212 protein-coding genes and 2 pseudogenes (1 of these 214 cut by a window edge) are annotated in these 230,686 nt (G+C 59.0%); 104 read left to right on the top strand and 110 right to left on the bottom strand.

The window, feature by feature from the left end; all coding sequences use genetic code 11:
- From JFT58_RS07190 to JFT58_RS07095, 20 genes are all read right to left on the bottom strand, one after another.
- Nucleotides 1-60: the 5' portion of an HNH endonuclease signature motif containing protein gene (locus JFT58_RS07190; RefSeq protein ID WP_198834345.1), read on the bottom strand. It extends 315 nt beyond the left edge of the window; 60 of the gene's 375 nt are visible here — the first part of the coding sequence; its start codon is at nt 58-60; its stop codon lies beyond the left edge, outside the window.
- Nucleotides 51-296, bottom strand: coding sequence for a hypothetical protein (locus JFT58_RS07185; protein ID WP_233095386.1), 246 nt, complete (start codon nt 294-296; stop codon nt 51-53). Before JFT58_RS07185 ends, JFT58_RS07190 begins: the two co-directional genes overlap by 10 nt.
- Before the next feature lie 171 nt (nt 297-467).
- On the bottom strand, nt 468-659 hold the full coding sequence (locus JFT58_RS07180) for a hypothetical protein (protein ID WP_198798628.1): 192 nt from the start codon (nt 657-659) through the stop codon (nt 468-470).
- Between the two features lie 343 nt (nt 660-1,002).
- Nucleotides 1,003-1,149, bottom strand: a complete 147-nt coding sequence (locus JFT58_RS07175) for a hypothetical protein (protein WP_169900509.1) — start codon at nt 1,147-1,149, stop codon at nt 1,003-1,005.
- Nucleotide 1,150: 1 nt separating this feature from the next.
- Complete coding sequence (locus tag JFT58_RS07170; RefSeq protein WP_198834344.1) at nt 1,151-1,537, bottom strand: hypothetical protein; 387 nt, start codon at nt 1,535-1,537, stop codon at nt 1,151-1,153.
- Nucleotides 1,534-1,851 carry a phage holin, lambda family gene (locus tag JFT58_RS07165; protein ID WP_371264150.1) on the bottom strand — a complete coding sequence of 106 codons (318 nt, stop codon included), beginning with the start codon at nt 1,849-1,851 and terminating at the stop codon, nt 1,534-1,536. Before JFT58_RS07165 ends, JFT58_RS07170 begins: the two co-directional genes overlap by 4 nt.
- Nucleotides 1,852-1,902: 51 nt before the next feature.
- A complete protein-coding gene (locus JFT58_RS07160) occupies nt 1,903-2,859 on the bottom strand; it encodes a phage tail tip fiber protein (RefSeq protein ID WP_233095385.1) in 957 nt (318 codons plus the stop codon).
- 422 nt (nt 2,860-3,281) lie between these two features.
- The gene (locus JFT58_RS07155) at nt 3,282-3,827 is read right to left on the bottom strand and encodes a hypothetical protein (protein ID WP_198834343.1); all 546 of its coding nucleotides are present in this window, start codon (nt 3,825-3,827) and stop codon (nt 3,282-3,284) included.
- Nucleotides 3,827-4,126, bottom strand: a complete 300-nt coding sequence (locus tag JFT58_RS07150) for a hypothetical protein (protein ID WP_198834342.1) — start codon at nt 4,124-4,126, stop codon at nt 3,827-3,829. The genes JFT58_RS07155 and JFT58_RS07150 overlap by 1 nt, the downstream gene beginning before the upstream one ends.
- A gap of 158 nt (nt 4,127-4,284) precedes the next feature.
- Nucleotides 4,285-5,721, bottom strand: a complete 1,437-nt coding sequence (locus JFT58_RS07145) for a replicative DNA helicase (RefSeq protein WP_198834341.1) — start codon at nt 5,719-5,721, stop codon at nt 4,285-4,287.
- Nucleotides 5,718-6,539 carry an ATP-binding protein gene (locus tag JFT58_RS07140; protein ID WP_060772818.1) on the bottom strand — a complete coding sequence of 274 codons (822 nt, stop codon included), beginning with the start codon at nt 6,537-6,539 and terminating at the stop codon, nt 5,718-5,720. The genes JFT58_RS07145 and JFT58_RS07140 overlap by 4 nt, the downstream gene beginning before the upstream one ends.
- Entirely contained in the window at nt 6,526-7,317 is a 792-nt protein-coding gene (locus tag JFT58_RS07135) for a helix-turn-helix domain-containing protein (protein WP_060772817.1), read from the bottom strand. Before JFT58_RS07135 ends, JFT58_RS07140 begins: the two co-directional genes overlap by 14 nt.
- Complete coding sequence (locus JFT58_RS07130) at nt 7,314-7,550, bottom strand: hypothetical protein (RefSeq protein WP_060772816.1); 237 nt, start codon at nt 7,548-7,550, stop codon at nt 7,314-7,316. Before JFT58_RS07130 ends, JFT58_RS07135 begins: the two co-directional genes overlap by 4 nt.
- Nucleotides 7,547-8,134, bottom strand: a complete 588-nt coding sequence (locus JFT58_RS07125) for a hypothetical protein (RefSeq protein ID WP_060772815.1) — start codon at nt 8,132-8,134, stop codon at nt 7,547-7,549. The genes JFT58_RS07130 and JFT58_RS07125 overlap by 4 nt, the downstream gene beginning before the upstream one ends.
- Entirely contained in the window at nt 8,131-8,577 is a 447-nt protein-coding gene (locus JFT58_RS07120) for a hypothetical protein (RefSeq protein ID WP_060772814.1), read from the bottom strand. Before JFT58_RS07120 ends, JFT58_RS07125 begins: the two co-directional genes overlap by 4 nt.
- The gene (locus JFT58_RS07115) at nt 8,574-9,356 is read right to left on the bottom strand and encodes an ORF6N domain-containing protein (RefSeq protein WP_198834340.1); all 783 of its coding nucleotides are present in this window, start codon (nt 9,354-9,356) and stop codon (nt 8,574-8,576) included. The genes JFT58_RS07120 and JFT58_RS07115 overlap by 4 nt, the downstream gene beginning before the upstream one ends.
- The gene (locus JFT58_RS07110; protein ID WP_060772812.1) at nt 9,353-9,850 is read right to left on the bottom strand and encodes a helix-turn-helix domain-containing protein; all 498 of its coding nucleotides are present in this window, start codon (nt 9,848-9,850) and stop codon (nt 9,353-9,355) included. Before JFT58_RS07110 ends, JFT58_RS07115 begins: the two co-directional genes overlap by 4 nt.
- A complete protein-coding gene (locus tag JFT58_RS07105) occupies nt 9,847-10,185 on the bottom strand; it encodes a hypothetical protein (RefSeq protein WP_198834339.1) in 339 nt (112 codons plus the stop codon). Before JFT58_RS07105 ends, JFT58_RS07110 begins: the two co-directional genes overlap by 4 nt.
- Complete coding sequence (locus JFT58_RS07100; RefSeq protein WP_198834338.1) at nt 10,182-10,517, bottom strand: hypothetical protein; 336 nt, start codon at nt 10,515-10,517, stop codon at nt 10,182-10,184. The genes JFT58_RS07105 and JFT58_RS07100 overlap by 4 nt, the downstream gene beginning before the upstream one ends.
- A gap of 137 nt (nt 10,518-10,654) precedes the next feature.
- Complete coding sequence (locus JFT58_RS07095) at nt 10,655-10,936, bottom strand: transcriptional regulator (protein WP_232458743.1); 282 nt, start codon at nt 10,934-10,936, stop codon at nt 10,655-10,657.
- Between the two features lie 40 nt (nt 10,937-10,976).
- On the opposite strand from JFT58_RS07095, the gene JFT58_RS07090 reads away from it, so the two are divergent.
- The 11 genes from JFT58_RS07090 to JFT58_RS07040 all read left to right on the top strand — a co-directional run bounded on the left by JFT58_RS07090 (nt 10,977) and on the right by JFT58_RS07040 (nt 17,112).
- Entirely contained in the window at nt 10,977-11,831 is an 855-nt protein-coding gene (locus JFT58_RS07090; protein ID WP_420066361.1) for an XRE family transcriptional regulator, read from the top strand.
- A 113-nt stretch (nt 11,832-11,944) separates the two neighbouring features.
- On the top strand, nt 11,945-12,325 hold the full coding sequence (locus tag JFT58_RS07085) for a helix-turn-helix transcriptional regulator (RefSeq protein ID WP_005785308.1): 381 nt from the start codon (nt 11,945-11,947) through the stop codon (nt 12,323-12,325).
- A gap of 64 nt (nt 12,326-12,389) precedes the next feature.
- Nucleotides 12,390-12,605 (top strand): hypothetical protein, encoded by a 216-nt coding sequence (locus JFT58_RS07080; protein ID WP_005785306.1) that lies wholly within the window; start codon nt 12,390-12,392, stop codon nt 12,603-12,605.
- A gap of 2 nt (nt 12,606-12,607) precedes the next feature.
- Complete coding sequence (locus tag JFT58_RS07075) at nt 12,608-13,042, top strand: tellurite resistance TerB family protein (RefSeq protein WP_198834337.1); 435 nt, start codon at nt 12,608-12,610, stop codon at nt 13,040-13,042.
- A 222-nt stretch (nt 13,043-13,264) separates the two neighbouring features.
- Nucleotides 13,265-13,681, top strand: coding sequence for an Arc family DNA-binding protein (locus JFT58_RS30660; RefSeq protein WP_332875130.1), 417 nt, complete (start codon nt 13,265-13,267; stop codon nt 13,679-13,681).
- On the top strand, nt 13,678-14,418 hold the full coding sequence (locus tag JFT58_RS07065; protein WP_198834336.1) for a hypothetical protein: 741 nt from the start codon (nt 13,678-13,680) through the stop codon (nt 14,416-14,418). Before JFT58_RS30660 ends, JFT58_RS07065 begins: the two co-directional genes overlap by 4 nt.
- Nucleotides 14,415-15,149, top strand: coding sequence for a metallophosphoesterase (locus tag JFT58_RS07060; RefSeq protein WP_198834335.1), 735 nt, complete (start codon nt 14,415-14,417; stop codon nt 15,147-15,149). Before JFT58_RS07065 ends, JFT58_RS07060 begins: the two co-directional genes overlap by 4 nt.
- On the top strand, nt 15,146-15,313 hold the full coding sequence (locus tag JFT58_RS07055; protein WP_181127101.1) for a hypothetical protein: 168 nt from the start codon (nt 15,146-15,148) through the stop codon (nt 15,311-15,313). Before JFT58_RS07060 ends, JFT58_RS07055 begins: the two co-directional genes overlap by 4 nt.
- Nucleotides 15,306-15,905: a hypothetical protein gene (locus JFT58_RS07050; RefSeq protein ID WP_140915147.1), complete on the top strand. Its 600-nt coding sequence runs from the start codon at nt 15,306-15,308 to the stop codon at nt 15,903-15,905. The genes JFT58_RS07055 and JFT58_RS07050 overlap by 8 nt, the downstream gene beginning before the upstream one ends.
- Before the next feature lie 2 nt (nt 15,906-15,907).
- Nucleotides 15,908-16,102 (top strand): DUF4224 domain-containing protein, encoded by a 195-nt coding sequence (locus tag JFT58_RS07045; protein ID WP_010564156.1) that lies wholly within the window; start codon nt 15,908-15,910, stop codon nt 16,100-16,102.
- 11 nt (nt 16,103-16,113) lie between these two features.
- Nucleotides 16,114-17,112 carry a tyrosine-type recombinase/integrase gene (locus JFT58_RS07040; RefSeq protein WP_140915146.1) on the top strand — a complete coding sequence of 333 codons (999 nt, stop codon included), beginning with the start codon at nt 16,114-16,116 and terminating at the stop codon, nt 17,110-17,112.
- A 42-nt stretch (nt 17,113-17,154) separates the two neighbouring features.
- On the opposite strand, the gene JFT58_RS07035 is transcribed toward JFT58_RS07040, so the two are convergent.
- Both JFT58_RS07035 and JFT58_RS07030 read right to left on the bottom strand, forming a co-directional pair.
- Nucleotides 17,155-17,295 (bottom strand): hypothetical protein, encoded by a 141-nt coding sequence (locus tag JFT58_RS07035; protein ID WP_167348439.1) that lies wholly within the window; start codon nt 17,293-17,295, stop codon nt 17,155-17,157.
- Nucleotides 17,292-18,020 (bottom strand): zeta toxin family protein, encoded by a 729-nt coding sequence (locus tag JFT58_RS07030; RefSeq protein WP_057712003.1) that lies wholly within the window; start codon nt 18,018-18,020, stop codon nt 17,292-17,294. Before JFT58_RS07030 ends, JFT58_RS07035 begins: the two co-directional genes overlap by 4 nt.
- A 170-nt stretch (nt 18,021-18,190) precedes the next feature.
- Here JFT58_RS07030 and mutS point away from each other — a divergent pair, with 170 nt between their 5' ends.
- Together mutS and fdxA are read left to right on the top strand one after the other, a co-directional pair.
- Nucleotides 18,191-20,770 carry a DNA mismatch repair protein MutS gene (gene mutS / locus JFT58_RS07025; protein ID WP_181127102.1) on the top strand — a complete coding sequence of 860 codons (2,580 nt, stop codon included), beginning with the start codon at nt 18,191-18,193 and terminating at the stop codon, nt 20,768-20,770.
- 142 nt (nt 20,771-20,912) lie between these two features.
- Nucleotides 20,913-21,236, top strand: coding sequence for a ferredoxin FdxA (gene fdxA / locus JFT58_RS07020; protein WP_003172109.1), 324 nt, complete (start codon nt 20,913-20,915; stop codon nt 21,234-21,236).
- Between the two features lie 524 nt (nt 21,237-21,760).
- Here fdxA and apbC read toward each other — a convergent pair.
- Nucleotides 21,761-22,855 (bottom strand): iron-sulfur cluster carrier protein ApbC, encoded by a 1,095-nt coding sequence (gene apbC / locus JFT58_RS07015; protein WP_054898042.1) that lies wholly within the window; start codon nt 22,853-22,855, stop codon nt 21,761-21,763.
- A gap of 172 nt (nt 22,856-23,027) precedes the next feature.
- Between apbC and metG the strand changes: the two genes are divergently transcribed.
- The 4 genes from metG (at nt 23,028) to JFT58_RS06995 (ending at nt 27,125) form a co-directional block, all read left to right on the top strand.
- Nucleotides 23,028-25,079 carry a methionine--tRNA ligase gene (metG, locus tag JFT58_RS07010; RefSeq protein ID WP_034126469.1) on the top strand — a complete coding sequence of 684 codons (2,052 nt, stop codon included), beginning with the start codon at nt 23,028-23,030 and terminating at the stop codon, nt 25,077-25,079.
- 88 nt (nt 25,080-25,167) lie between these two features.
- Nucleotides 25,168-26,136, top strand: coding sequence for an electron transport complex subunit RsxB (gene rsxB, locus JFT58_RS07005; protein ID WP_054898041.1), 969 nt, complete (start codon nt 25,168-25,170; stop codon nt 26,134-26,136).
- A gap of 60 nt (nt 26,137-26,196) precedes the next feature.
- Complete coding sequence (gene nth, locus JFT58_RS07000) at nt 26,197-26,835, top strand: endonuclease III (RefSeq protein WP_003188989.1); 639 nt, start codon at nt 26,197-26,199, stop codon at nt 26,833-26,835.
- A gap of 107 nt (nt 26,836-26,942) precedes the next feature.
- Entirely contained in the window at nt 26,943-27,125 is a 183-nt protein-coding gene (locus JFT58_RS06995; RefSeq protein WP_014717144.1) for a PA3496 family putative envelope integrity protein, read from the top strand.
- Nucleotides 27,126-27,208: 83 nt separating this feature from the next.
- Here JFT58_RS06995 and JFT58_RS06990 read toward each other — a convergent pair whose 3' ends face one another.
- The 3 genes from JFT58_RS06990 to JFT58_RS06980 all read right to left on the bottom strand — a co-directional run bounded on the left by JFT58_RS06990 (nt 27,209) and on the right by JFT58_RS06980 (nt 30,710).
- Nucleotides 27,209-27,841, bottom strand: a complete 633-nt coding sequence (locus JFT58_RS06990) for a response regulator transcription factor (RefSeq protein WP_003188986.1) — start codon at nt 27,839-27,841, stop codon at nt 27,209-27,211.
- A gap of 613 nt (nt 27,842-28,454) precedes the next feature.
- A complete protein-coding gene (locus JFT58_RS06985) occupies nt 28,455-29,672 on the bottom strand; it encodes an argininosuccinate synthase (RefSeq protein WP_003188984.1) in 1,218 nt (405 codons plus the stop codon).
- A gap of 129 nt (nt 29,673-29,801) precedes the next feature.
- Nucleotides 29,802-30,710, bottom strand: coding sequence for a flagellar protein MotY (locus JFT58_RS06980; RefSeq protein ID WP_054898040.1), 909 nt, complete (start codon nt 30,708-30,710; stop codon nt 29,802-29,804).
- Nucleotides 30,711-30,866: 156 nt separating this feature from the next.
- Between JFT58_RS06980 and pyrC the strand changes: the two genes are divergently transcribed.
- Together pyrC and rnt are read left to right on the top strand one after the other, a co-directional pair.
- The gene (gene pyrC, locus JFT58_RS06975) at nt 30,867-31,913 is read left to right on the top strand and encodes a dihydroorotase (RefSeq protein ID WP_032893318.1); all 1,047 of its coding nucleotides are present in this window, start codon (nt 30,867-30,869) and stop codon (nt 31,911-31,913) included.
- Entirely contained in the window at nt 31,910-32,581 is a 672-nt protein-coding gene (gene rnt, locus JFT58_RS06970; RefSeq protein WP_003188980.1) for a ribonuclease T, read from the top strand. The genes pyrC and rnt overlap by 4 nt, the downstream gene beginning before the upstream one ends.
- A 65-nt stretch (nt 32,582-32,646) precedes the next feature.
- On the opposite strand, the gene JFT58_RS06965 is transcribed toward rnt, so the two are convergent.
- Nucleotides 32,647-33,249: a peroxiredoxin gene (locus tag JFT58_RS06965; protein ID WP_003172097.1), complete on the bottom strand. Its 603-nt coding sequence runs from the start codon at nt 33,247-33,249 to the stop codon at nt 32,647-32,649.
- A 243-nt stretch (nt 33,250-33,492) separates the two neighbouring features.
- Here JFT58_RS06965 and JFT58_RS06960 point away from each other — a divergent pair, with 243 nt between their 5' ends.
- Nucleotides 33,493-33,711 (top strand): bacterioferritin-associated ferredoxin, encoded by a 219-nt coding sequence (locus JFT58_RS06960; RefSeq protein ID WP_017526354.1) that lies wholly within the window; start codon nt 33,493-33,495, stop codon nt 33,709-33,711.
- Between the two features lie 200 nt (nt 33,712-33,911).
- Nucleotides 33,912-34,382: a bacterioferritin gene (gene bfr, locus JFT58_RS06955; RefSeq protein ID WP_054898039.1), complete on the top strand. Its 471-nt coding sequence runs from the start codon at nt 33,912-33,914 to the stop codon at nt 34,380-34,382.
- 68 nt (nt 34,383-34,450) lie between these two features.
- Here bfr and grxD read toward each other — a convergent pair whose 3' ends face one another.
- A complete protein-coding gene (gene grxD / locus JFT58_RS06950; RefSeq protein ID WP_054898038.1) occupies nt 34,451-34,789 on the bottom strand; it encodes a Grx4 family monothiol glutaredoxin in 339 nt (112 codons plus the stop codon).
- Nucleotides 34,790-34,866: 77 nt separating this feature from the next.
- Nucleotides 34,867-36,975 carry a molybdopterin oxidoreductase family protein gene (locus JFT58_RS06945; protein ID WP_054898037.1) on the bottom strand — a complete coding sequence of 703 codons (2,109 nt, stop codon included), beginning with the start codon at nt 36,973-36,975 and terminating at the stop codon, nt 34,867-34,869.
- Between the two features lie 433 nt (nt 36,976-37,408).
- Between JFT58_RS06945 and argF the strand changes: the two genes are divergently transcribed.
- Together argF and JFT58_RS06935 are read left to right on the top strand one after the other, a co-directional pair.
- Nucleotides 37,409-38,329 carry an ornithine carbamoyltransferase gene (argF, locus tag JFT58_RS06940; RefSeq protein WP_034126463.1) on the top strand — a complete coding sequence of 307 codons (921 nt, stop codon included), beginning with the start codon at nt 37,409-37,411 and terminating at the stop codon, nt 38,327-38,329.
- On the top strand, nt 38,326-39,435 hold the full coding sequence (locus JFT58_RS06935; RefSeq protein WP_034126462.1) for an ABC transporter ATP-binding protein: 1,110 nt from the start codon (nt 38,326-38,328) through the stop codon (nt 39,433-39,435). The genes argF and JFT58_RS06935 overlap by 4 nt, the downstream gene beginning before the upstream one ends.
- Before the next feature lie 134 nt (nt 39,436-39,569).
- On the opposite strand, the gene ybaK is transcribed toward JFT58_RS06935, so the two are convergent.
- Nucleotides 39,570-40,040 carry a Cys-tRNA(Pro) deacylase gene (gene ybaK, locus JFT58_RS06930; RefSeq protein WP_054897716.1) on the bottom strand — a complete coding sequence of 157 codons (471 nt, stop codon included), beginning with the start codon at nt 40,038-40,040 and terminating at the stop codon, nt 39,570-39,572.
- A 325-nt stretch (nt 40,041-40,365) separates the two neighbouring features.
- Between ybaK and JFT58_RS06925 the strand changes: the two genes are divergently transcribed.
- From JFT58_RS06925 to JFT58_RS06875, 11 genes are all read left to right on the top strand, one after another.
- Complete coding sequence (locus tag JFT58_RS06925) at nt 40,366-41,223, top strand: MIP/aquaporin family protein (RefSeq protein WP_014717136.1); 858 nt, start codon at nt 40,366-40,368, stop codon at nt 41,221-41,223.
- Nucleotides 41,224-41,299: 76 nt separating this feature from the next.
- On the top strand, nt 41,300-42,805 hold the full coding sequence (gene glpK, locus JFT58_RS06920) for a glycerol kinase GlpK (protein WP_198834334.1): 1,506 nt from the start codon (nt 41,300-41,302) through the stop codon (nt 42,803-42,805).
- A 93-nt stretch (nt 42,806-42,898) separates the two neighbouring features.
- Nucleotides 42,899-43,654 carry a DeoR/GlpR family transcriptional regulator gene (locus JFT58_RS06915; protein ID WP_003188962.1) on the top strand — a complete coding sequence of 252 codons (756 nt, stop codon included), beginning with the start codon at nt 42,899-42,901 and terminating at the stop codon, nt 43,652-43,654.
- 259 nt (nt 43,655-43,913) lie between these two features.
- Entirely contained in the window at nt 43,914-45,452 is a 1,539-nt protein-coding gene (gene glpD, locus JFT58_RS06910) for a glycerol-3-phosphate dehydrogenase (RefSeq protein ID WP_054897715.1), read from the top strand.
- 362 nt (nt 45,453-45,814) lie between these two features.
- Nucleotides 45,815-46,741 (top strand): glutamate/aspartate ABC transporter substrate-binding protein, encoded by a 927-nt coding sequence (locus tag JFT58_RS06905; RefSeq protein WP_054897714.1) that lies wholly within the window; start codon nt 45,815-45,817, stop codon nt 46,739-46,741.
- A 194-nt stretch (nt 46,742-46,935) separates the two neighbouring features.
- On the top strand, nt 46,936-47,682 hold the full coding sequence (locus JFT58_RS06900) for an amino acid ABC transporter permease (RefSeq protein WP_014717132.1): 747 nt from the start codon (nt 46,936-46,938) through the stop codon (nt 47,680-47,682).
- Nucleotides 47,682-48,353: an amino acid ABC transporter permease gene (locus tag JFT58_RS06895; protein WP_003188954.1), complete on the top strand. Its 672-nt coding sequence runs from the start codon at nt 47,682-47,684 to the stop codon at nt 48,351-48,353. Before JFT58_RS06900 ends, JFT58_RS06895 begins: the two co-directional genes overlap by 1 nt.
- Nucleotides 48,350-49,084: an amino acid ABC transporter ATP-binding protein gene (locus JFT58_RS06890; RefSeq protein ID WP_007916729.1), complete on the top strand. Its 735-nt coding sequence runs from the start codon at nt 48,350-48,352 to the stop codon at nt 49,082-49,084. The genes JFT58_RS06895 and JFT58_RS06890 overlap by 4 nt, the downstream gene beginning before the upstream one ends.
- Before the next feature lie 172 nt (nt 49,085-49,256).
- Complete coding sequence (locus JFT58_RS06885) at nt 49,257-51,158, top strand: sensor histidine kinase (RefSeq protein ID WP_054897713.1); 1,902 nt, start codon at nt 49,257-49,259, stop codon at nt 51,156-51,158.
- On the top strand, nt 51,155-52,492 hold the full coding sequence (locus JFT58_RS06880) for a sigma-54-dependent transcriptional regulator (protein ID WP_034126459.1): 1,338 nt from the start codon (nt 51,155-51,157) through the stop codon (nt 52,490-52,492). Before JFT58_RS06885 ends, JFT58_RS06880 begins: the two co-directional genes overlap by 4 nt.
- Nucleotides 52,492-52,830 (top strand): GlpM family protein, encoded by a 339-nt coding sequence (locus JFT58_RS06875; protein ID WP_014717129.1) that lies wholly within the window; start codon nt 52,492-52,494, stop codon nt 52,828-52,830. The genes JFT58_RS06880 and JFT58_RS06875 overlap by 1 nt, the downstream gene beginning before the upstream one ends.
- A 148-nt stretch (nt 52,831-52,978) precedes the next feature.
- On the opposite strand, the gene JFT58_RS06870 is transcribed toward JFT58_RS06875, so the two are convergent.
- The 6 genes from JFT58_RS06870 to JFT58_RS06845 all read right to left on the bottom strand — a co-directional run bounded on the left by JFT58_RS06870 (nt 52,979) and on the right by JFT58_RS06845 (nt 60,370).
- Nucleotides 52,979-54,376 carry a sigma-54-dependent transcriptional regulator gene (locus JFT58_RS06870; RefSeq protein WP_054897712.1) on the bottom strand — a complete coding sequence of 466 codons (1,398 nt, stop codon included), beginning with the start codon at nt 54,374-54,376 and terminating at the stop codon, nt 52,979-52,981.
- The gene (locus JFT58_RS06865; protein WP_054897711.1) at nt 54,366-56,144 is read right to left on the bottom strand and encodes a sensor histidine kinase; all 1,779 of its coding nucleotides are present in this window, start codon (nt 56,142-56,144) and stop codon (nt 54,366-54,368) included. The genes JFT58_RS06870 and JFT58_RS06865 overlap by 11 nt, the downstream gene beginning before the upstream one ends.
- Nucleotides 56,144-57,268: a GNAT family N-acetyltransferase gene (locus tag JFT58_RS06860; protein ID WP_054897710.1), complete on the bottom strand. Its 1,125-nt coding sequence runs from the start codon at nt 57,266-57,268 to the stop codon at nt 56,144-56,146. The genes JFT58_RS06865 and JFT58_RS06860 overlap by 1 nt, the downstream gene beginning before the upstream one ends.
- A gap of 165 nt (nt 57,269-57,433) precedes the next feature.
- Nucleotides 57,434-58,282, bottom strand: a complete 849-nt coding sequence (locus JFT58_RS06855; protein WP_054897709.1) for an alpha/beta hydrolase — start codon at nt 58,280-58,282, stop codon at nt 57,434-57,436.
- On the bottom strand, nt 58,279-59,673 hold the full coding sequence (locus tag JFT58_RS06850) for an aspartate aminotransferase family protein (protein ID WP_034126455.1): 1,395 nt from the start codon (nt 59,671-59,673) through the stop codon (nt 58,279-58,281). The genes JFT58_RS06855 and JFT58_RS06850 overlap by 4 nt, the downstream gene beginning before the upstream one ends.
- Nucleotides 59,666-60,370, bottom strand: coding sequence for an MtnX-like HAD-IB family phosphatase (locus tag JFT58_RS06845; protein WP_054897708.1), 705 nt, complete (start codon nt 60,368-60,370; stop codon nt 59,666-59,668). The genes JFT58_RS06850 and JFT58_RS06845 overlap by 8 nt, the downstream gene beginning before the upstream one ends.
- A 241-nt stretch (nt 60,371-60,611) precedes the next feature.
- On the opposite strand from JFT58_RS06845, the gene JFT58_RS06840 reads away from it, so the two are divergent.
- Entirely contained in the window at nt 60,612-61,382 is a 771-nt protein-coding gene (locus JFT58_RS06840) for a MipA/OmpV family protein (protein WP_054897707.1), read from the top strand.
- Between the two features lie 134 nt (nt 61,383-61,516).
- On the opposite strand, the gene JFT58_RS06835 is transcribed toward JFT58_RS06840, so the two are convergent.
- From JFT58_RS06835 to JFT58_RS06815, 5 genes are all read right to left on the bottom strand, one after another.
- A complete protein-coding gene (locus JFT58_RS06835) occupies nt 61,517-61,921 on the bottom strand; it encodes an EamA family transporter (protein ID WP_054897706.1) in 405 nt (134 codons plus the stop codon).
- Nucleotides 61,918-62,298 carry an EamA family transporter gene (locus JFT58_RS06830; RefSeq protein ID WP_003188930.1) on the bottom strand — a complete coding sequence of 127 codons (381 nt, stop codon included), beginning with the start codon at nt 62,296-62,298 and terminating at the stop codon, nt 61,918-61,920. Before JFT58_RS06830 ends, JFT58_RS06835 begins: the two co-directional genes overlap by 4 nt.
- Entirely contained in the window at nt 62,295-63,215 is a 921-nt protein-coding gene (locus JFT58_RS06825; protein WP_054897705.1) for a hypothetical protein, read from the bottom strand. The genes JFT58_RS06830 and JFT58_RS06825 overlap by 4 nt, the downstream gene beginning before the upstream one ends.
- A 796-nt stretch (nt 63,216-64,011) precedes the next feature.
- Nucleotides 64,012-64,665, bottom strand: coding sequence for a DsbA family oxidoreductase (locus JFT58_RS06820; protein WP_054897704.1), 654 nt, complete (start codon nt 64,663-64,665; stop codon nt 64,012-64,014).
- A gap of 58 nt (nt 64,666-64,723) precedes the next feature.
- The gene (locus JFT58_RS06815; protein WP_034126527.1) at nt 64,724-65,743 is read right to left on the bottom strand and encodes an alpha/beta fold hydrolase; all 1,020 of its coding nucleotides are present in this window, start codon (nt 65,741-65,743) and stop codon (nt 64,724-64,726) included.
- A 182-nt stretch (nt 65,744-65,925) separates the two neighbouring features.
- Here JFT58_RS06815 and metR point away from each other — a divergent pair, with 182 nt between their 5' ends.
- A complete protein-coding gene (gene metR / locus JFT58_RS06810) occupies nt 65,926-66,843 on the top strand; it encodes a transcriptional regulator MetR (protein ID WP_054897703.1) in 918 nt (305 codons plus the stop codon).
- Nucleotides 66,844-66,975: 132 nt separating this feature from the next.
- Here the strand turns inward: metR and JFT58_RS06805 are convergent, their stop codons facing one another.
- Together JFT58_RS06805 and JFT58_RS06800 are read right to left on the bottom strand one after the other, a co-directional pair.
- Nucleotides 66,976-67,476: a GNAT family N-acetyltransferase gene (locus tag JFT58_RS06805; RefSeq protein WP_054897702.1), complete on the bottom strand. Its 501-nt coding sequence runs from the start codon at nt 67,474-67,476 to the stop codon at nt 66,976-66,978.
- The gene (locus JFT58_RS06800) at nt 67,473-67,883 is read right to left on the bottom strand and encodes an NUDIX hydrolase (protein ID WP_054897701.1); all 411 of its coding nucleotides are present in this window, start codon (nt 67,881-67,883) and stop codon (nt 67,473-67,475) included. Before JFT58_RS06800 ends, JFT58_RS06805 begins: the two co-directional genes overlap by 4 nt.
- Nucleotides 67,884-68,080: 197 nt before the next feature.
- On the opposite strand from JFT58_RS06800, the gene JFT58_RS06795 reads away from it, so the two are divergent.
- Entirely contained in the window at nt 68,081-72,262 is a 4,182-nt protein-coding gene (locus tag JFT58_RS06795; RefSeq protein ID WP_054897700.1) for a hypothetical protein, read from the top strand.
- Here JFT58_RS06795 and JFT58_RS06790 read toward each other — a convergent pair whose 3' ends face one another.
- Nucleotides 72,263-73,576: an HD domain-containing phosphohydrolase gene (locus JFT58_RS06790; protein ID WP_054897699.1), complete on the bottom strand. Its 1,314-nt coding sequence runs from the start codon at nt 73,574-73,576 to the stop codon at nt 72,263-72,265. It lies immediately after the preceding gene.
- Nucleotides 73,577-73,775: 199 nt separating this feature from the next.
- Between JFT58_RS06790 and JFT58_RS06785 the strand changes: the two genes are divergently transcribed.
- The 4 genes from JFT58_RS06785 (at nt 73,776) to JFT58_RS06770 (ending at nt 79,840) form a co-directional block, all read left to right on the top strand.
- Nucleotides 73,776-75,650, top strand: coding sequence for a putative bifunctional diguanylate cyclase/phosphodiesterase (locus tag JFT58_RS06785; protein WP_054897698.1), 1,875 nt, complete (start codon nt 73,776-73,778; stop codon nt 75,648-75,650).
- Between the two features lie 67 nt (nt 75,651-75,717).
- The gene (locus JFT58_RS06780) at nt 75,718-76,650 is read left to right on the top strand and encodes a cytochrome-c peroxidase (RefSeq protein ID WP_371264145.1); all 933 of its coding nucleotides are present in this window, start codon (nt 75,718-75,720) and stop codon (nt 76,648-76,650) included.
- Nucleotides 76,647-78,464, top strand: a complete 1,818-nt coding sequence (locus JFT58_RS06775) for a DAHL domain-containing protein (protein ID WP_054897696.1) — start codon at nt 76,647-76,649, stop codon at nt 78,462-78,464. The genes JFT58_RS06780 and JFT58_RS06775 overlap by 4 nt, the downstream gene beginning before the upstream one ends.
- On the top strand, nt 78,461-79,840 hold the full coding sequence (locus JFT58_RS06770) for an ATP-binding protein (RefSeq protein WP_054897695.1): 1,380 nt from the start codon (nt 78,461-78,463) through the stop codon (nt 79,838-79,840). Before JFT58_RS06775 ends, JFT58_RS06770 begins: the two co-directional genes overlap by 4 nt.
- 19 nt (nt 79,841-79,859) lie before the next feature.
- On the opposite strand, the gene JFT58_RS06765 is transcribed toward JFT58_RS06770, so the two are convergent.
- Both JFT58_RS06765 and JFT58_RS06760 read right to left on the bottom strand, forming a co-directional pair.
- Nucleotides 79,860-80,132 carry a type B 50S ribosomal protein L31 gene (locus JFT58_RS06765; protein ID WP_034126440.1) on the bottom strand — a complete coding sequence of 91 codons (273 nt, stop codon included), beginning with the start codon at nt 80,130-80,132 and terminating at the stop codon, nt 79,860-79,862.
- A 161-nt stretch (nt 80,133-80,293) separates the two neighbouring features.
- Nucleotides 80,294-81,172, bottom strand: coding sequence for a hypothetical protein (locus JFT58_RS06760; protein WP_054897694.1), 879 nt, complete (start codon nt 81,170-81,172; stop codon nt 80,294-80,296).
- A 256-nt stretch (nt 81,173-81,428) separates the two neighbouring features.
- Between JFT58_RS06760 and JFT58_RS06755 the strand changes: the two genes are divergently transcribed.
- The 4 genes from JFT58_RS06755 to JFT58_RS06740 all read left to right on the top strand — a co-directional run bounded on the left by JFT58_RS06755 (nt 81,429) and on the right by JFT58_RS06740 (nt 84,959).
- Nucleotides 81,429-83,048, top strand: coding sequence for an FMN-binding glutamate synthase family protein (locus JFT58_RS06755; RefSeq protein ID WP_054897693.1), 1,620 nt, complete (start codon nt 81,429-81,431; stop codon nt 83,046-83,048).
- Between the two features lie 12 nt (nt 83,049-83,060).
- Nucleotides 83,061-83,345 carry a putative quinol monooxygenase gene (locus tag JFT58_RS06750; RefSeq protein WP_054897692.1) on the top strand — a complete coding sequence of 95 codons (285 nt, stop codon included), beginning with the start codon at nt 83,061-83,063 and terminating at the stop codon, nt 83,343-83,345.
- 61 nt (nt 83,346-83,406) lie between these two features.
- Complete coding sequence (locus JFT58_RS06745; RefSeq protein ID WP_054897691.1) at nt 83,407-83,703, top strand: cupin domain-containing protein; 297 nt, start codon at nt 83,407-83,409, stop codon at nt 83,701-83,703.
- A 125-nt stretch (nt 83,704-83,828) separates the two neighbouring features.
- Entirely contained in the window at nt 83,829-84,959 is a 1,131-nt protein-coding gene (locus JFT58_RS06740; protein WP_054897690.1) for an OpgC family protein, read from the top strand.
- 199 nt (nt 84,960-85,158) lie between these two features.
- On the opposite strand, the gene JFT58_RS06735 is transcribed toward JFT58_RS06740, so the two are convergent.
- A complete protein-coding gene (locus JFT58_RS06735) occupies nt 85,159-86,577 on the bottom strand; it encodes an amino acid permease (RefSeq protein ID WP_054897689.1) in 1,419 nt (472 codons plus the stop codon).
- A 376-nt stretch (nt 86,578-86,953) separates the two neighbouring features.
- Nucleotides 86,954-91,534, bottom strand: coding sequence for a hypothetical protein (locus JFT58_RS06730; protein ID WP_054897688.1), 4,581 nt, complete (start codon nt 91,532-91,534; stop codon nt 86,954-86,956).
- Between the two features lie 183 nt (nt 91,535-91,717).
- Between JFT58_RS06730 and JFT58_RS06725 the strand changes: the two genes are divergently transcribed.
- The gene (locus JFT58_RS06725; RefSeq protein WP_054897687.1) at nt 91,718-94,816 is read left to right on the top strand and encodes a transglycosylase domain-containing protein; all 3,099 of its coding nucleotides are present in this window, start codon (nt 91,718-91,720) and stop codon (nt 94,814-94,816) included.
- Nucleotides 94,817-95,598: 782 nt separating this feature from the next.
- Here the strand turns inward: JFT58_RS06725 and JFT58_RS06720 are convergent.
- From JFT58_RS06720 to JFT58_RS06700, 5 genes are all read right to left on the bottom strand, one after another.
- On the bottom strand, nt 95,599-96,081 hold the full coding sequence (locus JFT58_RS06720; protein ID WP_034127990.1) for a CS1 type fimbrial major subunit: 483 nt from the start codon (nt 96,079-96,081) through the stop codon (nt 95,599-95,601).
- A 5-nt stretch (nt 96,082-96,086) separates the two neighbouring features.
- Nucleotides 96,087-96,845, bottom strand: a complete 759-nt coding sequence (locus JFT58_RS06715) for a pilus assembly protein (RefSeq protein WP_103299321.1) — start codon at nt 96,843-96,845, stop codon at nt 96,087-96,089.
- A gap of 65 nt (nt 96,846-96,910) precedes the next feature.
- Complete coding sequence (locus JFT58_RS06710; RefSeq protein WP_054897685.1) at nt 96,911-98,158, bottom strand: hypothetical protein; 1,248 nt, start codon at nt 98,156-98,158, stop codon at nt 96,911-96,913.
- Nucleotides 98,159-98,179: 21 nt separating this feature from the next.
- Nucleotides 98,180-100,702 (bottom strand): CS1-pili formation C-terminal domain-containing protein, encoded by a 2,523-nt coding sequence (locus tag JFT58_RS06705; RefSeq protein WP_054897717.1) that lies wholly within the window; start codon nt 100,700-100,702, stop codon nt 98,180-98,182.
- Nucleotides 100,703-100,814: 112 nt separating this feature from the next.
- Nucleotides 100,815-101,315, bottom strand: a complete 501-nt coding sequence (locus JFT58_RS06700) for a CS1 type fimbrial major subunit (RefSeq protein WP_054897684.1) — start codon at nt 101,313-101,315, stop codon at nt 100,815-100,817.
- Nucleotides 101,316-101,777: 462 nt separating this feature from the next.
- On the opposite strand from JFT58_RS06700, the gene JFT58_RS06695 reads away from it, so the two are divergent.
- Both JFT58_RS06695 and JFT58_RS06690 read left to right on the top strand, forming a co-directional pair.
- Complete coding sequence (locus JFT58_RS06695; protein ID WP_034127994.1) at nt 101,778-102,287, top strand: PadR family transcriptional regulator; 510 nt, start codon at nt 101,778-101,780, stop codon at nt 102,285-102,287.
- Nucleotides 102,284-103,051: a siderophore-interacting protein gene (locus JFT58_RS06690; RefSeq protein ID WP_103299320.1), complete on the top strand. Its 768-nt coding sequence runs from the start codon at nt 102,284-102,286 to the stop codon at nt 103,049-103,051. The genes JFT58_RS06695 and JFT58_RS06690 overlap by 4 nt, the downstream gene beginning before the upstream one ends.
- A gap of 98 nt (nt 103,052-103,149) precedes the next feature.
- Here JFT58_RS06690 and JFT58_RS06685 read toward each other — a convergent pair whose 3' ends face one another.
- Both JFT58_RS06685 and JFT58_RS06680 read right to left on the bottom strand, forming a co-directional pair.
- Complete coding sequence (locus JFT58_RS06685; protein WP_054897682.1) at nt 103,150-103,776, bottom strand: Pr6Pr family membrane protein; 627 nt, start codon at nt 103,774-103,776, stop codon at nt 103,150-103,152.
- 4 nt (nt 103,777-103,780) lie between these two features.
- Complete coding sequence (locus JFT58_RS06680) at nt 103,781-104,014, bottom strand: VF530 family DNA-binding protein (protein ID WP_054897681.1); 234 nt, start codon at nt 104,012-104,014, stop codon at nt 103,781-103,783.
- 169 nt (nt 104,015-104,183) lie between these two features.
- Here JFT58_RS06680 and JFT58_RS06675 point away from each other — a divergent pair, with 169 nt between their 5' ends.
- From JFT58_RS06675 to JFT58_RS06660, 4 genes are all read left to right on the top strand, one after another.
- Entirely contained in the window at nt 104,184-106,202 is a 2,019-nt protein-coding gene (locus tag JFT58_RS06675) for a TonB-dependent receptor (RefSeq protein ID WP_054897680.1), read from the top strand.
- Nucleotides 106,203-106,683: 481 nt separating this feature from the next.
- Nucleotides 106,684-109,101 carry a glucose/quinate/shikimate family membrane-bound PQQ-dependent dehydrogenase gene (locus JFT58_RS06670; RefSeq protein WP_054897679.1) on the top strand — a complete coding sequence of 806 codons (2,418 nt, stop codon included), beginning with the start codon at nt 106,684-106,686 and terminating at the stop codon, nt 109,099-109,101.
- A gap of 166 nt (nt 109,102-109,267) precedes the next feature.
- Nucleotides 109,268-110,113 (top strand): 2OG-Fe(II) oxygenase, encoded by an 846-nt coding sequence (locus tag JFT58_RS06665; protein ID WP_103299318.1) that lies wholly within the window; start codon nt 109,268-109,270, stop codon nt 110,111-110,113.
- A gap of 34 nt (nt 110,114-110,147) precedes the next feature.
- Complete coding sequence (locus JFT58_RS06660; RefSeq protein ID WP_054897677.1) at nt 110,148-111,557, top strand: pyridoxal phosphate-dependent decarboxylase family protein; 1,410 nt, start codon at nt 110,148-110,150, stop codon at nt 111,555-111,557.
- 125 nt (nt 111,558-111,682) lie between these two features.
- Here JFT58_RS06660 and JFT58_RS06655 read toward each other — a convergent pair whose 3' ends face one another.
- The gene (locus JFT58_RS06655) at nt 111,683-114,019 is read right to left on the bottom strand and encodes a putative bifunctional diguanylate cyclase/phosphodiesterase (protein WP_054897756.1); all 2,337 of its coding nucleotides are present in this window, start codon (nt 114,017-114,019) and stop codon (nt 111,683-111,685) included.
- Between the two features lie 332 nt (nt 114,020-114,351).
- Between JFT58_RS06655 and lon the strand changes: the two genes are divergently transcribed.
- The 5 genes from lon (at nt 114,352) to cmoB (ending at nt 119,756) form a co-directional block, all read left to right on the top strand.
- Nucleotides 114,352-116,772, top strand: a complete 2,421-nt coding sequence (lon, locus tag JFT58_RS06650) for an endopeptidase La (protein ID WP_054897755.1) — start codon at nt 114,352-114,354, stop codon at nt 116,770-116,772.
- Between the two features lie 203 nt (nt 116,773-116,975).
- Complete coding sequence (locus JFT58_RS06645; RefSeq protein WP_054897754.1) at nt 116,976-117,365, top strand: protease inhibitor I42 family protein; 390 nt, start codon at nt 116,976-116,978, stop codon at nt 117,363-117,365.
- Between the two features lies 1 nt (nt 117,366).
- Nucleotides 117,367-118,023, top strand: coding sequence for a lysoplasmalogenase (locus JFT58_RS06640; RefSeq protein WP_054897753.1), 657 nt, complete (start codon nt 117,367-117,369; stop codon nt 118,021-118,023).
- A 36-nt stretch (nt 118,024-118,059) separates the two neighbouring features.
- Nucleotides 118,060-118,803 carry a carboxy-S-adenosyl-L-methionine synthase CmoA gene (gene cmoA / locus JFT58_RS06635; protein ID WP_047712669.1) on the top strand — a complete coding sequence of 248 codons (744 nt, stop codon included), beginning with the start codon at nt 118,060-118,062 and terminating at the stop codon, nt 118,801-118,803.
- Nucleotides 118,800-119,756: a tRNA 5-methoxyuridine(34)/uridine 5-oxyacetic acid(34) synthase CmoB gene (gene cmoB / locus JFT58_RS06630; RefSeq protein ID WP_054897752.1), complete on the top strand. Its 957-nt coding sequence runs from the start codon at nt 118,800-118,802 to the stop codon at nt 119,754-119,756. Before cmoA ends, cmoB begins: the two co-directional genes overlap by 4 nt.
- A 117-nt stretch (nt 119,757-119,873) precedes the next feature.
- Here the strand turns inward: cmoB and tadA are convergent, their stop codons facing one another.
- From tadA to lptF, 10 genes are all read right to left on the bottom strand, one after another.
- Complete coding sequence (tadA, locus tag JFT58_RS06625; protein WP_054897751.1) at nt 119,874-120,365, bottom strand: tRNA adenosine(34) deaminase TadA; 492 nt, start codon at nt 120,363-120,365, stop codon at nt 119,874-119,876.
- On the bottom strand, nt 120,365-121,747 hold the full coding sequence (locus JFT58_RS06620) for a multicopper oxidase family protein (RefSeq protein ID WP_054897758.1): 1,383 nt from the start codon (nt 121,745-121,747) through the stop codon (nt 120,365-120,367). The genes tadA and JFT58_RS06620 overlap by 1 nt, the downstream gene beginning before the upstream one ends.
- Before the next feature lie 225 nt (nt 121,748-121,972).
- Nucleotides 121,973-122,716: a pyridoxine 5'-phosphate synthase gene (gene pdxJ / locus JFT58_RS06615; RefSeq protein WP_003188860.1), complete on the bottom strand. Its 744-nt coding sequence runs from the start codon at nt 122,714-122,716 to the stop codon at nt 121,973-121,975.
- Nucleotides 122,717-122,767: 51 nt separating this feature from the next.
- On the bottom strand, nt 122,768-123,457 hold the full coding sequence (gene recO, locus JFT58_RS06610) for a DNA repair protein RecO (protein ID WP_034128656.1): 690 nt from the start codon (nt 123,455-123,457) through the stop codon (nt 122,768-122,770).
- Nucleotides 123,458-123,652: 195 nt separating this feature from the next.
- A complete protein-coding gene (gene era, locus JFT58_RS06605) occupies nt 123,653-124,555 on the bottom strand; it encodes a GTPase Era (protein WP_005785147.1) in 903 nt (300 codons plus the stop codon).
- Nucleotides 124,548-125,237: a ribonuclease III gene (rnc, locus tag JFT58_RS06600; RefSeq protein WP_003188856.1), complete on the bottom strand. Its 690-nt coding sequence runs from the start codon at nt 125,235-125,237 to the stop codon at nt 124,548-124,550. Before rnc ends, era begins: the two co-directional genes overlap by 8 nt.
- A 144-nt stretch (nt 125,238-125,381) precedes the next feature.
- Nucleotides 125,382-126,236 carry a signal peptidase I gene (gene lepB, locus JFT58_RS06595; protein WP_003188855.1) on the bottom strand — a complete coding sequence of 285 codons (855 nt, stop codon included), beginning with the start codon at nt 126,234-126,236 and terminating at the stop codon, nt 125,382-125,384.
- A 5-nt stretch (nt 126,237-126,241) separates the two neighbouring features.
- Nucleotides 126,242-128,041, bottom strand: coding sequence for a translation elongation factor 4 (gene lepA, locus JFT58_RS06590; protein ID WP_032877619.1), 1,800 nt, complete (start codon nt 128,039-128,041; stop codon nt 126,242-126,244).
- A 257-nt stretch (nt 128,042-128,298) separates the two neighbouring features.
- Nucleotides 128,299-129,378 (bottom strand): LPS export ABC transporter permease LptG, encoded by a 1,080-nt coding sequence (gene lptG, locus JFT58_RS06585; protein ID WP_003188851.1) that lies wholly within the window; start codon nt 129,376-129,378, stop codon nt 128,299-128,301.
- The gene (lptF, locus tag JFT58_RS06580; protein WP_034128657.1) at nt 129,371-130,489 is read right to left on the bottom strand and encodes an LPS export ABC transporter permease LptF; all 1,119 of its coding nucleotides are present in this window, start codon (nt 130,487-130,489) and stop codon (nt 129,371-129,373) included. The genes lptG and lptF overlap by 8 nt, the downstream gene beginning before the upstream one ends.
- Nucleotides 130,490-130,773: 284 nt before the next feature.
- On the opposite strand from lptF, the gene JFT58_RS06575 reads away from it, so the two are divergent.
- The 5 genes from JFT58_RS06575 to rlmF all read left to right on the top strand — a co-directional run bounded on the left by JFT58_RS06575 (nt 130,774) and on the right by rlmF (nt 137,568).
- On the top strand, nt 130,774-132,264 hold the full coding sequence (locus JFT58_RS06575; RefSeq protein ID WP_034128658.1) for a leucyl aminopeptidase: 1,491 nt from the start codon (nt 130,774-130,776) through the stop codon (nt 132,262-132,264).
- A gap of 178 nt (nt 132,265-132,442) precedes the next feature.
- Nucleotides 132,443-132,871 carry a DNA polymerase III subunit chi gene (locus JFT58_RS06570; RefSeq protein ID WP_034128659.1) on the top strand — a complete coding sequence of 143 codons (429 nt, stop codon included), beginning with the start codon at nt 132,443-132,445 and terminating at the stop codon, nt 132,869-132,871.
- A 7-nt stretch (nt 132,872-132,878) separates the two neighbouring features.
- Nucleotides 132,879-133,253 carry a hypothetical protein gene (locus JFT58_RS06565; protein ID WP_054897750.1) on the top strand — a complete coding sequence of 125 codons (375 nt, stop codon included), beginning with the start codon at nt 132,879-132,881 and terminating at the stop codon, nt 133,251-133,253.
- Between the two features lie 212 nt (nt 133,254-133,465).
- Entirely contained in the window at nt 133,466-136,312 is a 2,847-nt protein-coding gene (locus JFT58_RS06560; RefSeq protein WP_054897749.1) for a valine--tRNA ligase, read from the top strand.
- Nucleotides 136,313-136,551: 239 nt separating this feature from the next.
- Nucleotides 136,552-137,568 (top strand): 23S rRNA (adenine(1618)-N(6))-methyltransferase RlmF, encoded by a 1,017-nt coding sequence (gene rlmF / locus JFT58_RS06555; RefSeq protein ID WP_034128662.1) that lies wholly within the window; start codon nt 136,552-136,554, stop codon nt 137,566-137,568.
- Nucleotides 137,569-137,750: 182 nt separating this feature from the next.
- Here rlmF and JFT58_RS06550 read toward each other — a convergent pair whose 3' ends face one another.
- Nucleotides 137,751-138,032 carry an HU family DNA-binding protein gene (locus JFT58_RS06550; RefSeq protein WP_003188840.1) on the bottom strand — a complete coding sequence of 94 codons (282 nt, stop codon included), beginning with the start codon at nt 138,030-138,032 and terminating at the stop codon, nt 137,751-137,753.
- A gap of 396 nt (nt 138,033-138,428) precedes the next feature.
- Between JFT58_RS06550 and yejK the strand changes: the two genes are divergently transcribed.
- Nucleotides 138,429-139,433, top strand: a complete 1,005-nt coding sequence (yejK, locus tag JFT58_RS06545; RefSeq protein WP_003171997.1) for a nucleoid-associated protein YejK — start codon at nt 138,429-138,431, stop codon at nt 139,431-139,433.
- Nucleotides 139,433-139,783, top strand: a complete 351-nt coding sequence (locus JFT58_RS06540; protein WP_054897748.1) for a glutaredoxin family protein — start codon at nt 139,433-139,435, stop codon at nt 139,781-139,783. Before yejK ends, JFT58_RS06540 begins: the two co-directional genes overlap by 1 nt.
- A gap of 230 nt (nt 139,784-140,013) precedes the next feature.
- On the opposite strand, the gene JFT58_RS06535 is transcribed toward JFT58_RS06540, so the two are convergent.
- Genes JFT58_RS06535 through JFT58_RS06515 form a run of 5 tightly spaced genes read right to left on the bottom strand, consistent with a single transcriptional unit; the run spans nt 140,014 to nt 143,773 of the window.
- The gene (locus JFT58_RS06535; RefSeq protein ID WP_054897747.1) at nt 140,014-140,991 is read right to left on the bottom strand and encodes a FecR family protein; all 978 of its coding nucleotides are present in this window, start codon (nt 140,989-140,991) and stop codon (nt 140,014-140,016) included.
- Nucleotides 140,988-141,566, bottom strand: coding sequence for an RNA polymerase sigma factor (locus JFT58_RS06530; RefSeq protein ID WP_054897746.1), 579 nt, complete (start codon nt 141,564-141,566; stop codon nt 140,988-140,990). Before JFT58_RS06530 ends, JFT58_RS06535 begins: the two co-directional genes overlap by 4 nt.
- Before the next feature lie 7 nt (nt 141,567-141,573).
- Entirely contained in the window at nt 141,574-141,900 is a 327-nt protein-coding gene (locus tag JFT58_RS06525) for a DUF3325 domain-containing protein (RefSeq protein ID WP_034128665.1), read from the bottom strand.
- On the bottom strand, nt 141,900-143,474 hold the full coding sequence (locus JFT58_RS06520) for a PepSY-associated TM helix domain-containing protein (protein WP_054897745.1): 1,575 nt from the start codon (nt 143,472-143,474) through the stop codon (nt 141,900-141,902). Before JFT58_RS06520 ends, JFT58_RS06525 begins: the two co-directional genes overlap by 1 nt.
- Entirely contained in the window at nt 143,471-143,773 is a 303-nt protein-coding gene (locus JFT58_RS06515; RefSeq protein ID WP_014717062.1) for a DUF3649 domain-containing protein, read from the bottom strand. The genes JFT58_RS06520 and JFT58_RS06515 overlap by 4 nt, the downstream gene beginning before the upstream one ends.
- Nucleotides 143,774-143,944: 171 nt before the next feature.
- Here JFT58_RS06515 and JFT58_RS06510 point away from each other — a divergent pair, with 171 nt between their 5' ends.
- The 3 genes from JFT58_RS06510 (at nt 143,945) to fecA (ending at nt 147,929) form a co-directional block, all read left to right on the top strand.
- Nucleotides 143,945-144,433, top strand: coding sequence for a sigma-70 family RNA polymerase sigma factor (locus tag JFT58_RS06510; RefSeq protein ID WP_014717061.1), 489 nt, complete (start codon nt 143,945-143,947; stop codon nt 144,431-144,433).
- Nucleotides 144,430-145,371: a FecR domain-containing protein gene (locus JFT58_RS06505; RefSeq protein ID WP_054897744.1), complete on the top strand. Its 942-nt coding sequence runs from the start codon at nt 144,430-144,432 to the stop codon at nt 145,369-145,371. The genes JFT58_RS06510 and JFT58_RS06505 overlap by 4 nt, the downstream gene beginning before the upstream one ends.
- A 221-nt stretch (nt 145,372-145,592) precedes the next feature.
- Nucleotides 145,593-147,929, top strand: coding sequence for a TonB-dependent Fe(3+) dicitrate receptor FecA (fecA, locus tag JFT58_RS06500; RefSeq protein ID WP_054897743.1), 2,337 nt, complete (start codon nt 145,593-145,595; stop codon nt 147,927-147,929).
- Between the two features lie 132 nt (nt 147,930-148,061).
- Here the strand turns inward: fecA and JFT58_RS06495 are convergent, their stop codons facing one another.
- Nucleotides 148,062-148,934: a LysR family transcriptional regulator gene (locus tag JFT58_RS06495; RefSeq protein ID WP_054897742.1), complete on the bottom strand. Its 873-nt coding sequence runs from the start codon at nt 148,932-148,934 to the stop codon at nt 148,062-148,064.
- A 104-nt stretch (nt 148,935-149,038) separates the two neighbouring features.
- Here JFT58_RS06495 and JFT58_RS06490 point away from each other — a divergent pair, with 104 nt between their 5' ends.
- Nucleotides 149,039-150,550, top strand: a complete 1,512-nt coding sequence (locus tag JFT58_RS06490) for an MFS transporter (RefSeq protein ID WP_198834333.1) — start codon at nt 149,039-149,041, stop codon at nt 150,548-150,550.
- A gap of 54 nt (nt 150,551-150,604) precedes the next feature.
- On the opposite strand, the gene JFT58_RS06485 is transcribed toward JFT58_RS06490, so the two are convergent.
- Both JFT58_RS06485 and JFT58_RS06480 read right to left on the bottom strand, forming a co-directional pair.
- Nucleotides 150,605-151,015 carry an HPF/RaiA family ribosome-associated protein gene (locus JFT58_RS06485; RefSeq protein WP_003188815.1) on the bottom strand — a complete coding sequence of 137 codons (411 nt, stop codon included), beginning with the start codon at nt 151,013-151,015 and terminating at the stop codon, nt 150,605-150,607.
- 213 nt (nt 151,016-151,228) lie between these two features.
- The gene (locus tag JFT58_RS06480) at nt 151,229-152,176 is read right to left on the bottom strand and encodes a LysR substrate-binding domain-containing protein (protein WP_054897740.1); all 948 of its coding nucleotides are present in this window, start codon (nt 152,174-152,176) and stop codon (nt 151,229-151,231) included.
- Nucleotides 152,177-152,313: 137 nt separating this feature from the next.
- On the opposite strand from JFT58_RS06480, the gene JFT58_RS06475 reads away from it, so the two are divergent.
- From JFT58_RS06475 to JFT58_RS06465, 3 genes are all read left to right on the top strand, one after another.
- Complete coding sequence (locus JFT58_RS06475; RefSeq protein WP_054897739.1) at nt 152,314-153,690, top strand: L-serine ammonia-lyase; 1,377 nt, start codon at nt 152,314-152,316, stop codon at nt 153,688-153,690.
- Nucleotides 153,691-153,751: 61 nt separating this feature from the next.
- The gene (locus tag JFT58_RS06470) at nt 153,752-155,041 is read left to right on the top strand and encodes a serine/threonine transporter (RefSeq protein ID WP_047712654.1); all 1,290 of its coding nucleotides are present in this window, start codon (nt 153,752-153,754) and stop codon (nt 155,039-155,041) included.
- 277 nt (nt 155,042-155,318) lie between these two features.
- On the top strand, nt 155,319-155,636 hold the full coding sequence (locus JFT58_RS06465) for a DUF3509 domain-containing protein (RefSeq protein WP_034128674.1): 318 nt from the start codon (nt 155,319-155,321) through the stop codon (nt 155,634-155,636).
- Here the strand turns inward: JFT58_RS06465 and JFT58_RS06460 are convergent.
- Nucleotides 155,633-155,884 (bottom strand): annotated as a pseudogene (locus JFT58_RS06460) (phosphate-starvation-inducible PsiE family protein); the annotation flags it as partial. The gene JFT58_RS06465 and the pseudogene JFT58_RS06460 sit on opposite strands and share 4 nt — an antisense overlap.
- A gap of 63 nt (nt 155,885-155,947) precedes the next feature.
- On the opposite strand from JFT58_RS06460, the gene JFT58_RS06455 reads away from it, so the two are divergent.
- From JFT58_RS06455 to JFT58_RS06445, 3 genes are all read left to right on the top strand, one after another.
- On the top strand, nt 155,948-157,690 hold the full coding sequence (locus JFT58_RS06455; protein WP_198834332.1) for a recombinase family protein: 1,743 nt from the start codon (nt 155,948-155,950) through the stop codon (nt 157,688-157,690).
- 644 nt (nt 157,691-158,334) lie between these two features.
- Nucleotides 158,335-158,697 (top strand): plasmid mobilization relaxosome protein MobC, encoded by a 363-nt coding sequence (gene mobC, locus JFT58_RS06450; protein WP_198834331.1) that lies wholly within the window; start codon nt 158,335-158,337, stop codon nt 158,695-158,697.
- Nucleotides 158,694-160,244, top strand: coding sequence for a relaxase/mobilization nuclease domain-containing protein (locus JFT58_RS06445; RefSeq protein WP_198834330.1), 1,551 nt, complete (start codon nt 158,694-158,696; stop codon nt 160,242-160,244). Before mobC ends, JFT58_RS06445 begins: the two co-directional genes overlap by 4 nt.
- Before the next feature lie 26 nt (nt 160,245-160,270).
- On the opposite strand, the gene JFT58_RS06440 is transcribed toward JFT58_RS06445, so the two are convergent.
- The 5 genes from JFT58_RS06440 to JFT58_RS06420 all read right to left on the bottom strand — a co-directional run bounded on the left by JFT58_RS06440 (nt 160,271) and on the right by JFT58_RS06420 (nt 163,765).
- A complete protein-coding gene (locus JFT58_RS06440; RefSeq protein WP_198834329.1) occupies nt 160,271-160,807 on the bottom strand; it encodes a hypothetical protein in 537 nt (178 codons plus the stop codon).
- Between the two features lie 305 nt (nt 160,808-161,112).
- A complete protein-coding gene (locus tag JFT58_RS06435) occupies nt 161,113-161,754 on the bottom strand; it encodes a hypothetical protein (RefSeq protein WP_198834328.1) in 642 nt (213 codons plus the stop codon).
- 18 nt (nt 161,755-161,772) lie between these two features.
- Nucleotides 161,773-162,438 (bottom strand): hypothetical protein, encoded by a 666-nt coding sequence (locus JFT58_RS06430; RefSeq protein WP_198834327.1) that lies wholly within the window; start codon nt 162,436-162,438, stop codon nt 161,773-161,775.
- Nucleotides 162,439-162,455: 17 nt separating this feature from the next.
- Complete coding sequence (locus tag JFT58_RS06425; protein ID WP_198834326.1) at nt 162,456-162,824, bottom strand: hypothetical protein; 369 nt, start codon at nt 162,822-162,824, stop codon at nt 162,456-162,458.
- On the bottom strand, nt 162,815-163,765 hold the full coding sequence (locus JFT58_RS06420; protein WP_198834325.1) for a hypothetical protein: 951 nt from the start codon (nt 163,763-163,765) through the stop codon (nt 162,815-162,817). The genes JFT58_RS06425 and JFT58_RS06420 overlap by 10 nt, the downstream gene beginning before the upstream one ends.
- A gap of 469 nt (nt 163,766-164,234) precedes the next feature.
- Between JFT58_RS06420 and JFT58_RS06415 the strand changes: the two genes are divergently transcribed.
- On the top strand, nt 164,235-164,669 hold the full coding sequence (locus tag JFT58_RS06415; RefSeq protein ID WP_017848685.1) for a hypothetical protein: 435 nt from the start codon (nt 164,235-164,237) through the stop codon (nt 164,667-164,669).
- A gap of 342 nt (nt 164,670-165,011) precedes the next feature.
- Complete coding sequence (locus tag JFT58_RS06410) at nt 165,012-165,728, top strand: hypothetical protein (protein WP_198834324.1); 717 nt, start codon at nt 165,012-165,014, stop codon at nt 165,726-165,728.
- Here the strand turns inward: JFT58_RS06410 and JFT58_RS06405 are convergent.
- The 4 genes and pseudogenes from JFT58_RS06405 to JFT58_RS06390 form a co-directional block, all read right to left on the bottom strand.
- On the bottom strand, nt 165,705-166,052 hold the full coding sequence (locus JFT58_RS06405) for a hypothetical protein (RefSeq protein WP_198834323.1): 348 nt from the start codon (nt 166,050-166,052) through the stop codon (nt 165,705-165,707). The two genes, JFT58_RS06410 and JFT58_RS06405, sit on opposite strands and share 24 nt — an antisense overlap.
- Nucleotides 166,053-166,077: 25 nt before the next feature.
- Nucleotides 166,078-167,223: a hypothetical protein gene (locus tag JFT58_RS06400; protein WP_198834322.1), complete on the bottom strand. Its 1,146-nt coding sequence runs from the start codon at nt 167,221-167,223 to the stop codon at nt 166,078-166,080.
- 163 nt (nt 167,224-167,386) lie between these two features.
- Nucleotides 167,387-167,860 carry a phosphate-starvation-inducible protein PsiE gene (locus tag JFT58_RS06395; protein ID WP_017848681.1) on the bottom strand — a complete coding sequence of 158 codons (474 nt, stop codon included), beginning with the start codon at nt 167,858-167,860 and terminating at the stop codon, nt 167,387-167,389.
- 77 nt (nt 167,861-167,937) lie between these two features.
- Nucleotides 167,938-168,183, bottom strand: a pseudogene (locus JFT58_RS06390) (phosphate-starvation-inducible PsiE family protein); the annotation flags it as partial.
- Between the two features lie 409 nt (nt 168,184-168,592).
- Between JFT58_RS06390 and JFT58_RS06385 the strand changes: the two are divergent.
- Nucleotides 168,593-168,853, top strand: coding sequence for a YebG family protein (locus JFT58_RS06385; protein ID WP_003188807.1), 261 nt, complete (start codon nt 168,593-168,595; stop codon nt 168,851-168,853).
- A 55-nt stretch (nt 168,854-168,908) separates the two neighbouring features.
- Here the strand turns inward: JFT58_RS06385 and JFT58_RS06380 are convergent, their stop codons facing one another.
- A complete protein-coding gene (locus JFT58_RS06380) occupies nt 168,909-169,928 on the bottom strand; it encodes a Glu/Leu/Phe/Val dehydrogenase family protein (RefSeq protein WP_054897738.1) in 1,020 nt (339 codons plus the stop codon).
- A gap of 187 nt (nt 169,929-170,115) precedes the next feature.
- On the opposite strand from JFT58_RS06380, the gene JFT58_RS06375 reads away from it, so the two are divergent.
- Nucleotides 170,116-170,919: a SirB1 family protein gene (locus tag JFT58_RS06375; protein ID WP_054897737.1), complete on the top strand. Its 804-nt coding sequence runs from the start codon at nt 170,116-170,118 to the stop codon at nt 170,917-170,919.
- A gap of 114 nt (nt 170,920-171,033) precedes the next feature.
- On the opposite strand, the gene JFT58_RS06370 is transcribed toward JFT58_RS06375, so the two are convergent.
- The 4 genes from JFT58_RS06370 to hmgA all read right to left on the bottom strand — a co-directional run bounded on the left by JFT58_RS06370 (nt 171,034) and on the right by hmgA (nt 175,761).
- On the bottom strand, nt 171,034-172,392 hold the full coding sequence (locus JFT58_RS06370; protein ID WP_054897736.1) for an MFS transporter: 1,359 nt from the start codon (nt 172,390-172,392) through the stop codon (nt 171,034-171,036).
- Between the two features lie 147 nt (nt 172,393-172,539).
- On the bottom strand, nt 172,540-173,175 hold the full coding sequence (maiA, locus tag JFT58_RS06365; RefSeq protein ID WP_054897735.1) for a maleylacetoacetate isomerase: 636 nt from the start codon (nt 173,173-173,175) through the stop codon (nt 172,540-172,542).
- Nucleotides 173,176-173,187: 12 nt separating this feature from the next.
- Nucleotides 173,188-174,474, bottom strand: a complete 1,287-nt coding sequence (fahA, locus tag JFT58_RS06360) for a fumarylacetoacetase (RefSeq protein WP_034128679.1) — start codon at nt 174,472-174,474, stop codon at nt 173,188-173,190.
- A gap of 3 nt (nt 174,475-174,477) precedes the next feature.
- Nucleotides 174,478-175,761, bottom strand: a complete 1,284-nt coding sequence (hmgA, locus tag JFT58_RS06355) for a homogentisate 1,2-dioxygenase (RefSeq protein ID WP_054897734.1) — start codon at nt 175,759-175,761, stop codon at nt 174,478-174,480.
- Between the two features lie 120 nt (nt 175,762-175,881).
- On the opposite strand from hmgA, the gene JFT58_RS06350 reads away from it, so the two are divergent.
- A complete protein-coding gene (locus tag JFT58_RS06350) occupies nt 175,882-176,661 on the top strand; it encodes an IclR family transcriptional regulator (RefSeq protein ID WP_054897733.1) in 780 nt (259 codons plus the stop codon).
- 1 nt (nt 176,662) lies between these two features.
- On the opposite strand, the gene dacB is transcribed toward JFT58_RS06350, so the two are convergent.
- The 6 genes from dacB to JFT58_RS06320 form a co-directional block, all read right to left on the bottom strand.
- On the bottom strand, nt 176,663-178,120 hold the full coding sequence (gene dacB / locus JFT58_RS06345) for a D-alanyl-D-alanine carboxypeptidase/D-alanyl-D-alanine endopeptidase (protein ID WP_054897732.1): 1,458 nt from the start codon (nt 178,118-178,120) through the stop codon (nt 176,663-176,665).
- 169 nt (nt 178,121-178,289) lie between these two features.
- The gene (locus tag JFT58_RS06340) at nt 178,290-180,704 is read right to left on the bottom strand and encodes a TonB-dependent siderophore receptor (protein ID WP_054897731.1); all 2,415 of its coding nucleotides are present in this window, start codon (nt 180,702-180,704) and stop codon (nt 178,290-178,292) included.
- 83 nt (nt 180,705-180,787) lie between these two features.
- The gene (locus JFT58_RS06335; RefSeq protein ID WP_034128684.1) at nt 180,788-181,093 is read right to left on the bottom strand and encodes a GIY-YIG nuclease family protein; all 306 of its coding nucleotides are present in this window, start codon (nt 181,091-181,093) and stop codon (nt 180,788-180,790) included.
- A 37-nt stretch (nt 181,094-181,130) separates the two neighbouring features.
- Nucleotides 181,131-181,601 (bottom strand): nuclear transport factor 2 family protein, encoded by a 471-nt coding sequence (locus JFT58_RS06330; protein ID WP_054897730.1) that lies wholly within the window; start codon nt 181,599-181,601, stop codon nt 181,131-181,133.
- A 422-nt stretch (nt 181,602-182,023) separates the two neighbouring features.
- Nucleotides 182,024-182,659 carry a response regulator transcription factor gene (locus tag JFT58_RS06325; protein WP_054897729.1) on the bottom strand — a complete coding sequence of 212 codons (636 nt, stop codon included), beginning with the start codon at nt 182,657-182,659 and terminating at the stop codon, nt 182,024-182,026.
- A gap of 196 nt (nt 182,660-182,855) precedes the next feature.
- Entirely contained in the window at nt 182,856-183,674 is an 819-nt protein-coding gene (locus JFT58_RS06320) for a response regulator (protein WP_054897728.1), read from the bottom strand.
- A 270-nt stretch (nt 183,675-183,944) separates the two neighbouring features.
- On the opposite strand from JFT58_RS06320, the gene JFT58_RS06315 reads away from it, so the two are divergent.
- The 8 genes from JFT58_RS06315 to JFT58_RS06280 all read left to right on the top strand — a co-directional run bounded on the left by JFT58_RS06315 (nt 183,945) and on the right by JFT58_RS06280 (nt 191,791).
- Nucleotides 183,945-184,700 (top strand): DUF1120 domain-containing protein, encoded by a 756-nt coding sequence (locus JFT58_RS06315; RefSeq protein ID WP_306664677.1) that lies wholly within the window; start codon nt 183,945-183,947, stop codon nt 184,698-184,700.
- A gap of 34 nt (nt 184,701-184,734) precedes the next feature.
- Nucleotides 184,735-185,349: a DUF1120 domain-containing protein gene (locus JFT58_RS06310; RefSeq protein ID WP_054897726.1), complete on the top strand. Its 615-nt coding sequence runs from the start codon at nt 184,735-184,737 to the stop codon at nt 185,347-185,349.
- 12 nt (nt 185,350-185,361) lie between these two features.
- The gene (locus JFT58_RS06305; RefSeq protein ID WP_054897725.1) at nt 185,362-185,985 is read left to right on the top strand and encodes a DUF1120 domain-containing protein; all 624 of its coding nucleotides are present in this window, start codon (nt 185,362-185,364) and stop codon (nt 185,983-185,985) included.
- A gap of 80 nt (nt 185,986-186,065) precedes the next feature.
- Nucleotides 186,066-186,587, top strand: coding sequence for a DUF1120 domain-containing protein (locus JFT58_RS06300; RefSeq protein WP_332875129.1), 522 nt, complete (start codon nt 186,066-186,068; stop codon nt 186,585-186,587).
- Between the two features lie 139 nt (nt 186,588-186,726).
- Nucleotides 186,727-187,431, top strand: coding sequence for a fimbria/pilus chaperone family protein (locus tag JFT58_RS06295; RefSeq protein ID WP_034128691.1), 705 nt, complete (start codon nt 186,727-186,729; stop codon nt 187,429-187,431).
- Nucleotides 187,432-187,569: 138 nt separating this feature from the next.
- Nucleotides 187,570-189,984 carry a fimbria/pilus outer membrane usher protein gene (locus JFT58_RS06290; RefSeq protein ID WP_054897757.1) on the top strand — a complete coding sequence of 805 codons (2,415 nt, stop codon included), beginning with the start codon at nt 187,570-187,572 and terminating at the stop codon, nt 189,982-189,984.
- Nucleotides 189,985-189,995: 11 nt separating this feature from the next.
- A complete protein-coding gene (locus JFT58_RS06285; protein WP_054897723.1) occupies nt 189,996-191,135 on the top strand; it encodes a DUF1120 domain-containing protein in 1,140 nt (379 codons plus the stop codon).
- Between the two features lie 11 nt (nt 191,136-191,146).
- Entirely contained in the window at nt 191,147-191,791 is a 645-nt protein-coding gene (locus JFT58_RS06280; RefSeq protein ID WP_054897722.1) for a DUF1120 domain-containing protein, read from the top strand.
- Here JFT58_RS06280 and JFT58_RS06275 read toward each other — a convergent pair.
- Together JFT58_RS06275 and JFT58_RS06270 are read right to left on the bottom strand one after the other, a co-directional pair.
- Nucleotides 191,788-193,053 (bottom strand): CynX/NimT family MFS transporter, encoded by a 1,266-nt coding sequence (locus tag JFT58_RS06275; RefSeq protein ID WP_054897721.1) that lies wholly within the window; start codon nt 193,051-193,053, stop codon nt 191,788-191,790. The genes JFT58_RS06280 and JFT58_RS06275 overlap by 4 nt on opposite strands.
- A complete protein-coding gene (locus JFT58_RS06270; RefSeq protein WP_054897720.1) occupies nt 193,043-193,702 on the bottom strand; it encodes a FadR/GntR family transcriptional regulator in 660 nt (219 codons plus the stop codon). Before JFT58_RS06270 ends, JFT58_RS06275 begins: the two co-directional genes overlap by 11 nt.
- A 159-nt stretch (nt 193,703-193,861) precedes the next feature.
- Between JFT58_RS06270 and JFT58_RS06265 the strand changes: the two genes are divergently transcribed.
- Both JFT58_RS06265 and JFT58_RS06260 read left to right on the top strand, forming a co-directional pair.
- Nucleotides 193,862-194,173 carry a type II toxin-antitoxin system MqsR family toxin gene (locus JFT58_RS06265; RefSeq protein WP_054897719.1) on the top strand — a complete coding sequence of 104 codons (312 nt, stop codon included), beginning with the start codon at nt 193,862-193,864 and terminating at the stop codon, nt 194,171-194,173.
- Nucleotides 194,170-194,658, top strand: coding sequence for a type II toxin-antitoxin system MqsA family antitoxin (locus tag JFT58_RS06260; RefSeq protein WP_054897718.1), 489 nt, complete (start codon nt 194,170-194,172; stop codon nt 194,656-194,658). Before JFT58_RS06265 ends, JFT58_RS06260 begins: the two co-directional genes overlap by 4 nt.
- Before the next feature lie 236 nt (nt 194,659-194,894).
- On the opposite strand, the gene JFT58_RS06255 is transcribed toward JFT58_RS06260, so the two are convergent.
- From JFT58_RS06255 to JFT58_RS06240, 4 genes are all read right to left on the bottom strand, one after another.
- Nucleotides 194,895-195,659 (bottom strand): amino acid ABC transporter ATP-binding protein, encoded by a 765-nt coding sequence (locus JFT58_RS06255; RefSeq protein ID WP_010444394.1) that lies wholly within the window; start codon nt 195,657-195,659, stop codon nt 194,895-194,897.
- Between the two features lie 10 nt (nt 195,660-195,669).
- A complete protein-coding gene (locus JFT58_RS06250; protein ID WP_014717022.1) occupies nt 195,670-196,767 on the bottom strand; it encodes an amino acid ABC transporter permease in 1,098 nt (365 codons plus the stop codon).
- Nucleotides 196,768-196,777: 10 nt separating this feature from the next.
- Nucleotides 196,778-197,959 carry an amino acid ABC transporter permease gene (locus JFT58_RS06245; RefSeq protein WP_054898976.1) on the bottom strand — a complete coding sequence of 394 codons (1,182 nt, stop codon included), beginning with the start codon at nt 197,957-197,959 and terminating at the stop codon, nt 196,778-196,780.
- 72 nt (nt 197,960-198,031) lie between these two features.
- A complete protein-coding gene (locus JFT58_RS06240; protein ID WP_034128697.1) occupies nt 198,032-199,063 on the bottom strand; it encodes an amino acid ABC transporter substrate-binding protein in 1,032 nt (343 codons plus the stop codon).
- Nucleotides 199,064-199,409: 346 nt separating this feature from the next.
- Between JFT58_RS06240 and JFT58_RS06235 the strand changes: the two genes are divergently transcribed.
- Both JFT58_RS06235 and rhlB read left to right on the top strand, forming a co-directional pair.
- Nucleotides 199,410-200,066 carry an alpha/beta hydrolase gene (locus tag JFT58_RS06235; RefSeq protein WP_054898977.1) on the top strand — a complete coding sequence of 219 codons (657 nt, stop codon included), beginning with the start codon at nt 199,410-199,412 and terminating at the stop codon, nt 200,064-200,066.
- Between the two features lie 95 nt (nt 200,067-200,161).
- Complete coding sequence (rhlB, locus tag JFT58_RS06230) at nt 200,162-201,628, top strand: ATP-dependent RNA helicase RhlB (RefSeq protein ID WP_034128699.1); 1,467 nt, start codon at nt 200,162-200,164, stop codon at nt 201,626-201,628.
- Between the two features lie 143 nt (nt 201,629-201,771).
- On the opposite strand, the gene moaE is transcribed toward rhlB, so the two are convergent.
- From moaE to JFT58_RS06200, 6 genes are all read right to left on the bottom strand, one after another.
- Nucleotides 201,772-202,221, bottom strand: a complete 450-nt coding sequence (gene moaE, locus JFT58_RS06225) for a molybdopterin synthase catalytic subunit MoaE (RefSeq protein WP_054898978.1) — start codon at nt 202,219-202,221, stop codon at nt 201,772-201,774.
- 2 nt (nt 202,222-202,223) lie between these two features.
- A complete protein-coding gene (gene moaD, locus JFT58_RS06220; RefSeq protein WP_032903342.1) occupies nt 202,224-202,466 on the bottom strand; it encodes a molybdopterin converting factor subunit 1 in 243 nt (80 codons plus the stop codon).
- Nucleotides 202,463-202,936 (bottom strand): cyclic pyranopterin monophosphate synthase MoaC, encoded by a 474-nt coding sequence (moaC, locus tag JFT58_RS06215; protein WP_054898979.1) that lies wholly within the window; start codon nt 202,934-202,936, stop codon nt 202,463-202,465. Before moaC ends, moaD begins: the two co-directional genes overlap by 4 nt.
- Nucleotides 202,937-203,117: 181 nt before the next feature.
- Complete coding sequence (locus tag JFT58_RS06210) at nt 203,118-206,846, bottom strand: autotransporter domain-containing protein (RefSeq protein ID WP_054898980.1); 3,729 nt, start codon at nt 206,844-206,846, stop codon at nt 203,118-203,120.
- A gap of 294 nt (nt 206,847-207,140) precedes the next feature.
- Nucleotides 207,141-208,535, bottom strand: a complete 1,395-nt coding sequence (locus tag JFT58_RS06205) for a PhoH family protein (protein ID WP_005785025.1) — start codon at nt 208,533-208,535, stop codon at nt 207,141-207,143.
- 339 nt (nt 208,536-208,874) lie between these two features.
- Nucleotides 208,875-209,999, bottom strand: a complete 1,125-nt coding sequence (locus JFT58_RS06200; protein WP_054898981.1) for a polysaccharide deacetylase family protein — start codon at nt 209,997-209,999, stop codon at nt 208,875-208,877.
- A 241-nt stretch (nt 210,000-210,240) separates the two neighbouring features.
- On the opposite strand from JFT58_RS06200, the gene yaaA reads away from it, so the two are divergent.
- The 13 genes from yaaA to JFT58_RS06135 all read left to right on the top strand — a co-directional run bounded on the left by yaaA (nt 210,241) and on the right by JFT58_RS06135 (nt 228,384).
- Nucleotides 210,241-211,020 carry a peroxide stress protein YaaA gene (gene yaaA, locus JFT58_RS06195; RefSeq protein ID WP_034128704.1) on the top strand — a complete coding sequence of 260 codons (780 nt, stop codon included), beginning with the start codon at nt 210,241-210,243 and terminating at the stop codon, nt 211,018-211,020.
- 879 nt (nt 211,021-211,899) lie between these two features.
- Nucleotides 211,900-213,216 carry a nucleotide sugar dehydrogenase gene (locus JFT58_RS06190; protein WP_054898938.1) on the top strand — a complete coding sequence of 439 codons (1,317 nt, stop codon included), beginning with the start codon at nt 211,900-211,902 and terminating at the stop codon, nt 213,214-213,216.
- Between the two features lie 80 nt (nt 213,217-213,296).
- On the top strand, nt 213,297-214,778 hold the full coding sequence (gene alg8, locus JFT58_RS06185) for a mannuronan synthase (RefSeq protein WP_161794312.1): 1,482 nt from the start codon (nt 213,297-213,299) through the stop codon (nt 214,776-214,778).
- A gap of 37 nt (nt 214,779-214,815) precedes the next feature.
- A complete protein-coding gene (locus JFT58_RS06180; protein WP_034128707.1) occupies nt 214,816-215,982 on the top strand; it encodes an alginate biosynthesis protein Alg44 in 1,167 nt (388 codons plus the stop codon).
- A 170-nt stretch (nt 215,983-216,152) separates the two neighbouring features.
- Nucleotides 216,153-217,532, top strand: coding sequence for an alginate biosynthesis TPR repeat lipoprotein AlgK (gene algK, locus JFT58_RS06175; RefSeq protein ID WP_054898946.1), 1,380 nt, complete (start codon nt 216,153-216,155; stop codon nt 217,530-217,532).
- Nucleotides 217,529-219,019 (top strand): alginate export family protein, encoded by a 1,491-nt coding sequence (locus JFT58_RS06170; RefSeq protein WP_054898940.1) that lies wholly within the window; start codon nt 217,529-217,531, stop codon nt 219,017-219,019. Before algK ends, JFT58_RS06170 begins: the two co-directional genes overlap by 4 nt.
- Nucleotides 219,019-220,587 carry a mannuronan 5-epimerase AlgG gene (algG, locus tag JFT58_RS06165; protein WP_019817623.1) on the top strand — a complete coding sequence of 523 codons (1,569 nt, stop codon included), beginning with the start codon at nt 219,019-219,021 and terminating at the stop codon, nt 220,585-220,587. The genes JFT58_RS06170 and algG overlap by 1 nt, the downstream gene beginning before the upstream one ends.
- A gap of 11 nt (nt 220,588-220,598) precedes the next feature.
- Nucleotides 220,599-222,047, top strand: a complete 1,449-nt coding sequence (locus tag JFT58_RS06160; protein WP_054898947.1) for an alginate O-acetyltransferase — start codon at nt 220,599-220,601, stop codon at nt 222,045-222,047.
- Between the two features lie 8 nt (nt 222,048-222,055).
- Nucleotides 222,056-223,165, top strand: coding sequence for a mannuronate-specific alginate lyase (locus JFT58_RS06155; RefSeq protein WP_054898941.1), 1,110 nt, complete (start codon nt 222,056-222,058; stop codon nt 223,163-223,165).
- Between the two features lie 189 nt (nt 223,166-223,354).
- On the top strand, nt 223,355-224,887 hold the full coding sequence (locus tag JFT58_RS06150) for an MBOAT family O-acyltransferase (protein WP_003188730.1): 1,533 nt from the start codon (nt 223,355-223,357) through the stop codon (nt 224,885-224,887).
- Between the two features lie 11 nt (nt 224,888-224,898).
- Nucleotides 224,899-226,071, top strand: a complete 1,173-nt coding sequence (locus tag JFT58_RS06145) for an alginate O-acetyltransferase (RefSeq protein ID WP_054898942.1) — start codon at nt 224,899-224,901, stop codon at nt 226,069-226,071.
- Nucleotides 226,072-226,088: 17 nt separating this feature from the next.
- The gene (locus tag JFT58_RS06140) at nt 226,089-226,745 is read left to right on the top strand and encodes an alginate O-acetyltransferase AlgF (protein WP_032893493.1); all 657 of its coding nucleotides are present in this window, start codon (nt 226,089-226,091) and stop codon (nt 226,743-226,745) included.
- A 187-nt stretch (nt 226,746-226,932) separates the two neighbouring features.
- Nucleotides 226,933-228,384: a mannose-1-phosphate guanylyltransferase/mannose-6-phosphate isomerase gene (locus tag JFT58_RS06135; protein WP_054898943.1), complete on the top strand. Its 1,452-nt coding sequence runs from the start codon at nt 226,933-226,935 to the stop codon at nt 228,382-228,384.
- Nucleotides 228,385-228,512: 128 nt separating this feature from the next.
- On the opposite strand, the gene JFT58_RS06130 is transcribed toward JFT58_RS06135, so the two are convergent.
- Together JFT58_RS06130 and JFT58_RS06125 are read right to left on the bottom strand one after the other, a co-directional pair.
- Nucleotides 228,513-228,977: a hypothetical protein gene (locus JFT58_RS06130; RefSeq protein ID WP_054898944.1), complete on the bottom strand. Its 465-nt coding sequence runs from the start codon at nt 228,975-228,977 to the stop codon at nt 228,513-228,515.
- A 321-nt stretch (nt 228,978-229,298) separates the two neighbouring features.
- Nucleotides 229,299-230,686 (bottom strand): RHS repeat-associated core domain-containing protein (locus tag JFT58_RS06125; protein WP_198834321.1); only part of this gene is annotated, 1,388 nt, incomplete at its 5' end.

Genomic DNA, 230,686 nt, shown 5'->3' with positions numbered 1-230,686 from the left:
GTTACGGGTCAGCGTGTTGCAGCCCTGTGCATTGCAAGGCTTCTGCGGTCTCAGCGGCACGGGGTTCCATCCATGTAGGTGGAAGGCGGCGCGTCATGGTCTTCACCCTGATCCTCGGCCAGGGCCTGGATCAACAGGCCTTGCTGTCTCTCCATCCGCTCAAGGATCGCTGTCTGCTTCTTCTGCTCGCTCAGTAGCTCGCTGGCACTAGGCTGAAGCTGGGCAGTGAAGCCGCCATCGAGTACAAGCAACTGCACACCCAGGCGGTCAGCCAATGGGGCCAGGTTGTCCGCCATCTTCTGGCGTTGCTCCAAGGTCAGCCGAGACGGGGCCGTAACTATCAGAAGCTCGCCCGCGCTCGGATTCATCTTCTGGATTTGATCTGAATAATTTAACCGCTCGCTCATGTGCCAGCCTCGTCATCTTGTTGAACCATTCGCGCCTGGCGGCGCATCCACTGCAGGCCATCAGCTACACCACTTCCAGTACCGCAGCAGGTCGCCCAGCTGGAGTAGCTCGCTCATTGCCTTGACCCGCTCCGGGCAGGTTCGGCTTCTGCGCCTGGCGTGGTGGTAGTCAGCCTTGGCCATCGAAGCCTTGGCATACCCAACCAGCCACTCAGGGGCTCCGGCCTTGATGCTGGTATTCAAGTCAGCCACTGTCTTTCTCAACAGATCCCGGTATCGCATCACCAGCCGCCTGCCATCTTGGCGCCTATCGCTACACCAGCAACGAAGACCAGCACGACCAGCATCGGGCCAAGGCCAGGGGTGCGTGAGTGGTGTGGGGTACGCATGGGTGGTGGCGGCGGCAATCCGCGCTGTTCGGTTGTGGGCGGCGGCACCAATGCGCGGCGGCAGGCCTGACACATCAGGTTGGCGCTGTGGTTCGGCACAACCTCTGTCGTCGCACGTCCGCACTTCGGGCACTCGAAGGTGTGGCCCATGGTGACTCCTCATGATTGCGCGCCACGATTTGACGCATTCGAAAACGTGGCGCGGATTACTTGCTCTGGCTGCGGACGATCTGGGCATCCACTTGGTCAGCGCACGTATCCAGCAACTTGATGGCCTTGTCCTTCAGTTCCCACACATCGCCATTGAAGCGAAGGTCTGCTTCAGCCTGGTCGACCCGTTCGCACGGGATCAACTCAGGGGCTTCTATCCTTACGGCCTGGGTCTTTGTCACCACCGCCGGCTTTGCCGCGCAGGCCGTCAGGAAGAGGCTGAGCAGCCCAGTCACGAACAGGCTTGCTGTTGCGCTTGAGTTCTTCAAAGTCTTTCCTCGCCTTCTCGGCTTTCTTCTCGCTGGCCTTGATGCGCTTGGCCAGGTCCGCGGTGTATGCGGCGTTGCGCAACGCTTCGGCGCGCAGCGTGGTGATAGTGGCCTGACTCTCGTTGTTGGCCTTGACCGCCTCATCCTTGGCCTGGGATTCAATGCGCTTCTCTGCACGCAGATCCTCGACACGCATCTGCTGGATGCCAACGAGCAACAGGCCAACCAGGGCGACGATGATTGCCACTGCTATCGCCTTCATGCTGAGTCCGCCTTTCTGCCAAGGAACTTAATGACCATCTCCCTGAAGGCCGTCACACCAATGAAGCCGATGGCACCGCCGGCGCCGACCGAAAGACTGGACGGCCAGGCCATCCATTCAATGACGCTGCTTGCCGACAGGCTAAGTCCGCCACACATCAATGCTTCAAGCAGCACGCGCCATTTGTTGGCTTCTTTGCCCTCATACAGCACACGTAGCGCTGAAATGGTTCCGGCCATGATTGCCCCCTGCCAGATCGGCGTAGAGAGGATCAGCCAGACTTGCGCCCAGAAGTCGGGTGTTTTCTCTGGCATCGGGTTCATCTCGGTATCCTCCCAGTGAGGGAGTGAAGGAATGGATTTTATTTAACGGTGAAGCAGGCCGCCCGGTCGAAGCTCTGACCGAATCACTTCTTTGACTTTTTCATTGACCGTCTCATAGATCTTATCAATCCGATCTCTGAGCGCCTCACCGAGATTGTCCACCTCGATCTGACCTTTCAGAAGGTCGAGAATATTGCTGGCATCACCAGCTATGAATGCCCTTCCCAATTCGGGATGCTGGCTGGCAATTTCAAATCGCGAAGGGTCAATAATCGAACCAAGCCCTGTGCCGGCGTAAAGTTTGCCGCCCGGGACGATCTTGGCGTTGGTGATAGAGGCGTCGTGGAGGAAAGTTTCGTTGATGAAGACCTGATCACCATCAACCTTGAATGGCTGAGGTTTCACAGGCTCCGGCTGATTGATGTTACCAATCTTGAACCGCACTACGCCGTCTTGCGTGACAGTCATCTGGCCGTTCTTGATGCTGATGTGCGTACCGGCGACCTTCGCCTTCTCCAGGCGATCAGCCAGCTCTTCCTCGGTTTCGAGGCGGGAGTAGCTCAAGAACAGGCGACCATTGAACTGCTCATCGCCGTAGCTCGCGTCGAACTCTTCGAACTCGGCAGCGTGGCGATACTGCTCTGGCACCTTTTGCAGTTCGGCCTGCATGAACTGGAGCAGGTTGGCCGCATTCTTGGGCAAGTCGTACTTGCTCCAGCTCGCGACCTCTACCGATACCGTCTGGCGCTCAGGTGCTTGGGCGGCGCTACCGAGGGTGCAAGAGTTGATTTCGAACGTACCGTCCTTCTCCAGCTTCCAACCGGAAACGCCCGGCACGTAGTTTTCGCTCTGGATATCTCCGCCGCGCGCTGCTTCAATTGAGCCGATCCGCGCTGCCAATGCCGCGTCCGCCGCCACTCGCGCAACCGATTCGGTCTGGATCTGGACCCTGAGTGAAGACAACTGAGCGCCAACAGCTTGAAATTTAGGATCGGACATTTGCTGTGCTCCAGGAATAAAAAAGGCCCGCCGAAATGGCGAGCCTCCAAATAGGTGCAGGTGGCAGGAGCTGATCTCCTGCTTTCAGTCATGGCCAAAGGCTTGACTACAGCGCTTCATTCGCCGCGCATCCAATGCGCATTCATCTGCATAACGTGCGTGTCTTCCCACGCTGCCCGCTTGAGCCAGCACCAATAGCACACAGGTTTGGGCTGCTCATGCTGCCGGTGTTCGTTCGTAACGCGTGACTACCGGCTATACCGCGTCCAGGCCCTGCCCGAAGACCCACCCTGGCTATGGCTCACGCAACAAATTCTGGGCATAAAAAAACCCGACGCAATGGCCGGGTTTTCTTTGTCTGGCTGTCATCCTGTGATGCACCAAACCGCAGGTTCGAAATCTACGCGGTCACTCGGTCACTGTCAAGCCACCTCTCGGAACAACAAACCACGATCTTCGAGCAGAGCCTCAACCGCGAAGTGTGCGCCAGCAACCTGATCATCCAGCCAAGCCATCGTGGTGGCACGCCAGCGGCGCAAGGTTCGCTCAGGCGTGCCATCAGCATCCCAGCTATGCAGAACGTAGAATGACGATGGCAGCCCGTTGCGGCGCTCCGGGATCATCCAAGCCATGACGCACTTGGTCTTGAACAGTTGATGAGCAGGGCTGACAACCCGAGGCGTGAGGTATGCGGCGGCGACCCTCACCTCGTCCTGGTTGATCGAGTACTTACCCACCAGCGCCTGCCACTGGATTTCCGGCAGGGTGCGTTTGATTGTCGATCGGGTCATTGAGTCTTGAGTCAGCCGCTCCTCTGGTGAAAGATCATCGCTTATCCCACCTCCGAGCAGCTCATCGTCGAATGTCGCCTTGTACTTGCGCTGCCACGAAGCTTTTTTGGTGCCGTCGTGGATCTCGATAGACATCACCCGGCTGATGCAATGTGCCGCGTCTCGATACACGCTCATCAGGCAGCCCTCCGAATCCGGCGCGGCGGCGGGTTGTCATCCAGGCCGAGGATGTTGCGCAACAGCTTGTCCGCTGACTTGCTCTTGGCGTTTCCCTCGGCCACCCAGCGCTTGCAATAATCACCGAACTCGATGTTGACCCTGGTTGCGTGCCAGCTGGCGACCATATCCAGAAGGCAGGCCAATGCCGCAGCACCGCCTACCTTCTCCTGGGCAAGGCCTTCCCCGGCGATCTTCAAGAACTTGCGCTCATGATCCAGCAGACTTTTGCGCGGCAATGCCGCCGTTACGTTACTCATTTGCGGCACTCCCGAGGCTTTTCCAAACCTCCATAATCACAATTTGTAGATGCGGGGCGCGGGCCTCGCCAACCGTGGGCTGTAGCTGAATACGCGAAGATTGGAATCTAATGCCTGTCTGCTTGGCATCGGCGTTCAAGACGATTCGGTCTAACGGGTCAAAACTTCTCATCGCCCCTCCTCCCTTTGTACTTGCTGGCGAGAGGCCGGCCTATCTCGACCTCATCCTCCGATGGATACGGATTGCCGATAAGCTCGACAAACCGGTGGTATGCACCCTGGTGCTGAACACGGCAGGTACCGGTGGGGCCGTGGCGGTTCTTGTCGATGATCAACTCGGTTACGCCCGCTTTCCCGGCGTCGGATTCGCCGTCACGGTGCACCAGGATCACAACGTCGGCGTCGGCCTCAATCTGTCCGGAATCGCGGAGGTCGCTTTTGGTCGGGCGCTTATTGGTCCTGTTGCTCGGGCCGCGGTTGAGCTGAGCCAGCACCACGATGGGCACCGCAAGCTCCTTGGCCAAACGCTTCAGACCCTTGCTTATCTCGGTCACCACCTCGTACCGGCTCGCGGACTTGTTATCGCCATTGACCAGGCCGATGTAATCCAGCCCAACGAACGCGAGGCCGTGTTCCCGTTTCACCGTCCGGCAGATCTGGCGGATATCCCGCAGCGTGAGAGACGAGTCATCGCAAATGATCAGCGGTGAATCCATCAACTTGTTCACCGCCGAGGTCAGCCGAGGCCAGTCATCGTAGGCCATTGAGTGTCCTTCGCTGATGCGCTTCAACTGAACGCCGCCGACCGAGGAAAGCGAACGGTTCACCAGCTCCACGTCGGTCATCTCCAGGGAGAAAACCAGCGCTGGCTGGTTCTGCACTATGGCGACACGCTCAGCGATGCCCAGGCCCAGCGTCGTCTTGCCGCTACCAGGAGTGCCAGCCACGACAAGCACATGGCCAGGGCAAATGCCGGGGATGAATTCGTCCAAAGACGGCAAGCCCGTATCGAAACCGAGGCTTTCAGTCCGATTGAACCGCCGGTCAACGCCATCGATTGCCTCGGGCAAAATATCCTTGATGAACCGGTACCGGCGACGCGAATCAAGCCCTTCCGCCTCAAGAGATACCCAGGCCTGCTGGCCTTGGCTCAGCACATCGTCCAGCGGCTCGCCGTCAATCAAGCGCTGACTCATGATTCTCGCTGCAGCGATAACCCGGCGGGCAACCGATCGCTGCTTGACGATCCGGCCGTACTCATCAAAGTTGGCCGCGCTGGGCGTGTTCTGCACGAGAAGCCCAGCCACCGCCAGTGAGCTCTGCCTGTCAGCAAGGTACGGGCGCGCCTCGCAAATCGTCACAACGTCGACTGCGCGCCCTCTGGACCGAAGCGCCGAGATAACCTCGAACAACTCCGCGCAAGCAGGGTGGTGGAAATCCCCAACTGAAAGCTTTCCGCCAGCGTCGTCGATCAAATCGGGGTGCTGGATCATGCTGCCAATGAGCGCGTATTCCGCCTCATGGCTGTAGAGAGCCGAGTCGGGCACATCCTGATAGGACGACTGGGAATCGGTCATTTCCAAGTAATCCGTCATGCGGAGCCCTCCGAGCGTGCCGACTTCCAGGTGAACGGCGCCAGCAGGCCGCCGTTCTCACGAAGACGGTCAGCGGCGCGTGGTCCGATAAAGTTGTGCAGATCCTCGGGTTTCTGGTTGCTCACCAGGATCGTCGGCTTGATCAGCTGATACCGGCGATCGATCACCTCATGCAGCAGACTGGGCGTGAAATCCTTCCCGGGGCGTACGGAGTGCACGCCGACCTCATCAACGACCAATATGTCGACAGAGGCCAGTTCATTGATCAGGTCTGTTTTGGATGGCCCGGAGTTGCTGCGGAAGCTGTCGGTGACAGCCTGCGTGATCGACTCCGCAGTGACGATCAGCCCGGTATACCCCCCAGTGCGGACAACGTGCTGCAGGATCGCGGAGGACAAGTGCGTCTTGCCGGCGCCAATCTCGCCCATCAGCATCAGGGCGCGGCCGGCGGTCAAGTGATCCTCGAAGCCTTCGGCATACTTTCGGCAAATGCTTAACGCCCTCTGCTTGGCCTTGTCGTCGCCAGTGACGTAGTTATCCAGGCTGCACTTGCGAAAGCGCGGCGTGATGCCAGTGGCTATGAGATAGCTGTTGAGGCGCTCAGCTGCGACCTGAGTCACTGCCTGCAAATGCTCTTCGCTTTCCTTGGGCGTGTTGTACAGCGCTTGCCAGCGGCAGGCCGGGCAGGTGCTGAGCGTCCACGATCCGTCGAACTGCTCGACCAGCGACTGCTTGAACGCCAAGTGCCCAGGGATGCCGCACAGCTTTTCACGGGTTTCAGCCAGTTCCGGCGTCATGATGAATTTAGAAACGGTCACTTGGGTAGTCCTCCTGACGGTGGGTTGGCACGCTGAGGACGGCGCTTTGTTGATTGCCGGCTTTTGCGCCAGCCCCTGGCAGCACCGATTCTGGGTAGATGTCCGACCAGCTGCTGGTGGTGGACTTATCCAGCACCACGTCGGGCTCTGGATGGTTGGCCAGCTTCTTGGCGATCAACTCACAGGCTCGCAGGGTCAGGGGTGCGCGCTTGGCCTTCCGCATTTCACAGAAGTCAGCCCAGGCTTGTTCCGATGCGTTTGCCGGCTTGGCAGTCAACGGATCGAACTTGTCCGACTTCCCTCGTGGGCCAGCAGACTTGGCTGCGCCTTCTTTTGGTTTATTAACGGATAGATGACGGGTAGATGACGTATTGGGTGCAGCTGCTGCACCCCGTTCTGTCTTCATCTGCACCCCGTTCTGTTCTGAGCTGCACCCCGTAGCGTCTTCATTTGCACCCCGTTCGGAGCGGGGTGCATCTGGTGCACCCCGTTTTTCGATAAGGTCATACACCACCGGGCGACGATCGTGACGGTCGATGTAAGCGGCCGCGATCGACTGGTTACCGCGGCGAATCAGACCAGCAGCCTCAAGGGCGTCCAGCTTGTAACGCACCGTGCGCTCGGAAAGACCTGTGTCGACCGCCAGAGTCAATGCTGAAGGGAAAGCCCCGCGCCCATCGCTGCCTGCGTAGTTGGCCAGGCACAGCAAGACATGACGGCAGGTAGAATCTTTGATCTCTTGCTGTTCCAGCGCCCACACCATGGATTGAATGCTCATAGGTTCAACTCCCGCGTGATCCGGGCGATGAAGTCGCGATAAGCCTCAGCCATCACGACGCCGCGATCCTCCAGGGCGCCGCGTGATGCCTTCGCCATGGCGTAGATCTCCCAACGTTCGCGCTCAGGAAGATGGCGGCAGTTGGAATAGCAGGGCCAGGGGCCGGCGACCACCTCGGCGGTGCTGGCGGTAACTACCGGGATTCCGGTAGTTGATTCGATAGGACGGGTCATTGCAGCGTCTCCCCTGGCTTGCGGCCGATCTGGGCAGCCATTGCTTCAACCGATCCACCAGACAGGCGCAACACCAGCAGGCGCAGCGCGGTGGTGGAGTCAATGGAGAAGGTGCGAGCCTCGTCCAGCGCCAGGCCGGTAGGAGAATGCTCGTTGAGCAGTCGTCGAACGCGGTCGCTGTAGTTGAACGCCGCGCAAGCCAGCTGTTGATCAGTCAGGCCGTCGAACACTTCATCTGACAGGCACTCGGCCGGGTACACGACGACGGGAATCTTGTTTTCGGGGCGCGGCTCTCCCCCCAGCAGATGGCGACTCATTGCGTCAAAGTGGTCTTTGGCAACCTGGTCTGCGTCGTGACCAGTCCTGCGGCGGAACAATACCTTCAATGCATAGAACGCGCGGATCAGGTCGATGTGGGTGTCATCCTCTTTTTCGATGGTGTACTCAGGCTCGTTAATGATCTCCAGTGCATCCTTGACAACCTCGAAACACTTCAGCAGCAGCGCAGCGTCGTTGTTCTTTTCAAAGTTGGCCTCATCAATGACTTCCACGGGCATCTGCGGGAAATTCAATACGTTGTTCATGCCGTTGCCCCCTCTTCCACCATCCAGCGCTCGGCAATGATCTGGGCTTTGAAGCCAAGTTCATCCACCCATTTCTTGAGCCGATCTATCTCGGCCAGGCCAATCTCGGAATCGAGTAGCCCCCTTGCCGCCTCAATGCGGACGGCAGCGACACAGACTTGCCATGACGGATAGAAGCTCAGCCCGGTCAACGCCATGATTTGTCGGTAGATTGTCAGCGAGACGCGCTCCAAGTCGATCAATTGCCCTTGGTTCAACGGGTGACGCTTTGTGCGAGGCTTGTCTTCTGGGGCATCAATGAGGTTGTGGATATGCCAATAGGCTTGGACGAGCGATACCAGGTCGCCGCCCTTTGCTGTTGGTTCTGGCACGCTGAGGTGCTGTCGGATGATCGCGGCGATCTCCATGGTGAGACTGGCGACAACAGGACTGTTTTTGATCATTGGGAATCTCCGTCGGCGCCAAACAGGTCAGCCAGGTCAATTTGGTAAACGTCTGCCCAGGCAGCTGCGGGCCAGGAGCGAACCCATCCGTAACGCGGGTCGTGGACTTTCGGGGCTTGCACTCCTTTCTCAGCGCACCAGTTCTTCAGTGGGCGGAAACCCTGCTTGCCGAACTTGCGCTTGCAGACCTTCTCCACGGCGGCGACCGTGGCCTGCCGTAGGCCGCGCCCGAGCTCTTCCTTCAACTGGTTGGCCTGGCGAACAGCTGCTGACGCTGTGGCCATCGCCGTTGCCTCTCGGCGCGAACCGATCTCGGCCTTGGTTTCGATGGCCTTGTCGCGCTCATCGATCGCCAACCGCTCTGAGCGTTTCGATGCCAGCAGATGCTCCAGGGCGCTGATGTAGTCGCCGGGCAGTGCAGGTGCCAGTTTTGGCGCAGCACGGAAGTATCGATTTACCAACTGCCGCTGAACGTCCCAGGCCAGGTCATCAGTGAAGGGCTTCACAACCATGGAATAACCCGTCTCAGTCAGGAGCAGGATCTTCGCGGGCGTGCCACCTTGCGGGCGCGTAAAACCAAGCGTACGTATTACGTCCGGTTGGTCCAGCTCGATGTAATCTTCCCCGTCAATGAGCCGGTCCTTGTGCTCATTGAAGGTTCGGCGAGCAGTTCCTTCCGGACGTTCGTGCGCCTGATCGATCATGGCGAGCGTGACAACACGCTGGCCGCGGTACTCCACGATCGGTAGCTGGGTCTGGTGGATGGTGATCGTGCTCATTGGTCACCCTCCAATCCGAAGGCGAGCCAGTGAATATCCACGAGACAGGCGCGAGCTATTTCTGCGAGATAAGAGGTGCGTTTTGTTTTGCCACTTTCGATTTGGCTGATTGAGGTCTGGCGCGTGCCGACCAACTTCGCCAGATCGGCCTGACTGAGGCCGGCAGACTCCCGCGCCAGCAGGACGCGGTCGGCAAGTGAAGCCTCAAGCCCCACCGGGATCCGCGCCACGTTTTCGGGTTGCGTATTTTGTGGCGCGGATTCGCCGAGAACCCTGAACTGGTCGATAGCGCTATAAACCCCGCCGAATCCGGTGTCGTTGAAGTATTTCGCCACCTGGAACAAGTCACCAATCCCTTTTCCGCCGTCGTGCAGGTGATCCAGGTGCATGGCCTTGATCAGTGCGTGCTGCCACTCGAGCACATCCTTGGCCGCACAAAGCTGAAACTCCGCTTCTTGCGAAGCCTCTTGCATGGTTGGTAGTGGTCCGTTCATTTGGCGGCTCCCTGGTGAGGGATGTTCTGCAGCTTGTAAGCGGCGGCAGCGCCGGCCTCGGCCATGGACATGGACAGGAGCGCCAGCGAATTGATAAGCCAGCCAGCATTCATGGCGACTTCATCAGACAGTTCGCCTTGATTTGCTGCATGCGCGATGATCTCACCTATAGCGGCAACTCCGCTCAGTGTGCTGATCTGGAACTCGTCGTTGGCGTTCTCTACGCACTGGAGCTGTTCGACCTGGGCAGGCGTGAGCTTTGCCCCCTTCGCGAAGGTAGATGGGAACTCGCGTTCAACGTTGACCAGCAACTGGTTCCACATTGGAGGCTTCATTGGTCACCTCCTGAGCTTTCGATCTCGGAGGGAAGACCGCGCTGGACGGACCAGAGGAGCGCACTGACGCTATCGGCCACAAACTTCAAGGTGGCCATGCCATCGCAATAAGCCATCTCGCCGTAATTGAGGCTGTCATGCATGTGCTGGTAGATCTGACCGAGACCGGAAGCGAGCGTGCGTGCCTGCTGGATAGCGTCCCGTGCGCCAATGCCCGCAACTACCTGGAGCATGTACTCCCCTTTGTTGTCGATCGGCGTCTCGCAGAAACCTTGCTCAGTAGTAAGCGAGTCTTGCGCTGGGGGCTGATTGTTGCTATTTTTTGAGTGCATTAGTTCGTCTCCTACAGACGAAGAGGTACGAAGACCCCTGCGAAGGGTCTGGTTAAGAAGCCCGCCTGCGAAGCGGGCTTTTTGTTGCCCGGAGGAAAGCTAGCCGGACAGCAAAAACAGGAAGGTGTGGCGGGAATTCATGGTGAAGCCTGCGCAGTACTGGATGGATCAACAGATGAGTTGCCAGACTGATCGGCGGGTGAGATGTGAGGCATCATTTCCTTCAGGGTTGGCAATGCTTCTGGGTACAGATCCGGACGCAAACGATGCCTGGAAACCCCAGTCACCTCTTCTATCCTGAGGACGTGCTTGGCCGGAACGCTCCCTGTGGAGCACATCCACTGAACGTTCTGAGGCGTACATCCAAGTTTTTTCGCTAATGCGGTTTGGCTTCCTGCCGCCTTAGCCGCTGATGTCATTGCATCAATGCTCATTTGTTGTCCCTGCGGACTCGTGACGATGCAAACAGGCTACAGTCGCAAACTGCATTTTACAAACACTATTTGCAATGACGATTACAACGACGGACTGTATTCTGAAATCATGAAATCAATCTCCGAAATCATCATCGAGAGCCGTAAAAACGCGGGACTTAACCAGTCCGAGCTGGCGCGACGATTAAGCATCACACCCCAGTCAGTACAGGCTTGGGAATCCGGCCGAGCAACCCCGCGGGCCTCTATACTGAGCCCATTGGCGCATGTGCTCGGCATAGAGCCCGCCACGCTCATCGCCGCTATCCTTGATAACAGCGACGGTGACGAGAGGGAGGCTTCGTTGCGACTCATTCGCCAGGCTTATGACGACAGGAAGGCGGAATTAGAGGTGCCGCTACATAATGAGATTTCGGTGTGGGACGAAGAGACCCCGCTTAGCGACGACGAGGTCTACGTTCCATTTCTCAAGGAAGTCGAGCTGTCTGCTGGATCGGGAAGATTTGCCATCGAGGAAAATCACACCTCCAAGCTTAGATTTTTCAAAACAGACCTTCGACACAACGGTGTTCAGTTCGATAACGCCAGATGCGTATCAGTCACGGGAAACAGCATGTTCCCGGTGCTTCGCGATGGCGCGACCGTTGGCGTGAATATCGGGAAAACCTCCTTTAGCGATGTTATTGATGGTGAGATGTACGCCATCAACCACAGCGGGCAGCTGCGAATCAAACAGGTCTATCGACTCCCGAATGGAATCCGTCTGCGAAGCTTCAATCGCGATGATCATCCGGATGAGGACTACTCGTTCGAACGGATCAGAGAAGAGCAGATCAGCATCATTGGTCATGTTTTCTGGTGGGGAATGTTCTCGAAATAAACGATGGCTGCTTTAAGCGGCCTTCTTTTTAGCTTGAATTACAAATTCCATTTGCAATTGTAAAAAACAAACTGTAATTTTGCCCCATCGCATCTCAGCATGGAGCTTCAGACATGACCACCAACACCCTCACCGCCGGCAACTGGCAGGGCAATCTCAAGATGGGCCTGGCTCCTCGCGAGCTTGAAGCCACCCTGTGGGCTGCCTGCGATATGACGGTGAAGGAGGTGGCTCGCGCAATGGGTATCAGCCCAATCACTGCCGAGAAACGCCTCGATAGCGCCCGCTTCAAGTTGGGCGTCAAGACGATGCGCGGCCTGGTGCTGGAAGCTTTCAAGCGCCAGATCATCACGCCGCTGGTGATCATGTTGTGCATGATCCTGACAGCCCAACAAGCCAACACCGAACAGTTCAGCCGCATCCGCCGCACAGGTGAGCGCCGAATTGAAACCCGCGTGGCCGTCCGCCGCATCGAGGCCGCTCAAACCGCCTAACCCAACCTGATTTTTGCGAAAGCCAACAACGCGGCCGGGATTCGTTCGGCCAGGAGAAAGTGAAATGAAGCTGTTCAAGTACCTGCTGTCGTTCGTGCTCTACCTGTTCGCAACGCTGATTTGGTTCTCCGAGGCCGTGCCGGTGATTTTCGATAACCCCAGCGACTTCGAGCTGATCGGCGGCGTGTTCGGCATCTGCGTCTGGATGATCGTCACCGCCTCTCTCGTGATTTACGTAATTCAAACCCCGCGCAAAAGCGCACCCACTGAAAGGAAGTAATCATGCTCGGTAAAATGTTCGGCAAGAAATCTGGTCAGGCCCGCGCTGCGGTAGCGAAGCTGGCCAACCGTGACCTGATGGAGGCCGTGGTCTACGGCTCCATTTATGTCGCCGCGGCTGATGGCGAGCTGGAAGAAAGCGAGCTCTCCAAGATCGAGACCATCCTCAGCAACAACCCGGCGCTGCAAGGCTTCGGCGCGGAGCTCTCCAACACCATCGACCGCGCCAAGACCGACTTCAAGTCGGGCGCCCGTATCCTTCGCCAGAACGCGGAGAAAGAGCTGGGTGACCTTGCGCACTCGCCGGCCGAGGCGCTTACCGTTCTCAACGTGATGCTGACCGTGGCCGAGGCAGATGGGGAGATCGAACCCCAGGAAATGACAGCTCTGGAGCGTAGCGCCAAGTTGCTGGGCCTCAACCTGAAAGACCACCTGTAACCATGCTGGCCAGGTTCGGTACCAAGGCACGGTCACTGGCAGCCTACGGGCTAGCCGGTGGCGTTGTCTTCGTCGATTCGGCCAGTCGCATCCTCTCAATAGTGGGCGACCTGATCCTGGTTGTCCTGCTGTTGGTTGTGCTCATGACTGGCAAGTCAAAGCAGAGTTGATAAATCCACAGTGCCGATGGCGCAGATCTGCTCCATCGGCCGGGAGAACACCATGAATTCACCGAATTACGATTCCCGCACCGCTGACAAGTTTGTGGTGCGCCTGCCCGACGGCCTGCGCGCCGACATTGAGGCCGCTGCGAACGCCGATGATCGCAGCATGAACAGTGTTTTCGTCAAAGCGGTGCGCCAGTACCTAGATGGGCAGAACCGCCAGCAGATCCTGCTCGACGCGCTGGCCAACACCGTCACAACTCCCATCACTGCCGATTCGATACACATCGACGACCGCGTGCGAATGGCCGCGAACGCCAAGCGTTACGAGTGGCTGCGCGATCTCGGCCGGGTAGATGATGCAGAAGATACTGTGGTTGCCGGACGCGGTATTCATTGCTTCTACGGCGAAGACCTCGACCGGGAGATCGATGACGAAATGCGCCTGGCCCGCCTGCAGGAGCTGCACCCATGAAGCGTCGTCAGATCTCTCCCGCCGCCTTGCCCGCCATCGGCCAACCTTTCTTCGGCGGCTTCTACGCTGGCCGGATCTACTTCGACGGCGCCGAGTATGCGCTGATCGACGCTGGCCGCGACTTCGAAACATCCGCCCACTGGTGGGACCACGACGGCCCGCGCCCACGCATCCGTGAGGCAACCCACCGCTTTGACGGTATGGCCAACACCCTGGCCATGAGCGCAGAAGGCTGCACCATTGCCACCAAGGTGCTGGGGATGAACATCCGTGGCACCTGGGGCTGGCACATCCCAAGCATTGAGGAGTTGAACCTGATGCGCGGCAACCTGCTTCAGCTCGAGGGCTGGAACTACCGAAACCGTACAGGCAGCAACGCAGCGCCTCAGGCCTTCGTCGGCGCGGTGGACTACTGGTCAAGCACGCAAAAAGAGAATGCTGCTACGGCCTGGTGCCTGCACATGCTTCCTTGGTGCGTGCCCGATAGCAATTGGGTCAGCGCCTGCAAGGGCATCCGTCCGGTGAAGGTACTGCAGATCAAGGCTGATGCTTTCGTGCATGAGCCTGTCAGCGATTCGCCGGTTACTGCGCAGGTCGACCTGCAAGGCCTGACCGCCAGCCCGGCCGTGGCCGAGGTGCTGGGCCAGTTCATCAACGAGGACACCGGCCGCTTCTATGGCCGCACCGACGACCTTCTGGCCCAGCTGGCGATCATCGCCGGGGAGGCTCGCGCATGAACAAGTTTCAGCGATTCGAACTCAACACCGCCGGCCGAGACTTCGCCGTCGGGGATATTCACGGCTACTTCACCAAGCTGCAGGCCGCGCTGGATGCTATCGGGTTCAATCCTGCCGTGGATCGCCTGTTCAGCGTGGGCGATATGGTTGACCGCGGGCCCGAGTCTGCCGAGGTGGATACCTGGCTGGCCAAGCCGTGGTTCTTCTCCGTCCAGGGCAACCATGAGGCGATGGTAGTAGATGCCCATCACTTCGATCCGGACGGACGTGCAAGCGAAATGCACATCGCAAACGGTGGGGCCTGGATGCTCGGGCTGCCATCGGTGGAGCGTGATTGCTACGCCGCCCTGCTGGCTGACCTGCCGATAGCAATTGAAGTTGTCACGGCAGAGGGCATTGTGGGGATCGTGCACGCGGACTGCCCCTTCCCGGTCTGGGCGATACTCCGTGACGCGCTTACCGGCCTGATGCCCGGCCTGCTCAACGTCGACGCGGTTTGCCAATGGTCTCGCAGCCGTATCACCGACGAGAACCACGAAGGAGTCAGTGAAGTGCGGGCGGTCATCGTCGGGCACACCCCGGTGCGGCAGCCGGCTATCCTCGGCAACGTCTACCACATCGACACCGGCGCCTGGATGGGTGGCCACTTCACGCTGATCGACCTGCACACGCTTCAGTGCTATCCGCCGGTCAATCCGAAACTGCACTGGGACTGGGAGGACCGTCCATGAAGCGCTGCAATGGAAAAAAGGGCCAACGCCTGATCGAGCTGTTCAACGCCCTGCAGCGCCGGGAGACCACCTTCGGCCAGATCTATGCAATGTCGGCATCGTGCGGCATCGACGCTCGCCAGGTGCTGGCTGACCACTTTCAGCGAGGTGCGAATCATGGGTAAGAAGAATGCGGCACAGAAGCTCGCCATTGACCTAACCGCCCTGGCCAAGGCCGCAACCCCTGGGCCATGGATCACCGACGGCGATTACATCAACGAGCACAACAATGTGCTGTACAGCTACATCGCCAGCGGTCGCAAACGTGGCGGACGGATAGCCAACACCTTCGCCAACTGCCTGGTCAAGACTGACCAGCAGTGCCGGGCGAACGCTGCTTTCATTGCGGGAGCGAATCCAAAGGCAATACTGGTGCTCACCGCAGAGATCGACAGGCTTACCGCTGCCTGCGCGAAGGCCGAACAGATCATCAATACCGAAAGCAAGGCGGCAGCTTTTGCAACTGGCCGGGCGAACCTGCTGGAAACCGAGAACGAGCGAATGCGCAAAGGCCTGACAAATGTGTTCAGCCACGTCGAAGGCAACACCGAGTGCCTGGTTCGGGATCTGGTCAACTGGGGAACGCCCAGGATCAACCCGAACGACTTCTATACCGAGTGCGAGGCAATCAAGGCGATCGCCAGCGCCGCGCTTAACAAAGAGGTCGCGACACCATCCACGGATACCGAAAACGTGTCGCGACACGATAGGAGGTAGGTATGTTTTTGACAGCAGAGGAAGTAGCCGACCTGACCGGCTATAAGAAGCCAGGGGCGCAGATAAAGTGGCTGACCGCCGAACGCTACGGGTTCGCGGTAGGTGGTGATGGGCACCCGAAGGTGCTGCGCCAGGTTGTCATCGGGCGGCTGGGTGGTATTCAATCAAGGAAGGGGCCGGAGCTTCGGCTGGGTTGAGGTGAATGACGATGCGTCCGCGCAAGAAGGACCGGCACCTGCCGGCGTGCATGTACCAGAAGCATGGCGCTTATTACCTGGTCCGCAAGGGCAAGTGGAAGCGCCTGGGCACCGACTTTCAGGCGTCACTGGCGGAGTACGCCAAGCTGCTGGATAAGGGCAGCCAGGGCGGTATGCCAAAGCTGATCGACGATGCGCTCGAACAGATGCGCACCAGGACAAAGCCGCCCCTCAAGCCGAACACCCTGAAGCAGTACGAAGCAGCATGTGAGCGCCTCAAGGAAAACTTCGCCGACTTCGAGCCCCGCGAGGTGCTACAGCGGCACGTCGTCGCGCTCAAGCTTCACATGGCGGACACGCCGAATATGTCGAATCGGGTTATTTCAGTACTGCGCGCTGTCTTTGCCTATGCCCTGGAGCAGCAGATCGTCGACTCCAACCCCTGCATAGGCGTGAGACGCCATCTGGAACACAAACGCGACCGCTACATAACCCACGGCGAATTCCAGGCGATCTGCGCCAATTCAAGCGACAACATGCGCGTAATTTACGAGATGTGCTATCTAACCGGTCAGCGCATTGGCGACGTCCTGGCCATCCGCCTGGCGGATATCAGCGCCGAAGGCATCGCGTTCAAACAAGAGAAGACGAACGCCAGACTGTTGGTGCAGATGACGCCCGACCTGGAAGAGCTGATAGCGCGGGTCAAGGCCCTGCCCCGGAAGATCCGTGGGCTTACGCTTTTCTGCTCACCCCGCGGTGGAAAGCCGGTGCACTACAGTTCGGTCAAGGATGCCTTCGCAATCAGCTGCAGGAAGGCCGGCGTCGAGGATGCGAGCCTGCACGACCTGCGTGCCAAGTCGCTTTCCGACACGGACGACCAGGGCAACGACGCGCAAAAACTCGGCGGGCACACCGATGCCAAGATGACGCAGCGATATCTGCGCCTGCGTAAAATCAACGTGGGACTGCCACCCAGAATGCCGAAAAAATCTGATTTAAAAGCATAAAAAAAGCCGCATCTCTGCGGCTTTTTTGGGCTGAGCGAAAGCTTATCCAGCTTTCAACACATTCAGTTGACGCTCGGTAGCACGCTGCAGGACAACTGCATACACACGCTTCTTCTTGTCAGTCGATGCGCTGCGGAAAAACTCAGAAAACGGAGTCGAACGAGCGGCTTGTACTTTTTTCATAACATTGCCCCAGCCTTGAGGTGCTTTAGTAGGCCCTGACGGTCGTAACCGACGTGCAGGTCGCCATGGATTGAGTCTATGTCTTCCTCAGTGATCTGCAAGGAAGCATCAGTGTTTTTTATGAGCAGATTCACCTGCAAACGGTTGCGATATTTGACCTTTAAGGCGTTCACAACATCTTTTGCGGTAAAAAACTGCTCAACAAAAACTTCTGGAGGGACTCTACGCCCCTCCTTGCGCTCTCTAGCCTGTACAAACCTCCAGGCCAATTCAGGCTTTTGGTAGACAAACATGATGACGCATTTACGGTCTTTCTTAAGGGAGCGAGCTATGTTCAGATCAGCCTTATCGAAATTGCACAACGTGCTATCCAAAACGAAAGACTGACTCTGTTCTAACGCCATGTCATGAATCTTGTCAACAAGAATTGACGCAGCCCGCTGAAACATCCATGAATTCGTACCCACATAGCCTTCGAAATGATGACGTAGATCGTCTGGATCGATGCGCATGGTGCGGAATCCAGAGTTGTCATCGATTTCGCTGATCAGCTCACTGGCCGCTTCGGTTTTGCCGGCGCCTGCGCATCCTGACATAAAGACTGAAACGGGTGAACGATCAGGGAGATAGATAGCAGGGTTAGTAAACTCCCGGGCAATACGCTTCTTGTTTGCCTTAGCGAAAAGTAGCGCAGCTTCCATCTGCAAGTCTTCAAGATGACTCATATCCGTATGACGCTCACTTTTCGGGTGCAAGATTCTATACCCTGCAATCGTAAAATCATACGCCACATGTCGGATTTCACCCGCGGGGCGCCCCTGCGCATGGCGCTAAATCCCTGTAGTATTAGACAGATGTACTTTGTCAAATAGACAGGAAGAGCTGAACGCCCCGTATGACAGACCTTTCCAGCCACACCCCGATGATGCAGCAGTACTGGCGCCTGAAAAACCAGCACCCTGATCAGTTGATGTTCTATCGCATGGGCGACTTCTACGAGATCTTCTATGAAGACGCGAAGAAGGCCGCCAAGCTGCTGGACATCACCCTGACCGCGCGCGGGCAGTCGGCGGGGCAGTCGATTCCGATGTGTGGGATTCCTTACCACTCGTTGGAAGGCTACCTGGTCAAGCTGGTGAAGCTGGGTGAGTCGGTGGTGATCTGTGAGCAGATCGGCGACCCGGCCACCAGTAAAGGGCCGGTGGAGCGTCAGGTAGTACGCATTATTACGCCGGGCACGGTGAGTGATGAGGCGTTGCTGGATGAGCGTCGCGACAACCTGATTGCGGCGGTGTTGGGCGATGAGCGTTTGTTCGGCCTGTCGGTGCTGGATATCACCAGCGGCAACTTCAGCGTGCTGGAGATCAAGGGCTGGGAGAACCTGTTGGCGGAACTTGAGCGTATCAATCCGGTGGAGTTGTTGATTCCGGATGATTGGCCCAAGGACTTGCCGGCAGAGAAACGTCGTGGGACCAAGCGTCGTGCACCGTGGGATTTCGAGCGCGACTCTGCGCTGAAAAGTCTGTGCCAGCAGTTCTCGGTGCAGGACCTTAAAGGCTTCGGTTGCGAAACCCTGACCCTGGCCATCGGTGCCGCAGGCTGCTTGCTCAGCTACGCCAAGGAAACCCAGCGCACTGCTCTGCCTCACTTGCGCAGCCTGCGCCATGAGCGTCTCGACGATACCGTGGTGCTCGATGGCGCCAGCCGTCGCAACCTGGAACTGGACACCAACCTGGCCGGTGGGCGTGATAACACCCTGCAATCGGTGGTGGACCGTTGCCAGACCGCGATGGGCAGCCGTTTGCTGACCCGTTGGTTGAACCGTCCGCTGCGGGATTTGACGGTGCTGCAAGCGCGCCAGTCTTCCATTACCTGCCTGCTCGACGGCTATCGCTTTGAAAAACTGCAGCCGCAACTGAAAGAGATTGGCGATATCGAGCGCATCCTGGCGCGGATCGGCCTGCGCAATGCGCGGCCCCGCGACTTGGCGCGCCTGCGCGATGCCTTGAGCGCCCTGCCGCAGCTGCAAGTCGCGATGACCGAACTGGACATGCCGCACCTGCAACAGCTTGCCGTCACCGCTGGCACTTACCCGGACCTCGCGGCGCTGCTGGAAAAGGCCATTATCGACAACCCGCCGGCGATCATTCGTGACGGCGGCGTGTTGAAAACCGGCTACGACAGCGAGCTGGATGAGCTGCAATCCCTGAGCGAAAACGCCGGGCAGTTCCTGATCGACCTGGAAGCCCGCGAAAAAGCCCGTACGGGCCTGGCCAACCTGAAGGTCGGCTACAACCGCGTGCATGGTTACTTTATCGAGCTGCCGAGCAAGCAGGCCGAGTCGGCGCCTATCGACTATCAACGTCGCCAGACCCTCAAAGGCGCCGAGCGTTTTATCACCCCTGAGCTCAAAGAGTTCGAAGACAAGGCGCTGTCAGCCAAAAGCCGCGCCCTGGCGCGGGAAAAAATGCTCTACGAAGCCTTGCTCGAGGACTTGATCAGCCGCCTGGCGCCGTTGCAAGACACCGCCGCCGCCCTGGCGGAGCTGGATGTATTGAGCAACCTCGCCGAACGTGCGTTGAACCTGGACCTCAATTGCCCACGGTTTGTCAGCGAACCGTGCATGCGTATCGTGCAAGGTCGTCACCCGGTGGTAGAGCAGGTGCTGACCACGCCGTTCGTCGCCAATGACCTGTCGCTGGACGACGATACCCGCATGTTGGTGATCACCGGTCCGAACATGGGTGGTAAATCCACTTACATGCGCCAGACCGCGCTTATCGTGTTGTTGGCGCATATCGGCAGCTTCGTACCGGCAGCCAGTTGCGAATTGTCCCTGGTAGACCGCATTTTCACGCGGATCGGCTCCAGCGATGACCTGGCCGGCGGCCGTTCGACCTTTATGGTGGAAATGAGCGAAACCGCCAACATTCTGCACAACGCCACCGAACGCAGCCTGGTGCTGATGGACGAAGTGGGCCGCGGCACCAGCACCTTCGACGGCCTGTCCCTGGCCTGGGCCGCGGCCGAACGCTTGGCGCATCTGCGTGCGTACACGCTGTTCGCCACGCACTACTTCGAGCTGACGGTGTTGCCGGAAAGCGAGCCGCTGGTGGCCAACGTGCATCTCAATGCCACCGAGCACAACGAGCGCATCGTGTTCCTGCACCATGTGCTGCCAGGGCCGGCGAGCCAGAGTTATGGTCTGGCCGTGGCGCAGTTGGCCGGTGTGCCGAACGAGGTGATCACCCGTGCCCGCGAACACCTCAGCCGCCTGGAAACAACGGCGCTGCCCCATGAAACCGTGGTCGCCAGCCCTGCCAAGGCCAGCAAGAAACCTGCCGCGCCGCACCAGAGCGATATGTTCGCCAGTTTGCCCCATCCAGTGCTGGATGAGTTGGCAAAACTTGACCTGGATGACTTGACGCCGCGTAAAGCGCTCGAAATGTTATATGCACTGAAGACTCGGATATAACGCAGACGCTTGCAAGCTGATAGAATCTCGCGCGGTTTGGGATGCTGCGGGCTTTTAGCCTGGTCCGCAGACTATCGCTCTCAAACCTCGCGAACCCCACCACAAGGGGTTTCGCTGCCGCCGCCTGAGGAGAAAATTAGAAATGACCTTCGTCGTCACCGACAACTGCATCAAGTGCAAGTACACCGACTGCGTAGAAGTCTGTCCGGTGGACTGCTTCTACGAAGGCCCGAATTTCCTGGTTATCCACCCGGATGAGTGCATCGACTGCGCCCTGTGTGAACCAGAATGCCCGGCCGTCGCGATTTTCTCCGAGGACGAAGTGCCTGCGGGCATGGAGCAATTCATTCAATTGAACGTCGAGCTGGCCGAAGTGTGGCCAAACATCACCGAGCGCAAAGATCCGATGCCGGATGCCGCTGAATGGGATGGCAAGCCCAACAAAATTGAGCAACTAGAGCGCTAAAGCGCCGCTGCCCAACAAAAAAAGGCCCCTTGAGGGCCTTTTTTGCGTTCGGGTGCCTGCATTCACTTTTCTACAGGCAAAAAAAAGGGGCGGTATGACCCGCCCACATTTTTTCCCTAGTCCCTGTATTCCTTTTCATCATCCTGATGAATCGCATCCTGCGACGGTCCTTCAAACCATCGTTCCTTGATGGCTGTGCCAATCCGTGGACACAGGGCTGATGTTAGAGCGTTCCCAGAGAAGTTCAACGCGATCCCCACGGCGGGCTGACAAACTTTTCCGCTCGCCAGAATTAAAATAATCTTTATTTTTCAAAAGCTTAGATAATAGCTTCGTCGATTCAAGACGTACGTAACCGCTAAAAAAACCAAACACTTACGGAAAAGTAAGCGAATGCTTACACGCGCATTACGCAAAGTAGCAGCAAGCCCTATTGGCGCCCCACCTGTAGGAGCGAGCTCGCTCGCGAAAAACCTGAGAGCACCACGGATCGTCAGGCTTTTCGCGTAACCGTTAAAGCCTAATCAATCGTCGCTCACGGTAATGGTCGGCATCGCCGGCGTCGTCGCTTCCTGCAAAACAATCCGCGCACCGACGTGACGGGCCAATTCCTGATAGATCATCGCGATCTGCCCATCAGCCTCTGCCGCTACGGTAGGTTTGCCACCATCGGCCTGCTCGCGAATCTCCATCGCCAATGGCAACGATACCAACAGTTCAACGCCATACTGGGTAGCGAGCTTCTCGCCCCCACCTTCACCGAACAGATGCTCGGCATGCCCGCAGTTGGAACAGATGTGCACCGCCATGTTTTCCACAACACCCAGCACCGGGATGTTGACCTTGCGGAACATCTCCACACCTTTCCTGGCGTCGAGCAGCGCCAGGTCCTGAGGCGTGGTGACAATCACTGCACCGGCCACCGGAACTTTCTGCGCAAGGGTCAACTGAATGTCGCCGGTGCCTGGCGGCATGTCGATCACCAGGTAGTCGAGGTCGCCCCAAGCCGTTTGTGTGACCAGTTGCAGCAACGCACCGGAGACCATCGGCCCGCGCCAGACCATCGGCGTGTTGTCATCGGTGAGAAACGCCATGGACATCACTTCCACACCCAGCGACTCGATGGGCACAAACCATTTTTGATCCTTCACCTTCGGCCGCGTGCCTTCGGCGATGCCGAACATCACGCCCTGGCTCGGCCCGTAGATGTCGGCATCGAGAATGCCCACGCGCGCACCTTCCCGCGCCAGGGCCAGGGCCAGGTTGGCCGCCGTGGTGGATTTACCCACGCCGCCCTTGCCGGACGCCACCGCCACCACGTTCTTGACGTTGGCCAGGGCCGGGATCTGCGCCTGGGCCTTGTGCGGCGCGATCACACATTGGATATCGACCTTGGCCGAACCCACGCCGTGCAAGCCCTCGATGGCCATTTGCAACATCTGCGCCCAACCGCTTTTGAACAAACCCGCGGCATAACCCAGTTGCAACTGCACCGACACTTGGTCGCCCTGGACCTCGATGGCACGCACACAACCGGCACTGACCGGGTCCTGGTTCAAATAAGGGTCGGTGTACTGGCGAAGAACGGCTTCCACCGCTGCGCGATTGACGGCGCTCATGGGCTACTCCCGAAAAAAGACTGACTGAAACAGGCGGCTATCCTAACCGTTCCAGCCGCCGAGCGGCATGCTTTCGAAGGTGCGCAAGATACTGAAACAGCGTCACGGGGTGAAATAAATTTCCCGGCGCTTTATAGTGGCCGACCTCCGTTTCATCAAGTAGCCGAGCCCCATGTCCGAGCCACGCAAGATCCTCGTTACCAGCGCCCTGCCCTATGCCAATGGTTCGATCCATCTTGGCCATATGCTTGAGTACATCCAGACCGATATGTGGGTGCGCTTCCAGAAGCATCGCGGCAATCAATGCATTTATGTCTGCGCGGACGACGCCCACGGTTCGGCCATCATGTTGCGCGCCGAAAAGGAAGGCATCACCCCGGAACAACTGATCGCCAATGTGCAGGCTGAACACAGCGCCGACTTTGCCGAGTTTCTGGTGGACTTCGATAACTTCCATTCGACCCACTCGGACGAAAACCGCGAGCTGTCGAGCCAGATCTACCTGCGGCTGAAAGAAGCCGGGCACATCGACCAACGTTCGGTGACCCAGTATTTCGACCCGGAAAAGAAGATGTTCCTGGCCGACCGTTTCATCAAGGGCACCTGCCCGAAATGCGGCACCGAAGACCAGTACGGCGACAACTGCGAAAAATGCGGCGCGACCTACGCACCGACCGACTTGAAGGATCCCAAGTCAGCGATCTCCGGCGCCACTCCGGTGCTCAAGGACTCGCAGCACTTCTTCTTCAAGCTCCCGGATTTCCAGCAAATGCTGCAAACCTGGACGCGCAGCGGCACCTTGCAGGACGCCGTGGCCAACAAACTCTCCGAATGGCTCGACAGTGGCCTGCAGCAGTGGGACATCTCCCGCGACGCGCCGTACTTCGGCTTCGAGATTCCGGGCGAGCCGGGCAAGTATTTCTATGTTTGGCTGGACGCGCCGATCGGCTACATGGCCAGCTTCAAGAACCTGTGCGACCGCACCCCGGAGCTGGACTTCGACGCGTTCTGGGGCAAGGACTCCACCGCCGAGCTGTACCACTTCATCGGCAAGGACATCGTCAACTTCCACGCGCTGTTCTGGCCAGCGATGCTTGAAGGCTCGGGCTATCGCAAGCCGACCGGTATTGCCGTGCACGGCTACCTGACGGTCAACGGCCAGAAAATGTCCAAGTCCCGTGGCACCTTTATCAAGGCGCGCACCTACCTGGACCACCTGTCGCCAGAATACCTGCGCTATTACTACGCGTCCAAGCTGGGCCGTGGCGTCGACGACCTGGACCTGAACCTGGAAGACTTCGTACAGAAGGTCAACTCGGACCTGGTGGGTAAAGTCGTCAACATCGCCAGCCGTTGCGCCGGGTTTATCCACAAGGGCAACGCCGGTGTACTGGTAGCCGAGAACGCCGCACCGGAACTGACCGACGCCTTCCTGGCCGCCGCGCCGAGCATCGCCGACGCTTATGAAGCCCGCGACTTTGCCCGCGCCATGCGCGAGATCATGGGCCTGGCCGACCGCGCCAACGCCTGGATCGCCGACAAGGCGCCGTGGTCACTGAACAAGCAGGAAGGCAAGGAAGCTGAAGTCCAGGCGATCTGCGCCACCGGAGTCAACCTGTTCCGTCAGTTGGTGATCTTCCTCAAGCCGGTGCTGCCATTGCTGGCCGCCGATGCCGAGGCGTTCCTCAACGTACCGCCGTTGAGCTGGAACGATCACACCACCTTGCTCGGCAATCATCAGTTGAACGCGTTCAAGCCCTTGATGACCCGAATTGACCCGGTGAAAGTCCAGGCCATGACCGACGCTTCGAAAGAAGACCTGGTCGCCAGCCAGACTGATACCGGCCAATCCACGCCGGCGGGCAATGGCGAGCTGGCCAAGGACCCGATTTCCCCGGAAATCGATTTCGACGCCTTTGCCGCCGTAGACCTGCGTGTGGCGCTGATCATCAAGGCCGAAGCAGTGGAAGGTGCCGACAAGCTGCTGCGCCTGACGCTGGATATCGGTGACGAACAGCGCAACGTGTTCTCCGGCATCAAGAGCGCTTACCCGGACCCGTCCAAGCTCGATGGCCGCCTGACCATGATGATCGCCAACCTCAAGCCACGGAAAATGAAGTTCGGCATTTCCGAAGGCATGGTGATGGCTGCGGGCCCTGGCGGCGAAGAAATCTACCTGCTGAGCCCGGACAGCGGTGCCAAGCCGGGTCAACGCATCAAGTAACCTCTGCAAAATGCCCCGCTGTTGCTAACGGCGGGGCTTCTCAGCTTGCCCTCCTCCCTGGGCCGGGCGTCAACGCTATGATCACAGCATGAACCTCATTCAACGTATCGACGCGCTGCTGCCGCAGACTCAATGCGGCAAGTGCGGGCACCCGGGTTGCAAGCCTTACGCAGAAAGCATCGCTAAAGGCGAAGCCATCAACAAGTGCCCGCCCGGTGGGCAGGAAACCATTGAGGGGCTCGCGCAACTGCTGCGCCTGCCGGTACTGGAGCTGGACACCAGCCGTGGAGATGCGCCTGCGCAAGTCGCCTATATCCGCGAGGGCGAATGCATCGGCTGTACCAAATGCATCCAGGCCTGCCCGGTGGACGCCATTGTGGGTGCCGCCAAGTTGATGCACACCGTGATTGTCGACGAGTGCACAGGTTGCGACCTGTGTGTTGCGCCCTGCCCTGTCGACTGTATCGAGATGCGCCCGCTTGCTGACGTTGTGCCTATCGTCGGTGACTTGGCCAGCAACGATGATGAACGGCGTGCACGCGACCTCAAACGCAACCGGGCGCGGCGACGCTTCGAACAACGTAACGCCCGCCTGCAACGTGAAGAAGCCTGCAAGCTCGCCGAACGCCTGGCACGAGCCAAGCGCGCAGCGCCGATGGAGGTTGCACCGGTCGATAACACTCAGGCCGCTCAGGACGCTGCGATCAAGCAGGCCAAAAGCAGCGTCGCCATGAGTCGCGCTCAGTTGCACAAATCCTTGAAAGCGTTTGGGCATCCGCCGACCTTTGAGCAACAGTCGCAATTGATTATGCTGCAGCGACAGCTCGAGGCATCCGAGCAGGCGCTTGCCGCACTGGGGGCCAACACCTCACCGCAGCCACCGAAGACGGCCACAAAAAGCGCCGAGTTCAAGCGCGCAAAAATCCAGCTGGCCATGCGCCGTGCAGCGTTGAAAAAGGCTCAGGATCACCATGCTGACGAGCATCAATTGGCAACCTTGAAAGCTGCATTGAATGACGCCGAGCAAACGCTGCAAGATGCCGAGGCCAACGGCTGACCCACTGCGCTGTGTATTACTAACATCACGCCGACCGCCTGCAAGGAAACGTCTGTCCCTATGAATGCCGCAAAACGCCTGGAAATCTTCCGCAGGTTTCACGAAGACAATCCGGAACCGAAAACCGAACTGGCCTACTCCTCACCGTTCGAATTACTGATTGCGGTGATCCTTTCGGCTCAATCCACGGACGTTGGCGTTAACAAGGCCACGGCGAAGCTGTACCCCGTGGCCAATACACCCGCCGCGATTTACGCTCTGGGTGTGGAAGGCCTGTCCGAATACATCAAGACCATCGGCCTGTATAACAGCAAGGCCAAGAATGTGATCGAAACGTGCCGCCTGCTGTTGGAGCTGCATGGAGGCGAGGTACCACAAACCCGCGAAGCCCTCGAAGCCTTGCCTGGCGTGGGCCGCAAAACGGCAAACGTGGTGCTCAATACGGCGTTTCGGCAGTTGACCATGGCGGTGGACACGCACATTTTCCGCGTCAGCAACCGAACCGGCATTGCACGGGGCAAGAATGTGGTTGAGGTGGAAAAGCAATTGATGAAGTTCGTGCCCAAGCCCTATCTGCTCGACTCCCACCATTGGCTGATCCTGCACGGACGCTACGTTTGCCAGGCCCGCAAGCCGCGCTGCGGCAGCTGCCGTATCGAAGACTTGTGCGAATACAAGGACAAGACCTCCGACGATTGAGCGATCATTGGTTTTTGTGATCAGACGATTGAAAAAATCTTTTTTACCCGTTCGCGGATTATCGCTATAAGGAGCCCCAACGGCAGTCTTAGCCTGGAGTTGACCTTATGAGCGCTGGCAACGAACAACTGGAAGTGGAAGACGACCTCGTTGAGTCGGATGACGATGTGGTAGAGGCACCTGTGGCAGAGGTGGCCAAGACCAATTTAAGCAAACGCCGCACTATCGACAATCTTCTGGAAGAGCGACGCTTGCAAAAACAGCTGGCCGATTACGACTTCGATCTCTGATCGAGCCGTTGACGGCCGGAAGCCTCCCTGACGGAGGCTTTTTTCTGCCGGTTACACGGGTATTCAAGGGGGGCAATATCCTCCTAGACCAAGCCGTTGCGCTGGGCCAGTTCGATCAGGTCCACGAGGGACCTGGCATTGAGCTTGAGCAGCAAGCGCGTCTTGTAGGTACTGACGGTTTTGTTGCTGAGGAACATGCCATCGGCAATTTCCTTGTTGGTTTTGCCACGGGCCAGTTGCTGCAGCACCATCATCTCCCGTCCCGATAAGCGTTCGACCATGTCGGCTTCACTGGCATTGCCCATGGTTGACCGCACTGAGTTGAGCGCCTGGTTCGGGAAATAGCTATAGCCGGAAAGCACCGCCTTGATGGCACTGAGCAACTCTGTCAGATCCTGCTGCTTGCACACATAGCCGGCGGCACCCGCCTGCATGCAGCGCATGGAAAAATGGCCAGGCGCCTGGGACGTCAGCACCAGCACCTTGAACGAGACGGCTTGCTTGGTCGAAGCCAGCCGACAAATAACTTCCAGACCGTCGAGCTTGGGGATTCCGATATCCAGTATCACAATATCCGGCATATGTTCCCGTGCAAGTTGCAACGCATCGACACCGTTATCAGTCTCGGCAACGACCTCATAACCATGACGCTCCATTAGCATGCGCACAGCAAGACGAATGACGGGATGATCATCCACGATCAGCACTTTATTCATGAGAAAGTCCAATTTCGCTGTTCGAATTATTTAGAGCAAACACAATAGCCTAGTCGATTACTAGTTGGCATAGCATTCCCCCCCGAGCAAGAGCAGGCAGAGACCCAACCCACAAGAAGATAGGAATTAGCCTACAAAAATTCGCCAACTTAGATGCATAGAGCTTTATGGTTGCTTTCAGACCTTTCTCGACGCGTACATATTTTGAGTGAAAGATCATGACCATCAGCCCGTGAAAGTAAACGTGCCGCACAAGTCTTTCAGGAAATACCCCTTGTTTGTCGCAATGGCGCCAGCAAACCGCCCCGAAAAAACTATCCGCATTAGTTCCATTTAACATATTTCGACACTTCCATAATTCCTACAGAAAATTCAACAACTCACATATCCATTGCAGCTACATGAGTGAATTTTCTGTCAGACATAGTTCCTCCTCAGATGTAAAAAATCATTCAACCTTAAAAACATAAAGATAAACTGGATAATAATTGCGCAAGTTACGGAAAAATCCTTAAACACACGCTAAACGCTAATAAACAGCGCCGCATCTAAAATCCAGGCAAAAAAAATGACCCCTTGCAAAAGGGGCCATTTTTCACGACGGGCGCACGGTTCAGAACAACGAGCGGCCCTTGTTGGCAGCAATGCGCATGCGCAGTGCGTTCAACTTGATGAAGCCTGCCGCGTCCGCCTGATTGTAGGCGCCGCCGTCTTCTTCGAAGGTGGCGATGTTGGAGTCGAACAGCGACTCATCGGACTTGCGGCCGGTGACGATCACGTTGCCCTTGTACAGCTTCAGGCGCACGACACCGTTCACGTGGGCCTGGGAAGCGTCGATCATCTGTTGCAGCATCAGACGCTCAGGGCTCCACCAGTAACCGGTGTAGATCAGGCTGGCATACTTGGGCATCAGCTCGTCTTTAAGGTGGGCGACTTCACGGTCCAGGGTGATGGACTCGATGGCGCGGTGGGCACGCAGCATGATGGTGCCGCCCGGGGTTTCGTAGCAACCGCGAGACTTCATGCCCACATAACGGTTCTCGACGATGTCGAGACGGCCGATACCATGCTGACCGCCGATACGGTTCAGGGTCGCCAGTACGGTGGCCGGGGTCATTTCAACGCCGTCCAGCGCAACGATGTCGCCGTTGCGGTAAGTCAGTTCCAGGTACTGCGCCTTGTCTGGAGCGTTCTCCGGGGAGACCGTCCATTTCCACATATCTTCTTCGTGCTCGGTCCAGGTGTCTTCCAGCACGCCGCCTTCATAGGAAATGTGCAGCAGGTTGGCGTCCATTGAGTACGGCGACTTCTTCTTGCCATGGCGCTCGATCGGAATAGCGTGCTTTTCAGCGTAATCCATCAGCTTTTCACGGGACAGCAGGTCCCATTCACGCCACGGCGCAATGACTTTAACGCCTGGCTTGAGTGCGTAGGCACCCAGTTCGAAACGTACCTGGTCGTTGCCCTTGCCGGTGGCGCCGTGAGAAATGGCGTCGGCGCCCGTTTCGTTGGCGATCTCGATCAGGCGCTTGGCGATCAGCGGACGTGCGATGGAGGTACCCAGCAGGTACTCACCTTCGTAGACAGTGTTGGCGCGAAACATCGGGAAAACGAAATCGCGGACGAACTCTTCGCGCAGGTCGTCAATGTAGATCTCTTTCACGCCCATGGCTTGCGCCTTGGCACGTGCAGGTTCGACCTCTTCACCCTGACCCAGGTCAGCGGTGAAGGTCACCACTTCACAGTTATAAGTATCCTGCAGCCACTTGAGGATCACCGAAGTGTCCAGGCCGCCGGAATACGCGAGAACGACCTTGTTTACGTCGGCCATGCCATCACTCCACGGGGTTGTACGGAAAGGCGACGATTCTACCGATCAAAACCGTGAAATTACAGGGGCGCGACAGCAAATGAAGATAAAGCGACAGATTATGTCGAGTGGGCGACCGATGGTCGCCTCTTATGAGGTAGCCGCCGAGTTGCTCGGCGCAGTGGCCTGAGGCGCCGGTTTCTCTGGGGCAGCCACCCGCTCAAGCTGAATATTTACACGGCGGTTACGCGCACGGTTGGTGGCATTAGTGTTGGGCGCCAAGGGGTAGCTTTCGCCATGGAAGCGCATCGTGATTTGCGATTCCTGAATGCCGTTGGCCTTGAAGTAGTCCATCACCGCCAGGGCGCGGCGCCGTGAGACGTCACGGTTGGTCAGGCGATTGCCACTGTTATCGGAATGACCGTTCAACTCGACATGATTGACCGTGGGATCGGCTTTCATGAATACCAGGATCACCGACAACTTCTTCTTGGCCGCCGCGTCCAGCTCAATACCACCACCGGGGAAGCCCACTTCAGTCTGTTTGACCTGGTCGTAATTCATGGGCAGCAGCTTGGTGGTGCACACCTGATAATCGTTGTACGCCTTGTTGAACTTCACAGGCAGCAGGCGAATTTCCGAGTAGCCGCCTTGACGCCCGTAATGCCGCACGGTCGGGCTGCGCCCTTCAAGCAAACCCGTGAACAGGCGGCCGGCCTGGGCCTGGGAGCTATTGAACAGGACGTCGCCGCTGCCGACACGCACGGCCCCAAGGTTGATATCACCTCGGCCCGGCTGCCACGGCGCGGCCGCGGCCAATAAGGTTGCCGAGCCGGCGCCAAGAGTGCCGCCATAGGTTTTCAGACGAAACGTTGCCTGCTCACCGGCCCGGCGCACGAACTCACCGGAACCGAAATCGGTGATCGGCTGGGTCAGGCGGCACTCGAACTGATCGCCCTCTACCTTCCACTCAATATTCTCCAGACGTGTCTGGAACGTGAGGGCCGCCGCAGGCAGGCTGGCGAACACACTGAGCAGGGCTAGACAATACTGGCGCACGGGAGGCTCCACTGGTTTCTACAACACTTCAAAGCGTCATACATCGTTAAGGCATACCCGGAGATATCGGTAGCATCCGGCAAAACTTGATAGCGAGTGCCTGCAAGAGTCTTTTCCGGTAGCATTCCCACCAGATTGACCCGCCTGGAATCCCCAATGTCCGACCGCCTGACCCTGCTGCGTCCCGACGACTGGCATATTCATCTTCGCGATGGTGCTGCGTTACCCCAAACCGTGGCCGATGTGGCCCGCACGTTTGGCCGTGCCATCATCATGCCTAACCTGGTACCTCCGGTGCGCAATGCCGCAGAAGCCGACGCCTATCGCCAGCGCATCCTCGCTGCACGACCGGCCGGCAGCCGCTTCGAACCGTTGATGGTGCTCTACCTGACCGACCGCACCCAGCCTGAAGAAATTCGTGAAGCCAAGGCCAGCGGTTATGTGCACGCCGCCAAGCTGTACCCGGCAGGTGCGACCACCAACTCCGATTCCGGTGTAACCAGTATCGACAAGATCCTGCCGGCGATTGAAGCCATGGCGGAGGTCGGCATGCCATTGCTGATCCACGGGGAAGTCACTCGTGGCGACGTGGATGTGTTCGATCGCGAAAAAATCTTCATCGATGAACACATGCGTCGTGTGGTCGAGTTGTTCCCTACGCTCAAAGTGGTGTTTGAACACATCACCACCGCCGATGCGGTGCAGTTCGTCAGCGAAGCGTCGGCCAACGTTGGCGCGACCATCACCGCTCATCACCTGCTCTACAACCGCAACCACATGCTGGTGGGCGGGATTCGGCCGCATTTCTATTGCCTGCCTATTCTCAAGCGCAATACCCACCAGGTGGCGCTGCTGGATGCCGCCACCAGCGGCAGCCCGAAGTTCTTTCTCGGCACCGACTCTGCGCCACACGCCCAGCACGCCAAGGAAGCCGCATGCGGCTGCGCCGGCTGCTACACCGCGTTTGCCGCCATCGAGTTGTACGCCGAAGCGTTCGAACAGCGTAACGCGCTGGACAAACTCGAAGGTTTCGCCAGCCTCAACGGCCCGCGTTTCTACGGCCTGCCGGCGAATACCGACCGCATTACCCTGGTCCGTGAAGACTGGACCGCCCCTGCCAGCCTGCCGTTTGGCGAGCTGACCGTTATCCCGCTGCGCGCCGGTGAAACACTGCGCTGGCGCCTGCTGGAGGAAAGCAAGTGAGTGAAGACCATTACGACGACGAACAAGAGCACGGCGGTGGCGGCTCGCGCCATCCGATGGCCGAGCGTTTTCGCGGCTATCTGCCGGTCGTCATCGACGTAGAAACCGGTGGTTTCAACTGCGCCACCGATGCCTTGCTGGAAATTGCCGCAACCACCATCGGCATGGACGAACAGGGCTTTGTGTACCCGGAGCACACCCATTTCTTTCGCGTCGAGCCGTTTGAAGGCGCCAATATCGAAGCCGCTGCCCTGGAATTCACCGGGATCAAACTCGACCACCCACTGCGTATGGCGGTAAGTGAAGAAGCGGCGCTGACCGATATCTTCCGTGGCGTGCGCAAGGCGTTGAAGGCCAATGGCTGCAAACGTGCGATCCTGGTCGGCCACAACAGCAGTTTCGACCTGGGCTTCCTGAACGCCGCCGTGGCGCGGCTGGACATGAAGCGCAACCCGTTTCATCCGTTCTCCAGTTTCGACACCGCAACGCTTGCCGGCCTGGCCTACGGTCAGACCGTTCTGGCCAAAGCCTGCCAGGCGGCCGGTATCGACTTTGACGGGCGTGAAGCCCACTCGGCCCGCTACGACACCGAGAAGACCGCCGAGCTGTTCTGCGGCATCGTCAACCGCTGGAAACAGATGGGCGGCTGGGAAGACTTCAACGACTGAAGGCAAATCCCGCGCATAAAAAAACCGGCCTTTTCAGGCCGGTTTTTTTGTACCGTGACGTTGGCTTACAGCTTGCCAGCGTTCTCGGTCAGGTAAGCCGCAACGCCTTCTGGCGAAGCGTTCATGCCTTTGTCGCCTTTTTTCCAGTTGGCAGGGCAGACTTCGCCGTGCTCTTCGTGGAATTGCAGCGCGTCGACCAGGCGGATCAGCTCTTCCATGTTACGGCCCAGCGGCAGGTCGTTGATGATCTGCGAGCGCACAACGCCCTTGTCGTCGATCAGGAACGCGCCACGGAACGCCACGCCGCCTTCGGACTCAACGTCGTAGGCCTTGGCGATGTCGTGCTTCATGTCGGCAGCCATGGTGTATTTGACTTTGCCGATGCCGCCGTCGTTGATGGCGGTGTTGCGCCAGGCGTTGTGGGTGAAATGGGAGTCGATGGAAACCGCGACCACTTCAACATTGCGCGCTTTGAAATCGTCCATGCGGTGGTCCAGGGCGATCAGCTCTGAAGGGCAGACGAAGGTGAAGTCCAGCGGGTAGAAGAACACCAGGCCGTATTTGCCTTTGATGGCTTCAGACAGCTTGAAGCTGTCTACGATTTCGCCATTGCCGAGGACGGCTGGTACGTCGAAATCCGGGGCTTGTTTACCGACGAGTACGCTCATTGGATATCTCCTGATATAGGGGTGACGATTGAAGTAAAAGGACCGGTCGAGTCTGCCTGTGGAAACAGACAGAAATATGACGCAATCACGCTTCGTGAAGACCGACCATCATACACCGAAAAAACCGTTCGTCAGCGCACGGGCAATTCCCCCCGGATTGCTGCTGAAACTATTTTGACAATCATTCTCGTTAACATTAAGATCCATCGCACTTAAGCCATAAACCCGCGACGGTTCTCACTTATGTATGTCTGCCTCTGCACTGGCGTCACCGACGGACAAATCCGCGAAGCAATCTATGAAGGTTGCTGCAGCTACAAAGAAGTGCGTGAAACCACCGGCGTTGCCAGCCAGTGCGGCAAATGTGCTTGCCTGGCCAAGCAAGTGGTACGGGAAACCCTGACGCAGCTGCAAACAGCCCAGGCCGCACTCCCCTACTCGACAGAATTTACACACGCCTGATAGGCATGTTTTAAAGAGCCGGACCTTGTGTCCGGTTTTTTTATGCCTGTAATTCAATTAGTTAGCGCCAAGACGCGGAACACAAACATTCTTATTCCGATTAATTTTCATTTATTATTCAATAACTTAGGTTTGACACTAGGATTTTCACCGCTCAGACTCCGCCCTATACACAGCTATTACAGGGCAGGACCCCAGTCATGAAAGGCGACATCTCAGTCATCCAGCAACTCAACAAAATCCTTGCCAATGAACTGGTCGCGATCAATCAGTACTTCCTGCATGCGCGCATGTACGATGACTGGGGCCTGGAAAAGCTCGGCAAGCGTGAATACAAAGAATCGATCAAGGCCATGAAGGACGCCGACGCGCTGATCAAGCGCATCCTGTTCCTGGAAGGCCTGCCGAACGTGCAGGACCTGGGCAAGCTGAACATCGGCGAGCACACCCAGGAAATGATCAGCAGCGACCTGGGCTTTGAGCGCAAGAGCCACAGCGACCTGAAGGCTGGTATCGCTCACTGCGAAACCAAGGGCGATTTCGGCAGCCGTGAACTGTTGGAAGATATCCTGGAAGATCAGGAAGAGCATATCGACTGGCTTGAAACCCAGTTGGGCCTGATCGACAAGGTCAGCCTGGAGAATTACCTGCAATCGCAGATGGGTGAATAACCCGTAGCGTTCAGGCACAAAAAAGCCCCGCTCTCACCAGAGAAGCGGGGCTTTTTATTGCTCGCCAATTAGGCGTCAGTCTTGACTGCTGCTTTTTGCGCTGCGTCTTTGATCAGCGCTTGCAGCGAGCCATCAGCTGCCATTTCAGTGATGATGTCGCTACCGCCAACCAGCTCACCGGCTACCCACAACTGCGGGAAAGTCGGCCAGTTGGCGTACTTTGGCAGGTTGGCGCGGATTTCAGGGTTTTGCAGGATATCCACGTAAGCGAACTTCTCGCCACATGCCATCACAGCCTGGGACGCTTTTGCGGAGAAACCGCACTGAGGCGCGTTAGGTGCGCCCTTCATGTAAAGCAGAATGGTGTTGTTGGCAATCTGCTCTTTGATCGTTTCGATGATATCCATGGAACACCTCTGCAGGAACTTTGCGACTCACGGGTCGGCACGGTGGCGCATTGTAACGCAAAAATCCAGCAGGATGCTCAGGCCGCCGCCACCTTCACCGGTACGCCGTTGAGCGCCGCATTACCCGACAACTCGTCCAATTGCCGCTCGTCGGTCAAGTCATTGGCACTCGCCCCCGGCTGGCTGCTCGCGATGCTCATCTGCACGCCCGGACGACCGTGGCCCCAGCCGTGAGGCAGGCTGACCACACCCGGCATCATGTCCGTGCTGGCCGCTACTTCCACCTCGACCATACCGATACGCGAACTCACCCGCACCCGCTGACCATCGCTCAACTGACGGCTAGCCAGATCATCGGGGTGCATCAGCAGTTGATGGCGTGGCTTACCCTTCACCAGCCGGTGATAGTTATGCATCCAGGAATTATTGCTGCGCACATGCCGCCTGCCAATCAATAGCAGTTCGTCGGCCACCGGCACCGGCTGCGCGGCGAAACGCGCCAGGTCTGCCAGGATCACGGCCGGTGCCGCTTGCACCTTGCCATCCGCGGTTTTCAAACGTGCCACGAGGTTGGGCTTGAGCGGCCCCAGGTCGACGCCATGGGGATGATCCGCCAGCATGGCCACCGACAGTTTATGACTGGATGCGTCACCATAGGCACCCGCACGCAGGCCAAAGTCGATCATCTGTGCCGGTGGCAGGGTGGGCTTGAGCACCGCGCCAGTGTGCGCCGCGAACGCCTTGGCCAAGCCGACAAAGATCTCCCAGTCATGCAATGCACCCTCAGGCTTGGGCAGGATGGCGCGATTGAAGCGTGTGACATTGCGTACCGCGAACAAATTGAAGGTAGTGTCGTAGTGATCGTTTTCCAGCGCCGAGGTGGAGGGCAAGATCAGGTCGGCATAACGCGTGGTCTCGTTGATATACAGGTCGATGCTGACCATGAACTCCAACCCGTCCAGGGCTTGTTCCAATTGGCGGCCGTTAGGCGTGGACAGTACCGGGTTGCCGGCCACCGTCACCAGGGCGCGGATCTGCCCTTCACCCTCGGTCAGCATTTCTTCGGCCAGGGCTGACACCGGCAGTTCTCCGCCGTACTCCGGCCGCCCGGACACGCGGCTCTGCCAGCGGTTGAAATGGCCGCCGCTGGTGGAGGCCACCAGGTCCACCGCGGGGCTGGTGCAGAGCGCGCCGCCGACACGGTCCAGGTTGCCGGTCACCAGGTTGATCAGTTGCACCAGCCAATGGCACAGCGTGCCAAACGCCTGGGTCGAGACCCCCATGCGGCCATAACAGACGGCCTTGTCAGCGCCGGCGAAGTCCCTGGCCAACTGGCGAATCTGCTCGGCAGGCACCGCACACTGGCGGCTCATGGCCTCGGCATCGAAGCCGGCAATCGCCTTGCGTACATCATCCAGGCCTTGCGCCGGCAAATGGCTTTCGCGTGTCAGCGCTTCGGAGAACAAAGTGTTGAGCACCCCAAACAACAATGCCGCATCGCCGCCGGGGCGTACGAACACGTGCTGGTCCGCGATGGCTGCCGTCTCGCTGCGCCGAGGGTCGACCACCACCACTTTTCCGCCCCGCGCCTGGATGGCCTTGAGGCGTTTCTCCACATCGGGCACGGTCATGATGCTGCCATTGGAAGCCAGCGGGTTGCCGCCGAGAATCAACATGAAGTCGGTCTGGTCGATATCGGGTATGGGCAACAACAGGCCGTGGCCGTACATCAGGTGACTGGTGAGGTGATGAGGCAGTTGGTCTACCGAGGTCGCGGAAAAACGATTGCGCGTCTTCAACAGCCCTAGAAAGTAGTTGCTGTGGGTCATCAACCCATAGTTATGCACGCTTGGGTTGCCCTGATACACCGCCACCGCGTTCTGCCCATGCCGCGTCTGGATACCCGCAAGCCGCTCGGCCGCCAGGGCAAAGGCTTCATCCCAGCCAATCGGCTGCCATTCGCTTCCCACCCGCCGCATGGGTTGGTGCAGGCGGTCCGGGTCATTCTGGATGTCCTGCAGGGCCACCGCCTTGGGGCAGATGTGGCCGCGACTGAAACTGTCCAGAGGGTCGCCCTTGATCGAGGTGATCGCCAGGCTACCGTCTTCGGCTTGGGTGGTTTCCAGGGTGAGGCCGCAGATGGCTTCGCACAGGTGGCAGGCACGGTGGTGGAGAGTCTTGGTCATGGCCAGTCTCTTTTATAGGGGCTTTGACTCAACTATGGGCCGCGACCACTTGGCGCGCCAGCAACCTTCGCGTTGTGAATCAACGGGCATAGGCCTGGGCATGGCTAAGCATGAGCAAATGTTTCAGAAACCTTGTCAGCAGGCGCTGAAACCGACGCGAAGTGGCCCAAGCCCGCCCCCGCGCATTGCAAAAGGCCTGGACGCCAGTGTACAAATGGCTCGCTGCTGTCAGGAATTCGTCTTCAAACGCGCGCCGGCGCCCTGCTTGAACACCCCTAAAGCCGTAGCCCTATTGGTAAAACGCGACATTTAATGTCAATATCGCGTCTTCCCCTATTTCGTCGCCCCGTGCGGCTTTCGCCGCAGGTCTCGCCCGTTGTCGCAATAAACAAGGCTTTGAGTATCTGCGGTCTGTTGCAAAAGGTAGTTAATGATGAGCGCAAGGCACTTTCTCTCCCTGATGGATTGCACGCCCGAAGAGCTGGTCAGCGTGATCCGTCGAGGCATTGAGCTTAAAGACCTGCGTAACCGCGGTGTACTGTTTGAGCCGTTGAAAAACCGGGTACTCGGGATGATTTTCGAAAAGTCCTCGACCCGCACACGCCTGTCGTTCGAAGCCGGCATGATCCAGCTGGGTGGCCAGGCCATCTTCCTGTCACCGCGCGACACCCAATTGGGCCGTGGTGAGCCGATCAGCGATTGCGCCATCGTGATGTCGCGCATGCTCGATGCCGTGATGATCCGTACCTTCGCCCACAGCACCTTGACCGAATTTGCCGCCAACTCCCGTGTGCCCGTGATCAACGGCCTGTCCGATGACCTGCACCCCTGCCAGTTGCTGGCCGACATGCAAACCTTCCTCGAGCACCGTGGCTCGATCCAAGGCAAGACCGTGGCCTGGATCGGCGATGGCAACAACATGTGCAACAGCTATATAGAAGCGGCGATCCAGTTCGACTTCCACCTGCGCATCGCCTGCCCTGAAGGCTACGAGCCCAGCGCCGAGTTCATGGCCAAGGCCGATGGCCGTGTGCAACTGCTGCGCGATCCGAAAGACGCAGTGGTCGGCGCGCACCTGGTCAGCACCGACGTCTGGACCTCCATGGGCCAGGAAGACGAAACCGCCAAGCGCCTGGCCCAGTTCGCGCCGTTCCAGGTGACCCGTGCGTTGCTCGACCTGGCCGCGCCAGACGTGCTGTTCATGCACTGCCTGCCCGCCCACCGGGGCGAAGAAATCAGCCAGGACCTGCTCGACGATTCGCGCTCAGTCGCGTGGGATCAGGCCGAGAACCGCCTGCATGCGCAAAAAGCCTTGCTCGAATTCCTCGTACCACCGTCGTACCACCACGCATGAGCCAGTCATTACTGCTGAACCTGCGCAATCTGGCATGCGGCTATCAAGACCAGCGCGTCGTGCAGAACCTCAACCTGCACCTCAACGCCGGCGATATCGGTTGCCTGCTCGGCTCTTCAGGGTGTGGCAAGACCACTACCCTGCGCGCGATTGCTGGCTTTGAGCCGGTGCATGAAGGCGAAATCAGCCTGGCGGGCGAAGTCATCTCCCGTGCCGGTTTCACCCTCGCCCCGGAAAAACGTCGTATCGGCATGGTGTTCCAGGACTACGCGTTGTTCCCGCACCTGAGCGTGGCTGACAACATCGCCTTTGGCATTCGCAAGCACCCGCAAAAAGAGCGCGTAGTTGCCGAGTTGCTGGAACTGGTCAACTTGAAGAACCTGGGCAAGCGCTTCCCCCATGAGCTTTCCGGTGGTCAGCAACAACGCGTCGCTCTCGCCCGGGCCCTGGCGCCGGAGCCGCAACTGCTGTTGCTGGATGAACCCTTTTCCAACCTCGATGGCGAACTGCGCCGCAAGCTCAGCCATGAAGTACGCGACATCCTCAAGGCTCGCGGCACCAGCGCGATCCTGGTAACCCATGATCAGGAAGAGGCCTTCGCCGTCAGCGATCACGTCGGGGTCTTCAAGGAAGGCCGCCTTGAGCAGTGGGACACGCCCTACAACCTCTATCACGAACCGCAGACGCCTTACGTCGCCAGTTTCATCGGCCAAGGGTATTTCATCCGTGGTCGGCTGAACTCGCCCGAATCGGTCAGCACTGAACTGGGCGACCTGCGCGGCAACCGTGCCTACACCTTGCCGACCGGCGCTGCGGTGGACGTGCTGCTGCGCCCGGACGATATCGTGTATGCGCCGGACAGCGCGTTGAAAGCCCGGATCGTTGGCAAGACCTTCCTCGGCGCCTCAACGCTGTACCGGTTACAGCTGCCGACCGGCGCTCAGCTGGAGTCGATTTTCCCCAGCCATGCCGATCACCAAGTGGGCGCGGAGGTGGGGATTCGTGTGGCGGCTGAGCATTTGGTGGTGTTCCAGGCATCCGGCAGCACAGCGGCGCAAATTCCTGCTGTTGAGTCAGGCGTGCGCCGCCACAGCGTCGCTCACTGATAAAACCGGGTCCGGATGTAGGAGCTGGCTTGCCTGCGATGCAGACAACTCGGGTTATCTGTTACACCGCGTTGATGCTATCGCAGGCAAGCCAGCTCCCACATTTGATCCTCATAGACTTCAAAGAATGAATATCAGGCCCGCCCGATCGGTGCGAATTTGGCCTGGGTGTGTTCAGCCAACACCGCCGCTGGCAATTCAACTTCCAATCCTCTTCTGCCCGCGCTGACAAAAATCGTTGCAAAGGGTTGCGCCGTTTCATCGATAAACGTGCGCAGCCGCTTCTTCTGACCCAGCGGGCTGATGCCGCCCAACAGATAACCCGTGGAACGCTGCGCCGCTGCCGGGTCAGCCATTTCGACTTTCTTCACACCCGCAGCATGAGCCAGGGCTTTCAAGTCCAGACTTCCGACGACCGGCACAACCGCCACCAACAATTCACCCTTCTCACTGCTCGCCAGCAGCGTCTTGAACACCTGGGCCGGGTCCAGGCTCAATTTTTCCGCGGCCTCCAGCCCATACGAGGCTGCCTTGGGATCATGTTCATAACTATGCACATGATGTTCGGCGCGAACTTTTTTCAACAGGTCCAATGCAGGGGTCATAACGGCTCCGGGCGGGCAAACTGATGGCCAATTCTAGGCCAAGCCTACCTAAAACGCTCTAGCACAGACCTATCACCGCAAAAGCAACGCGCCTTGGCCATGATCATTCACCACACCAATAGTTCGGAAATGACCAATGGTTCACTTTCGACCTTTGACAGCGGTCATTCTTGTCTATATTTTTTCGTTTCCGAATACCGTAGGAATAATCCTCTGGTACTCCGCAGTAAGCCGCGATCCAGGATGGGGATCCTTCTCGTGGTGAATATCGCGCAACTGCCCGTTGAGGCCGTGCGCAAGACAAGAACAACAATTGAGGTTTTCCATGACAACTGCTCTTCAACAGCCTTCACTTTCGAGCCAATGCATGGCCGAATTCCTGGGCACCGCGCTGCTGATCTTCTTCGGTACAGGATGCGTCGCCGCGCTCAAGGTCGCGGGTGCGAGCTTTGGCTTATGGGAAATCAGTATCATCTGGGGGGTCGGCGTGAGCATGGCGATCTACCTGAGTGCCGGTATTTCCGGGGCTCACCTCAACCCGGCGGTCAGTATCGCCCTGTGCATCTTTGCCGATTTTGAAAAGCGCAAACTGCCCTTCTATATTCTTGCCCAGGTCGCCGGCGCCTTTTGCTCCGCCGCCCTGGTGTACACGCTCTACAGCAATCTGTTTTTCGATTACGAACAAACTCACCACATGGTCCGCGGCTCCCAAGCCAGCCTGGAATTGGCGTCGGTGTTCTCCACCTATCCCCATGCGCTGCTGAGCACGGCCCAGGCATTCCTGGTGGAGATGGTCATCACCGCCATCCTGATGGGCGTGATCATGGCTCTGACCGATGATAACAACGGCCTGCCACGCGGCCCCCTGGCCCCCCTGCTGATCGGTTTGCTGATCGCCGTAATCGGCAGCGCCATGGGCCCGTTGACTGGCTTTGCGATGAACCCGGCACGGGATTTCGGTCCCAAGCTGATGACCTTTTTCGCCGGTTGGGGTGAAATGGCCTTTACTGGCGGTCGCGATATTCCTTATTTCCTGGTGCCGATTTTCGCTCCGATTGTCGGCGCATGCCTGGGCGCTGCGGCCTATCGCGGGCTGATTGCTCGCCACCTGCCGAGCGCCGCACCGGCTATCGCTGAAGAAACACCTGACACGGCTGTCAACGGCAAGACTCGTATTTCCTGAAAGCGCCAGCCTGGTCCCCTGCCCTTCGCGGCCCAGGCTGATTTCTGACTTCCTTATTTCGTCCAAGGCAATTGACATGACCGACCTTCAGAATAAGAACTACATCATTGCCCTTGATCAGGGCACCACCAGTTCCCGGGCGATCATCTTCGATCGTGACGCCAACGTGGTGTGTACCGCCCAGCGTGAATTCGTCCAGCACTACCCGCAGGCTGGCTGGGTTGAACATGACCCGATGGAAATCTTCGCCACCCAGAGCGCGGTGATGGTCGAAGCGCTGGCGCAGGCCGGCCTGCACCATGACCAGGTGGCCGCCATCGGTATCACCAACCAGCGTGAAACCACGGTGGTCTGGGACAAGATCACCGGCCGCCCGATCTATAACGCTATTGTCTGGCAGTGCCGCCGCAGTACCGAGATCTGCCAGCAGCTCAAGCGCGACGGCCATGAGCAATACATCAGCGGCACCACGGGCCTTGTGACCGACCCGTACTTCTCCGGCACCAAGCTCAAGTGGATCCTCGACAACGTCGAAGGCAGCCGCGAACGTGCGCGCAATGGCGAACTGCTGTTCGGCACCGTCGACAGCTGGCTGATCTGGAAATTTACCGGCGGCAAGACCCACGTCACCGACTACACCAACGCGTCGCGCACCATGCTCTTCAACATCCACACCCTGGAGTGGGATGCGAAGATGCTGGAGATTCTCGACATCCCACGGGAAATGCTCCCTGAAGTGAAGTCGTCGTCGGAAATCTATGGCCGTACCAAGAGCGGCATCGCTATCGGTGGCATTGCCGGCGACCAGCAAGCGGCCCTGTTTGGCCAGATGTGCGTGGAAGCGGGCCAGGCCAAGAACACCTACGGCACCGGCTGCTTCCTGCTGATGAACACCGGCGACAAGGCGGTGAAATCCAAGCACGGCATGCTCACCACCATTGCCTGCGGCCCGCGCGGTGAGGTGGCCTATGCCCTGGAAGGCGCGGTCTTCAACGGTGGCTCCACCGTGCAATGGCTACGTGACGAGCTGAAGATCATCAACGATGCCCACGACACCGAATACTTTGCCGGCAAGGTCAAGGACAGCAACGGCGTGTACCTGGTACCCGCTTTCACCGGTCTCGGCGCGCCCTACTGGGACCCGTATGCCCGTGGCGCACTGTTCGGCCTGACCCGTGGCGTACGCGTAGACCACATTATTCGCGCAGCCCTGGAGTCGATTGCCTACCAGACCCGCGACGTCCTCGACGCCATGCAACAGGACTCGGGCGAACGCCTCAAGGCCCTGCGCGTGGACGGCGGCGCGGTTGCCAACAACTTCCTGATGCAATTCCAGGCCGACATCCTCGGCACCCAGGTAGAACGCCCGCAAATGCGCGAGACCACCGCCCTCGGCGCGGCCTACCTGGCGGGCCTGGCGTGTGGCTTCTGGGGCAGCCTGGACGAGTTGCGCGGCAAGGCGGTAATCGAGCGCGAGTTCGAGCCACAGCTGGACGAGGCGGCCAAAGAGAAACTCTACGCCGGCTGGCAAAAAGCTGTGAGCCGCACCCGTGACTGGGAGCCGCACGAAGGCGCCGAATAAGCCAAGCGCTGGCTTACGGCAGGTGTAACTGGCAGGGAGCGGATTCCTGCGTCATCATGGGCCACTTTTGTATGGCAGCCCAAAGGACGCCCCATGAATCTGCCTCCCCGCCAACAACAAATCCTCGAACTGGTCCGCGAACGCGGGTACGTCAGTATCGAGGAAATGGCGCAGCTATTCGTTGTCACCCCGCAAACCATCCGCCGCGATATCAACCAGCTGGCGGACGCCAACCTGTTGCGCCGCTACCACGGCGGCGCAGCCTATGACTCCAGTGTCGAGAACACCGCGTACGCCATGCGTGCCGACCAGATGCGCGACGAGAAGCAACGCATCGGTGAAGCCATCGCCGCGCAGATTCCCGATCATGCCTCGCTGTTCATCAACATCGGCACCACCACCGAATCCATCGCCCGTGCGCTGCTCAATCACAGCCACCTGAAAATCATCACCAACAACCTCAACGTCGCCACCATGCTCAGTGCCAAGGACGACTTCGATGTGTTGCTCACCGGCGGCAATGTGCGCCGTGACGGTGGTGTGGTGGGCCAGGCCAGTGTCGACTTCATCAACCAGTTCAAGGTCGACTTTGCCCTGGTGGGCATCAGCGGGATCGACGAGGACGGCAGCCTGCTGGACTTCGATTACCAGGAGGTGCGGGTTTCCCAGGCAATCATCGCCAATGCGCGGCAGGTGATCCTGGCGGCGGACTCCAGCAAATTCGGGCGCAATGCCATGATTCGCCTGGGGCCGATCAGCCTGGTGGACTGCCTGGTGACTGACCAGCAGCCGGTGCCGGCGTTGGTGCAAGTGCTGAATGAGCACAAGGTGCGGCTGGAAGTCGTTTAGCGCCTGTTCAGGCGTCATCGCGGGCAAGCCCGACTCCCACAGTTTGAAATGCGATCAAATGTGGGAGCCGGGCTTGCCCGCGATGACGGCCTCACTCACACCCATACATTCACCTTTGTTCATAATTCTTCCTTTCTCCGCCCTTCGATGAGTTTTTTCAATCGAAGTCGGGTGGCTGTGCCCGCAATTATCAGCTACCATTTTCGCAAATGAACATTCATGTTCGAATTCCAAGACGAAAAGATCGCGAGGCCAGCCGATGAACCCTTCCACCTTGCCTGCTCCACCGCTTGCCGAAGTCTATGACGTAGCCGTAATTGGTGGTGGGATCAATGGCGTCGGGATTGCAGCAGACGCAGCCGGTCGCGGTTTGTCGGTATTCCTTTGCGAAAAGGATGACTTGGCCAGCCACACCTCATCGGCCAGCAGCAAGCTGATCCACGGTGGACTGCGTTACCTGGAGCATTACGAATTCCGTCTGGTGCGTGAAGCATTGGCCGAACGCGAAGTACTGCTGGCCAAGGCACCGCACATCGTCAAGCAAATGCGCTTCGTACTGCCGCACCGCCCGCACCTGCGCCCGGCCTGGATGATTCGTGCTGGTCTGTTCCTTTATGACCACTTGGGCAAGCGCGAAAAGCTCGCGGGTTCCAAAAGCCTCAAGTTCGGTGCCGACAGCCCGCTGAAAAGCGAAATCACCAAAGGCTTTGAATACTCCGACTGCTGGGTCGACGACGCCCGCCTGGTGGTACTCAACGCCATGGCTGCCCGCGAGAAAGGCGCGCACATCCACACCCAGACCCGTTGCGTCAGCGCCAAGCGCAGCAACGGCATGTGGGAAATGAACATGGAACGTGCCGACGGCAGCCTGTTCTCGATCCGCGCCCGCGCCCTGGTGAATGCCGCCGGCCCATGGGTGGCCAAATTCATCCGGGACGACCTGAAGCTGGATTCACCGTACGGCATTCGTCTGATCCAGGGCAGCCACCTGATCGTGCCGAGACTGTACGAGGGCGCTCACGCGCATATTCTGCAAAACGAAGACCAACGCATCGTCTTCACCATTCCGTACCTGAACCACTTGACCATCATCGGCACCACCGACCGCGAATACACCGGCGACCCGGCTGCAGTGGCGATCACCGAAGGTGAAACCGACTACATGCTTAAAGTGGTCAACGCGCACTTCAAGAAACAGCTGAGCCGCGACGATATCGTCCACACCTACTCCGGCGTGCGCCCACTGTGCAATGACGAGTCGGACAACCCGTCGGCCATTACGCGTGACTACACCCTGTCGCTGTCCGGCGGCACCGGCGAAGCGCCGATCCTGTCGGTGTTCGGTGGCAAGCTGACCACCTATCGCAAACTGGCTGAGTCGGCCATGGCCCAACTGGCGCCGTACTTCACCCAGATGCGCCCAAGCTGGACTGCCACAGCCAGCCTGCCCGGTGGCGAACACATGACTTCCCCGGAAGCCCTGGCCGATGCCATCCGCGCCAAGTTCGACTGGGTACCGAGCGAGATCGCCCGTCGCTGGTCCACCACCTACGGCAGCCGCACTTGGCGCTTGCTGGAAGGCGTGCAATCGCTCGCCGATCTGGGTGACCACTTGGGTGGCGGCCTCTATACCCGCGAAGTCGACTACCTGTGCGCCGAAGAGTGGGTAACACAACCGCAGGACGTGCTGTGGCGCCGTACCAAGCTTGGCCTGTTCACCACGCCGCAAGAGCAGGAAAACCTGCAGCGCTACTTGTCCAAGGTCGAGCAGAACCGCAGCAAGATCGAAGCCGCCTGACCGCCCCAGTGTAGGAGCGAGCGTGCTCGCGAAAAACCCGAGAGCGCCGCGTTTATTCAGCATAAACGCGGCGTTTTTGCGTTTTTCGCGAGCAAGCTCGCTCCTACGGACTATTCGGTTTTCCGAACGCGCACCTCTGCCCTATTCGGTTTGCCGGACTACCGACCGAAAATACTGCCGACACAAAAAGTTAATTTCCATATAAATCATGAAGTTATCCTTTTGTTTTCGGTATGGCACGACTCATGCTCTACACTCTTCAACGATTGCCTGAGGCGCCTTAGGAGCCGTCAGGGGCAGTCGCTTTACAAGAGAGCCGTTCAGCTGGCTTCATAAAAAAAACAAATGTCGAGGAAGTATTGATGCGCATCGTTCCCTATATCCTGGGCGCAGCTATCGCTGCTGCTCTGATCAGCACTCCAGTTTTTGCCGCCGAACTCACCGGCACACTGAAGAAAATCAACGACTCCGGCACCATCACTCTCGCTCACCGCGACAGCTCCATTCCGTTTTCCTACATCGCGGATGGCTCGGGCAAACCCGTGGGCTACTCCCACGACATCCAGTTGGCCGTTGTCGAGCAACTGAAAAAAGACCTGAACAAACCCGACCTCAAAGCCAAGTACAACCTGGTGACCTCGCAAACCCGTATCCCGTTGATCCAGAACGGCACCGCGGATCTGGAGTGCGGCTCCACCACCAACAACACCGAACGCGCCCAGCAAGTTGATTTCACCGTCAACATCTTCGAAATCGGCACCCGCCTGCTGGTCAAGAAAGACAAGGAAGGCAAGCCGTCCTACGCTGACTTTGCCGACCTGAAAGGCAAAAACGTCGTGACCACCGCCGGCACCACGTCCGAGCGCATCATCAAGGCGATGAACGCCGACAAGCAGATGGGCATGAACGTTATCTCCGCCAAAGACCACGGCGAATCCTTCCAGATGCTCGAAAGCGGCCGCGCCGTTGCATTCATGATGGACGACGCCCTGCTGGCCGGTGAAGAAGCCAAGGCCAAGAAGCCGGACGACTGGGTCATTACCGGTACTCCGCAGTCCTTCGAAGCCTACGCTTGCATGGTTCGCAAAGGCGACCCGGACTTCAAGAAAGCCGTGGATGACGCCATTGTCGCCCTGTACAAGTCCGGCGAGATCAACAAGATCTACGCCAAATGGTTCGAAAGCCCGATCCCACCGAAAGGCCTGAACCTGAACTTCCCGATGAGCGACAAGGTCAAGGAGCTGATCGCTAACCCTAGCGACAAACCAGCGCCAGAAGTAAAAATCTGATACCTGACTAAGCTTATGTCCTGAGGGAGCCAACCCTCCCTCAGGCGTCTGTAATTACCTGCTGGTTTTAACTTGGAACACTCGACCTGGCGGTTTTCGAGCCGATCGTGTGTGCCTGGCGTTCAACGTCAGGCGGGAACGGATCTTCCCCAAGCGGGTGCTTGTACATCGATCGATCTCGAGGGGAGACCCTAATGAATTACAACTGGGACTGGGGCGTGTTCTTCAAGTCCACCGGCGTGGGCAGCGAGACTTATCTCGACTGGTACCTCTCCGGGCTGGGCTGGACCATCGCCATCGCTGTCGTGGCATGGATTATCGCCTTGCTGCTGGGCTCCATTCTGGGGGTCATGCGCACTGTGCCAAACCGCCTCGTATCGGGCATCGCGACCTGCTACGTGGAACTGTTTCGTAACGTGCCGCTGCTGGTTCAGCTGTTCATCTGGTACTTCCTGGTACCGGACATGCTGCCGCAGAACCTGCAGGACTGGTACAAACAAGACCTGAACCCGACCACCTCGGCCTACCTGAGCGTCGTGGTGTGCCTGGGCCTGTTCACCGCCGCCCGTGTGTGCGAGCAAGTGCGTACCGGTATCCAGGCGCTGCCACGCGGCCAGGAATCCGCGGCGCGCGCCATGGGCTTCAAGCTGCCGCAGATCTACTGGAACGTGCTGCTGCCCCAGGCTTACCGCATCATCATTCCGCCGCTTACCTCGGAATTCCTCAACGTGTTCAAGAACTCCTCCGTGGCGTCCTTGATCGGCTTGATGGAACTGCTGGCGCAAACCAAACAGACCGCCGAGTTCTCGGCCAACCTGTTTGAAGCCTTCACCCTGGCCACGCTGATCTACTTCACCTTGAACATGAGCCTGATGCTGCTGATGCGCGTGGTCGAGAAGAAAGTCGCAGTGCCCGGCCTGATCTCCGTGGGGGGCAAATAATGGACTTCGATTTCAGCGGCATCATCCCCGCCATTCCAGGCCTGTGGAACGGCATGGTCATGACCTTGAAGCTGATGGTCATGGGTGTGGTCGGCGGCATCATCATCGGGACCATCCTGGCCCTGATGCGCTTGTCGTCCAACAAACTGCTGTCCCGCGTGGCCGGCGCCTACGTGAACTACTTCCGCTCGATCCCCTTGCTGCTGGTGATCACCTGGTTCTACCTGGCGGTGCCGTTCGTGCTGCGCTGGATCACCGGCGAAGACACCCCTATCGGCGCGTTCACCTCCTGCGTCGTGGCGTTCATGATGTTCGAGGCCGCGTACTTCTGCGAAATCGTACGAGCCGGTGTGCAGTCGATTCCCAAGGGCCAGATGGCGGCGGCACAAGCCATGGGCATGACCTACGGCCAGACCATGCGCCTGATCATCCTGCCCCAGGCGTTCCGCAAGATGACGCCGTTGCTGCTGCAACAGTCGATCATCCTGTTCCAGGACACCTCCCTGGTCTACACCGTGGGCCTGGTGGACTTCCTCAACTCCGCCCGCTCCAACGGCGACATCATCGGCCGCTCCAATGAGTTCCTGATCTTCGCCGGTGTCGTCTACTTCATCATCAGCTTTTCCGCCTCGCTGCTGGTCAAGCGTCTGCAAAAAAGGTTTGCCGTATGATCTCTATCAAGAACATCAACAAGTGGTATGGCGACTTCCAGGTGCTGACCGATTGCAGCACCGAGGTTAAAAAAGGCGAAGTGATCGTGGTGTGCGGGCCATCCGGCTCGGGCAAATCCACCCTGATCAAGTGCGTCAACGCACTGGAACCGTTCCAGAAGGGCGACATCGTGGTCGACGGCACCTCCATCGCCGACCCGAAGACCAACCTGCCAAAACTGCGTTCGCGCGTAGGCATGGTGTTCCAGCACTTCGAGCTGTTTCCGCACCTGACCATCACCGAAAACCTGACCATCGCGCAGATCAAGGTATTGGGCCGCAGCAAGGAAGAAGCCACCAAGAAGGGCCTGCAACTGCTCGAACGCGTGGGCTTGTCGGCACACGCCCACAAGCACCCAGGCCAGCTCTCCGGCGGCCAGCAACAACGTGTGGCGATTGCCCGCGCCCTGGCCATGGACCCGATCGTCATGCTGTTCGACGAACCGACCTCGGCGCTGGACCCGGAAATGGTCAACGAAGTGCTCGACGTGATGGTGCAACTGGCCCACGAAGGCATGACCATGATGTGCGTGACCCACGAAATGGGCTTTGCGCGCAAAGTGGCCGACCGCGTGATCTTCATGGACGCCGGCAAGATCATCGAAGACTGCCCGAAAGAAGAGTTCTTCGGCGACATCAGCGCCCGCTCCGAGCGTGCGCAGCACTTCCTCGAGAAAATCCTGCAGCACTAAAAGCAACACCGTTCGTCCTGTAGGAGCCGGGCTTGTGTGGGAGCTGGCTTGCCTGCGATGGCATCGCCTCGGTGCAACTGTTACACCGAGGCGCCTGCATCGCGGGCAAGCCCGGCTCCCACACAAGCCCGCTCTTACACTGGCGAGAAGTAGCTGACCCAAGGCATCTGTGATGAAATGCGACCCCAATCAATATCGCGCCGCGCCGCCATCACTTGCCGTGAAGCCTCGTCTGATACGCCAACTGTTCCTGCCGCCGTTGATCATCGCCCTGATGGTCGGCCTGGGTTATATCGGCTTCTGGGTCAGTGACTATTACGGCATCCGCACCCTAAGCGACAACGGCGAACGCCAGTTGGAGCTGCACGCCCGCACCGTCGAAAGCGAACTGAGCAAGTACACCTACCTGCCCAGCCTGCTGGAACTGGAGTCCAGTGTTTCCCAACTGCTCGCCGACCCGAACCAGGAAACCCGCAAGACGGTCAACGACTACCTCGAAGGCCTGAACCGCCGCAGTCGCAGCCGCGCCATCTATGTAATGGACACCACCGGCCGTGTGCTGGCCACCAGTAACTGGCGCGATGCCGACAGTTACCAAGGTGAGGACCTGTCCTTTCGCGCCTATTTCCAGAATGCTGTACGCGGCCAGCCCGGTCGTTTCTACGGCATCGGCAGCACCAACGGCGAACCCGGCTATTACCTGGCCCACGGCCTGGAAGAGCACGGCAAGATCATCGGCGTCGCCGTGGTCAAGGTGCGCCTCGAAGCCCTTGAAGAGCGCTGGCAACGTGCGCGCCTCGAAGCTTTCGTGAGCGATGAGAACGGCATCATTATTCTTTCCAGCGACCCCGCGCGTCGCCTCAAAGCTGTACGCCCGCTGAGCGATGACACCAAGGACCGCCTGGCCCACAGCCTGCAATATTACTGGGCGACGCTCAATGAACTGCAACCCCTGGCCCGTGAGCGCCTGAACGAAGGCACCGAGAAACTGACCTTCCCGGCCAACACCGAAGTGGTCAACGACCAGCACGCCGTCAGCTACCTGGCGCAAACCCGCCCGCTGAACGACACGCCGTGGAACTTCACCCTGCTCACCCCGCTCAACGACCTGCGCCGCGCCGCGATCAACCAGGGCATCCTGGTGGCCGTCGCCTTTGGCCTGGTCGCCTTCCTGCTGATCGCCTGGAACGAACGGCGCAAGGTCATCGCCACCCGCCTCGCCGCACGGGAAGCCTTGCAGGAAGCCAACAGCCAGCTTGAGCGTCGGATTGCCGAACGCACCGCCGACCTGCGCGCCAGCAACGAACGGCTCAAGGGCCAGATTCGCGAACGACGCCAGGCCGAAGAAACCCTGCGCCACGCCCAGGACGAACTGGTGCAGGCCGGCAAACTCGCGGCCATCGGCCAGATGTCCACCAGCATCGCCCATGAACTGAATCAGCCGCTGGCAGCGCTGCGCACGCTGTCGGGCAACACCGTACGCTTCCTTGAGCGCGGCGCCCTGGACACTGCCAGCACCAACCTCAAGACCATCAACGAACTGATCGACCGCATGGGCCGCATCACCGCGAGCCTGCGCTCCTTTGCCCGGCGCGGTGACGACCAGGGCGAAGCCAGCCTCGGCAAGGCCGTGGACGCCGCGTTCCAGGTGCTCGGCGCGCGCCTGGACAGCCTGCCGTTGACCGTGCACCGTGACTTTGCCAACGCCCAATTGCAGATCGACCAGACCCGCCTGGAGCAGATCCTGGTCAACCTGATCGGTAACGCGCTCGATGCGATGCAGGCCCAAGCAGTGCCGCAACTGTGGCTGGAAGGCCAGAACGGCGATGGCAAATACCGCCTGTTGGTGCGTGATAATGGCCACGGCATCGACCCCGAGGCGCGCAAGCATTTGTTCGAACCCTTTTTTACCACCAAGCCCGGCGAACAAGGCCTGGGCTTGGGCCTGACCCTTTCCGCAAGCCTCGCGGCCGCCACAGGCGGTAGCCTTGCCGTGGAACATCCGGCCAATGGTGGTACCGCCTTTGTCCTGAACCTGCCATTGGTGGGCGCTCAACGAGCTGAGTCGACATGAATACACAAGCCCAAGACCTTACCGTCCTGATCGTCGAAGACGACCCCCATGTACTGCTCGGTTGCCAGCAAGCATTGGCGCTCGAAGACATCACTAGCGTCGGCGTGGGCAGCGCCGAAGAAGCGCTCAAGCGCATCGGCGAAAACTTTGCCGGCATCGTCATCAGCGATATCCGCCTGCCGGGCATCGATGGCCTGGAACTGCTGACCCGCCTCAAGGCCCTGGATAAAAGCCTGCCGGTGGTGTTGATCACCGGGCATGGCGATATCTCCATGGCGGTGGGCGCCATGCGTAACGGCGCCTACGACTTCATGGAGAAACCCTTCTCGCCCGAACGCCTGGTGGACGTGGCACGCCGCGCCCTGGAACAACGCGGGCTGGCGCGGGAAGTCTGGTCGCTACGCCGGCAACTGGCCGAACGCGACTCGCTGGAAGGCCGCATCATCGGCCGCTCGCCGGCCATGCAAAACCTGCGCGAACTGATTGCCAATGTCGCCGATACCTCGGCCAACGTGCTGATCGAAGGCGAGACCGGCACCGGCAAGGAACTGGTCGCGCGCTGCCTGCATGATTTCAGCCGGCGCCATACCCACCAGTTCGTCGCCCTCAACTGCGGTGGCCTGCCGGAAAACCTGTTTGAAAGCGAGATTTTCGGCCACGAGGCCAACGCCTTCACCGGCGCCGGCAAACGTCGCATCGGCAAGATCGAGCATGCCCATCAAGGCACGCTGTTCCTCGATGAAGTAGAGAGCATGCCGATCAACCTGCAGATCAAATTGCTGCGGGTGCTGCAAGAACGTACGTTGGAACGCCTGGGTTCGAACCAGAGCGTGGCAGTGGATTGCCGGGTAATCGCTGCCACCAAGTCCGACCTCGACGAGTTGAGCCGCGCCAGCCAGTTCCGCAGCGACCTGTACTACCGCCTCAACGTCGTCACCCTGGAACTGCCGCCTTTGCGCGAACGGCGCGAAGACATCCTGCAACTGTTCGAACACTTCCTGCAGCAATCGTCGCTACGCTTCGACCGGGCGGTGCCGGAGCTGGACAACCAGACCCTGTCCAGCCTGATGAGCCACGACTGGCCAGGCAACGTGCGTGAGCTGCGCAACGTCGCCGAACGTTTCGCCCTCGGCCTGCCCGCCTTCAAGAAAAGCGGCGCCGGCAGCGGCAACCAAGGGGTTGCCTTTACCGAGGCGGTGGAAGCCTTTGAGCGCAACCTGCTCAACGATGCCCTGCAACGCAGCGGCGGGAACCTGACCCAGGCCAGCCAGGAACTGGGGATGGCCAAGACCACCCTGTTCGACAAGGTCAAGAAATACGGATTGAGTCACTGATGGATCTGTTCCTGAAGGCTGCACTTGGCGCCGCAGTGGTGCTGATCCTGGCGGCGCTGGCCAAGACCAGAAACTATTACATCGCAGGCTTGGTGCCGCTGTTTCCCACTTTTGCGCTGATCGCCCATTACATCGTCGGCAAAGGCCGAACGGTTGCGGACTTGAAGACCACGATCCTGTTCGGGATGTGGTCGATCATTCCGTACTTTGTGTATTTGGCGACGCTGTATGTGATGGTCGATCGGCTGCGGTTGGAGGCATCGCTGGCAGTCGCCGCCGTGGCCTGGTTGATGGCCGCGACGGTGTTGGTCAGCGTGTGGGTACGCCTGCACACCTGACGCAACACGGCAGATCGTTCCCACGCTCCCGCGTGGGAATGCAGCCAAGGACGCTCCGCGTCCACACGCGTGACGCAGAGCGTCACCAGAGGCACTCCCACGCGGAGCGTGGGAGCGATCATGAGGCAAGCCAGCTCCAACACTCAGATCAGCGCACAATCTTGTCGACCTGAATCCCCAGCTTCTTCAGGCGATACCAGAAGCTCCTCTCGGAAATCCCGATCCGCTGCGCCGCCGCGGCCTGCACCCCATTGCTCTCCTGCAGCGCCGCAAGAATATAGGCTTTCTCCACTTCGGCCAGCGCCGCATCCAGATCCCGCGGCACGCCTGGGCCGTCGCTGAGGATCGCGGTCACATCACCCTCGCTCGGTGTGGAAGCAAACAGATACCCCGGCAAATCAATATCCTCGATCACCGATGAAGCCGCCACGATGGTTGCGCGCTCCACGCAGTTTTGCAGCTCGCGGATATTGCCCGGCCAGTGATACGCCGCCATGGCCTGCAACGCCTCGGGGCTGAAACCGGTGATACGTTTGCCAGTGGTGGCGCTCAAAGTGTGAGCGAAGTGGCGCGCCAGGGGCGCGATGTCTTCCACGCGTTCGCGCAACGACGGCAACGGAATCGGGAAGACATTCAGGCGGTAATACAGGTCTTCGCGAAACTCCTTGGCCGCCACCGCATCCAGCAGGTTCTTGTTGGTGGCGGCAATTACCCGTACATCTACCTTGCGCTCGCGGGGGTCGCCTACCGGCTCGATAACCCGCTCCTGCAAGGCGCGCAGAATCTTGGCCTGCAACGCCAAGGGCATATCACCCACCTCATCCAGAAACAGCGTGCCCTTGTCGGCCTGCATGAAACGCCCTACCCGGTCAGCCACGGCGCCGGTGAACGCGCCTTTGCGATGGCCAAACATCTCGCTTTCCAGCAAGCCTTCAGGGATGGCCGCGCAATTGACCGCCACGAAGGGTTGGTCGGCACGGCTGCCATGCTTGTGGATGGCGCGGGCGACCATTTCCTTGCCAGTGCCGCTTTCGCCGGTCAGCAGGATGGTGGCGTTGCTTTCACGCACCGAATCCACCGCCTGGAGCACCTGGCGAAACGCCGGGCTATCGCCCACCAGGCTGTCGAACTGCGCATGCTCGTCCAGCTCGGCGCGCATGCGCGCGTTGTCGCGCATGATGTCGCGAAATTGCAGGGCCTTGGCCACGGTAATGTCCAGCTCGTCGATGTCGAACGGCTTGGCAATGTAGTCATAGGCACCGTTACGCATCGACTGCACGGCGTTTTTTACCGTGCTGTAGGCCGTCATCACGATCACCGGCAAGGTCGGATAACGCACCTTGATCTCAGCCAGTAACGCCGGCCCGTCCATGCCCGGCATGCGCCAGTCGCTGATGACCAGGTCGATGTCCTCCTCCCCCAGCACCTTGAGCGCATGCAGGCCATTGCCCGCGCTGAACACCTGGATGCCGTTCTGGCTCAAGGCCTGGGTCAGCAGATCACAGAGCTTGGGTTCATCGTCGACCACCAATACGTTATGCGTCATGCCCGTCCTCATCTTCACCGTCGTCTTCACCGTCAGCCGGAATGTACAGGCTGAAGGTCGCGCCGGCATCTTTCTCACTGGCGCATTCGATGCTGCCGTCGTGACTTTCCATGATCGAATAGACTTTGGCCAGGCCCAGGCCTGTGCCCGAGGCCTTGGTGGTGACGAATGGCGTGAAGATGCGCTCCACCATGTCCACCGGGATGCCTTCGCCGGTATCGGTGATGCTGATCACAGTGTTGTCGCCCACGCTGCGAATGCCCAGGGTCAGGCGCCCGCCGCCGGGCATCGCGTCGATGGCGTTGAGAATCAGGTTGAGACAGGCCTGCTTGAGCTGCTTGGCATCGGCGTAGATCGTCGCGCCAGGCGCCTGGTCGTCGATCTGCGCGTCAATGCGATGGCTACTCAGCTCCGGGCCGCAGAAACCGAGGATTTCTTCCACCAGGGCGCGTGCCGGTTGCTGCACGCGTATCGGCGGGTTGGGCTTGGCGAAATCGAGGAACTCGGTAATCAGCTCGTTGATGCGGCTGACTTCGCTGATGACATATTCCAGGTGACGTTTGTCGGTTTCCGCCAGGTCAGCGCGCCGATGCAACAGTTGGGTGGCGGTCTTGATGATGCCCAGTGGGTTGCGAATTTCGTGAGCCAGGCCCATGGCGACTTCACCCAGGGCATGCAAGCGGTCACGCCGACGCAGTTGGGCTTCCAGATGATGCAACTCGCCCAGGCGTTCGGTCATGTGGTTGAAGGTGCTGCTCAATTGCGCCAGTTCGTCACCGCCACTGACCACCACACGGTGCGCATAACTGCCCGAGATCACCGCATCCACACCCTGGGACAAATCGCGCAGGGGCTTGGTCAGGCGCCGCGACACCAACAACCCGGCCGCCAGTGACAGCGCCGAGCTGACCAGGAAGATCAGCACGAACAAGTTGCTCTGGTTCACCAACCCCACCAGGCTGGTATGGCGTAGCAGGCCGCTGAAGATCACGCCTTGCAACTCGCCGGCATCATTGAAAATCGGCCAATACAAACCGCTGTACTGGTTAGTGAACTGCTCGCTGGGCTGCTTGGTGCTGCGCAGGTAGGCCTCGACATTCTTGGGGATGCGCGAGGGGTGATTGGCGAAGCGCTGGGTGGAAAATATTTCGGAAAAACCGGCAGGGTTGGCCAAATACAGACGCAGGTCGAGGGAATGCACATCGGCCACGCTGGTGAGGAAACTGCTGTCCAGGTAAGTGGCGACCAGCAACAGGTAATCAACGCCGTCACGGCTGGTTTCGAAGGTGGACACCACCAGGCCCGTGCTCACGCCGGCGACTTGCACGGTTTGCAGCACCGCGTTGCTGGTGAGGTTGATCTGCCTGACGATGTCATCGGCGGCCGTGCTGAACATCACTTTACGGTCGCTGGTGCGGATCAGCGCGACCACGTCGATATCGGTGGCATCGGCAATGTCGGCGGTGAGCCGGTCATGCTTCTCGGCATTTTTGGACGACGGCGGGCTGGTATAGCGCAGGAACAGCTTGGCCATGCGCGCGTTGTCGTGAAGGATGTCGCCGATTTCGTCCTTGACGATCTTGGTCGACTCTTGCAGCCAGATACGCACGTTGCTGTCGAAAATCTGCGACAGCGTGGTGGCAGCCAGCTCAGCCGCGATCATGGTGGGAATCACGCTGACCAGCCAGAACGCCAGCACCAGCTTGCGCTGGACGCTCCAACGCGAGATGGCAAAGGGGCGGGCTTTCTGGCGGGTCTTGGTAATCATCAGGTTTCGCTTATCGCAGCAGCCATGGCAGGGTCGGAACGATCCGGTCGAATAAACAGTTTTACAAGCTTGAGCAGGCCGTTGACCAGCCGGTTACGGTGGCGGAAGAACAGGCTGTTGCCCTCGAACTCGCACCCCAGGCGCAGTTTACTGGCATACCCGGCCTGGCCGCACTCGTACACCGGAATACGGTGTTCAATACAATAGTCGACATTGGTCAACCAACTGCGGAAGTACAGGTTGTACTCGCGGCTGAACTCAAGGTCATGACCAAAGAACTTGTCCACCAGCCGATGCTCATCCAGGAGGATAAGGTTGAACGCCACCAGGCGCTCGTCCACCCAGTACAGAACACAGACCGCCCGCTCGTGCAGGTGTTCGAGCACGCCCGTGAAGTAACCGGCGGGCAGGCGTTCGAACTGCAAGTCTGCGCGCGCGAGCGTGGCTTCATACAGGCGCATGACCTCGGGCAGCACGTCATCGATATTACGCCGCCACTCGACCCGCGGCCCTGGTGCGCGCAGTTTTCGGCGCAGGTCCTTGCGCGTGGATTTGCCCAGCGAACCCAGGTAGGCATCCACCGAGCCATAAGGCAGCGGCAACACCCCCGTGGGCAAGCTGGGCATGCTTTGAAAACCTGCGGCAAGGCAGCTCTGGGTCCAATGCGGGTCGTTGGTGGGCGCATCCTTGACCGCCAGCAAGCCAATACCGAGCGCGTCGGCATCGCTGCGCGCAGCCTCCAGTAACTGCTGCAACAGCAACGGGCGCCGGGATTCGGGCACATGGCTCGCGACACCGGCATCACAGCGTTCAGCCACCGGCGAACCGATGGCGTACAACGCCAATTGCAAAACGCCAGGCCACAGCTGCTCCAGGCGCTCGGTCAAGCGCTTGCCGGCCCCCGACACCGTGGTGTCGAGGCGATAATGGGTGACGAACGCGGCAGCCACGGCCACCAGCGTTTGATCCTCGAAGACCGCGAGGTAACGCCACTGAAAGTCATCGATCGCGGCGTTTTCCACGGCCAGGTAATAGTCCCAATCCTCCAGGGCACCGGGAAAACAGTCGTTCCAGGCATCGCGCTGGATAGCCCGGATGGTCGGGAAGGCTTGGGTGGTTATCACAGTTTTTCCTTATCAACGCCGTTCTACTGTAGGAGCGAGCTTGCTGTGGCGAGGGAGCTTGCTCCCGCTCGACTGCGCAGCAGTCGCAGGCTTTTGGGGGTGCTTCGCACCCCAGCGCAAGCAAGCTTGCTCGCCACAGCAAGCTCGCTCCTACAAGTAAACTAATCACGCCACACGATTGAGTTGCACTGCGTGCTGCTCGACAAACCTGGCACTCAACTCGATCACCCGCCGGTACTGCAAATCGACGGTGATCATGTGGTAGCAGTTGTCCAACAGGATCTTGGTCACCGGCCCGCCGAGGTGGCGCTCCACGTAATCGGCGTTCCAGCGGCTGGTGATGTCGTCCTCGATGGAGTGCAGCACCAGCGCCGGCACCTTGATCTGGGGCATGCGCTTCTTGACCACGGCGTTCATGCGGTGCAGCTCGCGCACGGTGATGCCTTCCATGGTCAGCAACCCCGCCTCGCTGCTCTCGCCTTCCTTCATCTGCCGCTCGACGATGGCCCGCAGGCGCTCGTTCTTGATGCCGTAGGGCGGCTTCTCTTCGAAGCTGCAAATGTGTACGCCGAATGGAATCTTCATCAGCAACGGCGTGAGGAACGCCAGCTTGTTGATGCTCCAACCGTCGTACTTCAAGGTGGTGGAATACATCAGCAACCCGGCGACTTGCCCAGGATGTTCGGACGCCACATACATCGACATCACCGCGCCCATGGACAAGCCACCGACAAACACCTGCCCGTGGCGTTGCTTGACCTGTACGAAGGTCTTGCGCACGCCTTCGTACCAGTCCTGCCAGCCAGTGGCCTGCAAGTCGCTGTTGTCGCCGCAGTGCCCCGCCAGTGTGGGCACATACACCGTGCAGTTACCCACCTTGGCCAGGCCCTTCGCGACCTGGCGCAACTCGGTCGGCGTGCCGGTCAGGCCGTGGATCAACAGGATCCCGACCGGACCTTCACCGAGAACGAAACCGGCAGTGCCTTCACCGAGGTCGATCCCTTGAGCATTCACCGCTTGGTCGCTCGCACCAGCAGTTGCTCGAGCAACTTCAGGCCCAGATCGATTTCCGGGTAGCTGATTTCCAGGGACGGCGCCAGGGTGATCACGTTCTTGTAGTAACCGCCTACGTCGAGGATCAGCCCGAGTTTCTGGCCGTCTACCAGCATGTCGCCTTTCATGCCTTCTTCGACCATGTAGTCCAGGGTCGCCTTGTCCGGGGTGAAGCCATCCGGGCCGCAGATTTCGCAGCGCAACGCCAGGCCCAGGCCGTCCACATCGCCGATGATCGGGAAGCGTTTTTGCAAGTCTTGCAGGCCTTCCAGGAAGTATTTGCCCTTGGCCATGACCATGGCGCCGTAGTCGACTTCGCTGGTCATCTTGAACATTTCCAGGCCGACGGCGGTGCCCAGCGGGTTGGAGGCGAAGGTGGAGTGAGTCGAACCTGGCGGGAACACCTTCGGGTTGATCAACTCTTCACGGGCCCAGATACCGCCCAACGGGTTGAGGCCATTGGTCAGCGCCTTGCCGAACACGATCACGTCCGGCTGCACGTCGAAGTGCTCGATCGACCAGAGTTTACCGGTGCGGTAGAAGCCCATCTGGATTTCATCGGACACCATCAGGATGCCGTGCTGATCCAGGACGTGTTTGAGTTCGCGGTAGAAGTTCATCGGCGGGATCACGTAGCCGCCAGTGCCCTGGATCGGCTCGACGTAGAAGGCTGCGTATTCGCACTGGTTGGTCTTAGGGTCCCAGACGCCGTTGTATTCGGTCTCGAACAGGCGGGCGAACTGCTGCACGCAATGGCTGCCGTACTCTTCCTTGGTCATGCCCTTCGGGCCACGGAAGTGGTACGGAAAGGGAATGAAGTTGGCGCGCTCGCCAAAGTGGCCGTAGCGACGACGATAGCGGAAGCTGGAGGTGATCGACGAGGCGCCGAGGGTGCGGCCGTGGTAACCGCCTTCGAAGGCGAACATCAGGCTTTTGCCGTTGCTGGCGTTGCGCACCACTTTCAGGGAGTCTTCGATCGACTGCGAGCCGCCGACGTTGAAGTGCACACGGCCGTCGAGGCCGAACTTGTTCTTGGCATCGACCGCGATCATTTCCGACAGCTCGATCTTGCCTTTGTGCAGGTACTGGCTGGCGATTTGCGGCAGCGTGTCGATCTGCTTTTTCAGCGCGTTGTTCAAGCGCGGGTTGGCATAGCCGAAGTTGACGGCCGAGTACCACATTTGCAGGTCGAGGTAGGCCTGGTCTTCGGTGTCCCACACATAAGAGCCTTCGCAGCGGCTGAAAATACGCGGCGGCTCGATGTAGTGAACGGTGTCGCCGTAGGAGCAGTACTTGGCTTCTTTATCCAGGAGAACCTGGTCTTCGGCGGTAGCGATACGGATATCAGACATGATGGAAGAGTTCCTGATTGTCAGAAGAGGTGTTGAAGGTGGTGGCGTTGGCGGCGAGGCCTTGAGGCAGCTTGGCCAGCAACGCCGGCACTTGCGCAAAGGTGTCGAAGCGCGCATGAGGGATCTGGTGGGCGACGCAGTAGTCGGCGAGGCTGCCCTTGGCGAACACGAAGTCGGCAGTGGAGGCCACGCACATGTCGGACTTGCCATCGCCGATCACCAGCACGCGCTTGTTGCGCGGCGTGGATTTGCACTTGCAGTTGCCGGCAGCGGCGCGACAGGCATCGCTGGCATACGGGAAGTCGATGCGCCAGCTGTCCTGGTCAACCTGGCGCAGGCGGTTGGCGAGGATCGGCAGCAGGGTCACGTAGTTGCGCGAAAGGATGCGGGCAATGCCCTGCTCGATGCCGTCGCTGACCACTTCGATGGAAGCACCCAGGCCCATGACGTGATCGACGAAATCCGGGAAGTCCGGGTCGATCTCGACGCTGTCGAAGTACGCCAGCAGTTCAGCCGGGGTGGCCTTGATCAGCGCCAGTTGGCGGCTCAGGCATTCGCGTGAACCGATATGCCCATCCAGCCATTCCTGCTCAATGGTTTCCCACTCGGGGCCGGCGAAGCGTTGGAGGACGTTGTCGATGACATCCGTGGGCGTAATGGTCCCGTCGAAGTCACACACGATATGCCAGTTGATCATCTGCCTTTCCTTTAGGTAAAGGGCCTTGGAGGAGCGCGCTGTATGCGCTTGCCAAGGGATAGAGCAGGGACTGTGCCAACTGGCGAAAACCCCGCAGGGCTGGGGGTTAGGGCGAAATGCGCGGTGATAGGTGTCGCGGGAGCTACAATTTTTGTAGCTTGCTACAAACAACATGAGTGCTTGCGCAGGCGCGTCGGTTTGCGCGTTCATGCGCGCCTGCCCACCTTCAGGAAACGTCCCCATGTCCAAGCTCGCTGCTGCTGTATTCACCGGTTTACTTGGAGGGTGGGGCCTTTGCAGCGCCGCGTGGGCAGAAGGCATCACGGGCGACGTGGGCGCGGGCCTCAGCTATCAGCCCCACGACCCCAGCGGCAGCCGCTACGAAACCCGGCCTGTGCCTTACCTGGACCTGGATTGGGGTGACGTCAGCCTGAGTACCGATGACGGCCTCACCTGGAGCGCCCTGGATACCCACGGCCTTACCGCGGGCCCCTATATCAACTACCTGCCGGGGCGTACTTCCAACGGCGAGTTGCAGGGCCTGCGCAACGTGTCGGACATGGCCGAGGTGGGCGGTTTCGTCCAATACGCCCCGGCCAATTTCTGGCGGGTCTACGCGCAATTGGGCCAGGCCGTGGGCGGCGGGCATTCCCAGAGCGGCGCCCTGGGTAAAATCGGCGGCGAACTGGGTTACCCCGTGGGTGGCGGGATTATCGGCAGCAATAGCCTGGTTGCGCATTTTGCCGATGCGCGCCAGACCAATACCTTCTTCGGCGTGGACAACAACGAAGCTGTCGCTTCAGGCTTGCGGCCCTATAACGCGAGCGGGGGCTTCCAGAACGTGACGCTGAGCCAAAGCTTCGCCTTCCCCCTGGCGCCCCATTGGTCGCTGCTGACCAGCGCCAGCTGGGTACACCTGGTGGGGTCGGCGGCCAAGAGCAGCATCGTCAAGGAGGCTGGCCATGTGAATCAGGGCCAGGTGCAGACGGCGATCAGCTACACCTTCGACTGAATTACACGGGAGCGAAATTGTGGGAGCGGGCTTGCTCGCGAAAGCAGTGTGTCAGTCACCCGATACTTCACTGATCCACCGCATTCGCGAGCACGCCCGCTCCCACAATGGGCCTGTGTTTCATAGCTCTATCTTCAGTGTTCTTCGCCCTCAGCCAACAGTGCGATACCACCGATAATTACCACCACGCCCACCCAATGCAACACGCTGATGTGCTCCCCCAACCCCAGCCAAGAGCCCAGCAGCACCGCCACAAACACCAGCGAACTCAGCGGAAACGCCAGGGACAAACTGCTACGCTGCAGGATCAGCATCCACACAAAAAACGCACCCAGATAGCTGGCAATCGCCGCCAGAATCCCCGGGTTGCGCGCCACGTCCGCCAGCCATTGCCAACTGAAGTCCATCGGCCCCAACTGATCGCCGGCCACCTTGGTGAACAACTGCCCGGCGCTTTCGGTGGCGATCAGCAGTGCCCATAGCACCAGGGTGCCAACACGCCCATGCAGCCAGCCGGTATTGATTGTTTGCGTTGTCATGCCTGATTCCCCGCGATCGCTACCAACATCACACCTAAAGTAATCACCAGCGTGCCCAGCCAACGACGCCGACTGACGGTCTCCTTGAGCACCACCCTGCCTGCCAGTACCACCAGGCAATAGGCCAACGCCGCCAGCGGAAACAGCAGACTCAAGGGCGCACGGGACAGCGCTTCGAGCCACACAAAAAACTCAATCACGTAGGCGCCGACGCCGGCCCACAACAGCGGCGCATTGAACACCTGGCCCCAGAACGCACGCAGGCGAAAACCGCCATCGAGTTGCGGCAAACGGTCCACGCCCAATTTGAAACACAGCTGGCCAATCACATCGAGGACGATGGAAAACGCCAGTAACAACACCACGGTCAGGGTCACGGGAACAGTTCCTCAAACAGGTCGATCAAGGCTTCATTGGTTGCCGCATTACGCTGCAAGTCTTGCGGGCTCCAGCGCTCCGGTGGCGGCTGGTCGGACTTGGCTTCCCAGCGCTTGAACGCGTTGCTGAATGCCGGCGTAGCGAACTCACCGCAGACGTCGATGCCAATGATGCGTTTACCCGCCGCCAACGCCCGCAGGGCCTGGAGCAAATGGGTCAGGCGCATGCCGCCCTGGTCCCAGTTGGTGGCGGCGTCTTCACTGGCGAGCACATCTTTGTCGATGGTGATCCAGATCGCCTCGGTGGGCAGGCTGGCAATCATCTGGTCGAGGAAGGCGCCCCAATCCAGGTCCGCCAGGTTGCGCCAGTGCAGGTGGTTTTCCTGTTGCTGGTGGCCGGCGCCGTCCCCCACCCGGCCCCAGACCTTGGACGGCGGATGCTGCCAGGGAAACAACTGCAAACGCCCGCGCTTGAGGGCACCAAGGTTGCCGCCGCGCAGTTGCGGGTTATGCAGGTCATCGCTGCACGGGCCGAGGGTGACGATGCGTTGGATCGCCGGCATCTTCAGCGCCCGGTTGACCCACGAACCGCAGTGCCGCTTAGGCGCAAAGCGCACCCAGTCGGGGTGGTTGTCAAAGTGAATCAGGCTGACGGGCTCTTTGAGGTCGGCCAAAAACGCCGGCGTAAGGTGGTGATAATCGCCGGAACCGACAAACAGGATTTCCGGGCGCGCGTTACGGGGCCGTGGCCGTTGGGCCAGGCGCTCGACGAAACGCTTCCAGGTTTTTTCGGTGGACCACAAACGCAATTTCGGGCCCAGGTCCAGCAGGTCCAGGCGCGTGGCCCGACCGCTGGCCAACCGCCGGGCAATCGGTGCCTGGCCGGTGAGGCTGTGGTCAAGGTCAAGAATGTTCAAGGTAGTTTCACCCCTAATGGCAGTGCCCAACCGCAGGCCGGTTGGGCTTTAGGGGGGGCAATGCAAGGGATGGGCCAGCGCTTCTCTTAATGCCGACACAAATCAAATGTGGGAGCTGGCTTGCCTGCGATGGCCATAGGTCTTCACACAACTTTGTGAGTTGTAACAGCAGACGCTAACTACGATGCGAAGCGAGTCGCTCTTGCTCTTGCTCTGCTTTTGATCTTAAGCGCCCCGTTAAACCACGCTGGCCGAACGCAGGCTTGAATTCGTGGGTAACCCGGCAGGACGCCGGGTTAGCCGCCCCGCGCCATGGATGGCGCGTGGCGGCGGCCCACGGATTCAAGCCTGTGTTCGGGCACACCGAGCCTAAGCGAGGTGCCGAGTGGTGGGGCAAGAGCGTTTTGCTTACTTTTGCGCTTTTCAAAAGTGAGCCGCTGTCAGAGCGGAACCCTAAGTGGCCGTTACCGCAGCAATGGATATGTACACGGTCCAACTGTGTCGCCTGCCAGGCCGCCTTCGCGAGCAAGCCCGCTCCCACAGTTTGATCGCGGGGTGCCAGGTAGATAGGCGTTGGCTGGTAGGCCGTCTTCGCAGGCAAGCCAGCTCCCACATTTGGATCGTGGTGTGTCAGTTAGATCAGCGCCGGCTGTCAGTCCGTCACGGGAGCAAGCTCCCTCGCCACAGGTCCAGCGTCACACCAAAGCTGTGTAGATACCTATGCTGCGATGGCGGTGTTTCAGCCAACTCATTTGCAACTGACAGCCAGCTCCCACATTTTGCTGCGTGCTCGGCCTCAGGATTTCGATTCGTTGATGATCTGGCGAATCGCGCCGACGAAGGCTTCCGCCGGTTGCCCACCGCTCACCGCATATTGGTCATTGAAGACAATGGTCGGCACCGAACTCACTCCACGAGAAACCCACAGCTGTTCCTGCTCGCGGACTTCGGCGGCGTATTCATCGCTGGCAAGAATCTCGGCGGCGCGCGCAATGTCCAGCCCTACGCTCTCGGCGATGATCGCCAGCGTCGCGTGGTCGGAAAGGTCCTGGCCATCGCTGAAATACGCCTTGAACAGCGCTTCCTTGAGGTTGTATTGCAAACCTTCCAACCCGGCCCAATGCAACAGGCGGTGCGCGTCGAAGGTGTTGTAGATACGGCTCTGGCCGTCGGTGCGGAACGCAAAGCCCAGTGCGGCGCCCATGTCGCGGATACGCGCACGATTAGCCTGGGACTCTTCAGCCGTGGAGCCGTATTTTTCAGTGATGTGCTCGACGATGTTCTGACCGATGGCGGGCATGTTCGGGTTCAGTTCGAACGGCTGGAAATGAATCTCGGCCTGCACTTCGCTGCCGAGCTGGTCGAGGGCTTCGGTCAGGCCGCGCAGGCCGATGATGCACCAGGGGCAGGATACGTCGCTGACGAAATCGATTTTCAGGGGAGTACTCATGGTGGGCAACCTCGCGTGCAGTCATGCGCATACATAAAGGTTGCACGATACACCACCTTCACAGCACCTTCGAAGGCTCGCTCAAATCGATCTGCGCCCAGTGCGCGGCATCCTGGCGATGGGCTTGCAGGTAGGGCAACACCGCCGCCAGCAAGGGCGCCTTGAACGCTTCCTGAAAACGGTGGGCCAGGCCGGGAATCAATTTCAACTGGCTGCCCTGGATATGCGCGGCCAGGTGCACGCCGTGCATCACCGGCAGCAAAGGGTCGGCGGTGCCGTGGACGACCAACGCAGGCACGCGCAGTTGGTTGAGCAAGGGCACACGGCTTGGCTCGGCCAGGATTGCCATGATCTGGCGCTTCACGCCTTCGGGGTTGAAGGCGCGGTCATAGGACAGCGCCGCCTGGTGCAGCAACGCCTGGCGATCGTCCTTGATATCCGGGCTGCCCAACGCCGCGAGCAAATCCGCCTGTTGCTCCAGCGCCACCTCACGATTGGGCGCGCTGCGCCGCGAGAGCAATTGCACCAGCGCCGCGTTCGGCGCGGGCAAGCCCTCGGCGCCGGAGCTGGTCATGATCAGGGTCAGGCTTTCCACCCGCTGTGGCGCCATGGCCGCCAGGTGTTGAGCGATCATGCCGCCCATGCTCGCGCCGAGTACGTGAAATTGCTGCACCTGCAGCGCGTCCATCAAGCCCAGGGCGTCGTCGGCCATGTCGGTCAACGTATAAGGCGCAGCCACCGGCAAGCCGAGCTTGTAGCGCAGCACTTCGAAGGTCAGGTTGGCGCTCGCCGGCGCCTGCCGCCAGGTGGACAGGCCGACGTCGCGGTTGTCGTAGCGAATCACCCGAAAGCCTTGTTCGCACAGGGCCACCACCACTTCGTCCGGCCAGTGAATCAACTGCCCGCCCAGGCCCATCACCAGCAGCAACGCAGGGTCGGACGCACGGCCGATACTTTGATAGGCGATGCTCACCTGAGCCAGGTCGACCGTTTGGGTCGGGACATTGACATCACATCGAGACGCCGCAAAAGACGGCAGGCCGAACAGTAGAGCGGCCACTAAAAACAACGCACGCATGAAAAACACCAAAACGCAGAACCCCAGTAGAGCGCGAGTCTGATGAAGTTTGTTCAAGCGCGCTGCCACAGTTCGATGACAGTTTGATGAAGAGCGCCCAGTGGTCATGGTCGACACGCCCCACAACATGAGACAAAATCAAGCATTCCGTATTCGTCGCAAATTTTCTTCATGGAGCGCCTGTGCTCGAAATCCGTCACTTGAAAACCCTGCACGCCTTGCGCGAAGCCGACAGCCTGGTGGAAGCCGCCGAACGCCTGCACCTGACCCAGTCCGCCCTCTCCCATCAGTTCAAAGAACTGGAAGAGCGCCTGGGCATGCCGCTGTTCGTGCGCAAGACCAAACCGGTGCGCTTCACCAGCGCCGGCCTGCGCCTGCTGCAATTGGCCGACGCCACCCTGCCGTTGTTGCGCGGTGCCGAGCGCGATATTGCGCGGCTGGCCGGGGGCACCGCCGGGCGCTTGCACATGGCGATCGAATGCCACAGTTGTTTCCAGTGGCTGATGCCGACCATCGACCAGTTCCGCGATGCCTGGCCGGAAGTCGAGCTGGACCTGGCCTCGGGCTTTGCCTTCGCGCCGCTGCCGGCCCTGGCCCGTGGCGACCTGGACCTGGTGGTGACCTCCGACCCGCTGGAACTGCCGGGTATCACCTACGTGCCGCTGTTCACCTACGAAGCCATGCTGGCGGTGGCCAACCAGCACGCGTTGGCGAACAAGTCCTACATCGTGCCGGAAGACCTGCTGACAGAAACCCTGATCACCTACCCGGTGGAACGTGACCGCCTGGACATCTTCACCCGCTTCCTGGAACCGGCCGACGTTGAACCGACCCAGGTGCGGACTTCGGAGCTGACCGTGATGATGATGCAACTGGTGGCCAGCGGCCGTGGGGTGTGCGGTATGCCCCACTGGGCGCTGCATGAATACAGCTCACGCGGGTATGTGAAGGCCAAGCGGTTGGGTGAGAAGGGTTTGTTCGCCACCTTGTATGCGGGCATTCGTGCCGACATGCTGGATGCACCTTATATGCGCGACTTCTTGCTGACGGCCAAGGACACCTCGTTTTCCACCTTGGATGGCGTAAGCGCGGTGCGTTGAGCGGGCTCTGAGTGTGCGGGCGAGTGCCGATCGTTCCCACGCTCTGCGTGGGAATGCCGCCAAGGACGCTCTGCGTCCACGTGGTGACGCGGAGCGTCACGGGATGCGTGCCCACGCAGAGCGTTGGAACGATCAATGTAGCTCGCGCCACATGTGGATCTTGTCGAAGTATTCGACGCCTACCCGCACGGCCAGTGGCTCCAGGCCGTACTGAATGAAACCGCAGCGCTGGTAGAGCGCAAAGGCCGCGTCATTGCCGGCGGTGACGGTCAGCTGGATCAGTTTGAGGCGCGGGTGGCGGCGGGCTTCTTCCAGTGCGGCTTGCACCAGCTGCCGCCCCAGCCCTTGCTGTTGATAAGCCTCGGTCACGTACATGCCGAACAAGGTCACCTTGTGCCGCGCCTTTTCGCGAGGCTCGTAGGCCAGGCCGACGATGCCGGCCAGTCGCGCCCCATCAAAGCCGCCCAACAGGCAATCCAGCGGGCTGTCGAGACGCTTTTCCCACCAGCTCAATGGCATCGAGGCGCGCTCCGCGACACTGGACGTGAACGCTTGCGGATACGCGCCATAGGCCTCGAGCATCAATGCCCGATAGGCTTGCGCATCGTCGGCGTCCAGCGGGCGAATCATCATGCGGTAGCCAGCGAATCACGATAGAACGGCAGGATCAAATCGCGCGTCAATGGCGCCAGATGCAAGTCACCTTCGCCCATGGGATTGATCCAGCACACCTCTTCAATCTCTGCTGCAGGGGTGACGGCGACGTCGACCTGCACCTTGAACAACTCCGCCTCTACGGTAAAACCCGGTTCGTTGGCCGCGGGTGCCGAGAACTGGCCAAGATAGACGGCTTGGCTCGGATCAACGCGCAGGTTCAGCTCCTCGTGCAACTCACGGACGAGCGCCTCGGCAGGTTGCTCGCCGGCGTCGATTTTGCCGCCCGGTTGCATGAAAGCCAGGGTATCGCGCTTGCGCACAAGCAGGGTTTGACCGTCGCCACGGACCAACAGCGCGGCTGCAATGCGGATAGTCTTGGACATGGAAGGCCCTCTCTGGGATTGAAAAGCGGCCAAGGATCCCACGCGCATTCTGCACACGCAACTCGCGAGTGCAGGGCGATTTTTTCCGACATACATACACCACAGGGTCCAGTTTCGGCCACCCTAAACACGCAAACTCATATTCAGCAGGGCTCGCTGCACCTCGGTGCGCCGCGCTCTTTTATAAGAGTTTACTCATGCACAATTCATTGCCCACCCTCAAAGAATCATCCACTGACGAACCACAACCGCTGCCGGCCGACAGCACGTCAACCCCTACCGTGCAACCGATGACGCTTGCGGTCGTGCCGCCGGCTTCACTTTCTGCCGAAGAACAACTGGCTTACCTCACCCGTGAACTCGACAAACTCAATGCACAGACCTCTGAACTGGTAAGGCGACAGCCGAGTGTCGGCCGCGTGTACCAGCAGCAATTGGCCGAGATGTTTCCCGATGCACATCTGCCCATCAATCCCAACCAGATTTTTTATAGCCGCTATCGCGAAGACCAGGAAGGACAAAAGCACCTGCTGTCCTGCGAACCACTGGGCTCGCTGCTGGCCACCTTACGCGCGCCTGGCGCAGAGTCTTATCTGACCCAGGAGAGCGGCGCCTTCTACCGCGAATGCAACACCCTAGACACCGATAAAATCCTCTCTGCCAATGCCTCGACGACAACCCTGGCCGCCAGGCTGGAAATAGCCATCACGTTGAGCCTGAATACATTCTGGGGGGCTGGCGAGCCCTCCCAACCCAACACGGAGGAGCAATTGGTCGCACTGCGACGACAAGTGCTAGCCCATCAACTGGCATTGCGCTCGGTGGACGGCACGTTGTCGGCGCATGCACGGACGCTGGCGCAGAACGTGCTCAAGTACCCAAGTGCTGCGGCACGTGAACAGGTGTTTACCGTCGACAACAGGCCCACGGTGTACCGACTGGCCCTGGAGAATGGCAGTGAATTCGCCGGCGCATTCATTCTGATCCCCACGGGCACGACGCCTCTGACGGGCAAAGTGATGCTCTATAGCCCAAGCGAGGAGTTTGAGGAGTTTGAAAACCTGGCGCGTTTGAATGACACCGTCGCAGCCCGCATACAAGACGGCGCAGCGCCAGGCAAGCTGTTGATCGCAAGCCTGCCGACAGCCGCTCGTGCCGCGCTGAGCGGCTTGCCCGTACTGACGACGGCCCCGTCCCAGATAGACGCTGACGTGATTGCTGACAGTGTCCGCGCATTGCGAGTCAGGCAACATTTCTCCGTTCGCGAAGCCTTGCGCAGGGAGACGTTGCCCTCCACAGGCGAGCTCGACCTGGCCGCAGACCTGACGCCACAGTGGGATGTCGCTAATGCTTTTATGGTGCGCAATCTACGCCTGTTGACGGCCGAACCCGCATGGTTGAAAACCTCCGGCGAGCAAGACCAGGCTCGGTACAGGCAACTGGAACAAGAACTGATCGACAGCAATGAGGAACTCACACCTCATCTTGAGAGAATCTTGACACTGGAGGCGTTCTCCCAACAGGAGACCGACAAGGTGCTGAAAAAACAGAAACCTGTGTATGCCAACGTTGATATTGACCCTTATAGAAGCCTGGTTCATCTGCGCGTCACAACGTCCTCCCGGTCGGCCGAGATGACCGGGTATCGTAACGAGGAAGCCACCATTGTCTACATCAGCGAAGACCGCAAGATCAATATCCCGCAGTGCCTGCCAGGCAAAAAACTGACGTGGGGCACCTGGCGTACCCAAACCGTGGTGGATCTGCGCACACTGGGAAGTTATACCCAACGTAATGTCGACCCATGGTCGGTGCATGGCATACATAGAACGATCAGTGCCACCGCCAACATTATTGACACAGCCGGCAACCCTCACGGAAAACTTGGCAACGATGATTTGCGCGCACTCGCAACAGAAGCTGACATTGGCCAAAAATACGATACGTATCTGCGGTCAACCTTCTCGCTGAGCAGCGGGACAAGCAGCTTCGCTACAGTCTGGCAGCGCGCCAACGCGGCAAAAATGAATAAGGACGCGCTTGAGAACCGTCTCAACCCTGACGCAGCCAAACTGTTTACGTTCCAGACGCCAGGCAGTGGGTTTGACTGGATAAAAGCTGTCACTGAACACCCTGATTCAACCACCCGCCCCCGAGTCAGCGAATTCGAGATAGAGGTCAACCTGCTGGTATTGGGCGCCGCGCAAGAGAGGGGCCAAGGCGGGCAGGTCATGCATCGTGTCCTGGTCATTCATCGAAAAGGCACCAAGCCTGACGGGGTCAGTGTGCTGTATACCCCGGATGCACCAGATGGCGTTGCCTTCCGGGAGCTGACCAAGGGGCTGGTGGAGCTGGACACGCTGAAAGCAAAACCGGAATGGCAGGCCTATTTCACTTCCCAGATGGCCACTAAGGATACGAAAGAGATCACACGGATCTTCAACGATACGCGCAGTGTGTACCGCTATACCTTGACGCCGATAACCGGCAATTTCCACGCATACCTGTATTCGGCGCAACTGGGTTTTCAACTCGCGCACGCCGACTACCGTTCACGGAGCAATGCGCAAATTTTCCGCGAATCGGCAGTAAACGCCTTTATGTTCGGGGTGGAAACCGCCGATTTTCTGCTCGGGTTGATACCCGGCAAAACCGCCCTGTCGTTTTTGCGCCGAGCTATCAACCGCGGATTAGGCGTGGCCAAGCAGCTGGGGCGGCGCATTCCGGGGCTGGCCAGTAAAGTCGGTACGGACAGGAGCACCGCCATTGTACTGACGGGTGCCTCCCTCCGCCCGTTGGAACCCGCCTGGGTCAATGTGATGCCGTATCGGTTGCCTGAGCAAATAGAGCCGTTCTTTGACGTAGTGGAGTTTGCCAACACCCACCGATACAGACTGTCGCGCCAGTCGGGCCGCGCACCGTGTTTTTTTGATAAACACAATAACCAGTTCATCGCGATGCGCGACCCAACAGGCCGCTATCACCTGTATCAGTCCTATGTAGAAGACGGCGCACGCTATGTAAAAGACCCGGCAGGTCACCACGTGGACTTTATGGTCGTACCGGGAGACGCAAAGAGCTGGAAGCCCCGTTTCGAACGAAACGCTGTGGGCGGAGGTTCCGTTCTGGGTGCCCTGCGTCCTCTCACCCCTGAACAGCAAGTGGATGCGGACCTGATCGCGGCGATGCGGCTTTTTGCAACAGAAGGGGAAATGCGGGATTTCGTGCGCGTCATAGAACAAACCGACGCTTCCCTGAAGCTCGATTTGATCACTCGCGCCCGACAACAGCTTGGCACCCTGGATGAAGCTGAATTTCGCCGCTGGATGTCGAACTCGAAAAGCTTGAGCCGAGCCAATCAAGAGAGGTTACGTAGTTCCCTGTTAAACCTGCGGCTCGAACTGGCCACGGTTGAACATATACACCTGTCGACACAACATTTTGCGCAACCCCTGTCTGCGCGGGACAAGGAAGAACTGTTTAAAAAAGTCAAAAGGCTCATTGGCAAAAACGAGAACCTCGACAAACAAATCAGAACATCGATTGCCGTTGCCGACCCCGATACTGGCGCACAATTTGTCGGGTACGCCATCACCCACAAACACCAGCATGCGATGGATAAATTCGCAGCAAAATATGAACTTTATACTTGGCGGGATGCTGCACTGAAAGTGTTTGCATACAAGCCCGAACACCTCGTACATATTAATCAACTCGCCTCAGATCTCGGAATTACACGCCAGGAAGCGATACGTCGATTCTTATTGCTGCCTGAGACAAAAAGCACCCTGGATGCCTTCATGACGGAGACCTTCAAGGCCAAACTCGCCAAGCTTCAAGTCACCTCCTTTTCAGAGGATTTCAAAAAATCCGGTATTCCCTATATCGCCCTATCCCGAGGCCAGCATGGGGCAGATACTGGCGTAGCGATGGTAGACAGTAGAGATGTCACAGCATTCGAAAAAGCCCTGCCCAAGTTTGCAACGCCTCTGGAGTTTGAAGTCCCCCGCGTTCAAACCCATAGAGTTGAAAGGCCAGCGCCGGCGCTGCCTGTCGGGCCGGAAGTCGTGCCCACTCGCGATCCGCACATCAACATCGTGAAGCTGGATGAACTGGCGCAAACCCAGAAAAAACTCCTGCCCACCCCCGCCACCGCCAAACTTGAGGAGATCACCCAGGATATCCAAGCCGGTCGCCTCAGCCGCAAGCGAATAGGCAACTTCACCTACGTCGATCTCCCTCAGGTGCAGCCCGGCACAGGCCGTGGTCTTTGGCGCGTGGCAATTGAACAAAACGGCAAAGAAGGTGGCAAAGATGTCTACATCATCAGGGGTATCTTTGATTACCACGCCAGCAAGCACGTAGCCTGGGGCGTATAACTACAGGAGGGGCGGCACCTCGTCCGGCGCCCTGATAAACACACTGTACTTGGCGCCCTCCATCGCCTCGAACGCGATCAGCTTGTCCACCAGCGGCAGGTTCAGCACCTTGCCGGCATTGAGCAATAACATGCCGTTGTCGGCATTGAGGTTGCGCGCCAGCACCATGCCGGCTTCCAGCTCACGGGTGGAGAGGACTTTTACCGTCGGATCACCCAGGGTCACATCGCTGAGGAAGGTCGCGCAGGCTTGCACGAAATCTTCCACCAACGCCGGGTCATACAGGCGCCCGGCGTACTTGCGGATATACAGCAGCGCCTCGTCGCTGTTGAGGTGCCGCTCCAGGATCAGGCCTTTCTGCAATTCGATAAAGTCCACCGCCAGCTTCAGCAGCCGTGAACCGGGCGGGATCGCATCGCCCTTGAGGTGGTCGGGAAACCCCGTGCCGTCCCAACGTTCCTGGTGATGACGAATGATCCGCGCCGCGTCCTTCATCGGCTCAAGGGTCATCAGCAGCGACTCGCTCTGCCCCGGATACTCACGGTACAAGCCGCGGTCGGTGCTGTGCAGTTTGTCCGACGGTGCAACCATCATGCTGTCCGTCCAGCTCAACTTGCCGATGTTGTACAACGCGGCGGCCATGGTCAGGTCACGGGTGCTGGATTCGTCCATGGACTGGGCGGCGCAATACACCCGGATCAACTCGATCAACGCACGGTTGGTCTGTTTGTCCTTGGGCAAGCGCAGGTTGGCCAACAGCGAAAACACTTCGGTCCCGGTCACGTAGCTGCGCTTGAGCTCATCGTAGGCCAGGTCGAGCATGTCGGCGGTTTGTTGCAACTCGGCGGTACGCGCCGCCACGCGTTTTTCCAGGGTGGCGTTGAGCAGCTTGAGCTGTTCGGTCTGGTCTCGGGCCAGGCGTTCAAGGCGTTGGTGCTCGAGGGTTTGCTGCAACACCAGTTGCAACTCTTCGTCGTTCCAGGGTTTGCTGATGTAGCGGTGGATCTGCCCGTCGTTGATCGCCTTGATGATGGTGGTGAGGTCGGCGTAGCCGGTGAGCAGGATGCGGCTGGTGGCGGGATACAGGCGGTGGACCTCGGCCAGCAGCGTGGCGCCGTCCATGCCGGGCATGCGCGCATCGCTCATCACCAGATCGATAGGCCGGGTCGCCATGATCTCCAGCGCCTGGGCGCCGCTGGTGGCCAATACCACCTCATAGGGCTGGCCGCGCAACAGGCGGCGCAGGCTGTTAAGGATCGACTCTTCATCGTCGACCAGCAAAACAGCGGACTTCGTAGCGAGTTGTTCATCCATGGCGACTCTGCCTTCAAATTAAACGAAGTTAGGCTAAATTGAATCCGCGCAATACAAAGCGCGATTGATTTGACGCCAACTGGCCGTCGATATCAAGGGAACTCAACTATGCTGCACTGCATGCTCGCGCCCCGTTCAGTTGTAGAACCAGGGAAGGAATTGTCATGCCATCAAGCCTTTTGCACGTGCCGAGTGCGCCATGAGGACGGAATCGGGCCGGGCCAACCGGCGCATCCTGATCGTGGATGACACGGCTTCGATCCACCAGGATTTTCGCAAGATCCTCTGTGCCGACGAGCACGGCGAGCCCTCCCTCGACACCCTGGAGTCCACCCTCTTCGGCACCACCGCGCCGGCGCGCCAGGCGTTTGACCTGGATTCGGCCTACCAGGGCCAGGAAGCCTTGGCGCTGGTCAAGAAGGCCCTGGACGCCCACTCGCCCTACGCCATGGTGTTTATCGACATGCGCATGCCCCCAGGCTGGGACGGCCTGCACACCATCGAACAGTTGTGGGAGGCGGACCCCAACCTGCAAATCGCGCTCTGCACGGCCTATTCCGACTATTCCTTCGAGGCCATCGAGGCGCGCCTGAAATACAACGACCAACTGCTGATCCTGAAAAAGCCCTTCGACCACCTGGAAATCCGCCAGATGGCCAGCGCCCTGACCTGGAAATGGCAACTGGCCCAGGACGCGGCCCTCAAAGTGATCAGCCTGGAGCGCACCATCGAGGAACGCGTGCAGGAGCTGCTCAAGGTCTCGCACTTATTGCAATACGACGCCCTGACGGAGTTACCCAACAGCACGTTGCTGGGCGACCGTCTGACCCAGGCGATCGCCTTGGGCCGCAGGCACGACACGCAACTGGCGGTGATGTTTCTGGGGCTCGACCGCTTCAAGCGCATCAACAACGCCCTGGGCTATCCGGCCGGCGACGAGGTGCTTGCACAGGTCAGCCTGAGCCTGGTGGCGGCGGTGCGGGCGTCGGATTCGGTGTTCCGTTATGGCTCTGACGAGTTCGTGGTGCTGCTTAACGATATCCAGCATCCCCAGCAAACCCAGCACATTGCGCAAAAGGTACTCAATGCCGTCAGCGCGACTCGCCATGTTGCGGGGCATGACCTGAGTGTGAGCGCCAGCCTGGGCATCAGTATTTACCCCGATGACAGCGACAATGCCGTGGGTTTGCTCAAGCACGCTGAAACCGCGATGCGCACCAGCAAAGAACGCGGCCCGGGGGATTTCAGCTTTTACACCGAAGACATGAACCTGCGCGCCCAGCATCAGCAAAACCTGGAAAGCGCGATCCGCCAGGCGCTGGACCGCGATGAATTTGTGCTGCATTACCAACCCAAGCTGGCGCTGGAGTCCGGGCGCATCGTCGGTGCGGAAGCGCTGACCCGCTGGTTTCGACCGCAGTCGGGTTGGGTCAGCCCGGCGGAGTTCATTCCGGTCGCCGAAGACAGCGGCCTGATCGTGCGCCTGACTCAGTGGGTACTGCGCCAAGCCTGCGCACAAGCCCAAGCCTGGCGTGAGATGGGCCTGGCGCCCCTGCGCATGTCGGTGAACATTTCGGCAATCGACTTTCGCCAACGGGACTTCGTCGACAACCTGGCCGCCATCCTGAAAGAAACAGGCCTGCCGCCCACCCAACTGGAACTGGAAATCACCGAAAGCGTGCTGATGCAGAACGTCGACGAAACCGTGGAAACCCTGCAAAAGATCAAGGCCATGGGCATCCGCCTGGCCCTGGACGATTTCGGCACCGGCTACTCCAGCCTCAGCTACCTGCGGCGCTTTCCCATCGACGTGCTGAAGATCGACCAATCCTTCGTGCGCGGCCTGCGCATCAATAGCCAGGACGAACAACTGATCAGCGCTATCATCGGCATGGGCAAGAGCCTGGAGCTGAACATCATTGCCGAAGGTGTGGAAACCGTCGACCAATTGAATTTCCTCAAAGCCCAGCGGTGTGAGGAGGGCCAGGGCTTTCTGTTCAGCAAGGCGCTGCCTTCGAAAGATTTTGTGCAGCTGCTGCAAACGGATAGCGCGACACTGATGCCGGATCAATAAAATAAATAGCCCTGGGCCTGCAAGGAGTGCTCGCTTGAGCAATGTCGTAAACCACCGTTCCGGCCTGATGTTCGCGTTATGCCTGAGCACCGCATCGCTGTCAGCCGCACCGCTGGACGAAGCGCTCAAGCCCTTGCCGGCGATTCCAGTACTGGACCCGGCCAAGGTTGAGTTGGGTCGCCAGTTGTTCAATGAGCCGCGCTTGTCGGTCAACAACACCTTGTCCTGCGCGAGCTGTCACCAACTGACCAGCGGCGGCGCCGACAACAAGCCATTCTCCATTGGCTTTGACGGCAAACCGGTGCAGATCAATACCCCTTCCGTATTCAACGCCAGCCTGAACTTCAAACAGTTCTGGAACGGTCGGGTGGACACGCTGCAGGCCCAGGTCGAGCAGGTGGTGATCAGCCCGGTGGAAATGGGCAGCGACTGGAATACCGTGGTGCGCAACCTGTCCGCCCTGCCCGCCTACCAGAACGCGTTCAAACAGGCCTATCCCGATGGCGTCACCGCTTCCAATGTGCAAAACGCCCTGGCCACCTACGAGCGTACACTGCTGACACCCAATTCGCGGTTTGACCAATACTTGCTGGGCAACACCGATATCCTGACCCGCCAGGAAAAATACGGCTACCAACGCTTCAAGGATTACGGCTGCATTGCCTGTCACCAGGGCGTGAACATTGGCGGCAATATGTTCCAGAAATTCGGCGTGATGGGCGATTACTTCAAGGCCCGCGGCAACCCGCTGGAATCGGACCTGGGGCGCTACCTGCTGACCCAGGATGAGGAAGACCGCCATGTGTTCAAGGTGCCCAGCCTGCGCAATGTGGCCGTCACAGCGCCGTACTTCCACGACGCCTCGGCCAAGACCCTTGAAGAGGCGGTTGACGTGATGTTCAAGTACCAGTTGGGGCGCAACCCGTCCCAGGAAGACAAGGACCTGATTATCCAGTTTCTCAAGACCCTGACCGGCGAATGGGCGGGCAAGCCGTTATGAGACCCTTGTCACGCCGACGCACCAGCCAAATCCTGCTAGGCCTCATCACCCTGTTCCTGGCCTCCACCCTGGTGTTTTTGTACCTCAAGTCTTCACGCGACCAGACAGCCACTTATACCCAGTCGCGCGACTTGATCCGCCAACTCCAGCAGCTCAATGCTCAGTGGGACAGCGAAGTACTCAAGGCCCGCATCGCGATCACCCACAACTACGACCCACTGGTCACACCGCTGACCGAAATGACCCGTATCGGCGCTGAACTGGAAAGCCGCGACACCTACCACAGCGCTGCCGACCTGCCCGGTTGGCAAGCCAGCCATGCGGCGTATCTGACGGCCATCGAGGAAAAAGCCCGGCTCGTCGACCAGTTCAAATCCCACAACGCAGTGCTGCGTAACTCATTGGCTTTTTTGCCGACGGCCGAAGACGACATCCAGGCCCAATTCAACAGCATGACCGACGAAGGCCGCCTGCAACTGCAAAGCGTGGCCACCGACACTTACGACCTGCTGCTCAGCAGCCTGGAGTTCGCCCAAGTCACCAGCGACGAACGTGCCGCCGATATCCTGGTGGGCCTGGGCAAGCTGGCCATCAACCAACAGAGCCTGCCCAGCGAGTTCCAGGCACCGGTGGAGATCCTCAGCAATCATATTTCGCTGATCCTGCGCGAACAGCCACTGGTCAACAGCCTGCTCGAGCGGATTGCCGCCGTGCCGGTGGCCGAACACCTCGATGACCTGACCACTCACCTCAATCAGGACCAGCAGGCCACTGACCTCATCGATCATCAGTACCATCGCTACCTGCTGATCTTCTCGACCTTGCTGGTGGTAATGCTGCTCTACCTGGCGGTGCGCCTGTTGCGTAGCTTCGCCGAGATCAATCGCGTCAACCGCGCGTTGCAGGCCGCCAACGAAACCCTGGAGCAACGGGTGGAGCGGCGCACGCAACAGCTCAAGGATGCCCAGAGCGAGCTGATGAACAGCGCCCGCCAGGCCGGCATGGCGGAGATCGCCACCAACGTGCTGCACAACGTCGGTAACGTGCTCAACAGTGTGAACATCTCTGCCGACCTGGTCAGCCGCAAGCTGCGCAGCAGCAAGGCACTCGGCCTGGGCAAGGCCATGCAACTGATCAACGCTCACCAAGGCGACCTGGGCACTTTCCTTACCGAGGATGAAAAGGGCAAGTTGCTGCCGGGCTATCTGAACCAGTTGGTCGAAGCGATTGCCATCGAACAGCAAGGCATGAGCGATGAGCTGGTGCAGTTGAGCAAAAGCGTGGACCACATCAAGGACATCGTCTCGACCCAGCAATCCTATGCGGGTGCGTCTACCTTGCTGGAGCCGGTCAATATCAGCGCCTTGATGGACGACGCCCTGCGCATGAACGCCGGCGCGCTGAGCCGTCACCATGTCACTGTTGTGAAGGCGTACGCCCCGGTGCCGGAGATCTTGGCGGACAAGCACAGGTTATTGCTGATCATGGTCAACCTGATCAGCAACGCCAAATACGCCATGGACAAACTGTCTGAGCGGCCACGGCAAATCACCCTGGCGGTGGAATCGGTAGGCGACCAGACCCTGAAGATCAGTGTGAAGGACGATGGCGAAGGCATACCGCCCGAGAACATGGCACGTATCTTCACCCACGGTTTTACCACCCGCAAGGAAGGTCACGGCTTCGGCCTGCACAGCTGCGCCCTGGCCGCCGTGGAAATGAACGGCCAGCTCAGCGCCCACAGCGACGGGCCGGGCCTTGGCGCCGTCTTCACCTTGACCATCCCCCTGACCCTTGCCGGAAGCAGCTCATGAACCAACCTCCCAACCGGCGCATCCTGCTGATCGATGACACACCGTCCATTCATGAGGATTTTCGCAAGATCCTGATGCCCGACGAAGCCTCAACCGAAGCGCTGGATGAGATGGAGTCGGCACTGTTTGGCGACACCGCCAAACCTCAAATCCAGGCATTCGAACTGCACGGCGCGTATGGCGGCGAGGAAGGCCTGGGCTTGCTGACCAGCGCCATGGCGCAGCAGCGCCCCTATGCCTTGGCCTTCGTTGACATGCGCATGCCCCAGGGCTGGGACGGCGCCAAGACCATTGAAGAACTGTGGAAAGTCGCCCCCGACCTGCAAGTGGTGGTGTGCACCGCCTACTCGGACTATTCCTGGGATGACCTGTTGTTTCGCCTGCACGCCCACGACCGCCTGCTGATCCTGAAAAAGCCGTTCGACAACATTGAAGTCCAGCAAATGGCCAACACTCTGGCCAACAAATGGGACATGGCCCGCCGCGCTTCCCTGCAAACCTCGCAGCTGGAGCGGTTGGTGGAAGAGCGCACCCAAGCGCTGCAACTGGAAATTGAAGAGCGCAAGCACCTGGAAAGCCAACTGGTGCAGTCGGAAAAACTCGCCTCGCTGGGGCAACTCGCGGCCGGCGTCGCCCATGAGATCAACAACCCCGTGGGCTTTATTTCCTCCAACCTCAGCACCCTCGACAGTTACTTCAAGCAGCTGCAACAGATGCTCGATGCCTACCAGCGCAGCGAAGCGCACATCGGGGCGCCAGAACATCGCGAACCGCTCACGGCATTGCGCAACGAGCTGGACCTGGATTTTCTCAAGGACGACATTCCGATCCTGATCCGCGAATCCAAGGACGGCATCGGCCGTGTGGTGCAGATCGTCAAGGACCTGAAGAACTTTTCACGGGTGGATAACGACCAGACCTGGCAATTCGCCAACCTGCAGCAAGGCATTGATTCGACGCTGAACATCGTCGCCAGCGAACTCAAGTACAAGGCCGATGTGGTCAAGCACTACACGCCGCTGCCGGAAATCGAGTGCCTGGCCTCGCAACTCAACCAGGTGGTGATGAACCTGGTGATCAACGCCGCACAAGCCATGGGCCCTGAGCGCGGCACCATCACCATCAGCAACGGGGTGGACGGCGAGAACGTGTGGCTGGAAGTCGCAGACAACGGCTGTGGGATTGCCCCCGACACCGTGCAGAAGATTTTCGACCCGTTCTTCACCACCAAGCCTGTGGGCGAAGGTACCGGGCTGGGTTTGTCGTTGTCTTACGGGATCGTCAAGAAACACCGTGGCGATATCAGCGTCAGCAGTGAGGTGGGCAAGGGTACGAAGTTTCGGGTAGTACTGCCGATTCGGCAGACGGCGGCGTAGGCACGCCGCCGAATCATGCTCATGCGTCAGCTTTTTTCGGGCTCGACCCAAACGATGCAAAACGCTTGTTGAACCCGGCAATCCGGCCTTCGGCCTGGGTCTTGCGCTGCTGGCCGGTGTAGACCGGGTGCGAGGCGCTGGAGACGTCCAGGGGGATGTAGGGATAGGTGTTGCCGTCGCTGTGTTTCTGGGTGCGATCACTGTCGGCGGTGGAACCGATGAGGAAGAACACATCGGCGGCGGTGTCGTGGAACAGCACGGTGCGGTAGTCGGGGTGGATACCAGCTTTCATGAGGCCTCCGGGGCGTCTGGGTGCGGTTGATTTGTTATACAGTAACACAACACCGAGCATCCAAACGAGAACCTCTTGCAATAAAGGTAGAGCGCGAGGAGCTATGGGGCCTTCTGGAAATCCGTTTCCTGGGACGTCCAACCATTAAAAACCAAACTGGCTTAACTGCTGATCTTATCCAGTGCTGACTGGGCCTCATTCGGCTTGGCTTCGTTGTTCTTCACGGCATTGATATACCCTTTAACGACGCCGACAAGATTTCCTCTCGTAGCGCTGGCGAGCGCTTCATCGAAACCATCAGCCCGAGTTTTGTCAAAACCCGCCTTCGCCCCTTTGATAGCTCCGATCACTCCCGGTTCCGAATCGCCAATACCTAGAAGAATGTTGCTGAGTCCAGGGATAAACCGGGTTCTCTTTCCAGCCTCGCCGGCAGCCCATTGCACGTTATCTTTGTTGGTGCCGTCCTTCCTGACATGGGTGTCGCTGGTACTATCCAGACGGTGATGCTCACGCAAGGCTAAATAACCCTGCTCCGTAAAGTCTTTCCACACGCCTGCAGGTGTACCGTGCCGAGCGTCGCCGCTATGGGTAATGCCTTCAAGGTCGCCATTGCCGTGGGCCTTGCCTCGGTGTTTTCCGTCAGCCGATAAGGACGTATCGATATAGTTGAGCACCCGCGCAGCGTTGAAGGCTGCATCAGCCCGTGCGTCCGGGTCTTTGTTGTTGCTCGTCCAATCCCCAAGAAGTTTGTAAGCCAATGAGCGATTGATATCTTTTTGATGACCCAGTTTTTTGAGGATCGGATTATCGTTGATGATTTGTTCGGCGGTGCGGTTATCACCCGGTGGGCGGCCTGTGGCGATCTCCGGCTTTCGGCTCACATCCTGCTCAGGTTTTTCGTTGCCTTCAATGCGTTTTTGTTCTTGGGCGACTTGCTCCCGTAGCGGGCCGGTTAACTGGCTTTTATTCCAATCGTGGCTGGAGGGGGCAGAATTCCAGACATTGGAAAAAACATTCGCTACCGCTATCGATGTCGTCATAGGTAAGTCACTCGTTTTGGTCGTTATAAACTCCCTCTTGATAAAGTGTCCTTACTTCACAGCGCCCGGTCACAACCAGACACTCAATGAATGGTGACGGGGCAGCAATACGTTCCTGATCAAGCTGATAGTTTTTTTGTCGGTACAAATACGCAGAGGCTCAAATAGCTGACTGGACGATCAATCCTTGTCCGTGCTTTGTCGACAGGTGCAGAATGGTTAATCGACCTGAAGAGTCCGAACCCAAGGAAACCGTATGAGCCTGTCCTTGTTAAGCCGCTACGCCTTCTTTGCTGTGTGCGTCATTTTCACCCTCGCCAGCCTTCCCTTTATCGAACATGAATGGCTGTGGCCGATCACGCTGGTCACCGGTGTACTCAGCCTGATCGGCATTGTCGACCTGCTGCAAAGCCCCCATGCGGTGCGTCGCAACTATCCGATCCTGGGCAATATCCGTTATCTGGTAGAAACCATCCGCCCGGAAATCCGCCAGTACCTGCTGGAGTCCGACAGCGACGCCCTGCCCTTCTCCCGCGCCCAGCGCTCGCTGGTGTATTCGCGCGCCAAGAACGAAACGGCAGACAAACCCTTCGGCACCCTGATCGACGTGTACCAGTCAGGCTTCGAATTTATCGGCCACTCCATGCGCCCTGCGCCACTGAGCGACCCCAGCAGTTTTCGCGTGATGGTCGGCGGCCCGCAGTGCACACAGCCGTACTCGGCGTCGGTGTTCAATATTTCGGCGATGAGCTTCGGCTCATTGAGCGCCAACGCGATCCGGGCACTCAACCACGGCGCCAAGCTCGGCAACTTTGCCCACGACACCGGCGAAGGCAGCATCAGCCCCTACCATCGCGAAAACGGCGGCGACCTCACCTGGGAACTGGGCAGCGGCTACTTTGGCTGCCGCACCAGCGACGGCCGTTTCGACCCCGAACGCTTCGCCGTGCAGGCTCAGAACCCCCAAGTGCGCATGATCGAAATCAAGATGAGCCAAGGCGCCAAGCCCGGCCATGGCGGGATTTTGCCCAAGCACAAGGTCACCCAGGAAATCGCCGACACCCGCGGCATCATGATGGGTGAAGACTGCATCTCGCCGTCGCGTCACAGCGCGTTTTCCACGCCGATCGAGCTGATGCAGTTCATCGCTCAGTTGCGCGAACTGTCCGGCGGCAAACCTGTGGGCTTCAAGTTCTGCCTGGGCCATCCGTGGGAATTCATGGGCATCGCCAAGGCCATGCTCGAAACCGGCATCCTTCCGGACTTTATCGTGGTGGACGGCAAGGAAGGCGGTACCGGTGCCGCGCCGGTGGAATTCACCGACCATATCGGCGTGCCGCTGCGCGAAGGCCTGCTGTTCGTGCATAACACCCTGGTGGGCCTGAACCTGCGCGACAAGATCAAGCTCGGCGCCAGCGGCAAGATTGTCAGCGCGTTCGACATCGCCAGCGTCCTGGCCATCGGCGCCGACTGGGCCAACTCGGCGCGTGGTTTCATGTTCGCCATTGGCTGCATTCAGTCGCAGTCATGCCACACCAACAAATGCCCGACTGGCGTCGCCACCCAAGACCCGCTGCGCCAACGCGCGCTGGTGGTGCCGGACAAGGCCCAGCGCGTGTTCAACTTCCACCGCAACACGCTGCACGCTTTGGCAGAAATGCTCGCCGCCGCCGGGCTCGATCACCCGTCGCAGTTGTCGGCCAAGCACTTGGTACGACGCATGTCGGCGACCGAGATCAAACTGTTTTCGCAGTTGCATGTATTCCTCAAGCCTGGGGAATTGCTCACAGGGGAAGTGAACGGCGAGTTTTATTCGCGGATGTGGCAGATGGCGCGGGCGGACAGTTTTGAGCCGCATGAAATTGCTGCAGCCTAAAGGACACCTAGCATGTTGAAAGTCATCGCCGAAGACTTTATCAAGCCCGAACATTTGGAAACCGTGCGCCCTTGGTACGCTGAACTGGTGGAAAAAACCCGCCAGGAACCGCTGTGCATCGCCTACGATTTGTTCATCGATCAAAAAGACCCTGGGCACTTCATTTTTATCGAGCAATGGCCAGATCAAGCGGCGCTGGATGCGCACTGCCAGACCGAGCACTTCACCCGGTTGGTGCCCCAGATCAATGAGCATCAAGCCAAGCCGTGCCGGGTCTTGTTGATGGACATTTTCTGACAAGACCCACCGCCTGCTGAACCGGACCACCGACGGCATCGTTGAAAACAAGGAGATTCACATGCCGTTACTGGACTTCGCCGTAATCGCCGCGCAACTGCCCGACAGTTGGACATCCACACGGCTGGGCCAGGTTGGCCCGGCGCGGATCAAAGTACTGCGCATGGATGAACAGACGTACGAGGAAGAAACCCACGACTACAACGAAGGGTTGTTGGTGATCAGTGGGTACTTGCACCTGCGTATCGGTGATCAAGCCATCAGGGTGGACGCCGGCCAGATGTACCTGGTGGAAGCCGGCACTGCCCACGGTGTGCTCGCCGGCAGCCAGGGCACCCTGGTGATCATTGATCTCTAGAGACATTCAGTAATACCCAGCCTTTGCAATTGCTTACAAATACCGCCAACCTCCGCCCGCCCGACGTGCGGCGACGCCCGCGCTCACCTATCGTCATTAAACAACTTGTTCAAGAGCCCGCTGCCATGCTGAACGGACGCGACCCGCGCATCGACTTTTTTCGGGGCCTGGCGTTGATCTTCATTTTCTGGGATCACGTGCCTCACAACCCCCTCGCCAACATCACCGTGCAGAACTTCGGGTTCAGTGACGCCGCGGAAATCTTCGTGTTCCTGGCCGGCTACGCAGCCGTGCTGGCCTACGGCAAGATTCTGCAGCGCGAGGGCTATCTCTTCGCCTGCCTGAAAATCCTGCGTCGGGTGTGGACACTCTACGTGGCGCATATTTTCCTGTTGGCGCTGTTGATGGGCATCGTGATTTTCGCCAACAGCCATATCGAGACTCGCGACCTGGTGCAGGAAATGGGCCTGGGGTATTTTCTCAGCGATACCCAACAGGCCTTGATGGATGAGTTGCTGCTGCGCTTCAAGCCCAACCTCACCGACCCGTTGCCGTTGTACATCGTGCTGATTCTGAGCCTGCCGCTCACCCTGCCACTGCTGGTGTATGTGCCCAACGTGATGGTGGCGATCTCGGTGGCGGTGTACCTGCTGGCGCCCTGGCAGGGCTGGAATTTGCCCGCGAGCAACGGCGGAGTGTGGTACTTCAACCCCATCACCTGGCAATGCTTGTTCATCCTCGGCGGCGCAGCCGCGTTGCGCTCACCCAGCCGCGCCGAAGCGCGGCCGTTGCTGCGCCAACCCTTGTTCGTGGCCGCTGCGCTCTACGTGTTGGTGACTTGTGTGATCACCCTGTCGTGGCGCTGGCCCGAGGTGCATGACGCCTGGATGCCACGCGTAATTGGCGAATGGCTGTACCCCATCAGCAAGACCGACCTGTCCCCGGTGCGCCTGCTGCACTTCCTGGCATTGGCCTACGTCACCGCCAAATTGCTCCCCGACGTCGGCTGGACGCAGCAGTGGCTGGCCCTGCAATTGGCGAGGATGGGGCGTTACTCCCTGGAAGTGTTTTGCCTGGGCGTGGTGCTGGCGCCACTGGCCGACATGCTCAATGCCATGGCCGGCGACAGCCTGGCGATCAAGTTATGCACGGCCTTGGCGGGGGCTGTGTTGATGGGCGTATTGGCGGCATGGCTGGACCTGAACAAGCGCCTGGACCAACGCTACGCCAGCCGCGCCGTCGTCGCGACTACATAGTTAGCGACGCCGCCGGACACGGGGGTGGCAACTGAACCACCGCTTTCGCAGGCAAGCCAGCTCCCACATTGGTTGGGTATTGCCCACGGAGTCAGCGTCCGGCACCAATCCCCTGTGGGAGCGGGCTTGCTCGCGAAGGCGAGGGGTCAGTCAATTAATCTGCAACTGAACCACCGCTATCGCAGGCAAGCCCGCACATTTAAACGGAGCGGGTCGCGCTGCTATTGGCGACGGCGGGCTGCAACTTGAATACGTAGTACAACACGGTCAACAGCACCAGGAACGCAGGCCCGACATACAGCGCCACACGGGTCTCCGGGAAGTACGCCATCAGGCCCACCACCAGCACCAGGAACGCCAGCGCCAGGTAGGAGCTGACCGGGTACAGCCACATGCGGTACTTGAGGCCCGCCTGCTCCGCCGGGCTCAGGCCTTTGCGGAATTTGAGCTGGGCCAGCAGGATCATCAGCCAGGTCCAGATCGCGCCGAAGGTGGCGATGGAGGTCACCCATACGAACACCTGGTCCGGCACCAGGTAGTTGAGCAGTACGCCCAATAACAAGGCAAAGATCGACAACAGCAAGGCCTTGCGTGGCACGCCGTTACTGGAGGTGGTGCCGAACGTCGCCGGCGCCTGGCCGTTCTGCGCCAGGCTGTAGAGCATACGCCCGGTGCTGAAGATGCCGCCGTTGCAGGACGACAGCGCGGCGGTGATCACCACGAAGTTGATGATACCCGCGGCAGTCTTGATGCCCAGACGCTCGAAGGTCATCACGAACGGGCTGCCCTGGGTGCCGATTTCATTCCACGGGTAGATCGACAGGATCACGAACAGCGCGCCCACGTAGAACAGCAGGATGCGCCAGAACACCGAGCCGATGGCGCTGGGAATGGTCTTCTGCGGGTTACGCGCTTCACCGGCGGTAAGGCCGATCATCTCGACGCCCAGGTAGGCGAACATCACCATTTGCAGGGACATCAACACGCCCTGCACACCATTGGGCATGAAGCCACCATGGGTCCACAGGTTGGAAATGCCCAACGCCACGCCGTCATTGCCGAAACCGAAGGCGATGATACCGACGCCACCGATCACCATTGCAATGATGGTGACGATCTTGATCAGCGCGAACCAGAACTCGAACTCACCGAACGCCTTGACCGCGATCAGGTTGATGGTGCCCATGCTGATCAGCGCCGCCAGTGCCCAGATCCAGCGTGGCGTGTCGGGGAACCAGACCCCCATGTACACCGCCACCGCGGTAATTTCTGCGACGCAGGTCACCAGCCACAGGAACCAGTAGTTCCACCCGGTGAGAAAGCCTGCCAATGGACCGAGGTAATCCTGCGCATAGCGGCTGAACGAACCGGCCACCGGGTTGTGCACGGCCATCTCTCCGAGGGCGCGCATGATTACCAGGATCGCCAGGCCGCCAATGATGTAGGAGAGCATGATCGCCGGGCCGGCCATTTCGATGGCCTTGGCCGATCCCAGGAACAGCCCCACACCGATACACGCGCCGAGCGCCATCAGGCGGATATGCCGTTCGCCGAGTTCGCGTTTGAGCGGGCCGCCTTGAGCGGTCTCGCCAGGGGGCAGTGGTTTGCCGACAGGCATAGGAATACAACCTCATTTTGTTATTGGATTTAGCCACCGAGCCTGGGCGTATCCGCGGATGGGCTGATACACCGGCTGGACCGAACTCGCCTCATGGGCAAATCCGCCTGGTGCGACTCACGCGCACAGGTCAGCGGGCGTGCAGTATAAAAAGCTAACGTCAGGTCTTTTCACTCAATAAACAAGGAAATTTGGCGATAAGCCCCGAGAAAAACCGCTTGGACGGTGCAAGCACCAAGCGTCTAGATCGGCCTTCCCGGCGCAAAACGGCGCAGAGTATTGCATAACCGGTCAGGATCGGGACACCTGGGGGCAAGCACATGATGGCGCGGTTCTGCACCCCGAGGCCGTTCAAATGTGGGAGCCGGCGTGCCGTTCAGTCCACACTGAAAAACAAACGTCTGGCCAGCAGCCGGGAAATGCTCGCACGGTCGATGTCCAGGGTTTGCTGCACGCGCCCGGTCTGGCCGCTGCGCATGCGGGCGAACGCCTGGGCTTCAGCTTCGGCCTGGGCCTGGCGCCCCAAGCGCTGCTGCTCGGGGCTTTTGATGTGGGCGGCGGTGTAGTGATCGTCCGGGCCCAGGCGGGTTCCATAGTGAAAGTGCGCGTAACACAGCGGCTGCGCCGTTTGCGCATCCTGCACAACATAGACTTGCAGAAAATCCACGGTTTTACCCTTGAGGCGTACGCGGGCACCTTGTCGCTGGATGCGCACCTCATTGAGCGCGTGCAGGAAATCGACATCTTCGGCCCGCGTCAGCTTGAGTTTGCTGGCCCGGACACGCGCCTCGACACCCGCCGCCTCCAGGCGCGTCGCCGCGGCCCGCAAGTCGCTGGCCCGCACCCTGGCGTTGGCCTGCTGGGTGGCGGCCAGCCGTGACACGTCCAGGCTGCGTAATTTTCTGTCGATATCCGCCGCCACCATACGCCGACTGTTGGCTTGCGCCACCAACAGGGCTTGCAGGGATTCGGGCTCACACCTGTCCGACATGCCTTGCACCTTCGCAATCGCGTTGTCGACGCCTGCCAACAGCCGCAGGCCCTTGTTCACCAGCGCTCCCAGTTGCGGGTTGGCCGTACGGGGTTTGGCCGGCGGTTCCACCGCTTCCCATACGCCGTCGTCGGCCTCGGTGAAGGTGGCGATCACACTGCCCTTGTCGTCCACCAGCTCTGCGGTGCCGGTCGGGCCTTTGACCCGGGCCACATACACATCGCGGTTGCGCGTGCGGATGATCTTTTTTTGCCGCGAGCCTGCTGCCTCTGCCTTGACCGACACCACGCCGGGGGCGGTGTCCAGCAGGTCAGCCAGTTGCTCCTCAACCTGACGGTGCAGGCCAGACAGCAACGTCTGGAGTTTTTGCAGATTGGCCAAGTCAAAGGTGTCCGGCGCCATGGCGCGCCAGAACTGAATGTGGTCGTCGGTGAGCGCATAGATGCGCCCCAGGCTTTTGAGCACTTCTACACGTTCTTCCCGCGCGATGGAAAGATGCTCCAGGTCCGCCAGGGAGCGGCTGGCCCAGCGGGCACGATTGATCACCTGGTTCAAGCTGTCAAAAAACTCCGCCTCCAGCGGTGGGCCTTCGATATCAATGGTGATGCCCCACAGTGTGGTCACTTGCAACGCTTGCAAATCCAGGACCGAAGGCCGTGCAGCCAAGTCATTTTGCAGCTCGCGGGCCTTGTTGCGCCCAAGCCGCGGCACTGCCCTGAGTTGGTCAATATAGGTTTTTTCCAGCGTGCGCCAGCGAATCGCCGCCTCCTCGGCTGCCACTTGCTCACGCATGTTGCGGTCCAGGTCAGCATGGGCCTGGCGATTAAGATCGGAGCCGGCTTCGTCCTCACTCTCATCTTGCAGGACATCGAGCAGAGGGCGGATGCGCGCATTGATCTGCAGCATCTGCTCACGCGTGTCGGCATCCAGTAATTGCAGGCCCAGAATCAGTGATTCCAGCACTTCACAAAGTTCTTCTTCATACCGAGGCCGTGGCTTGATCGCACGCAAACGCATCAGCAATTGCAGCTCTTGTTGCGAGGACGTCACCTTATTCTGCATTTCCTTGCGGTAGCGTTCCTCAAGTTGCGCCAACTGTGCCTCGGTAACCTTGCCCTTTGATTCGCGCGCCAGCTTACGCGCCACGATCATGGCTGCACCGGCCCTGTCACGTGCGCGCCCAGCATCACGATATTGCTGTTCAAGGCTCGGCTCGGACACTTCAAGTGCCTGCAGTTCGGCTTCGAGCGCGGAATCGGCATTGCCCCCTGGCAAGTGCAATCGCGCATCAAAATCCCAATACCCGTCACCCAAGGATTTCAACCAGGGACCTTTCTCGCGGCCATCGGCGCTGACGACCCGCACCGCATTGGCCTCGTCCACCACCCGATACACGTGCCCGCGTACCAAGGCATGCCATTGCGGTGGTGAAAAGGAAGTGTCATAGACCAAACCCTGGCGCGGGCCGCTTTGCTCGGCGTTGCTCCATTCTCCGGAGAAAACCCTGAGGCTCAGGCGGCGTGCCCGAGCATTCTGCGCGGTGGTCAGGTCTTTACGCGCATTACTCCAACGGATCGGGGTGTGGAACATTGCAGGCACGGGGACACGAACGGGCACCGACGCGGCGGGCTCGGCGTGTGCCAACGGCGCAAAGACGGGGTGCTCCAGTTGCAGCGCCTGATGGGGGGCGTGGGGCGTGGCCTGGTGCGCAAGAATTGCCATCAGGTTGCTCAGTACATCCGTAACGGCTTTGTTCCTGGCCTGTTCATCGTCGCTGGCCAGGTCCTGAATATCCTGCTGCAGGCTGTCGACCAATTGCACCAGCCATCCGCCCAATTGCAACGGCCCGCTGGTCAACGGCAGGACACTGGCAAACAACAGCCAACCTACCTCTTTCATATGGGCCCAGCGTTGTTCGGCGTTCGATACCGATTGCCGGTCAGCCAGGGCAACCAGAGCCTTTGCCGTGCCGTTGAACACCAGGGTGCAGGGGCCTTGCGTGCCCAACTGCTTGTGCAGTTGCGCCGCCGGCGGTTTGTCATACACGCCGAACTCATCGCCAGGCAAAAAGCGACGGATATGCGGTTCATTGAAGCCGCCGTTGGCGTAGACCGCCTGGCGTGCCGGAGCGATCCAGGTCAACACGCTGTCCTGTAATGGGCCTGGCGCCTTGATGGCCTCGAACAACGCGTGGATCGACGCGTACTCCTGCAACATCGGTTCGAGCAATGGCCGGTACAGCAGATGCACGCCCGCCTGCCCGGCCCTTGGGCCAATGATGAAGTGCGCGGTCACCTCATCGGCGTCAGCAGCCGCCGAAGCCTTGAACGCCAGCGGCCACAGCGCCATTGCCTGGTCCTGTACCGTACGATCGGCCAGGCGCGATTGCAGCGCAGCCTGCACGCGCCTGAAGCCATCCAGCGTCAGGCCGTGCTCGTCCTTGATCTTCAGTTCCAACGCCAGCATCGGCAACTGCACGCGTAATTGGCGCTTGAACAACTGCAAGCGCCGAGCGTTTTCGGTTGGATCATCCAACAGCTTTCTTTTCAACAAAGCCGGGTAAGCCTGGCCGACGTCAGCCGTTTGCACACACCCGCTGAGCAGGTCGTAAGTCAACCAACCGGGCGCCGGGGCGTCGTTCAACGTGATGCTGGTGACGGTGTGAGGGAACCCGGCCAGGTTTTCCAGCGCCAGTTCGGTCAGGCTTACGGTGATCAGGTCGACTTCACCCGCTATGAAACCTCCCGGCACCGGCACTGCGGCGGCAATCACCCGTTTAAAGGTCAGCTGAACATCGGCAGGCAGCACTTTGCGCGCCGCTGGTTGAGCGTGCAGGCAAGTTTTGAGCGCGTCATCGGCAAACTGACGGATCGAGTCGATACCGTCGAGATACTGTTTTCCGCCATTTTGCTCGCGGGCCACCACCAGCGCCTGGAGCAGGCGCGCATAGGCGATGCTGTCTTGCTCGTCGGCGTGGGCCAGCCACAGCGGCACGGCGCTGCGCAGCGCTTGCTGACGTGCGCCCAGGCTGGCGACGAACCAGCGTCGCGGATCGGTGATGTAGTCGAGCAACGCCTGATGCTGCCCCGGTGCAAGTGCCAGGCTGCGGTCAATCCGGTCGATATCGCGCAGTTGACGTGCCAGGTAGCTCGCCGCCAGGGCGTCGAACGGATCGCTGTCAACGTCCTCGGCAAACCATTGCTCTACGCGCGCGCCCTCAGCAAAAGCCGGCAACCATGCAGCGATTTCGTCCTCGTCGCGCAGCGGGTGCAGGCCACTGGCCGGGCTGAACAGCAAGCGCTGTTGTCCGTGAATAAGGACCAGCACCGGCAGCATCTCGACGGGCGGCCCCGCCAGGTAAACCGCCTGCACCCGCAATGCATCGCCGTGGGCGCTCCACTCGTTATCCGGACGAATCGGATGCAGCAGGGTTTTGGGGAACAGTGTGGCGAATTGCTCCTCGCTGTATCCCGGCGGCTTGGGTGAGTCATATAGCAGTGTCAGCAGGTCATCCGACAGGTAGCCCCAGCGCGTCATGTTCACCGGCAGCTCTTCAGACCACCAGGCTTGCAGGCGTTTCACATAGGTCCTCCACAGCAGCGCGCCGCAACGGTTGATCAGCCGTTCCAGTTCAACCAGGCTCGGGCCACCTTCCACAAACACCTCGCGCACCCGTTGGGCGACCACGTGATAGTCCGCCACCAGCAACACCGGGCCGGCGAGGGCCAGGCGTTGCAGCAGCCACTCGGACAAGGCCTGGTAAACGAGGCTACCGTCAGTGTCGGCGGGCGCAGCGATATAAATCAGACCGGCCTGCCATTTGTGTTCAGCAAAATGCTGGTCAAGGTAGGCCTGGGCGCTTTCTTGCGCTACCGCCAGCAATGACGGCGGCTCGCGAAACAACGTTTCGATTTGCTCGCTCGTGATGAGGTGCTGTGAGTCGGCTGGAGGGGTGGAAGCGGTCATGTTGATACTCTGAGGGCAGTTAAAATCAAACGCTAACCGCCGCCGAGCGACCCGCTGGCCTAGACAATTAACGCCTGCCATGACGCGCTGTGTGCTGCCCCGTCGACAAACTTCATGGGCAAGGCAATTCGCGTCTACGCTTCAGACAAGTCCGATCAATCTGTAGGAATGGATCAGTCGACTATGGGCGCACTGTGGCAAACCGACTCGCACCAGGCTGAAGCCGACAGCCCGTCACCCGCCCCATTGCCGAAAAAATTCAGACCGCCCCGGCCATGGCGCCGGCTGTTCTGGCTGATCCTGCTGCTGGTGCTGCTCGCCCTGGGTTTTGCCGTGTTGCGCGAGATGCACAGCGCTCGCTGGCAAGCTCGCACCCTCAGCCAATGGGCCGCGCAGTTGACCTACCGCGTCGAACCCGGAGCCAGCGATGCGATCCTGTACCCCGGCGCCGGGCCCTTCGATCAGCGCCTGGGCTACAGCGCCCTGGGCGACTTCCTGCCGCGCCTGCTCAAGCGTAATTACGTGATCGAGTCCCAGGCACGCTTCTCCGCGGCGCTGATGAACTACAGCCGTCACGGTCTGTTTATTCCCTACGCAGAAAAAATCCAGGCCGGGCTGAGCATCACCGATTGCCGCGCCGCGCCGCTGTATCAATTCAATTACCCGACGCAGTTGTATGCGCAGTTCAGCGACGTGCCACCGTTGATGGTGCGCAGCCTGCTGTTTATCGAAAACCGCGAGTTGCTCGACCCGCAGCCAGCCCAGGCCAACCCGGCGGTGGACTGGCCGCGCTTTGCCAAGGCCGCGTGGTCACAGGTTGCGCGCCAGCTGCACCTGCCGGGGCAAACGGCGGGCGGCAGCACCCTGGCCACGCAGTTGGAAAAGTACCGCCATTCGCCGGACGGCCTGACCCTGTCGGGCAGCGAAAAACTGCGCCAGATGCTCTCGGCCAGTGTGCGCGCCTATCAGCACGGCCCCGACACCCTCCTCGCTCGGCAGAACGTGGTGCGCGACTACCTCAACAGCGTGCCGCTTTCGGCAGTGCCCGGCCACGGCGAAGTGCACGGCATGGCCGAAGGCCTGCGGGTGTGGTATGGCGCCGACTTCAACCAGGTCAACCGGGCCCTGGCCGACACCACGAACACCGCGCCCAGCCTGGCGGCCCGTGGCCTGGCGTTGCGCCAAGTGCTGTCGCTGATGATCGCCCAGCGCCGCCCGTCCCACTACCTGACCAAGGGCCGCGATGAGCTGGCGCAGTTGACCGACAGTCACCTGCGACTGCTGGCGCAACAGGGCGTGATCGAGCCGGGATTATTGAAGGCAGCGCTGGCCAGCCAGGTCACCTACCGCGACTGGCAGCAACAACCGACCACCCAGAAGATCGAGGCCAACAAAGGCATCAGCGTGGCCCGCAGCCGCCTGGCCGCGCTGCTCGATCGCCCGCTGTACGACCTCGACCGCCTGGACCTGTCCGCCACCAGCACCTTGCAAGGCCGACTGCAGGAGCAGATCACCGCGTACCTCAAGCAACTGGCCGACCCGGTCTATGCCAAAGAGATCGGGCTGCTGGGCGAGCGCTTGCTCACCCCCGCCAGCACGCCGCAGGTGCGCTACAGCTTTACCTTGTTCGAGCGCACCGACGACAGCGCGCGCGTGCGGGTGCAGACCGACAACACCGACCAGCCGTTCGACATCAACGAGGGCAGCAAGCTTGAATTGGGTTCTACCGCCAAGTTGCGCGTGCTGACCACCTACCTGCAAATCATCGCCGAGCTACATGAGCGCTACGGCGCATTGACGCCAGCAGCGTTGAAAAAAGTCGAGGTCGCCGAGCAGGACCGCCTCAGCCGTTGGGCCGTGGACTACCTGCTGCAAAATCCCGGCAAATCCTTGGCAGACATGCTCGAAGCGGCCTTGAACCGCACCTATTCGGCCAGCCCCGGCGAAAGCTTTTTCACCGGTGGCGGCCTGCACCGCTTCCATAACTTTCGCAACCAGGACAACGGCCGCAACCCGAGCCTGCGCGATGCCCTGCGCGAGTCGATCAACCTGCCGTTCATCCGCCTGATGCGCGACTTGGTGCGCTACGTCACCTACACCAGCGCCAACAACAGCGCGCAGTTGCTCAAGGACGACAGCGAGCCACGCCGCCAGGAATACCTGGCGCAATTCGCCGACCGCGAAGGCACCGCTTTTTTGCTCAAGTTCTGGAAGAAGTACCAGAAAAAAGACACCCAGGCGCGCCTGGAAACCTTCCTCGACAGTCTGCATCCCACGCCGATCCGCCTGGCGGCCGTGCACCGATACCTGCTGCCCGACGCCAGCCGCGAGAGTTTCAACAGCTTCCTGCGTGCGCGCCTGGCGGGAACCAAAGGCCAGCAGACGCTCAACGACAAACGCCTCGACACGCTGTACGACAGCTACGGCCCAGGCGCCTATGACTTGCCTGACCAGGGCTATATCGCCAAGGTGCACCCGCTGGACCTGTGGCTGATGGGCTACCTGCTCAACCATCCGGACGCGACGTTCAGCGAGATCGTCAAAGCCAGTCAGTTCGAACGCCAGGAGGTTTACAGCTGGTTATTCAAAAGCCGCCATCAGAGCGCCCGCGACGGGCGTATCCGCACCATGCTGGAGATCGAAGCGTTTCTGGAAATTCATCAGCGCTGGAAAGCCGTGGGTTATCCGTTTGACCATCTGGTGCCATCGTTGGCGACCGCCATCGGCAGCTCCGGCGACCGCCCGGCAGCGCTGGCCGAGTTGATGGGCATCATCCTCAATGACGGCGTACGCATTCCGGTGCTGCGCATTGACAGCCTGCACTTTGCTGCCGGCACGCCCTATGACACCCGCCTGATCAATGCCCCCGACCGCGCCCGCCGAGTGATGCCTTCCGAGGTGGCGACGGCCCTGCGCGGCGCGCTCTCCCAGGTGGTCGATGCCGGCACCGCCAAACGCGTCGCCGGCAGTTTCAAACACGCCGACGGCACACCGTTGGCCATGGGCGGCAAGACCGGCACCGGCGATAACCGTATCGAAGCCATCGGTGCCGGCGGGCGCATTCTCAGCTCCAAAGCAATCAACCGCACCGCCACCTTTGTGTTTTATATCGGCGAGCGCCACTTCGGCACGCTCACCGCCTTCGTGCCCGGCAGTTCGGCGCAGGGTTTCACCTTCACCTCGGCGCTGCCTGTGCAGGTGCTCAAAGGCATGGCGCCCCTATTGATGCCATACCTGCAAGGCGACGAGCAGAACGCCTGCGTGAGCAGCACCGGTAAATAAGCGTGCAGCGCAAACTGCGATGCAGTGGTTATGTATTGGCCTTTCATGGGCATAGGTATCTACACAACTTTTGTAGCCACTGCCGACGCTAACCACGATGCGAAGCGAGCCGCTCTTGCTCTTGCTCTTGCTCTTGCTCTGCTTTTGATCTTGATCTTAGGCGCCCCGTCAAACCACGCTGGCCGGAATTCGACAGGGATTTGGGGGGTAAACCGGCAGGGATGCCGGTTTAGCCGCCCCGCGCCATGGATGGCGCGTGGCGGCGGCCCCCCAAATCACTGGCGGATTACGGGCACACCGAGCCTAAGCGAGGTGCCGAGTGGTGGGGCAAGAGCGTTTTGCTTACTTTTGCGCTTTTCAAAAGTGAGCCGCTGTAAAAGCGGAACCCTAAGTGGCCGTTACCGCAGAAATGGATATGTAGACGGATAACAGCTTCAGCTGTCAGGTCGCCTTCGCGAGCAAGCCCCCTCCCACAGGCCCGGCGTCGCACCAAAAAGTTGTGTAGATACCCATGCTTTCATGGACGTGATTAGGGTAAGTCATCTGACTTACAGACTACCCAACCCTGTTATTCGAGCCCCGCTACCCGCACGCAGCTGGACCAGCACCGGCTCACATCGGACGACGAGGCCGGTATTCATCTGGCCTCTCGCAGTACGCTGGTAGCCCGGTTGAGAAGGTTGGAAGCGTTACCTTGAGCAGCAGAACCCCACCGCCAAATGAAACAACGGCAACACCTTCGACCTGAAGTACCAGCAGCTCGATGAAATGGGCCCGAGCGGTCAAGGCGCCAGAAAATCAAACATCAGGTGCACCGTGCCGTAGTAGGACCCGCCCTGGTATCCACCCTGCGGCTCGATCGGAGCAATCTCCAGCTCGACGCGCCGGCCCATGCCCGCCTCGTCAGCGCTGAGTATCTGGGTCGAGTCCAGGGTCAGGGGCACCCGGTTGAACAGCACGCGCAAATCAATACGGTCGCGGCCGCTCAACAGATAGGGCACGTCCCCCAGCCGCGCGGCTACGCCGCCATTGAGGTTTTTCACGTCGAAGTTCTTGCGCAGGCGCCCGAGCCTGGAGGTCGCCAGGTCCCATGCCAGCAGTTGGTCCTGCGCCATCCAGTCGGGTTCGGAGGGCAGCACATAGGCTTCGTGGATCGGAATAGTGACCGACACATCAAAACTCTGGCGTTCCTGAAACGCCTGTACCGGCGCGCCGATGAACAACGTTGCGACCAGCCCCGCCCATACCGTCAGTTGCTTGAACATTGTCATCACCCGTTGCTGTTGACCGTCATCGGTGTTTTGTCGCGGCCTTCGATCATCTGGAAGCGATATTCACGTCCGGGCTTCTTCTCAAGCTGCCATTGGCGCCCCGGCAGAATGTGGTGCTTGGTGGTGGCTTCGCAGTCGGTTTTTTTCGCCGCTGAACAGTCCCGGAACTCATCGAGCACCACCACGCTGTTGCCGGCGTTGCGCAGGGTGTACTGGTCGGCGGTCTCGACGACCTTCGTATCGAAGCGGGTGTCCTTGGGACGCACGAAAAACACCGTGCCGTAACCGGCCATGACGTTGACGCCGGCGGCGAGATCTTTTTTGTACTCGTCGCGCTCGGCGTCGGTCACGGCGAAGTCGTCTTCCTTCTCCGGCACCACCGGGATGAAGCGCACCCGGAAGTAACGCTCCTTGTCGCGCTCGCCCATGTACAGCAAGCGCGTCCCCTGGCGCCCGCCCGCCGGAACGATCAACCGCGCCGGGCTGGCCATCAGGCCGTCGCGGCTGGTGGCGGCGCCCTTCTCATCCGTCAGGGAGGCCACCGGGATTTCCCTGGAAGTACCGTCGGCGTTATAGACAATTTCCAGCACATTGACCTTGATAAAGGCGGTGCTGGTGCCGCCGTTGAATACCCGCTTGAGGTAAGAACTGCGGTCGCCCTCCAGGTAGTCGTACACCACGCCGACATTGATCGCCGGCCCGGCCTGCGCCGCCAACGACATCAGCAACAGCCCAGCCCCTAACACTGCATGTTTCATGTTGATTACGCCTTATTGATTGAACGCGGCCCACCACAGGGAGCCGATATGCGAGCCGGGCTCGCCTAGACTTCCGAATCCCAGATCACCGTGGCCACGCCGGAATAGGTGCTGCCGGGTTTCTTGAGCATGTCGGCCACGTCATCCTTGCCCACCTCGAAATGCAACTTGCCCTCGCGGTTGTTCACGTACTGCAACGGCTGGAACAGTTCGGTGCCGACGCCGTCGAGGCGCAGGGGCAGTTTGTTCACGCCCTGGTCGTGCTGATCACGCAAGCCATAGGGCAGGCTCACGGCGACTTGAAGCGGCACTTCGTCACCGTCGTTGTTGCGCAGGCCACAGGTGTTACCGATCACCAGCCCGCACTCCAGGGTCATCTTGAAACGTGAGCTGGCGGAGATTGCGAAGGTCTGGTCACGCCATAGCCGCGACGGGCGCCGCCCCTGGTTGAGCCAGGCTTGCCAACCGCCCTCGGGTAACAGCTCGATGCGATTGCCGCCCGCCGGCAGGTCAATCTTGAGCACGTGCTCCACCGACAAGATGAAGTTGAAGGTCAGGGTGTTTTCGTCGGGGATCATGGTGGTGCCGAAATCCATATCGCCGCCCGGGCCCATGGTGTAAGTGATGGAACCCTCATAAGTACCAGCGTCCATACCCAGAGGGTTTGGTGTCTTGAGTTCGTAGCCGTACTCAAGCGTGCTGTAGCTCATCCGCCCGATTTCCATACCATTTGTAACGCTGCAGGCTCCGGCGTTCTCTGGAACGATCCAGAAAAAAAGCGCATACGCTTGTCCCGCCGCCATGTAATTGATCGGCAAGCACGGTGCCGGCGCCCCTCGCCAATAAGCGTTCCAGCCCACGCCTGGCGTGGCCCAGCCGGACACACCCGGTGGATAAGAGACATTCCACCGTCCCCCAATACCGGCAATGCGCATCTGTACCGTCTCCGCACGACCGGTGACGGTGTGAGTCACTTGCAGATCGCGAAATGCCGAGGGCACCTTGAAATAGGCGCTCTGGCGCGGATCCTCCGGAAACGCCGGTATCGGCCCATTGGAATAGGCCCGGAACGAACTGTTACGAATACTGAAGGTATTGACCGCCTCGCACCTGGCGGGAACGTGCCAGGGACACAAGCCACTTTGCGGCGTGGTATTGACGAATTTATTGCTAGTTGGGTTGGCCGGATCGGGGCGAAACACCGCCGTGATCTGCTCGACGATAGCCAGTGCCGGCAAGCTGTAGGTAGTGCCCAAAACCAGCGCGAATGCACAGAGCCCCAAGCGTTTTTTCATTGCGGTAATCAAGGTCATGAACTCCCGTTTCAACCGCCGTCAACCGGCGGTTTCGCCCTTGTGGTTAGCTTCGGCCAGCGTGTCCGGCGTGCAGCGCAGATCACCGATCATCAGCACGTCGTTTTCATCCGGCGCAGTGCTCGGGTCCAGGCGGAACTGGCAGAGCAACTGGTTCTGGTAGCGCACCTGCAGGGTCGGCGCGCTGGCGCTCATCTCCATGGAGAAGAACCCGTCCACTTCGCTGACCCCACGGCTGGCGTGATTGATTACGTGATGGCCTTTAAGCGGCGCGCCGCGTTCATCCAGCAGGCGGCCGAGTACGGTGACGGTTTTCATCACGGTGATCTTGCGGTAGTCCACGCCGCCCTTGTTCAGGTGGTAACTGGAGCGTGCGGGCTGGATGTTCGCCGCCGGCGGGTGGTTGCCTTCGAAGTCGAAGCTCACGCTGCTGCTCTTGTAGGCCGAGACCGGAACGTAGTTGCGCCCCGGACGCAGTACCGCGCTGCCGCCGCCCAGGTCGTCGGCGCGCAGGGCGATCTCGTCAAGGTCGGTTTCCACATCGATGATCATCCCCGCGCCGTTGCCCTGGTACTGGCTGCTGAGCAGCATTTTCCCGGCGCCCGCGACGAAGGTGCTGTTGAGGTTCAAGCCACCACTGAAATCGCCATTGAAGGAGCTGCGCTGCACAAAGCCGTCGCCGCTGACCACGTCGGTGCTGAAGTTGGCCATGCCTGACAGGCCGACGCCGTAGGTATCAGTGATCGCCGTGGCCGAGACACTTTGCAGCACATGGTCGGTGAGGTTCTGGCGATACGTGATCGACGCGTTGTTATCGCGGCCGCCATCACGGGCGGTGCGGGTGCCGATGCTGCCGGAAATCTGCCGGCCATCGCTGCCCAGGTTCACGCTCAGGCTCACATCCACGCCACGGTTGCGCTGGTCATTGGTGCCGGCGCTGCCGGGGCGGTCGAACACCGAGAAACGCCAGTTGGCATCACTGCCGAAAAAGCTGTCGTGACGGCTCCAGCCCAGGTCCAGCCCCGCACCTTCGACGTTGCCTTGGCTGTGGGACACTCGCATGTTCAAAGTGTTTTTCGCATCAAGGCGATGGTTGACCGACAACGCCGAATTGCTGGCCTGGCCGACAAAGGTGTTGCGCCGCAGGCGCGTGCCGTCGGGCAGGGTTTCGTAGGTGTCGCGGGTGTCGAGCCAGCTGCGGTTGTGACTGAACACAAGGTTGGTCGCGCCGAAGCTGTAGAGCCCTTGCAGGTCAAGGCCCGTGCCATGTTCACGGGTTTGATAAACATTGGCATAGAGGCTGGTGTTGTCGGCAACGGTCCAGTCCACCGAGCTGCCATATTGCAGTTGCTCACGCACTTGGCGAGCCGACAGCCCAAGAATCACCCGTGGATGCAGCAGGTAATTGAGCGACGCGCCGGCCGTCACCGCACCCGAGGCTTGCTCGTCCCAGTTGCTGAACAGCTTGGTTTCGCGCCCGGCGAACAGGTTGTAGCGCCAGCGGTCGTCGGCGTTGCGCCAGTTACCGGGCTTGTACACCAGCTCCTGGGTAGTGCTGGTGGTGAGGCCGTCTTCCACCAGGCGTACTTCCACTTCATAGATACCGCCGGGCAGTGGCCGGGTGTCCAGGGTTTGCAGGCCGGCGGCCACGGCCTGGGTGTTGATCAACAAGCCGTTGCGATAAATCTCTACCGCTGCCTGACGGTTGGCGGTGACGTAGATCGGGTACACGCTGGGCTTGGGGTTGTTGATCGCCAGGCTGTCGGAACTGCCGTACATGATGCCCAAGGCGGTGTCGGGGCTGGCGCCGAAGCTGCGCAGTTGACGGGTCAGGCCATCGGAATTGGGGGTGAAGTGGCCGAGGCGAAAAAATTGCCCTTCCAGTTCACGCTGGGTATACAGCTCATGAATCGCGTGGCGCATGGGTTGGTCATTACCGCTCTGGCGCGCCAGTTGCAGGTTGAACACCTGGCTCCAGTTGCCCACGCTGGAACTGGCTTGCAAACCATAACGGCCGCCGAGGCTGTCTTGCTGACCGCCATTGAGGTTGAGCTGGTTATTGATGATCAACCCCAGGCTGCCGCCGTCGGGCTGGTCGTAAAAGCGCGGGGCTTCGCTACTCAGTTCAACGTCCTGCGTGAGGATCGACAACTGCGAGCTTTCCAGATTGTAGTAAGCAGAGATCATCTTTTGCGGGCAAGACTGGGTACAGGCGCCCAACGCCACGCCTTTTTCCAGCAGGCCTTGCCAGGTGTCGCGGGTGGCAGCCGGCACCTTGCTATCGCCGGTGTCGGTGAATTCGAGCAGGGTGACGCGGTCATCCCGGGACAGCACGATCAGCGCTTCGCCAAGCAGTTGGTGGTCCAGGTCTACGCGCACCGCCAGGGGTACATCGAAAAAGTGATCGGCAAAGCCTGCGGGCAAGCCTTGGGCCTGAGTGATCAGGCTGCCGGGCGTGGCTGCACCGGAAGCAGCAGGTGCCGCCAGCGCACTCGTACATATCAGCAGCGCAAGCGCAGCCGCGATAGGCGTCATCGGGAACATGAACGGATACTCTGAATGCCAGGAGACCAGAATCAAAAACCAGGCCGGCGAACGGAGGAGGAATTCGCCGACCTGAAAAGTCATGCCCGCGCCAAGCGGGCATTAAGTGGCATCAAGGCGCTACTGGCAGTACCGCGTCGAAGACCACTGGCATCACGGAGGTGTACGAACCGCGCTGAGTCGCCGAAGGCTTGGCTGCGACGATGCGCATCTCCGCACCTACGCCTGGGGTGGAGTCGGCTTCGTTGACCACTTCCTGTGGGGTGCCGGTCAGGGTCACACCATTGAGGGTGGTGGTGAGCGGGATGTTCTGGCTTGGGTCACCATTGAACAGCACGGCCGGGCCGCCTTCGATGTAGGCGTGAACCGAACCATTGGTGTTCTTGATGTCGTAGATGGCGCTCAACGGCGCCAGCTCACCGCTGACCAGGTTGTAGGTCATGGTTTCATCGCGACCCCAGTTCGGGTCACGCGGCTGGGCGTGGAACACGGTAGTCGGGATGGTGGCCTTCATGTTGACGGTGTGGCTGGCTTCACCGGCAGCAAAAGCTGTTACCGAGGAGGACAGCGCCATAACAGCCAGGGGAACAGCAATCGCGAACTTCTTGAACATGGTCAATACCTGTAGTTATCAACATTGAGTGATTCGTCGCCAAGTAACCGCCTTAACAACGAACGCGCCGCCGTTAGTTGCAACGCCAAACAATGATCAACTCAAAACAACAGTAGGTATGCAGGCAACCTCTCACGCCTGCGTAGCCCTATTAATCAGGGATTGAGAGAAAAACATGGCACTTTGCCAAAACTTTCAAAGTAGCTGTAAGAACAAGACTACAACACAAAAAACAGGGCCAACCAAAAGAACTTTCGCTCAGAAAAATACCACAAACAAGCTGCCGGACATAAACTTAACTGAGTTTAAACTCTAATTAAAGTTATGACTCTAAAATTAATCGTATTCCACGTATTCCAAGGTCCTCTGCCGGAAAAGGCGCCGACGACCGTTGGTCGCCAAGCCCTATCGTCACGTTAAGATATATCTTAAGTTATATCTAAACCTGTCTGGAGAGACTGCATGAGAAACGAACCTCGCGGTGAATTCGAAAAACGTGGCGGTCGCGGTCCTCGCGTCTTCGCACCGGGTGATCTGAAATTACTGCTGCTGGCGCTGATCGCCGAACAACCATGCCACGGCTACGACCTGATCCGCCGCATCGAAAGCCTGTTCGACGGCGCCTACAGCCCCAGCCCCGGCGTGATCTACCCGACCTTGACCTTCCTCGAAGAAAGCGAGCTGATCAGCGGCAATGCCGAAGGCGGGAAAAAGCACTACACAATCACCGACGCCGGTCGTCTCTTTCTAAGTGAGCAGGCCGTTGCTCTGGACGGCGTGCGCATGCGCATCGACGTCAGCAAACGCTCACTGCGCGGCCACGACCGCCCACCTGAAATCCACGAAGCGGTGCATAACCTGCGCCATGCCTTGCATTCGCACAACGGGCACTGGAGCCCGCAGGAAATCGTTCGTGTTGCGGCGCTGCTCAATCGCACCGCCCAAGCCATTGCCGACGGGACAGACCAATGAACACACAAGCTATTCACCGCGTAACCCATGAAATAAAACGCCGCCGCCTGGAAGTGCTGCGGGTGGTGGACATCACCCCGCGCATGCGCCGCATCACACTGGGCGGGCCTGAGCTAGCGGGCTTTGTCAGCCTGGGCAGCGACGATCACATCAAGCTGCTGTTCCCGCAGAACGCCGCCGAGCAAGCGGCGCTGGAAAGCCCGACGTTCGCCATCAAGGGCGACGGCCCGCAACCGGCCATGCGCGACTACACGCCACGACGCTACGACCTGAAAATCGGCGAGCTGGATATCGACTTCGTGCTGCATGGCGATGGCCCTGCGTCTACCTGGGCCGAGCAGGCGCAGGTCGGTCAGCACCTGTATATCGGCGGGCCACGAGGCTCGATGATCGTGCCGGACATTTTCGACAGCTACCTGCTGATCGGCGACGAAACCGCCCTGCCCGCCATCGGTCGACGCCTGGAAGAACTGCCGGCCGGGCGCAAGGTGCTGGCGGTGATTGAAATCGCCGATGCGGCGGAGCAACAAGCGCTGCAAAGCGCGGCGGACGTCGAGATTATTTGGGTGATGCGCGGCCAGGATGACCTGCTCGACGTGGTGCGCAACCTGACGCTGCCTAGCGGGGCGTTGTACAGCTTCGTCGCCACCGAAACCAAGCTGTCGCGCCAGGTACGGCGGGTGCTGCTGGATGCGCACAAGGTCAACGAGGAATACCTCAAGGCCGTGGGTTACTGGCGTGCCGAAGGCAGCGACGAAGAATAAAGGTGGGGCTTGCCTGCGATGCAAGCACCTCGGTTTATCAGGTACACCGAGGTGATGCTATCGCAGGCAAGCCAGCTCCCACCTTAATGGTGCTCACTTTAAATCGAGGGTGATTTGAGGCGCTTGTCCAGGCCAACGATCACCAGCCCAATGACGATAAACCCTGCCAAAATCCCTCCGGCATTCACAAACACTTGTGGATAACCGAGGCTGTCCACATCCATGAACGGGTACTGATACTGCCCGAGCATATGCCCCCGCAGCAGCACATAACCGAAGTACACCAATGGGTAGATCACCCAGCCGGCAATGTGTTTGAGCCGCAACGTACCCTTGGGCACGCACCGCCACCAATACACCACAAACAACAACGGCATGACGTCGTGCAGCAATTCATCGGCGATAAATTGAAAGCCTTGCGGGCTCCACAGATGCCGCAGCAGCAGGTTGTAGGCCAGGCTCACCACCACGATGCTCGCGGCAATCGCGCTACTGATGCGAGGCGCGAGGAAGAACCGCTTGGCGGCTGAGTCGCGCTTGACCAGTGAGTAGCTGAGCACCACGACCACCAGGGTATTGGTCAGAACGGTGAAGAAGCTGAAGAAACTGATCAGGCCGCCCAGCAAGCTCGCGCCACTGGCCCAGCGCGAATAGAGAATCAGGTATTGCTGGATAGCCAACCCCACCCAACCGGCCAAGGCTGCCGTCGCGACAAAGCGCTTCATGCTTTCAATCCAGGGGGCGCTTGGTACGCATCAGCTTGACGTACAAAGCTTCGACCTTTTCCCGCGCCCACGGGGTTTTGCGCAGGAAAGTCAGGCTCGACTTGATGCTCGGGTCACTCTTGAAGCAGCGGATATCAATGCGCTCGGCCAAGCCGCTCCACTCGTAATGTTCCACCAGGGTGGTGAGCACGTGCTGCAGGGTCACACCGTGGAGCGGGTCGTTGCTTGTCGCGGTCATGCCGGGCCTTTTGCAAAAAGAGGAACACAGCCGCGCACCTTAGCCGACGGGGCGAGCAGGTGGAAGCATCGCATTGAATATAGCCCGCCAGGAAAAGTTCCCCTTTTTCACAGAAAAGAGATGTTATATTGTAACTTAAGTTATCAGTCACTTTGCCCAGGAATATCCGATGTCGCTGCCTTCTCTCTGGCGCTTGTCGCCCCTCGCCGCCGCCCTGTTGATTGGCTCCCAGGCCCATGCCCTGGAACTGCCACCCCAAGTAGTCACCGGCAACCCGCTGGGCAGCACACAACTCGCCTCGCCCACCACCGTGCTGGAAGGCGATGACCTGACCCTGCAACAAAAAGGCAGCCTCGGTGAAACCCTGAACAAGCAGCCGGGCGTGTCGTCTTCGTACTTTGGCCCGGGGGCCAGCCGCCCAATCATTCGCGGCCAGGATGGCGACCGCATTCGCATCCTGCGTAACGGCGTGGGGGCGCTGGATGCCTCGTCGCTGTCCTACGACCACGCGGTGCCACTGGACCCGATCAACGTTGACCGCATCGAAATCGTGCGGGGCCCGGCAGCCCTGCTGTACGGCGGCAGCGCCATCGGTGGGGTGGTCAACACCTTCGACAATCGCATCCCCACCGAAGCCATCGAAGGCATCCATGGCGCTGGCGAGTTGCGCTACGGCGGCGCCGACACCACCCGCAGCAGCGCCGGCAAGCTGGAAGCCGGCAACGGCACCTTCGCCTTGCACCTGGATGCCAATGCGCGCGAGTTCAACGACCTTAAAATCCCAGGCTATGCCCGCAGCCGCCACGCGCCGGAAAGCGAAAACGGACCCGGCAAAAACGGGCGCCTGGGTAACAGCAATGGGCGCCAGGACGGTGGCGCGGTGGGCGGTTCCTACACCTGGGACGATGGTTATGCCGGGCTGTCCTACAGTAATTACGACAGTAACTACGGCTCACCCGCCGAGCAGGATGTGCGCATCCGCATGAAACAGGACCACTACGCCTTTGCCTCCGAGATCCGCAACCTGCAAGGGCCGTTTACCTCGGTGAAAATCGACGCCGGGTACACCGACTACGAACACCGCGAAATCGAAGGCGGTGAAACCGGCACCACCTTCAAGAACAAAGGCTATGAAGCGCGGGTGGAAGCTCGTCACCAGCCGATTGGCCCATTCGATGGCGTGGTCGGCGCCCAAGTGACCCGCAACGAGTTCTCGGCCCTGGGCGAAGAAGCCTTCGTGCCGCAGACCGACACCAACGCCGGCGCGCTGTTTATCCTCGAAGAAATGCAAGCCACCGAACGCCTGAAACTCAGCCTCGGCGCACGCCTGGAACACACCAGCGTCGACCCGAACGCCAAAGGCAACGAGCGTTTTGCCAATGCCGACAAGAGCAGTGACTTCACCGCCGGTAGCCTGTCGTCAGGTGCGGTGTACACCCTCACGCCGATCTGGTCCCTGGCTGCCACCCTCGGCTACACCGAACGCGCGCCGACCTTTTACGAGCTGTACGCCAACGGCGCCCACGTTGCCACCGGTACCTACGAGTTGGGCGATGCCAACCTGAAGAAAGAAAAGGCCGTGTCCAGCGACCTGGCCCTGCGCTTTGACAACGGCACCCACAAGGGCAGCTTCGGCGTGTTCTATAGCCACTTCTCCAATTACATCGGCTTGTTGGGCACGGGTCGTACCCTGAACGATGAAGGCGAAGAGGACGCGGGAGGTATTCCCGAGTACGAATATTCTGGTGTGCGCGCACGTTTCGCCGGCTTCGAAGCCCAGGATCACTGGAAGCTCGGCGAAGGCGCCTACGGTAAGTTTGCGCTGGAACTGTCGGGCGACTACACCCGCGCCACCAACCTGGACACCGGCGAAGCCTTGCCGCGCATTGCGCCATTGCGTTTGAACAGCGGCTTGCTGTGGGAACTGGATCGCTGGCAAGCGCGTATCGACGTGGAACATGCCGCAGGCCAAGGGCGTGTGCCGGATAACGAAAGCGGCACCGATGGCTACACCACCCTCGGCGCCAGCGCGGGGTATCGCTTCAATGTGGGCGGCAGCCAGTGGCTGGCGTTCGTCAATGGCGAGAACCTGACCAACCAGACCGTGCGCTATGCCAGCTCGATCCTGCGCGACATCGCACCGGCGCCAGGTAGAAGCGTGCAGTTCGGGGTTCGCACTACCTTCTAATCATCACCGCAAATCCTTTGTGGGAGCGGGCTTGCCCGCGAAAGCGCTGGGTCAGTCAACATCACTGTTTGCTGGACCGACGTCTTCGCAGGCAAACCAGCTCCCACATTTGATCGTTGTCGCGTTGAGCATTGCGTTCGCGTGACTGATCGGTATTGCAGCGACTATCTGTCACTGTTACCAAAACTGAAATGATGCATCTTGCGATTCACCCTTTCTCAAAACGCCCCGCCGCATTATCCTTCGCAACAATCTGAAACGCTTCACCTCCCGGTCGACTCCCTTTGCCGAATTTCTTCCTGCACAAAGACAGCGCTGTCTTGAATCGACCTGCGCCAGGGGATTGATTGCCCGCCTGTGGATAACCAGGTTATCCACAGAAAAAACCAAAAATAACGATGAACCAAGCCCGAGCCGAATCGTCATCTACAGTGAGTGAAGCACGGGGTTACATAATTCCAACGTAACGGAGAAACACACTATGAGCACTGATGGTGCCTCAAGCCCAAGCCGCCTGTTGCCCAGGCTGCTGGGGGTCTTGCTGCTGATCATGGGGCTGGCCTTGCTGGCCGGTGGCGTCAAGCTGAGTATGCTCGGCGGGTCGCTGTACTACCTGCTGGCCGGTATCGGCATTGCCGTGACCGGCGTATTGCTGCTGGCCACTCGCCGCGCCGCGCTGGGCCTGTATGCACTGGTGTTGTTTGCCAGCACCGTGTGGGCCCTGTGGGAAGTGGGCCTGGACTGGTGGCAACTGGTGCCGCGTCTGGCCCTGCTGTTCGCCCTCGGCATCGTCATGCTGCTGCCGTGGTTTCGTCGGCCATTGCTGCGTGGCCAAGCCGCACCGCTGGGCACTGGCGCGCTGAGCGTTGCCGTGGTGCTGGCGGGCGCGACCGCCCTGGCCAGCCAATTCACCAACCCAGGTGAAATGGTCAAGACCGGCCAACTGGACCGCGACGCGGTGCCGGGTATGGCCAGCGCTGCGCCAACCCAGGCCGATGGCGACTGGAACTCCTATGGCCGCTCGGCCTTCGGTGACCGTTACTCGCCACTGGCACAGATCACCCCGGAGAATGCCCATAAGCTGGTGCCGGCGTGGACTTATCGCACTGGCGACATCCCTGGCCCAGGCGATCCCGGTGAAACCACCGCCGAAAATACCCCGCTGAAAGTCAATGGCATGCTCTACGTGTGCACACCGCACAGCCAAGTGATTGCCCTGGACCCGGATACCGGCAAGGAAATCTGGCGTTTCGACCCGAAAATCACCACCCAGGGTGCTGAGAGCTTCAAAGGTTGGGCGCACATGACCTGCCGTGGCGTGTCGTACCACGATGACGCCGCCTACACTTCCGAGCAGAGCCCGACTGGCACTGCCAGCCCGGCCGCCGCTCCGAATGCCTGCCCGAAACGCATCTTCGTGCCGACCGCCGACACCCGCCTGATCGCCCTGAACGCCGACACCGGCAAGATGTGCGAAGACTTCGGTGACAAAGGTCAGGTCGACCTGCGTGCCAACATCGGTAGCTTCGCCCCAGGCGGTTACTACTCCACGTCGCCACCGGCCGTGACCAAGAACCTGGTCGTGATCGGCGGTCACGTGACCGACAACGTTTCCATCGACGAGCCAAGCGGCGTGATCCGCGCGTTCGACGTGCACACCGGCAAGCTGGTGTGGAACTGGGACAGCGGCAACCCGGACGACACCACCCCGTTGGCCGAGGGCAAGACCTACACCCGCAACTCGCCGAACATGTGGTCCATGTTCGCCGTGGATGAAAAACTCGGCATGCTCTACCTGCCGATGGGCAACCAGATGCCCGACCAGTACGGCGGCGACCGTACCGATGAGTCCGAGAAGTACGCCGCGGGCCTGACCGCCCTGGACATTGACACCGGCCACGTGAAGTGGACCTTCCAGTTCACCCACCACGACCTGTGGGACATGGACGTGGGCGGCCAGCCTTCGCTGATCGACATCAAGACCGCTGCGGGCGTGAAGCAAGCGGTGATGGCGTCGACCAAGCAAGGCAGCATCTACGTGCTGGACCGCGCCACTGGCCAGCCAGTGGTGCCCGTCAATGAAATCCCGGTGCCACAGGGCGCAGTGGCGGGCGACCGCACCTCCCCTACCCAACCCAAGTCCGACCTGAACTTCATGCCGCCGCCGTTGAAAGAACGCGACATGTGGGGCGTGACACCGTTCGATCAGATGCTGTGCCGGATCGATTTCAAATCCATGCGCTACGACGGCCCGTTCACCCCGCCGTCCCTGCAAGGTTCGATCGTGTACCCAGGCAACTTCGGCGTGTTCGACTGGGGCGGTATCTCGGTTGACCCGGTGCGCCAGATCGCCTTCGTGAACCCAAGCTACATGGCGTTCAAATCGAAGCTGATCCCGGCTGCCGACATTGCCAAGCAAGGCCCACGCGTCAGCGAAACCGAAGGCGTGCAGCCGAACAAAGGCGCCCCGTATGGTGTGATCCTTGAAGCACTGCTGTCGCCGATGGGCCTGCCGTGCCAGGCACCGGCCTGGGGCTACGTGGCGGCGGTCGACCTGACCACCCACCAGACCATCTGGATGCACAAGAACGGCACCGTGCGTGACAGCTCGCCGGTTCCAATCCCACTGACCATGGGCGTGCCTAGCCTGGGCGGTACGTTCACCACCGCCGGTGGCGTCGCGTTCCTCAGCGGCACCCTGGACCAGTACCTGCGTGCCTATGACGTGAAAAACGGCAAGCAACTGTGGGAAGGCCGCCTGCCTGCAGGCGCGCAAACCACCCCGATGACCTACACCGGCAAGGACGGCAAGCAATACGTGCTGGTCATGGCGGGCGGTCACGGTTCCCTGGGGACCAAGCAGGGTGATTATGTAATGGCGTTCAAACTGCCGGATTAAGTAGCGCTGGCGGTAAAAAAGCGGCGGCCCGAACGGGCAGCCGCTTTTTTTTTGCCTGCTGATAATGCCCCAGCGTTTCCCCTCAACCCTTTAAAACTAATTTAGTGCGCACGCCCTGCGTAATACAAAAGGCGTACGGATAAAACTTTAAAGGGAGCTTCACTGCATGACGGACCATGTCGCTACAAAACCGTTTCTTTCCACCCCCACAAAAATCCTGGAACTTGAACACCTCAATACTGCCAGTTTGAAAAAACTCATCAGTGGCCAAGTGCTTGCCATTCGGGTACCTGAATTTGCCAACGCAACCACCAGCGCACGGTTGATTCAGGCCATCGACGATACCGCCACGCTGGAACACTACGGCCATGAAACCTACGAAGCGGGGCGCGTCGTTCAGCACTTCTATGGTGTGCATCGCTGGGGCACCCCGTTCAACTCCACGTACGGCAAGGCCGCCGGCGGTGACGCCCAACAGAAATATTATGCAGACGCGGCCCGTATGCGCGGCCTTATCGACAGTCTCTGTGCGCCGCAAAAACCGCCCATTCAACAGCTGATGGAACAGTTCCAGGCGCTCTGGCCGCAAGGTGCAACAGCCGCTTCGTTCCAGGGCCGACCGATGTTTTGCGGGATCATCCGCGTCATGTTCCCGGAGACGGCGCACCTCTCGGAAACGGTGCCCCATGTGGATTGCCTGCCCCGCACAATTGCTGAACTGCAGCATCAATTCAGCGCCAATATCTACCTGCAAACACCGCCTTCGGGGGGCGAGCTGATCATCTGGGACACCCAAGCCTTTAGCTATGACGAGGTCAAGCGCTTCGAGGGTGCCCAACTGCCCGAACAGTGTTTACAAAAACCGCTGCGCATCCGCCCACGCAAGAACGAACTGGTGCTCATCAATACCCGCTGCCCCCACGCCATCTGCGGGTTCGATTCGGGAAAACGCGTCAGCATGCAGTCGTTTATCGGCTATACCCCCGGCGAACCGTTTTACTTCTGGTGCTAATACTTTTATTGCTCGTGCACATGGACGTTTATCTATGACCCCCGAAGAATTCCGCCAACATGGCTATGCCATGATCGACCTGATTGCAGACTACCGACAGAACATCGAACAACGCGGCGTGCAGCCCACCACCCGACCTGGCGAGATCAAAGCTGCCCTGCCGGCCAGCCCGCCTGACACGGCCGAACCGTTCGAACAGATCATGGGCGACGTCGAAAAACTGATCATGCCCGGCTTGCTGCATTGGCAGCATCCCAGTTTCTTCGGGTTCTTCCCTTCCAATGTGGAACTGTCCTCAGTGCTGGGCGATTGCCTGAGCACCGGCCTGGGTGTGATTGGGTTGTCCTGGCAATCCAGTCCGGCTCTCACCGAAATAGAGGAAGTCACCACCGACTGGCTGCGCGACATGCTCGGCCTGGGCCGCACGTGGAGCGGTGTGATCCAGGACTCTGCGTCCACCTCCACGCTGGTGGCGCTTATCAGCGCCCGGGAACGCAGCTCCGATTACGCGCTGATGCACAACGGCCTGCAAAACAGCAGCGCGCCCCTGATCGTCTACACCTCAGCCCATGCCCACAGCTCGGTCAACAAGGCGGCGATCCTGGCCGGGTTCGGCCAGAACCATATCCGCACCATCGCCACCGACGCACACCATGCAATGTCGCCCCAGGCACTGGCGCACGCCATCGAACAGGACCTGGCCGCCGGCAACACGCCCTGCGTGGTGATTGCCACCACCGGCACCACGGCCGCCATGGCGATCGACCCCCTGGAGGCCATTGGCGACCTCACCCAACGCTACGGCCTGTGGCTGCATGTGGACTCGGCCATGGCCGGCGCCGCGATGATCCTGCCGGAATGCCGGGCCTTATGGGATGGCATCGAAAAGGCTGACTCCCTAGTGCTCAACCCGCACAAATGGCTGGGCGCGGCCTTCGATTGCTCGGTGTACTTCGTGCGCGACCCCGAGCATTTGATTCGCATCATGACCACCAACCCGAGTTACCTGCAGTCCAGCGCAGACGGCCAAGTGCGAAACTACCGTGACTGGCGGATCTCCCTGGGCAGCCGTTTCCGCGCCTTGAAGTTGTGGTTCCTGATACGCGAGCAAGGCGTCAGCGGCCTGCAAGCGCGGTTGCGGCGAGACCTGGCCAATGCGCGCTGGCTGGCAGAGCAGATCGAAGCCACTGAGCACTGGACACTGGTGGCCACGCCCGCCTTGCAAACCCTGTGCATTCGCCATGAACCGCCGGGTTTGGAAGGCCAGGCACTGGACCATCACACGCGAGCCTGGGCAGAAAAACTCAACCAGTCAGGCGATGGTTACGTCACCCCCGCCATCCTCGATGAGCGCTGGATGGTGAGGGTGTCCATCGGCGCGCTGGGCACCGAGCATCAGCATGTCCAAAGGTTGTGGGTGCGATTGCAAGCCCTGGTCGCTTGAACGCTGCCAAAGTAGCCCCCCTGTGGCGAGGGAGCTTGCTCCCGCTGGGCTGCGCAGCGGCCCCAAGATCCTGGGAGCGCTTCGCACTCCAGCGGGAGCAAGCTCCCTCGCCACAGTCAAACTGTCTAGGTTGGCACCTGCTCACGCCGCATCCACCGCTCGAACGCCATGGCATTGAGCGGGCGGCTGATCAGGTAGCCCTGGGCCGTGTCGCAGTTCCAGCGTTTGAGCAAGGTGAGGCTGTGTTCGAACTCCACGCCCTCGGCGACCACCTTGAGCCCCAGGCTATGACTCATCTCGATGGTGGAGCGCACGATCACCCCGTCGCCGCTGGTGCTGTCGAGGTTGCGCACAAAGGACTGGTCGATCTTCAGCTCTTGCACCGGCAGGCGCTGCAACTGTGCGAGGGAGGAGTAACCGGTGCCGAAATCATCCACCGACAGGCTGATCCCGCAATTGCGCAGCTGCTCCAGCACGCTGAGGGCCTGCTGCGGGTTGTGCATAATGGCGCTCTCGGTAATCTCGAAAATCAAATGCTCGGCGCCCACATGGTATTGGGCCAATAGCGCGGTGACGCGAATGGCCAAGTCATCATCCGCCAAGTCGTTCACGGAGATATTCACCGACAGCTGGATAACCAGCCCACGCTGCGCCCATTCGGCAATCTGGCGGATGGCTTCCTCGATCACCCACAGGGTCAGGGCACCCATGCTGCCAGTGCGTTCGGCCAACGGAATGAACTCCCCCGGAGACACTTGCCCCAGCGTCGCGTGTTGCCAGCGCAGCAAGGCTTCGGCCTGGCCCACGTGCCCGTGCCGCAGGTCGAGCTTGGGTTGGTAGCACAGGAACAACTCGCCTTCGATCACGGCGCGGCGCAAGTCGCGAATCAGGGTGATCTGGCGTTGGTGGGCGAGGTCGCGGTCCGGTTGGTAGATCTGCAAATGCCCCGGCAGGTTGGCCGCGTCGTGCCGGGCGATGGCCGCGCGGTTGATCAACTCTTCCACCTGCTGCCCATCAGCAGGGTACGCGGCGATGCCGATACTCACCTCATGGCGCACTTCGTCATTGCCGATGCGCAGGGGTTCGGTCAACGCCCCATGCAACTGGTCGGCGCGGGCCACGGCAGAGTCGATCTCGGTGTTTTCCAGCAACAACAGAAACTCACTGCCGGCGATGCGCGCGGCGGTGTCGCTGGCCAACAGGCTGCTGGACAAGCAGCGGCTGGCCTCGCACAACATGTGCTCGACACCTTCGGGGCCGAACCCTTCGTTGATGACTCGGTAGTTTTCAATCCCCACGTACAGCAACACCACCGACCGCCGTGCGCTGATCGCACTGCCCAGGCGCTCCATGGCCAAGGCACGGTTGGGCAATCCGGTGAGCGGGTCATGCAAGGCATTGTGGGCCAGTTGCCGTTCGCGCAGGGCGATGCCGCTTTGCATGGCATTGAACGCCCGCGCCAGCAGGCCGAACTCGTCGTGGCTGCGCACCCGCACCGGGGTGCGGTAGTCACCGGCCCCGATCCGTTCAGCGGCTTGCACCAGCGCATTGAGCGGGCGTGACACTCGCCGCGCCAGGAATAAGGCCACCGCCAGCGAGACCAGCAGCACCGCCAGGGCAATCCCCATGAACTGCCGGTCCAGCGGCGCGAAGGATTCCAGCGCATGGTCCAGCGGGCTTTGCAGCAACACGCGCACTTCATCGCCTTCGCCGCTGTTGGCCAAGGGCAACACTTGGCTGAGCACACGCTGGCCATGGAACAGCTGGATCTTCGCCTCAGGATCGACCTGCGTGCCATGCAAGAGGCTGATAATGCTTGGGCGCCAATTGCCAGGGTGGGTGGTGAACAGCTGACCGAGATGGCCGTCCTGCACACTGAGGAACGACACCTCCAGGTTGCTCATGGAGCGCAGTTCATGGGCGAATTGCGTGTCCATGGGAAAGCCCATGACCACGCGTGCGATCGGCACAGGCCCGAGCACATCTTTTTGCACCAGCAAATAGGGGCGCCCGGCCATGGCGACGATCAACATTTGCTGGCCGCTGCGCCGCGCCTTGCGCAAGGCATCGGCATACGGGAACAACTGGCCCCGCGTCTGCACCAGCAGGGTACTGACCATGACCCTGTCATCCAGGCCCAGCACCACCACTTCGCTGGAACTGACCCCGGTGCCATGGGTGCCCAGGGCCTCCAGGATCGGCACCGTCCGGCCGCCGGCCACCGCCTGCTTGAACGGCCCATCGGCGGTCAGCCAGTCCAACCCGTACTGCAAGCGCCGCCCGCGCAGGTCCAGCAGGCGCTCGAACACCTGCCGCCCGGTGTTCAACTGTACGTCGGCCTGATTCTCCACCGCACGGGTGGTGGCAGCGTGCACGGCAAAATAGGTGGCGGCCACGACCACCAGCAACAACAGCGCCAGCACCCCGGCTATGCGGGTCTGAAACGTGTGGCGCCAGTGCATGGCCGCGCCCTCGGGCCGCGCTCGTCGCTCTTGGCCGTGCTTTCCTTGTGTCATACGCGTCCCTGCCGACTGCTAACCGGCGTCAAAAAAACATCCTTTTTTATGGGGAATTTTATTAAAGCAGGTTAGCTGGGACTGGGGATAAGTAAACCCAATAAAAGCTGGGTCTAGCCGTCACATTATTGACGATCAGTTCGAAAAGCGGAGGGGTAAAGTACGTTGACCGCAACCCTCCCGTTATTTCATGCAAATTGTTGCTAACGACGCCCCCCCATTGAAACCACCGCAACCCCGCCCCATCTAACCTGCATACTTACTGATGCAGGTGCCCCATGAGCGACCAGCAAGAATTTCCAGATTACGACCTCAACGATTACGCCGACCCCGAAAACGCTGAAACCACCTCGTCCAATACTGGCCTGGCCCTGCCTGGGCAAAACCTGCCGGACAAGGTCTACATCATCCCGATCCACAACCGGCCGTTTTTTCCGGCACAAGTGTTGCCGGTGATCGTCAATGAAGAACCCTGGGCCGAAACCCTGGAGCTGGTGAGCAAATCCGACCACCATTCCCTTGCGCTGTTTTTCATGGACACGCCGCCCGAAGACCCACGGCACTTCGACACCTCCGCCCTGCCGCTGTACGGCACCCTGGTGAAGGTGCACCACGCCAGCCGCGAGAACGGCAAGCTGCAGTTCGTCGCCCAGGGCCTGACCCGCGTGCGCATCAAGACCTGGCTCAAGCACCACCGCCCACCTTACCTGGTGGAAGTCGAATACCCGCACCAGCCCAGCGAGCCGACCGATGAGGTCAAGGCCTACGGCATGGCGCTGATCAATGCGATCAAGGAACTGCTGCCCCTCAACCCGCTGTACAGCGAAGAGTTGAAAAACTACCTCAACCGCTTCAGCCCCAACGACCCGTCGCCGCTCACTGACTTTGCCGCCGCCCTCACCTCGGCGACAGGTAATGAGCTGCAGGAAGTGCTGGACTGCGTGCCCATGCTCAAGCGCATGGAAAAAGTGCTGCCGATGCTGCGCAAAGAGGTGGAAGTCGCGCGCCTGCAAAAAGAACTCTCCGCCGAGGTAAACCGCAAGATCGGCGAGCACCAGCGTGAGTTCTTCCTCAAGGAACAACTCAAGGTCATCCAGCAGGAGTTGGGCCTTACCAAGGACGATCGCAGCGCCGATGTCGAACAGTTCGAACAGCGCCTGCAAGGCAAAGTGCTGCCGGCGCAAGCGAAAAAACGCATTGATGAAGAACTGAACAAACTGTCGATCCTGGAAACCGGTTCGCCGGAATACGCCGTCACGCGCAACTACCTGGACTGGGCCACCTCGGTGCCGTGGGGCGTGTACGGAGAAGACAAACTCGACCTCAAGCACGCGCGCAAAGTGCTCGACAAGCACCATGCGGGCCTGGATGACATCAAGAGCCGCATCCTCGAATTCCTAGCGGTGGGCGCCTACAAGGGCGAAGTCGCCGGTTCCATCGTATTGCTGGTAGGCCCGCCGGGCGTGGGCAAGACGAGTGTGGGCAAGTCCATCGCCGAATCCCTGGGGCGGCCGTTCTATCGCTTCAGTGTCGGCGGCATGCGCGACGAGGCCGAGATCAAGGGCCACCGGCGCACCTACATCGGCGCCCTGCCTGGCAAGCTGGTGCAGGCGTTGAAAGACGTGGAAGTGATGAACCCGGTGATCATGCTCGACGAGATCGACAAGATGGGCCAGAGCTTCCAGGGCGACCCGGCGTCGGCGCTGCTCGAAACCCTGGACCCGGAGCAGAACGTCGAATTCCTCGACCATTACCTGGACCTGCGCCTGGACCTGTCCAAAGTGCTGTTCGTGTGCACCGCCAACACCCTGGACTCAATCCCCGGTCCGTTGCTGGACCGCATGGAAGTGATTCGCCTGTCGGGCTATATCACCGAAGAAAAAGTCGCCATCGCCAAGCGCCACTTGTGGCCCAAGCAGTTGGAAAAAGCCGGCGTGGCCAAAAACAGCCTGACCATCAGCGACGGTGCCTTGCGCGCCTTGATCGACGGTTATGCGCGAGAGGCCGGCGTGCGTCAGTTGGAGAAACAGCTGGGCAAACTGGTGCGCAAGGCGGTGGTAAAACTGCTGGATGAGCCTGACTCGGTGATCAAGATCGGCAACAAGGACCTGGAAAGCTCCCTGGGCATGCCGGTATTCCGTAATGAGCAAGTGCTGTCCGGCACCGGCGTGATTACCGGCCTGGCGTGGACCAGCATGGGCGGCGCCACCTTGCCGATCGAAGCGACGCGCATCCACACGCTCAACCGCGGCTTCAAGCTCACCGGGCAGTTGGGTGAAGTGATGAAAGAGTCCGCCGAAATCGCCTACAGCTACATCAGTTCCAACCTGAAGTCGTTTGGCGGCGATGCGAAGTTCTTCGACGAAGCCTTCGTGCACTTGCACGTGCCGGAAGGCGCCACGCCGAAAGACGGCCCGAGCGCCGGCGTGACCATGGCCAGTGCGTTGCTGTCCCTGGCCCGCAACCAACCGCCGAAAAAAGGCGTGGCGATGACCGGCGAACTGACCTTGACCGGGCATGTACTGCCGATTGGCGGGGTGCGCGAGAAGGTGATTGCGGCGCGGCGCCAGAAGATTCACGAGTTGATCTTGCCGGAGCCCAACCGTGGCAGCTTTGAAGAGTTGCCGGACTATTTGAAGGAAGGGATGACGGTGCACTTTGCCAAGCGGTTTGCGGATGTGGCGAAGGTGCTCTTCTGATAAATATCCAGACCTGATCATTCCCACGCTCTGCGTGGGAATACATCCCGTGACGCTCCGCGTCACAAAGCGGACGCGGAGCGTCCAAGGCAACGTTCCCACGCAGAGCGTGGGAACGATCGGCCAACGCAAAACCCCACCTTGTCACACCTTGTCTCATCTTCGGTTATGCTCCCCCTTCGTCGTGTATTAACGGAGCCTTCATGACCGCTGCCCGCCTGTTTCTCCCCTTGAGCCTTGCCCTGCTGGCCGGATGCGCCAGTGCCCCCAAGCAAAACGTCAGCGTGGACAACCAGAGCGCCTGCCCGCTCCAGCTTAAAAACGGGCAAAACCTGATCCTCACCCTGCCCAGCAACCCCACCACCGGTTACCGCTGGGCCATCCAGGACTCCGCCGGCGGCGTGTTGCGCGCCTTGAGCCCCGAGGTCTACAGCAGCACCGAGTCCGGCGTGATCGGCGGGGGCGGCCAGTCCACCTGGCGCTTCCAGGCGTTTGCCGCAGGGCAAGGGCGTTTGCGCCTGACATCCCAGCAACCTTGGGAGCCGGAGGCCGAACCTGTCGAAACCTTTGACTGCGCCATTACGGTGAACTGATATGCCATGGCTGATCCTTGCCTTGATGGGCGCCGGCACCTTTGTCTATGGCCTGGCGACCCATGCGACGCTGCTGTGCCTGCTGGTCAAGCCACTGCCGGTGCTGGCGCTGCTGGGTTGGCTGCATGACGCGCCGCCCACCGAGTATCGACGCTGGATCAGCCTGGGGTTGATTTTTTCCGTGGTGGGCGACGTGCTACTTGCCTGGCCAGGCGACCTGTTTATCTTTGGCCTGGGCGCGTTTCTGTTCGCGCACCTGGCCTATCTCAAAGCCTATTTCAGTGACTGTCGGCGCTTGGCGCTGCTGCCGCTGGTGCTGGCCCTCGGCGTAGGCGCAATCTTGCTGAGCATCCTGATCTCCCACGGCCTCGGTGAGCTTTTGATACCGGTGGTGGTTTACGCGCTGGTGATCAGCGCCATGCTCTGGCGTGCGTTGGCGCGACTGGGCAGCGAGGTGCCCAAGCGTTCAGCGTGGCTGGCGGCGGCGGGTGCGGTGTCGTTTGTGGTTTCCGACGCGCTGATCGGCATCAATCGGTTTGTGCTGGCGTTCGAGGCAGCGCCGTATTTGCTGATCGCCACCTACTGGCTCGGGCAATGGGGCATCACCGCCTCGGCTTTCCATCAGACAACCCGCGCATCCGAGGGCCAACTTGGCTAAAATGCCGGCCTTTCCCCCACCGTCGCCGGAACAACCGTGAGCAAAGAACCCGATCGCCTATTCGCCCAGCCCCTGCCCCAGGTGCCGGACTTCGCCTTTAACGAGGATGTGGTGCGGGTGTTCCCGGACATGATCAAGCGCTCGGTGCCGGGTTACCCCACCATCGTCGAGAACCTCGGCGTGCTGGCCGCGCAATTTGCCCAGCCCCACAGCGTGCTGTATGACCTGGGCTCTTCCCTGGGGGCCGTGACCCAAGCCCTGCGCCGCCATGTACGCACCGAGGGTTGCCGGGTGATCGCCGTGGACAACTCCGCCGCGATGGTCGAGCGCTGTCGCGAATACCTCAATGGCCAGGACTCGATGTTCCAGGAGTTGCTGCCCGTGGAGGTGATCGAGGGCGATATTCTCGCCCTGCAATTCAAGCCCGCCTCGGTGGTGGCCCTGAACTTCACCCTGCAATTTATCGCCCCCCAGGAGCGCCTGGCGTTGCTGGGGCGCATTCGCCAGGCGCTGCTGCCGGGCGGGGCCTTGATCCTCTCGGAAAAGCTGCGCTTTAACGATGTTGAAGAGCACGCGCTGCTGACCGACCTGCATATCGCCTTCAAGCGCGCCAACGGCTACAGCGAGCTGGAAATCGCCCAGAAGCGCAGCGCCATCGAAAACGTCATGAAGCCCGACAGCCTCGAAGAACACCGCGAACGCCTGCTGGCGGCCGGGTTCTCGAAAGTCGTGCCGTGGTTCCAGTGTCTTAACTTTGCCTCGTTGATTGCCTTGCCATGATTGATTTGTCCCCCCTCGCCCGCCACCTGGTAGGCACTCCTTTGGCCGTGTGGGCCCAGGGCCTGCAAGCGCAGCTCGATAGCAAGATGGAAAAAGGCCATGGCGACCTGGAGCGCTGGCAGAGCGCCTTGGATGCGCTGCCGAAGATCCAGCCCAACAGCGTAGATTTGCTCAACGGCCTGGTGCTGGACACCGATTGCGACGACGCCACCCGCGCGCAGATGCACACGGCGCTGATGGGCCTGAGCCCCTGGCGCAAAGGCCCGTTCCATCTGTTCGGCGTGCATGTGGACACCGAGTGGCGTTCGGACTGGAAGTGGTCGCGGGTCGCGCCGCACCTGGACCTCAAAGGCAAGCGCATCCTCGATGTGGGCTGCGGCAACGGCTACTACATGTGGCGCATGCTCGGCGCCGGGGCCGACAGCGTGATTGGCGTGGACCCCAACTGGCTGTTCTTCTGCCAGTTCCAGGCGGTGCAGCGCTACTTGTCCGAGCCCAAGGCCTGGCACTTGCCGTTCCCGTTCGAAGACTTGCCGGCGAACCTGGAAGGCTTTGACACGGTATTTTCCATGGGCGTGTTCTACCACCGCCGCTCGCCCATCGAGCATTTGCTGGCGTTGAAGGACACCCTGGTCAAGGGCGGCGAGTTGGTGTTGGAAACATTGGTGGTGGAAGGCGACCAACAACAAGTGCTGGTGCCAGAAGACCGTTATGCCCAGATGCGCAACGTGTGGTTCCTGCCGTCGGTACCGGCGTTGATGCTGTGGCTGCGCCGGGCCGGGTTCAGTGATGTGCGGTGCGTGGATGTGAGCGTGACCACGGTTGAGGAGCAGCGTGGAACGCAGTGGATGAAGTATCAGTCGCTGAGTGATTTCCTGGACCCTGAGGATCACAGCAAGACCATTGAAGGGCTGCCGGCGCCGATGCGGGCGGTGATCATCGCTCGTAAATGACACCACTATGATCGTTCCCACGCTCTGCGTGGGAATGCCTCTTGTGACGCTCTACGTCACGCTTTGGGACGCAGAGCGTCCTGTGCTGCGTTCCCACGCAGAGCGTGGGAACGATCATCACGGTTTAGCTCGTCGGGCTTTGAAGAACTCGCTCAGGACAGCCCCACACTCCTCGGCCAATACCCCGCCCTCAAACAACACCCGATGGTTTAGAAAACCCTGGGTAAAAAACTGCCCCTGGCTTTGCACGATGCCCGCCTTCGGCTCCAGCGCGCCATACACCACACGCGCAACCCGCGAATGCACGATCAAACCCGCGCACATGCTGCACGGTTCCAGCGTCACGTACAGCGTGCTGCCCACCAGCCGATAGTTGCTGATCGCCTGAGCAGCGGCGCGGATCGCGACCATTTCGGCATGGGCGCTGGGGTCGTTGCCACTGATGGGGCAGTTGAAGCCGCGGCCGATGATTTCACCGCCCTGCACCAGCACCGCACCCACCGGCACTTCGCCCAATGCAGCGCCTTGGGCGGCGAGCGCCAGGGCTTCGCGCATAAAGTCCTGGTCGCGGCTGCGGTCGATAATCGCGGCGGGACGAATCTGGCGCATCACGCCACCTCGATGGCGGCCATCAGGCCGGTTTCCATGTGGTCGATCACATGGCAATGGAACATCCACACCCCTGGGTTATCCGCCACCAAGGCCACGCGGGCGCGTTCGTTCTTGCCCAGCAGATAGGTGTCGGTGAAATACGGGATCACCTTGTGGCGGTTGGACGCAAGCACCTTGAAGCTCATCCCGTGCAGGTGGATCGGGTGCTGGTATTGGGTCATGTTCTTCAATTCGAAAATGTAGCTCTTGCCCTTCTCCAGCTTGGCAATCGGGCGGTCGGCACAGGTCTTGTCGGTGATGTCCCAGGCCTGGCCGTTGATCTGCCACAGGCTCGGCGGCTTGCCGTTTTCGACGTTGACCGACACTGAGCCGACCCATTCGAAATTGAAGTTGAGTTTCTCGGCATTGGCCAGGTCTGGCTCGGCAACCGGGTTGGCCGGCAATGCCGGTGGCCATGCGGTAGGCGCGTCGGTATTGGCGACAGAGCGGAAGGTGCCAAGGCGCACCGGGCCGTTGCGCAGCGACAGTTCTTCGCCCGCCGGTGGCGCCTTGATCGCCAGGCAAATGCGCATGCCCGGGCCCAGCCAATATTCCTTGCCCAACGGGCGCGGCTCGATGGGGTTACCGTCCAGGGCATAGATCTGCGCTTCGACGCCAGGAATATTGAGGCGATAAGTCAGGGTGTTGTCGAGGTTGAGTAGGCGCACGCGGGTGATTTGCCCAGCCGGCAGGTCGATCACCGCCTGGGGCACGCCGTTGATAGTCGAGAGGCGCCCGGCCGTGCCGCCACGCGCCGCTTCACGGGGGATGCTGAACTCGACAAATGCGCCCTCTTCGTCGATGTGCCAGTTCTTCAGGCTCAAGGTGCGCTCGTACTGGAAACCGGTGGGTTCGCGCTCTTCCACGATCAACGGGCCGACGAGGCCACGGCCGAGTTCTTCGCTGCTGCTCACGTGAGGGTGATACCAGTAGCTGCCGGCATCGGGCACGCGGAATTTGTAGTCGAAGTATTCGCCAGGCAGCACCGGCAATTGCGAGACGTAGGGCACGCCGTCCATTTCCAGCGGCAGGCGGATGCCGTGCCAGTGGATGGTAGTGGCGACTGGCAGATGATTGATAAAGCGCACCCGCAGCCATTCGCCTTGGCGCACCCGCAACTCGGTGCCCGGCGCCGATGGGCCGAACGCCCAGGCCAGGGTCTTGTGCCCCGGCACCAACTCTACGTCCAGGGGCGCGGCGATCAGCTCGTAATCGTGCCCCGCCTCGGACTCAGCGACTTTCCCCAGCCAGTAGCGGTAGCCACCGCCGGCACCGACGCCTACTACGGCCAGGCCAGCAAGACCACCCAGGATTTGTCGACGGGAAAAGGATCGGGACACAACAACCTCGCGTATCTGCCGCAGGCCAAGGGCCCGCAAAGGGCTGATACGATACACCTGCGTCGGCTAAACAGTAAGACTTCGCATTGCCGCACATTGAAAACACCGAAGACTCATCGTGTGGGAGCTGGCTTGCCTGCGATTGCAGTGGGCCAGCTACGAATACGTAAACTGACGCTCCGCTATCGCAGGCAAGCCAGCTCCCACAATGATCTTCATTGTTTATCAGTGCTTCGCAGCGGCCAGAATCAGGGCTTTCATCTCGGCCACTGCGCCTTTGAAACCGACAAACAACGCGTGCGCCACCAGGGCGTGACCGATATTCAGTTCGTTGATGCCCTTGATCGCAGCCACGGCTTCGACGTTGTGGTAATGCAAGCCATGGCCGGCATTGACGATCAAGCCTTCGTTGAGCCCGCAGTTCACGCCGTCGATGATGCGTTGCAACTCATCGGCCACTTCAGTCGGCGTGGTGGCATCGGCATAACGGCCAGTGTGCAGCTCGATGGCCGGGGCGCCGACACGGCGGGAGGCTTCGATCTGGCGTTCGTCGGCGTCGATAAACAGCGAGACTTCACTGCCGATCCGCGACAGGCGTTCCACCGCCGCCTTGATCCGCGCTTCCTGGCCAGCGACGTCGAGGCCGCCTTCGGTGGTCAACTCCTGGCGGGTTTCCGGTACCAGGCAGATATGCGCCGGGCGGATGCGCTCGGCGAACGCCATCATTTCTTCGGTCACGCCCATTTCGAAGTTCATGCGGGTTTGCAGCACGTCCTTGAGCAGCAGTACATCGCGCTCCTGGATGTGGCGGCGGTCTTCGCGCAGGTGCACGGTGATGCCGTCGGCGCCCGCTTCTTCGGCGTCCAGCGCGGCCTTGACCGGGTCAGGGTAACGGGTGCCCCGGGCCTGGCGCAGGGTGGCGACGTGGTCGATGTTGACGCCAAGAAGAATGCGATTGCTGGTGGTCACGGAAGCGCTCCTGAAAAGGGAAAGAATCGGTGCACAGCATACACGGGGACGTCAGGGCTTTCGAAACAACTCGCGACTGACCAGCGGCCGTCCGCCCAGGTGCACGGCCAGGGCCTGGCGCATCAGGCGCTTGGCGGCGGACAGCGCACCGGGAGCGTGCCAGTCGGCTTCGCTCATGGCCAGCAGTTCGGTGCCCTGAAACAGGCCGGGCTGCAGCAGGTACACACGCTCAAGCCCCGCATCGACTTGCAGGCGATACATGCCATCGGCGGCGATGGGCTCCCCGTGCAGGTCGTTGGCCAGTTCGAAGCCGTAGCCAAGGTCGTCGAGCAAGCGCCATTCGAAAGCGCGCAGCAGCGGTTCCAGCGGACGGCCTTCAGCGAGGGCCAGCAAGGTGGCAGCGTAGTGATCGAAGACCGCCGGGTGCGGGTCTTCGGCGGGCAACAGGCGAATCAGCAGTTCATTGAGGTAAAGGCCGCTGAACAGCGCATCGCCATTCAGCCAGGCCGAGGTGCCAACGCTTTCCAGGCGGCCGACGTTTTTCAGCTCGCCCTTGCCGCGAAACTCCACGTCCAGCGCCACGAACGGCCGCGCCAAGGTACCCGCCTTGCCCCGTGCGCTGCGCAAGACTGCGCGCAGTCGGCCTTGGGGCGTGAGGAAGTCCACCAACGCACTGGTTTCGCGGTAGGCGCGGCTGTGCAGGACGTAGGCGGGTTGGCTGGGGGGTGGGGATTGCGACATGAGACGGGGAATCTCTAAAGAAGGAGAGCGCTTGTGTGGCGAGGGGAGCTTGCTCCCGCTGGGCTGCGAAGCAGCCCCTCTAGCAGCCACCGAGTTATACCTGAAAAACCTCGTCGACCTTGTTGGGGCCGCTCCGCGGCCCAGCGGGAGCAAGCTCCCTCGCCACAGCAAGCCCGCCAGTCACTGTGCAACCCGTTACAGGTCGCCATAGCCCAGAGAGCGCAACGCACGCTCATCATCGGACCAGCCACCCTTAACCTTCACCCACAGGTTGAGCATGATCTTGGAGTCGAACAGCAGCTCCATGTCCTTGCGCGCTTCGGTGCCGATGCGCTTGATACGCTCGCCCTTGTCGCCAATGATGATTTTCTTCTGGCCGTCGCGTTCGACGAGGATCAGCGCATGAATGTGCAAGGTCTTGCCCTGCTGCTTGAACTCTTCGATTTCGACGGTGATCTGGTACGGCAGCTCGGCGCCCATCTGGCGCATGATTTTCTCGCGGACCAGTTCGGCGGCAAGGAAGCGGCTGCTGCGGTCGGTGATCTGGTCTTCCGGGAAGAAGTGCTCGTTTTCCGGCAGGTAACCGGCGATCACGCGCTCCAGGGCTTCGAGGTTGTGGCCGTGCTGGGCCGAGATCGGCATGATCTGGGCGTTCGGCAGTTGTTCCTGCAACCAGGTCAGGTGCGGCATCAGCTCGGCTTTGTCTTCGATACGGTCGGTCTTGTTCAGCGCGACGATCAACGGGCCGGTCACGTATTGCACACGCTCGAGGACCATCTGGTCTTCGTCAGTCCACTTGGTGCGGTCGACCACGAAGATCACCACGTCGACGTCTTTCAACGCGGCCGAGGCGGTCTTGTTCATGTAGCGGTTCAGGGCTTTCTCGCCGCCTTTGTGCATGCCAGGAGTATCGACATACACCGCTTGCACGTTGCCTTCGGTCTTGATGCCCAGCATGTTGTGGCGGGTGGTCTGGGGCTTGCGCGAGGTGATCGCGAGCTTCTGGCCGAGGATGTGGTTGAGCAGCGTGGACTTGCCCACGTTCGGGCGGCCGACGATGGCAACATAGCCACAGCGTGTTGCGGTTGAATCAGTCATGGCCATTCTCCACGCCCAGGGCAATCAGTGCTGCAGCGGCCGCTACCTGTTCGGCAATACGACGGCTCACACCCTGACCTCGGCTTTTTTCGTTCAATAAAGTGATTTCACATTCCACGAAGAACACCCGGCAATGGGGCTCGCCCTGGATATCCACCACTTCGTAGCGTGGCAGTTCGCAACCGCGGGACTGCAGGTACTCTTGCAGGCGGGTCTTGGGATCCTTGTTGGTATCTACCAGCGTCAGGCTTTCGATTTCCGAGGCCAGCCAGGCGACAACGCGCTCCTTGGCCGTCTCCATGCCTGCATCGAGGTAGATCGCACCGATCAAGGCTTCCAGGGCATCAGCCAGGATTGACTCGCGACGGAAACCGCCGCTTTTCAACTCACCGGAACCCAGCCGCAGGTACTCGCCCAGGCCAAAGCCTCGGGCCAGCACGGCCAGGGTCTCGCCTTTCACAAGGCGTGCGCGCAGGCGCGACAGCTGGCCTTCTCGCGCTTGGGGGAAGCGCTCGAACAGCGCCTCGCCGGCGGCGAAATTGAGGATAGCGTCACCGAGGAATTCCAGGCGCTCGTTATTGCGCCCTGCAAAGCTGCGATGTGTGAGGGCAAGGACCATCAATTCCTGGTCCTTGAAGGTGTAGCCGAGCTGACGCTCGAGACGACTTAGAGAAACGGTCACGGTTTATCCATATCTAGTTGATGGCACCGGCGGCCATCGACGATTGACGCAGTGTTCAAATTCAAATCCTGATGGGTACCGGGCATCGGAAAATGTCCAAGCCCCAGAAAAGCATTCGGCGCTGTGTTCACAGCGCCGCTTGTATTACTTGATCAGCCCGACCCGCGAGAAGTTCGGCAGGTGGCTGAGCTTGGGTTCCGGCCAACTCATCCAGACCGCGAAGGCTTTGCCGACAATGTTCTCGTCCGGCACCATGCCCAGCAGATCCTTGGGAATGTTGGGGTCATCCCAGTAGCGGCTGTCGTTGGAGTTGTCCCGGTTGTCGCCCATCATGAAGTAGTGCCCGGCAGGCACTTTCCACTGGCCATCCGGCATCGCACGGTAGCGGCTCATTTCCTTGCGGATTTGGTGCTCCACCGCACCGAGTTTTTCCTGGTACAGCTCGGCGCTGCCCAAGGTATTCGGCTCGGCGCCCAACAGCTTCTCGGCCACCGACTCACCATTGATGAACAGGCGCTTGTCGCTGGTGTAGCGCACCACGTCGCCCGGCAGGCCGACGACTCGCTTGATGTAGTTGACGTTCGGGTCGCTTGGGTAGCGGAACACCATCACATCGCCGCGCTGCGGGTCACCTACCGGGATGACTTTCTTGTCGATCACCGGCAGGCGAATGCCGTAGGAAAACTTGTTCACCAGGATGAAGTCGCCCACGTCCAGGGTGGGTTTCATCGACCCCGAAGGGATCTGGAACGGCTCTACCAGAAACGAGCGCAGCACCAGCACGATGAACAACACCGGGAAGAACGACTTGCCGTACTCAACCAGCAAGGGCTCTTTGTTCAGCTTCTCGACCACCACCGCATCGGGCTGGCTGACGCTGCCCTGATAGGAAGCGATGGCCGCCCGACGACGCGGGGCGAAGAACACCAGATCGAGCAACGCCAGGAGACCACAGACGGCAACGGCAATGACCAGCAACAGCGGGAAATTTAGTGACATAGGACCTAACTATCCAACCTGAGCACCGCAAGGAAGGCTTCTTGTGGAACTTCCACGTTGCCTACTTGCTTCATGCGTTTTTTACCGGCCTTTTGCTTCTCAAGCAGCTTGCGCTTACGGCTTACGTCACCGCCGTAGCATTTGGCCAGTACGTTCTTTCTGAGAGCCTTGACGGAAGTCCGTGCAATGATCTGCCCGCCGATGGCGGCCTGGATCGCGACGTCGAACATCTGGCGCGGAATCAGTTCTTTCATCTTCTCGGTCAGTTGGCGACCTTTGTAGTGCGCGTTGTCCTTGTGCACGATCAGTGCCAAGGCATCTACCTTGTCGCCGTTGATCAACACATCCAGTTTCACCAGATTAGCCGATTGGTAACGATCGAAATGGTAGTCCAGCGAAGCATAGCCGCGACTGGTGGACTTGAGACGGTCGAAGAAGTCCAGGACCACTTCGTTCATCGGCATATCGTAGGTCACTTGTACCTGGGTACCGAGGAACAGCATGTCGCGCTGCACGCCACGTTTTTCGATGCACAGGGTAATGACGTTGCCCAAGTGTTCCTGCGGTACCAGGATATTGGCCCGCACGATCGGCTCGCGCATGTCTTCGATGGCCGACAGGTCCGGAAGCTTGGAGGGGTTGTCGACGTAAATCGTTTCACCGGTTTTGAGCAGCAACTCAAAAATAACGGTTGGCGCGGTGGTGATCAGGTCCAGGTCGTATTCGCGCTCGAGGCGCTCCTGGATGATCTCCATGTGCAGCATGCCCAGGAACCCGCAACGGAAGCCGAAGCCCAGGGCGTCGGAGCTTTCCGGGGTGTACTGCAACGACGAGTCGTTGAGGGTCAGTTTTTGCAGGGCTTCGCGGAAATCTTCGAAGTCATCGGAGCTGACCGGGAACAGGCCGGCGTAGACCTGTGGCTGGATGCGCTTGAAGCCGGGCAGCACGTCGACGTCTGGCGTGGAGCTCAGGGTCAGGGTGTCACCCACTGGTGCACCGTGAATATCCTTGATGCCAGCGATGATGAAGCCTACTTCACCGGCTTTCAGATCAGTGGTCGCGGTGTGTTTCGGGTTGAATACACCGACGCTGTCCACCAGGTGGATCTTGCCAGTGGACTTGACCAGGATCTTGTCGCCCTTCTTCACACGGCCATGGCGCACGCGTACCAGGGAAACAACGCCCAGGTAGTTGTCAAACCAGGAGTCGATGATCAACGCTTGCAGCGGATCTTCGTAGTTGCCGGTCGGTGCGGGAATGGTGTGCACCAGGCGTTCGAGCACTTCGTCGACACCCAGGCCGGTCTTGGCGCTGCAGGTGACGGCGTCGGTGGCGTCGATGCCGATGATCTTCTCAATCTCTTCCTTGACGCGCTCAGGCTCTGCCTGGGGCAGGTCGATCTTGTTGAGCACGGGCATGACTTCCAGGCCCTGCTCGATCGCGGTGTAGCAGTTGGCAACCGACTGCGCCTCGACGCCCTGGCCGGCATCGACCACCAGCAACGCACCTTCACAGGCCGCCAGCGAACGGCTGACTTCGTAGGTGAAGTCAACGTGGCCAGGGGTGTCAATGAAGTTCAGTTGGTAAGTGATGCCGTCTTTGGCCTTGTAGTACAGCGTGACGCTGTGGGCCTTGATGGTGATCCCGCGCTCGCGTTCGAGGTCCATGGAATCCAGTACCTGGGCTTCCATTTCACGCTCGGCAAGGCCGCCGCACATCTGGATAAATCGATCGGCCAGCGTCGACTTGCCATGGTCAATGTGGGCGATGATGGAGAAATTGCGGATATGACTCAAATCACTCACGGATCAACACTCAAAAAGGCTGCAGGCAGATTGCCCGCTGAAAAATAGCCGGGAATTGTACCTGATGCTCAGGCCAGACGTCATCTTTGCTGACCAATACAAAAAAGCCCCACTTTAATGGGGCTTAAAACTGTAGGAGCGAGCTCGCTCGCGAAAATCGCCAACGATAACGCGCTTATTCTGGATAAACGCTGCGTTTCGCAGACTTTCGCGAGCAAGCTCGCTCCTACAGTGAGTGGCATTTAGCGAGCGCGGCTTCAACCCGCCCGGCGCAGCAGCCAGAACCCGGCCACGGCACAAATAGCTGTTGGCACCAGCACCGCAAACAGCGGCGAGAAGCCGAATACCAGGCTCGACGGCCCAAGCAAGTCCTGGGCGATGCGGAAGGTGAAGCCCACCAGCACGCCGGTAAATACCCGTTGGCCCAGGGTCACGGAGCGCAATGGCCCGAAAATGAAGGAGATCGCCATCAACACCAAGGCGGCGGTAACCACCGGCTGCAAGACTTTCACCCAGAACGCCAGCCAGTAGCGGCCATTGTTCAAACCCTGCTCCTTGAGGTAGTGGATATAGCTCCACAAACCGGAGATCGGCAGGGCTTCCGGCACCATGACCACGGTATTGAGCAATTCCGGCTTGAGGGCGATATCCCACTGTTCGGTCGGCACGTTGACCACTTCGGTGCTGGACTGGGTGCCCTGGCCCACGTTACGGAAGTGCGTGGTGGTGACGTCGCTCAGTTGCCATTGCTCGCCACTGTACTGCGCGCGCTTGGCGAAGCTGGACGACAGCATGTGCCGTTCTTTGTCGAAGGTGTAGCGGGTCACCCCGATCAACAGGCCACCCGGCTGCACGGCGTTGATGTGGATGAACTCGTCACCCTGGCGGTGCCACAGGCCGTGCTTGGCGCTTTGCGCATCGCCCGAACCCTGGGCCAGGGCGCGATTGGCCTGGGCGGTGGCTTCGGCCGGTGGCGCGACGTATTCACCGATCAGCACACTGCAGGCCATCAGCAGCAGCATCGGCTTCATCACCGCCCAGACGATACGGCCGATGGAAACCCCGGCGGCGCGCATGATGGTCAGCTCGCTGTTGCTGGCCAGGGTGCCCAGGCCGATCAGGCAGCCAATCAGCGCGGCCATTGGCATCATGTCGTAGAGGCGGCGCGGCGCGGTCAGTGCGACGTAGCTCAGCACGTCCGTGACTGTGTAAGTGTCAGTAACGTTGCCCACTTCATCAATGAAGGCGAACAGCAAGGCCAGGCCGAGAATGATGCCCAGTACCGCCAGGATGGCGATCAGTACGCTAATGCCGATGTAGCGATCAAGCTTAGCCACGGGCCAACTCCTTCAGGCCACGACGGCTCTTCATTTTCAAACGGATAGGTTCCCAGTAAAGCAGCCCCAGGCCGATCATCAGGAAAACCCCGTGCACCCACCACAGGCCCAAGGCCGGTGGCAACTTGCCCTTCTCCAGGGAACCACGGGCAGAAATCAGGATGGTGAGGTAGGCCATGTACAACAGGATCGCCGGCAGCAACTTGAGGAAACGCCCTTGGCGCGGGTTGACGCGCGACAGCGGCACGGCCATCAGGGTCACGATAAACACCAGCAGCGGCAGGGACAGGCGCCATTGCAACTCGGCGATGGAGCGCAACTCCGGGCTGCCGAACAGCGATGAGGTGGGCAGTGCGTCGCGATCGGTGACCTCGTCACTGATCTCGGCCTTGGGCAGCATGACGCCATAGGTGTCGTACTTGATCGCCCGATAATCCGCCAGGCCAGGGCTGCCGTCGTAGCGGTAGCCGTTTTCCAGGATCAGGTAGCGATTGCCATCGGGGCGGATTTCCTGGCGACCGCTGTCGGCCACCAGGATCGAAATACCCCGATCCTTCTGGTTCTGACCGAGGTTCTTCTGGGAGATGAACACGCCGCCAAGGTTGGAGCGGTCGTCGGTCATGGTTTCGGTGTAGGTCACTCGCGAACCGTCGCTGAGCGACTGGAAGCGACCGGGCTCGAGGGTGTCGAACTCAGTCATCGCATCCTGCTTGTTCAGCAGCAGCTGGAACTGCATGGCCCCCTGGGGCGCCAGGCTCATGCTCAACCAGGCCACCACCAGGGCAACACCGGCGGCAGGCACCATGGTCATGGCCAGCAGGCGCTGCTGGCTCATGCCGGTGGCCGACAGCACGGTCATCTCGCTTTCCAGGTACAGCCGGCCATAGGCCAGCAATATGCCGAGAAACAGGCCAAGCGGCAGGATCAACTGGAGCATGCCGGGCATCCGGTAGCCCATGATCAGGAACAGTGAGCCCGGATCCAGGGCGCCAGCGGCGGCTTGGGCCAGGAACTTGACGAAACGACCACTCATGATGATGACCAGCAACACCGCACTCACGGCACTCAGGGTCAACAGGACTTCGCGGGACAGATAACGGAAGACAATCAAACCAGACACTCCAGGGTTGTCAGGCTAAGGCGGCCAAACAAGCAAGCATACCGAGTCGACCCGCTTACCACGGGCCGGCTAAAAAGATGGCGCATTATCCTGTGATTGACCTCGCCTGTCACGGAGCTTACTCATGCGCACGCACAAAGCGTGCGCCAAGGGTTGTCAGGCTCCGTTGGCGAGGTTCAAACTGCGGCCTTTGTCGCTGGCGGTTTACAACGCTGCCGAGCTTTAAAGCCGGAGTACAAGCTCCCGGCTCACAGACCTTGATAAGGGACCCGAAAATGGAATTGGTTGTAAAAAGCGTTAGCCCCGAAACGTTGAAAACCGCCACCCTCGTGGTCGCTGTCGGCGAAGGCCGCACACTCGGCGTCGCCGCCAAGCAACTGGACGAACTGAGCGGCGGCGCTATCAGCGCAGTGCTCAAGCGCGGCGACCTGGCCGGCAAGGTCGGCCAGAGCCTGCTGCTGCAGAGCCTGCCCAACCTTAAAGCCGAGCGCGTTTTGCTGGTGGGCGTGGGCAAGGATGCCGAACTGGGCGACCGTCCGTTTCGCAAGATCGTCAGCGGCATCCTCACCACCCTCAAGGGCCTGGGCGGCAGCGATGCGGTGCTGGCGCTCGATGAAATCGTGGTCAAGGGCCGCGACAGCTACGGCAAGACCCGCCTGCTGGCCGAGTCGCTGGTGGACGGCGGCTATATTTTCGACCAGTTCAAGAGCCAGAAAGCCGAACCCCGCGCCCTGAAGAAAATCACCCTGCTGACCATCAAGGCAGCCCAGGCTGAAGTCCAGCGCGCCGTCACCCACGCCCAGGCCATCGCCAACGGTATGTCATTCACTCGCGACCTGGGCAACCTGCCGCCGAACATCTGCCACCCGACATTCCTGGGCGAACAGGCCAAGGCATTGGGCAAAGAGTTCAAGGGCCTGAAGGTTGAAGTGCTGGACGAGAAGAAGATCAAGGACCTGGGCATGGGCTCGTTCTATGCCGTGGGCCAGGGCAGCGACCAGCCGCCACGCCTGATCGTGATGCAATACAACGGCGGCAAGAAGTCCGAGAAGCCTTACGCCCTGGTAGGTAAAGGCATTACCTTCGATACCGGCGGTATCAGCCTCAAGCCCGGTGCCGGCATGGACGAGATGAAGTACGACATGGGCGGCGCCGCCAGCGTGTTCGGCACCCTGCGTGCCGTGCTGGAACTCAAGCTGCCGATCAACCTGGTGTGCATTTTGGCCTGTGCCGAGAACATGCCGAGCGGCGGCGCGGCTCGCCCAGGCGATATCGTCACCACCATGAGCGGCCAGACTGTGGAGATCCTCAACACCGACGCCGAAGGCCGCCTGGTGCTGTGCGATGCCCTGACCTACGCCGAGCGCTTCAAGCCCCAGGCCGTGATCGACATCGCGACCCTGACCGGCGCGTGCATCGTTGCCTTGGGTTCCCACACTTCGGGCCTGCTGGGCAATAACGACGAACTGATCGAGCAACTGCTCAGCGCCGGCAAGGCCGCCGACGACCGCGCCTGGCAACTGCCGCTGTTCGATGAGTACCAGGAACAGCTCGATAGCCCGTTCGCCGACATCGCCAACATCGGTGGCCCGAAAGCCGGCACCATCACCGCAGCCTGCTTCCTGTCGCGATTTGCCAAGAACTTCAACTGGGCTCACCTGGACATCGCCGGCACGGCCTGGACCAGCGGCGGCAAGGACAAGGGCGCCACTGGCCGTCCGGTACCCCTGCTGACCCAATACCTGCTGGATCGCGCCAAAGCTTAAGCGGCCCCTGCGCCTCTCTGTAGGAGCGAGCTTGCTGTGGCGAGGGAGCTTGCTCCCGTTGACTGCGTAGCAGTCCCCGGCTTTTTAGGGGCACTGCGCACCACAGCGCAAGCAAGCTTGCTCGCCACAGCAAGCTCGCTCCTACAGAGGGGCAACCAGGCCAGCCCCAGGATTTCCAATGCCCCAAGTCGACTTCTATATATTGCCCAGCGCCGATCCCCTAGCGCGCCTGGACTTTGCCTGCAAACTCACCGAAAAAGCCTGGCGCATGGGCCACCGCATCTACCTGCACTGCAGCGATGCCGCCCAACGTGAAGAACTTGATGCCCGTCTGTGGCGCTTCAAGGGCGAAAGCTTCGTGCCCCACGGCCCCGCCGAATCCGAACCTGAAAGCCTGGTAGTCCTAGGCTTGGGGGACAATTGCGGCGATCACCATGACTTGTTGGTCAACCTCGACCTGAAGGTACCGGCCTTTGCCCAAGCGTTCGCCCGTGTGGCGGAAGTGGTAGTGGAAGACCCGGCTATTCGTCAGGCTGCGCGGGAGAGTTTCCGTTTCTACCGTGAACAGGGCTATCCTCTGCAAGATCACCGGCTACAACGACTTTGAGTACATGATGGACACTCCCAACCCGCTGAAAAAAGACGACCACCTGCTGGATGACCTGGAGTCGATCCGTCAGTTGCTGGGTGATGACAACCTGCAACCGCCGCTGCTGACCGAGACGGTGGAGGGTGAGGTTCAGATTCCGCTGTTGTTCGACATGGTCGGCGGCAAGCCTGCCGCGCCGGCACCTGTGATTGCAGAACCCGCTCCAGCCGCCGAAAAAGCCCCCGACGCCCTGCTGCTGCACCTGGACAATGAACTGCGCGCCGCTGCGCAATTGATCATGCAGGATGTGATCGATGACTTTGCGCCGCATATCGAGGCCGAGATCAAGCGTCGGATGGATGCGCGGATGGAGCGGTTGCTTAGCCAGTACCAGTCTTAAACCTTGCATAGCCCCCTGTGGGAGCTGGCTTGCCTGCGAAGGCGGTTTCTCAGTCAAAACCTTTGGTGACTGAGAAACCGCCTTCGCAGGCAAGCCAGCTCCCACATTGGTTTTGCATCGACCTTTAAACGGTCTTCAACTCGCCCTCCACGCCTTGCCCCGTTATACTTGCCGGCTTTCCTGAATAAATGCCAACTAGGGTCCCGCCGCGCATGGATAAGACCTACCAGCCCCACGCTATCGAAACTTCCTGGTACAACACCTGGGAGTCCGAGAACTATTTCGCCCCACAAGGTGCGGGCGACTCGTACACCATCATGATTCCGCCACCGAACGTCACTGGCAGCCTGCACATGGGCCATGGCTTCAACAATGCGATCATGGATGCGTTGATCCGCTTCCGCCGCATGCAGGGTCGCGACACCCTGTGGCAACCGGGCACCGACCACGCCGGTATCGCCACCCAGATGCTGGTGGAACGCCAACTGGAAGCCACCGGCCAGAACCGTCACGACCTGGGTCGCGAGAAATTCCTGGAGAAAGTCTGGGAATGGAAAGACCAGTCCGGCGGCAATATCAGCCGTCAGATCCGTCGCCTGGGTTCGTCCGTAGACTGGAGCCGCGAGCGCTTCACCATGGACGACGGCCTGTCCGAAGCCGTTAAGGAAGCCTTCGTGCGCTTGCATGAAGACGGCCTGATCTACCGCGGCAAGCGCCTGGTCAACTGGGACACCAAGTTGCACACGGCCATTTCCGACCTTGAAGTGGAAAACCACGACGAGAAAGGCTTCCTGTGGAACCTCAAGTACCCGCTGGCCGACGGCGCCAAGACCGCTGAAGGCAATGATTACCTGATCGTCGCCACTACCCGTCCGGAAACCATGCTCGGCGATGCCGCCGTGGCCGTTAACCCGAACGACGAGCGCTACCAGGCGCTGATCGGCAAATTCGTCGAACTGCCACTGGTTGGCCGCCGTATCCCGATCATCGCGGATGACTACTGCGACCCTGAGTTCGGCACCGGCTGCGTGAAAATCACCCCGGCCCACGATTTCAACGACTACGAAGTCGGCAAGCGCCACAACCTGCCGTTGCTGAACATCTTCGACAAGAATGCCGCCGTATTGCCGGCCTGCCAGGTGTTCAACCTGGACGGCACGCTCAACGACAGCATTGACGGCAAGATCCCGGCCGAATACGCAGGCCTGGACCGTTTTGAAGCGCGCAAACAGATCGTTGCCGCCTTCGACGCTGCCGGTTTGCTGGTCAGCGTTGACGACCACGGCCTGAAAGTGCCGAAGGGCGACCGCTCCGGCACCGTGATCGAGCCGTGGCTGACCGACCAGTGGTACGTGTCCACCAAGCCGCTGGCAGAACCTGCGATTGCCGCCGTGGAAGATGGCCGCATCCAGTTCGTGCCTAAACAGTACGAAAACATGTACTTCTCGTGGATGCGCGACATCCAGGACTGGTGCATCAGCCGTCAGCTGTGGTGGGGCCACCGTATTCCGGCCTGGTACGACGAGTCGGGCAAGGTCTATGTAGGCCGCGACGAAGCCGAAGTGCGTGCCAAGCACAACCTCGGCGCGGACATCGCGCTGCAACAGGACAACGACGTACTGGACACCTGGTTCAGTTCGGGCCTGTGGACCTTCTCTACCCTGGGCTGGCCGCAGCAGACCGAGTTCCTGAAGAAATTCCACTCAACCGACGTGCTGGTCACCGGCTTCGACATCATTTTCTTCTGGGTTGCCCGGATGATCATGCTCACCATGCACCTGGTGAAGAACGAAGACGGCACCCCGCAGGTACCGTTCAAGACCGTGTACGTACACGGCCTGGTACGCGACGGCCAGGGCCAGAAGATGTCCAAGTCCAAGGGCAACGTCCTGGACCCGCTGGACATCATCGACGGCATCGACCTGGAAACCCTGGTGCAGAAACGCACCTCGGGCCTGATGCAGCCGAAACTGGCGAAAAAGATCGAGAAGCAGACCCGCGACGAATTCGCCGACGGTATCGCCAGCTACGGCACCGACGCCCTGCGCTTCACCTTCTGCTCGCTGGCCTCCACCGGTCGCGACATCAAGTTCGACATGGGCCGCGTCGAAGGCTATCGCAACTTCTGCAACAAGATCTGGAACGCGGCGCGCTACGTGCTGGACAAAGGCGAAGACTGCGGCCAGAACGGCGAAGCCTATGAGCTGAGCCTGGCGGATCGCTGGATCATCTCGCAGTTGCAGCGCACAGAAGCCGAAGTGACCCGCCAGCTCGACCAGTTCCGTTTCGACCTGGCCGCACAGGCCCTGTACGAGTTCATCTGGAACCAGTATTGCGACTGGTACCTGGAACTGTCCAAGCCGGTACTGTGGGACGAAAACGCGCCGGTCGAACGCCAGCGCGGCACCCGTCGCACCCTGGTGCGCGTGCTGGAAGTGGCGTTGCGCCTGGCGCACCCGTTCATGCCGTTCATCACCGAAGAAATCTGGCAGCGCCTGGCGCCGCTGGCCGGTATCGAAGGCAAGACCATCATGCTGCAACCTTGGCCGGTGGCCAACGAAGCGCGCATCGATGAGGCCGCCGAAAGCGATATCGAATGGCTCAAGACTCTGATGCTCGGCACACGTAACATCCGCGCCGAGATGAACATCGGGCCGGGCAAGCCGCTGGCCGTGTTCGTCAAGAACGCCAGTGCCGAAGACCAGCGTCGCCTCAGCGAGAACGATGCGCTGCTCAAGAAGCTGGCCAAGCTGGAGTCGATCACCGTATTGGCTGCCGATGCCGAAGCACCGTTGTCTGCCACCGCGTTGGTGGGTGATATGGAAGTGCTGGTGCCGATGGCCGGCCTGATCGACAAGGGCGCGGAACTGGCCCGCCTCGACAAGGAAATTGCGCGTCTGCAAGGCGAAGTGCAGCGAGTGGGCGGCAAGCTGTCCAACGCGGCGTTCGTTGACAAGGCGCCGGCTGAAGTGATCGAGAAAGAACGCGCCAAGTTGGCCGAGGCTGAACAGGCCTTGGGCAAGCTGGCGGAGCAACATGCGCGGATTTCCAGCCTGTAAGGGGAAACCGTGTAGAGAAAGAGGCCTTCGGGCCTCTTTTTTTTGTCCAGGAAAACGACACCATTTCCCAATCAAAACCCTATCCCTGTGGGAGCTGGCTTGCCTGCGATACTGACGACTCGGTGTATCAGGCAGACCGAGGTGATGCTATCGCAGGCAAGCCAGCTCCCACATTTGACCGAGTTGTGTTCAGGAATGTGTGACAATGCCCACCACATTGAGCCAACACCAGAATCATCATGACCGCCCCCACTACGCCCAAACCACCGCGCAAGAAGCCTAAAACCGCCGCCACGGCCAAACCCGTCGCGCCGCGCAAAGAGGCCACCCTGCACCCGCGCAACCGCCACACGGGCCGTTACGACTTCCCGGCGCTGATCAAAACCACGCCGGAACTGGCGCAGTTCGTGATCATCAACCCCTACGGCAAAGAGAGCATCGACTTCGCCAGCCCGGATGCGGTGCGGGTGTTCAACCGGGCACTGCTCAAGTCGTTCTATGGCATCCAGCATTGGGACATCCCTGCCGACTACCTGTGCCCGCCGGTGCCGGGGCGTGCCGACTACGTGCACTTCCTCGCCGACCTGCTGGCCAGCGTCAACGACGGCAAGATCCCGCGGGGCTCGATCGTCAAGGTGCTGGACATCGGTATGGGCGCCAACTGCGTGTACCCGCTGATTGGCTATATGGAGTACCGCTGGAACTTCCTGGGCTCGGAGGTCGACCCGATCGCCGTGTCCGCCGCCAAGGCCATCGTGCAGTCCAACGACCTGAGCAAGGTCATCCAGCTGCGCCAGCAACCCAACCCCAAGCAGATCCTGTTGGGCCTGCTGGAGCCGGGTGAGCGCTTTGACCTTACGATGTGCAACCCGCCGTTCCATGCATCCATGGACGAAGCCACCAAAGGCAGCGAGCGTAAATGGCGCGCCTTGGGCAAGGCCGACCCGAAACGCAAGTTGCCGGTGCTCAACTTCGGTGGTCAATCGGCCGAACTGTGGTGTGAAGGTGGCGAAGCGCGATTTGTGACGCAACTGATCGCCGAGAGCGCGCATTTTGCGCATAAAGTGCTGTGGTTCAGCACCCTGGTGTCCAAAGCGTCCAACCTGCCGGCGATCGAAACCGCGCTGAAAAAAGCCGGCGTGCTGGAAAGCCAGGTGGTGGAGATGTCCCAAGGGCAGAAGCAGAGCCGCTTTGTGGCCTGGACATTCCAGACCAAGAACGAGCAGCAGATCTGGCGCCAGCGCTGGGTTCGATAAGAATCATTGTGGCGAGGGAGCTTGCTCCCGCTGGGCAGCGCAGCGGCCCCAAAATCCTGGGAGCGCTGCGCACTCCAGCGGGAGCAAGCTCCCTCGCCACAATAACCGCGCTCTACAATAAAATCGCAGGCAATAAAAAACCGTGCCCGGATCACTCCGAAGCACGGTTTTTTTGCTGCGTCTTACTTGTTAACAGCGTCGGTCAGGCCTTTAGCCACAACCAGCTTGATAACTTTCTTGGCAGCGATTTCGATGGCAGCGCCAGTCGAAGGGTTACGGCCAGTACGGGCAGGACGCTCGGTCACTTTCAGTTTGCCAACGCCTGGCAGAGTGATTTCGCCGCCATTTTCCAGCTGATCAGCAACAACTTGGCTCAGTTGGTCCAGCAGAGCGCGCACGGTAGTTTTCGGTGCGTCTACTGCTTCAGCCAGGTCAGCGATCAGTTGGTCTTTAGTAATAGCCATTGTGGTGTTCCTTCCCTATCAAATTCATATGGATTGCAGAGTGCAGTGTCAGCCGTCGAGCCCGACCGTCATGGCCTGGCATCCCCGGCCATAACCACGGAGATCGGGGTTATAGATGCTTGAAACGGGGATTGGTTCGACCTGACAAATGCTGAATGCACGCTTAACGCCGAGACTTGGCGTAAGACGGGGCAAAACTAGCACAGAGACGGGGAAATATCCGCCTCAACATACCCATTTGGTCAGCTTTATCGCTCTAAACCGTGAAAAAAAGGCATATGGCCAGTGGGAGGGCGTGCAAAATGCCGTTCGGGGCACGTCTTGACCAATGGGTGCGGTACACTGGGCGACTTTTCGGGGAGGCCAACCGCTCCCCTTCAACCAGCCGAGAAGCCTATGCCGATCCGTCATTGCATCGTCCACCTGATCGACAAAAAACCCGACGGCACACCCGCAGTTCTTCACGCCCGCGACTCGGAGCTGTCCGAGTCCGCCGCCATCGAGAACATGCTTGCCGACCTCAACGAGAGCTACAACGCCAAACAAGGCAAGGCCTGGGGTTTCTTCCATGCCGAGTCCGGCGCGCACCCGTTCAGCGGTTGGTTGAAGGAATACTTTGACGGTGGCCAGGACTTCACCACCTTCAGCCGCACAGCGGTAGAGCACCTGCAAAAGCTGATGGAGGAATCCAACCTCTCCACCGGCGGCCATGTGCTGTTTGCCCATTACCAGCAAGGCATGACCGACTACCTGGCCATCGCCCTGCTGCACCACAGCGAAGGCGTGGCGGTGACCGACGAGCTGGACGTGACGCCCTCGCGCCACCTGGACCTGGGCCAGTTGCACCTGGCGGCGCGTATCAACGTCTCCGAGTGGCAGAACAACAAGCAGTCCAAGCAGTACATCTCCTTTATCAAGGGTAAGAACGGCAAGAAGGTCTCGGAGTACTTCCGCGACTTTATCGGCTGCCAGGAAGGCGTCGACGGCCCGGGCGAAACCCGCACCCTGCTCAAGGCGTTCAGTGACTTCGTCGAGAGCGAAGACCTGCCCGACGAGTCCGCCCGCGAGAAAACCAAGACCCTGGTGGACTACGCCAGCAGCCAGGCCAAGCTCGGCGAACCCATGGGCCTGGAAGAGCTCTCGGGCCTGATCGATGAAGACCGGCCAAAAGCCTTCTACGACCATATCCGCAACAAGGATTACGGCCTGTCGCCGGAGATTCCGGCCGACAAACGCACCCTCAACCAGTTCCGCCGCTTCACCGGGCGCGCCGAGGGCCTGTCCATCAGCTTTGAAGCGCACCTGCTGGGCGACAAGATCGAGTACGACGAAGCCGCCGGCACCTTGATCATCAAGGGCCTGCCGACCCAACTGACCGACCAGCTCAAGCGCCGTAACTGATGCTGGGCGGGGTGCTCAAGAAAGTCCTGCTGGTATTGCTGGTGGTGGTTGCGATCCAGAACTGGGGCAAGGTGGAGCGGCTGTTCAACCCGTCCCAGGTGGCGCCCGAGCGCGTACGTGCCTCTGCGCGGGTGGTGCTCTATGCCACCGAGTGGTGTGGGTACTGCAAGCAGATCCGGCGTTTTCTGGACCAGAAGGGTATCCCGTACCAAGCCGTCGATATCGAAAAGGATGCCAAGGCGCGCAAGGCGTATGAGGCGCTGGGCGGTGGCGGGATTCCGTTTGTGGACGTGAACGGCACCTTGATTCGCGACTACAACCCCGAAGCAATCATGGCCGCCCTGAAGTAACACCCAATCAAATGTAGGAGCTGGCTTGCCTGCGATGGCGGTGTAACAGGTTCAATACCTGTGACTGACACACCGCTATCGCAGGCAAGCCAGCTCCCACACAAGTCTGCTCTGCGCATCGAGCTCTGGGGTGTGATTTAAAATTGGCCTCCAGCGACACCATCGCCGAGCGTGTCGAGCTGAGGTATTTCTTGCCTGACAGATTCAGCAGCGAAAACCCCAACGCAGCCCTAGCGCAGCACAATCATGCGGCCCAACAGGCTGTGCTGTTCAAAACCCAGCACCGCTTGCAAGGCGTTCAAGACCGCTACAGGGTCCTGGCTCGGAAAGCTGCCGCTGACGCGTTTGGCGGCCATGTCCTCGTTAAGCAGAAGAATTCGACCGGGGTAATAACGCCTCAGGTCCTCGACCACATCGGCCAGGGGGGCCTTGTAGTAGTTGAGCCAACCCTCGCGCCAGGCCAGGCGTGAGGCGCTGTCGACCCCATGCAAAGGGTCGGCAATACCATCGGCGTAGGCCACTTGCTGGCCTGCTGTCAGCACCTGTTGCTGGCCCTGTTTGGAGGGCGTCACGCCCACACGGCCGGACAGCACAGTGACCTCGGCGCCGTCAGGTTGCAGGCGCACTTCAAACTGAGTTCCCAGTACTCGCGTTTCACCGCCGCTCGCCTCCACCACGAAGGGTTGGCCGGTGTGGGTCACGCTGAAAAAACCTGCACCACGGCGCAATTGGATGTGCCGTTCGCCCTGGCTGAAATCCACGGCGATGGCGCTGTCGGCGTCGAGGGTGACCTTGGATTGATCGGCCAGGGTGAAGGTCTTCACCTCCCCCGGCGCCGTCACATAATCGGCGCCCCACTCATCGACCCAGCGTGACGGCTGCCAACCGACGCCCATCGACACCATCAGCAGCAAGCAGGCGGCGACGGCCAAGGCACCAGACCAACGCGCTACCCGGGAGCGTTTGGAGGCGTTGATCGTGTTGAGGTAGCCCTGCAACGCGAGCGCGTCCTCGTCGGCCAGCTGGCGCGCCGGTACTTCGCTTAATTCCCAGAGCACCTGGGCTTGGGAGTATGCCTCGACGTGTGCGGGATCTGCGCGTAACCAGCGGCTGAACGTGGCCTGGTCGCCGCTGCTGGGCTGGTCATGCAGCAGGCACAACCAATCGAGCGCGGCCTGTTCCTGGGCGGGCGTGGGCGTGACGTTCACGGGGCGTTCCCTGGCGTGCGTGGAGGCGATGGTTCGCGAAGGCTGGCCTTGCAGGCTTCGAGGGCGCGCATCATATGTTTTTCCACGGCGCTTTGGGACAGGCCCATGGCCTTGGCAATTTCGGTGTACTTGCGCCCGTGGATGCGGTTAAGCAGGAAAATCTGGCGGGTGCGCTCGGGCAAGCTGCGCAAGGCGGCTTCCACATGACGCAGATCATTGCCCGCCTCCAGCGCTGCCTGGGGTTCGCAGCCTTGGTGGTCGGATTGTTCCGGTAGCCAGCCTTCGCTGCTGCGCGCCCGTGCGCTTTCGCTGCGCAGGTGGTCGATGGCGATGTTGCCGGCGCAGCGCAGCAGGTAGGTGCTCAGCTCTTCGACCTGCACCAGCGGGCGACGCCAGAAGCGCAGGAACAGATCCTGCACCAGGTCGGCTGCCGTGGCGCGGCAACCCACACGGCGGCTGACCAACGCCTCCATTTGCGAGCGCTGGGACAAAAACACCTGCAGGAAATGCGCGCGTCCACCCGCTGCATCCGGGTGCGGAGTGTCCTGAGAAGATTGCGGTGGTTGGGTCCTCATGGCCGGCTCAAGAGAGGGCGAACGCCGCAACAGGGCTGGCCAGAAGAGCGAGCCCCGCGAGGATCAAGGCCAGCCTCGGCCGATACGGCAACAGCAACACCAGTAGCAAGGCGCTGAGCATCAACACCGCGCACCACTCCACCAGGCCCTGACTCCAACCGGCGCCCAGCACCGACGGCCAGATCGACACGCCCAGCAGCAACCAACCGCCCACCCGCAACCCCAAGCGCCGAATGGGCGTGGGTTTGCTGTGCAGCAGTTCGCCGTGGTGACGGTCGGTGGACAAGCACAGTGCCATGAACCCGGCGTAGCACATCAAAAGCGCCAGAAGCATCAGTTGGCCTGCTGCTTGAGTGTTAACCCGCGGGCACGCTCGGCCTTGGGTAGCGGCGCGCTGCGGTGGTGCATCGTCCAGGCTGCCCAGGCGAGGAACACGCCACTCGCCAGGCAGGTGAGGTCGAAGCCGGCCATGGCCCAGTCGCCACTTGGCACGGAGACGCCCAAGTGGTGCGAGGTGGTGATGGCGTTAAGCAATGGAATGGCGGCAAACAATAGCGCGCCGAGGCTCAGTTGCTCGACCCAGCCCTGGCGACCGGGCCGCAGCAAGGCGTGCAACAGGCTCAGGCCCCAGGCGATAAAGAACGCCTGCACTTCCCAGTCCGAACGCTCAGTGAAGCTCACCGGCAGCAGGCGGTTGGCCCAGAAAAACGCTGCAATGGCGATCATCAATCCGGACATGCTGGCGATATTCAGCACCTCCACCAAACGCAGTTCAAAGGGCATCACCGAGGCCTTGGCGTGTTTGAGCTGACGTTTGCCCAGCCAGATCACCAAGCCTGTGCCGATCATCGCCGTGCCCGCCAGGCCGCAGATAAAGTACAGCCAGCGCAGCACCGGGCCGGCGAAATGGCCCATGTGCAAACCGTAGAAACTGCCACCAACGACCGCTGGCAACGATGGCTCGGCACTGGCCCGCAACAGCTCGCCAGTGGTGCCGCTAAACGACAACGTACTGCCCGACGCATGCACTACGCTGTCGGAGCCGGCGCGGAACACATTGACCGAGGCGTTGACATCGCCAGGGTTGTTGACCGCCACACGCCCTACATGACCACCTGCCCACTGCTCCCGCGCCTGCTGGTACATCGGCATCAACGGCAGCAGTTTGCCCGGCTGGCCGAGGGCCGGCGCATTGTCAGTAGCGGGGAACAGCTCACTGAAAAACGCCCGGCTGTCGTCACCGTAGGACGCCACGATGGGCGCGGGCATGACCATGCTCATGAAAATCACCAGGCTGCTGTAGGTGATCATCAGGTGAAACGGCAGCACCAGCACACCCACCGCGTTATGCCCGTCCAGCCAGGAGCGCTGGCCTTTGCGCGGGCGGAAGGTGAAGAAGTCCTTGAAGATTTTCTTGTGGGTGATGATGCCCGTGATCAGCGCGACGAACATCACCATGGCAGCGATGGTCGACAGCCAGCGGCCCCACGGGTAAGGCATTTGCAGTTGGAAGTGGAAGCGATAGAAGAACTCACCGCCCTTGCTTTCCCGGGCCTGCACCGGTTGGCCGGTGACGGGGTCGAGGACTTTCTGGATGAAAGTGCCGCGCTTGCCGGGCTCGACCTTGTCTTGCCACATCACCGACAAGCCGGGGTCGCGGCGGTTCGGCAAGGTAATGAACCAGCGTGCGGCGGTAGGCGCCTGCTGTTGCAGATAGTTTTGCGCGACGGCGAGGCTGCGCTCATCGTCCAGGGGATGGGCCTGCACTTCGGGCTGCATCCAGTGGGTTATTTCATCTTTGAAATAGGCCAGGGTGCCGGTCAGGAAAATCGCGAACAGCAGCCAGCCGAAGATCAAGCCGGCCCAGGTGTGCAGCCATGCCATGGCCTGGCGAAAGCCCTCTTTCATGTGCGAGCCATCCAGAAACCAATGCCGGCCAGGGTGGCCAAGAGTGCGCTCGGCACCATCACCCCTGCCCAGGCGCGCCATGCCGTGCGGCAGGCAAAACACCAGAGCACCGCCAGCAGGTAGAACACAAAGGAACTCATCATGCCGGTGACCACCGCATCGGCACGGGAGGTGGGCAGCCAGAGCGCCAGGCAAATGGCGGCCAGGGAAGCCATCAGGTAACCGCCAATCACCGCCGCCAGCACGCGCGAGGTGACGGCGAGGCGGTAGGACACGGGCAATGAGGTTTTGCTTTTCATGCGGCAGGCGCCTGGTTCATCAGCGCGCAATATTAATGATAAATATTCTCATAAGCAAAAGAGAACGGATGAATCACCTGCCCTGGCCGATTGCCGAACCCTGTCATGCACCCTACAATGCGAACAATTCTTGTTCTCTAAAGCATGTCGAATGCTTGCGGAGTGATCGCGTTGCAGCCGTCCAACCCCGTCGAAGTGTTGTACAACGACCATCACCACTGGCTCACCGGCTGGTTGCGACGCAAGCTCGGCTGCCCGGAAAACGCCGCCGACCTGGCTCAGGACACCTTTATCCGCGTGCTCAGTGCCCGGGAAGCGCCAACGCTGATCGAGCCGCGCGCCTTCCTCACCACCGTGGCCAAGCGTGTGCTGTTCAACTTCTACCGCCGCCAGGACCTGGAGCGCGCCTACCTCGAGGCCTTGGCGCAGATGCCCGAACACGTGGCGCCGTCGGAAGAAGACCGCGCAATCATCCTGCAGACCCTGCTGGAACTGGACCAACTGCTCGACGGCTTGCCCAAGCAGGTCAAACGCGCCTTCCTGCTGGCCCAACTCGACGGCCTGACCTACGCGCAAATCGGCGCGCAACTGGGCATCTCCATCGCCACGGTCAAACGCCACCTGACCAAAGCGGCCATGCGCTGCTACTTCGCCCTATGAATGTCTCCAGCCAAGTCGCCGAACAAGCCGTGCACTGGTTGCTGGAAATGCAGCAAGGCGCGCTCAACCCACGCCAGCAGGCGGCCTGGCAGCAATGGTTGAATGCCCACAGCGAACACCAACGCGCGTGGGAGCAGATCCAGCGCGTCAACCAACGCCTGCGCGGCGTGCCCTCGCCCCTGGCCCACGCGGCGTTGAACGCGCCCACCTCCACCAGCCGGCGTCAGGCGCTTAAATTGCTGTTGATTCTGGGTGCCGGTTCGGCCGCCGCCTGGAGCCTGCGCCAGCAACATATCTTGCCGCCGTTGACGGCTGACTATCGCAGCCCGGTGGGCCAGCGCCGCACAGTACAACTGGCCGACGGCAGCCAGTTGCAGCTCAACACCGGCAGCGCGGTGGATGTGCATTTCGACGGCCAACAGCGCCTGGTGCGCCTGCTTGAAGGTGAAATCCTGCTCACCGCCCGTGCAGGCCAGGCGCCGTTGCACGTGCTGACCGGCCAGGGCCTGCTCAGCAGCCCGGCGGCGCGCTTGACTGTGCGCCAGTTCAACGACCACACCCAACTGGCGGTACTGGCCGGTCAGGTCGAGGTGATGCCCAACCGCTACAACGGCCTGCCGCTTAGTGTCGACGCCGCGCACCAAGTCAATTTCACCCGCAAAGGCTGGGACACCCCGCGCCCCACCGACGCCAACAGCGGCGCCTGGGCCGACGGCATGCTGGTGGCCGCACACATGCGCCTGGAAGACTTCCTCAATGAATTGGGACGCTACCGTCGCGGCCAGCTCCATTGCGATCCACAAGTCGCCAACCTGCTGCTGTCCGGCAGTTACCCACTGGATGACAGCGAACGCATCCTCGACCTGCTGGAGATCAGCCTGCCGGTGAAAGTGCGGCGCTTTACCCGTTATTGGGTGACCGTGCAGGCACGTGCGTGATGCATAGCGCTTTTTGTAGGAGCGAGCTTGCTCGCGAAAAACCTCAACCCACCGCGTTAAACCAGACAACCCGCGTGATCGTTGACGACCTTCGCGAGCAAGCTCGCTCCTACAGTGGGCGGTGAGCTCGAAATATTTTTTGCAGCTGTGAGCCGTTTTCCGCACCTGGCGTGACAGAGAAGGAAAGCCACCTTGATCCTTCCTTCTCAGGACCGCCCTTCATGCCCCAGCACCCGACGCTTCTCGCCCGTACACTGCGCCAACTCCTGCTCGGCGCAAGCCTCAGCCTGACCGCACTGCCGGCGGTGATGGCAGCCGACGCCAAGGCGTACCACATTGCACCGACCACCCTGGAAGCGGCCCTGAATCAATTCGGTCGTGAAGCCGGCGTACTGGTGTCCTTCGGCTCCGCAGTGACAGTCGGTATGCAAAGCCCAGGGCTGTCGGGCAATTACAGCGCTGCCGGTGGCTTGCAAAAACTACTGGAAGGCACCGGCCTGCAAGCCCGCGCCGAGGGTGATAACGCCTACAGCCTGCAACCAGCCGGCGCCCCCGCCACCCTGGAGTTGCAGACCTCCAACGTGGTCGGCGACTGGCTCGGTGACGCGGCGCAAACCAACGTGTTCGAACACCCCGGCGCCCGAGATGTGATCCGCCGCGAAGAATTCGAACGCCAGGGCGCCACCCAGGCCCGCGATGTGCTCAACCGCATCCCTGGCGTCAACGCCCCGGACAACAACGGCACCGGTAGCCACGACATGGCGCTGAACTTCGGCATTCGCGGGCTCAACCCGCGCCTGGCGTCGCGCTCCACCGTGCTGATGGATGGCATCCCGGTGCCCTTCGCGCCTTACGGCCAGCCGCAACTCTCCTTCGCGCCGATCAGCATGGGCAATATGGACGCGGTGGATGTAGTACGTGGCGGCGGTGCGGTGCGCTATGGCCCGCAAAACGTCGGTGGCATCGTCAACTTCGTCACCCGTGCCATCCCGGATGCGCCGACGGTCAAGGGTGGTTTGCAGACCGAGACCAGCCCCTCCTCCAGCCACGACGGCTTCAAGACCACCGGCAACTTGCTGGCTGGCGGCACCGCCGACAATGGGTTGGGTGGCGCGCTGCTGTACTCCGGCACCCGCGGCGGCGACTGGCGCGAAAACAGCAACACGCGCATCGACGACCTGATCCTCAAGGGCAAATACCAGTTGGACGACGCCAATAGCTTCAACGCCATGGCGCAGTACTACGAAGGCCAAGCCGACATGCCGGGCGGTTTGAACGTCAAGGACTACAAGGCTGATCCGTACCAGTCCACCCGCCCGTATGACAAGTTCTGGGGCCGCCGCACGATGTTCAATGTGGGCTATCGCTACGAGCAGGACCGCCGCGAATTCACGGTCAACAGTTTCTTCACCAAGACCCTGCGCAGCGGCTACCTGGACCAAGGCAGCTTCCTGTCGCTGTCGCCACGGGAATATTGGGTACGTGGCCTGGAAACGCGCTTCGCCCAGGGCTTCGACCTCGGCCCCACCAGCCACGAAGTGGGTGTTGGCTACCGCTACATCAATGAAGCCGGCCACGAGCTGCGCTACCGCACGCCGATTGCCGTCAACCAGCAAATCCCCACCACCAACAGCCGCAACGACCGCGACACGCGCGGCGGCACCGAAGCCAATGCGTTCTTCATCGACGACCGCATCGACATCGGCAAGTGGACCATCACCCCAGGCATTCGCTACGAGATGATCGAGTCCCAGCAGACTAACAACCTGAGCAACGTCAAATACAAGGGCGACTACAACACCGCACTGCCAGCGCTGAACGTGCTCTATCACCTCACCGACGACTGGAACCTCTACGCCAACACCGAAGGCTCGTTCGGCAGCGTGCAGTACAGCCAGATGCCCAACCGTGTGAACAGTGGCGAAGTGAAACCGGAAAAAGCCCGCACCTGGGAACTCGGCACGCGCTACGACAACGGCAGCTTGCGCGCAGAAATCGGCGCATTCCTGATCAACTTCGACAACCAGTACGACAGCAACCAGACCAACGACACCGTGATCGCCCGCGGTGAAACTCGCCACCAAGGCATCGAGTCGAGCATCAACTACGCCCTCGACGGCCTGAGCCCCGCACTGGCCGGCTTCGATGTGTACGCCACCTACGCCTATGTGGATGCGACCATCCGCGAAGACGGCCCCAACAAAGGCAACCGCGTGCCCTTCTCCTCCAAGCACAAAGGCACCCTCGGCGTGGGTTACACCGAAGGCCCTTGGAAGCTGAATGTGGACAGCAGTTACCAGAGCAGCCAGTTCGCCGACAACGCCAACACCCAGGCCGAAAGCGCCGACGGTGCCAATGGGCGCATCCCCGGCTACATGCTGTTCAGCAGCCGCGCAGCCTACGATTTCGGCCCGCAGTTGTCGGACTTGAATGTGGCGGTGGGGGTGAAGAACATCTTCAACAAGCAGTACTACACCCGCTCGTTCGATGACAACAACAAGGGCAAGTACGTGGGTGAGCCGCGTACGGTGTATGTACAAACCTCTATCGCGTTCTAACTGTATTTTGTAGGAGCGAGCTTGCTCGCGAAAAACTCACAGGCGCCGCGTTCATTCAGCAAACACGCGTTATCGTTGACGTTTTTCGCGAGCAAGCTCGCTCCTACAGATGGTTTTCAGTATGTTCAGGATCTAACTGCCCGCCAGGCAACTCGGGGTGGCCGCCACCAACGCGTCAATGGCACACCGCGTCTTGGCTGGCATATGCGCCGCCGTCGGCCAGATCACATGGATCGGCGCAGGTTGCTCACGGTAGCTGGGCAGCACGGCCTGCAACTGCCCGCGCAGCGCATAGTGGGCAATCAACCAACTCGGCAACCAGGCCAGGCCTACGCCCGCGATGGCGGCATCGGCTACCGCCTGGAGGTCGTCCACGATCAAGGGCGAAGCCAGGCGCGAGCGCTGCGCGGTGTTGCTGCGGTAGGCAATGCCACGATGAGCGGCCAGGTCTTCGATACTGCCAATAGCACCCTTGCGCTGCAAATACGCCGGCGACGCTGCCAGCCCCATGACCTGCTGACCCAGGCGCCGTGCGCTCAGGCGGTCGGTGTCGGGCAACGGGCCGATGCGCACGGCCATATCGAAGCCCTCCTGCACCAAGTCGATCATGCGGTCGGAAAAACAAAGGTCGATTTCCAGTTCCGGATAACGATCCAGCAAGGCCCATAACGCCGGCGCGGCATAGTGATGACCAAACGCCAGGGGCACACTCACTCGCAAACGCCCGCGAGGTTGCTGGCGGCCGCTTTCCAGCACGGACTCGGCGGCCTCCAGCTCTGCCAATGCGCGCAGGCAATGCTCGTAGTACGCCTGCCCGTCCTCGGTCAACCGCTGGCGCCGGGTGGAACGCTGTAACAGGCAAGTGCCCAGGCGTGCTTCCAGGCGCGCCAGGCCCTTGCCCACCGCAGAACGCGTGAGGTTCAGGCGTTCGGCGGCTTCGGTGAGGTTGCCGCTTTCAACAATCTGCAGAAAGAGTTCGACACCATCAAAACGTGGGGTAGCCATGCTTAATTGTCGCCCTATATTCCCTTGTTCACGGAAAAATTATCACCAATAAAGAACCTGATTCCCGAGAGAATAGCCCCTCCCGCTTTCGAAAGGAATGTCGTATGCCCCGCGCCGCCGCACTCTCGGCCCTCACTCCCCCGCGCACCGCCAGGAACGGCCTGGCCCTCACCGCCGTCTGCCTGGTGGCCCTGATGTTCGGCCTGGAAATCTCCAGCGTGCCGGTCATCCTGCCGACGCTGGAACAGGAACTGGGCACGGGCTTTCAAGACGCCCAATGGATCATGAATGCCTACACGCTGGCCTGCACCAGCGTGCTGATGGCGGCGGGGACCTTGGCGGATCGCTTCGGTCGTCGGCGTGTGCTGGTGGTGTGTCTGTGGCTGTTCGCCCTGGCCTCGCTGGCCTGTGGCTTGGCCAACGATGCGCCGACACTGATCGCGGCGCGTTTCGTCCAGGGCATTGGCGCCGGGGCCATGATGATTTGCCAATTTGCGATCTTGTCCCATCAGTTCCGCGAACCGGCGGCGCGTGCGCGGGCCTTTGCGATATGGGGCGTCATCGCTGGCGTGGGCCTGGGTTTCGGACCGATGGTGGGAGCCATGATCCTGGCCGTGGCGGACTGGCGCTGGGTGTTCCTGGTGCATGTACCGCTGACCCTGTTCACCTTGGCGTTGTTGCATATCAGCGTGCAGGAGTCCCGCGACCCGGCCAACCATCGCCTCGACATCGCCGGCATGCTGACCATGACACTCACGGTGTTTGCACTGGTTTATTTCATCACCCAGGGCAGCGAAACCGGCTTTTGCGCCCCGGCGATGCTCGGCTGGGCTGGCCTGTCGGTCTTCGGGCTGCTGCTGTTTATCTTGATTGAGCGGCGCAGCGCCCATCCGATGTTCGACTTCTCGGTGTTCCGCATCCAACGTTTCAATGGCGCGTTGATGGGCTCGATCGGCATGAACTTCAGCTTCTGGCCGTTCATGATTTACCTGCCGTTGTACTTCCAGGCGGGCCTGGGTTACGACACGCTGACCACAGGCGCCGCCTTGCTCGCCTACACCTTGCCGACTTTGCTGGTACCGCCGCTGGCCGAACGCCTGGCCCTACGCTTTGGCGCCGAACGCATCATTCCCCTGGGCCTGGGGGTAATGGGCGCAGGGTTCATGGGAATGGCCGCCGTTAATTACGCCGAACAACCCAGCGTGGCGCTGGTGCTGCTCAGTTGCGTGATCGCCGGTATCGGACTGGCGTTGACCAATTCGCCGACCACCAACACCACCACCGGCTCCGTCTCGAATGACCGCGCAGGCATGGCCTCGGGCATCGACTTCAGCGCACGGCTGATCACCCTGGCGCTCAATATCGCGCTGATGGGCCTTGTGTTGTTGTTAGGGATCAGCCACAACCTGGCCAATGTGCTGCCTGACAGCACGGCAATGGAATGGGCAAGCCTCAGCCAGCATATTGCCGCCGGCAAGTTGGATGCGCCGGGGCTGACCATTCTGGATGCGCAAACAGCACTGCGCAGCGGCGCCGGCTGGGCCATGCTGTTTGCGGGGTTGGGCGCCTGCGGGCTGTCGCTGCTGAGCCGGCATTTCTTCCGGCGCGAGCGCTGAACGAAAAACGGGCCTGCATGTGCAGGCCCGTTTTCATTGGGGGAATGGAAAAAATCAGCCGTTAATGGCAGCGTTTTCGTTTTCCAGGAATTCCTCTTCCAAAGCGTCTTCGTTCACTTTGTTGATTGGCTGGTTTTTACCGGCAGCGCGCGGCTTGCCTTGCAGTTTGCCAAACAGATGTTCCAGTGCGTGGTCGAGCTTGACTGCGGCGCCATCGATCGCTTGCTCCAGCGTATCGGCTTTATGGCACACGGAAACTGGTTGATGGCCCTTTGGCCGTGCTTCCAGGCGGCAACTCAAATCGTGAGGGCCGGGCTTGTCGCCGTTCTCGTCTCGCAGGTAGACCTCTACACGGGTCAGGTCTTCTTCGTAGCGTTCGAGCGTGCTCTCAATGGTAGTACGTACCCACTCCTCCAGTCGGATGCTGCTTTCAATATGGTTATCGCTATTGACTTGGATTTGCATAGTTCTTCCCTTATTTCAGCTAGCTCGCCAGAGGTCACAAACTGCAACACCGGGGTGGTGAAACCATGACCTCTTGATTACACAATTGAGCACCTGCTGAAACATTTCAACCCCTTTGCAAAGATAAATCCTACATTACAAATTAACCCTGACGACGAGCAAAAACGCTGGTAGGGTGGGGAGTTAGTTACAACTTCTTACGTTCTGTTTTCCTCACAATTGCCCCTCTCCCAACGGGTGCAAGCTGCGAAAAATCCCCGCTTCCTCCACCAGCCAGTCATGCACCGCACGCACGCCCGGATGGTTCAACGCGCCCGGCGCATACAGCAGCACGTAGCGTTTATGGTTGGGCACGGCCAGGCCGAACGGCACGATCAAGGTGCCGCGCTCCAGCTCATCGTTCAGCAAGGTGCGCCGCGCAATCGCCACGCCCATGCCGGCGATGGCGGCTTCGATAGTCAGATGATTGCGGTTGAAGGTGTGCCCGCGCCGTACGTCGGCACCGTGGTAGCCGATGGCATTGAGGTAAAACTCCCATTCGGCATATTCATAACTCCCACGCCAGGCCGTGATGTCGTGCAGCAGCGGGAAATGGGCCAGATCCGCCGGGCCATGCAAGGGTGGGCGGCCACGCAACAGGCTGGGGGCGCACACCGGGAATATCTGTTCGTCCAACAGGGCTGTGGATAACAATCCAGGGTAGCTGCCGTCGTTGAGGTCGATGGCCAGGTCGAAGTCGCCTTCATGCAGGGCGATGCTGCTGTCTTCGGCGACCATGCGCAGTTGAATGTCCGGAAAGCGCTGCTGAAAACGTGGCAGACGCGGGGTCAGCCACTTGCCCAGAAATGAGGGGATAGAACGCAGGCGCAAGGTGCCGCTGATCATCCCGGCGTCCAGGCGCTGCAGTTCGGCATCAATGCTGCCATAAGCCTCACCCACCACGGCCGCCAGGCGCTGCCCCTCGGCGCTGAGTTCAACGCCTCGCGCACGCCGATGAAACAGTCGAAAGCCCAGGCGCTCTTCTAGCTGGCGAATTTGTTGGCTCACCGCTCCCGGCGTGATGTGCAGTTCCTCGGCGCAGCGGGTGAACGATAGATGCCGCGCAGCGCAGGAAAACACATGCAGCCAGACATAGGTCTGGCCATGGAGGGGGCGAGTCATAGCGTTTAGTCCTGCTAAAGGGTGTCTTAGGATAATTCGTTGGTCAGTACCGATCCAGAGGCTCAGTATCGCGCCAATTCCGCCTGCTCTACAAAACATGGCAGCGATTTCTACTCCATTGCTTGTAAGGCTTTAGCATGGCTATCAGTGTTTTCGATCTATTCAAGGTGGGCATCGGCCCTTCCAGCTCCCACACCGTTGGCCCGATGCGCGCTGCCGCGACATTCGCCCAAGCCCTGACCGACCTGCATTTGCTCAGCCAAACCCGTCGCGTCGAAGTGCGCCTGTATGGCTCGCTGTCCGCTACCGGTGTCGGCCATGCCACCGACCGCGCCTGTGTCATGGGCTTGATGGGTGAATGGCCAGATCGCGTCGACCCCACCTCGATCAATGCGCGTATCCAGCAACTGCGCGAGTCCGGCCAATTGCTGCTGGCGGGCTCTCAGGCAATTGCTTTCAACTGGCACACCGACTTGCTGCTGCTGGACGAAAGCCTGCCGTACCACCCCAACGCCATGTCCTTGCACGCCTATGGCGACAGCGGCCTGCTGAGCGAACAAACCTATTACTCGGTGGGCGGTGGTTTCATCATCGAAGCCGCCGAAGCTGCATCAGGCATTGCGCCGACCAGCGACGTGCAATTGCCCTACGACTTTTCCAGCGCCGTAGAACTGCTGGCCTTGTGCAACAAGCACGGCCTGCGGGTATCCGAGCTGATGATGGCCAACGAACGGGCGTGGCGCAGCGATGAAGATATCCGCAGCGGCCTGCTGCATATCTGGTCGGTGATGCGCGAGTGCGTGGAACAGGGCCTGCGCGATGAAGGCATCCTGCCCGGTGGCCTGGATGTGCCCCGTCGCGCCGCGAAGTTGCATCGCAACCTGTTGGAAATCGGTAAGCCCAACGTGATCACCTCGACCTTGTCGGCGATGGAATGGGTCAACCTGTTCGCCCTCGCCGTCAACGAAGAAAACGCCGCTGGCGGGCGCATGGTCACCGCCCCGACCAATGGCGCGGCCGGGATTATCCCGGCAGTGCTGCATTACTACATGAAATTCAACGCCGACGCGTCTGACGACGACGTGGTCAATTTCTTCCTGGCCGCCGCTGCCGTCGGTATCCTCTGCAAGAAAAACGCCTCCATCTCAGGCGCCGAAGTCGGCTGCCAGGGCGAAGTGGGCTCGGCCTGTGCCATGGCCGCCGCAGGCCTGGCCGATATCCTCGGTGCCACCCCGGAGCAACTGGAAAACGCTGCCGAAATCGGCCTGGAACACAACCTCGGCCTGACCTGCGACCCGGTCGGTGGCCTGGTGCAGGTGCCGTGCATCGAGCGCAATGCCATTGCGGCGGTCAAGGCGATCAACGCCACGCAGATGGCCCTGCGCGGCGACGGCAAACACTTCATCTCACTCGACCGGGTGATCCGCACCATGCGCGATACCGGCGCCGATATGCATGACAAATACAAAGAAACTTCACGGGGCGGCCTGGCGGTCAGCTGGGTGGAGTGCTGATCGGAGCACTGCTACCCGCCCCAACGTGAGCCCGCGCAAAAATAATAACGAGGCAATACCGATGACTGATGTACGTACACCTGCTGCCGAAAATCCCGATGTCAGAGAAAACACAGTAACCACCGGTTGGACCAAACACGACACCACCTGGATGCTCGGCCTCTACGGCACCGCCATCGGCGCGGGCACCCTGTTCCTGCCGATCAATGCCGGCGTCGGTGGTTTCTGGCCGCTGATCGTGCTGGCGCTGCTGGCCTTTCCGATGACCTTCTTCGCCCACCGTGGGCTGACGCGCTTTGTGCTGTCGGGCAAATCCGGCGACATCACCGAAGTGGTCGAGGAACACTTTGGTGTCGGCGCCGGCAAGCTGATCACCCTGCTGTATTTCTTTGCGATCTTCCCGATCCTGCTGGTGTACAGCGTGGCGCTGACCAACACCCTGGGCAGTTTCATGGAGCACCAATTGCACATGGCGCCGCCGCCACGGGCGATTCTGTCGCTGGTGCTGATCCTCGGCCTGATGGCCATTGTGCGCTGTGGCCAGGGCGTGATCGTCAAGGCCATGAGCGTGCTGGTGTACCCCTTCGTTGCCGCCTTGCTGCTGCTGGCATTCAGCCTGATTCCCAACTGGAACGGCGCGTTCTTCGCCTCGGCCAGCGAAGGCATGCCGCTGCCGCTGTTCTTCAAAACGCTGTGGCTGGCGATCCCGGTGATGGTGTTCTCGTTCAACCATTCGCCGATCATCTCCGCCTTTGCCGTGGACCAGAAGCGCGTCTACGGCGCCCAGGCCGAGCGCAAAAGCAGCGGCATCCTGGCCACCGCCCACGGCATGATGGTGCTGACCGTGATGTTCTTCTGCTTTAGCTGCGTGCTGGCGCTGTCACCGGCTGACCTGGCCGCTGCCAAGGCGCAGAACATCTCGATCCTGTCGTACCTGGCCAACCACTTCCAGACGCCGGTGATTGCCTACGCCGCACCGTTGATCGCGCTGGTGGCGATTACCAAGTCCTTCCTGGGTCACTACATTGGTGCCAGCGAAGGCTTCCAGGGGCTGATCGTCAAATCCCTGCGTGGGCGCAACCGTTCGATGTCGTCCAAATGGCTGGAACGCTGCACCGCGTTGTTCATGGTGCTGACCTGCTGGGCCGTGGCCACCTTCAACCCGAGCATCCTGGGCATGATCGAAACCATGGGCGGACCGATCATCGCGTGCCTGCTGTTCCTGATGCCGATGTACGCCATCCGCCGCGTGCCATCTTTGCGCCAGTATTCAGGTCAGGTATCGAATGTATTTGTGGTGGTGATCGGGCTGATTGCGCTGTCTGCGATCGTTTTTTCCGTGATGCCCTGAATTGGCTCACTGATCTCCAAAAACAGCAAAAAAAATGTGGGAGCGGGCTTGCTCGCGATTGCGGTCCTTCAGCCAAGTACTTGTTGGCTGATACACCGCAATCGCGGGCAAGCCCGCTCCCACAATTGGATTTCTGTGACGGGTAAATCACTGTACGGCACGGCCCTTGCTGTAGAACTTTCGAGGAAAACGGAATTTGGCCAGTGGTCAGGCGATGCGAACTAATCCCGACACCGGCCGTCAATGACTGCATGTTCTTATCAGGCGGTAACGCACCATGGACAATCCTTTTCAGATCATCACCGACACGTTCAGCCCCCAATACCGCGTCAACCTGAGCATCCAACGGCTGGACGGCAGCATCATGCTCACCCTCTCTGACGAGACTGGCGTAGTGGCCAAGCGCATGATCAGCGCCGAACAACGCAACGACCCGCAACGCCTCAGGCGCCTGGTGCAAAGCATCCAGTTCGGCATCGCCATCGAACAGGGCCACAGCGCCGTGGAAATCCTGGAGCTGATGACGGACGGCGACAGCCACAAACTCCTGCAGCGACCGCCCGCCCGTACCCTGCCCTTCAGCGTCGGGCTTTAAAGCTCGCCTTTCTCGGTCTCAAGGCTCGCTTCGCCCTTGCGACGCGGGCTTTCGACCTTCACCGAAGGGAAGGCCGACGACGCATAGCGCACCACCAGGATCGCAAACGCCAACAGCAAAATGCCGCCGCACAGGTAGATGATGCCCAGGTCCGGCGGGTTGTGGTGGGACACGTTGGAGATCAGCAAACGCGTGAGCGCGGTGATTGCCACGTAGATCAGAAAGCGCACCGGCATGTGGTTGGTCTTGACCTAGTGGCTATTACTCACACATGCCACCGGGTAGACTTCCACCATTGCTGAGGATGATCTATGCCTACTGGATACGCCTACATTCGCTATTCGACCCGTCGCCAAGGTGCAGACGACAAGGACAGCGTAACCCGTCAAAAAGCGAGCATACGAGCCATTGCAGCCCGTCACGGGGTCGAGGTTCCCGAAGAAAATTTCTTCTATGAAAACGGCGTTTCTGCCTATACGGGTGAAAACTCAAAGACCGGCAAACTAAAAGACCTCATTGATCAAATCGAAAATTTGAGCATTGCCCCCGGTGATTTCGTCTTCGTTGAGAGTATTGATCGATTAAGTCGCCAAAGGCTTTTGCAAGCAAAAGACCTTGTTTATGGGATTTTGAAAAAAGGCGTGATCCTTGTAACTACAATGGATGGTTACATTTATAAGTTACATGAAGATCAAGCCGACATAATGAAGCAAGATATTATGCTTACGGTTATTTCTTCCCGTGCTCACGAAGAAAGCTTGACTAAAAGTCACCGTAGAAAATCCGCTTGGAAAAAAGCGAAAACAGAAGCAGAAGAAACAGGAATTGTATTCAATAAAAACCGTTTGCCTTACGGCGTCATTTTTGATGAAAAGACGAACACCCTTGTAATTGATAAGAAAGCACAAGAAGAAATCGAATTTATTCTAGAAAATCTAAAACGCGAAGGCGTTACATCTACGATTAAGAAAGCCAATGCCTTTGCGGCTATCAACTGGACACAGGCCCGAGTTAAAGACATATTCGATACAAAATACGTCTTGGGCTATTTTATGTCTCAAACGAAAATCGACGGGAAAATGGTTTTAGATAAACACATCGAAAACTATTATCCAAAAATTGTTTCTGCTTCATTATTTCTTGAAGCAAAAGAAGCAATGACCAATCGAAAGGTTAAAAAACACCAAGGAAGAGTTACACAAAATAATGCAAACATCTTTCGTCATTCTTGCTTTTGTGAGCGTTGCGGAAAATCTCTTGTCTTTATGAACAACTACAACAGCAAAGGAAGTCGTTATTTTTACATGACATGTCAACAAAATATCGAAAATGGAAATTGCAAAAACCGCTTTCGATATGACCTAGCTGTTAAATTGTTTCTTGACACCATGCAAGAATTCGACAGATTGAACAAAAAATCCGTATTACTTGAACCTATCGACGTAACTCAATACGCCAACCTCGACGAAGAAATATTGAGAGAAATCGAAGAAGTGAACAAGTCTTTATCCATGATTAGTGATGGTTCTTCGGGAGCCTTCAAGCTAGCCAAAAAATTTGTTGAACTGTCAAAATCAAATAAAATTGAAGACACCAAAACACGGCAAAAACTCAAAAAATTACGAGATCGTCAAAGCGATCTTGAAATCAGTGTTGAAAACCTAAACAAATCCGTCGGAACCATTAAAAGCGGCATCATTCCTAGTGCAATTTTAAATCGCCTTTCAAAAGAAGAAGTAGAATTAAACGAAATCAAAGAAGAAATTGAAAAACTTGCCATCTCAAAAAACAAAAGAAAAGTTCAGGAACTTGAATTCACTAATCTGGATAAGACAATCGACTTTTTGAAAACAGAAGAAGGTCGGTTGAACATCATCAACTTCCTAACTTCCAATAACATACGTTTTAGCTTCGAATATATCAGTGACACCCTAAATTCAACCGCTTACGTTAATAATGAGCGAATAGGTCAATTAAGCACCCAGAATGATAACAAATCGGCCCCGCTTGGAATTTATGGCTTTGATAATTTAGGCAATGTATTCACTCAGTAAAAAATCTAACCATCAAACGTATTAAAGAGGCTGTCATTTATTTGATGGCCTTTTTTTATGAAGTCTAAAAATCAAACGGTAAAAGAGTACATAAAAGGTCTGATCATCAAACGTATTATGTCGGACACCTTTAAAATTTGTCGGACACTTTTTTGTCATACAGATTTGTCGGACACTATTGAAAACATTAAAATATATGATACAACATTTATAGAAGTCTATTAAAGAACAGGCAAGCAATGGAAACGTCCGACATTTAACTTCGTTAAATTGTCGGTCATAAAAAACACTTCGTGCTTTTTTATTCCGTTTCCTACTTGAAATTTACGCACTTCGTTTGAAATTTAGAAGCAAAAGCAAGCCCCCTGTAATGCTTCGACATTACAGAAAAATCAAAAGACTAACCATGAGGAATATTATGAATGATGACGACAATGAAAGCAGCTACGAATATAAAGGTGATGATGTAGGAAATTGTGTTCGTTGCGATGAGGACACTTGGAACGGCCATTCTCTTTGCAGAAATTGCAGAGAGACTGACGAGATACAAAGAAGATGGGACGACCTCGAAGATTAAAACAGCAGCACCACGAACAATAGGCCCCGGCCTTTGTTCACCAAATTAAATTTCGATCAGGAGAAACATGGCACAAGACAAAGTATCAATAAGAATTTCAAAAGAAGACATGGAAAAATTCAACACCCTCGCTTCTAGTCTTTCAATGACTAAAACAGCAATAATCAAAAAGATTGTTAACGATGGCTTTGCTCAAACAGTCGAAATCACCAACGATGATCTTCTCGCTTCTTTTTCAAAAATCGAAAAAATGCTCGAAAGCATTGGGAACAATGTTAACCAGATGGCGAGGAAGGTGAACGCTGGCGGCAGGTTCACAGAGCAAGACAGTAAAACACTTGAACAAGTATCTGACCGCTTTGAAAAGCTCTATGACTTCGTTGCAACTAAAACGAAAAAAGCAGTAATCAAAAAAAGAGGTTCAAAATGATCAGGGACGTAAAAAGCAAACTCCCTGATAATGCGGCGACCACTCGCACAATGAATTACATTTTAGAAAAAGCTGAGTTGGTTGGCGGTAGTGAAGCAAAATTTGACAACACCAGCATGGAAGAATATGCGGAATTCGGGGCGAAGAAATTCAGGCAGGTTAACAACAAGTATCAATCTAAAAATGGCCGAACTCAGGAAATAGAAGCAGTACATGAGATCATCAGTTTTCATACTGATGACAAAGTTTCGCCTGAAATGGCCCGTGATTTGGCTTTAACCGTTTGGCGTAATGTGCTTGATTTGGATAATCGAAAACACCGTTGGGCTGTTCATACTGACACCGACGAAATTCACGTTCATCTTGTTTGGAACAAAAGAGACAACAAAGGAAACCTTTACACTCAGCATAATGATTTTTCTTTTTTTGAAAAAGCCTGTCAGGAAATTGAAGAAGAATATGGTTTAAAAGTCGTTGAAAACAGAAAGTCTTTAAATCCCGGAATGCCTACCAGCCCCAAGCCGTCGAACGAATACAGGCTTGAAAATCGCGGTATCAAATCAGAGAAGAAGAAATTTAAAGAAGCTGTAAATGCTTCGACTGACAAAGCTATGACCGCTGGCGAGTTCCTCGAATTTCTAGACAATGATGGCTTCACGTTGATCACCAACGGGAACAATGCCTATTCCCTGGAGAAAGACGGCGTGACCTTCAAAGCCTCTGAGGTAGGAGCGTCCTACAAAGCTCTTAAAGCCCGTTTTGGCGACGATCCCCAGTTCTCCGACACGCTTGCACGTCTTGGAGTAAAAACGGCTCCTGTGCGTGATTATGGAAGCATTGGCGGCGATTTTCATGATGAGCAATTAAGCATCACGGAAAAAAGGATCAAGAAATCTAATCGCGTTGTAGATACTCGCTTCGATACGCCTGATGGTCATGATTTTTTTTACAAAGGGACGAATAAGAAAGCGTTTGAATATGATCCAGTGGCGGGCCGTGCTGACTTCAACACTAACAGCCCGATGGCGATCAAAGCAGGCTTGCAGAAGCTCACAGAGAGCGGCAACCCACAAACCTTACACCTCAATGGCAATGACGATTTTAAGCGTAACGCATGGCTAGAATTCCACATGATGGGTCTTGACCAAAAAGGTTACTCGCTCAAAGGTTTTGAACCTACTTTGACAGATAAAGCACAGCTTGAAAAATTGAAGATTGAAAATCCGGCTTTTAAGAAGCCAGAACAAGAAAACAATATCACAGGCTCATCAACAGATTTCACATCAAAAAATGATGCTGTTTCTAGTGCCAAAGGGAGTGCGAAAGAAGTCGCATCAACAACGATGGATGCAGCGGTCGGTTTGCTTGATGGTTTAGTAAAAGCTGCTGTTGATGTGTTAACTTCGAAAGACACCGTCGGCCTTCAAAGTGAAATGCTTTCAGAAATGCGAGTGCTTGCAGCACAAGCAGAAAGTAAAAAACAAAATGCTGAAAGTGAGCATCATCAAAATAAAAGAAGCCGACTTCAAAAACCTAGCCCACATTAAAAAAACGCCTTAATGGCGTTTTCTTTTTATTTTTTATCTGTTTGGTATCGTGACCAAATTTTATCAGCTTGTGTGCTTACGTCAGTCGTTAAAGAGCTTATAAACATATCAACTATCGAGCTGCTGTACCTTTCGACACCAATTGAATAATTTGAAATATTCAATCTTGCCACTGAATTACCAAAATTTATCAATGCCGCTTTGTTTGTAAATTTCCCAATTGACATAACCATCAAAACACATTTGTCATTTATAAGCGGCGAAATGTATTTTACGGTTACGTCTAAATTTTGTGATGCTGCGATACTGATAACGTCTTGCTTTGCACTGGCACACATGCTTTCTCTTGTCGGTTCTTCCGGTTTGGCTGGCTCTTCTGGTGTCGTTGGATTTGAACCATTACCACCACCCACAACACCACCATCAGGGACACCAACCCACGCCAAAGTATTATCAGGCAATGACCCGCCTAGCTTTGCTTCTATTGGTATGTAAATTTTATAAGCTGCATTGGCTGACATTGAAGCGAATAATGCGATTGTTAATAGTGAAATCTTGATCATTGTGATACCTCATCATTATTGTTGTTTGTTTGTTCTTTCTCTTTTTTTGCCATGATGTGCATTTTGAAAAGTAAGAAAATAGCGAAGCCCTGTATTGCAAATAAAAAAAACAAATCGCGTGGCGGTATAGCTTCGGGCATTAAATATGAAACAGAAATTAAATATCCGCTAACGATGATGATTGCAAAGTGAGAATAAAAAAGAATTGTAGATTTTTTCATGTTAAAAAAGATGTTGTTAATATTATTATATATAATAATATTAACAAATCAAATACGAACAAGAAGCCCTTTTTTGGGGCTTGTTTATTTGCTCGATTTATTTAATGCTCTTTCTTGATCTTGCAATTTAAAAACGTTTTCAAAATGCTTTTCTTGTATTGGGTTTAACTTTTCGTAATATTCACGATTTAGTTCATTGGTCCATTCTGGTGTATAAATTACGTCTTTATACTGTAAATATACTTTCCAGCTTTCGACTTCATATCTGCATTGTTCTTCTTGATAAAATCCCATTTTTGCAATGCTAGAAAGAGCGGCTAGATTGTCGCAACCTCGCCCAAAGTCTCCGAATTCTTTTACTTCAAAACTACATTTACCGGGTGAAATAATAGAAACGTCGATGTGTTTTGTCGCATCATCGCCCAAGATCCCCGTAGCTTTTTCGTAAACTTCTTGCACGCAGGTTATGACAGGCCCTTTCGGTGTATGTACATATTTTGGGGCTGCATCCGCTCTTGCTTGGGCTTCCTGATGTTCCTGCGTGAATTTTCTATCCATCTCCCTTTGTTCTTCATCCGCTTCACGTATTAACTGCTCATGTGTTTTATAGTTTGCTTTATTGTTCGCTACAATTTGCTCGTATGTGCAACCATTGTCACATAAGTAACTAGCACCAAAAGCATTAACTGAGAATAAAAGCGGTAAAAGCAACATCATTTTTTTCATAATTTCTCCCATGGTTGTTTAAAAGTTAATTCCTATGCTTTCGAGCGTGTTGATTGCCATTTGTGCGGTGTGCGGTATATCGACAATCAACGCAGATGCAAACATGGTTATAATGGGTTTGCCGTAGCCGCTTTCTTTTGATGAACCGTTAGCTACTTGCACCAATCCGTATGCTCCCACTAAAAAATAAATCAGCCCTATAATTTGAAAAATTCCAATGATAATTTGTATTTTATCCATGAATATTTCAGCGGTGTTACCGCTTGAAAGCTTCTCTATACGGCTTTTTAATTCACCAGTGAGGCCAGATAATTCAGTGCTCATGCAGCTATCATTTATCCTGCCATCGTCAACAACTAAGCAAAACTTTTCAGCACTGAATAAAGTTGCACCAAAGACACTCAAAGAGTTGGAGCTATTCATCATGATGACCCCTACTAAAATCGCCATAATAGGAGCACTGAAAATTTTGGTTTTTTCGTTATTGTCTGACATGGCTTTAATCTTGTATCCACCCGAAACCAGCAGGATTAGACCGATTAAAAATGAGACTATGTAGATCAATTTTTGTATAGCAGAGATTAATTCAGCCTGAGCCTTAACAGCGGCGTCATTGCCGAATGCGAACGCAACGGCAGGAAGGAAAAGCAGCGTTAAAAAAGTGATTATATTTCTTACATTCATTTGCCCTCTGATCGATGTTAAACCGTTGGCGGTTTTGGGTTCATTTTTGGTGCTGGATTGTTAACAACTCCTTTCATCATTTCGATCATATCTTCCATGGCGTAGTGGTAATCAAGCTCACTTATTAACTCACCAGTAAACGGATTGAAAACTAGACCCCCCTTGATCTTATTTTCGATCAGTTCACTATTTTCAATAGATGTTTGTGCTAGCGATAACAATTGATACAGAGCTTTAATGTCCTTTATTTCGCCCAATTTTGATGAGATAGCCGCTCTTATCACGTCGCTTTTTATCAAGTGTAAAAGTGCCTCAATTCTCATTATCAAAGCTTCTACTATAAAGCCGGGCGATTGCGGCTTTTGGTCTTCTTTTTTCATACCCATTCTTCGTCTCCATCATCTGTTAATTTTGGTTCTTCAATTTCTTCTCCAATCTTAGATTTTTTGACCTTTATTGGCTTTTTGAAAGCATCTAAATTCTTAGCAGCAACGGCCTTTTTTTTGCCTAAATCCGTGTATAGCGTCTTGTATGTGTAATCAACTTTAAACGTTAAGGTTTTCCCCGATTTCTTCCCAAGCTCTTTCACTTCTTCGTATTTTGTTATTAGCTCTAAGGCTAGCAACGCATCATTCGCTTTACGAATATGCATCACGAATGTTTTATCTAGGGTTTTCGTTGAGACATTAAAACGCTTTCTTAAATCAGAAACTTCAAAATGATTGGTTGCGTTCTTTCTATTGCAAATATACATAATATATAAAATTCTTTGGTATTCGTTCTTTAATAGCTTCAATATGTCTTTGGGAATGTCATACAGATATTCAAGCTCGTTAAAAAACTCAATAAATTCTTTGCTTAATCTTATCGTTGTTGTCTTCTTATTGACTTTACGAAACTCGATGAATTTGAACCCGTATCTGTTGTTTATTCCATCTTCTTTCTTGCTATAAGAAACATCAATCGAGCTTAACTTTTCTTCAATTAGGTTCGTGTAAACGTCTTTTACAAAACTATCACGATGGTTCGGATTGATATTCAAAAGCTTGAATATTTCGGCATTATCAAATTCAAATGTATTCGATTTTTTTAAATATGCTTTTTTCATGATGAAAAGAAAGACTTCAAAATCTCTTATCACAGACAAATTAACTGACTTTAATTTTATTTTTCGTAGTTCTCCAAACTCTTTAACTTCAATGTGGCTTTCTGTTGAAGCTGAGTTTTTTGGCGTAAAGAACGGAAGTGCTAAAAATAATTTAGGCACTGAAATGTAAGTTTCTAGTGTGGCTATCTTCCTTTTTTTCTCTGTAATGATGTATTCCATAGTTATAAAATCCTTAATTCATATATATATCAAACCATAATTTTTACCTTTTTCAATAGCTAACGGCAAAATAATTACACAAATGTAAAACCATATTTTAATGCTATCGTTTTTATCCTTTGCTTAATGAAAAAACGGACACAATTGATTTTCGATCTTACAGTTAACTATAACCACAAACGTTGTTTTCGATGTTTGCATTACAGTTAACTATAACCGGCCATTTGCGATTTCTGTGATTTTTGCGGGTTTTTTTGAACGTTGCGAGAGGGTAAAAGATATTTACTACGTAAATGTATATATAGAATATGAAGGCAGAAGGTCAAAAGCTCATCTGGTGGATCTAAAATCTTAAAACCTAAATCGTTAAGAGCTTAAAAAATAAAATGCGTTAACCCAAGCATCTGTTTTTGACAATTTTCATCAAGATATTTATGATCCTGAAAAACCACCACATGGATCGTCTCAAATGTCTAAATTGCTTGATCTACTGGCACAGCAAAAACACCTTGAAGAGCAAATCAAAAGTCTTCAATCAAACGAAGAAGAAGCAAAGGTCATGAAATTTGTCGAAGAGCTTGAAGCCCTTCGCAATAAATACGGCTATACGGTGCCCGCTTTTGTTGGTGTGGTGCATTCCCTTCACGGTTCTCATATCCCCGCTAAAACACCTAAAAGCGTGAGCGTGAAGACCACAAAGGCGAAAGCCCCGAAGTTTAAAGTTAAGATCGATGGCGTAGAGACGATCTTACAAAGCAAGAAAGCCGGTGCCGTTGGCAAGACCATTGAAGCCCTAGGCTTCACGACATACGCTGATTATTTGAATGACCTGATCAAGAAAAACAAGGTGGCCGACTTCGACGCCTTGATCAAAAAATTGAACGGCGTTCCTGTCGCTGACTGATATTTTTCATGAAGATTTAAAGCCCCTTGATTGGGGCTTTTTTGTGCCTGTTGGGTTTAGGCCCTTTCTTTTGACAAATAATTTTTCAATAAAATATCGTCAATTTTATTTTAGAAAATCTTGTAAATTATTGAGTTTTACCATTTTTGCGATGGTCGTTTTATGGCTTGTGTAAGCCATAAAATACGTGTCAATAGCAGATTGAAAATATATTTAAGGTCGAACATTATTTAAAAATAGAGTTGGATAATACGCCATACCCATTAAACTATTTAGGCCCTTTCTGTTGACTTCTTCTATTTATGTGTTTTCATTTAAGTAACAACACAGAAAAGGAGATTTATGAAAAACATCAAAAATAAATTTAATCTTGTCGAATTAGCAGAGCAAGCGTATTACTCATGTGGAACATTCGTGCCCGGTGGCGGCGACAAGCACTTCATTAATAACGAAATAAACCCATCAAGATTTTTACTAGTAACCAAACAACCATCGGCTGTTATTGTCGCGAATAGTATTTTTGAAGTGTATTTCAAATCAGAAGAATACGAAGACGCTACGCAGAAAAAAATTCACTTGTTCGATCTGGACGCTCAATTTGACTATGACTATTCAGTAATACAAATATGCAAAGCAAAAAAATACAAGGCGATTTCTAGGATTTCAACTTGTGAAAATTATGCGAAATTGATTTATGAGAATGAATTAGTAGCAATCAACAATGTAGACATTGATCCTGTTCATAGGGAAGCTTTTCATGAAGCTATGACGCCGCGAGATTTTTTCTTTTTTAAAGAATTGAAATATGAATACAGAATAACGATCAGGATCGTTAAGGATCGCAAGGTAGTAAAAACGTTAAAATGTAATTTGGGCAATTTAACGTTGATTAAAACGTTGAAGCCATTCGATTATCAAGAGACAGAAAGCGAAGAGATAAAAGCCACAAGACCATCATTATTAAACCCTGTTTACACAATTGATGGCGTTGATGTAATGGTGACGTTTAACGACACGAACAAACACTATAAAAGCCTAGTCGATATGATGAGAATATAAACCAGCCCGGAAGGGCTTTTTTATTGTCAATTTTCCGTTTTCTTTCCATATATGGTCTGTTGTGCTTAGGCCCTTTTTCTGGACTTTAAAAAAGCTTGTGATTTTAAAGCGAAGCGTCACCAGAATAGCGGGGCCACTGCACCGCCCCGCGTAGCGGCTATACACCGCGTATCCGGCGATTTTCTGCACGGGTACAAGTCCCCGCACATCAAACCACCCTGATCTGACTACAAGAGCTTTTAACGCATCATTGGCCGGGCGTTCGCAACCGGGCCAATACCCACGGAGTGAGAAAAGCCGGGGTTTGCGTATGATTTCGGTCATGAAACGACACCTAAAAAATCACAGGTTAAACGCTACCGTCTTGATCATGACTTCCTGACCTCAACTCCAAAAGAAGATCTTTTATCCTTTCCAGTCCATCACGATTTTTTATTCGATCACCATTAGACGAAATATCTTTTTCTACTTCTCCTAATACTTCATTCAGGTATTTTTTATTTTTTAGCTGCATAACCATTTCCCTTGAAACAAATAGTAGCTTCACCTTGTTGTATGAATTCATTAAAGTTATATTATTTTCGCACACAAACTCGCATATTTCATATAATTTCGGAACCTCCGGAATTTCATTATATATGTGTATAATTTTCCCAATACGCTCATCCTCAAGAATTTTTTTGTAAATACTATCGCCAAGCAAAATTAGAAATTTCCTTTCAAGAGCTATCTCCTTGCGACCAGAAAAAAACATAACGAAATTTACAGCCTTTTGAATATCTAAAATAAGTGAATATACGTCGTATATATTTAAACCAATTTTCTGGCCCGCAAAAAACACATCGCCTTCTTTTTCTTTTTCTTGATAAGTTATCGCGAGCTTTTCCTGTAATTCATATAAATGCGAAACCAGTTTGTATATATCCGTATTGTCCGGATGATAACCTAGATAATAATTTATCTTTTCACATACCTCATTGATATTACTTATAAACCCAAGGCTTTTATCGTCGCCCTCTGCTAACTCAGTTGTATAAGAGCAGTAACTTGGCGAATTATTTGGGAAAATATCGCGATATAGCTTTTCAGGATTTGAAAACAAAATTTTACTTTTGAAGCTCAATTCCATTTTATTTATTCTTTCCAAGAATGCACTTTGATGCTTTAAGTATTGTTCAAAAGTAAGAGCTGATATTTGTTTTTTAACAACATTATCATGGTTTCTTTGTGCTTTCTCATTCTCAATATCTTTTGCGTTTTGGCGTACTTCAGCTTTTTTTTGCTGTCCATATAGATGAAGTAACGTAGCGATTGTTGCGAGTGCACTCAATAGAGTAAAAGCTCCGCCCATAACAGAGCCAAAGCTTCCCCAATCAGTGGTTTGTGATGAGACTGGACCAAGTTTTATCCCATAGACTGCTAAGACAACAATCGGAACCAAAACTGCAAACGCCAACAAACACCACATAACTGTCGAAATTGTTTTTTCATTCATATCGGTTCCGCTCTCCTTTTCATCATTGTCGTCGCACCAATTTTGGACGCCAAGAACATTACTGATAATCCATCGCACGCCTGCAGAGCAGACGCACTCCAAACTATCCCGATTGAAAACTCATCATTTACCGGGAGTATTACCAGCGGATAAATACCTGTTTCTATTTCTCTGTATAATTTTCGCCAATAACTTCACCCGTCGCGTCAATAGCTTTACTGGACGGGAATTTATAGGATGCAAATCGAACAGCAACGACTGACAACGCTAAGAAAAATATCCCGCCACATAGGTAAAGCAGGCCAATATCTGGTGCCTTGTGATGCGATACATCACCAATTAGATAGCGAGTTAAAGCAGTAATTGCAATGTAAAGTAGAAATCGAATTGGGAGATGATTGGTTTTAAAATAGATACCTACCATCGCACCCAGTTCTAGATAGATGAACAGCAGCAAAATGTCATCGACGCTTGCTGTGCCCTTTCCTACCATTTCGACAAATGCCATCACCGAAGCACACGCAGTGGCCGCACCGATGGCGAACAGCCCCAAATAATGGAAACCTTCGACTAAAAAATTGCCAATCGAATTGGCTTGCTTGTGCATCCGTTCCCGACTGTGCTCTATCCACTTCATACGATGTCTCCCCCGAAAATCTAATGATGCCAGAGAACCTAAGCCAAAATACGGTTAGGTTGTGTTAGTATTGGTTTGTTGGTCTTGAAGTAAATCCCGACCATCGCGCCCAATTCCAGGTAGATGAACAACAGCAAGATGTCATCGATCTTGATGTGACCGTTCTCCAGCATCCCCAGAAATTCCATCACCGCCGCCCAGGCGGTCACCGCACCAATGGCGAACAGCGCCAGGTAATGGAACGACTCGACAAACAGATTACCCAGCGACTCGGCCAGCCCGTGTACTTGCTGACGCAGCCTTTCGGCCCAATTGATTTTCACGATGATGCTTCCTTAGGTCGGCTCGACCGGATAATGCGGGGTGGACGTGACGGTTGTTCTGCATGCAGAAAAAAGGCCAGGGCTGGGGAATAAGATGGTGGCCGTGTGACACGAGGCACTTAAATTACCCCCCGATCGTTCCCACGCTCCGCGTGGGAAAGCCGCCTGGTACGCTCCGCGTCCCTCAACCTGCTCGTGGGTGACGCGGAGCGTCACGGGATGCATTCCCACGCGGAGCGTGGGAACGATCAACCTCAGCGTGCCGTGCGAAATTTCCGGTTCAGCCCCCTATTTCCCAACTACATTAAAAACCTACTACCCAAACCCCGACGTTTGGCTTATCCTTTTCGCTGTATATAAATACAGTAGTCGCAAAAGACAACTATCGTGAAGGCATGTGAGGTGGTGAATGGCCGTCGAAGTGGTATACCGCAGCAGCCGAGATCTGGAGCGTTTGTTCATGGATAAAGCCGAAGCTGACCGTCATGACAAGATGCTTGAACTCGCTGAGTTGCTGGCAGAGGTGTTGCAAAAAGCCGTGCCGTCGTTGAGCGAGCAGCAGGTGGAGGAAGCCGGGATCTACATGGCGAAGAACCGCGATGTATTTGCCAAGGCGTTCAAGAGCCAACCGGACGCATTGTCCGAGTTGCTGAACCCGGCGGCGGAGTAAAGCCCGAATTGAACAGGCCCTGAATCACGGATTCAGGGCCTTTTTAATGCCTGGCCTATTTGTACAGCAGGCGTTCGGCCAGCTCATCGGCCACCCGTGCGGGGGAGCGTTTTTCGGCTTGGGCGTGGGCAAAGATTTCGGTCAGGCGGCTGCCGATGTTCGACAGGTGCGCGGTGATGCCTGGCAGATCGGTACCGGCGTGTTTGAGGGCGACGTAGATCAGCCCGCCAGAGTTGATCACATAGTCCGGTGCGTAGAGGATGCCGCGGCCTTCCAATTGGTCGGCGATGTCCAGGTTGGTCAGTTGTGCGCTGGCCGAACCCGCCACGGCGGCGCAACGCAACTGGCCGACGCTGTTACGGTTGAATACGGCGCCGACGCCGCACGGTGCGAGGATGTCGCAGGGCGTGCTGAGCAAGGCGTCGTTGGCAATCGGGTGGGCACCCAGTTGCTCCATGGCCAGTTGCACCTTGCCGTGGTCGATGTCGCTGACCAGCAGCTCAGCACCGGCGGCGTGTAGTTGTTCGGCCAGGGCATAACCGACGTTGCCAAGGCCCTGCACCGCCACGCGCAGGCCCTCGAGGTTGTCGCTGCCCAGGCGCGCCATGGCGGTGGTGCGGATACCGGCGAACACCCCCATGGCGGCATGGGGCGCAGGGTCGCCGGCGGCGGTGGTGCTGGTGACAAAGCGGGTGTTCTGGGCGATGCAGTCCATGTCGGCGACCGAGGTACCGCTGTCGATCGAGGTGATGAAGCGGCCGTCGAGTTTTTCCACACAACGGCCAAACGCCTCGAACAGCGCCGCACGGCTTTCCACGTGCACGGGGCGGATGATCACCGCCGTGCCGCCGCCCACCGACAGCCCGGCCAGCGCGGCTTTGTAGCTCATGCCTTGCGCCAGGCGCGCGGCATCGGCCACGGCGGTTTCGTCGTTAGGGTAAGCCAGGTAACGACAGCCACCCAACGCTGGGCCCAGGCGACTGTTGTGGATGGCGATGATCGCCTTCAAGCCGGTCACCGGATCAACGCTCAGGTGCAGCGATTCAAGGCGGGTGCTGTGCATGAGCGCAAACATCAATGGGCTCCCGAATCACTTCTGGTAGTGGGCCAAGTATAGGCTTGCGGCAGAAAACTGCTGGATTGCGCTGGAATAAGCCGCGCGTTTTCGTGGGATCTACGACATAAGAGCGTGGGATATCTCTCAAGATGCTGGACGAAAATTCGCAGCAAGGCTAAAACGGGGGCATATGCCGGAGAACTCAATGAATCCCCGCACCGCCTTTTTCGCCTGCCTGGACCGTTCACCCCCCGCGCTGTTTGAGGCCGCGCTGTGGATTGCTGCCGAGCATGACACCAGCGTGCAGCCGGCGTTGATCCTGCACGACCTTGGCGCGCTACAACAACAGGTCAGCCTGGGCATGCCCCTGTTACCGGCGGATGAACTCGGCCAGCCGCTGCTGCGGCGCATGAATGACATGGGGTTTGCCCAGGATGACCACACGCCGTTGCGCCCCGCCGCCGCGCTGCTGGACAAAGTGCTGCAACGCAAACGCGGGCAACCCTTGGCCATGGGCCTGATCGCACTGGAGCTGGCACGGCGCCTGGATATTCCCCTGGTCGGCGTGAACTTCCCTGGGCACTTCCTGCTGCGGGTACCGGGAGCCGACCACCTGTTGGACCCTTGCGGCGGCCGGCGCCTGTACCCCAACGACTGTCGCGAGTTGCTGGCGCGCCAGTACGGGGCGAAACTGAAATTGCAGGCCGACCACCTGCTGACCGCCGAGCCACGGGCCATCCTGCAACGGCTGTCGCGCAACCTGCGCCAACTCTACCTTGCCAACGACGAGCCACTGGCCGCCCTGGTGGACGCCGAGCGCGTACTGGAACTGGGCAACGCCAGCGCCTCCGACTACCTGGCGCGGGCCAGCCTGTATCAACGCCTGGACTGCCCCAGCGCCGAACGCTTCGACCTGGAACACGCCCTGCTGCTCAGCGACGACCCGATCCAGCGCCTGCGCCTGACCGAGCGGCTGGGGCATCTGCCGCCCAATTCAGTGGTGCATTGACCCAACTCCCAACTGTAGGAGCGAGCTTGCTCGCGAAAAAACCCAGGACACCCCGTTTAACCAGGATGCCCGCGTTATCGTTAACGTTTTTCGCGAGCAAGCTCGCTCCTACAGTTAGCGATTGAGAATATCGCCAGGCAATGGCGTGTTCGGTGTAGTGGGTCCCGGCGAGCGCACCTGAATAATCAACAACGCTGCAATCACCGCCGGAATCGCGCAGAAGAAGAAAATCTGCTCGACCGGTATATGCATCGCCAACAACAGGCTGCCAAACAGCGGCCCCAGAATTGACCCGAACCGCCCCACACCCAACGCCCAGCCCGTGCCGGTGGCGCGCACCTGCGCCGGGTAGAAGTTGCTCGCGAAGGCATTGAGGGTCAGTTGCCCGCCGATGATGCAGAACCCTGCTGCAAACACGCAGGCCACCAGGTAGCGTGGGTTGTCGTGGTTCAAGCCCAGCAGAATGGTGCACAGCGCTGCCGCCGCCAGCACGCCGGACAGCAACCGCACTTTGCTTTTCAGACGGTCGGCAAACCAGGCCATGAGGATGGCGCCCAAGGTGCCGGCGAACAGGAACATGGAGGTGACCAGGTTGGCTTCGTTCAATGCCAGGCCGCTTTCGAGCAATAGCGACGGCAACCAACTGATCATGAAATACAGCAGGATCAGGCTGACAAAGAAAGTCGCCCAGATCAGCAGCGTCGGGCGCGCGTAGCCGTTGCGAAACAGCTCCACCACCGTCAGTTTGCTGCCCTGCTCCTGCAAGTTTTCAGCTTCGGTCGCCGGTGGCGGTTGCCAATCGGGCAGCATCCGCACCGTGACTTTGCGCAAACGCAGATACGGCGGCGCATCGCGCAACAGGCGCGGCAAGGATTCGGGCAACAGCCACACCAGGAACGGGAACAGCAGCAGCGGCGTCACACCACCCGCCAGGAACACCGCCTGCCAACCAAAACCATCGATAAACCCGGCCGCCACAAAGCCGCCTGCTGCGCCGCCGAACGAGAAGCCGCAGGCCGCCAGGGTCACCATCAAGGTGCGCATCCGCGGCGGCGAGTATTCAGACATCAATGCCATGGCACTGGGCATCGCGCCGCCCATGCCAATGCCGCAGATAAACCGCGCCGCCATCAACGTGGTCAGGGAATTGGCGAACACCATCAATACCGTGAGGCTGGCGTAGATCAGCACGCATGCCAGCAGGATACGTCGCACGCCGAACCGATCCGCCAGCGGTGTCACCAACAGCGAGCCCAGGGTGAGGCCCAGCAGGTTGGCGCTGAACACGGGGCCAAACGCGGACTTTTCCAGGCCCCAATCCTGGGCCAGCGCCGGCACTACATAGCCCAGCACCTGGGCGTCATAGCCATCGGTGACCAGTAACAGTGCCAGCAGCAGGAGAATCAACCATTGGTAGCGCGACACCGGGCGGGCGTCGAGTGCCGCACGAAAGCTGGCAATCTGATTGTGCATCGCAAGGTACCTGTTTTTTTATGATTGTTCCCACGCTCTGCGTGGGAATACAGCCCTGGACGCTCCGCGTCCGTTTTTAGAGCCGTGACGCAGAGCGCCACATGAGGCGTTCCCACGCTGAGCGTAGGAACGATCATTACAGGGGGTTCAGGGGGTGTCAGGTTGATTGGCGGGGTGGGCCTGCATGAAGGCTGGATGTTGGGCCGCCAACGCCGCCACCCGCCCAATGCGTGGGTATGCCGCCAAGGGCACCTTGAAGCGCTCGGCCGCATACAACTGCGGGATCAGAAACGCATCGGCCAAGCCCGGCTGCTCGCCAAAGCAAAACCCTGTGTCGCCAATCAACTGCTCCACAGCGCCCAGGCCCTGGCTGATCCAGTGCCCGATCCACTCCAGCAATTGCGCCTCATCGTGCCCCCACTTGCGCAGCAAGTTCTGGGTGCTGGAGTTATGCAACGGGTGGATATCACAGGCGATGATCGACGCCACCGCCCGCTCATGAGCGCGCGCTACCAGGTCTTTGGAGAGCAACGGCACCTGGGGATAACGCTCCTCCAGGTACTCAATGATCGCCTGTGACTGGCTCAACAACGCCCCTTCATCGGTACGCAACGCCGGCACGCGCCCTTGGGGGTTGATCGCCAGGTATTCAGGCTGGCGGTTGGCGCCGCCTGTCGGCACCAGCAGGTTGACCGGCAGCGCGGTGAAATCCAGGCCTTTGAGAGCCAGGGCAATACGTACTCGATACGACGCGGTAGAACGGTAGTAAGTATAGAGTTCCATGGCCCTGCCCTCTCAGCGCGCCGCAACCACGGTACCGCGGCATTCGCCGAAGCCGATGGAGGCAAAGCCCTCTCGGCTGCAACGGGCACGCAGAATGATTTCGTCGCCGTCTTCAAGGAATTTACGTACCTCGCCGGAGGCCAATTCAATCGGCTTCTTGCCGCCTTCGGTAATTTCCAACAGGCTGCCGAACTGCCCCGGCTGCGGGCCAGACAACGTGCCCGAACCAAACAGGTCACCCGCCTGCAACTGGCAGCCATTGACGCTGTGGTGCGCCACCATTTGCGCCACGGTCCAGTACATGTGCTCGGTGTTGCTCAGGGTCAGGCGATGGGCGGGCAGGTTTTGCTCACGCATCGAGGCCGTGGTGAGCAGCACTTCCAGTTCGATATCAAAGGCGCCCGCGTTCTGATCGCGCTTATCCAGCAGGTATGGCAGCGGTTGCGGATCACCTTCAGGGCGCGGTGGCTGGGCTTTGCGGAAAGGCTCCAAGGCTTCGGCAGTCACCACCCACGGCGAGACGCTGGTGATAAAGCTTTTCGACAAGAACGGCCCCAGCGGCTGGTACTCCCAGGCCTGGATATCCCGCGCCGACCAGTCGTTGAGCAGGCAGAAACCGGCGATATGCTCGGCGGCATCACCAATGGCAATCGCATCGCCCATGGCATTGCCCTGGCCGATCCAGATGCCCAGCTCCAACTCATAGTCCAGGCGCGCGCATGGGCCAAAGGTCGGCGCGGACTGACCGGCTGGCAAGGTCTGGCCCTTAGGGCGTCGCACCTCTGTACCCGAGGGACGAATGGTCGAGGCACGGCCGTGGTAACCAATCGGCACGTACTTGTAGTTCGGCAACAGCGGGTTATCGGGGCGGAACAATTTGCCGACGTTTTGCGCGTGCTCGATGCCGACGTAGAAGTCGGTGTAGTCATTGATCTTGGCCGGCAGGTGCATCTGGCAATCGGCGGCACGGTGCAGCACTTGCGCCTCGCGGGTTTGCAGCTTGCTGCCTTCGGCCAGCAGTTCCAGCAGGCGCTGGCGCAGGGCAACGCGAGGCCCACGGCCCAGTTCGAAAAACGCGTTCAACTGCCCGCCCGCAGTGGCTTCGACGGCGCGCCGGGCGTCACCGTCAAACTCATCCAGCGCGGCGTGCAGGTCGAGGATCATGTCGCCAATCGCCACGCCACTGCGCGGGGCCGAGCCGTTGATACTGAACACGCCCAGGGGCAGGTTTTGCAGGGGGAAATCCGCGTGACCATTGGCCGAGGCCACCCAGCTGCGGGTCTGCGTTGGTTGAGTCATGGGTTATCTCCGGTTCGGGTTGAAGGTGGCGGGCAGCGAGGCCCAGCACGCGTCGTAAGCAGGTTGCAGTTGGGGGCACTCCAGGGCGAACTGGGTCGGACGCAGCACTTGGCTGGTCTCGAACATGAAGGCCATGGTGTTATCGATCTTGTGCGGCGCCAGGTCCACGTTGATGGCCTTGGTGCAAGTTTCGCCATCCGGGCCGTGGGCGCTCATACAACTGTGCAGCGACGCGCCGCCCGGCAGGAAGCCTTCGGCCTTGGCATCGTAGGCGCCCTGGATCAGGCCCATGTATTCGTTCATGAGGTTGCGATGGAACCACGGCGGCCGGAAGGTGTTCTCGGCCACCATCCAGCGCGGCGGGAAGATCACGAAGTCGAGGTTGGCCAGGCCGTGCACGCTGGTGGGCGAGGTCAGCACGGTGAAGATCGACGGATCCGGATGGTCAAAACTCACCGTGCCAATGGTGTTGAAGCGACGCAGGTCGTATTTGTACGGCACGTTATTACCGTGCCAGGCGACCACGTTGAGCGGTGAGTGATCCAGCTCGCAGGCCCACAGTTCGCCGAGGAATTTCTGTACCAGCGTGGTCGGTTGCTTGAGGTCTTCGTAACGGGCGACGGGCGTGAGGAAATCGCGCGGGTTAGCCAGGCCGTTGCTGCCAATCGGCCCCAGGTCAGGCAGGCGCAGCGGGGCGCCATGGTTTTCAGCGACGTAGCCGCGGGCTTGCGCGTCCAGCAGTTCGACACGGAACTTGAGGCCACGGGGCAGCACCACGATTTCCAGCGGCTCGACATCCAGCACGCCCAGTTCGGTGGCGATGCGCAAGCGGCCCTGCTCCGGCACGATCAGCAACTCGCCGTCGGCGTTGAAGAACACGCGCTCCATGGAACGATTGGCGCGGTAGTTATAAATGCTGATGCCCGAAGGTTTTTCCGACCCCGAGTTGGCAACCATGCCGACCAGTCCATCGATAAAGTCCGTGGGTTCACTCGGAATATCCAGCGGGTTCCAGCGCAGGCGGTTGGGCGTCACCGCCCCCAGCGGGCCACCGGCCAATTGCCGCGCAAGTTTGACGAACGCCGGGTGATTGGCGGACGGCTGGATGCGGTACAGCCAGGTGCGCCGGGCTTCGCTACGCGCCATGGTGAAGGCAGTGCCGGAAAACAGTTCGGTGTAGAGCCCGTAGGGGGCTTTTTGCGGCGAGTTCTGGCCGACCGGCAGCGCGCCAGGCAAGGCTTCGCTGGCGAATTCGTTGCCGAAACCCGAAAGGTATTCGAGGTCCATGGATCTTCCTCTGTACAGAAGTTGTTTTTATCGTAATCCAGTTACGCATAACGTAATTTGATCACTGTCGACCGTCAAGCTATAAAGACGCCCATTCATCTCTCGGATTCTCGCCCTTCCATGGAAAAGCCCCGCGACACCGGTAAACAGAAAGTCCGCTCGGCGGAAGTCGGCACCGATATTCTCAAGGCCCTGGCCGAACTGTCCCCGGCCACCTCGCTGTCACGCCTGGCCGAGCATGTGCAGATGCCAGCGAGCAAGGTCCACCGCTATTTGCAGGCGCTGATCGCCTCGGGTTTTGCCGAACAGAACAGCGCCACCAACCATTACGGCCTGGGCCGCGAAGCGTTGCGCGTGGGGCTGGCGGCGCTGGGCAGCATGGATGTGTTGAAAGTCGGCGCCATGCCCTTGGCCGAACTGCGCGATGAGTTGAATGAAACCTGCTTTCTGGCGGTGTGGGGCAACCAGGGCGCGACCGTGGTGCAGATTGAGCCGGCCGTGCGCGCCGTCACCGTGGTGACGCAGTTGGGCTCGGTGTTGCCGCTGCTCAGTTCGTCCACCGGGCTGGTGTTCAGCGCCTACTTGCCGTCGCGGGAAACCGTGGAGCTGCGCGAACGCGAGGTTCAAGCCGGCACCGCTCACACCTTGGCGGACGATCAGGCCTATGCCAGCGTGTGCGAGCAAATCCGCAGCCGCGGCCTGCACTTTGTACATGGCCTGCTGATGCCCGGCGTGGATGCGTTGTCGGCGCCGGTGTTCAATGCGGTCGGGCAAGTCGCGGCGGTGATGACCGTGGTCGGCCCAACCTCGCTGTTCCACGCCGATGAAGATGGCCCGGCGGCGCAGCACTTGCTGGCGGCGACCCGGGCCGTGAGTTGGCGGATGGGCTATCAGCCCTGAATCACTCGTCGCTGCGCGCCAGCGCCACGGCCACGCGATCCTCCAACGCCTTGACCTGCGCGCCGGCCACCACGTAGTTGTTGGTCAGCATCGAGAACACCAGCTTGCGCCCGCCGGCAGTGGTGATGTATCCACTCAATGACGACACGCCGCCCATGGAGCCGGTCTTGGCGTGCAGGTTGTTTTGCGCCTGCGTGTCGCGCAAGCGATAGCGCAGGCTGCCGCCGGTCATGCGGTCGGTGTTGCCGGCAATCGGCAGCGCGTTGTACCAGGCGTCGAACCACGGCTGTTTGCTGGCGGCCAGCAGCAGGTCGGTGAGGGTTTGCGACGACACCAGGTTGCGCCGCGACAGGCCTGAGCCGTCGACCTGACTGAATGTGGCGGTTTCCAGCCCCTGGCGCTTGAGGAACCCGGCCACCGCCAGAGCACCCGCCGCTGCCGTGCCGCTATTGGCCGTCTTGCGCCCCATGGCCTTGAGCAAGGCTTCAGACATATTGTTGTTCGAAAGCTTGAGCAGCGGTGTGATCAGCGCCTGTAACGGCGCCGATTGGTGCTCGGCCAGCACCGTTACCGCCGCCGGGCTTGCCCCGCCCATCACCCGACGCCCCAGTACGGTAATGCCCTGTTGCGCCAGGGCCTGTTCAAACAGATTCGCGACCAGTTGCGTTGGCTCCCAGACGCTGACCAATTGCTGGCTCTGCTTTCCCGGCGCTACTGCGCCGCTGAGTTGCAGCAGGTTGGTGCCGTGACGGCGATTGATTCCATAGCTGTTGCCCGGTCCGCTCATGGCACGGTTGCTCAGTTGCAGGTAATCAGTAGGCGGGAAAATATCGACACTCACCGGCGAGCCGTTCCGCAATGGCGCCTTGGCCGTAACCAGTACGCTGCCCGCATCAAAATCCGCATTGGGCGCCACGGTCAGCGCCGAAATCTGCGCGCCGTAGTAGGTGGTTTCATCGTCATGGGACCAATCCACCCCCAATCGCTCGGCATCGAACCAGGTGTCATCGAACACCAGATCACCCTGCACCTGGCGCACGCCCTGGCTGGCCAATTGCGCGGCCAGCGCCTGGTAGTCGGCAAACTGAATGCTCGGGTCGCCCAGGCCACGCAGGTACAGGTTGCCGGTCAGGCGGTCGCCCTGGCGTATGCCATTGCTCAGCAGTTGGGTGGCAAAGCGGTATTGCGGCCCTAGCACATCCATGGCCGCCGCCGTGGTCAACAGCTTGAGGTTGGACGCGGGCACCAGCCGGGTGCGTGGGTTGTGCTGATACAGCGTGGAGCCCGTGCGGGCGTCACGTACCATCAGCGAGACCGTAGCACCTTGCAGCGCCGGATCGCTCAGCAGTTTATCCAGGGTTGCCGGAGTGGAAGTTTGGGAGACGCTGGCGCAGCCGCCCAGTAAAAAACTCAAACCGACCAGCAGGGTGCCGGTGCGTAGCCATTTTCCAAAGTACATCAGTAGCGTTTTCCATAAGCATGCAATGGCGGCAACGCTAACAGCTCGCTATCAATGTGGCGACCGCTTTCCTGTAGGATCTGGCTTGCCTGCGATGCAGACAACTCGGTGTATCAGGTAAACCCAGTCGATGCCATCGCAGGCAAGCCAGCTCCCACAGATAAATGAATCAGAAGGTCAAGGTACTGGACACCGACACCTGCCGCGCATCGCCCATGGACACAAACTGCGTATTCACCGAGGACGTGTAGTAGGTACGGTCGAACAGGTTTTTCACGTTGAGCTGGAACTTGACCTTCTGCCCCTCAAGCCTGGTGTCGTAGCTGGCGAACACATCAGCCACGGTGTAGCTGGGCAGTTCGAAACTGTTGGCCGCATCCCCTGCCCGCTCGCCGACATAACGCGCCCCGGCGCCGACGCGCAGTTGATCACCGCCCAGGATGCTGCCGAAGTCATACACCGCTGACAGCGAGCCGGTGCTTTTTGCCACGTTCTGCAGGCGGTTGCCTTTGAGCTTGGGGTCTTCGGTGACCTCGGCATCGGTGTAGGCATAGCTGCCGATCAGGCTCCACTTATCCGTCAGCTGGCCGCTGGCATCCAACTCCAGACCACGGGAGCGCACTTTGCCGGCCACGCTGTACTCCGAGGTCAGGCCCTCGCCTACCTGCACCAACACGTTGCGTTTATCGATGGTGAACAACGCTGCGCTGGCGGTGATACGCCCCGGCAGGTCGAACTTGGTACCCAGCTCCCAGGCTTTGGATTCCTCCGGCTGCAAACTGCCATTCAACACGGTTTTATTGGCCAGTGGCGCGATGGTGGAGTTGGGTTTGAACGACTCGGTGTAGCTGCCGTAGAACGACAATTCGTCACTGTAGCGATACACCAACCCGGCCCGAGGCACCCACTTCTGGCCATTGCCGTCGGTGTTGGCGGTGAACGGCACGCCTTTGCCGGCGTATTGGTCGTACATCTGGTAGCGCGCACCGCCGACCAGAATCCATTGATCGTTGAGGTGGATGGCATCCTGGAAGAACAGCGAATCGCTGCGCAAAAGATCGGTCTGGTTGCTGTCCGGCGCGCTGACTTTGGAACCGGCGACTTCGTTGCCGTATACCGGGTTGGTGTAATCAAAGCTGCCCCGCGGTGCCTGGCGGATCAGGTCGGCACGGTAGATCTTGCGGTACTCATCGTCCAGGCCGAACACCAAGTCGTGCTGCATACCCGCGACATCGACCTTGCCTTCGAGGCTGGCGGTGGCGAAGCGGTCGGTGGTCAGTGCGCCCTGAGTGCCGTCCATGCTGCGGGTCAGGGTGCCGTTGGTGTTGACCTTGACCACGCGCACCTGGCTGGCGTCGTAGGTCTCGCGGTTCCAGCTGTAACCGAAGTGGGCTTTCCAGTCGTCGTTGAGATCATGATCGACAGTCAGGCGGTACAGATCGGAGCGGCCTTCCATGTTGTTGAACGGCTCGTCCAGACGGCGAGTGGCGGGGATGTTCAACGGATGGTTGGTCTTGGGATCGATGGCGGTGCCACGGTCGAACGGCGCGAGAAATTCGCGGTGCTCATAAGCCAGCAGCACTTGGGTGGTGTCGCCATACCAGGCCAGGGAGGGCGCCACCAGGGTTTCGCGGTGGGTGCCGTAGTTGCGCCAGTAGTCTTCGTCTTCATGGTCGAGGATCAGGCGATAAGCCAGGCCGCTGTCACCCAGGGGCCCGGTGGTGTCGAGGTTGCCGCCGCTGCCGTTCTTGCCGCTGCCGAAGGTCGAACCGCGTGCGGTCAGGGAGGTGGACTGCACCAGCTCAGGCTTTTTGCTGACGATATTGACTACACCGCCTGGGTCCTGGATGCCATACAACAGCGACGACGGGCCCTTGAGCACTTCGACGCGCTCGGCTGTCGCGTTCAAGGCACGGCCCTGCACCATTGGCATACCGTCCTTCATGATCGAGCCGTTACGGTTGTCGCCAAAGCCGCGCAACATCACCGCGTCCTGGGTGCTGCCGAGGGTGTTTGTCTGGGTGATACCGCTGATATTGCCCAGCGCGTCATCCAGGTTGCGCGGTTGCTGGTCGCGCAGCACTTGAGCAGGCACTACGTTGACGGTTTGTGGGGTTTCCAACAGCAACCCATGGGAGCGCATTACCGAGCTGGTCGGCGGCGGTTGGTAGCTGGTGCTGTCCTGGGCGAGGTTGGCGCCGCTGATGGTGGTAGCGCCGAGGTTGACGGCGCCGTCGGTTGGCACCGGCTCCAGCGCCAGGGTGCGGGCATCGATCTGGCGGAACGTGAAGCCGGATCGGCTCAGCAGGCGTTGCAGCGCCTGCTGAGCCGTCATCGGCCCGCTGACTGCCGGGGCATTGAGGCCGTAGGGCGCTTCATCGGTATAGATCACGCTGATGCCGGTGACCCGGCTGAACTCGCTCAGGGCCTGGGGCAGTGGTTTGGCTGCCAGGGCAAAATTGAACTGGGCGCTGTGCTGCTCCTGCGCACGCGCAACGCTCAAGGGCAGCAACGCCAGCCCCGACACTGCCAAGACCGAAGCTCCCAGCCACTGTTTTACCCAACCGCCCGCCGTCGACTTCATGCTCTGAGAACCCGTGTTGAAAACGCTGTTAATGCGAATAGATCGCAGTTTCAAGCACTACACGGATGGGGCGCAGGTTTACCTCACATGGGTTCGCAACTATTTTTGTGTATGCCGCTCTCGAGGCCACTCGCGGCCAGGCACTCCTTGGCACTCTTCTTCAATTTCTTGATCAAGCGCTCCTGACGCAGCGCCTCGCCCTTGCTCGCACATTGCTCGGTATAGACCAAGGCCACGGCAGGGCTGGACAGAAAAAACCGTGCGCCCTTGCCGCTTTGGTGCGAGGCAAACCGGCGCACGGGGTCATTGCTGATACCGCAGTACAGCGAGCCATTGGCGGCCCGCACCAGATAGACGAACCAGGGTTTGGGTTCAGAGGGATCAGTCACAAGTCGATGTCGGCAAACCAGAAGAGCGCCAAGCTTATCAACGCCCGGCCTGAAATGCCTTCAAGCCTTTGAGCGCCTGGGCACGTACCGCGTTTTTCAGCGCGGGCGACCAACCCAGCAACAGGCCCTTGAGGCCCAACGCCTGGCGCGACCAACGCCACAGGTCGAAGTGGTCGTGGTGTTCACAGATCTTGCCGTCACGGAACACGAACCGCGCACCGATATCGTTGACCACGGTATTGCCGGTGGCGCTGAACAAATACGTCGCCACCCAATGGGCACTGCCGGTGCTGTCATCGCTGCGCACATGGTCGAACGTCAGGGAAAAATCCTTGGCCCGCGTGGTAAGCATGCGCCACATATCACCGGCGTCCCGCCCGCGCAGTTCGCCGAACGCCGGGTCGCTGAAGACCACATCGTCGGTGTAGCAAGCGGCCATGGCCTCGGCGTCAAGGCGCTGAAAGGCCTCATAGAAGCGGTGGATCAGAGCATCGTGGGCAGCACTCATGGGCAGGTTCCGCAGCAATTATTGTCAGGCCTGCACGATAATCCGCACAGGCCGCGAAGACCATGGGCATTCATGACAAAAATAGCGCTGCCGTCGATCTGGATCTCTTCAGCGGTCGGCAGTGCGAACTTGGACACTAGCCGCGCGGCCTTGACGGCTATCAATGCAGGCGCGTTGCAACTGACCTCCGTCAGGGTCGCATCACTTACGGTCGATCAACCAGCGGTTACGCGGGCACAAGCAAGTACATCGCACAATGGGTATTTCGTCTCAACTAATTTGACCGGGATTTTAAACAACCCTCAACTAATGCCAGCAGGCTCTAACAACAAGTTAGAGCACTTAGCGCACCAGACCCATACAACTAATACGAATCCTGCACTTGGCCTTTAGTTAAACCACTGTCATAAAACTGCAACTTTCTAAGGCACCATTCCCGATGCACGCGCATAGGCGAACAGTTCAACATCGGTAGAGATACTCAGCCGCTGCATCGCTGTACTTTTCTGTTTGCTGATAGTGGAAATACTCCGGTGGACCTTGGCCGCGATCTGGCTGACAGTCATGCCGCTGGCCAACATACGCACCACCTCGCTCTCCTTGCCGGACAACTGCGGCTCATGGGACTGATTGCCTGTCCCCGCCTCCACCAGTTGCACCCGCAGGCATTCACTGGCGAAGGTCTGGCCCGCGCACACGGCTTTGATCGCCAGGGGCAACTCCTTGGCAGAGGCACTTTTGGCGACCACTGCCTTGGCACCATGGGCGAAGGCGGCACGCAGGGTGGCAACGTTGGCGAACATCGTCACCAGGATCACCGGTACGTTCGGGTACTGACGACGCAGCAGGCTCAACAGGCTGTAGCCATCGGCTTGCTGACCGCCCGGCATGGCAAAATCGGTGACCAGCACATCACATGCCGTAGTACTCAACACCCCGAGCAGTTGATCGGGACCGTCGGCTTCGCCGACCACCTTGCACTTTCCATTCGCCTCAATCACGACTCTCTGCCCGACTCGAACAATAGGGTGATCGTCAGCAATAATTACTCGAAGCATAGATACCTACGAATGGTGGCAACTTGAATCCGCGCAAAATACCTCTGTCAGCGCTCATCAACAACTACTAACAAAGACCCACTTGCAGCCGAAGCCAATGTTTAGTAGCGGCTATTTTTTGGACTACAACATAATAGGAAACCACCTACAGCAAAAACTAGACTTCCAAATAACTTAAACCCTCTGTAAACACCTTTCACAGAGTGGACAGATAATCCAGATAGGTGCGCAAGCGTGCCTGGAACGATGTCAACTCCGCCTGGTGCGCAGACACGCCATCGCGCTGAACCTGCTCGATCAACCTCACGGCACAGGACTCAAGCCCTGTTCCTCCTATAAATACCAGGCTACCCGTCAATCGATGCAGGCGTTCGGCGGTCAATGATGCGTTCAATGCGGCACAGGCACGGCCCAACAGGTCGTGATCTTGCCAAGCCTCGACCAGCAGATTTTCCAACAGTTGATTGACCACCTGTTCACTGCCAAACGTCGCGACCAGGCTCGCGCGGGCGGGCCACCCCGAAACCCGCGCAACAGGCTCCTCACCGATGGGCACATGATCGGCACCCGGGAGCCATCGCGCCAAAACGGCACTTAATTGTTCCAGGGTCAGAGGCTTGAGCAGCCAGGCATCCATGCCCGCGTCGCGGCAGCGCTGGGGGCTGTCGTTTTGCAGGTCGGCGGTCAACGCGATGATCGGCACTCGCCTCAAGCCGACGTGGTGCTCATATTGGCGAATGGCGCGGGCCATGCTGTAACCGTCCATGACGGGCATCTGGCAATCAGTGATCACCAGGTCAAAGGGCCGACGAGCATAAGCCACTCGCCCGAGATACCCGTCGGCGACCAGCTCATGGTCCAACCCGAGTTTTCGCAGCAAGCAACCCAGCAATAGACGGTGGGCTGAATGATCCTCCGCCACCAGGACATGCAACTGCCACCAGTGAAGCGGGGGAGTAACAGGCGATTTCGATTTGTGGCTCGCGCCTGCGGTTGAACCTGACAGCGAACCCATCAGTACCTCTTCGTAGCTATTGATACGGCAGCAACCTTCGGCACTGGCGCAATAGCCATAGAGGCCTACTTAGGCAGCAACGATCGCCACATTCCTTTGAATGCTATCGACAAAAAACCAATAACCTTTTGAATGGCTTAAAGCCGATACAACAACTACGAAAAAACGCGAACTGACCCTATTCGATCCACCCTGCCAATGTCGTATTAGTTGTATTTCCCCCGCGCACACCTCTCGCTAAATTGTGCCCCACCCCAAAAGAGGGACGGCTTGCCACTCCCCGGCAGCCGCAAAAAATATCGAGACCGTCGCACCGACAACCACCCGCCGACACCGAAGCGGGCGTTGCGTTGCACGCACCTCTATCTGCCAGCCTGCAATGGAAAAAACAGAAAAATGAAGAGCCCTGTAGCCCTATTGAGCAGTGCCCTGCTGCTCGCCATGAGTTCATCGGTATTCGCAGCCAGCAGCGTGGACTTGGCCGTCAAAGGGCTGATCACACCCAGCGCCTGTGCACCTAGCCTTTCAAGCGGCGGGATTGTCGACCACGGAAAAATTTCGGCCAAGGATTTGAGGCTGGATGGATGGACCGTGCTTAAAAGTTACAACCTGCAACTGGGCATCACGTGCGATGCGCCAACCCTGCTAGCCCTGAAGGGCATTGATAACGTTGGTGACGCCCACGATCCGATGAACAGCTATGGCCTGGGCTTGGTCAGCGGAAAAAAATTAGGCAGTTTCTCCCTGACCTTAAGCAATCCGATCGCCGATGGCGCAGCGATCTCCATGATTGAGTCCTCGGATAACGGCCTCACCTGGCGGGCAAGTTCCCCGGGTGACATGTGGCCAGCCTCCTACCTCGCTTCGTTTGGCGACAACACCACCGGCAGGTGGGCACCCACCCCGGTCCAGCAGGTGTTGGCAGACCTCATGGTGGCAACCATCATCGCGCCGACAGCAGGAATGGATCTGACCACAGAGGTTCCAATCAACGGGTCCGCCACGCTTGAAGTCAAATACCTATAAAGCCTCTGCCCCATGCCCAAGGAGATTCACTGACATGAATGTTTTTGCATCCGGCCTGATAGGCGCCTTGCTGCTCTGCCCGACCGCATTCGCCGCCAGCAACACAGACTTGCTCGTACGCGGCAGCATCACCCCCAGCGCTTGCTCACCAGTCATCGCCGGCGGCGGGACTGTGGACTTCGGCAAGGTGTCGGTCAAGGACCTCAACACCGACACCTACACCGATCTGCCCAGAGAAACCATGCTGTTGAGTGTGCGCTGCGACGGGCCGACGTACTTCACCCTCAACACCATCGACAACCGTTCAGGCACCGCCGCCAGCCACTTCAGCTGGCATGGGCTGGGCACCACACCCAGTGATGAAAAAGTCGGCGATGCCGGGCTGGGTCTCTATATGCCCGTGGCCGACGGCGTCTCCGTGCGCACCATCACCTCAAGGGATGGCGGCGTGACCTGGATGCCTTCGGTGATGCTCAGCCATACCTTGCTGACGGCGATCGCCCACAGCGACGACGTGATACCGATTGCAGTTCAGGAACTGGACGCCGAGATCCGCCTGATCACCCACATCGCACCTGCCAACAACCTGACGTTGACCGACGAAGTCCCTATCGACGGTCACGCCACCGTACAAGTCAATTACCTTTAAGGAGTCCCTACGATGAAAACCCGATTGACCACCCTGGCCGCCGGCGTATTGCTGCTCGGCTCGGCGACAACCTTCGCTGCATCGTCCGTTGACCTGACCGTCAAGGGGCTGATCGTGCCCAGCGCTTGCACACCCAGCTTGTCCGGTGGTGGCGTGGTCGACCACGGCAAGATTTCCGCCAAGGATCTGAATCTGGACGACGCAACATATCTGGATAAACGCACCCTGACGATGACGGTCAACTGTGACGCTCCGATTCAGTTTGCCCTGCACCCGATCGATAACCGTGCAAGTTCCAGCATGGACAGCTCGTACTTTGGCCTGGGTTTTATCAACGATACCCAGAAACTGGGTTACTACTACCTCACCTTGAGCAACCCGGTCGCCGATGATGGCGTTGTAGTGCAGACGATCGGTTCCACTGACCAGGGCCAGACCTGGTTCAAAGAGAAGTTCCTGGACCCAGGCCTGTACATGTCAGTTGCCTCAATGGAGGACCTTACCCTGCCCCTGGCGGTCAAGGACTTGAGCGTTGATGTGGGTGTAAGCACTGCAATTCACCGCGCCGACGGCCTGGACCTGAGCAACGAAGTGACCATCGACGGCTCCGCCACCCTTGAAGTGAAGTACCTCTGACCCATGGCGCCCCATGCCCTCATCCTTGATGGGCATGGGCTTCGCCGTGGGCTGTGTTCACCTGTGCCAGTGATGAATCGATGACTAAGTTCACCCGTTGCCTTGCCGTGTTGTGGTTATCCCTGTGCGCTGCGGCCAAGGCCAGTGCGGGCACCGCTGTCGACCTTACGGTAACCGGTCGTGTGACACCGGATGCCTGCTATATCGAGCTGTCGGATGAAGGTTTCGTCGACCACGGAAAGATCCCCGCACACACCCTCCTTGTCGACGAATTCACCGTGCTGCCCAGCCGGCAACTCGAACTGCAGGTGCAATGCGCCAGGCCCATGCTGTTTGCGCTGGTGGGTATCGACAATCGTGCGGAGTCTTCCCTGGCACCGGATTATTTCTATGGGCTGGGCAGGAACATCCATGCACCGGACGAACGCCTCGGCTCCGTGGCGTTGTCGTACCGCAACCCAGTGGGGGACTCCCAGGCCATGCAAGTCCTGGCCTCCACCAACAGCGGCGAGAGCTGGACGCCCGAGCCCAATGGCTATCCACGATCCTATATGGCCTTCGCCCCGGCGGGCGACCGTCAGCCCGACTTCATCAGCCAGTAGAGGGTCCAGCTTCAAGTGGACACCGCCATCAACTTTTCGCAGTACCTGACCCTGAATCAAGAAGTGCCCCTCGACGGCTCCATCGTTCTGGATTTGCGTTACCTCTGACCCACTCATTTCGCCTAATGGAAAACCCATCATGACGATGACATGCTCAAACACCGCGTTCGGCCTTATTGCCCTGCTGCTGATATTCGGCAACCAAGCAAAGGCTGACGGCATGGTCCCGGACACATCCGTGGTGATCGTCCACGAGGCCGATGGTGAAGCTTCCGTTTCGGTGACCAACTCCGACAGCCAGCTCTCGCTGTTGCATGTGACCTTGCAGGACATTCCGGAAGACACCGAACCCCTGCTGGTGGTGACGCCGCCGCTGTCTCGAGTCGAAGCGTCCAAATCCCAGTTGGTGCGCTTTATTCTGCAAAACCAAAAACCGTTGCTCACCCAGCGGCTCAAACGCGCCGTGTTCGAAGGCATGCCCCAGGGCCGCGCAGCCACTGCCGCCGGTCATGCCCGCGTGGGCGTGACCGTGCGCCAGAACCTGCCGGTGATTGTGCATCCCAAGGGCCTGGCACCCAATCGCAGCCCCTGGACCGGCCTGACATGGACCCTGCGCGACGGCCAATTGCAGGTGCGTAATGACACGCCCTATGTGGTGCGCCTGGCCCAGGAGCTGCGGCTGTTGCCCGGCGACGGCAAGGCGATGCTGCCGCGCACCTACGTGCTGCCAGGTGAAGCCTTGAGCGTGCCTGCCAGCGGTGGCCAAGCCAAGACGGTGAGGCTGCAACCGGCCACTGTGTACGGGTTTGCGGTCAAGGCCTACGACGCCCCCATCACCCTCTGACAGAAAACCACAGGCGTCGCCAAGACCGCCGCCTGGATAACGAAGTGACGGCTTATCGACCGTCACCAGAACGCCCAAAGCCCCGAACCCAATGAGGGCTGTGCGTTCACTAAGCGAGTACCTTGCGTGAAAACAGTATTGAGTTACCGTGACGGCGAAGCCGTGCCCATTCGCCCAGCCTTGCCGCTGGTGTTGCTGCTGTATGCGCTTATGCCGGACAAGGCGTGGGCCGACGACACCAGCCCCGCAGGCTTCGACGCCCAGACCTTGCATCAGCGCGGCATCGATCCACAGTTGGCCAGCCTGCTGCTGGCAACACCGCGCTTTGCCGCCGGCCGTCATAGCGTCAACCTGCGGGTCAATGGCCTGCGCCGGGGACGCCTGGAGGTCAGTTTCGATCAACAGGGCAACCCCTGCCTGGATCGTGCGTTGCTGGACGCCGCCAACCTGGTGATACCCGCTGAACCCGTGGGTTGTCAGGATTTGCTCGTGCGGTATCCGCAAAGTCTGGTGGAACCGGACCCGTCGACACTGACGTTGGCACTGGTCGTGCCCACCGAAGCACTGCGCCCCGTGCAACAGGACATCTCGGGCTACCAGACCGGCGGGTTTGCCGGGATGCTCAACTACGACCTGAGCGGGTTCTACAACCGCTTTGGCGAAGACGCCAGCCGGTTTGGTTCAGCCAACACCGAAGTCGGCTTCAACGCCGGCGACTGGATCGTGCGCAGCCGCCAAGTGCAGACCTGGCAGGATGGCTTATCGCGCAGCACCCACTTGGAGGCCTACGCGCAACGGACCTTCGCCAGCCATCAGGCAGTGCTGCAGGCCGGGCAGATCAACCTCTATAACCCGGTGTTGTCCGGCGCACAAATCACCGGCGTCCAGGTGCTGACCGAGCACGCCCTTCAGGAGCAAGGCCAGAGCGCGCAAATCCAGGGGATCGCCAACAGCCCGGCACAGGTAGAAGTGCGCCAGAACGGCGCGCTGATTCACTCCACCGTGGTGCCTGCCGGGCCGTTTGTGCTGAACGATGTACGTCGCCTGAATACGCGCTCGGACGTCGAAGTCACGGTCAAGGAAAGTGTCGGCGGGGAACGACGTTTCACCGTACCCGCCGCCATGCTCGGTCTCGGCCTGCCTGCACCCGGCTATTCGGTCGCAGCGGGGCGCGTACGTAACGTCGGCGGGGCCGAGGCAGAGGCGCCGTGGGTGGTCAGCGCCGGTTGGACCGGGAACTTGCATCCGCAACTGACCCTGGGCAGTGGCGTGCTGGCGACCGGCGAGTATCGCTCGGCGGGCGCCAGCCTGGGCTGGCTGCCGTGGCTGGACAGTCAGATCCAGGTGTCCGCCCAATTGTCCAACACCCAGTCGTGGGAAAAAGTCTCGGGCGTGCAGACTGATCTTTCCTGGTCACAGCGCCTGAGCGAGCGATGGTCGTTCAGCGCCGCCAACTCCTGGCGCAGCAGCGGCTACCGCGAACTGGAGGAAAGCACCTACGAGCGCGACGGCAGTCAGCGCAACTCACGCTATCGCGATCAACAAAGTATCAACCTGGGGTGGTCACATCCGCAGCTGGGCGCATTCAGCGCCGGCGTTTCACGTTCGAGTACCTTCGAGGGCAACAGCAGCAGCCGCGCGCTCGCAGCGTGGGGCACGAGCATTGGCGCAGTCTCGTTATCGGCCAGCGCCGAGTGGCAGATGGGCGGACGCCAGCAACAGGACAACGCGGTCTACCTCACTGTCAGCGTGCCGTTGGGCGAAAGCCGCCGGCTGCGCAGTTGGGTGCGCAACTCCGGCGGCCAAAACCGTACCGGTCTGGGCCTGACCGAACAGCTTGACGACCAATTGAGCTACCGCGTCAGCGCCGAACACGACAGCAGTGACCATGAGGTGGAAACCAGCGTGGGCATTTCGGCATTACCACGCTATACCCAACTCGACTTGAGCTACAGCCGCTCCGATGCCGAGCGTTCTAGCTACCAGGGCGGCGCCCGCGGCGGTGTGGTCGTGCATGGCGACGGTATGACATTTACCCCCTACCCGGTGCGCGACACCTTCGCTCTGGTTTCCGTCGGCGACATGAGCGGCATCAAACTCAGCACCCCCAGTGGCCCGGTATGGACCGACTGGCAAGGCCAGGCCGTGGTGTCGCAGGTGGCCGCCTACGGGCGCAGCCCAGTGGAAGTGCAGACCCGCTCTCTACCGCGCAACGCCGACATCAACAATGGCCTGGCCATGATCTCGGCCGGGCGTGGCGCTGTCGATCGGGTCGAGTTCGGCGTGGGCCTGACCCGCCGCATGCTGCTCACCGTCAGCGACGATCAGGGAAACCCCATGCCCGTGGGAGCGTCCGTTACGACGAACACAGGTGAGTTCATCACCTTGGTGCAGGACGCCAGCCAGGTGTTCCTGCCCAATGTGCTGGACCAAGGAGCGCTGTGGATCACCACCTCGCAAGGCAAACGCTGTGAATTGCGCTACCAACTGCCGGCAAAAGCCGACCCCACGGTGTATTTCGAAACCGCACCTGCTCGTTGCCACACACCATGAGGACTACTGCCATGCACCCTGCAATCTGTTTGCGCTACGTGAGCCTGGGGTTATTGCTCGCATTTGCCGGCACCGCTCAAGCCTTTGAGGAATGCCAATTCAACCTCAGCGAGCCGCTGGTGGATTTGGGCTTGATGAGTCGCCTGGCGCAAAGCGACAGCGCGCCGCAACGCCTGCTCGGCGAGCGCCGTTTGAGCCTGACGTTCACCTGCCCACAGGCCCAGGACCTGAGCCTGTTTTATCGCGGCACCGCCGCCTCCGCGCAACGCCTGCAATTCACTCCCAACGGCAGCTACGCCATCGAGGTCGGCAACGCCGTACTCGACGGTCGGGCGGTGGAACTGGGCTTGTTGCCCGGCGCAGGCCAGGCGCCGGTGAGCAGCGCCAGCGTACTGGAATGGCGGCCCGACCATGGCATCGCGCCGCTGCACCAAGGCACGGTATTGCAGGGGAAAACCCTGGCGTTGCAGTTGACTCTGCGCGCCTGGGCCGACCCGGCCGCCACCCAGGTGCGCGACGCCACCACCTGGGAAGTCAGCGGGATGATGTACCACAGCGCAAGCGGGCGTTACCGCGACCTCACGTTGCGCGCCCACTTCGCGCCGACCGCCTGCCAACCGACACTGTCGGACCAGGGCGTCGTGGACTACGGCACGCTGTACGCCAAGGATCTGAGTGCCACCCACGAAACACCGCTACCGACGCGCACCGTGCGCCTGAGCGTGACCTGCGATGCTCCGGCCCGCTTCGGCCTGCGTATGAAAGACAATCGCGATGGCTCAGCCACCGGCGGCACCGATGAAACGGCCTATGGCCTGGACCTGGACGCCAGCAACAACAAAATCGGACGTTTCTACCTGACGGTCGACCCAGCGGAATTCAGCGCCGACAGCTTATCCACGCTGTACCGCACCGACTCCACCAGCAATGGCGCAGCCTGGAGCAGTTCCACTGCGCGGCAGATCCCCATGGCTGCCAACAGCCTCATGGGCTTTACCGACAAGACCGGCGTGACTACGGGCCCGCTCGCCATACAGGTCCTGACCGGCACGATGCGCATCAAGACGTACCTGGCCCCCATCCAATCGCTGGATCTGCGCGATGTCGTGCGTATCAATGGGTCCGGCACCCTCGAAATCATTTACTTGTAGGAGTGCGTACCATGAAAATTCCTGCCCTTTGCAGCCTTCTATTATTGACCAGCACTCAGGCGGCGCTGGCGGCCTCGACGGTGGACCTCAGCGTCCAGGGGCTGGTCACGCCCGCCGCGTGCCTGCCGCAACTGTCAAACGGCGGCCTGATTGACTACGGCAAAATATCTCAACAAGACTTGAACCTGGAAACCCGCACCCGTCTTCCCGCCAAGACTCTGTTCTTCGGCATGGCGTGTACCGGCCCGGTACGTTATGCCCTGCGCATGCAAGACAACCGCGGCGACTCGACCCTGGTCGAAAGCGAGATTTACTACGGGCTGGGTTTCGACAGCAACGGCACGCCCCTGGGCGTCTACTCCATGACCTTCGATCCTCGGCAGACCCAGGCCAGCAACAACGGGCAGCTCTACGGCACCGAATCCACCACCGGGGGGCTGGCATGGCGCACGTCCAACCTCAACCCCATCGACATCGGTTCCAGGAGCTACCTGGGTTTTACGTCGATCGAGGGCAGCGTCAGCGGCCCCACCGCCATTGGCATAATAGGCAGCCACGTCACGGTGCAGACCGTGATCAATGCTCGCAAGAATCTGGACTTGAGCACGCAAACCCCGATTGACGGTTCGGCCACGCTGGAAGTGGTTTATCTCTAGACCTTCTCAAAGGTGACGCGCACGTAGCGCGCACGTCCGGCGCCCAGGCCCGCCACGATGGCGCCGAGGCCGATCACTGCGAAGATCCAGCCGATGGCCGTCCAGCCGCTGGTCCAGTCATGCACCACGCCCACAGCGAAAGGGCCAAGGGACGCCAGGGTATAACCGATCCCCTGGGCCATGCTCGACAGGTTGGCGGCTACGTGAGCGTCACGCGAGCGCAGCACAATCAAGGTCAGCGCCAGGCTGAAGGTACCGCCCTGCCCCAGACCGAGCAGAATCGCCCAACCCCACAAACCGTCCAGCGGCGCATACAGGCAGCCGAACAGGCCGCCGAGGGTCAGCAGCATCACCACCACGATCGCCAGGCGCTGGTCCTTGCCACGGGTAGCCAGCCATGGCGCGGCCAGGGAACTGAACAACTGCACAATGATCGAGCCGGACAACGCCAATCCCGCCTCTGTGGCACTCAGGCCACGGCCGATCAGGATCGACGGCAACCAGCCGAACACGATGTAGGCCAGGGACGATTGCAGGCCCATGTACAAGGTCACTTGCCAGGCCAACGGGTCACGCAGTAGCCCCTTCACACGGTAAGCGACGCGGTGTGCGCCGTGCTTCTGCCCGACTTGCGGCAACCAGAACAACGCCGCCAACAGCGCTGGCAGAATCCAGAACCCCAGACCAAGGGGCCAACTGTCGCCGAAGTAATGACTCAAGGGTACCGTGGCCCCTGCCGCCAATGCGGCGCCCAGGCACAGGGCCATGGTGTAGACGCCGGTCATGGCGCCCGCGCGTGCGGCGAAGTCGCGCTTGACGATACCCGGCAGCAATACGCCGATGATGCCAATGCTGGCGCCGGCGATCAGGCTGCCGGCAAACAGGCCCACTTCCCCGAATGAACTGCGCAGGATGATCCCGCCAGCCAGGGTCAGCAAGATGCCGAACACCACCCGCTCAGCCCCAAAGCGTCGGGCCAGGATCGGCGCCATGGGCGCGAACAGGCCCAGGCACAACACCGGCAGGGTGGTCAGTAAACCGGCTTGGGCCGCCGACAGGCCCAGGCTGCTGGAGACGTCGGCCAACAGCGGCGACAGGCTCGACAAGGCCGGGCGCAAGTTGAGCGCCACCAGGATCAGGCCCAGCAAAAGCAACCAGGGCCGGCTCACCAGCGGGTGGTTGTGTTGCACCACGTCATCATCGGCCTCGGCGTCAATCAACAACTCTTCAAGTTCGGGTGTGTGTTGGGTTTCAGGGTTCATTGATCAACTGCCGGCAGAGGGATTTGGCACGTTCGGGGTCTTGCTGTTCCACGGCGTCAAGCAGGGCAACGTGCAAGTCGAACACGGCCTGGCGACGCGGTGAAAGGTTCAGGGTCTGGCGCAACTGCGCGCCGACGATAGCGGAGAAATACTGATACAGCTCGCTCAAGGCCGGGTTGTGTGCGGCGTCCACCAAACGTTGGTGAAACGCCAGGTCGGCGCTGATATAGGCCTCGAGGTCGCCCTGATACAGCGCGGCGCTGGCATCCAGCGCTGTGCGCAATGCTCGCAGGTCACTTGCAGTACGGCGTTGCGCAGCAAGGCCGATGGCTTCCACTTCCAGAATCTGCCGCGTCTCCTGCGCCTGCCCCAGGGTGCAATGAGACAACGCACGCATCGTGCCCAACGGGTCGGTCATCGAGCGCAGATAACTGCCGTCGCCCTGGCGAATTTCGATCAACCCGGAGAATGCCAACACGCGCATGGCTTCACGCACGGTGTTACGGCTGATCCCCAGTTCGGCGCACAGTTCGGGCTCGGTGGGCAGGCGTTCGCCAACGGCCCACGCACCCTGGGCAATGCGCAGACGCAGTTGTTCCAGCGCCTGGTCAACCAGAGAGCGTTTGATCAGCGGGGCGATGTCTGTCATGGGCTTTACGCTTTCGTCCAATCATGGGATGAATTTTCCTACAGCCTATTAGGAGTCGCCTACAAAGGCAACGCACTAGGGTTTTTAGGCAGGGAAAGGAGCAGTATTTTCGATTGGTAAAATTACCCTCAGAGGGTAATTATTAGACTCAGGTGTCTTATGGAAAAGTACACACCTCATTACGATCTGGCCTTGATAAAGGCGCAAGTCATCCGGCTGGGCCACAGAGCCTTTACGGCAACTGCGCGGGAGAGCGCTCGTCAACTTGAATTGAGCATCGGCCAGATGCGGTTGGCGGTCTGCGCCCTTGAAACGCGAATGTTGTACAAATCAATGACAACCTATGCAGACCACCGGATATGGCAGGACGTCTATCTGATCAAGATGTACGGTACGGAGATTTACATCAAGGTGACTCACCGCCCAGGCGGCGAAGCTCCCGTAATCTCCTTCAAGGAGAAAACCTTATGAAAACCCAACAATGCGTGAATTGCGGAACCCATGATGGAATGCAGTATTTCGCAGGTCGCACCTTCACCATCAACACACGCGGCATGATGCGCGACATTCCAAACATCGCGGGCTGGGAATGCCAGGTTTGCAAGGAAATCGAATTCGATCATGACGATGACAGCGCAGAGCGTTATTCCGATGCCAGTGACCAATTATTGATTGATGGCAGAAAAGTCATCGCGGCTGAAATGAAGCGAATCCGTCGCAAACTGCACCTCACTCAGAAGGAGGCAGTGAAGCTGTTGACTGTGCGCGGGCAAAACTCATTTTCTCGCTACGAAAGGGCTGAGGTTTTCCCTCCTGAACCATTGTTTACACTCATGCGCCTACTGGATAAGCATCCGCATCTGCTGGCCGAGATCGAGGCGCTCAATGTCGGAGAAGACCTCAATCGCCTGCTCATAGAAAAAGATGAGCAACAACGTGCGGCACAAGCATCCTGAACAGACCAACAGGCAAAAATAAACCCGGCACCAGGCTAATGCCAGTCAGTTAAGACAGAATCGGTAACTGTGGCGAGGGAGCTTGCTCCCGCTGGGGCGCGAAGCGGCCCCCAAAATGGGACTGCTACGCAGTCCAGCGGGAGCAAGCTCCCTCGCCACAAGTCACTGGTTGTCTGCTCTAGCTCTTAACTGACTGGCATTAGGCACCAGGCCGGGTTTATTTTTTCAAACGTCGATCAATGCAATATCTGGCTCAAGAACAACTTGGTCCGCTCATTCTGCGGGTTATCAAAGAAGTCATTCGGCGCCGCCTGCTCGACGATCTCGCCCTTGTCCATGAAGATCACGCGATTGGCCACTGTGCGGGCAAAGCCCATTTCGTGGGTCACGCACAACATGGTCATGCCGTCTTCGGCCAGGCCGATCATGGTGTCCAGTACCTCTTTGACCATCTCCGGGTCCAGCGCCGATGTCGGCTCATCGAACAACATGATTTTGGGCTTCATGCACAGCGCGCGGGCAATCGCCACACGCTGTTGCTGACCACCTGAAAGCTGCCCGGGAAACTTGTGGGCCTGCTCCGGAATGCGCACACGCTCCAGGTAGTGCATGGCAATTTCCTCGGCCTTGCGCTTGGGCATCTTGCGCACCCACATCGGCGCCAGCGTGCAGTTTTGCAGGATGGTCAAATGCGGGAACAGATTGAAGTGCTGGAACACCATACCGACTTCGCGGCGGATCGCTTCGATCTGCTTGAGGTCATTGGTCAGTTCCACACCATCGACCACAATGCGGCCTTGCTGGTGCTCTTCCAGGCGGTTGAGGCAGCGGATGGTGGTGGACTTGCCCGAGCCCGACGGGCCGCACAGCACGATACGCTCGCCCTGCTTGACGTTGAGGTTGATGTCTTTCAACACGTGGAACTGGCCGTACCACTTGTTGACGCCCTGCATCTGGATAATGCCTTCAGGGCTCACAGGCTGTTTGATTGCTTCGCTCATCAAAAAACTCCTAACGCTTGTGGCCAGTGTCGAGCTTGCGTTCCAGATGCATGGAATAGCGCGACATACCAAAACAGAAAATCCAGAACACCAGGGCGGCGAACACATAGCCTTCGGTAGCCATGCCCAGCCATTTTGGGTCGGCGGCGGCTTGCTTGACGCTGTTGAGCAGGTCGAACAGGCCGATGATGATCACAAGGCTGGTGTCCTTGAACAGGGCAATGAAGGTGTTGACGATCCCAGGGATCACCATCTTCAAGGCTTGCGGCAGGATCACCAGGCCCATGCTGCGCCAGTAGCCCAGACCCATCGCCGCAGCGGCTTCGTATTGGCCCTTGGGAATCGCCTGCAAACCACCGCGCACCACTTCGGCCACATAGGCCGACTGGAACAGGATCACACCGATCAGCGCCCGCAGCAGCTTGTCGAAGTTCATGCCTTCAGGCAGGAACAGCGGCAGCATCACCGAAGACATGAACAGCACGGTGATCAACGGCACGCCGCGCCAGAACTCGATGAAGGTCACGCAGACCACCCGAATGGCCGGCATGTTCGAACGCCGCCCCAGCGCCAGCACAATGCCCAGCGGCAAGGCGCCGGCGATGCCCACCGTGGCGATAACCAGGGTCAGCATCAAGCCGCCCCATTGGCTGGTCGCCACGTTGCTCAGCCCGAACACGCCGCCATGCAGCAAGCAGTAGGCAATGATCGGGTACAGCACCAAAAAGCCCAGGCCATAGATCGCCTTGCGTGGGAAACGCGAGATGAACAACGGCGCCACGCCCACGATGGCCAGCCATACCGTCATGTCCACGCGCCAGCGCAGGTCGACGGGGTAATAGCCATACATGAACTGCCCGAAGCGCTGTTGGATAAATACCCAACAGGCGCCCTCCTTGGTGCAGTCGGCGCGGGTGGTGCCCACCCAGTTGGCATCGAGGATGGCCCAGTGCAGGATCGGTGGCACCACCAGGTACACCAGGTAGATCGCCAGCAGGGTCAGCAGTGTATTGAGCCAGCTCGAGAACAAGTTGGCGCGCATCCAGGCCACCGGCCCGAAGACTTTGCTCGGCGGCGGCATATCAGGTTTGAACGTATGCGTAGTCATGGGTGTGTCCTCACCGCTCGATCAGCGCAATGCGCTTGTTGTACCAGTTCATCAGCAGAGAAATGCTGATGCTGATCGCCAGGTACACGCTCATGGTGATGGCAATGACTTCAATGGCTTGGCCGGTCTGGTTGAGCACCGTGCCGGCAAACAGCGAAACCATTTCCGGATAACCGATACCGGCGGCCAACGACGAGTTTTTCGCCAGGTTCAAGTATTGGCTGGTCAGCGGCGGAATGATCACGCGCAACGCTTGCGGGATGATGACCTTGCGCAGCGTCGGCCCCGGGCGCAGGCCCAGTGAACGTGCCGCTTCGGTCTGGCCATGGCTGACGGACTTGATGCCCGAGCGCACGATCTCGGCAATAAATGCCGCCGTGTACACCGTCAGCGCCAAGGTCAACGCCAACAACTCTGGGATCAGTACCCAGCCACCGACAAAGTTGAAGCCCGCAAGCTTGGGCATTTCCCAATGCAATGGCGTACCGAAGATCAACACGCACAACGCCGGGATCACCACCAGCAGCGCCAGGCCCGCCCAGAATTTATGGAAAGGAACCCCCGTCGCTTCAAAGCGCTTGTTGGCCCAGCGGGTCATCAGCACGATGGCAACGATAGCGACCACCAGGCTGGTGACAAACGGCCAGAACCCGTCGGACGCCAGCGCTGCCGGCATGTTCAAGCCACGGCTGCTGACAAAGAAGGTGTCACCGAAGTTATGGCTGTTGCGCGGCCCTGGCATGGTCAGGAACACCGCGAAGTACCAGAACAGGATTTGCAACAGCGGCGGAATGTTGCGGAATACCTCCACGTACACGGTCGCCAGCTTGTTGATCATCCAGTTGGGCGACAAGCGTGCCACGCCGATGATGAAGCCGAGCAGGGTTGCCAGCACCACACCGATGACGGTCACCAGCAAAGTGTTGAGCAGGCCGATGACAAACACCCGGGCATAGCTGTCCGATTCGGTGTAGTCGATCAAGTGCTGCGCGATGCCGAAACCGGCACTGCGCTCAAGAAAGTCGAAACCCGAGGTGATGCCCCGGTGTTGCAGGTTGGTCTGGGTGTTATGGAACAGGTACCAGCCCAGCGAGACCACCGCCACGATCGTGATGATCTGGAACAGCCACGCACGCACTTTGGGGTCGCTGAAGCTGAGCTTCTGCTTGGGTGCGCCGATTTGATTTTGCATGAAGTGCCCCGAAAATAATGGAACAGAACATCACCCGGCAGTTGGCCTACCGGGTGACAGAACCATCAGCGATCAGCGCACAGGGGGTGCGTATTGAATGCCGCCGTTGTTCCACAGGGCGTTCAGGCCACGGTCGATTTCCAGCGGCGTGCTCTTGCCCAGGTTGCGCTCGAACATCTCGCCGTAGTTACCCACTTGCTTGACGATCTGTACCACCCAGTCCTTCTTCACTTTCAGGTCTTTACCGTATTCGCCGTCGGCACCGAGCAGACGCGCAACGTCCGGGTTCTTGGTGGCCTTGGCTTCAGCTTCGACGTTCTTGGAGGTCACACCGGCCTCTTCAGCGTTGAGCATGGCGTAGCCCACCCAGCGCACGATGGCCAGCCACTCATCATCACCGTTACGCACGACCGGGCCCAGGGGCTCCTTGGAAATGGTTTCCGGCAGCACCACGTAGTCTTTCGGCGAAGCCAGCTTGCTGCGCTGGGCGAACAGCTGGGATTTGTCGGACGTCAGCACGTCGCAACGCCCGGACTCCAGCGACTTGGCGCTTTCATCGGAGGTGTCGAAGGTGATCGGGGTGTATTTGAGGTTGTTGGCGCGGAAATAGTCGGAAACGTTCAGCTCGGTGGTGGTTCCGGCCTGGATGCAGATGGTCGCACCGTCCAGTTCCTTGGCGCTCTTGACGCCCAGCTTGTTGTTCACCAGAAAGCCGATGCCGTCGTAGTAGGTAATGAAGCCCGGGAATTTCAGGCCCATGCCCGCATCGCGGGAGCTGGTCATGGTGGTGTTGCGCGACAGGATGTCGACTTCGCCTGACTGAAGCGCGGTGAAACGCTCCTTGGCGTTCAACTGGCTGAACTTGACCTTGGTGGCATCGCCAAATACGGCAGCCGCCACAGCGCGGCAATAGTCAGCGTCGATCCCGAGGATCTTGCCGCTGGCATCCGGCACCGAGAAACCCGGCAGGCCGTCACTCACACCGCACTGCACAAAGCCTTTCTTCTGCACGGCGTCCAGGGTGGCGCCCGCCTGGGCAAAACCACTGACACCCAGTACAGCCGCCGCAGAGACGATGGCCAGGGTGGATTTCAATACCTTCATTACAAACCTCCAATTGCTCTTGTTGTGTCGGAGCTCCAACCTCAGCGCACCCTTATGAGGCGATATCGACCCGTGTTGGTTTTTTTTGGGGCCAAGCAGCATGAGGTTTTTGCGGTAATTCCAGTTGCTTTCCCACGAGCGGCAGTCACTGATAGTGTTACCGCCCTGGGAGAGTTCTGACATCGAGCTACACATAGCAAGGCGCGTACCAGAGTCTTGGCCGAGTGGCTGTAACTGCGCTTCGATGGCAAAAGATTCAACCTTGCGACATTCTCTTAACAGATCAACCTGTCGCGCACCGTTCCGACGCACCTCATCGGAGCGCCCGCACATCTATGGAGCAGACATGACCGAACCCTTGATTCTTCAGCCCGCCAAGCCCGCAGACGCCTGCGTTATCTGGTTGCATGGCCTGGGCGCCGATCGCTACGACTTCCTGCCGGTGGCCGAAGCCCTGCAGGAAACCCTGCTGACCACCCGCTTCGTTTTGCCCCAGGCGCCCACGCGTCCGGTGACGATTAACGGTGGCTACGAGATGCCGAGCTGGTACGACATCAAGGCCATGAGCCCGGCCCGTTCGATCAGCCTGGAAGAACTGGAAGCGTCGGCAAAAATGGTCACAGACCTGATTGAGGCGCAACAGAGAACCGGAATAGACACCTCGCGAATTTTCCTCGCCGGTTTTTCTCAAGGTGGCGCGGTGGTTTTCCACACCGCGTTCAAGAAATGGGAGGGGCCTTTGGGCGGTGTGATCGCCCTCTCCACCTATGCGCCAACCTTCGATAATGTCCTGGAATTATCCGCCAGCCAGCAACGCATTCCCACGCTCTGCCTGCATGGCCAGTACGACGATGTGGTGCAGAACGCCATGGGCCGCAGCGCCTACGAGCATTTGAAGGACCGTGGTGTCACCGTGACATGGCAGGAATACCCAATGGGCCACGAAGTGTTACCCCAAGAGATACACGATATAGGCACCTGGCTGACTGAACGCCTGCGCTGAATCCCGTGTTTATGTAGCCGTATGACAGACGCACTACGCCGCGCCCGATTCTTGCATTACACTGGCCGGCGTACATTCCTTAATCAATTAATGAGATGACCGTGCTCAAAGCACTCAAGAAGATGTTCGGCAAAAGCGAGGCTGAGCCGCTCGCGCCTGTTCCCAGTGCTCCTGCCCCCAAGCCCGGCAACCGCAATGACGGTCAACAGCCCGGCCGGAACGCGCCCGCCGCCTCACCGAACAAAACCACGGTGACGCCGCCTGAACAGGTAAAGCCTGCCGCACCCGCCCCGGCGCCTGTGGCCAAGCCCCGTCGCGAACGTGCGCCCAAACCGCCCGTGACCCCCTGGAAACTCGAAGACTTCGTCGTCGAACCCCAGGAAGGCAAAACCCGCTTCCACGATTTCAAACTGGCCCCGGAACTGATGCACGCCATCCAGGACCTGGGTTTCCCGTACTGCACGCCCATCCAGGCACAAGTGCTGGGCTTCACCCTCGCGGGCAAAGACGCCATCGGCCGTGCCCAGACCGGCACCGGCAAGACCGCCGCGTTCCTGATCTCGATCATCACCCAGTTGTTGCAAACGCCGCCGCCCAAGGAACGCTACATGGGTGAACCGCGCGCGCTGATCATCGCCCCGACCCGGGAGCTGGTGGTGCAGATCGCCAAGGACGCCGCCGACCTGACCAAGTACACCGGCCTCAACGTCATGACGTTTGTGGGCGGCATGGACTTCGACAAGCAACTCAAGCACCTCGAAGCCCGTCATTGCGACATCCTCGTCGCCACCCCGGGCCGCCTGCTCGACTTCAATCAGCGTGGCGACGTGCACCTGGACATGGTCGAAGTGATGGTGCTGGACGAAGCCGACCGCATGCTCGACATGGGCTTTATCCCGCAAGTACGCCAGATCATTCGTCAGACGCCGCCGAAAACCGAGCGCCAGACCCTGCTGTTCTCCGCGACTTTCACCGAAGACGTGATGAACCTCGCCAAGCAGTGGACCACCGACCCATCCATCGTCGAGATCGAAGCACTCAACGTTGCCAGCGAAAACGTCGAGCAGCATATCTACGCCGTCGCCGGTGCCGACAAGTACAAGCTGCTCTACAACCTGGTCAACGACAACGGTTGGGAGCGCGTGATGGTATTCGCCAACCGCAAGGACGAAGTGCGCCGCATTGAAGAGCGCCTGGTGCGCGACGGCGTCAACGCTGCGCAACTGTCGGGTGATGTGCCGCAGCACAAGCGCATCAAGACCCTGGAAGGCTTCCGTGAAGGCAAGATCCGCGTGCTGGTGGCTACCGATGTAGCCGGTCGCGGTATTCATATCGACGGCATCAGCCACGTGATCAACTTCACCCTGCCGGAAGTACCGGACGACTACGTGCACCGCATCGGCCGTACCGGGCGTGCTGGGGCTGCGGGTGTGTCCATCAGCTTTGCGGGCGAGGATGACTCGTACCAGTTGCCGTCCATCGAGGCGTTGCTGGGGCGCAAGATCAGCTGTGAAACGCCGCCGACGCATTTGTTGCGCGCTGTAGAACGCAAACGCCCTTGAGCTGAAATGCGGTAAAAAATGTGGGAGCGGGCTTGTGTGGGAGCTGGCTTGCCTGCGATGCAGACACCTCGGTTTTTCAGTCACTCCGAGGTGATGCTATCGCAGGCAAGCCAGCTCCCACATGGGTTTCAGCGTCTGGCTGGCTACTTCCAGCGATCCGCTGCGGCGTGGTCACTGCTGCGCCCTTCTACCCAACGCGGCCCCTCACTGGTGTTTTCCTTCTTCCAGAACGGCGCCCGCGTCTTCAAGTAATCCATCACAAATGCACAGGCATCAAACGCTGCCTGCCGATGCGCACTGGCCGCGCCGACAAACACAATCGGCTCGCCCGGCTCCAGCGCGCCGATACGGTGCAGCACCTCCAGCTTGAGCAACGGCCAACGCTGCTCGGCTTCCACAGCGATCTTGCCCAGGGCCTTTTCGGTCATGCCGGGGTAGTGTTCCAAAAACATCCCCGACACCTCGCGCCCGTCATTGAAGTCGCGTACATAGCCGACAAAGCTCACCACCGCGCCCACGCCCACGTTGGCCGCGTGCATGGCGTTGACTTCGGCACCGGGATCAAAGGCTTCGACCTGCACACGAATGGCCATGGTCAGCCTCCGGTCACGGGTGGGAAGAAGGCGACTTCATCGCCGGCTTGCACCGGCTCGTCCAGGCTGCACAACTCCTCGTTGCGCGCACACATCAGGCTCGCTTCGTTGAGCACGGCGAATTCCGGGTCAGCAGCCAGCGCGAGGCGCACGGCATCAACACTGGCAAACTCACCTTCCATCTCCAGCGAGTCGAAACCCACCGCTTCGGCGTAGCGCGCAAAAAACAGTACGTTGATACTCATTGTTCATCCGCCTTGAAATGCCCGCTTTTACCGCCCAGCTTTTCCAGCAGGCGAATACTCTCAATGGTCATGCCGCGGTCCACCGCCTTGCACATGTCGTAGATCGTCAGGGCGGCGACGCTGGCGGCGGTCAGGGCTTCCATCTCAACGCCGGTCTGGCCGGAGAGCTTGCAGCGCGCGAGGATAAGCACAGCGTCCACGCCGTCGGCGCGCAGCTCCACCTTGACGCCGGTCAGCATCAACGGATGGCATAGGGGGATCAAGTCGCTGGTTTTTTTCGCCGCCTGAATCCCGGCAATCCGGGCCACGGCAAACACGTCGCCCTTGGGGTGGGCGCCGTCAACAATCATTTGCAGAGTGGCGGGCAACATGCGCACCCGCGCTTCGGCCACCGCCTCACGGAACGTCACGGCTTTTTCGGTGACGTCGACCATATGGGCGCGACCTTGGGAATCGAGATGAGTCAGCACAGGGATACTCCTGATCAGGAGCAGCGATTGTAAACCTGTGGGTCAAAATTTGCGCAAGGCTGTTTATCCCATCCCGTAGGAGCGAGCTTGCTCGCGAAAAACTCTCAGGCGCCGCGTTTACCCAGGGTGCACGCGTTATCGTTGACGTTTTTCGCGAGCAAGCTCGCTCCTACATTCAAGGTTAGAACCGGAAGCTAAACCCGGCATTGATCCCGTTGTTGTTGCCCCGGTTGGAGAGCAAGCCGCTGTAGTTCAACGACACCAGGGTGTCCTTGGTCAACGCCATTTGCGCACTGGCCTTGATCACCGCGCCATCCCTGGCCACAGGCACGCTGTTGACGGCGAAGGCCGTGTCACTGCCGGCAAACTTCAGAGAAGCTTCACGATCGGTATCACCAAACTGATGCTCCCAACCCAACTCACCGCGCAGGGTCACCGCCGAGGTGGACGTGAGCGGCAACTGAGTGTGGCCACGCACGCCCAGGGTGGAGAGCGTCGCGTCCTGGCCTTGCTTGCTGGCATGCAGGGCTGCGGCACCGCCTTTTTCCTTGAACGAGTCGCTTTGATAGTTCAGGTACGTGAGGTTGGCGAAGGGTTCAAGCAGGGTCCATTGGGTGTAACCGATCTCGGCAAACACTTGGTCGGTACGCGCGTTGTAGTCGGCCTTGGCATGGTCCGACTGATTGGCATAGGCCACCCGTCGCGAAGTGTCCAGGCGGTGCCAGGTGCTGGCACCGCCCAGGCGCAGGGCAATCGCCTCAAAGCGTTTGCCACCATAGACCGACAGGTGATAGTTGTCGCTGTCCGCCGACGCCGACTGGCCGTTGAGGTGGCTTTGGGTATAACCGGTGGCTGCGCCCACGCGCCAGCCGTCGTTCACCTCGGTGTCCAGGCCCAGCAGTACGCCGCTGGTGGACGAGGAGTAACCGCTGGCGTTGTTGTCACCACTGACGTTGTTGCGTCCACCGAGTAGCTGTACCCAGCCGCCGTTGTCACGGCTGTCGATCTGCGCGCTGGAGTCCAGTGCCTGCGCCTGTTGCAGGCGAGCGTTGACCGCTTCACGCAGGTAGCGGCTGTCAGCCATTTGCGCTGCGGCCACGTCCGAATGCAATTGCCCTGAAAGTTGCTTGAAGCCCTCCCGCGCCTGGGCGGCGGAATCAGACGCCAACAGGCTTTCGTAGACCGGGCTGCCAGCGCCCAATGTCTCGGCCACCGTCGCCACCGCTCGCTCATTGCGGGTTTGCGCGACACTGGCGAAGGTGGTCTGGTTGCGGGCTATCGCCAGGGTCAACTGGTTCGGTTGATAGTTGAGCGCAGTGCCAATGAACAGGTAGTTGGGCGCGAACGCCGCAAACTGGCCATTGATACCCTGGCTGGCGCTGAGGATGGTGAACTGCTGGCCCAGCAAGCTGCGCGCCTCGGTGGCAGTCAACAGGTTGGGGCTGTTCTCCAGGGACACGCTCACCACACCGCCATTGAGGGTCGCCACCCCGCTGCTCTGCAACTGGTCGCTGCGGCCATCGGCCCCGACTTCGACGGCATACACCGAACCCGGGTTGAATGTGACGTCGCCGGTGCGCAGCGTGCCTATCGAATGCCCCGGGGCCACTCGCCCGCCGTTGTTGACGGTCAAGGCGCCCACCGTGCCGTTGCCGGCCAGGGTGCCGCCCAGTGTGGTCATCACGCGGTTATCGGCATTACGGGTGCCCACGGCACTGCTATCTACCGTCACGGCAGAGGTCAATGCGCCGTCCACCGACAATTTGCCTCCGCGTACCCAGGTACTGCCCGAATAGCTGTTCTGGCCTTCCAGCACCAACTCGCCATCCCCGGACTTGACCAGGCTACCGACGTAGGTGCTGCCAGTGAGCACGTCCTGGCCGCGGGTGAGTGTTGCCTGCTCCCGGGCATGACCAATGTCGTATTCAAACTGATCGTCGGCCGAGGCATTGGCGGGCAGGCCGTCGAGCCAGCCTTTTTGCTGCTTGGTGGCGGCCCAGGTCGCCTGTTCGGCAGCGTCTTCTACGCGACGGGCGCGAATGGCCTCATCGGAAATCGGGTTGGTCCAGATATCGCGGGTACCGCTGGGCAACGCCACTGCTACCGCACCGAGGAACTGCCCCGGCCCTTGCATAGCTTTTTGCAGGTTGGGCAAGCCCCAGCCACTGACCACACCTGGTACTTGCGGGACACCCGGCGCGGCATCGTGCACCGGTTGCAGGTTGTCGTAGGTGCGGCCTCCGGTCAGTTCGCCAACCGGCGTGTCCGGGCCATCCGGCGCTTGCAGGCTGGAGGTGGTCAGCAACACGTCCCGCGCCTGGCTGGGCGTCATATAGGGGAAGCGTTGCATCACTAGCGCCAAGGCCCCGGAGACGCTCGGCGCGGCGGCCGAGGTGCCGTTGGCATTCGGGATGATTTCGCCCTCGGGGCCGGCAGACGGAATGCCCGACACGCCCATCACGCACCACCACTTGGACGTACCGCAGCGGTTATAGACCTGGGCGCTGGTCTCGTCATAGCCCGTGATCGAAAGGAACTTGCCTTCGATATCCGGTTTGAAAAACGGCAGGTTCGCGTTGGTGTACGGGTTGGCACCGTGGCTGTCGTTGCCCGCCGAGATGATCTGGATAAAGGTGTTCTGACGGGCCGCGTCGGCCATGGCGTCCATCCAGGTTTTGTGCCCTGCATGAGCCTTGTCCCAGAACGGGCGATAGGCGGCGGTCATGTCACGCAGGTTTTGCGCGGCGCTGTCGCCGACGTTACCGAAGTGGTTCTCCACATCATCGCGCGAGCTCTGCCCCCAGCTCTGGTTGACAATCGCCACGTCCTTCGCGGCCAGGGCGTTGTAGCTGGCCATGAACGCGTTGTAGTCGAGGTCGTTGGAGCCTAGGTAGCGGTCGTTGTCGCTGCCGCCGGTGTTGGCGACAAACAGATTGGCGTCGAAGGCAATGCCGTGCATACCGGTGCCGTTGCGGCTGGCGGCCAGCACCCCGGACATTTCCGTGCCATGCCCGTCGTTGAACGCCGAGTCGTATTCCCCTGGAATACTGAAAGGCTCACCCTGCTTGAACTCGCCGCTGGGCACTTCAAGGCGGTAGCGAGGATGGGTGGCGTAGTACTCGCCCGTGGAGGTCACCGCCTGCACCCGGTCCTGGCCCTGGGCATTTTTGCCCTGGAACTCGGAGTGTTCGGTGAGGATGCCTGAGTCCAGCACGCCAACATTGACCCCCTTGCCGGTGATGCCCAAGGCATAGGCGTAATACGCGTTGGTGCGGTCCAGGCCGGAGTTGACCTGGGCCTCCGGCGTCTTCCAGGTTTGCGCGTTGGCACTCCAGTCACGGGTTGCGCCAGCCCAGGACTGGCCTGCGTTCAATTGCCCGCTCAGGTTGCTGCTCACGCCCGGCTCGACGTAGGTGTAAGGCTTGGCGGCCGGCAAGTTGGCGATAATAGCCTTGGAGAAGTCGAGGATATTGGTGGTGTAACGGCCGCTGTTGTTGAACAGCTGGCTGCGGTAGTAATCCAGGCGCGAAGCGTAGTCCAGTGGCCGTCGGGTGTCGCCGAGCATGGCGCCGATGGTCAGGTTTTCGGGTTGCAGCTCGTAGTTTTGCTTGAGGGCCGAATCGAACTTGCCGGACTGGGCAGCGAAATCCTTGGCCGCGAGATCGACGATATCCGCGTAGGCAAACCTGAGGTTTTTGTACACGGCGGTATCAGGGCCGAATGAGGCGACGGCTTTCCTGAACGCCGATTCCAATACCTGCGAGGTGTAAGGATTGTCGTCTGCATTGGCCATGGAGCCGTGGCCCAGCCATAAGGCCAGGCCGAGTGCTATGGATGTAAGGGGTATGGTCTTGAAACGAGGGGTGCGATTGCGTTGCGCCACAGTGAAGCGATTACCTGCTAAGTCCATTTTCCTTTCCCTTTGGATATGTGCGTCATCAATGAGCGGTGTTTCGGGCTTTGTAATACGCAGGGTCACGGTGAAAACCCTGGACAGGTTTTCTAAACGTTCGTCGACTCAAGGAGGTGGTATTCCGACGGGGTCAAGCAGTGTTGTTATTGTTTTTACCGCAGAAAAAATGTAACAAAATGATTACAGAGACCACAAGCACCCAGGACGCGTTAACGCAGGCAAATCTCGCACAGAACAAAAACCCCGGATTTCGTGAAAAATCCGAGGTTTTTCGCAGCAGATTCAGCGTAGTTACAGATGGGACTCGGCGTATTCAGCCAGAATCGAACGCGGTACCCCTTGCAGCGCAATGTGCACGCCGTTCGGGAAGTCCTTGAAGCGTTCCGTCAGGTAAGTCAGCCCGGAGCTGGTCGCGGACAGGTAAGGGGTGTCGATCTGCGCCAGGTTGCCCAGGCACACCACTTTGGAACCGGCGCCGGCACGGGTGATGATGGTTTTCATCTGGTGCGGCGTAAGGTTCTGGCATTCATCAATCAGAATCAGGCTTTGCTGGAAGCTGCGACCTCGGATGTAGTTGAGGGATTTGAACTGCAACGGCACTTTGCTGAGGATGTAGTCGACGCTGCCATGGGTGTTTTCGTCATCCATGTGCAAGGCTTCGAGGTTGTCGGTAATCGCCCCCAGCCACGGCTCCATTTTTTCCGCCTCGGTACCGGGCAGGAAACCGATTTCCTGGTCCAGGCCCTGCACGCTGCGGGTGGCGATGATGCGGCGATAGCGTTTGGTCACCATGGTCTGTTCGATGGCGGCGGCCAGGGCGAGGATGGTTTTCCCCGAACCTGCGGCGCCCGTCAGGTTGACCAGGTGAATGTCCGGATCGAGTAGCGCATACAGCGCCAGGCTCTGGTAGATATCACGCGGTTTCAGGCCCCAGGCTTCCTGGTGCAACAGGGGTTCCTGATGCAGGTCGAGGATCAGCAGCTTGTCGACCTGGATCTCTTTGATCCAGCCCACGAAGCCCTGTTCGTCGACGATGAACTCATTGATATGCACGGCCGGCAGGTTGTCGATCAGCTGTACCTGGTGCCAGGTGCGGCCGTGGTCCTGACGGGTTTCGACCTTGCTGACACGGTCCCAGAACGAGCCGGTCATCATGTGATAACCACGGGACAACATCGACACGTCGTCGACCAGTTGGTCGGTGCTGTAGTCCTCGGCAGCGATCCCACACGCTCGTGCCTTGAGGCGCATATTGATGTCTTTGGTCACCAGCACCACGCGCAGGTCCTTGTCGCGGGCGTGCAGGTCGATCAATTGGTTGATGATTTTGTTGTCGTTCAGGTTTTCCGGCAGCAGGCTGTTGGGCTCGCTGCGCTTGCTCATCAGGATCGACAGCAAGCCCTTGGGCCCGCTCTTGCCACGCTGGATGGGCACGCCGACCTCGACGTCCTCGGGCGAAGCTTCACCCAGGGTCTTGTCGATCAGGCGGATGGCCTGGCGGCATTCGGCGGCAACGCTGTGGTGGCCGCTTTTGAGTTTGTCGAGCTCCTCAAGCACGATCATCGGGATGGCGACGTGGTGTTCTTCGAAGTTCAGCAGTGCGTTTGGATCGTGGATCAATACGTTGGTATCAAGCACATAAAGGATTGGCTGGTCGGAAGAAGGGTTACGTCCATGATCATCCATACTCGGTCACCTTTGTGGGAGCCATTCGACGCAATACCTGGGCGGTGCTGCGCCTCGATTCGACCACCGAGTGCACCTGAGGGACGTCAAGTGCAGTGCCCACATGCGGAGTCTTGGAAGACGCCACCTGTGTTGCAGGTTTCGGCGGTCTGACTTCGTAATACCGCAAAACCCATGACAGGAAAAAGCACTTTGACGCTTTTTTGAAGTTTATTTTTCAGGATGACGAATAGCACTAGCCGAGTGCCATGTACCCCGTTAAAGTCGGAAGTCCGCCTGCATCGAAATGTTGCAGCAAATCGCCCCGAAAACACCCCATCCCCAGCAAAGCCGGGCACTTCATCGAAATGCCTCGCGACACTCCTGCCAACCCAAGCCACTCTGCGCCGTAGCCTGCAACACCATCGGCAATCCCACCCGCGCCTTGTCCTGGGTGTCGTGAAACACGATCACGCCTTTGCGCCATAGCAGCATCAATGTCAGCACCCGTTGCGCCGACTCATCAGCCTTGAGCTTGCCCGGCTCGTCCTGGGAGTCGATGTCCCATAACGCCACTTGCAGGCCCTGTTGCTGGAAGAAGCCCTGGCTGTCCGCGCGGCGCTGCCCATACGGCGGGCGGAACAAGGGCACATAGTTTTCCGGCATCAGGTTCTGTACCAGCCCGGCACTGCGGGTGATGGAGCTTTGCCAGTCGACCCAATGGCTGTGGGAGCGGTACTGCCAGCCCTGAAGCCCCACGCACTGCCCTTGGTACAGCGCCTGCACATCGGCGGCGGAACTGCGCTCCACACGGGTTTGCAAGCTGCTGCCAAGGACAAAGAACGTCGCGTTCATCTTTTGCTTGCGCAGGTAATCGGTGAGCCAGTCGGTATTGCCGCTGACAGGTGCAGGGCCACCGTCGAAGGTCAGTAAAAACATCCGGTCATTGAGTTCATCACCGTTGCGCTCATGATCGCCAAAGCGCGCCACTTCACTGCTGATCTGCGGAAACAGCGCGGCCTTGCGCAACAACTCGTCCAGATAGCGTTCGTGGAAGTGCCGGCTGGGGGCGGCCCAGCCTATATAGAAAGAGTTGTCACTGACCTCGAATTTGCCGGCCTGCTCACGCAGGTCGTCCATGTTTTCCACCAGGTAGCAGAACGAGGCGTCTTCTTCGCAGCTCTGCTGGGCGAATGTGTAGTTCTCCAACAGCCGTTGCCAGAGCTGGCGACGCAGGTCGCCGATGGCGGCCAGGTTGATGTTCTTCAGCCCCAGGCGTTGCTTGAGCGCCGCGTCGTCCAGGGCTTCGCTGGCGAGCAGGCCGTGGGCGAACATCAGGATCTCCGCACGCGAAGCCACATCGAACAGCGCCGGGCTGGCGAGTTTTTCCGGCCAGGTACCACGGTCCAGGCTGGCGACATCCACCGGCGCGGCCTGGGCATTCAGGCACAGCAGGCAAGCGGACAATAAAAGCGCTAATCGCACACGAGGTCTCCCTCTACAGAGTTACCGCCCATCATAGCGGACTGGTCCGCCCTTTTTGTGTAGGAGCGAGCTCGCTCGCGAAAAACGTCCGGGCACCGCGTCTATTCAGTCTGCCAGCATTCTCGTTGACGACTTTCGCGAGCAAGCTCGCTCCTACAAAAACCGGGGCCTATCGGCTTGATAGGTGGAGTCGAACGCTCCAACCCCCTAGAATCCCCCCACGATTCCAGGAGCCAACTTCATGCTGATGGTGATTTCCCCCGCCAAAACCCTCGACTTCGAGTCCAAGCCGGTCACTGCGCGCTTCACCCAGCCGCAGTACCTGGACCACTCCCAGGAACTGATCGAGCAACTGCGCGAACTGAGCCCGGCGCAAATCAGTGAGCTGATGCACGTCTCCGACAAGATCGGTGGCCTCAACGCTGCGCGTTTCGGCAGCTGGACGCCGGCCTTCACTCCGGCCAACGCCAAGCAGGCGCTGCTGGCGTTCAAGGGCGATGTGTATACCGGCCTGAATGCCGAGACTTTCAGCGAGGCCGATTTCAGCTATGCCCAGGACCATCTGCGTATGCTCTCGGGCCTCTACGGCCTGCTGCGCCCGCTGGACCTGATGATGCCGTATCGCCTGGAGATGGGCACCAAGCTGGCCAACGCCCGCGGCAAGGACCTTTACGCGTTCTGGGGCACACGCATCAGCGAATGGTTGAATGAAGCCCTGGCCGAGCAAGGCGACGATGTGCTGCTCAACCTGGCGTCCAATGAGTATTTTTCGGCGGTCAAGCGCACGGCCTTGAACGCGCGGATCATCAATACCGAGTTCAAGGACCTGAAGAACGGCCAGTACAAGATCATCAGCTTCTACGCGAAAAAAGCTCGGGGCATGATGAGCCGGTTTGTGATTGAAGAACGCATCAACGATCCGGCCCAGCTCAAGCAGTTCGATGTACAGGGCTATCGCTTCAATGCGGAGCAGTCCAAGCCTGATAACCTGGTGTTTTTGCGCGATCACGCACCGGAATAAGGCCTGTACAGCCACCAACATCAACTGTGGGAGCTGGCTTGCCTGCGATAGCGGAGGGTCAGCCGACTCACATGTCGCTGATACACCGCTATCGCAGGCAAGCCAGCTCCCACATTTTTTGCCTGCATTTCACCCCACCAATCGTCATTTATTTGACGTCAAAAAATATCAAGACACATCTCTAACAATTTCTTCACTCGACACTCGTCGGTTTTTTTCGTAGTGGCACCACTTTTTTTTAACGGTAGTGGCACAAAACTATCCTCTCTCACCAACTCCCCATAACTACTGGCCTAAATAGCAAGTGCTATCAATATAGTACTAGTGCCATCTTTTCTAATATTTCAAAAAATTTCCGGAAAGGGGATGAGCGGCCCGGAACTTCGTCTTGAAGCACCGCTCATACCACCGGTAACGAAATTCTCTGTTTACGTAAGAGATGACTTACATACCGACCAATGGAAGTAGCCAAGTTGTCATAAAGCACTTTGGCTCGAGGGTCATATCATCAACTGATTGAGTTGAGGGCGGCGATAAGGACTCATTGCCAACCCCCTAAAGGCCAAGGCAGCGCTGACCTAAATGAGCCAGTGTTAACACCCAAGGCTTTGATATCAAAAGGCTTATTGCCTGTATCAAAGCTCTGCGGCACTGGCGCCGGACCCTTCCGCCACGGAAAACCGGCTGCATTTCAGGGCAAGCCCCAATAATAAGGCCACGTTGCGCACAACTTGAGTGCAATAGTTAGTCACTCGCTATTTAACATGCCTGCACGCGGTAAGTCGGCGTCTATTCGCCTAACTTTCGCGGCATCAGTGACGCTTGCAAACATGAACTCCGGCCATCTAATGGCATGATTTAAACATAGAGGTAATTGCGATGCGCATCAGCATATTTGGTTTGGGTTACGTTGGCGCCGTGTGTGCCGGTTGCCTGTCTGCTCGTGGCCATGAAGTGGTCGGCGTAGACATCTCCAAGGACAAGATCGACCTGATCAATGCGGGTAAATCCCCCATCGTTGAGCCGGGTCTGGGCGAACTGTTGAGCCAAGGCATCGCAACCGGTCGACTGCGCGGCACCACCAATTTCGCCGAAGCCATCCGCGACACCGACCTGTCGATGATTTGCGTCGGTACGCCGAGCAAGAAAAACGGCGACCTGGAGCTCAACTACATCGAATCGGTATGCCGTGAGATAGGTTTTGTGCTGCGTGACAAGACCACCCGCCACACCATCGTGGTGCGCAGCACCGTACTGCCAGGCACCGTGGCCAACGTGGTGATCCCGATCCTCGAAGACTGCTCCGGCAAGAAAGCCGGCGTCGACTTCGGCGTTGCGGTCAACCCGGAATTCCTGCGTGAATCCACCGCCATCGCCGACTACGACCTGCCACCGATGACCGTTATCGGCGAGTTCGACAAAGCCTCCGGCGACGTCCTGCAGTCGCTGTACGAAGAACTCGACGCGCCGATCATCCGCAAGGACATCGCCGTTGCCGAAATGATCAAGTACACCTGCAACGTATGGCACGCCACCAAAGTCACCTTCGCCAACGAGATCGGCAACATCGCCAAGGCCGTCGGCGTTGACGGTCGTGAAGTGATGGAAGTGGTCTGCCAGGACAAGACCCTCAACCTGTCCCAGTACTACATGCGCCCAGGCTTCGCTTTCGGCGGTTCGTGCCTGCCAAAAGACGTGCGTGCCCTGACCTACCGCGCCGGCTCCCTGGACGTGGAAGCACCGTTGCTCAACTCGCTGATGCGCAGCAACGAATCCCAAGTGCAGAACGCCTTCGACATCGTCTCCAGCCACGACAAGCGCAAAGTCGCCCTGCTGGGCCTGAGCTTCAAGGCCGGTACCGATGACCTGCGTGAAAGCCCATTGGTAGAACTGGCGGAAATGCTGATCGGCAAGGGCTACGACCTGAGCATCTACGACAGCAACGTCGAGTACGCCCGTATGCACGGCGCGAACAAGGACTACATCGAAGGCAAGATCCCGCACGTGTCGTCCCTGCTCAACTCGGACTTCGACGAAGTGATCAACAACTCCGACGTGATCATCCTCGGTAACCGTGACGAGAAGTTCCGCGCCCTGGCGCACGAAGCCCCGCACGGCAAGCAAGTGGTCGACCTGGTGGGCTTCATGTCCAAGGCCACCAGCGTGAGCGGCCGTACCGAAGGTATTTGCTGGTAACAGCAACGGCAAGTTTCAGGCTGCAAGCGGCTACTAGAGCGCTTGCAGCCTGAAGCCTCCTCACCTTGCGGATGACGTTTATGTCCAAGTTAAAACATGTATTTCTGCAATCGGCCGGCTGGCTGTTCTTTCTCAGCCTGCTGATGGGGCTCGCCCTGCTGTTGCCGGCGAGCACCTTCGATTCGCAATCGAAGAATTTTATTTTCCTGATTGGTGCCGTGGGTATCTGGCGCTACTCGATGGGCGCGACGCATTTCTTTCGCGGCATGCTGTTCCTGTATGTGGTGTACCCGCACCTGCGCCGCAAAGTGCGCAAGCTGGGCAAGGCCGCCGACCCGTCCCATGTGTTCCTGATGGTCACCAGTTTTCGTATCGACGCGCTGACCACCGCCCAGGTCTACAGCTCGGTGATTCGCGAAGCCATCGACTGCGGCTTCCCCACCACCGTGGTGTGCTCGCTGGTGGAAATGTCCGATGAGCTGCTGGTGAAAAGCCTCTGGGAAAAGATGAACCCGCCGGCTCACGTCAAGCTCGACTTCGTGCGTATCGCCGGTACCGGCAAGCGTGATGGCCTGGCCTTCGGTTTTCGCGCCATCTCGCGTCACCTGCCGGACGACCGCGCCGTGGTTGCCGTGATCGATGGCGACACCGTGCTGGCCGAAGGCGTAGTGCGCAAGACCGTGCCGTGGTTCCAGCTGTTCGGCAATGTCGGCGGCCTGACCACCAACGAATTCTGCGAAGTGCGCGGCGGCTACATCATGAGCGAATGGCACAAACTGCGCTTCGCCCAACGCCACATCAACATGTGCTCCATGGCCCTGTCCAAGCGCGTGCTGACCATGACCGGGCGCATGTCGGTATTCCGCGCCAGCGTAGTGACTGACCCGGGCTTTATCGCCGACGTGGAAAGCGACTCGCTGCAACACTGGCGCCTGGGCCGCTTCAAGTTCCTCACCGGGGATGACAAGTCCAGCTGGTTCAGCCTGATGCGCCTGGGCTACGACACCTTCTACGTGCCGGACGCCGCCATCAACACCGTGGAACACCCGCCGGAAAAGAGCTTTATCAAGGCCAGCCGCAAGCTGATGTTCCGCTGGTACGGCAACAACCTGCGCCAGAACTCCCGTGCCCTGGGCCTGGGCGTGCGTCGCCTCGGCCTGTTCACCAGCGTGGTGCTGTTCGACCAGCGCGTATCGATGTGGACCTCCCTGCTCGGCCTGACCGTGGCCATGATCGCCACCTTCAAGTACGGCGGCGCGTTCATCCTCGCCTACCTGCTATGGATCGGCATTACCCGCCTGATCCTCACCCTGCTGCTGTCGTGCTCCGGCCACAAGATCGGCCCGGCCTACCCGCTGATTCTCTATTACAACCAGATCATGGGCGCGTTGGTGAAGATCTACGTGTTCTTCCGCCTTGATCAACAGTCCTGGACCCGCCAGGACACCAAACTGACCCGCGATTTGGCCAGCTTTCAACGTTGGTTCAACACCTGGTCGTCTCGGACCATGACCTTCTCCGCCGGCAGCATCTTCGTTGCCGTGTTGCTGATGATGGTCTGACCCTGCCAAGCCTGAATTAACCTAGGAATTACACCCGATGAATAGCCAAGTAAACGCCAACGTTGTCCACGAATCCGAAGCCCAGCGCCAACACGCCCGGGTGAAAATCCCGGCCAAGCTGCGCTTCTTCAACAGCGACCGCACGCCGACCGAAGCAAAGGTTATCGACCTGTCCGCCGGCGGCCTGGCTTTCACCGCCACCCAGCCGCTCACCATCGGCCAAGTGCACAAGGGCCGCCTGCAGTTCGTGATCGATAACCTCGGCCTGGCCATGGACGTGGAGCTGCAGATTCGCTCCTACGACCGCCAGACCGGCCGCACCGGTTGCCAGTTCCAGAACCTCGATGCCCAGGATATTTCCACCCTGCGCCACCTGATCACCTCGCACCTGTCCGGTGACATCGTGACCATGGGCGACGTACTCGCGACCCTGCAACGCGACAACTTCACCAAGGCACGCAAGGTCAAGGACGGCGGCAGCGGCATGACCGCGTTCGGTCGCCTGCGCGCCGTGACCTTCAGCCTGGCGATCTTCCTGGTGGGCCTGGCGGCCTTCGGTTTTGTGGTCAAGTCGCTCTACGGCATGTACTTCGTCAGCCACGCCCAGGCCGGCCTCGTCAGCGTACCGGGCATGAACGTGACCATGCCCCGTGATGGCACCGTGCAAAGCCTGCTCAAGGGTGATTCGGTAGCAGCCAAGGGCGCGCCGCTGGCGACTTTCAGCACCAGCATGCTCGATGTACTCAAGGGCCACCTGGACGAAGACCAGTTGCAACCGGCCAAGGTCGAAGAACTGTTCGGCAAGCAAATGACCGGCACCCTGACTTCGCCGTGCGATTGCGTGGTGGCCCAGCAACTGGTCGCCGACGGCCAGTACGCCAGCAAGGGCGATGTGATCTTCCAACTGGTGCCGCGTGGCAGCCAGGCTAATGTGGAAGCACGCTTCACCTACCGCCAGTTTGGCGATGTACGCCCAGGTACGCCGGTGAGCTTTCAGGTCGCCGACGAAGAACAAGTGCGCACCGGCACCATCGTCAGCAGCACCAGCCTGAACAGCGCCGACCTGTCCTCCGACATCCGCGTGCAGATCAAGCCTGATGCACCGCTGGACAGCACCTACGCCGGCCGCCCGGTGGAAGTCACCAGCGACCGTGGCCCATCGCTGAACTGGCTGATCGACAAAGCCATGGCTCACGGTCTGTAAGCGAGGACATGCCTGTGATGACTCTCTCAAAAACACCACAATCCCTGTGGGAGCGGGCTTGCTGTGGCGAGGGAGCTTGCTCCCGCTCGACAGCGCAGCTGGAGCCGGCTTTTGGGGGCGCTGCGCACCCCAGCGGGAGCAAGCTCCCTCGCCACAAAGGCAGTGCCCACATTGGTTCGGTAGCGTTGATCGCCCTAGCAATCAGCCTGGCCGGTTGCGCCGGCCTGCCCGACCAGCGCCTGGCCAACGAAGCCCTCAAGCGCGGCGACACCGTCACCGCGCAGCAGAATTACCAGCAACTGGCAGACCTGGGCTACAGCGAGGCCCAGGTGGGCCTGGCCGATATCCAGGTCGGCACCCGTGACCCCGCGCAAATCAAACAGGCCGAAGCCACCTACCGTGCGGCGGCAGATACGTCGCCGCGTGCCCAGGCACGCCTGGGTCGCCTGTTGGCGGCCAAGCCCGGCGCCACTGAGGCCGAACACCATGAAGCCGAAAGCCTGCTGAAAAAAGCCTTTGCCAATGGTGAAGGCAATACCTTGATCCCGCTGGCAATGCTGTACCTGCAATACCCACACAGCTTTCCCAACGTGAATGCCCAACAGCAGATCAGCCAATGGCAGGCGGCGGGTTACCCGGAGGCCGGCCTGGCCCAGGTGCTGCTGTATCGCACCCAGGATACCTATGATCAGCACCTGGATGATGTGGAGCGCATCTGCAAAGCCGCGCTGAACACCACCGATATCTGCTACGTGGAACTGGCCACGGTCTATCAGAAAAAACAGCAGCCGGAACAACAGGCCGAACTGCTCAAGCAAATGGAAGCAGGCGTAAGCCGTGGCACCGTGACTGCGCAGCGCGTCGACAGCGTGGCCCGCGTACTCGGCGATGCCACCCTCGGTACCCCGGACGAAAAAACTGCCCAGGCATTGCTGGAAAAAATCGCCCCTGGCTACCCGGCGTCCTGGGTCAGCCTGGCGCAACTGCTCTACGACTTCCCCGAACTGGGCGATGTCGACCAGATGATGAAGTACCTCGACAACGGCCGTGCCGCCGACCAGCCACGCGCCGAATTGCTGCTGGGCAAGCTCTACTACGAAGGCAAGTGGGTGCCAGCCGATGCCAAGGCTGCCGAGGCGCATTTCGAGAAAGCCGTGGGCCGTGAAGTGGCCGCCGATTACTACCTCGGCCAGATTTACCGCCGTGGCTACCTGGGCAAGGTTTACCCGCAAAAAGCCCTGGACCACCTGCTGACCGCAGCGCGCAACGGCCAGAACAGCGCCGACTTCGCCATTGCCCAACTGTTTTCCCAAGGCAAGGGCACCAAGCCCGACCCATTGAACGCCTATGTCTTCAGCCAGTTGGCCAAGGCCCAGGACACGCCAGAAGCCAATGACCTGGCCACCCAGCTCGAAGCGCCGCTGACGCCTGCGCAACGCGCCGAAGGCCAACGCCTGGTGCAACAGGAACTGGCCGCCCGCGGCACCCTGGCCCAAAGCACGCTGCAACTGCACGCCCTGCAAGAAGAAGACGGCGAGGAATCCCTATGAAGCTCAACCCATTCGTCAAGGCCGGTATCGGCCTGTCCTTCGCCCTGCTGTGGTCGTGCCCGACCCTGGCCGCGCTCACCGAAGCGAAGAACTTCGGCCTGGAAGTCAAAGCCACCGCGCAGTCTGAAGATGACCGCGACCTCGGCACCCAGAAAGGCGGGGACGTCAACGGCATCGGCCTCGACCTGCGCCCCTGGATCTACGGCGAAAGCGGCGCGTGGAGCGCCTACGCCATGGGCCAGGCAGTGGTGTCCAGCGACATCATCGAGACCGACACCCTGCAACAGTCGGCCGATGACACCACCGATCAGCAGTCAAGCAACGACGACCGCAAGGCCAAGAAAAACTACCTGGCCCTGCGTGAGTTCTGGGTCGGCTACAGCGGCTTCACGCCCTACCCCGGCGAGATCCTCAAGTTCGGCCGCCAGCGCCTGCGCAATGACGACGGCCAGTGGCGCGACACCAACATCGAAGCGTTGAACTGGACCTTCGACACCACCTTGCTCAAGGCCAATGTCGGCGCCGCCGAACGCTTCAGCGAATACCGCACCGACCTTAAGGAATTGTCGCCGGTCGACAAGGACCGCCAGCACTTCTACGCCGACGCCGCCTACCAGTGGACACCGGGCCAGTGGATCGGCCTGCGCGGCCACCACACCCACGACGACGGCAAGCTCGACTACGCCGAACCGGGTGTCGCCAGCGACCCGTTGGACAAGCGCGAAAACGGCGACCTGACCTGGCTGGGCATCGAAGCCAACAGCGACGCCTACAACTGGCGCAACACCAACACCGTCAACTACTGGGCAAGCATCACCGGCATGCGCGGCGACCGCGACAAGGTCAACGCCTTGAACGCCGACGGCAGCCGCCCGACCTCCGCCAAGCGCAGCGATGACGTCAGCGGCTGGGCCACCGATATCGGCGTGCGCTTGCGCCTGGATCCGCAGTGGCAAGTGGGTGCCGCGTACTCGCGCGCCAGTGCCGAGTACGAACAGAACGGCCTGCAAAGCAACCGTTCGAACTGGACTGGCACCCAGTCCCGCGTGCATCGCTTCGGTGAAGCGTTTCGCGGCGAAATGAACAACATGCAGTCCATGAGCCTGTTCGGTTCCTGGCAACTGCGCGAGGACTATGACGCCAGCCTGGTGTACCACAAGTTCTGGCGCGTGGATGGCAACAAGCCGGTGGGCAGCAACGGTATCGACGCGGTGCAGAACAACACCGATGACGTCACCGGCGCGATCCTCTCCAGCACCTCCCTGCCGTTGGAAGACGGCAAGAAAGACCTCGGCCAAGAAATGGACCTGGTGGTCACCAAGTACTTCAAGAAAGGCTTGCTGCCAGCGGCGCTGAGCCAGTCGATCGACGAGCCTTCAGCCCTGGTGCGTTTGCGTGCCGGCGTGTTCAAGCCCGGCGATGCCTATGGCAGCCAGGTCGACTCCTACATGCACCGCGCGTTTGTCGACGTGGTCTGGAAATTCTGATGGGAGCCTGCGCCATGAATGCTCAAAGCCTACTCGTCGCGGCAATGCTGATGGCCAGCGCCACAGCGTTTGCCGATACGGCGGCCAAGGCGCCGATCATCGCCAAGGAACTGCAACAGGCCAAAACCTACACCATCTCCAGCCCGCCCACCGCGCCGCTGGAAATGGCCAAGCCGGCGCTGCCCGACCTGTCGGGCTACACCGCGCAGGCGATGGAAAAGAAAATCGTCAAGACCAAGGCGGGCAAAATCAGCATCCGCCGCATGATGCAAGAAGACGCGCTCAAGGACTTTATCGGCGGCGATAACAAGATGGCCGAATGGGTGGTGCGCCAGCATGGCATTCCCCAGGCGATCTTCGTCGATGACGGCTACATGAACCTCAAGGACCTGCTGGGCAAGGTGCCCAAGCAGTACTTCAGCGAAACGTCGCCGGGTGTGTTCCTGGCCAAGTTGCCGATCGTGGTGGGCCGTAAAGGCATCCTCGATATCGACAAGAACACCCAGGAACTGCGCCTGTCCCAACAAGCCGGCGCGTTTTTGATCAACGACGGCCAGCTGTTCGTGCGTGACACCAAGGTCACCGGTTGGGATGAAAAAGCCAACGGCCCGGCGCTGTTCAAGTCGGCCAAGGAGTTCCGCCCGTTCCTGCTGGCCTGGGGCGGCACCGAGACCTATATCTCCAAGACCAAGATGGCCAGCTTCGGCTACGCCAACAGTAAGTCCTACGGGGTGAGTATTTCCCAGTACACGCCGAACATGGCCAAGGTGCTCAAGCGCCCCGAGCCGACCGGTTGGATCATCGACTCCGAGTTCTCGGACATGTGGTACGGCTTCTACTGCTACGAGACCACAGGCTTTGTGATCAAGGGCAATACCTACAAAGACAACATCGTCTACGGCATCGACCCCCATGACCGTTCTCACGGCCTGATCATCGCGGACAACACCGTGTACGGTACCAAGAAGAAGCACGGCATCATCATTTCCCGGGAAGTGAACGACAGCTTCATCTTCAACAACCGCAGCTATGACAACAAGCTTTCGGGCCTGGTGATCGACCGTAACAGCGTGAACAACCTGATCGCCGACAACGAGATCTACCGCAACCACACCGACGGCATCACCCTCTATGAGAGCGGCGACAACCTGCTGTGGGGCAACAAGGTGATCAGCAACCGTCGCCACGGGATCCGCGTGCGTAACAGCGTGAACATCAAGCTCTACGAAAACACCTCGATGGCCAACGGGCTGACCGGCGTGTACGGCCACATCAAGGACTTGACCGACACCGACCGCGACATCGCCCTCGACCCGTTCGACGCCAAGGTCTCGCTGATCGTGGTCGGCGGTGAACTGGCGGGTAACGGCAGCGGGCCGCTGTCCATCGACTCGCCGTTGAGTATCGAGCTGTATCGCGTGTCGATGCTGGCGCCGACCAAATCCAGCGGCATCAGCTTCTCCGGCATCCTGGGCGACCGCCAGGAAGAAATTCTCGACCTGCTGGTGCGCCAGCAGAAAGCCGTGCTGATCGACCCCGTCGAACGCCAGACCGAATTGCAGGACTGAGGATGACCCTTATGCACCCACACATGATCAAACTGCTGAGCCTCTCGGGTCTGACCCTCGGCCTGCTGGCGGCCAGCCAGGGCGTACGCGCCGATGAAGTCAAAGCTCCGACCTTCACCGCTGAACCCTGCTGCAGCCTGTGCCCCGCCGCCCATGACGCGAAGAACTACACCACGCGCTACCAGCAGAACTTCACCACCCTGGTGCAAGCCCAGGGCGACTGGCTGTTCCGTACCCAGGAAGACCTGCGCACCGAGTTCGACACCACCCCGGCCGGCTACAAGCGCATGCAGCAGCTGCACGATGCGTTCAAGAGCAAGGGCGTGGAACTGGTGGTGGTCTACCAGCCGACCCGTGGCCTGGTGAACCGCAACAAGCTCAACCCTGAGGAAAAGGCCAAGTACGATTTCGACAAGGCCCTGACCAACTACAAGACCATGCTCGGTCGTTTCGCCAAGATGGGCTACGTGGTGCCAGACCTGTCGCCGCTGACCAACGAGCAACTGCCGGATGAGTTGCCGGCCCACGATTTCTACTTCCGTGGCGACCAGCACTGGACCCCGTACGGCGCCCAGCGCACCGCGAAAATCGTCGCGGCCAAGGTCAAGCAGATGCCGGAATATGCCGAGATTCCCAAGCGTGAGTTCGAGACCAAGCGCTCGGGCCGCATGGGCAAGACCGGCACCCTGCACAACATGGCCGGGCAACTGTGCGGCACCAGCTATGCGATCCAGTACATGGACCAGTTCACCACCGAACCCAAGGGCGAAGCCGGTGACGGCGACCTGTTCGGCGATTCGGGCAACCCGCAGATCACCCTGGTGGGCACCAGCCACAGCGGCAAGAACTACAACTTCGCCGGCTTCCTGGAAGAAGAAATCGGCGCTGACATCCTCAACGTCGCCTTCCCCGGCGGCGGCCTGGAAGGCTCGATGCTGCAGTACCTGGGCAGCGATGAATTCCAGAAGAGCCCACCGAAGATCCTGATCTGGGAATTCTCGCCGCTGTACCGCCTCGACCAGGAAACCATCTACCGCCAGATGATGGCGCTGCTGGACAACGGCTGCGAAGGCAAGACCGCGCAGATGTCGGCCAGCACCACGCTCAAACCGGGCAAAAACGAACTGATGGTCAACAGCGCGAACAAAGACCTGCGCAACGCCAACCATCAGGTCGATATCCGCTTCGCCGATCCGTCGGTGAAAACCTTGCAAGCCACCCTCTGGTACATGAACGGGCGCCACGAGGACATCAAGATCGAGAAACCCGAAACATCCGATACAGACGGGCGTTTCGCCTTTGAACTGCGCACCGATGAAGACTGGGCCTCGCAGAACTTGCTGGCCGTGGAAGTGCAGGGCCCCGAAGCGGGCACTGCGGCGCAGAAGGTTGAAGCGAAAATTTGCACACGCAACGTATTCCCAAGCGGTGGTCAGCAGACCGCCCAACTCGGGAAGTGAGGTTACTTATGCAAAAGTTATTGCTCCCTACCCTGCTGGGCCTGGCCGTGTTTGCCGGCTCCGTGAATGCGGCCGCGCCGTTGCGCCCGCCCCAGGGCTATTTCGCACCGATCGAAGCGTTCAAGACCGGCGACTTCAAGAATGATTGCGACAGCATGCCAACGCCCTACACCGGGCCATTGCAGTTTCGCAGCAAGTACGAAGGCTCAGACAAGGCCCGTTCGACCCTGAATGTGCAGTCGGAAAAAGCCTTTCGCGACAGCACCGCCGACATCACCAAGCTGGAAAAAGACACCAGCAAGCGCGTGATGCAGTTCATGCGTGACGGTCGCCCGCAGCAACTCGAATGCACCCTGAACTGGCTGGTGTCATGGGCCAAGGCCGATGCGTTGATGTCCAAGGACTTCAACCACACCGGCAAGTCCATGCGCAAATGGGCATTGGGCAGCATGGCCTCGGCCTATGTGCGCTTGAAGTTCTCCGAGTCGCAGCCGCTGGCCAAGCACCCGCAGGAAGCCCAGCAAATCGAAGCCTGGTTCAACAAGCTGGCCGACCAGGTGGTGAGCGACTGGGACAACCTGCCCCTGGAAAAAACCAACAACCACTCTTACTGGGCAGCCTGGTCGGTGATGGCAACGTCCATCGCTACCAACCGCCGCGACCTGTTTGATTGGGCGGTGAAGGAATACAAGGTCGGCGTGAACCAGGTCGATGACCAGGGCTTCCTGCCGAACGAATTGAAGCGCCAGCAACGCGCCCTGTCGTACCACAACTACGCCCTGCCGCCGCTGTCGATGATCGCCAGCTTTGCCCTGGTCAACGGCGTGGACCTGCGCCAGGAAAACAACAGCGCGCTCAAGCGCCTGGGCGACAAGGTGCTGGCCGGGGTGAAAGACCCGGACATCTTCGAGCAGAAGAACGGCAAAGAGCAGGACATGAAGGACCTCAAGGAAGACATGAAATTTGCCTGGCTTGAGCCCTTCTGCACCCTCTACACCTGCGCCCCGGACGTGATCGAACGCAAGCATGGCATGCAACCGTTCAAGACCTTCCGCCTGGGCGGCGACCTGACCAAGGTCTACGACCCGGCGCATGAAAAAGGCAACAAAGGCAGCTAGTCGCTGATCGTTCCCACGCTCTGCGTGGGAATGCAGCACGGGACGCTCTGCGTCCCAAAGCGTGACGCACAGCGTCACAAGAGGCATTCCCACGTAGAGCGTGGGAACGATCACAACCTCCCCCGAAATCGTGGGGGGGTTTGGGGGGGCTCCGGCCCTTGACTGTTGGTTAAACATGGAGAGATCGGGATGGTTTTCTCGTCCAATGTGTTCCTGTTTCTGTTCTTGCCGATCTTTCTCGGCTTGTACTACTTAAGCGGGCAACGCTATCGCAACCTGCTGCTGCTGATTGCCAGCTACGTGTTCTACGCCTGGTGGCGAGTGGACTTCCTGGCGCTGTTCGCGGCCGTCACGCTGTGGAACTACTGGATCGGCCTCAAGGTCGGTGCCGCCGGTGTGCGCACCAAGCCGGCGCAGCGCTGGCTGTTGCTCGGCGTGGCGGTCGACCTGTGCATCCTCGGCTACTTCAAGTACGCCAACTTCGGCGTCGACAGCATCAATGTGATGATGAAGTCCGCGGGCCTGGAGCCGTTCATCCTCACCCACGTGCTGTTGCCGATCGGGATCTCGTTCTACATCTTCGAGTCCATCAGCTACATCATCGACGTGTACCGTGGCGACACTCCGGCGACTCGCAACCTCATCGACTTTGCGGCGTTCGTGGCGATCTTCCCGCACCTGATCGCCGGTCCCGTGCTGCGCTTTCGTGACCTGGCCGACCAGTTCAACAACCGCACCCACACCCTGGATAAATTCTCCGAGGGCTGCACGCGGTTCATGCAGGGTTTCATCAAGAAGGTCTTTATTGCCGACACCCTGGCGGTGGTGGCCGACCATTGCTTCGCCCTGCAAAACCCCACAACAGGCGATGCCTGGCTCGGCGCGCTGGCCTACACCGCGCAGCTGTACTTCGACTTCTCCGGCTACAGCGACATGGCCATTGGCTTGGGCTTGATGATGGGTTTCCGCTTCATGGAAAACTTCAAGCAGCCGTACATCAGCCAGTCGATCACCGAGTTCTGGCGGCGCTGGCACATCAGCCTGTCCACCTGGCTGCGTGACTACCTGTACATCACCCTGGGCGGCAACCGCAAAGGCACCCTGACCACTTACCGCAACCTGTTCCTGACCATGCTGCTCGGTGGCCTGTGGCACGGCGCCAACATCACCTACATCGTGTGGGGCGCCTGGCACGGCATGTGGCTGGCGATTGAAAAAGCCATCGGCCTGAACACCGCGCCGCGCAGTTTCAATGTGCTGCGCTGGGCCTTTACCTTCCTGCTGGTGGTGATGGGCTGGGTGATTTTCCGCGCCGAAAACCTGCACGTTGCCGGGCGCATGTACGGTGCGATGTTCAGCTTCAGCGAATGGTCGTTGTCGGAACTCAACCGCGCGAACCTTACCGGCCTGCAAGTGGCAACCCTGGTGGTGGCCTACGCAACCCTGGCGTTTTTCGGCCTGCGCGACTTCTACACCAACCGCCCGGCCGACAAGGCCAAGCCAGCCGACCCGAGCCTGATCAAGGCCGTACCCGGCGACAATCCTGGCAGCATCCACGAGCCCGGTTTCAGCGTGGGCCGTGACGCTGCCGTGCAACCGGCCTACTGGACCGCTGACTGGCCACGCTACGCCATGCGCGCTGCGGTGCTGCTGCTGTTCGTGGCGTCGATTCTCAAACTGTCGGCGCAGAGTTTCTCGCCGTTCCTTTACTTCCAATTCTGAGGGAGCCGACCATGACCCGTTCATTACGCGTCCTCTACATAAGTCTGTTCCTGGTGCTGCTGCTGGCACTGGGCGCCTGGTCACTGCGCAGCTTCTTTGGCTTCAGCACCAACGCCGATGCCACGGTGCTTAACGGTCGCTGGACCAAAGCCGTCGAGACTCACTACGACGACGAGTTCCCGATCAAGCGCCTGGGCACCAACCTGTGGGCAGCGCTGGACTACAAGCTGTTCAATGAAGGCCGCCCTGGCGTGGTGCTGGGCCGTGACCACTGGTTGTACAGCGACGAGGAATTCAACCCCGCCGTCAACGAAGACCAGAACCTGCAAGGCAACTACGCGCTGGTCGAAGGCGTACGCCAGAAGCTCAAGGCCCAGGGCATCCAACTGGTGATGGCGATCGTACCGGCCAAGGTGCGCCTGTATCCGGAGCACTTGGGTGAGGTGAAACCGGCGAGCATCCACGCCAACCTGTACCAGGACTTCCACGCCCGCATGGCGGCAGACAACATCCCGGCGCCAGACCTGCTCGGCCCCCTGCAACAGGCCAAGCTCGCCGGCAAGCAGGTGTTCCTGCGTACCGATACCCACTGGACCCCGGACGGTGCCGAAGTCGCCGCCAAGCAATTGGCCAAGGCGATTGCCGACAAGACCCCACTGAGCGGCGAGCCGCAGCGTTTTGTCACCGAGGCCGAGAAAACCGAACCGCATAAAGGCGACCTGCGTTTGTTCCTGCCCCTGGACCCGCTGTTCGAAAACCTGATGCCGCCCAAAGAGCCGCTGGAAAAACGCGTCACCCACCTGGCCGAAGAGAAAGGTGATGACGCGCTGTTCAGCGACAGCGAAACCCCGGTGGCACTGGTCGGCACCAGCTACAGCGCCAACCCCAACTGGAACTTCGTCGGCGCACTCAAGCAAGCCTTGCACAGCGACGTGGTCAGCTACGCCGAAGACGGCCATGGCCCGATCCTGCCGATGCTCAGCTATCTCAAAAGTGATGACTTCAAGAACAGCCCGCCCCAGGTGCTGATCTGGGAGTTTCCTGAACGCTATCTGCCCGTTAACAACGAAATCGGTGATGCCGACCCAGCCTGGGTTGCGCAGCTTAAACAAGCCGGTTCGCGCCAACAGAACATGGCAATCAACACATCTAAATCCGAGACGCCCGACCGGGCGCAAAACTGAAAGAGAGGTAACTCACAATGACTTTCACTACTACTCCTCGTCGTCTCGCTAAAACCCTGGCTATCGCAGCGGGCTTGAGCTTCGTATCCCTGTCGGCCTTCGCTGCCGGTGACGCCGCCCTGTATGGCCCGACTGCACCAAAAGGCTCCAGCTTTGTACGTATCTACAACGCCAGCAACCAGGAGGTCAGCGCCACCGTCGGCAGCACCAACCTCAGCGACGTTGCGCCACTGGCCAGCAGCGACTTCAGCTTCATGCCGGGTGGTGACTACAGCGCCAAGGTCGGCAGCCAGACCCTGCCGGTCAAGCTGGCTGCCGACCACTACTACACCCTGGTCAACAGTGGCAGCGGCCAGCCGCAGTTGATTGAAGAGCCCCCGTTCAAGAACAAGCAGAAATCCCTGGTGCGCGTGCAGAACCTCAGCGACAAGGCCCTGACTCTGAAAACCGCCGACGGCAAGACCGATGTGGTCAAGTCGGTGGCTGCCAAGGGCCGTGGCGAGCGTGAGATCAACCCGGTGAAAGTGAGCCTGGCGTTGTATGACGGTGACAAGAAAGTCGGCGATGTGAAGCCGGTTGCGTTGGAACGCGGTGAAGCGGCGGTGCTGTATGTCACCGGCTCGGGCTCGAGCCTGTCGCCAGTGTGGGTGAAACGCCCAGTGTCGACCCGCTGATTATTTCCCTGAGTTGACACGCCCCCTCGTGGGAGCTGGCTTGCCTGCGATGGCGGTCTTGTAGGCGCCATCGCAGGCAAGCCAGCTCCCACACTGACCAGGTGTCAACTCAGGATCGAGACAAAAACAAGAGTGAAACGACAAACCTTCGTAGCTCTGACCCAAACTGATTCAAGGAGAAACACCCATGATCCCAGTAATCCTTTCCGGTGGTAGCGGCTCACGTCTTTGGCCGCTTTCCCGTAAACAGTTCCCCAAGCAGTTCCTGGCCCTGACTGGCGAGCACACCTTGTTCCAGCAAACCCTGGAGCGCCTGGTGTTCGAAGGCATGGACGCCCCCATCGTGGTCTGCAACAAAGACCACCGTTTCATCGTCAATGAGCAACTGAGCGCACGCAAGCTCGAGTGCCAGCGCATCCTGATGGAACCCTTCGGCCGCAACACTGCGCCGGCCGTGGCCCTGACCGCAATGATGCTGGTCAACGAAGGCCGTGACGATTTGATGCTGGTACTGCCCGCCGACCACGTGATCGACGACCAGAAAGCCCTGCAACGCGCACTGGCCCTGGCCACCGTGGCCGCCGAGCGTGGCGAGATGGTGCTGTTCGGCGTGCCGGCCACCCGCCCGGAAACCGGCTACGGCTACATCAAGTCCACCAACGACTCGCTGCTGCCTGAAGGCGTGAGCCGCGTGCAGCAGTTCGTGGAGAAACCCGATGAAAAACGTGCGGTCGAGTTCGTCAAAAGCGGTGGCTACTTCTGGAACAGCGGCATGTTCCTGTTCCGCGCCAGCCGCTTCCTCGAAGAGCTGAAAAAGCACGACCCGGATATCTATGACACCTGCGTGCTGACCCTGGAACGCAGCGAGCAGACCGCCGACACCGTGACCTTTGACGACTCCACGTTCGCGTGCTGCCCGGACAACTCCATCGACTACGCCGTGATGGAAAAAACCCAGCGCGCCTGCGTAGTCCCGCTGGCAGCCGGTTGGAGCGACGTGGGCTGCTGGGCGTCGCTGTGGGCGGTCAACGATAAAGACGCCAACGGTAACGTGAGCAAAGGCGATGTAGTGATCCAGGACAGCCGCAACTGCATGGTGCATGGCAACGGCAAACTGGTGTCGGTGATCGGCCTGGACAACATCGTGGTGGTGGAAACCAAGGACGCGATGATGATTGCCCACAAGGACAAGGTCCAGGGCGTCAAGCAGATGGTCAACACCCTCAACGAGCAAGGCCGCAGCGAGACCCAGAACCACTGCGAAGTCTACCGCCCGTGGGGCTCCTACGACTCGGTGGACATGGGCGGGCGTTTCCAGGTCAAGCACATCTCGGTCAAGCCGGGCGCGTGCCTGTCGCTGCAGATGCACCACCACCGCGCCGAACACTGGATCGTGGTCAGCGGCACCGCCGAAGTCACCTGTGACGACAACGTGTTCCTGCTCTGCGAAAACCAGTCCACCTACATCCCGATCGCCTCGGTGCACCGCCTGCGCAACCCGGGCAAGATCCCGTTGGAGATCATCGAAGTGCAATCGGGCAGCTATTTGGGTGAGGACGATATCGAGCGCTTCGAAGATATCTACGGTCGCTCGACACCGGTTGAACGTGGTGTATCGGTGAAAACTATCGCGCAGTAAAACAGTCGTACAAGAAGCCCTCGCCCAGCCCATTGCGTCCCCTATCCGCAGTGGATTGGGTGGGGGCTTTTCGGTTCAATGACCATCAAAACAGACAGAAAGCTCCTCGCGGGATGTCAGGCCTGTTTTTAACGAACCCAGTTACGCGGTGCAAACGCGTTGTAATTGCCGTCCTCCTTGGGTTCAGCATTTTTATACGTGTTCTTGCCGATTTTCTCCGCCGCTTTACCCCCCCACATCAGCGCCGAACCTGCGACTTTCGAGGAAACGCCACCTGAGCTTGCCATCTTCTTGCCGGCCACCTTCGCCATCCCGCCAACGAACGTCAACGCGGCCCCATAGGCTTTGTCTTTCGAACTGTCGGTGCTATGAAGTACTGAGGATGGCAAAACATGCGAACGAATTGTATCGCCGAGGCCTTGCAGCACAGTTTGCCGCAAGCTCGTAAGCCCCATACTTTGCATACGCGGCCCCGAGCGCGATTCGAGGGGGGCGGCACTCGCTTGCACGGGTCCTGCCTGGCTGGAGGCCTCCGCTGGTGCGGACACGCTGAGAGGGGTGGACAGGCTTACAGCGGCGTCTGAAATATTCATAAAAAACTCACATTGTATAAGTGCAACGTTGGGTTCCGTCGTTGATCAACCAAGCCTCCTTGCGCAAACTGTGTGGCAAGTTATTCAAACCGGTTCCCACATCGTCGGGTGCAATGACCTACGTTGACCCTTGCCCTCATCTTGCCGATCCTTGCGCCTACCACGACGCATTCGTGATGAGGTTTGACGGCCTCAGAGATTCATAGGATCCCTTCTTTTTCAGAAGATCCATGTCAGCTATGAGTGGGTTGGGTGGGGGCTTTTTATTTGGACTGTATAACGCCTGTACACAGTTACTCGCCAGGGCCCTTGCGGTTAACATTAAACTTGTTTGAAGTATCCCCGCTTTATCGTCGACAGTTTTGCCTGCTCCTTTATATGTGCGGTTTCCCCTTCCCAAGTAGCAGTACTGTGTCGCGCCATATATAATTTTGCGCCAAACTCATCTATAGGTTTCACACCGTTCGCCCCTACATAACCATTGAACTTTCGGGGAGATATAGTGCTATCCGACCATCGCTCAAGCCGGTTATCAGTCGGCTCCCCCCCCCAAAAATCTATCGGCCCTGGAATCGTACTTTCCAAGGTATCGTGCCCCTCCCGACTGGGATGAAACCCCGCCAACAAGTAGAAACCTGTAGCACTCATCGCTACGCCACTCGCTTCGACCCTTTGAATCGACTGTTCCTCAGCGTCATACGTCAACTCTAAAAGCAGCAGGGAACCGTAGCCTTTCCCCTCGGGCTTTGCATCAAACAAATGAACATCTGCAACTCGTTTCTCAGCGTCATCGCGCACCACATACTCTATATATCCATGAACGGAAGAGTTTTGTTCCTCACTACCATCAGGGTTGGCTCCCACGTAACTAATTCTGTTACTGCCATCTTGGAATGTTTGTCTGGTCACCAGTATATTGGCCGTGGCCGCGCCTCCGCTTGGCGGGATCCACACGTAAACTTGCGTCTCAGCGATGTGCGTAGATGATCGCTCTTGGATCACGCTGTTTTTTTTCAGCCAGGCTGGCAGCATTCTTTGAAATAGAGAGGGCGATGCCGACTTGTTGATCTCTTCTTTCGTAGGTACCAGACCTTCATCATCTCTGAGCAAAACCGGATTATTTCTGACCATTCTATACAGATTCAAACCGTCGATCCGTCCCGCCGGATCAGGGTTAATCCAACGCTGTAACCACGGCACGTAGTACCTGAACCCATAGTAATAAAGCCCCGTCGCATCCCGCTCCTTGCCCGAATAACGCAACGTGCGATAACTCTCTTCGCTCGAATCACCCTTCTGCGTGAAGGCCGTCGTACCAAACGGATGATACGTCTCGCGAGTGATGATCCGCGCTTCACTGTCCAGTTCCAGCGAACAAGAGCCCAGATGATCGCTAAGGGTGTAACGGTATTGATCATTCGCCAGTTGCTGCGGCGCCGCGCCTTCCCAATGCAACACCTGCACCGTGGTGCGGCCGGCCTGGACGGTGACGACGTGCAGTTTCTCGCCATCCCCATCGCGCGTTTCCAGCCCTGGTAGATATCGGGTCTCACTGACCAAGGTGCGGGCGTTGGTTTGCGTCGTGCGCACCTTGCGCTGGCGCATGCCGTCGGCACCGTAGACGTAGCGCTCGGTGTCATTGAGGCGCAACGTGCGCTCCACCATATGCACATGGCTCAGTTGGTTACGTGCATCCCAACTCAGTGTTC

Source organism: Pseudomonas sp. MF6767 (assembly GCF_016405475.1).
Classification (GTDB): Bacteria; Pseudomonadota; Gammaproteobacteria; order Pseudomonadales; family Pseudomonadaceae; genus Aquipseudomonas; species Aquipseudomonas paracarnis.
Note: the sequence above shows the minus strand (reverse complement) of the source record. Positions and strands in the feature narration are given on the sequence as shown.

Bases quoted from the DNA above. Each gene is read 5' to 3' on its own strand.
- JFT58_RS07185 (WP_233095386.1), bottom strand. From the start codon at position 296: ATGGCGGACAACCTGGCCCCATTGGCTGACCGCCTGGGTGTGCAGTTG.
- JFT58_RS07170 (WP_198834344.1), bottom strand. From the start codon at position 1,537: ATGAAGGCGATAGCAGTGGCAATCATCGTCGCCCTGGTTGGCCTGTTG.
- JFT58_RS07165 (WP_371264150.1), bottom strand. From the start codon at position 1,851: ATGCCAGAGAAAACACCCGACTTCTGGGCGCAAGTCTGGCTGATCCTC.
- JFT58_RS07160 (WP_233095385.1), bottom strand. From the start codon at position 2,859: ATGTCCGATCCTAAATTTCAAGCTGTTGGCGCTCAGTTGTCTTCACTC.
- JFT58_RS07155 (WP_198834343.1), bottom strand. From the start codon at position 3,827: ATGAGCGTGTATCGAGACGCGGCACATTGCATCAGCCGGGTGATGTCT.
- JFT58_RS07150 (WP_198834342.1), bottom strand. From the start codon at position 4,126: ATGAGTAACGTAACGGCGGCATTGCCGCGCAAAAGTCTGCTGGATCAT.
- JFT58_RS07145 (WP_198834341.1), bottom strand. From the start codon at position 5,721: ATGACGGATTACTTGGAAATGACCGATTCCCAGTCGTCCTATCAGGAT.
- JFT58_RS07135 (WP_060772817.1), bottom strand. From the start codon at position 7,317: ATGAGCATTCAATCCATGGTGTGGGCGCTGGAACAGCAAGAGATCAAA.
- JFT58_RS07130 (WP_060772816.1), bottom strand. From the start codon at position 7,550: ATGACCCGTCCTATCGAATCAACTACCGGAATCCCGGTAGTTACCGCC.
- JFT58_RS07125 (WP_060772815.1), bottom strand. From the start codon at position 8,134: ATGAACAACGTATTGAATTTCCCGCAGATGCCCGTGGAAGTCATTGAT.
- JFT58_RS07120 (WP_060772814.1), bottom strand. From the start codon at position 8,577: ATGATCAAAAACAGTCCTGTTGTCGCCAGTCTCACCATGGAGATCGCC.
- JFT58_RS07115 (WP_198834340.1), bottom strand. From the start codon at position 9,356: ATGAGCACGATCACCATCCACCAGACCCAGCTACCGATCGTGGAGTAC.
- JFT58_RS07110 (WP_060772812.1), bottom strand. From the start codon at position 9,850: ATGAACGGACCACTACCAACCATGCAAGAGGCTTCGCAAGAAGCGGAG.
- JFT58_RS07105 (WP_198834339.1), bottom strand. From the start codon at position 10,185: ATGAAGCCTCCAATGTGGAACCAGTTGCTGGTCAACGTTGAACGCGAG.
- JFT58_RS07100 (WP_198834338.1), bottom strand. From the start codon at position 10,517: ATGCACTCAAAAAATAGCAACAATCAGCCCCCAGCGCAAGACTCGCTT.
- JFT58_RS07095 (WP_232458743.1), bottom strand. From the start codon at position 10,936: ATGACATCAGCGGCTAAGGCGGCAGGAAGCCAAACCGCATTAGCGAAA.
- JFT58_RS07090 (WP_420066361.1), top strand. From the start codon at position 10,977: ATGCAAACAGGCTACAGTCGCAAACTGCATTTTACAAACACTATTTGC.
- JFT58_RS07085 (WP_005785308.1), top strand. From the start codon at position 11,945: ATGACCACCAACACCCTCACCGCCGGCAACTGGCAGGGCAATCTCAAG.
- JFT58_RS07080 (WP_005785306.1), top strand. From the start codon at position 12,390: ATGAAGCTGTTCAAGTACCTGCTGTCGTTCGTGCTCTACCTGTTCGCA.
- JFT58_RS07075 (WP_198834337.1), top strand. From the start codon at position 12,608: ATGCTCGGTAAAATGTTCGGCAAGAAATCTGGTCAGGCCCGCGCTGCG.
- JFT58_RS30660 (WP_332875130.1), top strand. From the start codon at position 13,265: ATGAATTCACCGAATTACGATTCCCGCACCGCTGACAAGTTTGTGGTG.
- JFT58_RS07065 (WP_198834336.1), top strand. From the start codon at position 13,678: ATGAAGCGTCGTCAGATCTCTCCCGCCGCCTTGCCCGCCATCGGCCAA.
- JFT58_RS07060 (WP_198834335.1), top strand. From the start codon at position 14,415: ATGAACAAGTTTCAGCGATTCGAACTCAACACCGCCGGCCGAGACTTC.
- JFT58_RS07055 (WP_181127101.1), top strand. From the start codon at position 15,146: ATGAAGCGCTGCAATGGAAAAAAGGGCCAACGCCTGATCGAGCTGTTC.
- JFT58_RS07050 (WP_140915147.1), top strand. From the start codon at position 15,306: ATGGGTAAGAAGAATGCGGCACAGAAGCTCGCCATTGACCTAACCGCC.
- JFT58_RS07045 (WP_010564156.1), top strand. From the start codon at position 15,908: ATGTTTTTGACAGCAGAGGAAGTAGCCGACCTGACCGGCTATAAGAAG.
- JFT58_RS07040 (WP_140915146.1), top strand. From the start codon at position 16,114: ATGCGTCCGCGCAAGAAGGACCGGCACCTGCCGGCGTGCATGTACCAG.
- JFT58_RS07035 (WP_167348439.1), bottom strand. From the start codon at position 17,295: ATGAAAAAAGTACAAGCCGCTCGTTCGACTCCGTTTTCTGAGTTTTTC.
- JFT58_RS07030 (WP_057712003.1), bottom strand. From the start codon at position 18,020: ATGAGTCATCTTGAAGACTTGCAGATGGAAGCTGCGCTACTTTTCGCT.
- mutS (WP_181127102.1), top strand. From the start codon at position 18,191: ATGACAGACCTTTCCAGCCACACCCCGATGATGCAGCAGTACTGGCGC.
- fdxA (WP_003172109.1), top strand. From the start codon at position 20,913: ATGACCTTCGTCGTCACCGACAACTGCATCAAGTGCAAGTACACCGAC.
- apbC (WP_054898042.1), bottom strand. From the start codon at position 22,855: ATGAGCGCCGTCAATCGCGCAGCGGTGGAAGCCGTTCTTCGCCAGTAC.
- metG (WP_034126469.1), top strand. From the start codon at position 23,028: ATGTCCGAGCCACGCAAGATCCTCGTTACCAGCGCCCTGCCCTATGCC.
- rsxB (WP_054898041.1), top strand. From the start codon at position 25,168: ATGAACCTCATTCAACGTATCGACGCGCTGCTGCCGCAGACTCAATGC.
- nth (WP_003188989.1), top strand. From the start codon at position 26,197: ATGAATGCCGCAAAACGCCTGGAAATCTTCCGCAGGTTTCACGAAGAC.
- JFT58_RS06995 (WP_014717144.1), top strand. From the start codon at position 26,943: ATGAGCGCTGGCAACGAACAACTGGAAGTGGAAGACGACCTCGTTGAG.
- JFT58_RS06990 (WP_003188986.1), bottom strand. From the start codon at position 27,841: ATGAATAAAGTGCTGATCGTGGATGATCATCCCGTCATTCGTCTTGCT.
- JFT58_RS06985 (WP_003188984.1), bottom strand. From the start codon at position 29,672: ATGGCCGACGTAAACAAGGTCGTTCTCGCGTATTCCGGCGGCCTGGAC.
- pyrC (WP_032893318.1), top strand. From the start codon at position 30,867: ATGTCCGACCGCCTGACCCTGCTGCGTCCCGACGACTGGCATATTCAT.
- JFT58_RS06965 (WP_003172097.1), bottom strand. From the start codon at position 33,249: ATGAGCGTACTCGTCGGTAAACAAGCCCCGGATTTCGACGTACCAGCC.
- JFT58_RS06960 (WP_017526354.1), top strand. From the start codon at position 33,493: ATGTATGTCTGCCTCTGCACTGGCGTCACCGACGGACAAATCCGCGAA.
- bfr (WP_054898039.1), top strand. From the start codon at position 33,912: ATGAAAGGCGACATCTCAGTCATCCAGCAACTCAACAAAATCCTTGCC.
- grxD (WP_054898038.1), bottom strand. From the start codon at position 34,789: ATGGATATCATCGAAACGATCAAAGAGCAGATTGCCAACAACACCATT.
- JFT58_RS06945 (WP_054898037.1), bottom strand. From the start codon at position 36,975: ATGACCAAGACTCTCCACCACCGTGCCTGCCACCTGTGCGAAGCCATC.
- argF (WP_034126463.1), top strand. From the start codon at position 37,409: ATGAGCGCAAGGCACTTTCTCTCCCTGATGGATTGCACGCCCGAAGAG.
- JFT58_RS06935 (WP_034126462.1), top strand. From the start codon at position 38,326: ATGAGCCAGTCATTACTGCTGAACCTGCGCAATCTGGCATGCGGCTAT.
- ybaK (WP_054897716.1), bottom strand. From the start codon at position 40,040: ATGACCCCTGCATTGGACCTGTTGAAAAAAGTTCGCGCCGAACATCAT.
- JFT58_RS06925 (WP_014717136.1), top strand. From the start codon at position 40,366: ATGACAACTGCTCTTCAACAGCCTTCACTTTCGAGCCAATGCATGGCC.
- glpK (WP_198834334.1), top strand. From the start codon at position 41,300: ATGACCGACCTTCAGAATAAGAACTACATCATTGCCCTTGATCAGGGC.
- JFT58_RS06915 (WP_003188962.1), top strand. From the start codon at position 42,899: ATGAATCTGCCTCCCCGCCAACAACAAATCCTCGAACTGGTCCGCGAA.
- glpD (WP_054897715.1), top strand. From the start codon at position 43,914: ATGAACCCTTCCACCTTGCCTGCTCCACCGCTTGCCGAAGTCTATGAC.
- JFT58_RS06905 (WP_054897714.1), top strand. From the start codon at position 45,815: ATGCGCATCGTTCCCTATATCCTGGGCGCAGCTATCGCTGCTGCTCTG.
- JFT58_RS06900 (WP_014717132.1), top strand. From the start codon at position 46,936: ATGAATTACAACTGGGACTGGGGCGTGTTCTTCAAGTCCACCGGCGTG.
- JFT58_RS06895 (WP_003188954.1), top strand. From the start codon at position 47,682: ATGGACTTCGATTTCAGCGGCATCATCCCCGCCATTCCAGGCCTGTGG.
- JFT58_RS06890 (WP_007916729.1), top strand. From the start codon at position 48,350: ATGATCTCTATCAAGAACATCAACAAGTGGTATGGCGACTTCCAGGTG.
- JFT58_RS06885 (WP_054897713.1), top strand. From the start codon at position 49,257: ATGAAATGCGACCCCAATCAATATCGCGCCGCGCCGCCATCACTTGCC.
- JFT58_RS06880 (WP_034126459.1), top strand. From the start codon at position 51,155: ATGAATACACAAGCCCAAGACCTTACCGTCCTGATCGTCGAAGACGAC.
- JFT58_RS06875 (WP_014717129.1), top strand. From the start codon at position 52,492: ATGGATCTGTTCCTGAAGGCTGCACTTGGCGCCGCAGTGGTGCTGATC.
- JFT58_RS06870 (WP_054897712.1), bottom strand. From the start codon at position 54,376: ATGACGCATAACGTATTGGTGGTCGACGATGAACCCAAGCTCTGTGAT.
- JFT58_RS06865 (WP_054897711.1), bottom strand. From the start codon at position 56,144: ATGATTACCAAGACCCGCCAGAAAGCCCGCCCCTTTGCCATCTCGCGT.
- JFT58_RS06850 (WP_034126455.1), bottom strand. From the start codon at position 59,673: ATGTCTGATATCCGTATCGCTACCGCCGAAGACCAGGTTCTCCTGGAT.
- JFT58_RS06845 (WP_054897708.1), bottom strand. From the start codon at position 60,370: ATGATCAACTGGCATATCGTGTGTGACTTCGACGGGACCATTACGCCC.
- JFT58_RS06840 (WP_054897707.1), top strand. From the start codon at position 60,612: ATGTCCAAGCTCGCTGCTGCTGTATTCACCGGTTTACTTGGAGGGTGG.
- JFT58_RS06835 (WP_054897706.1), bottom strand. From the start codon at position 61,921: ATGACAACGCAAACAATCAATACCGGCTGGCTGCATGGGCGTGTTGGC.
- JFT58_RS06820 (WP_054897704.1), bottom strand. From the start codon at position 64,665: ATGAGTACTCCCCTGAAAATCGATTTCGTCAGCGACGTATCCTGCCCC.
- JFT58_RS06815 (WP_034126527.1), bottom strand. From the start codon at position 65,743: ATGCGTGCGTTGTTTTTAGTGGCCGCTCTACTGTTCGGCCTGCCGTCT.
- JFT58_RS06805 (WP_054897702.1), bottom strand. From the start codon at position 67,476: ATGATGATTCGCCCGCTGGACGCCGACGATGCGCAAGCCTATCGGGCA.
- JFT58_RS06800 (WP_054897701.1), bottom strand. From the start codon at position 67,883: ATGTCCAAGACTATCCGCATTGCAGCCGCGCTGTTGGTCCGTGGCGAC.
- JFT58_RS06795 (WP_054897700.1), top strand. From the start codon at position 68,081: ATGCACAATTCATTGCCCACCCTCAAAGAATCATCCACTGACGAACCA.
- JFT58_RS06790 (WP_054897699.1), bottom strand. From the start codon at position 73,576: ATGGATGAACAACTCGCTACGAAGTCCGCTGTTTTGCTGGTCGACGAT.
- JFT58_RS06785 (WP_054897698.1), top strand. From the start codon at position 73,776: ATGAGGACGGAATCGGGCCGGGCCAACCGGCGCATCCTGATCGTGGAT.
- JFT58_RS06780 (WP_371264145.1), top strand. From the start codon at position 75,718: ATGTTCGCGTTATGCCTGAGCACCGCATCGCTGTCAGCCGCACCGCTG.
- JFT58_RS06775 (WP_054897696.1), top strand. From the start codon at position 76,647: ATGAGACCCTTGTCACGCCGACGCACCAGCCAAATCCTGCTAGGCCTC.
- JFT58_RS06770 (WP_054897695.1), top strand. From the start codon at position 78,461: ATGAACCAACCTCCCAACCGGCGCATCCTGCTGATCGATGACACACCG.
- JFT58_RS06765 (WP_034126440.1), bottom strand. From the start codon at position 80,132: ATGAAAGCTGGTATCCACCCCGACTACCGCACCGTGCTGTTCCACGAC.
- JFT58_RS06760 (WP_054897694.1), bottom strand. From the start codon at position 81,172: ATGACGACATCGATAGCGGTAGCGAATGTTTTTTCCAATGTCTGGAAT.
- JFT58_RS06755 (WP_054897693.1), top strand. From the start codon at position 81,429: ATGAGCCTGTCCTTGTTAAGCCGCTACGCCTTCTTTGCTGTGTGCGTC.
- JFT58_RS06750 (WP_054897692.1), top strand. From the start codon at position 83,061: ATGTTGAAAGTCATCGCCGAAGACTTTATCAAGCCCGAACATTTGGAA.
- JFT58_RS06745 (WP_054897691.1), top strand. From the start codon at position 83,407: ATGCCGTTACTGGACTTCGCCGTAATCGCCGCGCAACTGCCCGACAGT.
- JFT58_RS06740 (WP_054897690.1), top strand. From the start codon at position 83,829: ATGCTGAACGGACGCGACCCGCGCATCGACTTTTTTCGGGGCCTGGCG.
- JFT58_RS06735 (WP_054897689.1), bottom strand. From the start codon at position 86,577: ATGCCTGTCGGCAAACCACTGCCCCCTGGCGAGACCGCTCAAGGCGGC.
- JFT58_RS06730 (WP_054897688.1), bottom strand. From the start codon at position 91,534: ATGACCGCTTCCACCCCTCCAGCCGACTCACAGCACCTCATCACGAGC.
- JFT58_RS06725 (WP_054897687.1), top strand. From the start codon at position 91,718: ATGGGCGCACTGTGGCAAACCGACTCGCACCAGGCTGAAGCCGACAGC.
- JFT58_RS06720 (WP_034127990.1), bottom strand. From the start codon at position 96,081: ATGTTCAAGCAACTGACGGTATGGGCGGGGCTGGTCGCAACGTTGTTC.
- JFT58_RS06715 (WP_103299321.1), bottom strand. From the start codon at position 96,845: ATGAAACATGCAGTGTTAGGGGCTGGGCTGTTGCTGATGTCGTTGGCG.
- JFT58_RS06710 (WP_054897685.1), bottom strand. From the start codon at position 98,158: ATGACCTTGATTACCGCAATGAAAAAACGCTTGGGGCTCTGTGCATTC.
- JFT58_RS06705 (WP_054897717.1), bottom strand. From the start codon at position 100,702: ATGTTCCCGATGACGCCTATCGCGGCTGCGCTTGCGCTGCTGATATGT.
- JFT58_RS06700 (WP_054897684.1), bottom strand. From the start codon at position 101,315: ATGTTCAAGAAGTTCGCGATTGCTGTTCCCCTGGCTGTTATGGCGCTG.
- JFT58_RS06695 (WP_034127994.1), top strand. From the start codon at position 101,778: ATGAGAAACGAACCTCGCGGTGAATTCGAAAAACGTGGCGGTCGCGGT.
- JFT58_RS06690 (WP_103299320.1), top strand. From the start codon at position 102,284: ATGAACACACAAGCTATTCACCGCGTAACCCATGAAATAAAACGCCGC.
- JFT58_RS06685 (WP_054897682.1), bottom strand. From the start codon at position 103,776: ATGAAGCGCTTTGTCGCGACGGCAGCCTTGGCCGGTTGGGTGGGGTTG.
- JFT58_RS06680 (WP_054897681.1), bottom strand. From the start codon at position 104,014: ATGACCGCGACAAGCAACGACCCGCTCCACGGTGTGACCCTGCAGCAC.
- JFT58_RS06675 (WP_054897680.1), top strand. From the start codon at position 104,184: ATGTCGCTGCCTTCTCTCTGGCGCTTGTCGCCCCTCGCCGCCGCCCTG.
- JFT58_RS06670 (WP_054897679.1), top strand. From the start codon at position 106,684: ATGAGCACTGATGGTGCCTCAAGCCCAAGCCGCCTGTTGCCCAGGCTG.
- JFT58_RS06665 (WP_103299318.1), top strand. From the start codon at position 109,268: ATGACGGACCATGTCGCTACAAAACCGTTTCTTTCCACCCCCACAAAA.
- JFT58_RS06660 (WP_054897677.1), top strand. From the start codon at position 110,148: ATGACCCCCGAAGAATTCCGCCAACATGGCTATGCCATGATCGACCTG.
- JFT58_RS06655 (WP_054897756.1), bottom strand. From the start codon at position 114,019: ATGCACTGGCGCCACACGTTTCAGACCCGCATAGCCGGGGTGCTGGCG.
- lon (WP_054897755.1), top strand. From the start codon at position 114,352: ATGAGCGACCAGCAAGAATTTCCAGATTACGACCTCAACGATTACGCC.
- JFT58_RS06645 (WP_054897754.1), top strand. From the start codon at position 116,976: ATGACCGCTGCCCGCCTGTTTCTCCCCTTGAGCCTTGCCCTGCTGGCC.
- JFT58_RS06640 (WP_054897753.1), top strand. From the start codon at position 117,367: ATGCCATGGCTGATCCTTGCCTTGATGGGCGCCGGCACCTTTGTCTAT.
- cmoB (WP_054897752.1), top strand. From the start codon at position 118,800: ATGATTGATTTGTCCCCCCTCGCCCGCCACCTGGTAGGCACTCCTTTG.
- tadA (WP_054897751.1), bottom strand. From the start codon at position 120,365: ATGCGCCAGATTCGTCCCGCCGCGATTATCGACCGCAGCCGCGACCAG.
- recO (WP_034128656.1), bottom strand. From the start codon at position 123,457: ATGTCGCAATCCCCACCCCCCAGCCAACCCGCCTACGTCCTGCACAGC.
- era (WP_005785147.1), bottom strand. From the start codon at position 124,555: ATGACTGATTCAACCGCAACACGCTGTGGCTATGTTGCCATCGTCGGC.
- lepB (WP_003188855.1), bottom strand. From the start codon at position 126,236: ATGTCACTAAATTTCCCGCTGTTGCTGGTCATTGCCGTTGCCGTCTGT.
- JFT58_RS06575 (WP_034128658.1), top strand. From the start codon at position 130,774: ATGGAATTGGTTGTAAAAAGCGTTAGCCCCGAAACGTTGAAAACCGCC.
- JFT58_RS06570 (WP_034128659.1), top strand. From the start codon at position 132,443: ATGCCCCAAGTCGACTTCTATATATTGCCCAGCGCCGATCCCCTAGCG.
- JFT58_RS06565 (WP_054897750.1), top strand. From the start codon at position 132,879: ATGGACACTCCCAACCCGCTGAAAAAAGACGACCACCTGCTGGATGAC.
- JFT58_RS06560 (WP_054897749.1), top strand. From the start codon at position 133,466: ATGGATAAGACCTACCAGCCCCACGCTATCGAAACTTCCTGGTACAAC.
- rlmF (WP_034128662.1), top strand. From the start codon at position 136,552: ATGACCGCCCCCACTACGCCCAAACCACCGCGCAAGAAGCCTAAAACC.
- JFT58_RS06550 (WP_003188840.1), bottom strand. From the start codon at position 138,032: ATGGCTATTACTAAAGACCAACTGATCGCTGACCTGGCTGAAGCAGTA.
- yejK (WP_003171997.1), top strand. From the start codon at position 138,429: ATGCCGATCCGTCATTGCATCGTCCACCTGATCGACAAAAAACCCGAC.
- JFT58_RS06540 (WP_054897748.1), top strand. From the start codon at position 139,433: ATGCTGGGCGGGGTGCTCAAGAAAGTCCTGCTGGTATTGCTGGTGGTG.
- JFT58_RS06530 (WP_054897746.1), bottom strand. From the start codon at position 141,566: ATGAGGACCCAACCACCGCAATCTTCTCAGGACACTCCGCACCCGGAT.
- JFT58_RS06525 (WP_034128665.1), bottom strand. From the start codon at position 141,900: ATGCTTCTGGCGCTTTTGATGTGCTACGCCGGGTTCATGGCACTGTGC.
- JFT58_RS06520 (WP_054897745.1), bottom strand. From the start codon at position 143,474: ATGAAAGAGGGCTTTCGCCAGGCCATGGCATGGCTGCACACCTGGGCC.
- JFT58_RS06515 (WP_014717062.1), bottom strand. From the start codon at position 143,773: ATGAAAAGCAAAACCTCATTGCCCGTGTCCTACCGCCTCGCCGTCACC.
- JFT58_RS06505 (WP_054897744.1), top strand. From the start codon at position 144,430: ATGAATGTCTCCAGCCAAGTCGCCGAACAAGCCGTGCACTGGTTGCTG.
- fecA (WP_054897743.1), top strand. From the start codon at position 145,593: ATGCCCCAGCACCCGACGCTTCTCGCCCGTACACTGCGCCAACTCCTG.
- JFT58_RS06495 (WP_054897742.1), bottom strand. From the start codon at position 148,934: ATGGCTACCCCACGTTTTGATGGTGTCGAACTCTTTCTGCAGATTGTT.
- JFT58_RS06490 (WP_198834333.1), top strand. From the start codon at position 149,039: ATGCCCCGCGCCGCCGCACTCTCGGCCCTCACTCCCCCGCGCACCGCC.
- JFT58_RS06485 (WP_003188815.1), bottom strand. From the start codon at position 151,015: ATGCAAATCCAAGTCAATAGCGATAACCATATTGAAAGCAGCATCCGA.
- JFT58_RS06480 (WP_054897740.1), bottom strand. From the start codon at position 152,176: ATGACTCGCCCCCTCCATGGCCAGACCTATGTCTGGCTGCATGTGTTT.
- JFT58_RS06475 (WP_054897739.1), top strand. From the start codon at position 152,314: ATGGCTATCAGTGTTTTCGATCTATTCAAGGTGGGCATCGGCCCTTCC.
- JFT58_RS06470 (WP_047712654.1), top strand. From the start codon at position 153,752: ATGACTGATGTACGTACACCTGCTGCCGAAAATCCCGATGTCAGAGAA.
- JFT58_RS06465 (WP_034128674.1), top strand. From the start codon at position 155,319: ATGGACAATCCTTTTCAGATCATCACCGACACGTTCAGCCCCCAATAC.
- JFT58_RS06455 (WP_198834332.1), top strand. From the start codon at position 155,948: ATGCCTACTGGATACGCCTACATTCGCTATTCGACCCGTCGCCAAGGT.
- mobC (WP_198834331.1), top strand. From the start codon at position 158,335: ATGGCACAAGACAAAGTATCAATAAGAATTTCAAAAGAAGACATGGAA.
- JFT58_RS06445 (WP_198834330.1), top strand. From the start codon at position 158,694: ATGATCAGGGACGTAAAAAGCAAACTCCCTGATAATGCGGCGACCACT.
- JFT58_RS06440 (WP_198834329.1), bottom strand. From the start codon at position 160,807: ATGATCAAGATTTCACTATTAACAATCGCATTATTCGCTTCAATGTCA.
- JFT58_RS06435 (WP_198834328.1), bottom strand. From the start codon at position 161,754: ATGAAAAAAATGATGTTGCTTTTACCGCTTTTATTCTCAGTTAATGCT.
- JFT58_RS06430 (WP_198834327.1), bottom strand. From the start codon at position 162,438: ATGAATGTAAGAAATATAATCACTTTTTTAACGCTGCTTTTCCTTCCT.
- JFT58_RS06425 (WP_198834326.1), bottom strand. From the start codon at position 162,824: ATGGGTATGAAAAAAGAAGACCAAAAGCCGCAATCGCCCGGCTTTATA.
- JFT58_RS06420 (WP_198834325.1), bottom strand. From the start codon at position 163,765: ATGGAATACATCATTACAGAGAAAAAAAGGAAGATAGCCACACTAGAA.
- JFT58_RS06415 (WP_017848685.1), top strand. From the start codon at position 164,235: ATGTCTAAATTGCTTGATCTACTGGCACAGCAAAAACACCTTGAAGAG.
- JFT58_RS06410 (WP_198834324.1), top strand. From the start codon at position 165,012: ATGAAAAACATCAAAAATAAATTTAATCTTGTCGAATTAGCAGAGCAA.
- JFT58_RS06405 (WP_198834323.1), bottom strand. From the start codon at position 166,052: ATGACCGAAATCATACGCAAACCCCGGCTTTTCTCACTCCGTGGGTAT.
- JFT58_RS06400 (WP_198834322.1), bottom strand. From the start codon at position 167,223: ATGAATGAAAAAACAATTTCGACAGTTATGTGGTGTTTGTTGGCGTTT.
- JFT58_RS06395 (WP_017848681.1), bottom strand. From the start codon at position 167,860: ATGAAGTGGATAGAGCACAGTCGGGAACGGATGCACAAGCAAGCCAAT.
- JFT58_RS06385 (WP_003188807.1), top strand. From the start codon at position 168,593: ATGGCCGTCGAAGTGGTATACCGCAGCAGCCGAGATCTGGAGCGTTTG.
- JFT58_RS06380 (WP_054897738.1), bottom strand. From the start codon at position 169,928: ATGTTTGCGCTCATGCACAGCACCCGCCTTGAATCGCTGCACCTGAGC.
- JFT58_RS06375 (WP_054897737.1), top strand. From the start codon at position 170,116: ATGAATCCCCGCACCGCCTTTTTCGCCTGCCTGGACCGTTCACCCCCC.
- JFT58_RS06370 (WP_054897736.1), bottom strand. From the start codon at position 172,392: ATGCACAATCAGATTGCCAGCTTTCGTGCGGCACTCGACGCCCGCCCG.
- maiA (WP_054897735.1), bottom strand. From the start codon at position 173,175: ATGGAACTCTATACTTACTACCGTTCTACCGCGTCGTATCGAGTACGT.
- fahA (WP_034128679.1), bottom strand. From the start codon at position 174,474: ATGACTCAACCAACGCAGACCCGCAGCTGGGTGGCCTCGGCCAATGGT.
- hmgA (WP_054897734.1), bottom strand. From the start codon at position 175,761: ATGGACCTCGAATACCTTTCGGGTTTCGGCAACGAATTCGCCAGCGAA.
- JFT58_RS06350 (WP_054897733.1), top strand. From the start codon at position 175,882: ATGGAAAAGCCCCGCGACACCGGTAAACAGAAAGTCCGCTCGGCGGAA.
- dacB (WP_054897732.1), bottom strand. From the start codon at position 178,120: ATGTACTTTGGAAAATGGCTACGCACCGGCACCCTGCTGGTCGGTTTG.
- JFT58_RS06340 (WP_054897731.1), bottom strand. From the start codon at position 180,704: ATGAAGTCGACGGCGGGCGGTTGGGTAAAACAGTGGCTGGGAGCTTCG.
- JFT58_RS06330 (WP_054897730.1), bottom strand. From the start codon at position 181,601: ATGAGTGCTGCCCACGATGCTCTGATCCACCGCTTCTATGAGGCCTTT.
- JFT58_RS06325 (WP_054897729.1), bottom strand. From the start codon at position 182,659: ATGCTTCGAGTAATTATTGCTGACGATCACCCTATTGTTCGAGTCGGG.
- JFT58_RS06320 (WP_054897728.1), bottom strand. From the start codon at position 183,674: ATGGGTTCGCTGTCAGGTTCAACCGCAGGCGCGAGCCACAAATCGAAA.
- JFT58_RS06310 (WP_054897726.1), top strand. From the start codon at position 184,735: ATGAATGTTTTTGCATCCGGCCTGATAGGCGCCTTGCTGCTCTGCCCG.
- JFT58_RS06305 (WP_054897725.1), top strand. From the start codon at position 185,362: ATGAAAACCCGATTGACCACCCTGGCCGCCGGCGTATTGCTGCTCGGC.
- JFT58_RS06300 (WP_332875129.1), top strand. From the start codon at position 186,066: ATGACTAAGTTCACCCGTTGCCTTGCCGTGTTGTGGTTATCCCTGTGC.
- JFT58_RS06295 (WP_034128691.1), top strand. From the start codon at position 186,727: ATGACGATGACATGCTCAAACACCGCGTTCGGCCTTATTGCCCTGCTG.
- JFT58_RS06285 (WP_054897723.1), top strand. From the start codon at position 189,996: ATGCACCCTGCAATCTGTTTGCGCTACGTGAGCCTGGGGTTATTGCTC.
- JFT58_RS06280 (WP_054897722.1), top strand. From the start codon at position 191,147: ATGAAAATTCCTGCCCTTTGCAGCCTTCTATTATTGACCAGCACTCAG.
- JFT58_RS06275 (WP_054897721.1), bottom strand. From the start codon at position 193,053: ATGAACCCTGAAACCCAACACACACCCGAACTTGAAGAGTTGTTGATT.
- JFT58_RS06270 (WP_054897720.1), bottom strand. From the start codon at position 193,702: ATGACAGACATCGCCCCGCTGATCAAACGCTCTCTGGTTGACCAGGCG.
- JFT58_RS06265 (WP_054897719.1), top strand. From the start codon at position 193,862: ATGGAAAAGTACACACCTCATTACGATCTGGCCTTGATAAAGGCGCAA.
- JFT58_RS06260 (WP_054897718.1), top strand. From the start codon at position 194,170: ATGAAAACCCAACAATGCGTGAATTGCGGAACCCATGATGGAATGCAG.
- JFT58_RS06255 (WP_010444394.1), bottom strand. From the start codon at position 195,659: ATGAGCGAAGCAATCAAACAGCCTGTGAGCCCTGAAGGCATTATCCAG.
- JFT58_RS06250 (WP_014717022.1), bottom strand. From the start codon at position 196,767: ATGACTACGCATACGTTCAAACCTGATATGCCGCCGCCGAGCAAAGTC.
- JFT58_RS06245 (WP_054898976.1), bottom strand. From the start codon at position 197,959: ATGCAAAATCAAATCGGCGCACCCAAGCAGAAGCTCAGCTTCAGCGAC.
- JFT58_RS06240 (WP_034128697.1), bottom strand. From the start codon at position 199,063: ATGAAGGTATTGAAATCCACCCTGGCCATCGTCTCTGCGGCGGCTGTA.
- JFT58_RS06235 (WP_054898977.1), top strand. From the start codon at position 199,410: ATGACCGAACCCTTGATTCTTCAGCCCGCCAAGCCCGCAGACGCCTGC.
- rhlB (WP_034128699.1), top strand. From the start codon at position 200,162: ATGACCGTGCTCAAAGCACTCAAGAAGATGTTCGGCAAAAGCGAGGCT.
- moaE (WP_054898978.1), bottom strand. From the start codon at position 202,221: ATGGCCATTCGTGTGCAGGTCGAAGCCTTTGATCCCGGTGCCGAAGTC.
- moaD (WP_032903342.1), bottom strand. From the start codon at position 202,466: ATGAGTATCAACGTACTGTTTTTTGCGCGCTACGCCGAAGCGGTGGGT.
- JFT58_RS06210 (WP_054898980.1), bottom strand. From the start codon at position 206,846: ATGGACTTAGCAGGTAATCGCTTCACTGTGGCGCAACGCAATCGCACC.
- JFT58_RS06205 (WP_005785025.1), bottom strand. From the start codon at position 208,535: ATGGATGATCATGGACGTAACCCTTCTTCCGACCAGCCAATCCTTTAT.
- yaaA (WP_034128704.1), top strand. From the start codon at position 210,241: ATGCTGATGGTGATTTCCCCCGCCAAAACCCTCGACTTCGAGTCCAAG.
- JFT58_RS06190 (WP_054898938.1), top strand. From the start codon at position 211,900: ATGCGCATCAGCATATTTGGTTTGGGTTACGTTGGCGCCGTGTGTGCC.
- alg8 (WP_161794312.1), top strand. From the start codon at position 213,297: ATGTCCAAGTTAAAACATGTATTTCTGCAATCGGCCGGCTGGCTGTTC.
- JFT58_RS06180 (WP_034128707.1), top strand. From the start codon at position 214,816: ATGAATAGCCAAGTAAACGCCAACGTTGTCCACGAATCCGAAGCCCAG.
- JFT58_RS06170 (WP_054898940.1), top strand. From the start codon at position 217,529: ATGAAGCTCAACCCATTCGTCAAGGCCGGTATCGGCCTGTCCTTCGCC.
- algG (WP_019817623.1), top strand. From the start codon at position 219,019: ATGGGAGCCTGCGCCATGAATGCTCAAAGCCTACTCGTCGCGGCAATG.
- JFT58_RS06160 (WP_054898947.1), top strand. From the start codon at position 220,599: ATGCACCCACACATGATCAAACTGCTGAGCCTCTCGGGTCTGACCCTC.
- JFT58_RS06155 (WP_054898941.1), top strand. From the start codon at position 222,056: ATGCAAAAGTTATTGCTCCCTACCCTGCTGGGCCTGGCCGTGTTTGCC.
- JFT58_RS06150 (WP_003188730.1), top strand. From the start codon at position 223,355: ATGGTTTTCTCGTCCAATGTGTTCCTGTTTCTGTTCTTGCCGATCTTT.
- JFT58_RS06145 (WP_054898942.1), top strand. From the start codon at position 224,899: ATGACCCGTTCATTACGCGTCCTCTACATAAGTCTGTTCCTGGTGCTG.
- JFT58_RS06140 (WP_032893493.1), top strand. From the start codon at position 226,089: ATGACTTTCACTACTACTCCTCGTCGTCTCGCTAAAACCCTGGCTATC.
- JFT58_RS06135 (WP_054898943.1), top strand. From the start codon at position 226,933: ATGATCCCAGTAATCCTTTCCGGTGGTAGCGGCTCACGTCTTTGGCCG.
- JFT58_RS06130 (WP_054898944.1), bottom strand. From the start codon at position 228,977: ATGAATATTTCAGACGCCGCTGTAAGCCTGTCCACCCCTCTCAGCGTG.